This window comes from Thermococcus camini, from assembly GCF_904067545.1.
In the GTDB taxonomy this organism is placed as follows: Archaea; Methanobacteriota_B; Thermococci; order Thermococcales; family Thermococcaceae; genus Thermococcus; species Thermococcus camini.
In genome coordinates this window covers 169,710-390,880 of the sequence record NZ_LR881183.1, presented here as the reverse complement: position 1 = coordinate 390,880, position 221,171 = coordinate 169,710, and the positions used below count along the sequence as shown (strand labels likewise).

Annotated in this window: 238 protein-coding genes, 6 tRNA genes, 1 rRNA gene and 1 pseudogene (2 of these 246 cut by a window edge); 131 read left to right on the top strand and 115 right to left on the bottom strand. The window is 53.4% G+C overall.

Annotated elements, in window-relative coordinates; genetic code table 11:
* The 4 genes in view from TIRI35C_RS01990 to TIRI35C_RS01975 are tightly spaced (at most 9 nt apart) and all read left to right on the top strand, a layout consistent with a single transcriptional unit that may run on beyond the window.
* Nucleotides 1-214: the end of a DUF257 family protein gene (locus TIRI35C_RS01990; protein WP_188202954.1), read on the top strand. 476 nt of this gene lie to the left of the window's left edge; only the last 214 of its 690 coding nucleotides appear in the window; its start codon lies beyond the left edge, outside the window; it ends in the stop codon at nt 212-214.
* Nucleotides 189-854: a DUF257 family protein gene (locus tag TIRI35C_RS01985; RefSeq protein ID WP_188201550.1), complete on the top strand. Its 666-nt coding sequence runs from the start codon at nt 189-191 to the stop codon at nt 852-854. The genes TIRI35C_RS01990 and TIRI35C_RS01985 overlap by 26 nt, the downstream gene beginning before the upstream one ends.
* A 4-nt stretch (nt 855-858) precedes the next feature.
* Nucleotides 859-1,176, top strand: a complete 318-nt coding sequence (gene pbp11 / locus TIRI35C_RS01980) for a tRNA-binding protein Pbp11 (protein ID WP_188201549.1) — start codon at nt 859-861, stop codon at nt 1,174-1,176.
* Nucleotides 1,177-1,185: 9 nt separating this feature from the next.
* Nucleotides 1,186-2,031 (top strand): TatD family hydrolase, encoded by an 846-nt coding sequence (locus tag TIRI35C_RS01975; RefSeq protein ID WP_188201548.1) that lies wholly within the window; start codon nt 1,186-1,188, stop codon nt 2,029-2,031.
* Between the two features lie 398 nt (nt 2,032-2,429).
* Here the strand turns inward: TIRI35C_RS01975 and TIRI35C_RS01970 are convergent, their stop codons facing one another.
* Both TIRI35C_RS01970 and TIRI35C_RS01965 read right to left on the bottom strand, forming a co-directional pair.
* The gene (locus TIRI35C_RS01970; protein WP_246454782.1) at nt 2,430-2,915 is read right to left on the bottom strand and encodes a DUF3368 domain-containing protein; all 486 of its coding nucleotides are present in this window, start codon (nt 2,913-2,915) and stop codon (nt 2,430-2,432) included.
* Nucleotides 2,908-3,162 carry a UPF0175 family protein gene (locus TIRI35C_RS01965; protein ID WP_246454656.1) on the bottom strand — a complete coding sequence of 85 codons (255 nt, stop codon included), beginning with the start codon at nt 3,160-3,162 and terminating at the stop codon, nt 2,908-2,910. Before TIRI35C_RS01965 ends, TIRI35C_RS01970 begins: the two co-directional genes overlap by 8 nt.
* A gap of 262 nt (nt 3,163-3,424) precedes the next feature.
* Here TIRI35C_RS01965 and TIRI35C_RS01960 point away from each other — a divergent pair, with 262 nt between their 5' ends.
* The gene (locus TIRI35C_RS01960; protein WP_188203264.1) at nt 3,425-3,868 is read left to right on the top strand and encodes a hypothetical protein; all 444 of its coding nucleotides are present in this window, start codon (nt 3,425-3,427) and stop codon (nt 3,866-3,868) included.
* Nucleotides 3,869-3,952: 84 nt separating this feature from the next.
* Nucleotides 3,953-5,020 (top strand): AAA family ATPase, encoded by a 1,068-nt coding sequence (locus tag TIRI35C_RS01955; RefSeq protein WP_188201546.1) that lies wholly within the window; start codon nt 3,953-3,955, stop codon nt 5,018-5,020.
* Nucleotides 5,021-5,440: 420 nt separating this feature from the next.
* Here TIRI35C_RS01955 and TIRI35C_RS01950 read toward each other — a convergent pair whose 3' ends face one another.
* From TIRI35C_RS01950 to rtcA, 3 genes are read right to left on the bottom strand one after another with little or no spacing between them, the layout of a single operon-like run.
* The gene (locus TIRI35C_RS01950) at nt 5,441-5,788 is read right to left on the bottom strand and encodes a type II toxin-antitoxin system VapC family toxin (protein ID WP_246454781.1); all 348 of its coding nucleotides are present in this window, start codon (nt 5,786-5,788) and stop codon (nt 5,441-5,443) included.
* A 38-nt stretch (nt 5,789-5,826) separates the two neighbouring features.
* Nucleotides 5,827-6,015, bottom strand: coding sequence for a hypothetical protein (locus TIRI35C_RS01945; protein WP_188201545.1), 189 nt, complete (start codon nt 6,013-6,015; stop codon nt 5,827-5,829).
* 47 nt (nt 6,016-6,062) lie between these two features.
* Nucleotides 6,063-7,097 carry an RNA 3'-terminal phosphate cyclase gene (rtcA, locus tag TIRI35C_RS01940; protein ID WP_188201544.1) on the bottom strand — a complete coding sequence of 345 codons (1,035 nt, stop codon included), beginning with the start codon at nt 7,095-7,097 and terminating at the stop codon, nt 6,063-6,065.
* Nucleotides 7,098-7,186: 89 nt separating this feature from the next.
* On the opposite strand from rtcA, the gene TIRI35C_RS01935 reads away from it, so the two are divergent.
* Nucleotides 7,187-7,777, top strand: a complete 591-nt coding sequence (locus tag TIRI35C_RS01935; protein ID WP_188201543.1) for a hypothetical protein — start codon at nt 7,187-7,189, stop codon at nt 7,775-7,777.
* Here TIRI35C_RS01935 and TIRI35C_RS01930 read toward each other — a convergent pair.
* Entirely contained in the window at nt 7,758-8,606 is an 849-nt protein-coding gene (locus tag TIRI35C_RS01930; protein WP_343044031.1) for a hypothetical protein, read from the bottom strand. The genes TIRI35C_RS01935 and TIRI35C_RS01930 overlap by 20 nt on opposite strands.
* Nucleotides 8,607-8,692: 86 nt before the next feature.
* On the bottom strand, nt 8,693-9,205 hold the full coding sequence (locus tag TIRI35C_RS01925; RefSeq protein ID WP_188201542.1) for a metallophosphoesterase: 513 nt from the start codon (nt 9,203-9,205) through the stop codon (nt 8,693-8,695).
* Nucleotides 9,206-9,311: 106 nt separating this feature from the next.
* On the opposite strand from TIRI35C_RS01925, the gene TIRI35C_RS01920 reads away from it, so the two are divergent.
* The 9 genes from TIRI35C_RS01920 to TIRI35C_RS01880 all read left to right on the top strand — a co-directional run bounded on the left by TIRI35C_RS01920 (nt 9,312) and on the right by TIRI35C_RS01880 (nt 20,707).
* Nucleotides 9,312-9,806 carry a DNA replication complex GINS family protein gene (locus TIRI35C_RS01920; protein WP_188201541.1) on the top strand — a complete coding sequence of 165 codons (495 nt, stop codon included), beginning with the start codon at nt 9,312-9,314 and terminating at the stop codon, nt 9,804-9,806.
* Nucleotides 9,806-14,455: an LAGLIDADG family homing endonuclease gene (locus tag TIRI35C_RS01915; protein WP_188201540.1), complete on the top strand. Its 4,650-nt coding sequence runs from the start codon at nt 9,806-9,808 to the stop codon at nt 14,453-14,455. Before TIRI35C_RS01920 ends, TIRI35C_RS01915 begins: the two co-directional genes overlap by 1 nt.
* Before the next feature lie 75 nt (nt 14,456-14,530).
* Nucleotides 14,531-14,962 carry a translation initiation factor IF-2 subunit beta gene (locus TIRI35C_RS01910; protein WP_139680118.1) on the top strand — a complete coding sequence of 144 codons (432 nt, stop codon included), beginning with the start codon at nt 14,531-14,533 and terminating at the stop codon, nt 14,960-14,962.
* A 130-nt stretch (nt 14,963-15,092) separates the two neighbouring features.
* Entirely contained in the window at nt 15,093-16,661 is a 1,569-nt protein-coding gene (locus TIRI35C_RS01905) for a carboxyl transferase domain-containing protein (protein WP_188201539.1), read from the top strand.
* A gap of 18 nt (nt 16,662-16,679) precedes the next feature.
* A complete protein-coding gene (locus TIRI35C_RS01900) occupies nt 16,680-17,048 on the top strand; it encodes an OadG family protein (protein WP_188202950.1) in 369 nt (122 codons plus the stop codon).
* A gap of 2 nt (nt 17,049-17,050) precedes the next feature.
* Nucleotides 17,051-17,509 (top strand): acetyl-CoA carboxylase biotin carboxyl carrier protein subunit, encoded by a 459-nt coding sequence (locus TIRI35C_RS01895; protein WP_188202949.1) that lies wholly within the window; start codon nt 17,051-17,053, stop codon nt 17,507-17,509.
* 6 nt (nt 17,510-17,515) lie between these two features.
* Entirely contained in the window at nt 17,516-18,724 is a 1,209-nt protein-coding gene (locus TIRI35C_RS01890; protein WP_188201538.1) for a sodium ion-translocating decarboxylase subunit beta, read from the top strand.
* Nucleotides 18,725-18,806: 82 nt separating this feature from the next.
* Entirely contained in the window at nt 18,807-19,652 is an 846-nt protein-coding gene (locus tag TIRI35C_RS01885) for a CBS domain-containing protein (protein WP_188202948.1), read from the top strand.
* A gap of 44 nt (nt 19,653-19,696) precedes the next feature.
* On the top strand, nt 19,697-20,707 hold the full coding sequence (locus tag TIRI35C_RS01880; RefSeq protein ID WP_188202947.1) for a homoserine dehydrogenase: 1,011 nt from the start codon (nt 19,697-19,699) through the stop codon (nt 20,705-20,707).
* Here the strand turns inward: TIRI35C_RS01880 and TIRI35C_RS01875 are convergent.
* Together TIRI35C_RS01875 and TIRI35C_RS01870 are read right to left on the bottom strand one after the other, a co-directional pair.
* Nucleotides 20,694-21,107 carry a hypothetical protein gene (locus tag TIRI35C_RS01875; RefSeq protein ID WP_188201537.1) on the bottom strand — a complete coding sequence of 138 codons (414 nt, stop codon included), beginning with the start codon at nt 21,105-21,107 and terminating at the stop codon, nt 20,694-20,696. The two genes, TIRI35C_RS01880 and TIRI35C_RS01875, sit on opposite strands and share 14 nt — an antisense overlap.
* A 27-nt stretch (nt 21,108-21,134) precedes the next feature.
* The gene (locus TIRI35C_RS01870) at nt 21,135-21,500 is read right to left on the bottom strand and encodes a hypothetical protein (RefSeq protein WP_188201536.1); all 366 of its coding nucleotides are present in this window, start codon (nt 21,498-21,500) and stop codon (nt 21,135-21,137) included.
* A 57-nt stretch (nt 21,501-21,557) separates the two neighbouring features.
* On the opposite strand from TIRI35C_RS01870, the gene TIRI35C_RS01865 reads away from it, so the two are divergent.
* Nucleotides 21,558-22,082, top strand: a complete 525-nt coding sequence (locus TIRI35C_RS01865) for an ASCH domain-containing protein (protein WP_188201535.1) — start codon at nt 21,558-21,560, stop codon at nt 22,080-22,082.
* Here the strand turns inward: TIRI35C_RS01865 and TIRI35C_RS01860 are convergent.
* The 9 genes from TIRI35C_RS01860 to TIRI35C_RS01820 all read right to left on the bottom strand — a co-directional run bounded on the left by TIRI35C_RS01860 (nt 22,079) and on the right by TIRI35C_RS01820 (nt 27,715).
* On the bottom strand, nt 22,079-22,738 hold the full coding sequence (locus tag TIRI35C_RS01860) for a ZPR1 zinc finger domain-containing protein (RefSeq protein ID WP_188201534.1): 660 nt from the start codon (nt 22,736-22,738) through the stop codon (nt 22,079-22,081). The two genes, TIRI35C_RS01865 and TIRI35C_RS01860, sit on opposite strands and share 4 nt — an antisense overlap.
* A 79-nt stretch (nt 22,739-22,817) precedes the next feature.
* Nucleotides 22,818-23,216, bottom strand: coding sequence for a cell division protein SepF (locus TIRI35C_RS01855; RefSeq protein WP_188201533.1), 399 nt, complete (start codon nt 23,214-23,216; stop codon nt 22,818-22,820).
* A gap of 51 nt (nt 23,217-23,267) precedes the next feature.
* Nucleotides 23,268-23,555: a hypothetical protein gene (locus TIRI35C_RS01850; protein WP_188201532.1), complete on the bottom strand. Its 288-nt coding sequence runs from the start codon at nt 23,553-23,555 to the stop codon at nt 23,268-23,270.
* A 23-nt stretch (nt 23,556-23,578) separates the two neighbouring features.
* Entirely contained in the window at nt 23,579-24,388 is an 810-nt protein-coding gene (gene rrp42 / locus TIRI35C_RS01845) for an exosome complex protein Rrp42 (RefSeq protein ID WP_188201531.1), read from the bottom strand.
* A gap of 1 nt (nt 24,389) precedes the next feature.
* Nucleotides 24,390-25,139 (bottom strand): exosome complex exonuclease Rrp41, encoded by a 750-nt coding sequence (rrp41, locus tag TIRI35C_RS01840; RefSeq protein ID WP_188201530.1) that lies wholly within the window; start codon nt 25,137-25,139, stop codon nt 24,390-24,392.
* Nucleotides 25,136-25,906 carry an exosome complex RNA-binding protein Rrp4 gene (gene rrp4 / locus TIRI35C_RS01835; RefSeq protein WP_148882810.1) on the bottom strand — a complete coding sequence of 257 codons (771 nt, stop codon included), beginning with the start codon at nt 25,904-25,906 and terminating at the stop codon, nt 25,136-25,138. Before rrp4 ends, rrp41 begins: the two co-directional genes overlap by 4 nt.
* Nucleotides 25,903-26,613: a ribosome assembly factor SBDS gene (locus tag TIRI35C_RS01830; RefSeq protein ID WP_188201529.1), complete on the bottom strand. Its 711-nt coding sequence runs from the start codon at nt 26,611-26,613 to the stop codon at nt 25,903-25,905. The genes rrp4 and TIRI35C_RS01830 overlap by 4 nt, the downstream gene beginning before the upstream one ends.
* A gap of 11 nt (nt 26,614-26,624) precedes the next feature.
* On the bottom strand, nt 26,625-27,407 hold the full coding sequence (gene psmA / locus TIRI35C_RS01825) for an archaeal proteasome endopeptidase complex subunit alpha (RefSeq protein WP_188201528.1): 783 nt from the start codon (nt 27,405-27,407) through the stop codon (nt 26,625-26,627).
* A 77-nt stretch (nt 27,408-27,484) separates the two neighbouring features.
* Nucleotides 27,485-27,715: a hypothetical protein gene (locus TIRI35C_RS01820; protein ID WP_246454654.1), complete on the bottom strand. Its 231-nt coding sequence runs from the start codon at nt 27,713-27,715 to the stop codon at nt 27,485-27,487.
* 46 nt (nt 27,716-27,761) lie between these two features.
* Between TIRI35C_RS01820 and TIRI35C_RS01815 the strand changes: the two genes are divergently transcribed.
* The 10 genes from TIRI35C_RS01815 (at nt 27,762) to TIRI35C_RS01770 (ending at nt 38,827) form a co-directional block, all read left to right on the top strand.
* A complete protein-coding gene (locus tag TIRI35C_RS01815; RefSeq protein ID WP_188202945.1) occupies nt 27,762-28,220 on the top strand; it encodes an HIT family protein in 459 nt (152 codons plus the stop codon).
* Nucleotides 28,221-28,299: 79 nt separating this feature from the next.
* Nucleotides 28,300-32,169: a hypothetical protein gene (locus tag TIRI35C_RS01810; RefSeq protein ID WP_188201527.1), complete on the top strand. Its 3,870-nt coding sequence runs from the start codon at nt 28,300-28,302 to the stop codon at nt 32,167-32,169.
* Nucleotides 32,166-33,068, top strand: a complete 903-nt coding sequence (locus TIRI35C_RS01805; protein ID WP_188201526.1) for a hypothetical protein — start codon at nt 32,166-32,168, stop codon at nt 33,066-33,068. The genes TIRI35C_RS01810 and TIRI35C_RS01805 overlap by 4 nt, the downstream gene beginning before the upstream one ends.
* 28 nt (nt 33,069-33,096) lie before the next feature.
* Nucleotides 33,097-33,963, top strand: a complete 867-nt coding sequence (locus TIRI35C_RS01800) for a hypothetical protein (RefSeq protein WP_246454652.1) — start codon at nt 33,097-33,099, stop codon at nt 33,961-33,963.
* Between the two features lie 41 nt (nt 33,964-34,004).
* Complete coding sequence (locus TIRI35C_RS01795) at nt 34,005-35,093, top strand: hypothetical protein (RefSeq protein WP_188201525.1); 1,089 nt, start codon at nt 34,005-34,007, stop codon at nt 35,091-35,093.
* Nucleotides 35,094-35,097: 4 nt separating this feature from the next.
* Entirely contained in the window at nt 35,098-35,799 is a 702-nt protein-coding gene (locus TIRI35C_RS01790; RefSeq protein WP_188201524.1) for a CGP-CTERM sorting domain-containing protein, read from the top strand.
* A 111-nt stretch (nt 35,800-35,910) separates the two neighbouring features.
* Nucleotides 35,911-36,591 carry a CGP-CTERM sorting domain-containing protein gene (locus tag TIRI35C_RS01785; protein WP_188201523.1) on the top strand — a complete coding sequence of 227 codons (681 nt, stop codon included), beginning with the start codon at nt 35,911-35,913 and terminating at the stop codon, nt 36,589-36,591.
* Nucleotides 36,592-36,692: 101 nt separating this feature from the next.
* Nucleotides 36,693-37,382, top strand: a complete 690-nt coding sequence (locus TIRI35C_RS01780) for a CGP-CTERM sorting domain-containing protein (protein WP_188201522.1) — start codon at nt 36,693-36,695, stop codon at nt 37,380-37,382.
* 68 nt (nt 37,383-37,450) lie between these two features.
* A complete protein-coding gene (locus TIRI35C_RS01775; protein ID WP_188201521.1) occupies nt 37,451-38,089 on the top strand; it encodes a hypothetical protein in 639 nt (212 codons plus the stop codon).
* 99 nt (nt 38,090-38,188) lie between these two features.
* Nucleotides 38,189-38,827, top strand: a complete 639-nt coding sequence (locus TIRI35C_RS01770; protein ID WP_188201520.1) for a CGP-CTERM sorting domain-containing protein — start codon at nt 38,189-38,191, stop codon at nt 38,825-38,827.
* Nucleotides 38,828-38,839: 12 nt separating this feature from the next.
* Here TIRI35C_RS01770 and TIRI35C_RS01765 read toward each other — a convergent pair whose 3' ends face one another.
* Together TIRI35C_RS01765 and TIRI35C_RS01760 are read right to left on the bottom strand one after the other, a co-directional pair.
* A complete protein-coding gene (locus tag TIRI35C_RS01765) occupies nt 38,840-39,166 on the bottom strand; it encodes a nucleotide pyrophosphohydrolase (protein ID WP_188201519.1) in 327 nt (108 codons plus the stop codon).
* 14 nt (nt 39,167-39,180) lie between these two features.
* Nucleotides 39,181-39,468, bottom strand: coding sequence for a hypothetical protein (locus TIRI35C_RS01760; RefSeq protein WP_188202943.1), 288 nt, complete (start codon nt 39,466-39,468; stop codon nt 39,181-39,183).
* Nucleotides 39,469-39,657: 189 nt separating this feature from the next.
* Between TIRI35C_RS01760 and iorA the strand changes: the two genes are divergently transcribed.
* Nucleotides 39,658-41,562: an indolepyruvate ferredoxin oxidoreductase subunit alpha gene (gene iorA / locus TIRI35C_RS01755; RefSeq protein ID WP_188201518.1), complete on the top strand. Its 1,905-nt coding sequence runs from the start codon at nt 39,658-39,660 to the stop codon at nt 41,560-41,562.
* A 26-nt stretch (nt 41,563-41,588) separates the two neighbouring features.
* Here iorA and TIRI35C_RS01750 read toward each other — a convergent pair whose 3' ends face one another.
* Both TIRI35C_RS01750 and TIRI35C_RS01745 read right to left on the bottom strand, forming a co-directional pair.
* The gene (locus tag TIRI35C_RS01750; protein ID WP_188201517.1) at nt 41,589-41,765 is read right to left on the bottom strand and encodes a hypothetical protein; all 177 of its coding nucleotides are present in this window, start codon (nt 41,763-41,765) and stop codon (nt 41,589-41,591) included.
* Nucleotides 41,766-41,805: 40 nt separating this feature from the next.
* Nucleotides 41,806-42,489: a DUF4152 family protein gene (locus TIRI35C_RS01745; protein WP_188201516.1), complete on the bottom strand. Its 684-nt coding sequence runs from the start codon at nt 42,487-42,489 to the stop codon at nt 41,806-41,808.
* A 57-nt stretch (nt 42,490-42,546) separates the two neighbouring features.
* Here TIRI35C_RS01745 and TIRI35C_RS01740 point away from each other — a divergent pair, with 57 nt between their 5' ends.
* Nucleotides 42,547-43,035: a hypothetical protein gene (locus tag TIRI35C_RS01740; protein ID WP_246454650.1), complete on the top strand. Its 489-nt coding sequence runs from the start codon at nt 42,547-42,549 to the stop codon at nt 43,033-43,035.
* Here TIRI35C_RS01740 and TIRI35C_RS01735 read toward each other — a convergent pair.
* On the bottom strand, nt 42,998-43,321 hold the full coding sequence (locus tag TIRI35C_RS01735; protein WP_188202941.1) for a hypothetical protein: 324 nt from the start codon (nt 43,319-43,321) through the stop codon (nt 42,998-43,000). The genes TIRI35C_RS01740 and TIRI35C_RS01735 overlap by 38 nt on opposite strands.
* A 55-nt stretch (nt 43,322-43,376) precedes the next feature.
* Here TIRI35C_RS01735 and TIRI35C_RS01730 point away from each other — a divergent pair, with 55 nt between their 5' ends.
* Nucleotides 43,377-44,420: an AI-2E family transporter gene (locus tag TIRI35C_RS01730; protein ID WP_188201515.1), complete on the top strand. Its 1,044-nt coding sequence runs from the start codon at nt 43,377-43,379 to the stop codon at nt 44,418-44,420.
* Here the strand turns inward: TIRI35C_RS01730 and TIRI35C_RS01725 are convergent.
* Nucleotides 44,356-44,892 carry a nicotinamidase gene (locus tag TIRI35C_RS01725; RefSeq protein WP_188201514.1) on the bottom strand — a complete coding sequence of 179 codons (537 nt, stop codon included), beginning with the start codon at nt 44,890-44,892 and terminating at the stop codon, nt 44,356-44,358. The two genes, TIRI35C_RS01730 and TIRI35C_RS01725, sit on opposite strands and share 65 nt — an antisense overlap.
* Nucleotides 44,893-44,956: 64 nt before the next feature.
* Nucleotides 44,957-45,355, bottom strand: coding sequence for a DUF2240 family protein (locus tag TIRI35C_RS01720; RefSeq protein WP_188201513.1), 399 nt, complete (start codon nt 45,353-45,355; stop codon nt 44,957-44,959).
* Between the two features lie 98 nt (nt 45,356-45,453).
* On the opposite strand from TIRI35C_RS01720, the gene TIRI35C_RS01715 reads away from it, so the two are divergent.
* Genes TIRI35C_RS01715 through TIRI35C_RS01705 form a run of 3 tightly spaced genes read left to right on the top strand, consistent with a single transcriptional unit; the run spans nt 45,454 to nt 47,365 of the window.
* The gene (locus tag TIRI35C_RS01715) at nt 45,454-45,840 is read left to right on the top strand and encodes a hotdog domain-containing protein (protein WP_188202940.1); all 387 of its coding nucleotides are present in this window, start codon (nt 45,454-45,456) and stop codon (nt 45,838-45,840) included.
* A gap of 49 nt (nt 45,841-45,889) precedes the next feature.
* A complete protein-coding gene (locus TIRI35C_RS01710) occupies nt 45,890-46,180 on the top strand; it encodes a PadR family transcriptional regulator (protein WP_188202939.1) in 291 nt (96 codons plus the stop codon).
* A 3-nt stretch (nt 46,181-46,183) separates the two neighbouring features.
* On the top strand, nt 46,184-47,365 hold the full coding sequence (locus tag TIRI35C_RS01705; protein ID WP_188201512.1) for an MFS transporter: 1,182 nt from the start codon (nt 46,184-46,186) through the stop codon (nt 47,363-47,365).
* A gap of 64 nt (nt 47,366-47,429) precedes the next feature.
* Here the strand turns inward: TIRI35C_RS01705 and TIRI35C_RS01700 are convergent, their stop codons facing one another.
* Nucleotides 47,430-47,645: a hypothetical protein gene (locus tag TIRI35C_RS01700; protein ID WP_188202938.1), complete on the bottom strand. Its 216-nt coding sequence runs from the start codon at nt 47,643-47,645 to the stop codon at nt 47,430-47,432.
* Nucleotides 47,646-47,732: 87 nt separating this feature from the next.
* On the opposite strand from TIRI35C_RS01700, the gene TIRI35C_RS01695 reads away from it, so the two are divergent.
* Entirely contained in the window at nt 47,733-49,997 is a 2,265-nt protein-coding gene (locus TIRI35C_RS01695) for a PEGA domain-containing protein (protein WP_188201511.1), read from the top strand.
* Here TIRI35C_RS01695 and TIRI35C_RS01690 read toward each other — a convergent pair.
* The 4 genes from TIRI35C_RS01690 to TIRI35C_RS01675 form a co-directional block, all read right to left on the bottom strand.
* On the bottom strand, nt 49,976-50,230 hold the full coding sequence (locus tag TIRI35C_RS01690; RefSeq protein ID WP_188202937.1) for a hypothetical protein: 255 nt from the start codon (nt 50,228-50,230) through the stop codon (nt 49,976-49,978). The genes TIRI35C_RS01695 and TIRI35C_RS01690 overlap by 22 nt on opposite strands.
* Nucleotides 50,231-50,313: 83 nt before the next feature.
* A complete protein-coding gene (locus tag TIRI35C_RS01685) occupies nt 50,314-52,539 on the bottom strand; it encodes a DHH family phosphoesterase (protein WP_188202936.1) in 2,226 nt (741 codons plus the stop codon).
* Nucleotides 52,540-52,573: 34 nt separating this feature from the next.
* Nucleotides 52,574-53,752, bottom strand: coding sequence for an MFS transporter (locus TIRI35C_RS01680; protein ID WP_188201510.1), 1,179 nt, complete (start codon nt 53,750-53,752; stop codon nt 52,574-52,576).
* 152 nt (nt 53,753-53,904) lie between these two features.
* Nucleotides 53,905-55,374: an S-layer protein gene (locus TIRI35C_RS01675; RefSeq protein ID WP_188201509.1), complete on the bottom strand. Its 1,470-nt coding sequence runs from the start codon at nt 55,372-55,374 to the stop codon at nt 53,905-53,907.
* A gap of 142 nt (nt 55,375-55,516) precedes the next feature.
* On the opposite strand from TIRI35C_RS01675, the gene TIRI35C_RS01670 reads away from it, so the two are divergent.
* Genes TIRI35C_RS01670 through TIRI35C_RS01660 form a run of 3 tightly spaced genes read left to right on the top strand, consistent with a single transcriptional unit; the run spans nt 55,517 to nt 57,748 of the window.
* Nucleotides 55,517-55,978 carry a DUF2391 family protein gene (locus TIRI35C_RS01670; RefSeq protein ID WP_246454648.1) on the top strand — a complete coding sequence of 154 codons (462 nt, stop codon included), beginning with the start codon at nt 55,517-55,519 and terminating at the stop codon, nt 55,976-55,978.
* A complete protein-coding gene (locus TIRI35C_RS01665) occupies nt 55,979-57,007 on the top strand; it encodes a DUF3226 domain-containing protein (protein WP_188201507.1) in 1,029 nt (342 codons plus the stop codon).
* A 39-nt stretch (nt 57,008-57,046) separates the two neighbouring features.
* Entirely contained in the window at nt 57,047-57,748 is a 702-nt protein-coding gene (locus tag TIRI35C_RS01660) for an HAD family hydrolase (RefSeq protein ID WP_188201506.1), read from the top strand.
* A 16-nt stretch (nt 57,749-57,764) separates the two neighbouring features.
* On the opposite strand, the gene TIRI35C_RS01655 is transcribed toward TIRI35C_RS01660, so the two are convergent.
* The gene (locus TIRI35C_RS01655) at nt 57,765-61,703 is read right to left on the bottom strand and encodes a DNA polymerase domain-containing protein (RefSeq protein ID WP_188202935.1); all 3,939 of its coding nucleotides are present in this window, start codon (nt 61,701-61,703) and stop codon (nt 57,765-57,767) included.
* Nucleotides 61,704-61,785: 82 nt separating this feature from the next.
* Entirely contained in the window at nt 61,786-62,340 is a 555-nt protein-coding gene (locus tag TIRI35C_RS01650; RefSeq protein WP_188201505.1) for a hypothetical protein, read from the bottom strand.
* A 102-nt stretch (nt 62,341-62,442) separates the two neighbouring features.
* On the opposite strand from TIRI35C_RS01650, the gene TIRI35C_RS01645 reads away from it, so the two are divergent.
* Nucleotides 62,443-63,798 carry an RsmB/NOP family class I SAM-dependent RNA methyltransferase gene (locus TIRI35C_RS01645; protein ID WP_188201504.1) on the top strand — a complete coding sequence of 452 codons (1,356 nt, stop codon included), beginning with the start codon at nt 62,443-62,445 and terminating at the stop codon, nt 63,796-63,798.
* Here TIRI35C_RS01645 and TIRI35C_RS01640 read toward each other — a convergent pair.
* Nucleotides 63,795-64,412 carry a TIGR00296 family protein gene (locus TIRI35C_RS01640; RefSeq protein WP_188201503.1) on the bottom strand — a complete coding sequence of 206 codons (618 nt, stop codon included), beginning with the start codon at nt 64,410-64,412 and terminating at the stop codon, nt 63,795-63,797. The two genes, TIRI35C_RS01645 and TIRI35C_RS01640, sit on opposite strands and share 4 nt — an antisense overlap.
* A 94-nt stretch (nt 64,413-64,506) precedes the next feature.
* Between TIRI35C_RS01640 and TIRI35C_RS01635 the strand changes: the two genes are divergently transcribed.
* Genes TIRI35C_RS01635 through TIRI35C_RS01620 form a run of 4 tightly spaced genes read left to right on the top strand, consistent with a single transcriptional unit; the run spans nt 64,507 to nt 67,861 of the window.
* Complete coding sequence (locus tag TIRI35C_RS01635; RefSeq protein ID WP_188202934.1) at nt 64,507-64,809, top strand: MTH1187 family thiamine-binding protein; 303 nt, start codon at nt 64,507-64,509, stop codon at nt 64,807-64,809.
* Nucleotides 64,802-65,935 (top strand): DUF373 family protein, encoded by a 1,134-nt coding sequence (locus tag TIRI35C_RS01630; RefSeq protein WP_188201502.1) that lies wholly within the window; start codon nt 64,802-64,804, stop codon nt 65,933-65,935. The genes TIRI35C_RS01635 and TIRI35C_RS01630 overlap by 8 nt, the downstream gene beginning before the upstream one ends.
* Nucleotides 65,913-66,974 (top strand): coiled-coil domain-containing protein, encoded by a 1,062-nt coding sequence (locus TIRI35C_RS01625; protein ID WP_188201501.1) that lies wholly within the window; start codon nt 65,913-65,915, stop codon nt 66,972-66,974. Before TIRI35C_RS01630 ends, TIRI35C_RS01625 begins: the two co-directional genes overlap by 23 nt.
* Nucleotides 66,975-67,015: 41 nt before the next feature.
* A complete protein-coding gene (locus TIRI35C_RS01620; protein ID WP_188202933.1) occupies nt 67,016-67,861 on the top strand; it encodes a deoxyribonuclease IV in 846 nt (281 codons plus the stop codon).
* On the opposite strand, the gene TIRI35C_RS01615 is transcribed toward TIRI35C_RS01620, so the two are convergent.
* Nucleotides 67,858-68,904: a DmpA family aminopeptidase gene (locus tag TIRI35C_RS01615; protein WP_188201500.1), complete on the bottom strand. Its 1,047-nt coding sequence runs from the start codon at nt 68,902-68,904 to the stop codon at nt 67,858-67,860. The two genes, TIRI35C_RS01620 and TIRI35C_RS01615, sit on opposite strands and share 4 nt — an antisense overlap.
* Before the next feature lie 84 nt (nt 68,905-68,988).
* Between TIRI35C_RS01615 and TIRI35C_RS01610 the strand changes: the two genes are divergently transcribed.
* The 6 genes from TIRI35C_RS01610 to TIRI35C_RS01595 all read left to right on the top strand — a co-directional run bounded on the left by TIRI35C_RS01610 (nt 68,989) and on the right by TIRI35C_RS01595 (nt 74,106).
* Complete coding sequence (locus tag TIRI35C_RS01610) at nt 68,989-70,614, top strand: ABC transporter permease (protein WP_188201499.1); 1,626 nt, start codon at nt 68,989-68,991, stop codon at nt 70,612-70,614.
* Nucleotides 70,608-71,618 carry an ABC transporter ATP-binding protein gene (locus TIRI35C_RS01605; RefSeq protein WP_188201498.1) on the top strand — a complete coding sequence of 337 codons (1,011 nt, stop codon included), beginning with the start codon at nt 70,608-70,610 and terminating at the stop codon, nt 71,616-71,618. The genes TIRI35C_RS01610 and TIRI35C_RS01605 overlap by 7 nt, the downstream gene beginning before the upstream one ends.
* Before the next feature lie 82 nt (nt 71,619-71,700).
* Nucleotides 71,701-71,829 (top strand): hypothetical protein, encoded by a 129-nt coding sequence (locus tag TIRI35C_RS11195; RefSeq protein WP_281400313.1) that lies wholly within the window; start codon nt 71,701-71,703, stop codon nt 71,827-71,829.
* An 84-nt stretch (nt 71,830-71,913) separates the two neighbouring features.
* Complete coding sequence (locus tag TIRI35C_RS11110; RefSeq protein WP_246454646.1) at nt 71,914-72,144, top strand: hypothetical protein; 231 nt, start codon at nt 71,914-71,916, stop codon at nt 72,142-72,144.
* 111 nt (nt 72,145-72,255) lie between these two features.
* The gene (locus TIRI35C_RS11105) at nt 72,256-72,624 is read left to right on the top strand and encodes a hypothetical protein (RefSeq protein ID WP_246454645.1); all 369 of its coding nucleotides are present in this window, start codon (nt 72,256-72,258) and stop codon (nt 72,622-72,624) included.
* 102 nt (nt 72,625-72,726) lie between these two features.
* Nucleotides 72,727-74,106 (top strand): NCS2 family permease, encoded by a 1,380-nt coding sequence (locus tag TIRI35C_RS01595; protein ID WP_188201497.1) that lies wholly within the window; start codon nt 72,727-72,729, stop codon nt 74,104-74,106.
* Nucleotides 74,107-74,148: 42 nt separating this feature from the next.
* On the opposite strand, the gene TIRI35C_RS01590 is transcribed toward TIRI35C_RS01595, so the two are convergent.
* Nucleotides 74,149-74,586, bottom strand: a complete 438-nt coding sequence (locus tag TIRI35C_RS01590; protein WP_188202932.1) for a metal-dependent transcriptional regulator — start codon at nt 74,584-74,586, stop codon at nt 74,149-74,151.
* Between the two features lie 121 nt (nt 74,587-74,707).
* Between TIRI35C_RS01590 and TIRI35C_RS01585 the strand changes: the two genes are divergently transcribed.
* Nucleotides 74,708-74,785, top strand: a tRNA-Lys gene (locus TIRI35C_RS01585).
* 710 nt (nt 74,786-75,495) lie between these two features.
* Here TIRI35C_RS01585 and TIRI35C_RS01580 read toward each other — a convergent pair.
* Nucleotides 75,496-75,573: transfer RNA gene (locus TIRI35C_RS01580), tRNA-Asp, on the bottom strand.
* Between the two features lie 8 nt (nt 75,574-75,581).
* Nucleotides 75,582-75,703, bottom strand: a 5S ribosomal RNA gene (gene rrf / locus TIRI35C_RS01575).
* Nucleotides 75,704-75,801: 98 nt separating this feature from the next.
* On the opposite strand from rrf, the gene scpB reads away from it, so the two are divergent.
* The 4 genes from scpB (at nt 75,802) to TIRI35C_RS01555 (ending at nt 78,843) form a co-directional block, all read left to right on the top strand.
* On the top strand, nt 75,802-76,449 hold the full coding sequence (gene scpB / locus TIRI35C_RS01570; RefSeq protein WP_188201496.1) for an SMC-Scp complex subunit ScpB: 648 nt from the start codon (nt 75,802-75,804) through the stop codon (nt 76,447-76,449).
* Between the two features lie 135 nt (nt 76,450-76,584).
* Nucleotides 76,585-77,658: an OB-fold nucleic acid binding domain-containing protein gene (locus TIRI35C_RS01565; protein ID WP_188202931.1), complete on the top strand. Its 1,074-nt coding sequence runs from the start codon at nt 76,585-76,587 to the stop codon at nt 77,656-77,658.
* Between the two features lies 1 nt (nt 77,659).
* On the top strand, nt 77,660-78,037 hold the full coding sequence (locus tag TIRI35C_RS01560; RefSeq protein ID WP_188202930.1) for a replication protein RepA: 378 nt from the start codon (nt 77,660-77,662) through the stop codon (nt 78,035-78,037).
* A complete protein-coding gene (locus TIRI35C_RS01555) occupies nt 78,034-78,843 on the top strand; it encodes an OB-fold nucleic acid binding domain-containing protein (protein WP_188201495.1) in 810 nt (269 codons plus the stop codon). The genes TIRI35C_RS01560 and TIRI35C_RS01555 overlap by 4 nt, the downstream gene beginning before the upstream one ends.
* 48 nt (nt 78,844-78,891) lie before the next feature.
* On the opposite strand, the gene TIRI35C_RS01550 is transcribed toward TIRI35C_RS01555, so the two are convergent.
* The 3 genes from TIRI35C_RS01550 to TIRI35C_RS01540 are packed head-to-tail and all read right to left on the bottom strand — an operon-like array spanning nt 78,892 to nt 81,247.
* Nucleotides 78,892-79,272: a ribonucleoside-triphosphate reductase gene (locus tag TIRI35C_RS01550; protein ID WP_188201494.1), complete on the bottom strand. Its 381-nt coding sequence runs from the start codon at nt 79,270-79,272 to the stop codon at nt 78,892-78,894.
* A 32-nt stretch (nt 79,273-79,304) separates the two neighbouring features.
* On the bottom strand, nt 79,305-80,135 hold the full coding sequence (locus tag TIRI35C_RS01545) for a geranylgeranylglycerol-phosphate geranylgeranyltransferase (protein ID WP_188202929.1): 831 nt from the start codon (nt 80,133-80,135) through the stop codon (nt 79,305-79,307).
* 44 nt (nt 80,136-80,179) lie between these two features.
* Nucleotides 80,180-81,247, bottom strand: coding sequence for a Clp1/GlmU family protein (locus tag TIRI35C_RS01540; protein WP_188201493.1), 1,068 nt, complete (start codon nt 81,245-81,247; stop codon nt 80,180-80,182).
* A 254-nt stretch (nt 81,248-81,501) separates the two neighbouring features.
* Here TIRI35C_RS01540 and TIRI35C_RS01535 point away from each other — a divergent pair, with 254 nt between their 5' ends.
* Entirely contained in the window at nt 81,502-81,966 is a 465-nt protein-coding gene (locus TIRI35C_RS01535; RefSeq protein WP_188201492.1) for an Lrp/AsnC family transcriptional regulator, read from the top strand.
* On the opposite strand, the gene engB is transcribed toward TIRI35C_RS01535, so the two are convergent.
* Nucleotides 81,913-82,542 carry a GTP-binding protein EngB gene (gene engB, locus TIRI35C_RS01530; protein ID WP_188202928.1) on the bottom strand — a complete coding sequence of 210 codons (630 nt, stop codon included), beginning with the start codon at nt 82,540-82,542 and terminating at the stop codon, nt 81,913-81,915. The genes TIRI35C_RS01535 and engB overlap by 54 nt on opposite strands.
* A 91-nt stretch (nt 82,543-82,633) precedes the next feature.
* Between engB and TIRI35C_RS01525 the strand changes: the two genes are divergently transcribed.
* Nucleotides 82,634-83,290: a hypothetical protein gene (locus tag TIRI35C_RS01525; RefSeq protein WP_188201491.1), complete on the top strand. Its 657-nt coding sequence runs from the start codon at nt 82,634-82,636 to the stop codon at nt 83,288-83,290.
* On the opposite strand, the gene TIRI35C_RS01520 is transcribed toward TIRI35C_RS01525, so the two are convergent.
* Nucleotides 83,287-83,457 carry a preprotein translocase subunit Sec61beta gene (locus tag TIRI35C_RS01520; protein ID WP_188201490.1) on the bottom strand — a complete coding sequence of 57 codons (171 nt, stop codon included), beginning with the start codon at nt 83,455-83,457 and terminating at the stop codon, nt 83,287-83,289. The genes TIRI35C_RS01525 and TIRI35C_RS01520 overlap by 4 nt on opposite strands.
* Nucleotides 83,458-83,624: 167 nt before the next feature.
* On the opposite strand from TIRI35C_RS01520, the gene TIRI35C_RS01515 reads away from it, so the two are divergent.
* From TIRI35C_RS01515 to TIRI35C_RS01505, 3 genes are all read left to right on the top strand, one after another.
* A complete protein-coding gene (locus TIRI35C_RS01515; protein ID WP_058939414.1) occupies nt 83,625-84,002 on the top strand; it encodes a 30S ribosomal protein S6e in 378 nt (125 codons plus the stop codon).
* 107 nt (nt 84,003-84,109) lie between these two features.
* Nucleotides 84,110-85,342, top strand: a complete 1,233-nt coding sequence (gene eif2g / locus TIRI35C_RS01510; protein ID WP_188201489.1) for a translation initiation factor IF-2 subunit gamma — start codon at nt 84,110-84,112, stop codon at nt 85,340-85,342.
* Nucleotides 85,343-85,377: 35 nt separating this feature from the next.
* The gene (locus TIRI35C_RS01505) at nt 85,378-85,794 is read left to right on the top strand and encodes a PIN domain-containing protein (RefSeq protein ID WP_188201488.1); all 417 of its coding nucleotides are present in this window, start codon (nt 85,378-85,380) and stop codon (nt 85,792-85,794) included.
* Here the strand turns inward: TIRI35C_RS01505 and TIRI35C_RS11190 are convergent, their stop codons facing one another.
* From TIRI35C_RS11190 to TIRI35C_RS01490, 3 genes are read right to left on the bottom strand one after another with little or no spacing between them, the layout of a single operon-like run.
* Nucleotides 85,795-85,884 carry a hypothetical protein gene (locus tag TIRI35C_RS11190; protein ID WP_281400310.1) on the bottom strand — a complete coding sequence of 30 codons (90 nt, stop codon included), beginning with the start codon at nt 85,882-85,884 and terminating at the stop codon, nt 85,795-85,797.
* Entirely contained in the window at nt 85,868-86,212 is a 345-nt protein-coding gene (locus TIRI35C_RS01495; protein ID WP_188201487.1) for a PIN domain-containing protein, read from the bottom strand. Before TIRI35C_RS01495 ends, TIRI35C_RS11190 begins: the two co-directional genes overlap by 17 nt.
* Nucleotides 86,196-86,426, bottom strand: a complete 231-nt coding sequence (locus TIRI35C_RS01490; protein ID WP_246454644.1) for an antitoxin family protein — start codon at nt 86,424-86,426, stop codon at nt 86,196-86,198. The genes TIRI35C_RS01495 and TIRI35C_RS01490 overlap by 17 nt, the downstream gene beginning before the upstream one ends.
* Before the next feature lie 51 nt (nt 86,427-86,477).
* Here TIRI35C_RS01490 and TIRI35C_RS01485 point away from each other — a divergent pair, with 51 nt between their 5' ends.
* From TIRI35C_RS01485 to TIRI35C_RS01460, 6 genes are all read left to right on the top strand, one after another.
* On the top strand, nt 86,478-87,248 hold the full coding sequence (locus tag TIRI35C_RS01485; RefSeq protein WP_188202925.1) for a metal-dependent phosphohydrolase: 771 nt from the start codon (nt 86,478-86,480) through the stop codon (nt 87,246-87,248).
* Between the two features lie 21 nt (nt 87,249-87,269).
* Nucleotides 87,270-87,932, top strand: coding sequence for a DUF434 domain-containing protein (locus TIRI35C_RS01480; RefSeq protein WP_188201486.1), 663 nt, complete (start codon nt 87,270-87,272; stop codon nt 87,930-87,932).
* Between the two features lie 133 nt (nt 87,933-88,065).
* The gene (locus tag TIRI35C_RS01475) at nt 88,066-89,187 is read left to right on the top strand and encodes a hypothetical protein (RefSeq protein ID WP_188201485.1); all 1,122 of its coding nucleotides are present in this window, start codon (nt 88,066-88,068) and stop codon (nt 89,185-89,187) included.
* A gap of 317 nt (nt 89,188-89,504) precedes the next feature.
* Complete coding sequence (locus tag TIRI35C_RS01470) at nt 89,505-90,368, top strand: hypothetical protein (protein ID WP_246454643.1); 864 nt, start codon at nt 89,505-89,507, stop codon at nt 90,366-90,368.
* Nucleotides 90,369-90,427: 59 nt separating this feature from the next.
* Nucleotides 90,428-91,069, top strand: a complete 642-nt coding sequence (locus tag TIRI35C_RS01465; RefSeq protein ID WP_188201483.1) for a DUF432 domain-containing protein — start codon at nt 90,428-90,430, stop codon at nt 91,067-91,069.
* The gene (locus TIRI35C_RS01460; RefSeq protein WP_188201482.1) at nt 91,069-92,151 is read left to right on the top strand and encodes a mechanosensitive ion channel family protein; all 1,083 of its coding nucleotides are present in this window, start codon (nt 91,069-91,071) and stop codon (nt 92,149-92,151) included. The genes TIRI35C_RS01465 and TIRI35C_RS01460 overlap by 1 nt, the downstream gene beginning before the upstream one ends.
* Here the strand turns inward: TIRI35C_RS01460 and TIRI35C_RS01455 are convergent.
* From TIRI35C_RS01455 to dph2, 4 genes are all read right to left on the bottom strand, one after another.
* On the bottom strand, nt 92,148-93,476 hold the full coding sequence (locus TIRI35C_RS01455; RefSeq protein ID WP_188201481.1) for an RsmB/NOP family class I SAM-dependent RNA methyltransferase: 1,329 nt from the start codon (nt 93,474-93,476) through the stop codon (nt 92,148-92,150). The genes TIRI35C_RS01460 and TIRI35C_RS01455 overlap by 4 nt on opposite strands.
* A gap of 67 nt (nt 93,477-93,543) precedes the next feature.
* On the bottom strand, nt 93,544-94,494 hold the full coding sequence (locus tag TIRI35C_RS01450; protein ID WP_188201480.1) for a hypothetical protein: 951 nt from the start codon (nt 94,492-94,494) through the stop codon (nt 93,544-93,546).
* A gap of 60 nt (nt 94,495-94,554) precedes the next feature.
* A complete protein-coding gene (locus TIRI35C_RS01445) occupies nt 94,555-95,166 on the bottom strand; it encodes an METTL5 family protein (RefSeq protein WP_188201479.1) in 612 nt (203 codons plus the stop codon).
* The gene (dph2, locus tag TIRI35C_RS01440; RefSeq protein WP_188201478.1) at nt 95,163-96,197 is read right to left on the bottom strand and encodes a diphthamide biosynthesis enzyme Dph2; all 1,035 of its coding nucleotides are present in this window, start codon (nt 96,195-96,197) and stop codon (nt 95,163-95,165) included. Before dph2 ends, TIRI35C_RS01445 begins: the two co-directional genes overlap by 4 nt.
* A 170-nt stretch (nt 96,198-96,367) precedes the next feature.
* Between dph2 and TIRI35C_RS01435 the strand changes: the two genes are divergently transcribed.
* The 7 genes from TIRI35C_RS01435 (at nt 96,368) to TIRI35C_RS01405 (ending at nt 100,869) form a co-directional block, all read left to right on the top strand.
* Nucleotides 96,368-96,952, top strand: coding sequence for a YiiX/YebB-like N1pC/P60 family cysteine hydrolase (locus tag TIRI35C_RS01435; protein WP_188201477.1), 585 nt, complete (start codon nt 96,368-96,370; stop codon nt 96,950-96,952).
* A gap of 167 nt (nt 96,953-97,119) precedes the next feature.
* Nucleotides 97,120-97,734 (top strand): YiiX/YebB-like N1pC/P60 family cysteine hydrolase, encoded by a 615-nt coding sequence (locus TIRI35C_RS01430; protein ID WP_188201476.1) that lies wholly within the window; start codon nt 97,120-97,122, stop codon nt 97,732-97,734.
* 97 nt (nt 97,735-97,831) lie between these two features.
* Entirely contained in the window at nt 97,832-98,167 is a 336-nt protein-coding gene (locus tag TIRI35C_RS01425; RefSeq protein ID WP_188202924.1) for a heavy metal-binding domain-containing protein, read from the top strand.
* A 2-nt stretch (nt 98,168-98,169) separates the two neighbouring features.
* Nucleotides 98,170-98,874 carry a YhfC family intramembrane metalloprotease gene (locus TIRI35C_RS01420; protein ID WP_188201475.1) on the top strand — a complete coding sequence of 235 codons (705 nt, stop codon included), beginning with the start codon at nt 98,170-98,172 and terminating at the stop codon, nt 98,872-98,874.
* A gap of 5 nt (nt 98,875-98,879) precedes the next feature.
* On the top strand, nt 98,880-99,236 hold the full coding sequence (locus tag TIRI35C_RS01415) for a PadR family transcriptional regulator (RefSeq protein ID WP_188202923.1): 357 nt from the start codon (nt 98,880-98,882) through the stop codon (nt 99,234-99,236).
* 15 nt (nt 99,237-99,251) lie between these two features.
* Nucleotides 99,252-99,992 (top strand): hypothetical protein, encoded by a 741-nt coding sequence (locus TIRI35C_RS01410; RefSeq protein WP_188201474.1) that lies wholly within the window; start codon nt 99,252-99,254, stop codon nt 99,990-99,992.
* Nucleotides 99,993-100,068: 76 nt separating this feature from the next.
* The gene (locus tag TIRI35C_RS01405) at nt 100,069-100,869 is read left to right on the top strand and encodes a class I SAM-dependent methyltransferase (RefSeq protein WP_188201473.1); all 801 of its coding nucleotides are present in this window, start codon (nt 100,069-100,071) and stop codon (nt 100,867-100,869) included.
* Here TIRI35C_RS01405 and TIRI35C_RS01400 read toward each other — a convergent pair.
* Both TIRI35C_RS01400 and TIRI35C_RS01395 read right to left on the bottom strand, forming a co-directional pair.
* Nucleotides 100,853-101,242 carry a multidrug transporter gene (locus TIRI35C_RS01400; protein ID WP_246454642.1) on the bottom strand — a complete coding sequence of 130 codons (390 nt, stop codon included), beginning with the start codon at nt 101,240-101,242 and terminating at the stop codon, nt 100,853-100,855. The two genes, TIRI35C_RS01405 and TIRI35C_RS01400, sit on opposite strands and share 17 nt — an antisense overlap.
* A gap of 234 nt (nt 101,243-101,476) precedes the next feature.
* On the bottom strand, nt 101,477-102,271 hold the full coding sequence (locus tag TIRI35C_RS01395; protein ID WP_188201472.1) for a nitrilase: 795 nt from the start codon (nt 102,269-102,271) through the stop codon (nt 101,477-101,479).
* Between the two features lie 504 nt (nt 102,272-102,775).
* Here TIRI35C_RS01395 and TIRI35C_RS01390 point away from each other — a divergent pair.
* Together TIRI35C_RS01390 and TIRI35C_RS01385 are read left to right on the top strand one after the other, a co-directional pair.
* Nucleotides 102,776-103,426: a metallophosphoesterase gene (locus TIRI35C_RS01390; RefSeq protein WP_188201471.1), complete on the top strand. Its 651-nt coding sequence runs from the start codon at nt 102,776-102,778 to the stop codon at nt 103,424-103,426.
* A 125-nt stretch (nt 103,427-103,551) separates the two neighbouring features.
* Nucleotides 103,552-103,896 carry a transcriptional regulator gene (locus TIRI35C_RS01385; RefSeq protein WP_139681618.1) on the top strand — a complete coding sequence of 115 codons (345 nt, stop codon included), beginning with the start codon at nt 103,552-103,554 and terminating at the stop codon, nt 103,894-103,896.
* Here the strand turns inward: TIRI35C_RS01385 and TIRI35C_RS01380 are convergent.
* The 4 genes from TIRI35C_RS01380 to TIRI35C_RS01365 form a co-directional block, all read right to left on the bottom strand.
* Nucleotides 103,893-105,581 carry a DUF4910 domain-containing protein gene (locus TIRI35C_RS01380; RefSeq protein WP_188201470.1) on the bottom strand — a complete coding sequence of 563 codons (1,689 nt, stop codon included), beginning with the start codon at nt 105,579-105,581 and terminating at the stop codon, nt 103,893-103,895. The genes TIRI35C_RS01385 and TIRI35C_RS01380 overlap by 4 nt on opposite strands.
* On the bottom strand, nt 105,578-105,991 hold the full coding sequence (locus TIRI35C_RS01375; RefSeq protein WP_188201469.1) for a hypothetical protein: 414 nt from the start codon (nt 105,989-105,991) through the stop codon (nt 105,578-105,580). Before TIRI35C_RS01375 ends, TIRI35C_RS01380 begins: the two co-directional genes overlap by 4 nt.
* 10 nt (nt 105,992-106,001) lie before the next feature.
* The gene (locus TIRI35C_RS01370) at nt 106,002-106,715 is read right to left on the bottom strand and encodes an RAD55 family ATPase (RefSeq protein WP_188201468.1); all 714 of its coding nucleotides are present in this window, start codon (nt 106,713-106,715) and stop codon (nt 106,002-106,004) included.
* Between the two features lie 161 nt (nt 106,716-106,876).
* A complete protein-coding gene (locus TIRI35C_RS01365) occupies nt 106,877-107,935 on the bottom strand; it encodes a glycosyltransferase (RefSeq protein WP_188201467.1) in 1,059 nt (352 codons plus the stop codon).
* Nucleotides 107,936-108,010: 75 nt separating this feature from the next.
* Here TIRI35C_RS01365 and TIRI35C_RS01360 point away from each other — a divergent pair.
* A tRNA-Pro gene (locus tag TIRI35C_RS01360) sits at nt 108,011-108,088 on the top strand.
* A 332-nt stretch (nt 108,089-108,420) separates the two neighbouring features.
* On the opposite strand, the gene TIRI35C_RS01355 is transcribed toward TIRI35C_RS01360, so the two are convergent.
* The gene (locus tag TIRI35C_RS01355; RefSeq protein ID WP_188202921.1) at nt 108,421-108,678 is read right to left on the bottom strand and encodes a hypothetical protein; all 258 of its coding nucleotides are present in this window, start codon (nt 108,676-108,678) and stop codon (nt 108,421-108,423) included.
* A gap of 107 nt (nt 108,679-108,785) precedes the next feature.
* Between TIRI35C_RS01355 and TIRI35C_RS01350 the strand changes: the two genes are divergently transcribed.
* From TIRI35C_RS01350 to TIRI35C_RS01275, 16 genes are all read left to right on the top strand, one after another.
* Nucleotides 108,786-108,861 (top strand) — tRNA-Gln (locus TIRI35C_RS01350).
* Nucleotides 108,862-109,267: 406 nt separating this feature from the next.
* Nucleotides 109,268-109,483 carry a hypothetical protein gene (locus tag TIRI35C_RS01345; RefSeq protein ID WP_188201466.1) on the top strand — a complete coding sequence of 72 codons (216 nt, stop codon included), beginning with the start codon at nt 109,268-109,270 and terminating at the stop codon, nt 109,481-109,483.
* Between the two features lie 4 nt (nt 109,484-109,487).
* On the top strand, nt 109,488-109,922 hold the full coding sequence (locus TIRI35C_RS01340; protein ID WP_188201465.1) for a DUF7344 domain-containing protein: 435 nt from the start codon (nt 109,488-109,490) through the stop codon (nt 109,920-109,922).
* Between the two features lie 192 nt (nt 109,923-110,114).
* On the top strand, nt 110,115-110,750 hold the full coding sequence (locus TIRI35C_RS01335) for a DUF1102 domain-containing protein (protein WP_188201464.1): 636 nt from the start codon (nt 110,115-110,117) through the stop codon (nt 110,748-110,750).
* A gap of 5 nt (nt 110,751-110,755) precedes the next feature.
* On the top strand, nt 110,756-111,292 hold the full coding sequence (locus TIRI35C_RS01330; RefSeq protein ID WP_188201463.1) for a DUF1102 domain-containing protein: 537 nt from the start codon (nt 110,756-110,758) through the stop codon (nt 111,290-111,292).
* Between the two features lie 68 nt (nt 111,293-111,360).
* Complete coding sequence (locus TIRI35C_RS01325) at nt 111,361-111,870, top strand: DUF1102 domain-containing protein (RefSeq protein ID WP_188201462.1); 510 nt, start codon at nt 111,361-111,363, stop codon at nt 111,868-111,870.
* Nucleotides 111,867-112,931, top strand: coding sequence for a signal peptidase I (locus TIRI35C_RS01320; protein WP_188201461.1), 1,065 nt, complete (start codon nt 111,867-111,869; stop codon nt 112,929-112,931). Before TIRI35C_RS01325 ends, TIRI35C_RS01320 begins: the two co-directional genes overlap by 4 nt.
* Nucleotides 112,928-114,304, top strand: a complete 1,377-nt coding sequence (locus TIRI35C_RS01315; protein WP_188201460.1) for a COG1470 family protein — start codon at nt 112,928-112,930, stop codon at nt 114,302-114,304. The genes TIRI35C_RS01320 and TIRI35C_RS01315 overlap by 4 nt, the downstream gene beginning before the upstream one ends.
* 56 nt (nt 114,305-114,360) lie before the next feature.
* The gene (locus TIRI35C_RS01310) at nt 114,361-115,323 is read left to right on the top strand and encodes a DUF5305 family protein (protein ID WP_246454641.1); all 963 of its coding nucleotides are present in this window, start codon (nt 114,361-114,363) and stop codon (nt 115,321-115,323) included.
* Between the two features lie 107 nt (nt 115,324-115,430).
* Nucleotides 115,431-115,967 carry an inorganic diphosphatase gene (locus tag TIRI35C_RS01305; RefSeq protein WP_188201458.1) on the top strand — a complete coding sequence of 179 codons (537 nt, stop codon included), beginning with the start codon at nt 115,431-115,433 and terminating at the stop codon, nt 115,965-115,967.
* A gap of 37 nt (nt 115,968-116,004) precedes the next feature.
* Complete coding sequence (locus TIRI35C_RS01300; protein WP_188201457.1) at nt 116,005-116,565, top strand: DNA-directed RNA polymerase; 561 nt, start codon at nt 116,005-116,007, stop codon at nt 116,563-116,565.
* Nucleotides 116,565-116,753 carry a transcription elongation factor subunit Spt4 gene (gene spt4 / locus TIRI35C_RS01295; protein WP_014012709.1) on the top strand — a complete coding sequence of 63 codons (189 nt, stop codon included), beginning with the start codon at nt 116,565-116,567 and terminating at the stop codon, nt 116,751-116,753. The genes TIRI35C_RS01300 and spt4 overlap by 1 nt, the downstream gene beginning before the upstream one ends.
* Nucleotides 116,753-117,283 (top strand): GTP-dependent dephospho-CoA kinase, encoded by a 531-nt coding sequence (locus tag TIRI35C_RS01290; RefSeq protein ID WP_188201456.1) that lies wholly within the window; start codon nt 116,753-116,755, stop codon nt 117,281-117,283. Before spt4 ends, TIRI35C_RS01290 begins: the two co-directional genes overlap by 1 nt.
* On the top strand, nt 117,273-117,569 hold the full coding sequence (locus TIRI35C_RS01285; protein ID WP_188201455.1) for a 30S ribosomal protein S24e: 297 nt from the start codon (nt 117,273-117,275) through the stop codon (nt 117,567-117,569). The genes TIRI35C_RS01290 and TIRI35C_RS01285 overlap by 11 nt, the downstream gene beginning before the upstream one ends.
* Nucleotides 117,570-117,579: 10 nt before the next feature.
* Nucleotides 117,580-117,753 carry a 30S ribosomal protein S27ae gene (locus TIRI35C_RS01280; protein ID WP_014012712.1) on the top strand — a complete coding sequence of 58 codons (174 nt, stop codon included), beginning with the start codon at nt 117,580-117,582 and terminating at the stop codon, nt 117,751-117,753.
* A 74-nt stretch (nt 117,754-117,827) separates the two neighbouring features.
* Entirely contained in the window at nt 117,828-118,418 is a 591-nt protein-coding gene (locus TIRI35C_RS01275; protein WP_188201454.1) for a HemK2/MTQ2 family protein methyltransferase, read from the top strand.
* On the opposite strand, the gene TIRI35C_RS01270 is transcribed toward TIRI35C_RS01275, so the two are convergent.
* A complete protein-coding gene (locus TIRI35C_RS01270; protein WP_188201453.1) occupies nt 118,396-118,533 on the bottom strand; it encodes a hypothetical protein in 138 nt (45 codons plus the stop codon). The genes TIRI35C_RS01275 and TIRI35C_RS01270 overlap by 23 nt on opposite strands.
* Nucleotides 118,534-118,678: 145 nt before the next feature.
* Here TIRI35C_RS01270 and twy1 point away from each other — a divergent pair, with 145 nt between their 5' ends.
* The 11 genes from twy1 to TIRI35C_RS01215 all read left to right on the top strand — a co-directional run bounded on the left by twy1 (nt 118,679) and on the right by TIRI35C_RS01215 (nt 132,184).
* Complete coding sequence (gene twy1, locus TIRI35C_RS01265) at nt 118,679-119,680, top strand: 4-demethylwyosine synthase TYW1 (protein ID WP_188202920.1); 1,002 nt, start codon at nt 118,679-118,681, stop codon at nt 119,678-119,680.
* 83 nt (nt 119,681-119,763) lie between these two features.
* On the top strand, nt 119,764-121,989 hold the full coding sequence (locus TIRI35C_RS01260; RefSeq protein ID WP_188201452.1) for a terpene cyclase/mutase family protein: 2,226 nt from the start codon (nt 119,764-119,766) through the stop codon (nt 121,987-121,989).
* A gap of 7 nt (nt 121,990-121,996) precedes the next feature.
* Entirely contained in the window at nt 121,997-123,151 is a 1,155-nt protein-coding gene (locus TIRI35C_RS01255) for an FtsZ/tubulin family protein (protein ID WP_188201451.1), read from the top strand.
* Nucleotides 123,144-123,773 carry a hypothetical protein gene (locus tag TIRI35C_RS01250; RefSeq protein WP_188201450.1) on the top strand — a complete coding sequence of 210 codons (630 nt, stop codon included), beginning with the start codon at nt 123,144-123,146 and terminating at the stop codon, nt 123,771-123,773. The genes TIRI35C_RS01255 and TIRI35C_RS01250 overlap by 8 nt, the downstream gene beginning before the upstream one ends.
* 40 nt (nt 123,774-123,813) lie before the next feature.
* Nucleotides 123,814-124,371, top strand: a complete 558-nt coding sequence (locus TIRI35C_RS01245) for a class III signal peptide-containing protein (protein WP_188201449.1) — start codon at nt 123,814-123,816, stop codon at nt 124,369-124,371.
* Nucleotides 124,372-124,373: 2 nt separating this feature from the next.
* Nucleotides 124,374-124,817, top strand: coding sequence for a hypothetical protein (locus TIRI35C_RS01240; protein ID WP_188201448.1), 444 nt, complete (start codon nt 124,374-124,376; stop codon nt 124,815-124,817).
* A 13-nt stretch (nt 124,818-124,830) separates the two neighbouring features.
* Nucleotides 124,831-125,274, top strand: a complete 444-nt coding sequence (locus TIRI35C_RS01235; RefSeq protein ID WP_246454640.1) for a hypothetical protein — start codon at nt 124,831-124,833, stop codon at nt 125,272-125,274.
* Nucleotides 125,271-126,758, top strand: a complete 1,488-nt coding sequence (locus TIRI35C_RS01230; protein WP_246454639.1) for a hypothetical protein — start codon at nt 125,271-125,273, stop codon at nt 126,756-126,758. Before TIRI35C_RS01235 ends, TIRI35C_RS01230 begins: the two co-directional genes overlap by 4 nt.
* Complete coding sequence (locus TIRI35C_RS01225) at nt 126,755-128,899, top strand: TPM domain-containing protein (RefSeq protein ID WP_188201446.1); 2,145 nt, start codon at nt 126,755-126,757, stop codon at nt 128,897-128,899. The genes TIRI35C_RS01230 and TIRI35C_RS01225 overlap by 4 nt, the downstream gene beginning before the upstream one ends.
* Complete coding sequence (locus TIRI35C_RS01220; protein ID WP_188201445.1) at nt 128,896-131,433, top strand: DUF2341 domain-containing protein; 2,538 nt, start codon at nt 128,896-128,898, stop codon at nt 131,431-131,433. The genes TIRI35C_RS01225 and TIRI35C_RS01220 overlap by 4 nt, the downstream gene beginning before the upstream one ends.
* A gap of 4 nt (nt 131,434-131,437) precedes the next feature.
* On the top strand, nt 131,438-132,184 hold the full coding sequence (locus TIRI35C_RS01215) for a DUF2101 family protein (RefSeq protein ID WP_188201444.1): 747 nt from the start codon (nt 131,438-131,440) through the stop codon (nt 132,182-132,184).
* Here the strand turns inward: TIRI35C_RS01215 and TIRI35C_RS01210 are convergent.
* The 13 genes from TIRI35C_RS01210 to purD all read right to left on the bottom strand — a co-directional run bounded on the left by TIRI35C_RS01210 (nt 132,139) and on the right by purD (nt 143,843).
* The gene (locus TIRI35C_RS01210; RefSeq protein ID WP_188201443.1) at nt 132,139-132,414 is read right to left on the bottom strand and encodes a TonB-dependent receptor; all 276 of its coding nucleotides are present in this window, start codon (nt 132,412-132,414) and stop codon (nt 132,139-132,141) included. The genes TIRI35C_RS01215 and TIRI35C_RS01210 overlap by 46 nt on opposite strands.
* Before the next feature lie 162 nt (nt 132,415-132,576).
* Nucleotides 132,577-133,143, bottom strand: coding sequence for a GMP synthase subunit A (locus TIRI35C_RS01205; RefSeq protein WP_188201442.1), 567 nt, complete (start codon nt 133,141-133,143; stop codon nt 132,577-132,579).
* Entirely contained in the window at nt 133,140-133,586 is a 447-nt protein-coding gene (locus tag TIRI35C_RS01200; protein ID WP_188201441.1) for a type II toxin-antitoxin system VapC family toxin, read from the bottom strand. The genes TIRI35C_RS01205 and TIRI35C_RS01200 overlap by 4 nt, the downstream gene beginning before the upstream one ends.
* A complete protein-coding gene (locus TIRI35C_RS01195; RefSeq protein WP_167893194.1) occupies nt 133,583-133,792 on the bottom strand; it encodes an antitoxin family protein in 210 nt (69 codons plus the stop codon). The genes TIRI35C_RS01200 and TIRI35C_RS01195 overlap by 4 nt, the downstream gene beginning before the upstream one ends.
* Nucleotides 133,793-133,833: 41 nt before the next feature.
* Entirely contained in the window at nt 133,834-134,757 is a 924-nt protein-coding gene (gene guaA / locus TIRI35C_RS01190) for a glutamine-hydrolyzing GMP synthase (RefSeq protein WP_188202918.1), read from the bottom strand.
* A gap of 69 nt (nt 134,758-134,826) precedes the next feature.
* Nucleotides 134,827-135,822, bottom strand: a complete 996-nt coding sequence (locus TIRI35C_RS01185; RefSeq protein ID WP_188201440.1) for a formate--phosphoribosylaminoimidazolecarboxamide ligase — start codon at nt 135,820-135,822, stop codon at nt 134,827-134,829.
* Entirely contained in the window at nt 135,819-137,960 is a 2,142-nt protein-coding gene (gene purL, locus TIRI35C_RS01180) for a phosphoribosylformylglycinamidine synthase subunit PurL (RefSeq protein ID WP_188201439.1), read from the bottom strand. The genes TIRI35C_RS01185 and purL overlap by 4 nt, the downstream gene beginning before the upstream one ends.
* A gap of 114 nt (nt 137,961-138,074) precedes the next feature.
* A complete protein-coding gene (locus TIRI35C_RS01175) occupies nt 138,075-139,283 on the bottom strand; it encodes a hypothetical protein (RefSeq protein ID WP_188201438.1) in 1,209 nt (402 codons plus the stop codon).
* 18 nt (nt 139,284-139,301) lie between these two features.
* Nucleotides 139,302-140,426 carry a hypothetical protein gene (locus tag TIRI35C_RS01170; protein ID WP_188201437.1) on the bottom strand — a complete coding sequence of 375 codons (1,125 nt, stop codon included), beginning with the start codon at nt 140,424-140,426 and terminating at the stop codon, nt 139,302-139,304.
* Between the two features lie 21 nt (nt 140,427-140,447).
* Nucleotides 140,448-141,119 carry a phosphoribosylformylglycinamidine synthase I gene (gene purQ, locus TIRI35C_RS01165; RefSeq protein ID WP_188201436.1) on the bottom strand — a complete coding sequence of 224 codons (672 nt, stop codon included), beginning with the start codon at nt 141,117-141,119 and terminating at the stop codon, nt 140,448-140,450.
* Nucleotide 141,120: 1 nt separating this feature from the next.
* Nucleotides 141,121-141,363, bottom strand: a complete 243-nt coding sequence (purS, locus tag TIRI35C_RS01160) for a phosphoribosylformylglycinamidine synthase subunit PurS (RefSeq protein ID WP_188201435.1) — start codon at nt 141,361-141,363, stop codon at nt 141,121-141,123.
* A 10-nt stretch (nt 141,364-141,373) separates the two neighbouring features.
* Complete coding sequence (locus tag TIRI35C_RS01155; RefSeq protein ID WP_188201434.1) at nt 141,374-142,516, bottom strand: formate--phosphoribosylaminoimidazolecarboxamide ligase family protein; 1,143 nt, start codon at nt 142,514-142,516, stop codon at nt 141,374-141,376.
* Nucleotides 142,517-142,526: 10 nt separating this feature from the next.
* Nucleotides 142,527-143,843, bottom strand: coding sequence for a phosphoribosylamine--glycine ligase (purD, locus tag TIRI35C_RS01150; protein ID WP_188202917.1), 1,317 nt, complete (start codon nt 143,841-143,843; stop codon nt 142,527-142,529).
* 105 nt (nt 143,844-143,948) lie between these two features.
* On the opposite strand from purD, the gene purE reads away from it, so the two are divergent.
* Nucleotides 143,949-144,380 carry a 5-(carboxyamino)imidazole ribonucleotide mutase gene (gene purE / locus TIRI35C_RS01145; protein ID WP_188202916.1) on the top strand — a complete coding sequence of 144 codons (432 nt, stop codon included), beginning with the start codon at nt 143,949-143,951 and terminating at the stop codon, nt 144,378-144,380.
* 137 nt (nt 144,381-144,517) lie between these two features.
* Here the strand turns inward: purE and purT are convergent, their stop codons facing one another.
* Nucleotides 144,518-145,807 (bottom strand): phosphoribosylglycinamide formyltransferase 2, encoded by a 1,290-nt coding sequence (gene purT / locus TIRI35C_RS01140; RefSeq protein ID WP_188202915.1) that lies wholly within the window; start codon nt 145,805-145,807, stop codon nt 144,518-144,520.
* Nucleotides 145,808-145,924: 117 nt separating this feature from the next.
* Between purT and purM the strand changes: the two genes are divergently transcribed.
* The 3 genes from purM (at nt 145,925) to TIRI35C_RS01125 (ending at nt 148,063) form a co-directional block, all read left to right on the top strand.
* Nucleotides 145,925-146,926, top strand: coding sequence for a phosphoribosylformylglycinamidine cyclo-ligase (gene purM, locus TIRI35C_RS01135; RefSeq protein WP_188202914.1), 1,002 nt, complete (start codon nt 145,925-145,927; stop codon nt 146,924-146,926).
* Between the two features lie 257 nt (nt 146,927-147,183).
* Nucleotides 147,184-147,351 carry a hypothetical protein gene (locus TIRI35C_RS01130; RefSeq protein ID WP_188201433.1) on the top strand — a complete coding sequence of 56 codons (168 nt, stop codon included), beginning with the start codon at nt 147,184-147,186 and terminating at the stop codon, nt 147,349-147,351.
* Between the two features lie 22 nt (nt 147,352-147,373).
* A complete protein-coding gene (locus tag TIRI35C_RS01125; RefSeq protein WP_188201432.1) occupies nt 147,374-148,063 on the top strand; it encodes a metallophosphoesterase in 690 nt (229 codons plus the stop codon).
* Between the two features lies 1 nt (nt 148,064).
* On the opposite strand, the gene TIRI35C_RS01120 is transcribed toward TIRI35C_RS01125, so the two are convergent.
* Nucleotides 148,065-148,373: a hypothetical protein gene (locus TIRI35C_RS01120; RefSeq protein ID WP_188201431.1), complete on the bottom strand. Its 309-nt coding sequence runs from the start codon at nt 148,371-148,373 to the stop codon at nt 148,065-148,067.
* Between the two features lie 90 nt (nt 148,374-148,463).
* On the opposite strand from TIRI35C_RS01120, the gene TIRI35C_RS01115 reads away from it, so the two are divergent.
* Entirely contained in the window at nt 148,464-151,079 is a 2,616-nt protein-coding gene (locus tag TIRI35C_RS01115; RefSeq protein WP_188201430.1) for an ATP-dependent helicase, read from the top strand.
* Here the strand turns inward: TIRI35C_RS01115 and purC are convergent.
* Nucleotides 151,052-151,747 carry a phosphoribosylaminoimidazolesuccinocarboxamide synthase gene (purC, locus tag TIRI35C_RS01110; RefSeq protein ID WP_188202913.1) on the bottom strand — a complete coding sequence of 232 codons (696 nt, stop codon included), beginning with the start codon at nt 151,745-151,747 and terminating at the stop codon, nt 151,052-151,054. The two genes, TIRI35C_RS01115 and purC, sit on opposite strands and share 28 nt — an antisense overlap.
* A 155-nt stretch (nt 151,748-151,902) precedes the next feature.
* Here purC and purF point away from each other — a divergent pair, with 155 nt between their 5' ends.
* A complete protein-coding gene (gene purF / locus TIRI35C_RS01105) occupies nt 151,903-153,237 on the top strand; it encodes an amidophosphoribosyltransferase (RefSeq protein ID WP_188202912.1) in 1,335 nt (444 codons plus the stop codon).
* On the opposite strand, the gene TIRI35C_RS01100 is transcribed toward purF, so the two are convergent.
* The 12 genes from TIRI35C_RS01100 to guaB form a co-directional block, all read right to left on the bottom strand.
* Nucleotides 153,234-153,593, bottom strand: coding sequence for a type II toxin-antitoxin system PemK/MazF family toxin (locus TIRI35C_RS01100; RefSeq protein ID WP_188201429.1), 360 nt, complete (start codon nt 153,591-153,593; stop codon nt 153,234-153,236). The two genes, purF and TIRI35C_RS01100, sit on opposite strands and share 4 nt — an antisense overlap.
* The gene (locus TIRI35C_RS01095) at nt 153,568-153,756 is read right to left on the bottom strand and encodes an antitoxin family protein (protein ID WP_188201428.1); all 189 of its coding nucleotides are present in this window, start codon (nt 153,754-153,756) and stop codon (nt 153,568-153,570) included. The genes TIRI35C_RS01100 and TIRI35C_RS01095 overlap by 26 nt, the downstream gene beginning before the upstream one ends.
* A gap of 31 nt (nt 153,757-153,787) precedes the next feature.
* The gene (gene fdhF, locus TIRI35C_RS01090; RefSeq protein ID WP_188202911.1) at nt 153,788-155,803 is read right to left on the bottom strand and encodes a formate dehydrogenase subunit alpha; all 2,016 of its coding nucleotides are present in this window, start codon (nt 155,801-155,803) and stop codon (nt 153,788-153,790) included.
* Between the two features lie 55 nt (nt 155,804-155,858).
* Nucleotides 155,859-156,452 (bottom strand): pyridoxal 5'-phosphate synthase glutaminase subunit PdxT, encoded by a 594-nt coding sequence (gene pdxT / locus TIRI35C_RS01085; protein WP_188202910.1) that lies wholly within the window; start codon nt 156,450-156,452, stop codon nt 155,859-155,861.
* A 35-nt stretch (nt 156,453-156,487) separates the two neighbouring features.
* Nucleotides 156,488-157,495 carry a pyridoxal 5'-phosphate synthase lyase subunit PdxS gene (gene pdxS, locus TIRI35C_RS01080; RefSeq protein WP_188202909.1) on the bottom strand — a complete coding sequence of 336 codons (1,008 nt, stop codon included), beginning with the start codon at nt 157,493-157,495 and terminating at the stop codon, nt 156,488-156,490.
* Between the two features lie 133 nt (nt 157,496-157,628).
* Nucleotides 157,629-158,462, bottom strand: coding sequence for a carboxylating nicotinate-nucleotide diphosphorylase (gene nadC / locus TIRI35C_RS01075; RefSeq protein ID WP_188201427.1), 834 nt, complete (start codon nt 158,460-158,462; stop codon nt 157,629-157,631).
* Between the two features lie 58 nt (nt 158,463-158,520).
* Nucleotides 158,521-159,429, bottom strand: coding sequence for a quinolinate synthase NadA (nadA, locus tag TIRI35C_RS01070; protein ID WP_188201426.1), 909 nt, complete (start codon nt 159,427-159,429; stop codon nt 158,521-158,523).
* A 42-nt stretch (nt 159,430-159,471) separates the two neighbouring features.
* Entirely contained in the window at nt 159,472-160,674 is a 1,203-nt protein-coding gene (locus tag TIRI35C_RS01065; protein ID WP_246454638.1) for a TIGR00529 family membrane protein, read from the bottom strand.
* A 32-nt stretch (nt 160,675-160,706) separates the two neighbouring features.
* On the bottom strand, nt 160,707-162,104 hold the full coding sequence (locus TIRI35C_RS01060; RefSeq protein ID WP_188202907.1) for an L-aspartate oxidase: 1,398 nt from the start codon (nt 162,102-162,104) through the stop codon (nt 160,707-160,709).
* 388 nt (nt 162,105-162,492) lie between these two features.
* The gene (locus TIRI35C_RS01055; RefSeq protein ID WP_188201425.1) at nt 162,493-163,440 is read right to left on the bottom strand and encodes a spherulation-specific family 4 protein; all 948 of its coding nucleotides are present in this window, start codon (nt 163,438-163,440) and stop codon (nt 162,493-162,495) included.
* Between the two features lie 202 nt (nt 163,441-163,642).
* Nucleotides 163,643-164,893, bottom strand: a complete 1,251-nt coding sequence (locus TIRI35C_RS01050) for a hypothetical protein (protein WP_188201424.1) — start codon at nt 164,891-164,893, stop codon at nt 163,643-163,645.
* A gap of 57 nt (nt 164,894-164,950) precedes the next feature.
* On the bottom strand, nt 164,951-166,411 hold the full coding sequence (guaB, locus tag TIRI35C_RS01045; RefSeq protein WP_188201423.1) for an IMP dehydrogenase: 1,461 nt from the start codon (nt 166,409-166,411) through the stop codon (nt 164,951-164,953).
* Between the two features lie 341 nt (nt 166,412-166,752).
* Here guaB and TIRI35C_RS01040 point away from each other — a divergent pair, with 341 nt between their 5' ends.
* Nucleotides 166,753-167,016: a hypothetical protein gene (locus tag TIRI35C_RS01040; RefSeq protein WP_240910814.1), complete on the top strand. Its 264-nt coding sequence runs from the start codon at nt 166,753-166,755 to the stop codon at nt 167,014-167,016.
* Between the two features lie 113 nt (nt 167,017-167,129).
* On the opposite strand, the gene TIRI35C_RS01035 is transcribed toward TIRI35C_RS01040, so the two are convergent.
* A complete protein-coding gene (locus TIRI35C_RS01035; protein WP_188201422.1) occupies nt 167,130-168,611 on the bottom strand; it encodes an AAA family ATPase in 1,482 nt (493 codons plus the stop codon).
* A gap of 127 nt (nt 168,612-168,738) precedes the next feature.
* Between TIRI35C_RS01035 and TIRI35C_RS01030 the strand changes: the two genes are divergently transcribed.
* Both TIRI35C_RS01030 and taw3 read left to right on the top strand, forming a co-directional pair.
* Nucleotides 168,739-170,712 (top strand): IGHMBP2 family helicase, encoded by a 1,974-nt coding sequence (locus TIRI35C_RS01030; RefSeq protein WP_188201421.1) that lies wholly within the window; start codon nt 168,739-168,741, stop codon nt 170,710-170,712.
* A gap of 3 nt (nt 170,713-170,715) precedes the next feature.
* The gene (gene taw3, locus TIRI35C_RS01025) at nt 170,716-171,303 is read left to right on the top strand and encodes a tRNA(Phe) 7-((3-amino-3-carboxypropyl)-4-demethylwyosine(37)-N(4))-methyltransferase Taw3 (RefSeq protein ID WP_188201420.1); all 588 of its coding nucleotides are present in this window, start codon (nt 170,716-170,718) and stop codon (nt 171,301-171,303) included.
* 175 nt (nt 171,304-171,478) lie between these two features.
* On the opposite strand, the gene TIRI35C_RS01020 is transcribed toward taw3, so the two are convergent.
* From TIRI35C_RS01020 to TIRI35C_RS00980, 9 genes are all read right to left on the bottom strand, one after another.
* Nucleotides 171,479-171,787: a hypothetical protein gene (locus TIRI35C_RS01020; protein WP_246454637.1), complete on the bottom strand. Its 309-nt coding sequence runs from the start codon at nt 171,785-171,787 to the stop codon at nt 171,479-171,481.
* Between the two features lie 22 nt (nt 171,788-171,809).
* Complete coding sequence (locus tag TIRI35C_RS01015; protein ID WP_188201419.1) at nt 171,810-172,580, bottom strand: hypothetical protein; 771 nt, start codon at nt 172,578-172,580, stop codon at nt 171,810-171,812.
* A 28-nt stretch (nt 172,581-172,608) separates the two neighbouring features.
* Nucleotides 172,609-173,016, bottom strand: a complete 408-nt coding sequence (locus TIRI35C_RS01010) for a hypothetical protein (protein ID WP_188201418.1) — start codon at nt 173,014-173,016, stop codon at nt 172,609-172,611.
* 125 nt (nt 173,017-173,141) lie between these two features.
* Complete coding sequence (locus TIRI35C_RS01005) at nt 173,142-173,954, bottom strand: hypothetical protein (RefSeq protein ID WP_188201417.1); 813 nt, start codon at nt 173,952-173,954, stop codon at nt 173,142-173,144.
* A gap of 110 nt (nt 173,955-174,064) precedes the next feature.
* Nucleotides 174,065-174,748 (bottom strand): multidrug transporter, encoded by a 684-nt coding sequence (locus TIRI35C_RS01000; protein WP_188201416.1) that lies wholly within the window; start codon nt 174,746-174,748, stop codon nt 174,065-174,067.
* A complete protein-coding gene (locus TIRI35C_RS00995) occupies nt 174,732-175,613 on the bottom strand; it encodes an ABC transporter ATP-binding protein (protein WP_188201415.1) in 882 nt (293 codons plus the stop codon). Before TIRI35C_RS00995 ends, TIRI35C_RS01000 begins: the two co-directional genes overlap by 17 nt.
* Before the next feature lie 71 nt (nt 175,614-175,684).
* A complete protein-coding gene (gene thsB / locus TIRI35C_RS00990) occupies nt 175,685-177,322 on the bottom strand; it encodes a thermosome subunit beta (RefSeq protein ID WP_188201414.1) in 1,638 nt (545 codons plus the stop codon).
* Nucleotides 177,323-177,426: 104 nt separating this feature from the next.
* On the bottom strand, nt 177,427-178,176 hold the full coding sequence (locus TIRI35C_RS00985) for an anaerobic ribonucleoside-triphosphate reductase activating protein (RefSeq protein WP_188201413.1): 750 nt from the start codon (nt 178,174-178,176) through the stop codon (nt 177,427-177,429).
* Between the two features lie 21 nt (nt 178,177-178,197).
* On the bottom strand, nt 178,198-180,042 hold the full coding sequence (locus tag TIRI35C_RS00980; RefSeq protein WP_188201412.1) for an anaerobic ribonucleoside triphosphate reductase: 1,845 nt from the start codon (nt 180,040-180,042) through the stop codon (nt 178,198-178,200).
* A 303-nt stretch (nt 180,043-180,345) separates the two neighbouring features.
* Between TIRI35C_RS00980 and TIRI35C_RS00975 the strand changes: the two genes are divergently transcribed.
* Both TIRI35C_RS00975 and TIRI35C_RS00970 read left to right on the top strand, forming a co-directional pair.
* Nucleotides 180,346-181,371, top strand: coding sequence for a tetratricopeptide repeat protein (locus TIRI35C_RS00975; RefSeq protein ID WP_188202906.1), 1,026 nt, complete (start codon nt 180,346-180,348; stop codon nt 181,369-181,371).
* Between the two features lie 57 nt (nt 181,372-181,428).
* Nucleotides 181,429-182,658, top strand: coding sequence for a lipopolysaccharide biosynthesis protein (locus tag TIRI35C_RS00970; protein ID WP_188201411.1), 1,230 nt, complete (start codon nt 181,429-181,431; stop codon nt 182,656-182,658).
* Between the two features lie 34 nt (nt 182,659-182,692).
* Here TIRI35C_RS00970 and TIRI35C_RS00965 read toward each other — a convergent pair whose 3' ends face one another.
* From TIRI35C_RS00965 to TIRI35C_RS00940, 6 genes are all read right to left on the bottom strand, one after another.
* Nucleotides 182,693-182,968, bottom strand: a complete 276-nt coding sequence (locus TIRI35C_RS00965; RefSeq protein WP_188201410.1) for an elongation factor 1-beta — start codon at nt 182,966-182,968, stop codon at nt 182,693-182,695.
* A gap of 26 nt (nt 182,969-182,994) precedes the next feature.
* Nucleotides 182,995-183,174, bottom strand: coding sequence for a zinc finger domain-containing protein (locus TIRI35C_RS00960; RefSeq protein WP_012572828.1), 180 nt, complete (start codon nt 183,172-183,174; stop codon nt 182,995-182,997).
* Nucleotides 183,175-183,262: 88 nt separating this feature from the next.
* On the bottom strand, nt 183,263-184,057 hold the full coding sequence (locus TIRI35C_RS00955) for a nucleotidyl transferase AbiEii/AbiGii toxin family protein (RefSeq protein ID WP_188201409.1): 795 nt from the start codon (nt 184,055-184,057) through the stop codon (nt 183,263-183,265).
* Nucleotides 184,050-184,841 carry a type IV toxin-antitoxin system AbiEi family antitoxin domain-containing protein gene (locus tag TIRI35C_RS00950; protein ID WP_188201408.1) on the bottom strand — a complete coding sequence of 264 codons (792 nt, stop codon included), beginning with the start codon at nt 184,839-184,841 and terminating at the stop codon, nt 184,050-184,052. The genes TIRI35C_RS00955 and TIRI35C_RS00950 overlap by 8 nt, the downstream gene beginning before the upstream one ends.
* Nucleotides 184,842-185,271: 430 nt before the next feature.
* The gene (locus tag TIRI35C_RS00945) at nt 185,272-185,721 is read right to left on the bottom strand and encodes a putative toxin-antitoxin system toxin component, PIN family (RefSeq protein ID WP_246454636.1); all 450 of its coding nucleotides are present in this window, start codon (nt 185,719-185,721) and stop codon (nt 185,272-185,274) included.
* Nucleotides 185,708-186,031 carry a ribbon-helix-helix domain-containing protein gene (locus TIRI35C_RS00940; RefSeq protein WP_188202905.1) on the bottom strand — a complete coding sequence of 108 codons (324 nt, stop codon included), beginning with the start codon at nt 186,029-186,031 and terminating at the stop codon, nt 185,708-185,710. The genes TIRI35C_RS00945 and TIRI35C_RS00940 overlap by 14 nt, the downstream gene beginning before the upstream one ends.
* Before the next feature lie 486 nt (nt 186,032-186,517).
* On the opposite strand from TIRI35C_RS00940, the gene TIRI35C_RS00935 reads away from it, so the two are divergent.
* Nucleotides 186,518-186,814, top strand: coding sequence for a ribbon-helix-helix domain-containing protein (locus tag TIRI35C_RS00935; RefSeq protein WP_246454635.1), 297 nt, complete (start codon nt 186,518-186,520; stop codon nt 186,812-186,814).
* Nucleotides 186,798-187,181 (top strand): type II toxin-antitoxin system PemK/MazF family toxin, encoded by a 384-nt coding sequence (locus TIRI35C_RS00930; protein WP_188201406.1) that lies wholly within the window; start codon nt 186,798-186,800, stop codon nt 187,179-187,181. The genes TIRI35C_RS00935 and TIRI35C_RS00930 overlap by 17 nt, the downstream gene beginning before the upstream one ends.
* Before the next feature lie 782 nt (nt 187,182-187,963).
* Here TIRI35C_RS00930 and TIRI35C_RS00920 read toward each other — a convergent pair.
* Both TIRI35C_RS00920 and TIRI35C_RS00915 read right to left on the bottom strand, forming a co-directional pair.
* Nucleotides 187,964-188,041 (bottom strand) — tRNA-Ile (locus tag TIRI35C_RS00920).
* Between the two features lie 13 nt (nt 188,042-188,054).
* A tRNA-Glu gene (locus TIRI35C_RS00915) sits at nt 188,055-188,132 on the bottom strand.
* A 480-nt stretch (nt 188,133-188,612) separates the two neighbouring features.
* On the opposite strand from TIRI35C_RS00915, the gene TIRI35C_RS11100 reads away from it, so the two are divergent.
* Genes TIRI35C_RS11100 through TIRI35C_RS00870 form a run of 8 tightly spaced genes read left to right on the top strand, consistent with a single transcriptional unit; the run spans nt 188,613 to nt 199,152 of the window.
* Nucleotides 188,613-190,634: a glycosyltransferase gene (locus TIRI35C_RS11100; protein WP_246454780.1), complete on the top strand. Its 2,022-nt coding sequence runs from the start codon at nt 188,613-188,615 to the stop codon at nt 190,632-190,634.
* Nucleotides 190,631-191,914, top strand: coding sequence for a UDP-glucose dehydrogenase family protein (locus TIRI35C_RS00900; RefSeq protein WP_188201403.1), 1,284 nt, complete (start codon nt 190,631-190,633; stop codon nt 191,912-191,914). The genes TIRI35C_RS11100 and TIRI35C_RS00900 overlap by 4 nt, the downstream gene beginning before the upstream one ends.
* Nucleotides 191,911-192,756 carry a UTP--glucose-1-phosphate uridylyltransferase gene (locus TIRI35C_RS00895; RefSeq protein ID WP_188201402.1) on the top strand — a complete coding sequence of 282 codons (846 nt, stop codon included), beginning with the start codon at nt 191,911-191,913 and terminating at the stop codon, nt 192,754-192,756. Before TIRI35C_RS00900 ends, TIRI35C_RS00895 begins: the two co-directional genes overlap by 4 nt.
* Nucleotides 192,753-193,727 carry an NAD-dependent epimerase/dehydratase family protein gene (locus TIRI35C_RS00890; RefSeq protein WP_188201401.1) on the top strand — a complete coding sequence of 325 codons (975 nt, stop codon included), beginning with the start codon at nt 192,753-192,755 and terminating at the stop codon, nt 193,725-193,727. The genes TIRI35C_RS00895 and TIRI35C_RS00890 overlap by 4 nt, the downstream gene beginning before the upstream one ends.
* Nucleotides 193,728-193,748: 21 nt before the next feature.
* Nucleotides 193,749-194,702: a glycosyltransferase family 4 protein gene (locus TIRI35C_RS00885; protein WP_188201400.1), complete on the top strand. Its 954-nt coding sequence runs from the start codon at nt 193,749-193,751 to the stop codon at nt 194,700-194,702.
* Between the two features lie 39 nt (nt 194,703-194,741).
* On the top strand, nt 194,742-195,899 hold the full coding sequence (locus TIRI35C_RS00880) for a glycosyltransferase family 4 protein (protein ID WP_188201399.1): 1,158 nt from the start codon (nt 194,742-194,744) through the stop codon (nt 195,897-195,899).
* A 6-nt stretch (nt 195,900-195,905) separates the two neighbouring features.
* Complete coding sequence (locus TIRI35C_RS00875; RefSeq protein WP_188201398.1) at nt 195,906-197,720, top strand: hypothetical protein; 1,815 nt, start codon at nt 195,906-195,908, stop codon at nt 197,718-197,720.
* 4 nt (nt 197,721-197,724) lie between these two features.
* The gene (locus tag TIRI35C_RS00870) at nt 197,725-199,152 is read left to right on the top strand and encodes an alkaline phosphatase family protein (RefSeq protein ID WP_246454634.1); all 1,428 of its coding nucleotides are present in this window, start codon (nt 197,725-197,727) and stop codon (nt 199,150-199,152) included.
* On the opposite strand, the pseudogene TIRI35C_RS11255 reads toward TIRI35C_RS00870, so the two are convergent.
* From TIRI35C_RS11255 to TIRI35C_RS00855, 3 genes and pseudogenes are all read right to left on the bottom strand, one after another.
* Nucleotides 199,149-200,677, bottom strand: a pseudogene (locus tag TIRI35C_RS11255) (flippase). The gene TIRI35C_RS00870 and the pseudogene TIRI35C_RS11255 overlap by 4 nt on opposite strands.
* A 71-nt stretch (nt 200,678-200,748) precedes the next feature.
* Nucleotides 200,749-201,441, bottom strand: coding sequence for an AAA family ATPase (locus TIRI35C_RS00860; RefSeq protein ID WP_281400579.1), 693 nt, complete (start codon nt 201,439-201,441; stop codon nt 200,749-200,751).
* A 19-nt stretch (nt 201,442-201,460) separates the two neighbouring features.
* Nucleotides 201,461-201,766, bottom strand: coding sequence for an ATP-binding protein (locus TIRI35C_RS00855; protein ID WP_188201397.1), 306 nt, complete (start codon nt 201,764-201,766; stop codon nt 201,461-201,463).
* A gap of 519 nt (nt 201,767-202,285) precedes the next feature.
* On the opposite strand from TIRI35C_RS00855, the gene TIRI35C_RS00850 reads away from it, so the two are divergent.
* A complete protein-coding gene (locus TIRI35C_RS00850; protein ID WP_188201396.1) occupies nt 202,286-203,029 on the top strand; it encodes a hypothetical protein in 744 nt (247 codons plus the stop codon).
* Here TIRI35C_RS00850 and TIRI35C_RS11225 read toward each other — a convergent pair.
* From TIRI35C_RS11225 to mntA, 5 genes are all read right to left on the bottom strand, one after another.
* Nucleotides 202,991-203,449 (bottom strand): hypothetical protein, encoded by a 459-nt coding sequence (locus TIRI35C_RS11225; RefSeq protein WP_343044027.1) that lies wholly within the window; start codon nt 203,447-203,449, stop codon nt 202,991-202,993. The genes TIRI35C_RS00850 and TIRI35C_RS11225 overlap by 39 nt on opposite strands.
* Nucleotides 203,398-205,359 (bottom strand): oligosaccharyl transferase, STT3 subunit, encoded by a 1,962-nt coding sequence (locus TIRI35C_RS00845; RefSeq protein ID WP_343044026.1) that lies wholly within the window; start codon nt 205,357-205,359, stop codon nt 203,398-203,400. Before TIRI35C_RS00845 ends, TIRI35C_RS11225 begins: the two co-directional genes overlap by 52 nt.
* A gap of 385 nt (nt 205,360-205,744) precedes the next feature.
* Entirely contained in the window at nt 205,745-206,806 is a 1,062-nt protein-coding gene (locus TIRI35C_RS00840) for an AAA family ATPase (RefSeq protein ID WP_246454633.1), read from the bottom strand.
* Between the two features lie 132 nt (nt 206,807-206,938).
* Nucleotides 206,939-207,934 (bottom strand): sugar phosphate nucleotidyltransferase, encoded by a 996-nt coding sequence (locus tag TIRI35C_RS00835; protein ID WP_188201394.1) that lies wholly within the window; start codon nt 207,932-207,934, stop codon nt 206,939-206,941.
* 76 nt (nt 207,935-208,010) lie between these two features.
* Nucleotides 208,011-208,415: a type VII toxin-antitoxin system MntA family adenylyltransferase antitoxin gene (gene mntA / locus TIRI35C_RS00830; protein WP_188201393.1), complete on the bottom strand. Its 405-nt coding sequence runs from the start codon at nt 208,413-208,415 to the stop codon at nt 208,011-208,013.
* A gap of 83 nt (nt 208,416-208,498) precedes the next feature.
* Here mntA and TIRI35C_RS00825 point away from each other — a divergent pair, with 83 nt between their 5' ends.
* Nucleotides 208,499-209,452 carry an NAD-dependent epimerase/dehydratase family protein gene (locus TIRI35C_RS00825; protein WP_188202901.1) on the top strand — a complete coding sequence of 318 codons (954 nt, stop codon included), beginning with the start codon at nt 208,499-208,501 and terminating at the stop codon, nt 209,450-209,452.
* A gap of 15 nt (nt 209,453-209,467) precedes the next feature.
* Here TIRI35C_RS00825 and TIRI35C_RS00820 read toward each other — a convergent pair whose 3' ends face one another.
* On the bottom strand, nt 209,468-209,707 hold the full coding sequence (locus tag TIRI35C_RS00820) for a hypothetical protein (protein WP_188201392.1): 240 nt from the start codon (nt 209,705-209,707) through the stop codon (nt 209,468-209,470).
* The gene (locus tag TIRI35C_RS00815) at nt 209,698-210,417 is read right to left on the bottom strand and encodes a hypothetical protein (RefSeq protein WP_188201391.1); all 720 of its coding nucleotides are present in this window, start codon (nt 210,415-210,417) and stop codon (nt 209,698-209,700) included. Before TIRI35C_RS00815 ends, TIRI35C_RS00820 begins: the two co-directional genes overlap by 10 nt.
* Before the next feature lie 52 nt (nt 210,418-210,469).
* Here TIRI35C_RS00815 and TIRI35C_RS00810 point away from each other — a divergent pair, with 52 nt between their 5' ends.
* Genes TIRI35C_RS00810 through TIRI35C_RS00785 form a run of 6 tightly spaced genes read left to right on the top strand, consistent with a single transcriptional unit; the run spans nt 210,470 to nt 216,753 of the window.
* Nucleotides 210,470-212,212, top strand: coding sequence for an Ig-like domain repeat protein (locus TIRI35C_RS00810; protein WP_246454632.1), 1,743 nt, complete (start codon nt 210,470-210,472; stop codon nt 212,210-212,212).
* The gene (locus TIRI35C_RS00805) at nt 212,209-213,207 is read left to right on the top strand and encodes a DUF4350 domain-containing protein (RefSeq protein WP_188201390.1); all 999 of its coding nucleotides are present in this window, start codon (nt 212,209-212,211) and stop codon (nt 213,205-213,207) included. Before TIRI35C_RS00810 ends, TIRI35C_RS00805 begins: the two co-directional genes overlap by 4 nt.
* A gap of 1 nt (nt 213,208) precedes the next feature.
* Complete coding sequence (locus TIRI35C_RS00800) at nt 213,209-214,129, top strand: AAA family ATPase (protein WP_188202899.1); 921 nt, start codon at nt 213,209-213,211, stop codon at nt 214,127-214,129.
* Nucleotides 214,126-215,406 carry a DUF58 domain-containing protein gene (locus tag TIRI35C_RS00795; protein WP_188201389.1) on the top strand — a complete coding sequence of 427 codons (1,281 nt, stop codon included), beginning with the start codon at nt 214,126-214,128 and terminating at the stop codon, nt 215,404-215,406. The genes TIRI35C_RS00800 and TIRI35C_RS00795 overlap by 4 nt, the downstream gene beginning before the upstream one ends.
* Entirely contained in the window at nt 215,403-215,957 is a 555-nt protein-coding gene (locus TIRI35C_RS00790) for a hypothetical protein (RefSeq protein WP_188201388.1), read from the top strand. The genes TIRI35C_RS00795 and TIRI35C_RS00790 overlap by 4 nt, the downstream gene beginning before the upstream one ends.
* Nucleotides 215,944-216,753, top strand: coding sequence for an exosortase/archaeosortase family protein (locus tag TIRI35C_RS00785; protein ID WP_188201387.1), 810 nt, complete (start codon nt 215,944-215,946; stop codon nt 216,751-216,753). The genes TIRI35C_RS00790 and TIRI35C_RS00785 overlap by 14 nt, the downstream gene beginning before the upstream one ends.
* A gap of 17 nt (nt 216,754-216,770) precedes the next feature.
* Here the strand turns inward: TIRI35C_RS00785 and TIRI35C_RS00780 are convergent, their stop codons facing one another.
* On the bottom strand, nt 216,771-217,670 hold the full coding sequence (locus TIRI35C_RS00780) for a hypothetical protein (RefSeq protein ID WP_188201386.1): 900 nt from the start codon (nt 217,668-217,670) through the stop codon (nt 216,771-216,773).
* 264 nt (nt 217,671-217,934) lie between these two features.
* Between TIRI35C_RS00780 and TIRI35C_RS00775 the strand changes: the two genes are divergently transcribed.
* On the top strand, nt 217,935-218,924 hold the full coding sequence (locus TIRI35C_RS00775) for a DUF1616 domain-containing protein (RefSeq protein WP_188201385.1): 990 nt from the start codon (nt 217,935-217,937) through the stop codon (nt 218,922-218,924).
* A 1-nt stretch (nt 218,925) separates the two neighbouring features.
* Here TIRI35C_RS00775 and TIRI35C_RS00770 read toward each other — a convergent pair whose 3' ends face one another.
* Nucleotides 218,926-221,171, bottom strand: partial view of a hypothetical protein gene (locus TIRI35C_RS00770; RefSeq protein ID WP_394354777.1) — the 3' portion only. The gene runs 10 nt beyond the window's last position; only the last 2,246 of its 2,256 coding nucleotides appear in the window; its start codon lies off the right edge, out of view; its stop codon occupies nt 218,926-218,928.

Here is a 221,171-nt window from a genome sequence, read left to right as displayed (position 1 = left end):
TGTGTACCTGATGAACACTGAGGTGGCCTCAACCCTAGAGCTCAACCCCCTGCCGGAGCTGGAGTACATCGCGAGCACGGTGGTGGAGATAACCCCCACCCCGGTCAGCGCAAAGATAACCTTCCTGAAAACACCGGTAAGGGAACTCCTGGAGAGGGAGTACGAGGTGAGCCTGGAGGTGATGCTTGATGCTTTCCACGGAAAGGGTTTATGAGTATTTGGACAGCGTCTTTTTCGGCGACGTAATCCTGGTGGAGAACGAATCCCCCTACGGGACCGCCCTGATGACCCATCTGATAGCAGAGTACGGAAGAAAGAAGGGGGTACCCGTTTACGTGGATGATATCCTGGATTCGCTTCACGTAGTCAGGGAACATCTCCGTTTCCTCGGAATAGACGAGGATTTTTCAGATGTCAGCGTCATAAAAACGGGCGGGGTCAAGAGCATCGGAAACGTCGTGGCGAGGATAGGCATAGAGAGCGACGCCGCCAGGTATCTGAACCGGCACAGGGAGGCCCTCAGAGAAGCGGCCCCCGGCAAGAGGTACATACACATAACCCTCGGCATAGAGAGACTGTTCGCATTCTTTGAAAGCAAACGCGAGTTCTACATGACGACCGGGGCCATAAAGGAGCGGCTTGGAGACGAGAGCCACGTCTCGTTCTACATACTGAACAGAAGTGTAGTTTCCGCCCTCAGAACCAACCCGATACCGGAGCTGGAGGAGATAGCCACAACCGTCGTAAGGATTCAGCTGCGGAACAAGCGGCACGCCCTCGTCTTCGCCAAGGGGCCTACCCTCAGGATAGTCGACGGCGACATGATAGCATACCTGGACGGGAGTGCAAGGTGAGAGCATGGGAATACTGGACCGGCTGTTCGGCAGGGGCAGAAAGTGGGGAGATGTTCAAATCGTCTCCCGAAAGCCCGCGGGCAGGTTTCAGGTGGTTGGAGTAACCTACGTCCTCGGAAAGCAGGTCCTGGGCGGCGTTGTGCTTGAGGGCGTCATATACCCAGGCTACAAGCTCAAGGGTGGGGGAATAGCGCTCGTGAGGGAGATACACATCCGGAACAGGAAGGTGGATTTCGTCGTGGAGCACGATGAAGCGGCCCTGATCCTCGAGGGAGCTCTAAAGGTCAAAGAGGGCGAAATCATAGAAGTTTACCAGTCCTGAGGTGAGAGTATGATAATCTGGGACGACCACTTCCACGTTGACCCCTACAAGGGCCTCTTCCTTGAGGCGGTCAAGCAGTTCCACCGCGCCGGAGGAACGCATCTCGTCGTTGTCTATAAGACGGCCCACGACTACGGCTTCCCCGGGCTGAAAGCGGAGGACTTCATGAAGGCGATGGACTTTCACATCGAGCTGGTTGAGAGGATTAACAAAGAGACACCTGTCAAGGCCTACGCCGTCGTTGGTGTTCACCCTGCGGAGTTCGTCTATTTGGCGGAGCAGAAAGGATTAAGCTATGCCAAAAAAGAGGTCATAAAGGCCCTCGAATACGCTCAAAAACTGTGCCTTGAGGGGAAGGCCATAGCCATAGGCGAGATAGGCAGGCCCCACTACGAGGTAAGCGAGGAAATCTGGAATGCCAGCATCGAGCTGATGAAGTATGGAATGACTCTGGCCAAAGAGGCAGACTGCGCGGTTCAGCTCCACACCGAGAGCTTCGACGAAGAGAAGTTCCGCGAGCTTGGGAAGTACGTTAAAGAGGTCGGAATAAAGCCGTACAAGGTCGTCAAGCACTTCTCCCCGCCCCTCGTGAAGGTGGCAGAAGAGGTCGGAGTCTTCCCGAGCATCATCGCGAGCAAGAAGAACATCAAAGAGGCAATAGAGCAGGGGAACCGCTTCATGATGGAGACGGACTACATAGACGACAAGAGAAGACCGGGTGCAGTTCTCGGGCCGAAGACCGTGCCGAAGAGAACTAAGGCATTCCTCCAGAACGGCCTCTTTACCGAGGAGGACGTCTACAAGATTCACGTTGAGAACCCGAGGAAGGTCTATAGGGTGGAGATTGTGGAGTAGAGCACCTTTCCCCACTTAAAATCGCCCTTATGGAGCTATTCTCCCTTCTTTTAAACTCCTCCGGCTTTATGACTATCAGACTTATCAGCTCTCCGTATTCGGGGAGGATATCTCTCACAACCTCCATGAGCTCGTCAAAATCAATGTCACCTACACTGAGAATGTCCACATCAAACTCCTCTCGCACTCCCCGCGTAGGAGCCGAAGAGAAGGATATTCTCGATGAAGCCTTTAAATCTGACCTCCACTCTCGGGGGGATTCATTAAGGGCGGAGGCTTTATTTTCCACTGTCAATCTCCTACAATGCTCGTTTTATCCTCTCAAGAAAACGCCCGGCTTTTTATACCCACTGCCCTAACCATCCAGCTCAAGAAGAGCAACAGAGCTGAGATATCAATCAGGATTTAGTCTCCCCAACTTCCTTCAATATTCTCCCGTAAAGCTCCTCGCTCAGCCAGAAACCCGTTTCCTTAAGGTTATCAAGCTCATCTTTTATGCCCTCAATCCGCCCTTCAATTTTCGCCCGCAGAAGGATTCCAATTGTGCCGGTGGTTTTCAACCCCAAAGCCCTGGCAATCTCCCTGCCATCGTAGTCGTCCATCAAAAGCATCTCAGCCCCTTTTTCAATCGCCAGGACTATTGCCTCGCTCTCGCCCTCGTCGAGCTCGATCATGAGGGACTTCTTAAGTCTCTCGTCGCGTATCCTCTCAACCCGGATCCAGCCGGCGTTTTCGATGAGTTTCGCATCTTCCGAACCCTTGCCCTCAATCACGCACTCCCTGTAAACCGCCTCTGGAATGAGAACCTCTCCAAGGAACTCCCTCAGGAGTTCAAGCTTCCTGATCTTGGCGAGGTGAATCAGCGGAGTGGAGCCGCTAACCACGGGCAAAGTCCAAATCCTCCTCAAGCTCTCTCTCGGTGTAGTGCCTCGGGATTTTTCTCCTTGCAAGCTCCTCCAAAAACTCCCTCTTCGTAATCCCCGCAAGTTTGGCCGCCTTCCCGAGAGATAGCACTCCCCGCGAGTAGAGAATCACCGCCAGCTCAAGCTTTAACTCTCTCTCCACCTCAGACTTCGGGAGCTTCATGGATACGAGAACGTCATCGGGTATAACTATCTCCACCTTTCCCACCGAGTTAACATTTGGGCAGGCGGTATTTAACCCCTTCGCCCAGTATTATACCCTCCGGGAGGAGGGAAATACATAAATACCCGGAGGGAGGAGGGAGATGGAAGTCAAGGCAGGACGAAACGTTGAGGAGATAGTAAGTCGAATAAAAGGTTGGGACGCTGATGTAAAACCCTAGATTGCGTTTCTTGTAATCTCTTTTGGTTTTGGAGTTGGAGCAACAATTCTGGCCATTGATCTTAACAAAAGCTCTTGGGGAACAATTGTGGGAATGAGCGGTGTGGCAGTTGGAATCGGCATTCTGTTCCTTGGCCTTATCATGGCATTCTTTATTCATGCAGACCCAGACAGATTCGTTGAAGCTTACACCAGAGACAATAGGAATAAAGACGTTTCGGACATAGAGATTATTAGGGCTGCCTATTCCGAGTGCATCCCTTATGTCAATGAGGGGTTGAATACTGCTTTGATAAGTTGGTTGCTACTTGGAATATGGACAGCGTTCATTGAATTCGGTATTGCAACAGGAACGGTGGTGATAAAGAACTGGTCTCTGTTCTGGTTGTTAATATTCGTTTCATCAATTGGGTCCCTGCTGGGGTTTATATTGACAGTTATCTTCTTCCTCAGGAAGAAATCTATCAGAAAGGCCCTCTTCGCAATCCAGCTCAAAAAGAGCGACAAAGCTGAAATCTCGATCAAGATTTAAGCCGTTCGTTTTTTCTGTTTATCCTCAACCACTCGACGAAAGATTTAAAGGGGGCTACCCCCCGAAGTACTTCGGGGGGTATCGATGCCAAGGGGAGAAATCTTCTTTGACCAGAGACCAAGGAAAAGGCCCGAACAGCTCTTCGGAAGAGAGAAAGAGGTTGAAAAACTGCTCCGAGCACTGAACGCCGGAAGTTGGGTCTCCATCCTCGGACCGAGAATGGTGGGAAAAACGAGTCTCGCTTTGGCCGGTGCGAACACCTTCGCGAGGAACAATGGTTACAAGGTGATTTTTGTGGACTTGAGGGACACCGAGACATTCAGGGAGGCTGCCGAGAAGATACTTGGAAGACTGCCAAAGTCCATAATAGACACCCTGTCAGAATACCTCTCCGAGGTCTCGGCGTCGGCAAAAGGGGCCGGGTTTTCAATCAAGCTGAAGAAAAGCGTCTCCGCTAAGAGAGCCCTTTCAGATGCCCTTTTTAAACTTAATAACACGATCCTCATTCTCGACGAAGTTCAGAGCATTCATCAGGGGATTAGGCACTTTCTGAGGGCCCTGGGCTCGGCCTTCAATGAGAACCACTCCCTTCTCGTCATCTTCACCGGCTCCTATTCCGGAGTCGTAAAGAAGCTCTTCGATGCAACTTATGGGGAAGCCCTCTTTGGACGCCCTCCAATAGAGATAAGGCTCGCACCCTGGAAAGAAACCGTCGCGGAGCAATTCCTCAGGACGGGCTTTAAAAGGCTTGGTATAGAGTATCAGGACTGGGAAATCAGGGAAGCCGTTAGGGAGCTCGGCACTTTACCCGGCTGGCTGAACCTCTACGGCGTCAAAAGGTACATAGAGAAAGACCACCGCCTTGCGCTGAAGACTACGATTGATGAGGCCGTCAAAGAGGCCGCGAGGGAGCTGGAGCATCTTTTGGAGGGGAGGAGCCCAAAGGCGAGGGCCGTTGTCAAACTGCTGGCACTGGGTGCATCTTGGAGGGACATGGCTCAGACGGGAATATCTGAGGATACACTGAGCAGGTTGCTCTCGACACTAAGCGAGGGGCTCTTTATTGTGCAGAAGGACGAAGATGCAGGGGTGTACTACTTCACCGACCCAGTTTACCGAAGAGCCGCGATGAGACTCTCACTTTCCCCCTAAAGACAACGGCAGGAGTTCCACTTTCCAATTATTATGCCCGCCTAGAGGAGGGAAATGGACATTTTTCAAATGGGGGTCTATCTAATGCTCGGTGGCGTTATTCCCCTGTTCTATGCGGAGTGGGTCGGCTGGCCTGGAAATATTATCAAAAAGGCAGAACCACCACTTTATGAGCTGGAAGAGGCCATCGAGAGGAGCTTCAAGTATATGATATCCATAACCTTAGGAATGGCGCTTTTCTCGACAGGAATGACGATGTTCGTACCATGGCTCGGCTATGTTTTCTGGGGGATTACTGCGATAGTTCTACTCTGGCTCAGGCACGGGAGAGAACAACTCAAACTGAAGCTCCAGGAGGCGAGAATGAAAGAGGCCATAGCCAAGGGCATCGAAATCGGAATAAAAAAGGCAAATGGAGAGCTAACACCTCTTATCAACCTTTTCGAAGGGGTTGTATATCCTCAGTCCTTCAATTTTCTCAAAATCCTTAACGTTCTTTGTAACAAGCGTGAGGTTGTGCCTCAATGCAGTGGCCGCTATAACAGCATCGGGGAGCTTTACTTTAACCTTTCTCCGGAGTTCGATAGCAATATCTGCTATCTCATCGGTGAGAGGTATGACGTGCGCGAAGCTTATGAGCTCCTTAGATTTCTCAAAGCCCTCCAGAGTGTGGCCTTTCCAGCCGAGGAACTCTATCTTGGTGATGATGGAGACGTTAAAGCTCTTCCTGAGGATTTCCTCTACCTTAGGGAGCTCCTCCTCAGGCATGGCGTCAGCGAGATAATAGATTAAAATGTTCGTGTCGATCAGAAACCCCTCTCCCATTCGTCCCTCAGCTCCTTGAGACTTTTCTCAAGGTCTTTTCTGCCCTTGTAGATTCCCCTGTATCTCGAGGGCTCAAAGAGCTCTCCCTTCAGTTTCTCCCAGAGCTCGGGAGGGACTATGACTCCTTTGATCCGTCCGTGTTCGTCATATATATATTCGACACCTTCCATCCTTACACCCGGAAGGTGTTTCGTTCCGCGCATATTTAACATCTTCGCTACAGCTCTGCCCGCTTCACCACCCTCACAACCCCCGGCTCTCCAATCTCTCCCTTAACCTCAAAGATTCTGCCAAGGAACTGCTCCACGACCCAGACGTTCGTAACGAGGTGGTTCGTAATCTCCGAAACCCCGATTTCCCCACCGGTAAAGGCCAGGAAAGGTATCAGCTGGTCGCCGAGGAATTTATCGACGGCCTTCCTGCTCGTCAGCTGGTTGATGAGTTCATCGGCGGCTTCTCTTCCAACCACCTCAGCCGGCTTTCCGCGCTTTCCGAGTGCATCTCCGCCGAGCCTCAGCGAATCGGTCTCGGCCCAGACGACGATGCCGCTTCCCGGCCCGAGGGAGCGCGATACTTCCGTCTCTATCCCCACGGGAACGCTGTAAAGCTCCTCAATCCTCTCCTTTGCCGCTTTAGCCTGCCTCTCAGCGACGTGGGTCGGCAGGTTGGTGGCGTGGCTTACCCCGGCGAATCGGCCTATTCTCTTCCACTCGACGGCCTTCAGGGGATTCCTCTCCTCCCAGGGCTCTACCTTTCCAACTACCAGCCCGCCCCCCTTGGGATAGTGGCCTCTCCGCCTGATTTCGAGTTCCGCTTTGAGGCCCATCTTCCCGAGGGCGAAGAGCGTTACGTTCTTCAGGTAATCAACAGGTGGGCTCCAGGGGACGTCGGTTCCACCGGTTATCTCAAAGCTCCCGCCCGTGAATGCCATCGCCGGCAGCAGAGCCTGAAGGACCAGCGTGACGCTCCCGGCCGTCTTTATGGGAACGCGGACGTGCTTTGGCTCGGCCTTTCCGGGTATGAACTCAAGAACCGTCGAGCCGACTTGAGCCCCTTTAACCCTCGCATTGCTCAGCTCCTTCAAAGCCAGAATTCCGTGGAGGTGCTGGGGCCTTAAACCGGGGTTTGGACGGTTTGCCCTTATCCTGTAAATCCTGACCTGCTTTCCGGTGATTACCGATAGGGCCACAGCCGTTCGAAGTATCTGCCCCCCTCCCTCGCCGTAGGAACCGTCTATCTCCACCCACTCCATCTTCTCACCGGTATTAGCTTCGGTGAGGCCGCTAAAAACCTTGCCGAAAAGGCTTTTACTCAACGGAACGAATTTTCGGTGGTGTTAATATGGACGAGCTTGAGTTCTGCATTAAAAGCCTGAGCTATCCCCTTGGAATGCTCCTGGAGGGGTCCAAAAGAAGACACGGAGAATTCGTCAGGGTAACGCGGAACTGCGTCACCCTCCCGGGAGCTCCCTTCGCGGCCCTCTGCTACCTCACGGGGATAGCCCTCTACGACTCCCTCGACCTCGTGGACAAAAAGCGCCTTCAAAACGATTACAGGGCTATTGAACGGTTCCGAATGAAGATGCTGGGCTCGAAGCTCAGGGACGTTCTCAGGCATTATATGGAAAGTCCCGGACTCCACATATCCCCCGGGGAGAGGCTGGCGATAGACTGGCTGGAGTTTGAGGCGAGGAGAAAGAAAGTTGAACCGTACCTCGAAAGGATAGTAGCGCTTGAAAAAACCACCGGAAGCAGAGATGCTCTGCTGAAAAAAACCGGGTTTCTCGGCGAGCTTAGCCCGGACCAGGGCCTTCTGCTTGTGTACATCGCGGAGGACGAAAAGCTCAGGGGACTGATAAACGCGGCCCTCGGGAAAAACAACCCCCGGTTCAGGGAAGAAGTGATTCGATACTTCAAAGCTTTCCAAGGTTGAGCCGCACCGCAAGGGCCAGGGCCTCCCTCTCCCCCAGACCCCTCTTCTCCACAAGCACCCTGACGAGGCGCGCGAGGGCCTTTGCGTTCCTCAGGGTGAACTTCTCCGGAGGGTAGTCAAGGAAGTATCCCGCGCCGATCTCGAAGCCGAGCATCGCCGACAGCTCTGCGGCGAACTCATCCGGCGAGAGCGGGGGGAGCCTGAGCACGACGGGAAAATCGAGGAACCCGTATTTCCCGGCGTCCTTCGTCTCAACCACAACCGGGTAATCCCTCGCCTCTGCCAGAATCTCGGCGACCCTATCGACTGGAGGTTCCCGCAGAAGAACCGCGCCCTCCGGCAGGAGTTCCTCCAGCTCGATCCCACGCAGGTTCTCCACCAGCGTATCCAGGCCGAGGGAGAGGACATCCTCTGGCAGTATTGCCGGCGGTTCAAATTCCGGGCCCGGGAGCGCTTTCTCGGAGGTTATCCTGCGGTAGAGTTCCTCGCTCACAAGGGTGAACTGGTAAACCCTATCGATACCCCCAAGGTACAGCACGCCGTTCGAGAGAAGGCGAAGGCCGAGCCTCGAGAGGGAGGCACCCAGAGATGACTCACTCCTCGTTGTTATCGCCGCCTTCCCTCCGACTTCCTCGCTCCCCCTGCTGACGAGACGGTAGTCGCTGGGGAACAGACCCTTCGCACTGAAGAACTCCTCAAGCGTTTCCTTTGCCCTCTCCTCGCTGACCGCGTAGACCTTGATGAATTCAACGCTCCCCGACCGATCCACTCCTATCAACACGACCGCGTCGCGCCTTTCCTTAGGAATCAGTATATCATCCATACCCATCGCCGGTTCGTTTCTGTTGATTCAACGGGCAAAAATCGAGAGGCAGGAAGCCCTGCAGCCATTCAAAGGTGCTTTAGAGACGCTCGTTAGAGACTCATTGCCCCAAGAAGCTCCCCGGTGTCGAGGTTGATTATCTGCACCTCCCTCTTCCGGGTGTCGAGCAGGGCGACGCTCTTCACCCCGGTGACGTAGCCGCAGACCTCGCCGGGGTTGACGAGTATGGTTCTCCCCTCCTCACGTATCTCGTAGCGGTGGGTGTGGCCGACTATGACAACGTCGTAGAGCCTGCTCCTGGCCAGCGCGCGGACGATGCGCTCATCGGTGCCGTGGGTTACGGCCATCTTCATTCCATCGGCCTCGATTTCCAGTATTTCGTCGTAGATGCCCAGCGCCTCGTAGAGGCCTTTCCTCTCACCATCGTTGTTGCCGAAAACACCCCTGAGCGGCGTCTTAAGCCTCTTGAGTTCCCTGGCAACGAACGGGGCGACGTAGTCACCCGCATGAATGACCAGCTCCACGTTCCTCTCGTTGAACAGCTCAACGGCCTTGGCAATGGCCGAGAGGTTGTCGTGAGTATCGCTCATTATACCTATCAGCATGCTCTCACCTGCGCTGGAATAGGGCGGCGGGACTTATAGGCTTATCCATCTCTCGGCAAACTTTAAGAGCATCCGGGGGTAGGGGTATATTCGAGAGGGTGATGTCATGTTCACGGGGAGGGCAGTGATACCCGTTAAAATCCTCCACCCCTTTGGGGACTGGAGCGCCGGAGACATCGTGCTCGTTGAGGATTGGAAGGCAAAGGAGCTCTGGGAAGCGAAGGTGGTCGAGGTTATAGACGAGACCGATAAGATAATAGGGGAGATAGACAGGGCCATAGCCGAGGAGAGGGAGAGCGAGCCCCTTACGTCCCTCCCGGCCGGGCTGTATGAGAGGGCGGAGTTCTACATGTACTACCTCGAGAACTACGTGAGGCTGAACGCGGGCGAGAGCATAGAGACCATAAACATCAAGCTGACCAAACTGGCCAACCTGAAGAAGAAGCTTGAACACCTCAAACAGATACGATTCAGAAAGATACTCGAGGCGGTGCGGCTGAGGCCCAACAGCCTGGAACTCCTCTCCCGCCTGTCGCCGGAGGAGAGGAGGATATACCTTCAGCTGTCGAAGATACGGAACGAATGGCTCGGTGAGGAGTGATGGACAGGGAGGACATGATAGAGAGGTACGCGCGCTTTCTGAGGGAGTACGTCGACGACGAGGGCAAGGAGGTCTACCTCAACAAACTGAAGGACCTGCTCACCGTGACCCCCAGACGGTCGCTCGCGATAGACTGGACGCACCTCAACTCATTCGACCCGGAACTGGCTGCGGAGCTGATAGAAAACCCTGAGGAAAGTATTCTGGCGGCAGAGGATGCCATTCAGATAGTCCTGAGGGAGCCCCCCATCGAGAAGAAGGAGGAGTTTACCGCCCACGCGAGGTTCTACAACCTCCCCAAGACGCTCCTCGTCAAGGAGCTTGGAAGCGAGCACATAAACCGGCTCATTCAGGTTGACGGAATCATCACACGTGTAAGCGAGGTCAAACCATTCGTTGAAAAGGCGGTATTTGTCTGTAAGGACTGCGGCAACGAGATGGTCAGGCTTCAGAGACCCTACGACAACATCGTCAAGCCTGCCAAGTGCGACGCCTGCGGCTCAAGGAACGTTGACCTCGACGTGGAGAAGAGCCGCTTTATAAACTTTCAGAGCTTCCGCCTTCAGGACAGGCCGGAGAGCCTCAAAGGCGGTCAGATGCCGCGCTTTGTCGATGCAATCCTGCTCGATGACATGGTGGACACAGCACTGCCGGGCGACAGGGTTCTTGTCACGGGAATCCTGCGCGTTATCCTGGAGCAGAAGGACAAGAGGCCCATATTCAAGAAGGTTCTGGAGGTAAACCACATCGAACAGCTCAGCAAGGAGATAGAGGAGCTTGAAATCTCGCCAGAGGACGAGCAGAAGATCCGCGAGCTGGCCAAGAGAAAGGACATCGTTGATGCCATTGTGGACTCAATTGCCCCTGCCATCTGGGGTCACAAGACAGTTAAGAAGGGCATAGCTCTGGCACTCTTCGGCGGCGTGCAGAGGGTTCTTCCGGACGGGACGAAGCTGAGAGGAGAGAGCCACGTTTTGCTTGTTGGAGATCCGGGAGTAGCGAAGAGTCAAATTCTCCGCTACGTGGCCAATCTGGCGCCTAGAGCGATTTATACGAGCGGAAAGAGCAGCTCCGCAGCCGGTTTGACGGCTGCAGCCGTGCGCGACGAGTTCACAGGCTCGTGGGTTTTGGAGGCTGGTGTCCTTGTCTTGGCAGACGGTGGGTTCGCCTGCCTGCACCCGAACTCAAGGGTATTGGTAGATGGGAAGTACGTTCGCATAGAGGAGCTTTTCGAGCTTGAGAAATCCTACAAAGCAATTTCCGACGGTCAGGTCGTGGACATTCAGGAGAAGGAGACGGGAGTTACCGCACTCGACCTGGACAGCATGAGGACTAAAGAATCAAAGGCCACGATAATCCGCAGGAAGCCCTGGAAGGGCGAGCTGTTGAGGTTAAAGTTCCGCTCCGGCAACGAGGTAACCCTAACTCCAGACCACCTCCTCATAGACGGCGGGACCCTTGAGTGGAAGGAGGCAGAAAAGTTCAGGGTTGGAGACAAGGTAGTTGCCCCACTAAAGCTTCCCTCGGTGAGAAACAGGGTTTACATACTTGACATCTTGCCGTCCACTTGGAAGGTCAAACTGACTCCTGAGGAGAAGAAAGAGCTGAAGGCCGAAGTTCTTAAGAGATTTAAGAGCCTCGCTGAGTTCAACAGGAAGTACAACGTTTCGAGGGATTTCCTCTCTGGGAAGGGCTCTATAAGTGTTGGAAAGTTCAGGGAAATACTCCGTGAGCTGGGAATCTATGAAGAATGGCGCGAGAGGCCCCTAACGTATGGTCCAAACTATCGCAGGGAGCGCCTCAAAGTCGCGTACATAACCCCCGAACTCGCTTATTTCCTAGGCTTCCTTTACGGAGACGGGTGGATAAAACGGAACGGCTCGAAGGTTCACGTTCGCATAGTACAGTCAAAGGTACATAACCGGCAGATTGAGAGCCTAAGGCGGGCTTTCAGGAGCTTCTACCATGGACAGCTGAGGGAGTACGAAAGGACCACAAGAAGCGAACTGGCGGGCAACGAGATAGAGAGCAACACGATTACGTTCCACGTCAGCTCACCATTGCTCGCGTACCTCTACGAATACATTACCAAAGACAACTTCAGGAATGCATTCTCCTTGGACGACGAGGCCCTGAAGGCCTTTGTTGCTGGGGCCTTGGACTCGGACGGCTGTGTCTCAATCAAGAATAGCAAGAGTGGGAAAGTTATTCACGTTGAGTTTCTGCTTTCGAACGACCCAGAGATGGACAGGGCCTTTGCACTCCTGCTCCGCAGGTTTGACGTGTACGCGCGCGTAATTCCTGGAAAGGGTGTGAACAGGATTCAGATAACAGGAAGAGAAGATGTAGCAAACCTCCTTAACGCGATTAGGACGTACAGCGTCAAGATTAAGGAAATACCCCTCAAAAAGCACCTCGTCTCGTCGAAAAGCGATAAAGTTCCCGCCGAGCCAGTAAGGAGAATCGCAAGGGACATCATTGAAAGGGTTCCGGCTAAGCTACTACAGGAGCGGGGACTGTGGAGCACCGTTTATTCCTACGCCAAGGGCAGGTACCAGCCCAGCAGGATTCAGCTGAAAAAGCTCGTGGAGAAGCTCGGCGATGTTTTGAGTCCAGAAATCAGGATTAAGCTTGAAGTCCTCGCTACGAGGGATTACTTCCTCGATGAAATTGTCTCCATCGAGCGCATTCCCTACGATGGTTACGTCTACGACCTATACGTACCGGGCGAGCACAACTTTCTCGCTGAGGGAATCATAGTACACAACTGCATTGACGAGTTCGACAAGATGAGCGAGCGCGACAGGAGCGCGATACACGAGGCACTTGAACAGCAGAGCTACCACCACGACTTCGAGCTTCTCCTGGCCGACGGCAGGAAGGTCAAGATAGGCGAGTTAGTGGATTCGCTCATCGAGGGCAACCGCGATAGAGTAATAATCGGCAAGGACACCGAGATTCTACCCGTTGATAACCTTGAGCTCCTCGCCTACGACCTTGAGAGGAAGGAAGTTGTGAAGGTCAAGGCCGACCGCGTGAGCAGGCATAAAGCTCCGAAGAAGTTCATAAAGATTAGGTTCTCCAACGGCAGGGAGGTAGTCGTCACTCCAGAGCACCCGATAATGGTATGGGAGGGCGGTGAAATAAAGGAGAAGCCGGCGGAAATGGTAAGGAGGAGGGACATAGCCCTGGGTGTTGCACTTTACCCCATCGAGCTCCCGGAGGTTGAGGGTGATACGTTCCGCAGGCTTGGAGAAGCTGAGGACCGGCAGGACTACCTTTACTCCATCGGCACGGTTTCAAAGATAAGACGCCTGCCCGGGCGTTTTGAGGTCGTGGAGACGGAGAGGTACCTTCCCGCTGAGGTTCTACGCCGGCTCCTCCGGGCAGGGAGACTACTCAAATTCAAGCCGGAACGGTACGCTCAGGCAGATAAGCTCGTTCCGGAGTCCCTGATAAGGCGCACAATCGACGGCCTGAGGAGGCACGCCGAGACGCTCCTGAAGCTGGCCGAGGAGAACCCGAGGGCGGCCTTTGAGTACCTTCCAAAGACACACCTTCCAGGTTTTTACGGCATGGCATTCGTAACCTTCAGGAATAAACTGGAAAGAGGCGACCCCGTCATCGAGGGCGTGGTCAGGGACGAAGTCTATAACCGTGTCAGGGAGATAAACCGGGCAATCAAAGAGGTCGAAGAAATACTTAACTCAAACGTGAACTTCCTCAGGGTCACGAAAGTCGAGGAACTCCCCAACGACCGCTGGGAGTGGGTCTACGACGTGACCGTCGAGCCGTACCACCTCTTCGTCTCCCACGGGCTGGTTCTCCACAACACGATAAGCATCTCCAAGGCCGGCATCACAGCGACCCTGAACTCCAGAACCACCGTTATAGCCGCCGCCAACCCCAAGTACGGCCGCTTCAACCGCCACAAGTCCCTTCCGGAGCAGCTCGACCTGCCGCCGACCCTGCTGAGCCGTTTCGACCTCATCTTCCTCCTCCTGGACGAGCCGGACGAGAAGGTCGATGCGAGCATAGCGGAGCACATACTCAAGGTCCGCAGGGGAGAGGCAGAGGTGGTGACGCCGAAGATACCCTACGACCTTCTCAAGAAGTACATCGCCTACGCGAGGAAGAACGTCCACCCCGTTCTCAGCAGGGAGGCGATGGATGAGATAAAGCGCTACTACGTCAGGATGAGGAAGGGCTTCAAGCGCTCCGGCGAGGAGGAGGGCGTTCAGCCGATTCCGGTCACGGCAAGGCAGCTGGAAGCTTTAATAAGACTGAGCGAGGCCCACGCGAGGATGAGGCTGAGCGAGACGGTAACGCGGGAAGATGCCAGGGCAGCGATTCAGATAATCGAGGAGATGATAAGGAAGATAGCGACCGACGAGGAGGGAACGCTCGATATCTCGATACTGGAGGTCGGCAAGAGCTCCAGGAAGATAAACAAGATAGACAGGTTAATCGACATAATAAAGAACCTTGAGGGCGAGGGAGAGTTCGGGGCGCCGGAGGATAATATCCTCGAGGCGGCGAAGCAGGCAGGGATTGGCACTGAAAGAGAAATAAGAAAACTCCTTGAAGGCCTCAAGCGCGAAGGACGTGTATACGAACCGAGGGCGGGCTTCTACAAAATGGCATCTTGAGACCTCCTCACACCTTTCATCTTCCACGCCAAAAGGTTATAAACGCCTTCGGATAGTTAAGATGGAGGTGAGAGCATGAGCGAAAAGAAGGTTGACTTTTACGATTTCGAGGGTTTACTCGATAAGGCTTACGAGGAGCTCCCCGAGAACGTCAAGCATCACACTTCCCGTTTCGAGGTGCCCGCGGCGGCCGTCACGATAGCCGGAAACAGGACTATAATCGAGAACTTCGTGGACATAGCGGAGGCCATGAACCGCGACCCGAACCACCTGCTCAAGTTCATCCTGCGCGAGGTAGCAACGGCTGGAACGCTCGAAGGCAGGCGCGTAATCCTCCAGGGACGCTTCACACCGTACCTCATTGCGAACAAGATGAAGAAGTACCTCAGGGACTACGTCATCTGTCCCGTTTGCGGTTCGCCGGACACCAAGATCATCAAGAAGGGTCGCTTCCACTTCCTCAAGTGTGAGGCCTGTGGTGCAGAGACGCCGATACAGCACCTCTGAACCCTTTTTCATTCATTTTCCCTGCACGACTGTGCACATTTTTTCTTTGGAAGGCCTAACGGTTTTGAAAACCCTTTTAAACTTTACAAACTACAAGTGCCGGGCATCAAGCCACCCAGGGGGAGTTCTCATGAGTATGGAAGAGAAAGTCAACGAGCTGTATGAGAGGAAGAGGAAGATTCTTGAGATGGGCGGGGAGGCTGCCGTTGAAAAGCAGCACGCCAAGGGCAAGCTGACCGCCCGCGAGAGGATTGAGAAGCTCCTGGACCCGGGAAGCTTCGTCGAGATAGGGGCCTTCGTCAGGCACCGCGGGACGGAGTTCGGCCTCGATAAGAAGGAACTGCCCGCCGACGGTGTCATAACCGGCTACGGAACCATCGACGGAAGACTCGTTTTCGTGTTCGCCCAGGATTTCACCGTCATGGGCGGCTCGCTCGGTGAGATGCACGCGGCGAAGATAAAGCGCGTAATGGAGCTGGCCCTTGAAGCAGGGGCGCCGGTTATAGGCCTCAACGACTCCGGCGGTGCCAGAATCCAGGAGGGCGTTGACTCACTCAAGGGCTACGGCGAGATCTTCAAGATGAACACGATTCTCAGCGGTGTTGTTCCGCAGATAACCGCGATAATGGGACCCTGCGCCGGCGGAGCCGTTTACAGCCCTGCCATCGGTGACTTCATCCTCATGGTGGACAACCCGGCGAGCTTCATGTTCATCACCGGGCCGCAGGTCGTTAAGGCTGTGACAGGCGTCGAGGTAACCCCGATACAGCTCGGCGGTGCCATGGTTCACGCCCAGAGAGCAGGACAGGCCCACCTTATCGGAAAGAGCGACGAGGAGGTTCTGGCACTCATAAGGAGGCTCATGAGTTACCTCCCGTCCAACAACATGGAGAAGCCGCCGCGCGTCAAGACTAACGACCTGCCCTTCAGGAAGACCGAGAACCTCTACTCCATCGTCCCGGACGACCCGAACAAGGGCTACGATGTGAGGCAGGTCATCTACGAGATAGTGGACAGGGACGAGAACGGCAACCCGGACTTCCTTGAAATACTCCCGTACTTCGCCCCGAACGCAGTCGTTGGATTCGGAAGGATGAACGGCCAGACCGTCGGTATAGTCGCCAACAACCCGATACACTTCGCCGGAGTTCTCGACATAGACAGCTCCGATAAGATTGCCAGGTTCGTTAGAACCTGCGACGCATTCAACATCCCGATAGTCACCCTAGTTGACGTTCCGGGCTACCTGCCGGGAACCCAGCAGGAGTACGGCGGAATCATAAGGCACGGAGCGAAGATACTCTACGCCTACGCCGAGGCGACCGTCCCGCTCGTCACCATCGTCCTCAGGAAAGCTTACGGCGGTGCCTACCTCGCCATGGGAAGCAAGCACCTTGGAGCAGACTTCGTCTTCGCCTGGCCGACCGCGGAGATAGCGGTCATGGGGCCGGAAGGAGCAGCGAACATCATCTTCAGAAAGGAGATTGCCGCGGCCGAGAACCCGGAGGAAGTCAGGCAGCAGAAGATAGCCGAGTACAGGGAGAAGTTCGCCAACCCGTACGTCGCCGCCGCAAGGGGCTACATAGACGACGTTATCGACCCCGCTGAAACCAGGGCTAAGATAATCCTCGCACTCGAGGCCATAGAGAGCAAGCGCGTCAAGCTCCCGCCGAAGAAGCACGGCAACATACCGCTGTGAGGTGTTAGCATGGTAGTAATGAGCGAGTTCATGGAGGGCCTGAACCTGACGGTGCTGGGCGTTACGATAGTCTTCATGGTGCTCAGTGTCCTGGCGGTCGTCCTCTACCTCGTGGGCTGGAGCGAGAGAAGGCTCGTTGAGAAAGAGACCTCCGCAGGGGAACTCGCCCCCACACCGACCCCCGCGGCAGAGGAGGAGAAGCCCGCCATACCTCCGAGGGACCTCGCGGTTGTAACCGCTGCGGTTCTCGCATACACTGCCGAGAAGGCCGCCCAGCTCAGGCCCCTGCCATTCAGAAGAAAGGTTTCAGACGCCTGGCGCCTCTACGGCGTTCAGTCGGGCATGGAGGAAGTTGAGGACTTCAACTATGAAATTGGGAAGTGGTGAAGATGGCGAAGGTTAAGGTCATCGTAGATGGTGTTGAGTACGAGGTTGAGGTCGAGGAACTCGGAGGCGGCCGCTTTAAGGTCGCCTTTGAAGACAGGGAGTACACCGTTGAAGCGAAGGGACTCGGAATCGACGTGGGTGCCCTGAGCGCGGTTCCTGCCGCGAGCGCCCCAAGTGCCCCGAGCGTTCCAGTCCCCACGGCCGTCCCGGTTGCCCCGGCCGCGCCGGCAACCCCTGCTCCAGCGGGGGAGGGCGTCGTCACCGCCCCAATGCCTGGCAAGATTCTGAGAATCCTCGTGAAGGAGGGCGAGCAGGTCAAAACCGGACAGGGATTAGTGGTCCTGGAAGCAATGAAGATGGAAAACGAAATCCCCGCTCCAAAGGATGGAGTGGTTAAGAAGATCCTCGTCAAGGAAGGCGACACAGTCGATACAGGACAGGCACTGATAGAACTCGGGTGAGGACAGATGGCGGGACTGGTGGAATCGATAATAGCGTTCTTCCAGGGAATGGGGCTGCTCAACCTCAGCCCGGGCAACGTGGTGATGATAGCCGTCGGTCTGGCGCTCGTTTACCTGGCCATACGCTACGAGATGGAGCCCCTTCTGCTCCTCCCGATAGGTATAAGCGCCGTGCTGGTGAACATCCCGCTCGGCCACCTGGCCAACTGGCCCATAGCCCCGAACCTGCCCGAGGGCATAGCCGACAACATCTTCGCAACGCTGAGCTACCTCAACCAGCAGTACGGCCCTCCAGGTATCTTTGACATAATCTACTACACCCTCATCAGGACGGAGATAGTGCCGCTCCTGATATTCTTCGGCCTCGGAGCCATGACCGACTTCGGGCCGATGATAGCCGATCCAAAGACCGCCCTGATGGGTGCCGCTGCCCAGATAGGTGTGTTCATAGCCATGCTCACCGCCCTGGCCCTCGGCTTCAACCTGCACCAGGCTGCTTCGATAGGCATCATCGGCGGCGCCGATGGACCGACGACGATATACCTCACCACGAAGCTCGCGCCCGAGATACTTGGAGCGACAGCGGTTGCGGCATACTCCTACATGAGCCTGGTCCCGCTGATCCAGCCACCGATTATCAGGGCCCTCACGAGCAAGGAGGAGAGAAAAATCAGAATGGAGCAGCTCAGGCCCGTGTCAAAGAGGGAGAAGATAATATTCCCGATAGTCAGTATGATCGTTATCGGCCTCCTCGTTCCCAGTGCAGCACCGCTCGTTGGAATGCTCATGATAGGCAACCTGTTCAGGGAGAGCGGCGTCGTCGAGAGGCTCAGCAGGGCCGCCCAGGAGGAGCTCATGAACATCGTCACCATATTCCTCGGCCTCGGTGTTGGTTCGACCATGAGGGCCGACAGCTTCCTCACCCAGGAGACCCTGATGATCCTCGGCCTCGGTATCGTCGCCTTCGCCAGCGCCACAGCAGGAGGCGTGCTCTTCGGAAAGCTCATGATGAAGCTCTCCGGAGGAAGGATAAACCCGATGATAGGGGCGGCCGGAGTTTCGGCGGTTCCAATGAGCGCGCGCGTCGTCCAGAGGATGGCAAGCGAGGAGGATCCCGGGAACTTCATACTCATGCACGCGATGGGTCCGAACGTTGCCGGCGTTATCGGAACCGCCGTCGCGGCAGGTGTTTTCCTCGCGGTTCTGGCTGGTTAATGCCTCCCACTTTTTGTCAATTTTTGAATGAAAAGCTTAAAATAGGAGGAGGGCGCTTTAACTTAAAGCGGTGGTGAAGGAAATGCGCGTGAAGACTTTGATGACTTCGGAGCCGGTGGTTGTGGAGCTTCCAGCCACGAGGGAATACGCCCTCGATCTCTTCAGGAAGCATAAGGTAAGGTCATTCCCTGTAATCAACAAGAACACCAAGGCTCTCGTCGGGATCATAAGTATAAAGAGGGTTCTGCTTCATCCTGATGAGGAGCAGCTGGCGATGCTGGTTAAGAGGGACGTCCCGACCGTAAGGCCCAACGACGACCTCAGGAAGGCCGTCAGGGCAATGCTGGAGATGGACTACAGGCGTGTCGTCGTCGTTGACGAGGAGAACAGGGTTATAGGCGTTCTAACGGTCGGCGATATAGTGCGCAGATACCTCGCCAAGAACGAGAAGCTGAAGAACGTGACAATAGAGAACTATTATCAGAAGAACGTGGGCGTCGTCTGGAGGGGAACACCCCTCAAAGCCGCTCTCAAGGCCCTCCTCCTGTGCAACGCCATGGCCATCCCGGTCATCGACGACGAAGGCAACCTAATCGGAATGGTGGACGAGACTGACCTGTTGAAGGACAGCGAGGTCATCCGCGTCATGAAGAGCACCTCCCTCTCCGCCTCGAGCGAGGAGGACTGGATACTCGAGAGCAACCCGACGCTCCTCTTCGAGAAGGCCGAACTCCAGCTGCCGAAGAAGCCCGTTGAGGACATAATGAACCGCGAGCTGGTCGTTGCGACACCGCACATGAGCGTCTACGACGTCGCCCAGAAGATGGTCAAGTACGAGATAGAGCAGCTGCCCGTCATCCGGGGCGAGGGCGAGCTCGTCGGCATCGTCAGGGACATGGACATCATAAAAGTGATCCTCAACAAGTGAAAGGATTTAAGCCCTTTTTTCTCCCTCTTCTTACGGTGATGTGCGTGAGGGAAGTTAAGCTATCACTCTTCGGTTTTGGGAACGTTGGGAGGGCTGTGGCGGAGGTTCTGCTTGAGAAGGAGGCCCTTTTCAGGGAGAAATACGGCCTCAGGTTTCGCGTTGTGAGCATCTCCGACACGAGCGGAACGGTGTGGCTTCCAGAGGGTATAGACCTCAGAGAAGCACTCATGGTAAAGGAGAACTTCGGGAAGCTCTCGGCCTGGACCAGCGATTACGAGGTGTACAATTTCACGCCGGAGGAGGCCGTGAGGGAAATAGACGCCCATATAATCGTGGACGTGACCAACGATAAAAACGCCCACGAGTGGCATCTGGCGGCGCTGAAGGACGGCAAAGCCGTCGTTACGAGCAACAAACCGCCCCTGGCCTTTCACTACGCCGACCTCACAGAGGAAGCCGAGAAGAGGGACCTTCCGTACCTCTTCGAGGCCACCGTGATGGCGGGCACGCCGATCATCACCCTCCTGCGCGAGGGCATCCTTGCGGACTCAATTGAGGGCATGGAGGCCGTTCTGAACGCCACCACAACCTTCATCCTGAGCCAGATGGAGATGGGGCAGGACTTCGAGAGGGCCCTAAAAACCGCCCAAAGACTCGGAATAGCCGAAAGAGACCCAAGCGGCGATGTCCTGGGCATCGATGCGGGCTACAAGGCAACAATCCTCCACTGCCTCGCATTCCACCCGATAACATTTGACGATATAGCGGTCAAGGGAATAGCGGAGGTCACATCCGGGGAGGTGAGGAGGGCTCGGGAGCGCGGAAGAACGATAAGGCTCGTTGCCGCCGTGGAGAAGGGAAAGGTCGTCGTCGAACCGAGGGAGGTACCGCTCGGAAGCCCCCTCGCAGTTGAGAGCCACGAGAACGTTGCGATAATGAGAACCGATCTGCTCGGCGAGCTGGTCATCAAGGGGGCCGGGGCGGGATTGAAGGAGACTGCCAGCGGAGTGGTGAGCGACATCATAAAGGCTTCCCTGCATCTCAGGGAAGTCTGACTTCATTTTCTCCAGCCCTTATCAAAAGCTCGACCTTTCCGAAGCGGTGGGGAATGGCTTTAACCCTGAGCGTTCCGCAGGGAGTTTCCAGTTCATTCTCCCATAAGAGCGGGAAGAACTCCCTGAAAAGAACCTCCCCTCCGGGCCTCCTGACTACCAGGGGGGAGGTCGAGTAGTTGGGGACGAGGAGGAGCGTTTCTCCTTCACAGGTTACCCTCACCGCCCTGAAACGGGATGCAAGGACGAGGAAAGCTAATGCAATAAAAACGTTCATTAACGGCAGAACCGGCCATCTGCCGACGCTCGCCGCGAGAAGAACCAGCGAGATTGCCAGATAGGACAGGCCGAGCTTCCAAAGTCTTTCGTTCCTTACGTGGACCTTTTCTGCCCAGACCTCCATGGGGCCCACCGCCCGGACAAATCCCTCTCACGGGAGCAGCCCTACTTCCTTCCCCATGTAAACGACCGCCACCCTTCCGCCCCTTACATCAAAGGCAACATCACCGAACTCAGCGTAATCCGATACGTTTCCGCGCCACACCCTTCTCTTATCTTGAAAGATCTCCACCTCAAAGACGGCTCCCTTTTTCTTGACCCGAACCTTGTAAGTCCCAGCAAAGATTACACGTTCAAACGAAAAGAAGACGAACGTGAATCCAAAAATCATAAAGAACATTCCCAAGAACCTGAAGCCACTCCCATAAAAGACCAGTGAAAGCATGAGAGACAGCACTACTAAGGAAAACTCACCCCGCTTGGGAAGCACTTTGACTCTGCCCATCATAACCCCCATCAATAGTAATCATCGAAGGTTTTAAAAGCTTATCCGCGAGGGAAGGGCGGTGAAACCATGGAGCACGTGATAGCGCTCCACCAGGTCTATGCGGAGCTTATATTCCGGGGACTGAAAACGGTAGAGCTCAGGAAGAGCCGGGCGTTCGGGGAGGGGGACACAGTCTTTCTCTACGTGGCTAGGGGGAACCCATACGAGCTCAGAGATACGCTGAGAAGGCTCGGCCTCCACGAGGAGCAGACCCTGACAAAAAGGGGCACCATAGCGGGGGGCTTTGAGGTCGGAGAGGTCATAAGGGCAGACCTGGACACGCTGTGGGAGATGACGAAGGAAACCAGCGGTTTAACCCTGGTTCACGGGGAAAACGGAAAGCGCTGGCTTGGAGAGTACATCAAAGGGTACGGCTACGCCTTCACAATAGAGAGGCCGTTCCTCTTCAGGGAGCCCATGAGCAGGGAGGAGATGAGGGAGCGCTACGGAGTCCAGGTTGAGGGCATAATCCATCTCTCAAGAAAAAGCCGAAAGGAGTGGGTAAGGGATCTTATCGAGGACCTCCTGTCCAGGGAGGCGGTCTATCTCTAAGAGCTGCCTTCGGGGTCCTCTCCAGCCTCTGGCTCGACCGTGACGTAGGGGCCGAGGCTGAGGCTGTCGATTTCCTCCTGCGTCAGGAGGCGGCTCTTCACCTTCTCACCGACGAGGGCGCTGTTGCCGAGGGGATCCATTATCCTGACCGTCAGAGGTTTTTTGCCCTCCTTAACGGCGTTGATGTACTCGAGGATTTCGTCCGCCCTGCGCACCGCTTCCTCGTCGCCATCCTGCTTTTTGAACTCCCTCGCCATGAGGAGGGTCTCGCGAACGCGCTCAAGAACGCCCTCGACGTTGCTGACGAAGCCCTCCGCCGCGGGGCCGGGCTCTATCTTGACGCCGATTTCCTCCAGCTCTATCGTCCCGCTCTTGCTTCTCACAACACGGGTGAAGAGGTCCTTCTCCTCCTCAACCTTTACGCTGTAGAGCTTCGGGGGCCTGTCCTCCAGCATCACAACGTCAGCGTTCCTGTAGCCACATTTCTCACAGAATATCGTGCTCTCCATGACTTTGCCGAAGTATGGTATCTCGTGGATGTACTGCATGGCCTTGAGCGTGCCCTTGCCGCCGCAGATCGGACAGTCCCCAAGAGAGATGACCTGGATATCATCCGCCTCTCCCACATCGACCCTGGGTTTCTCACCTTCCGTCATCTCGCACCACCGGAGAATAGAGGGGCCGACCCCTTTATAAATCCATGGTAGGCAGAAGTAGAAAGGGCCAAAAAGGAAATCACTTGGCTATCTTGATGTCCGACGGGACGAGAATGAGCTTTATTTCGTGCTTGCATATTTTAGCGGCCTGACCGCCAAGGGCCCCGACCATTCCCTTGAGCTGCTCCGCGACCTTCTCAAGAACCTCCGGTTTGACCTCGAGCGGGGTGAGGTCAACGAGAACTATGTTGCCGTTCTGGAGCTCCTCCGAGATTCTCTCAAGGTCGGCGTAGCTGGTGACGACGATCTTCTTGAGGTACCTGATCTGGGGCTTGACTATCTCCTTAGCAATAACATCCTCCTCAAGAGGAACGACATCGATGTCATGCCTGGGAGCGGCAACACTCTTCTTAACCGCCGCCGGCGGCTTCTTCTTGGGCTTTTCGTCCTTCTTCTTAAGGCTGTCAAACAATCCCATAACCGTTCCCCCCAATTAATCATAAGGCTGGATTATTTTGGGCATTTGTGTTTATATCTCTTTCTGAAATTCGCCCAGTCCTTCCTCCTCGCGCAGCCGATAAAGTCCAAAAACGCTCAGGAGAAAGGTGGCGACCGCGAAAGCAAGGGGTACGTAGGTGTAAAAGTCCCACCCCCAGGTGAAGGAGGCGTTGTAGATGAGCCAGACGCCGAGGGTAATCGAGAAGAGAGCTAACGTCAGGAAAAGCTCCTTTTTCGAACCACCCCTAACCGCCAGTGCAAGAAACTGGAGCGTGAAGAGAACCATCACGACCACCGCGATGGCGTCCACAAGGCTCATAAAAATCACCAAAGGGGAAAAGGTCACTCGGCCTTAACGGCCTCAAGAACCTTCTCCCTTATCTCGGCGGCCTTCTTTATCGCGGTGTCAACCGCGTACATGACCTCCTCAAGCTTGAACGAACCGCCCTCACTCTTCTGGACGGAGGATATCATTCCGTTCTCGTCGGTGGTTATGATTATCCTGCCGTCCATGACGCGCTCCTCATCGAGGTTCGGGTCAACGAGGATGTTCGGACCGATCTTGGCCATGGTAACCGGTATCGGTATCCTCCTGACCGGGAGGGGCTCGTACTCGTCGAGAACCTCGACCTCGTCGGTCTCCTCGTTGTAGGCCACCCTTGGCATCCTGGTGCTGAGCAGGGCCGCTATCGCACCGATGCCACTCGCGTCGAGGAGGTTGCCGTCGTGGTCGAGGACGTGGACGTCTATGAAAACGACGCGGACGAGCTTGCCCGGAACTATGACGAGCTTCTCAAGCTCAACCGCCTGGCTCTCCCTTATACCCCTGTCAACCACACGGGCGAGTTCTATGGCGTTTTCGTCCGGCGGACCGGGCTCAAAGCTCGGGGAGGCAAGGGGAACGAGCTCCACGTTGGTCGTTATGACGCCCCTGTCCGGGAGGTCGGGGAAGGGCTCTCCCATGTCCACCTTAACACCCACGAGAACCTGGGTATTGCCGAGCCTGACCCACGCGGAGCCCTCGGCCTTCTCTATGACGTTGACCTTGATTTCGAGGTCCCTGTAGTCCTCGAGGCCGCGGCCGTCCACGCGCTTGCCTTCCTTGAGGAGCGCGAGGATGTGGTCGCGCATTATGCCCGCCATTATCTCCATCTCACTCACCTCCACCGACCTCCTCGGCTATTTTGAGATACTTGACCTTCAGCGCCTCGCGCTGCTTCTGGTAGACCGCCTTGGCACCCTTGATGGCGAGCCTCACCGCCTCGACAAACTCATCCTTCGTGAGGTACCCGTCCATCTGGAGCAGTGTTATGTCGTTCTTGAGCGGCATTATCGCCACCGGAACATCGGCCTCACCGTAGTTGTCCTCGTCCTTGTTGAGGTCGAGCACTATCTCGCCCTCTATCTTGCCAGCGGCACAGGCGGCGACGAGGTCCCGCATCGGCACACCCGCGTCGGCGAGGGCGAGTGAGGCCGCAGTTATTCCAGCGACGCGCGTTCCTGCATCAGCTTGCAGAACCTCTATGAAGACGTCTATGGCCGTTCTCGGGAACATCTCGAGGATTAAAGCAGGCTCAAGGGCGCCCCTTATGACCTTGCTTATCTCAACGCTTCTCCTGTCCGGGCCGGGCTTCTTCCTCTCCTCGACGCTGAATGGGGCCATGTTGTAGCGGACGCGCAAGATTGCTCTGTCCGGCCTCTGGAGGTGCTTGGGGTGTATCTCCCTCGGTCCGTAAACCGCGGCCAGGATCTTGTTCTTACCCCACTCAACGTAGGCGGAGCCATCAGCGTTCTTTAGAACACCAACTTCCATCTTAATGGGCCTCAGTTCGTACTTCTTTCTCCCATCTACTCTCTTTCCGTTCTCATCTATGAGCTTTAAATCCTCGGGCTTGCCCATCATTCTCCCTCACCCTTTCCAGCGGTTGGTTCCTCAATCTGCGGTATCTCCTCAATAACTCCCCGCTCCTTGAGCTCCTGGAGCCTGGTCATGAGAAGCTCCTTGACCCTGTCGGTCAGCCCCTGAGTGTGGCTCTCCCTGTTCACCTTGAGGATGGCATCGATGGCCAGCTTTTCGAGCTCTTCATTCTTTCCGCTGACCCACACCCAGCCATTCTGGCCGACGATTATCCTCGTGCCGGTCAGCTTCTTGATGAGGTTTATCATCGAACCGCCCTTGCCTATGAGCCTGGGCACCTTGGAGGGGGTTATCTCCACTATCTGCCCCCCGCGCAGGGGACCGCCCCTGAAGGGCATGCCCTTCGTGGTGAGGTCTATCTGGTTTATCTCGTTGTACGCCTTTATCCTGGCGTAGATTATGTCCCCTATGTCGAATATCCTGCGCAGGTCTGTCTTTGCGAGGTCGATGCGCTCCTCCGTGGCGTCCTGAACGCGGAGGCCCGCCTGGTACGGGGCGCCTATGTCAACCGTCCAGTTGGAGAACCTGACGTCCACTATCTTCCCTATGACGTTGTCGCCGACCTCGGGTATGTACGGCCCCTCGAGCGAGATAACACGTATAGTGTCGCCCCTTATCTCAACGAGCCCCACGACGGTGGAGTATATCCTGTTGCCTTCCCTGAAGGTCCCTCTTCCGTTCTTAAACGGCCCCTGGGCAAGTAAAGTGCCCGGGACCACAAGTTCCCTACTCTTTACAAAAATCCGCCTCATAGTCCCTTCCTCTCTATCAGTTTAGTTACCGCCTCGCCCCTCGTGAGGGCGTTAAGTTTCTCATAAAACTCCTCCTCAATTCCTCCCGGAATCTCGATGAGGAACATCCACGAGCCGTCGCTTCCCCACTCCTCGCGCTTTATCTTTCCGAACTTCCTGACCTCTCCGTAGGCCTTTCCGACGTAATCACCGGGCACCTTCACGGCGATGACCTTCATCTCCATCTTTATCGGGAGGAGCGGTCGTATAGCCTTGATGACTCCCGGAATCTGTGCCTCGGCGTCCTTGAACAGATCAACGTGGACCCCAGCTTCTTCCATCGCCCTTAGAATCCTGTCAACGGGGTGGGGAAAACCCGTCCTGGGGTCAACCGCGTGCCTGTGTATTACCGTCGCTATGTAGCGCCTCTTGTCCTCTATCATCTGCCGCCTCTGCTCCGCGGTGAGCTGGACGTCTCCCTTGCGGAGGATTACCTTGGCCACCTCGTAGGGGTCGCTGGTGCCGAATATCTTCTCCATCTCGTGCTCGCTGGCCTTGTCACCCTTGTGGGCGTCCTTGAAAACATAAGGGGTAGCGAGGACGTCCTCTATCTGGACGTCCCTGCCCTCCTTGAAGTCCCTCGCAAGGTACGGGTCAACGAGTATCTCAAACGTCTCGCCGTGCGTCTTCAGACGGGCGATAACGGCTTTATCCACGCTTATGGGCATCGCCCGTCACCTCAGTAGTTCTGGTCGAGTTCGGAGTAGTCCTCTTCCCTCTCCTCGACTTCCTCTTCCTTGACCTCTTCCAGTATCTCAGAGAGGTATCCCTCGACCTCCTCCCTGGAGAGCTTCTTCCAGCGCCTGTCCTCCATTGTTATGAAGGCCACCTCTATCGAATCAGCGCTCGGCTCCTCAAGGGTCTTTGCGAGGGCCATTATGGCCAGCTTTATCGCACCTTCCATGTCTATGTCGTCGGTGTAGTGCTCCTCGAAGATTGCCATGGCGGTGTTCCTTCCGCTGCCTATGGCAACTGCCTTCCACTCGAAGTAGGCCCCGCTGGGGTCGGTCTCGTAGAGCTCCGGTTTGTCGTTCACACCGGCCATAAGAAGGGCCGCACCGAAGGGCCTCACACCGCCGTACTGGGTGTGGGCCTGCTTGAGGTCGCATATCTTCTTCACCAGAACGGTGAGCGGAACGGGTTCGCCGTAGGTAAGCCTGTAAACCTGGGCCTCAAGCCTGGCCCTGTCAACGAGAACCCTTGCATCGGCGATTATTCCGCTCGGAGCGGCCGCAATGTGGTCGTCGATCTGAAAAATCTTTTCGTAGCTGCTCGGCTCGATGAGCTTGCTCGTTATCCTCTTCTCCACCGCGAGGACGACGCCGTTCTTCCACTTGACGCCGACGGCGGTGGCGCCCCTCTTCACTGCCTCCCGGGCATAGTTCACCTGGAAGAGCCTTCCATCAGGGCTGAAAACAGTAATGGCCCTGTCGTAGCCTGCCTGTGGTGGTACAAACGCCATTTTACATCACCTCTAACGAATTATCGTCACTCCTCTACACTCTTCCCGTAATTCTCGGGCGGTCTAATTAAGCTTTTCTATTCACCCTTCAGAGCCATGAGGGCCATCTTTCTAGCTATCCTGCGTGCAAACTCCAGCGGCAGAAACGCCACCAGGAAGACTATCACCGCCAGTATTAGCGAGTTCTGTCTGCCCAGCGGCTGCCATATCATCAGAAGGAACGCGATCAGCATGAGGCCGAGGCCGACGGCCAGGAACCTCTGGTAGCTTTTCTTCATAACATCCAAGGTATCGCCCACCGCACTCACCGAGGGCTTTTTATCGGGAACCCGTTTTAAGCCTTTGGTGGTGGCGATGGAATGCCCTTTCTGCAGCGCAAGGCCCGAGGCAATCCTTTACGAGGACGAGCTGATTAGAATACTCCTCGACTCATACCCGGCGAACCGGGGACACCTGCTGGTCGTCCCCAGGAGGCACGTCGAGAGCTGGGAAGAGCTGAGCGGGGAAGAAAAGGTCGCCCTGATAAGGGGCATGGAGCTGGCGATGGAGAAGCTGAGAGAAGCCTTCAAGCCGGACGGGTTCAACGTGGGGATGAACCTCGGAAGAGCGGCCGGCCAGACCGTTCCGCACATTCACCTCCAAGTGATTCCCCGCTGGGAAGGGGACTGCGCTCACCCGAGGGGCGGCGTCAGGAAGGCAGTCCTTGATTTGGAAGACGAGAACCTGAGCATGAGGGAGCGCTGGGTAAAGAACAGGCTGAGGGAGGAAGAGGTCGAGAGGCTGAGGGAGGCGTTTGGACAACACTTTGAGTGATAATTTGATTCGTTCCCGCAATGTTTTTATTCACAATTCTCCAATACCTAGAATGCAACGACCGTTAATGGTGATATGGATGAGGCGGCTGGTTGTAGTGGTTCTCGCCGTGTTGCTCGTACTGAGCGGCCTGCCACAGACAACCGGAGCAGTATCAGAGACCCAAAACGGGGGGGGCATTATTAACCCGTTCTTCGAGAGGTACCTTAACGCCCTCCAGAACGCCACCCCGGAGGAAAGAAGAGCAATACTGACGCTAATGGAAGCCCTTCTAAACGGCACGCTGAACGGGGAGATGGTAATCTCAGAGAACATGAGAATCAGAAATGCACACTGGAACGGAACTAACTTGATATTCCAGATCTGGTGGTACAACGGCACCGAGCCCACTATAATAAAAACTTACCTCTGGAGGAATCCAAGGAGAGCGCTGGAAGCCATTCAAAGGGAAAAAGAAAGCAGCACATATTCAGTCCAATCAACGGAGAGCATCAACAACGAGTTCAAGGTCGAACTCCTTTCAACCAGCTCAGCGGTTCAAATAATAGACGTTGATTATCTAACCAACGATGGAACCGGCGAGTACACCTACCTGTACAACCCCAGCTCTATATCTCAGAGCCTGGAAGGGTGGCACCTTCTCGATGATTATGCATACGGCAACCCAAGCTGCTGGATGAACAGCACTCCCAAAGAAGAGTGCACCGACGCTTTTGGCAGGGACCATTCAATAGAACTCAGCAGTTCCGCACCCCCGTACACCCCCATAAAAATTTTGATAGCCAGCTCCCCAGAAAGTGCGATACTAAACAACGATGGCGATGTCCTGTACCTTATAGACCGCTGGGGTAATGTGATTTCAAGATACCAGTACCAGGCATCACCGGAGATTGCCATTGAGGGGATCACAATACAACCAGATCCGCCGATAGACGGGGAATACATGTCGCTGACCTTGAAGCTGGACAACAGGGGTGCACTCGACGGGACCGGAACTATAGAGGTATACGTAGACGGTACGCTGGTAAAGACTGAAAGAGACGTGAGCGTGAGAAAATACAGTATAAGATACTACAACGTTTACGGGGCATGGACAGCAACTCCCGGAAACCACACGCTGGTAGTCAAGTTCGTCCCGGACTACAACGGAGAAACTGCCACCATTGGAAAGACATTCCACGTAGACGCTACTCCCCACCCATATATCAGTGAAGTAAGGTATAACACTCCGGTAATGGATTATCCCCTGAGGTTCAACATCACAGCCAAAAATCCAACAGATACAACTCAAGATATACAGCTCACGCTTTTGGTTGATGGGGCTAAAGTTGATGAGTTCAGTAGAGGATTCATCTACGCCCATAACCAGTATGACGGATTTTATCTAATCTGGAGCCGGCCAACTGCAGGCTATCACAACTTCACGATAATAATGACCGCTGAAGACGGCTCAACGAGCGAGTGGAGCAGAAAGATCTACGTGAGGCCCAACTCCCCACCGAGGATTGAGAGCGTTGAATTTCCAGGCCAGGTGTACGCCAACGACAACAACACCGGCCAGGTTTATGTTTACGACCCTGATGGGGATACTGTAAACGTGTGGGTAAACGTTGGCGGACGCTTCAGTTTTCTCGTTCCCCAGGTGCCCTCAGGAGAATCTGGAGGGTTCTATCTCGTCCTATACAGTTACACCAACTGTCGGGAGAACGTTACCGTCGAGTTCGCCCCCGTGGACAAGTACGGAAAGACTGGAGAAACCTACAGAATGAACGTCACAGTTATTGCAGACAGTGACAGGGATGGGTGGTGCAACGCGGAGGATATAGAGCCGTTTACAGATGCAACGGTAACTGTCTACATATTTAGGTACCGGGAACTCGATGCAGTTAGCGGAGACGTCAGCTTAAAAGCGTTTACACTTATAAACGGAAAATATCAAGAAGTATACAATTCACAACTTGCATATATGACCACAGACTACGAAAAGAGAACCCTCCTCAGAGAAAATATTTTCAGCAACATAGATGAGCAGGCAATAGCAAAGTTCACCTTTGACATCCCAGACAACGCAGAGACTGTAGATTTGTGGTTAAACCTGAACGATGGAGAAAACGTGCTGGACATCTCACCAACATCCTCTCCATTTGCCCATATAGTGTTTAACACTCTAACCGGAACCTGGAGCGGAGACGACTATCCCAACGATCATAAGGAATACTTCGGTTACGGCCATCTGAGTGGCTGTGGCGACGGTTCCTGTGGTGATATAAACCCAAGCACCGACATTGAGCCTTTCTCCAAGTACTATGATGAACTTGAGGCCCTTGGCTATGATTTAAGCGTCGTTAACATCACGAACGTTCAGGGCTGGGACGGGATAGAATCTTTAGAACTAAGGGATCACAAGAGCGGAATCCTTTATCGGTACACAAACCCTGAGGAAGCTGTACTCTTCACGCTCTCACTCCCCAACGGGACCCATAGGAAGGTTCTCATCATCAACAAACGAAACGCCAAAGTGAGGGCAATGAAACTAAACGAGGAAGTGAACGCAATGTCCACGGGAGGGGAAGGCAACGGCACCAATGTGAGCAATGTCACAACCAATGCAACAGCCAGAATCGGAAAGGGTGCCAGATACGAGGCGACGTTAATCTTCAGGAACGAAACTGAGAACGTTAAAACCCTCAGCACCGAGTCAGTTTCGAGTTCAGAAACCTCAACTGAGACGAGCTCGCTGACCTTTGACGCCGTTGCAACCTCAACGGACGTTGATGAGGACGATGCAGAAATATGGTTCCTCATCAAACTGAACGACGCCGACGGCGATGGGATACCATTCCACAGAGAGCTGGAGCTTAACAAAGAGCTTGGAACCAACAAGTTCTCACCAACGAGTGACGACACATACTATGACTACGATGGAGACGGTGTTCCAAACAGTGTTGAACTATTTATTGGAAAAGATCCGGCGAAGAGAGATATCCTCGGCATTGAACTGAACATATCAGTAGAATGGACGATGAGCGAAGAAGACAAGAAAAACCTGATTTACAGCATCAGAAGGGCAAGTGACTTCATCTACGACTACACGGACGGCTACGCAATGATTACACAAGTCAGGATCTGGGACAAGAAGAGAAACTGGGACGTAGCAGATGTGAGAGTACATGACACTACATGGCAAATTCCTCAAACATCAGGAGAACTCCTATATCCTGGATGGCCAAAAGCTGTAGTCGGAGGATACTGGATGAAAAGAGATCCTGGGGTATCTCCCCAAGAGAAAGCATTCATACATATAATGATGTCTGAGAAATTTTGGGGAGGAAACTTTTGGGGCTCAATAGGGGAAGAAGACTGGGGAGAAATGTTGGGGCACGAACTTGGCCATTATGTCTTCTGGTTGCGTGATGAATATCTAGACTGGCATGGGCACAAATATGGAGAATGGTATCCAGCAGTATTAACAGAATTCGTGGGGCCTGAAACTCCCGAAATATATTTAATCCTCACTGGAAAAATGCTTAGCTTACATACAGTAATGAACAAGCAGTGGGAATGGAGTGAACTTAGTACCCCAAGAGACTACAAGATGTTTAGAAACTGGACTTATCAGTTATGGCAAAAATACCAAAATGCCTGGATAAACATGGGATACACTACAGACACAGACATGCTCCCAGACCAATGGGGAGACCCGAACGATCCAGATAAGTGGCATTCTTCAGGATGGGAAACACTGTACAAAATTCTCACAAGCGAGAATCTGGAAATAAACGCATGCGTACCACTTGAGGATCCCAGCAAAGGGGCATATGCATGCAGACCACAGAATATAATTATGTCCAATGGAATCCAAATTGACTCTGTTGTTGATTTAGGTTTTGTTCCTAGAACTGGGCCTTATACAGGCGTTGGTTACCTCATGGAGGTGGTCTGGGGATGAGATCTCTTTTTGTTTTTCTCCTGATTTTGCTCCTTTCTTTTTTCGCATACAATGCCTACACTTACCATCAACTTTCCTCGGCAGAGGGTACTTATAAGTTAGCAGGAATTTCCAACAGTGAAAAGCTCATTGCCGTCTATCACGACAAGGATTGCTGGCAGTTCGCAACGTACAACCCTAAAACTCAGGAACTCAAAGTTTATTACATTAGTCAGAATTCTCCGCTATTTTTCAGAACCAGGAAAACAAAAACCGTGGAAACACAATTAAACTATTCTCCACTTACCCTTGACTTAAAACTCCTCGAAAAAGTGCCAGAAGGAACTCCATCACTACTCTTCGCCGGAAAATGGTATACAGAACAAAACCCACCAAACTTCCCAACGGTAGAGCAAATCCTTAAACAGTACGACAACAAAACAATCAGAAGGATTGCCATACTATACGCCAAAAAAGAACTTTGGATAAAAACCTATCTTCATGTGGATTCCCGCGCCTATGAAATCGGTACGGAAGATGTTTTAGTAATTCCCAGTCTAAGCAATAAACCTTCTTTTATACCTGTCATCGAAATACCTAATGGAGAACATACTTCAATCCTCGCCGTTTACTACTCAGACGTTACGATAACAGGGTCGGGCAAGACCTTTTATCATGGCTCGTTTAAGCTCAACGGGCAATTGATTGAAGCTATCCTCAACGTTTCCACTCATCATTTGACCAATAACACCAGTTTTGCCAAAATTGAGAGCTACTGCTTTTTCCCGAACGCAGGATTAAATTGGGTATCTGTTGAAAAATACTTCAAGGGAATTTCAATGAAAGAAAGGCTTCCAACTTGGCACCTCAATAGGAAAACAGAAGACACACCCCTAAAGTGCAACAAACAAGAAACTTAAAGTCCTGTTTGTTGGAGGTGGTCTGGGGATGAGGAAGACTGTCCTCATCATTATCATAGCTTTCCTCGTCTTCTCATCATGGGTAGTCTGGGAACGGCATGAGATTACCTCCTGCTTCAATACGCCCTCCTGTGTTCTAAACAATGCAGGGGCTACCGAAGGAATAATCCTCATGCAATATCAAGAGGACGAGTGGAGGCTGGCAGTATATCAGAACGGAAACCTAACACTTCACATTCTCAAACTGAAAGGAAACATAATTCCAGAGGTGGAACACCACGTCAGAAGCGTTAAAACGTACGCTGACTATTCACCCCTCTCATTTGAAGCAAAAAGTGTTGAGAACCTTGAGCGCGTTAAAGCAGGACTGATAGTAAAATCCAATGGCACGGTAAGGGTCTTTAAAGGAAACTCTCTTGAGGAACTGATGCAGAATTCTGTTCCCTGCCAGAGGTTCATAACCATCTGTCCAAAGTGCAGAGTCACCCTTGGAGAAAGCTGGGAACTCGTGAGACTGGGACACACTAACGTTACAGGGGGCTACCTAGTCTTTCCCTCAGAGGACAAGTGCCTCTTAGCTTTTATCCTCAAAATCATGCAGTATAACAGCACTCATGACATCCTAGAAATAGAATATCCCATCGGAATCGTCGGTGGTTATATTCCAAAGCTTGACCTTCCCCAGATTGGAAACACAAGCCTTCCAGCCAACGTTTCCCGGTACTTTGAGTCCGCGTGGGGTATCCTCGTAACGAAGAATGAAACCGTTCTCAACCCCGATCCTTGGAGCATCGCCGAGGAGCTAGGAGAATGCAGAACCGTGTACAAAATTACAATTCACAACAACGGAACGATAGAAAAAACAGAATACGGACTGCCCTGCTGGAGAAAATAAATTGAGATAGAGGAAAGGAAGTGAAAATGAAAGGAAGAACCATGGAGAGGTTCGATCCATCGGACGGGTTCTGGGTTGATGATCTAGCAATCTACGAGGGTCTCATTGAAAAGGACGCTTACGGCGACTACGACCGCGACGGTGTTCCGAACGCGGTTGAGCTGTTCATAGGGAAGAATCCCGCGCTGAGCGATGTTCTGGGTATTAAACCTACCGTGGCCGTTGGCTGGGATGCAAATCAAACCGAGCTCACCCAACTCTTATGGGGATTCCAGAAGGCAAGTCAGGTCATCTACGACTACACCGACGGGTACGCGATGATAACAGAGGTTAGCATAAAGAACAATGTGTCCGAGGAGAGCGAGGAATGGGAGGACTACATGATAAGGATGACGTTGAGGACTAACATAACACCAAAAACCATTCATGGTTTCTGGTACTGGAAGTGGGTAAAGAATCTCAATAGAAAGGAGGAGGGATACATTCTCTTCCCGTGGGACTGGTATGGTGGCCCGTTAAACAAGGGATGGTATGGAGGTATGGCACATGAGCTTGGCCACTTCGTCTTCGGCATAGGTGACGAGTACGGTGCGCCTTTCTTATGGGATCCAAATAACGATAATAAAATGGACGGGTTCACCTATGGGGCTCTAAAGGATCTTCTTTGGAGTAAATACGGCATAGAATTCGAGAAGATGAAGACGGTAATGGAAGCCGGTGACCTGTGGACGGAGATAAGCACACCAAAAGACTACGCAGTTTTCAAAGAACAGCTCGAAAACGTTTCCAGAGAACTCGAAGAAAAAACCGGATATGGACTGCTCGAACTGATAGTGATGTATGGTGGACCTAAATTTAACACACTTGACTCAATTATGCCCACTCACTGGCAGAGTGAATACTGGATCGATGGTGTTCCTCAAGTTCATGAATCTGCGTGGGAGGTTGTGTTTGCACTCCTTGCAAAAGGACACACTCTGGGGCATCATTATGTCTACGATATAGATGCGGGCTTATATTTGGACCTCAACTTTGATGGAAACGAAGACGCTCAATTCCCAGCCAACTACACAGCAAAAACAGGACCATACACGGGTGTTGGCTACTACATGATCGTCAACCGGGGGTGAGAAAATGAAGCGATTCCTCCCATTGCTTTTTGCCTTTTTAATGCTCATGCAACCAGCCGGGGCAATCAACGTGTGGGAGAAACTCGACCAAAACCAAACCTATCTGTTCATGTACATTAGGGGCGACTCATTTTTGAAAAGGGGAATCCCACCATGGGATCCCCTCAACGATTCAGAGATAGAGTACGCCGTGATTAATTTGCCCTACAACGAGACTCATTATAGGGAGTTTCACTACGAAGGGGGAAGATGGGTAGAAGACATCACGTACTTCGTCCCTAAAAGCCACTGGACACCAAAAGTACCGTTCAACCTTTCGGACTGGAATTTACCAGAAGTTATCAAGCAGTACCAGTGGGGGGTTGAGAACTACCTGCCAAATGTTACGGGAAAGTACTGGCCTAAAGGTTACTGGAACAGTACTATAACCAGATGGGAAGTCGAACTCAACGCGACCACATTCAAAGTAACCCTCTACGGCGGGCATTGTGGTGAGTGTGAACAGTACATTACCTTCCAATGCTGGAGAAATGGAACCAACGTAACTTGCCAGTGGGGGAAGCCGGTCTTCAGGTTCATAGCTCCTCCGTGGGCGCCAAAGAACACAACAACGAGCACGACAAGGGAAGAAAACACAATCTGCGGCCCTGTTTTGATAATTGTGCTGGCTCTTATTCCAGCGCTGGAAAGGAGAAAGAACAAATAACTATTGTGAGAGATGATAAGATGAAAACCAACCTACCAGTAGGCTATACTCCAAAGGTTGGCCCGTACACTGGAGTAGGCTACTATCTAAGGGTTAACTGGGGGTGATGCTGTGGGGGTTCGCTTTTCAATTTTTGTTTTTGCCCTGCTACTCTCAGTCCCATTAGTAAATGGTGTACGCGTGTGGGAAGGTTTGATCGATAAGCCCATTTACTACGTCAACATTGAAGGATACAGTCTTACTGGGGTTCCACCGTGGAATCCCTTCAATGACTCTTCCATAACCTGGATTAACATAGGCTACAAATACAACGAAACCCACACGTTCAACAAATATTACGAAGGAGGAAAATGGAAGGAAGGCTTCTTCCCCAAACACGGAAACCCAAAACCCTTCAACATAACAGACTGGAACCTCTCAAAGATCCTCAAAGAATACCAGTGGGGCGTTGTGAATTACCTGCCGAACGTTAGTGGAAAACACTGGCATAAGGGCTACTGGAACAGCACAATAACCAGGTGGGAAGTCACACTCTCAGCAAGCAAGTTCAAGGTTGTCCTTTATGGTGGGCATTGTGGCGAGTGCGAGCAGTACATTACCTTCGAATGCCGGAGAGAAGGGAACAATGTAACCTGCCAGTGGAGGAAGCCAGTTTTTAGGGTGATAACTCCCCCATGGGCGCCAAAAGACATAACAACAAGCACGACAAGGGAAGAAAACGCAATTTGCGGACCGGCAGTATTAATCGGGTTAATTTTAGTTCCCCTCATGATAAAACGGGTAAAGAGGTGAATCCATGATCGTCAGTATGTCCACAACCAAACACACCGCATACTGGCGTCGGGTACTATATGAGGTTCCTCATCAAAACGCCAGAAGAGGGGTGACATAGCATGAAAAGACCTGGCTTGGTGATTCTTTTCCTTTTACTCCTCACCCCCCAGGTTAGTGCGGTAAACGTCTGGGAACACATAAACACCAGCAGGGAAATGTATTCCGTGAGCGTGACCGCATTCACCAGTGGAAAGCCCCCTAAAGATCCCCTAAACCACTCAGCCATAACCGTGGTAGAAATCAGGTACGTCCTTGACGAAGAGCACGTGTTTTCTGTCTCGTATTCAGCATACGATGGCAAATGGGCTGAGGAAGTGAGTCCCCGATACCCACAGTACTGGGACAAAACTCCCTTCAACTTTTCAGTGTGGAACACAACCGAGGTACTAGCAGAGTACCAGTGGGGCCTGGAGAACTACCTCCCAAACATAACAGGGGAGGTCGTGGACGGCGTTGAATGGCCCGAAAAATACTGGGTGAGGAGAATATCCCGCTGGGAAGTCTGGATAAACGCGAGTAAGTTCCAAGTAACACTATACGGGGACTGCACAGAAATATGCGTTTACATAACCTTTCAATGCCGGAACCCAGAGAACATGACGTGCAACTGGAGCGAACCAATCGTCGAGACACACTCGATGATACCCCCAACGACAACAACCACCCCAAAACAAGAGGAGAAAACCTGCGGGCCGGGTTTGCTGATTGGATTGGTGTTAATTACCCTACTCACAAAACAGAAGAGGTAGTGAACCAATGGACCGACAACCCGCCACAATAGCCCCACTCAGGGATTCTACCTGGAGGTGAGGTCAGATTGAGGCGTCTCCTGATTTCTTTATTTCTTGGATTTCTCCTAATGTCTTCCACTAGCGTCATCACGGCACTCAGCCTCTGGGACGTCATAAACAAAAACGAAACCGTAATCGACGTTTTTATATTCGGCTCAGGCCCCAAAATGCCGTGTAATCCATTCAACGACTCTGAAATCTATGAAATCCAAGTCGTTTATCCATTCAACGACACCCACTACAAGATGGTCAGTTATCATTCAAACGGAAGCATTGAACAGGAATATATTCCAGCGTATCCGAGATACAATTTCACAATAGTCACCTGGGATCTCGATAAGGTAGTTGGATACTACCAGAATCATATTCAGCCCTCATCGTCCCCCTGCGTTGATCCCGAAAACATTACAAGGTGGGTAACCCTCATGGGAGGGCACTCCATCATTATAAGGATATACCCGACAAAATATGAAGGAATCTACGACGAAATCGTCTGCCTAACACCACAAAACCCATCATGCAGAGTCTCAGGATCCAAACCACCACAGAAACCGGAAACCTCAAGGACCGAAGACACAACCTCACACGGAAAAGAAACCTGCGGCCCAGGGTTGCTGATTGGGCTGGGGTTAGCCCCTCTGCTGATAAAACGGGTGAAGAGGTAGTGAACCAATGAACCGGCAACCTCCACCACCCAGAATCCAGCCCAAACGGGCGTTGGATCCTTCATGAAACTCTTTGTAATCTCTTCACTGCTCCTTTTCATGATTTTTGCACCAGCCAGCCCCGCAACGGCCCTTGGCCTCTGGGACATGGTGAAGGAGAACCAGAGCGTTTATTTGGTCTCAATCGAAGGCAAGGGACCACTCCCGCCCTGGAACCCCTTCGAAAGCCCCGGGATAGAGGAGATATACATAACTTATCCATACAACGAGACCCACGAGAGGGTAGTGTACTGCTACAACGATGGCATAATTCACGAAAAGATACTCCCAAAGTGCCCGAAGTGCAACCAAACGCTCTTTAACATAACCGCATGGAACACCACTAAAGTCCTAGAAGAATACCAGTGGGGCTTGGAAAACTACCTGCCCACCCTGCCCAACAACTGGAGCAACCACATTACAGACTGGGTTCTCTTAATGGACGAATCGTCGGTTGTGATCCGCCTGTACCAGGATTACATCAGCACAAGCGCGTACGTACTATTCGAGTGCCACAACCCCTCAAACGTAACCTGCGAGTGGAATCCACCAAAACTGAAAATCCCTCCACCCTACCCAACGGCCACCACCTCCACAACAAACCCAAGACAGGAAGACAAGAAAACCTGCGGTCCAGCTTTGTTAGTTGGATTAACATTGGCCCCATTAACCCTGAGATGGAAGAGGCGCGGTATGTGAAAAGTGAACCACCTATTCTCCAATTTTTTCGACAGGGTACTTCTCCCCGTTCTTCCTCAGCTTCCTCTCAACAGCTTCGCCGAGGTCTATGCCGAGCTCATGGGCGAGTAGTGTGAGGTAGATAATGACATCGGCAATCTCGTCCGCTATGGCTTCCTTCTTGGCCGGGTCTTTGATGGCTTTGAGTATCTCCCAATCACTTTCCCACTGGAAGTGCTCAAGGAGTTCCCCCAGCTCGACAGCGGCAGAGATGGCAAGGTTTTTGGGCTTGTGGTACTCAGCCCAGCCACGTGCATCGCGGAATGCCACAAGCTTCTCCTCAAGCTCCCGGAAGTCCATGCCACCACCCCGGCTTAGAAGGCGTGCGCATCGGCTTTCCTAAGAAGTTCCAGGAGCTTTAAAAACTCCTCAAGCTCCTCCCCCGAGAAGTGCCCCTCGACTTCGCTCTCGGGGTCGAGCTTGGCGAGCATCTCTCTCGCCTTCATCAGGTCATCCAAATCCTCCTGGAGCTCAAGGGCACGCTGGGTGAACTCGTAGCTCGTGTGCGGGCTCTCAAAGGCCCTGTTTTGATTGGCGATTATCGCTATCTTCAGGTTGGCTATGGTCTCATCGACTATCTCAATAAGCTCTCTGACCTTCATAATCACCACGTTATAATCTACGCGCCGATGTATTTAAGCTTCCCGAGGAGGCTTTTCAGAAAACCTGCAAACCCTTATAACCCCGACCACGGCAGGAAGAGGATAGGTCTCGAAAATTTTTCAGTTTTCCTCGGGGTTTTTCTGAAGGTAGAGTTTTAACCCTTCGATACAAGTTTGAGCGGTGGTAATATGGAAGCGGTTAAGGCTTACCCTTCTGACTCGGTCGAGCCCAAGACCAAAAAGAGGGAAAGGAAACTTCTCATGGGGAACGAGGCGATAGCCTACGGTGCCCTTGAGAGCGGCATTGCCTTCGCCACGGGTTATCCGGGAACTCCATCAACTGAGGTCATCGAGACGATGGCCCATCTGAAGCCCGAGGTCTTCGCAGAGTGGGCGCCCAACGAGAAGGTGGCTTTAGAGGAAGCCGCTGGAGTCGCCTACACAGGCCTTAGGGCGCTCGTAACTATGAAGTGCGTCGGCCTGAACGTTGCCGCCGACCCGCTCATGAGTTTGGCGTATTCCGGTGTTGAGGGTGGCCTGGTCATCCTCGTTGCAGATGACCCCGGTCCGCACACCAGCCAGACCGAGCAGGACGACAGGTATTATGGGAAAATCTCACTCCTCCCGGTTCTTGAGCCCGCCGATCCGCAGGAGGCCCACGATTTAATCATCTACGCCTACGAGCTGAGCGAGAAATACAAAGTCCCGGTAATCTTCAGAACGACTACCAGGGTTAACCACACCACAGCTGACGTGGAGGTCGGCGAGTTCATCGAACTCGACAGGAAGCCGGTCTTTAAGAAGGACATTGAAAGATACGTCAGGGCCAGCATGGAGGGCAACAGGAGGAGGCACCGCTGGCTGAACGAGACCCTCGCGAAGATAGAGGGGGAGTTCAGCTCGATGCCCTTCAACCGGGTCGAAGGGAACGGTAGAATCGGAATCATCGTTGAGGGCGCGCCCTACAACTACGTGAGGGAAATTCTCCCGAAGATCGGCGGAGATTTCAAGGTTCTCAAGCTCTCAACTCCCCACCCGCTCCCGAGGAAGCTGGTCGTCGAGTTCCTCAGGGGAGTTGACTTTGCAATAGTCATTGAGGATGGCGCTCCCTTCCTCGAGGAGGAGGTTAAAATAGCGGCCTACGAGGCCGGGCTCAACGTGCCCATCTACGGCAAGAGAACCGGGCATCTGCCGATGGAGGGTGAGTTGACGCCTTCCCTTGTGAGGAACGCCCTTCTGAGGCTTATCGGCGAAGAAGGTGAAACCTACGAAAAGCCCGAGGAAGTGAAACTGGCAGAAAGCCTCGCCCCGAAGAGGCCGCCGGTGATGTGCCCCGGCTGTCCGCACAGGGGCTCATACAGGGCGGCGCTGGACGCGCTGAGGGATTTGAAGCTGGGCCGCTATTCCGTCCCGATTCACGGCGACATAGGCTGCTACGCGTTGTCGCTCCTTCCGCCGCTCGAAGCCATCTGGACTGAATATGTGATGGGAGCTAGCATAAGTTTAGCGAACGGCCAGAGCGTCGTCATGGACAAGAAGATAATCGCCACCATCGGCGACTCGACCTTCTTCCACAACGGAATCCAGCCGCTGGTCGATGCTGTCTACAAGAACCTGAACGTCTTAGTTATGATACTCGACAACAGAACCACCGCGATGACGGGTCATCAGCCCCACCCCGGAACCGGAGGTAGCGAAACCGGCAGGAAGTTCAACGAGATCGACATCGAGGCCCTCGTCAAGGCTCTCGGAGTAAAGTACGTGAAAACCGTTGACCCCTACGACCTCAAGGCAACGAGGGAGGCCATAAAAGAGGCCATGCAGATTGAGGGGCCTGCTGTCATAATAGCGAAGCAAGAGTGTGTCATCCCGGTCATAAGGCGCGGTGAGATAGGCGAGATACCGCTCGTCGTCGAGGAGAAGTGCACCGGCTGCAAGGCGTGCATACTCTTAACCGGCTGTCCGGCGCTCGTTTATGACCCGGAGACGAACAAGGTGCGCATAGATTCCCTGCTCTGCACCGGCTGCGGCGTATGCAACCAGACGTGTCCGTTCGATGCCATAAAGTTCCCGAGCGAGCTGGGGAAGGGTTGAACTTTTTCTTTCTTAACTTTCAAAATTCACAAGCTCTCAAGCTCCGCTTTTCCTAAAATTCCCCTGAGCTTCCTGAAGTCCCCCCTTGGTAGTTTCCGCCCCTTCACGAGCTCCCTTCGAATCAGCTCAAGCTCTAAGAGCCTCTTCAGCTCTTCGGGGTCGGTGTTCTCAGGAACGTTTACCCTGATGGTAATGACTGGCATGTGACCACCAACGAAATATTGGAGGAGGACGTTAAATCGTTTACTCCTTCCACACTTCCAGAACCATATACCTCCTCACGAGCGGGTTTGGATACAGCTCCCAGCCGATCCCTTCCGTTTCCGCCTTAATTTCCCCGAAGAGGCCACCCTCGCGCGGGTCTAAGCTTTCCCCGTAAATTTTTCCGGGTCGGATTTCAACTTCCATATATCTAGGCAGGCCGACGATGGCCTTGCCGTGCTCCTTAGCGTAGTCAATCGCCCACTTGGCTGTGTAGAGGCCCGAGTAGAGCTCAGCTATCCTCACCGGGACGCTGGACTTGCCGATGGCGATTATTTCAATGCCAGTCTCCTCCCAGAACTTCTTCGCCAAGGGTTGAAGGTCTTTAGCGAGGTCCTTCCACACCTCTTTGCCCCGGTCGGTTATGGTAAGGGCATCTATCGTCGGCTCGTCGAGCTTCCTGACCTCAATTCCACCTATCGTCGAGTCGAGGTGTATCACGTCGGGCTTGACCTCCCTCGCGAGTTCAACGGCCAGGAACGCCTCGTCCCGGATAGCCTGCCTGCCGCTCATATCGTAGTTGAACGGATCAGCGTAGCGAACCACGCTCAGCGTTGCCGTCCTGTATGGCTTCTCCACGAGTACCGCCGCCGTCGCTATCAGGCCAACAGGTTCATAGTCCTCCGTGAGCAGTGCGCCACCGGTGTCAGCTGCAACGATCTTCATGGAAACCACCGTTAACGGGTAATTACCAATATACTTCCCACGACAAAGTATATCATGGTGATAGCATTGAGTGACTCGGTTAATGTAGTTTATGAAACTTTGGGTCGTTACATAGATGACCTCTGCAGTTCTATCTACATTGGAACGGCACGGGGAAAGGCCCTTTTCTACGGTGATGTGGCCCACCCTTTGACGCCGACGGAAGACCCACTTCCATTCATGAACATCTTCTACTCCCGCGGACTCATCGAGATAACGGCGGTATGGGGTCGAATGGAGAAGAGTGCTTTTCTAGTGAGGATGGTGCCATCGAGAATCGACGTCGGCCGAATTATGGGCGTCATAGAGATAACGTTCCACCCGGCAGACGGCGGCGCGGTGGTGGTCACTCTCCACGGGAACCCTGGACTGGCGGAGACACTCAGGGATGCCGCGAGGGCGTGCCGGAGGAAGGAGGGAAATGGAGAAGGCGAGCTCCTGTCGTCGATGGGTCAGCCGCTGAACCTCATCACCCCTCAGGACTCGGCAAAGTCATCATTCCCCTGAGCCTCTCAACGTCCTCCCTTAAAGCGGTTATCGTTGCCTCATCGACGCGGGTCGCCCCGGCGTAGCGCGCTATAATATCATAAACCTCGGGATACCTGCTCCTCAGAACCCCCACGAGCTGGTCCGCCGGGAGGAGTATTCCCATATCGCGGTATACCAGGTATGCTCCAATCGCATACAGAGCGTCCATATATGTCCCATGCGCCATTTGAAAGTGCTTTTCCCTGGCATAATGCTCCGCGCGGTTTATATAGACCGAAACCTTCTCCACAAGCTCCTTTTCCATTCGCTTCACCACACAGGGTTTATAAGGGGGAGGCTAATAAACCTGTCGAGGGACGATGCGGGCGGAACTAATCGCCTGGACGGCGGCGATTCTCATAATAACGTACCTCTCGTGGGAAACGGTCAGCCCCCTTATCACCCCGATATTCTTTGGTATCGTCCTCGCCTACGCCGCATACCCAATCCACCGCCGGCTGAGTGGCAGGATGAGCAGAAAGACGTCCGCAGCGATCCTCACAGCCGGAACCGTCGGCCTGGGAGGCGCGGTGACCTTCGAGATGCTGCTGATATCCGTCAAGGTGGCGTCCTCCTTCTACGACAGCATCGTCGAGTTCTTTGACTGGCTGATGAGCCAGCCCCTTCCGCCGGAGGTTCTGACATTCCTCGAGCGCTTCTCGGACCAGCTCATACCCAGGGTCTCGGAGTACATATCCCACGAGACCCTCTCACTGCCCCGTTACATCCTCCAGCTCCTGGTCTTCCTGCTCACGTTCTACTATTCCCTCGCATACGCCGAGGAGATTTCGAAGCAGATTCACCTATCCCTCCCGGGAAAGAACCGCGAACTGGGTGAGAGAATCCTGGAAAGCCTCAATAAGACCCTGGGGGCGCTGGTGAGGGCCTGGCTGGTCTTGAACGTCATAAAAGGTGTTCTGATGACGTTTGGCTTTCTCCTGTTCGGGGTCTCCGACCTCTACACAGCTATAGTGGCGGGCTTCCTGACCTTCATCTTCTCCTTTGTTCCCCTCTTCGAGGGCTGGATGATATGGCTAATCGCAGCCGCGTACTTCGCCAAGGATGCCATGTACCTCCACGCAGTTGGGATAGCGATCTACGGCTTCCTCCTTGTTTCCCCGATGCCGGACTACACGATAAGGCCGATGATGGTCGCCAAAGACGCGAACCTCGACGAGACCCTCGTATTCATCGGAATGATAGGCGGAACGTGGGCCATGGGAGTAAAGGGCCTCATAATAGGTCCGATAGTGCTCAATCTTCTCCTCGTCCTCCTCAAAGAATGGAAGAGGGTGGTCTCTAAAGAACCTTTACGCCGGCATTCTCAAGCTCCTTCAAAGCCCGTTCCTCATCCTGGGGTTTGATTCCCTTCACCGCATCGCGAAGCAGGTAAACTTCGAAGCCGTGCTTTAAAGCGTCGAGGGCGGTGGCTCTAACGCAGTACTCCGTGGCGACGCCGCAGATGTAAACCCTCCTTACCTCGTTTCTCCTCAGTATATCGGCCAGGTCCGTTCCCTCAAATCCCGAATAGGCCTCCTTATCCGGTTCCGTAGCTTTCGAGATTATCACCGCGTCGGCGGGCAGTTCAACGACGAACTCCGCCCCGGGGGTGTTTTGAACGCAGTGCTTCGGCCATATCCCTCCATGCTCCCTAAAGCTGACGTGGTTCTCGGGATGCCAGTCACGGGTGGCAACTATTAAAGCCCCCCTTTTTCTGAACTCCCTGATGTACTCGTTGCACCGGGGGATTATTTTGTCCCCCTCCGGAACCGGCAAAGCGCCCCCGGGCATGAAATCCCTCTGCATGTCCACAACTATGAGCGCCTCCCCGGGCATAGCACCACCCCAAAACAGAATTCGGTGGAATCGTTAAAACGGTTTGCGGAGTAGAAGGGAACCCTCACAGCTCGAGCCTGTCTTTAAACCTCGACATATCCACCCCCTTGTCCATGCCGAGGAGATAGGCGAGAACCTTCTCGTCGAGGTCGCCGTAGCGCTCGCGGAGGGCTTTTATTCCCTCAAGAACCTCCTCCCGCTCCCAGCCTAGGGAATCTGCGATATGAGTCACCATCTCGTTGAAGAGGTCCTCCTCGGCCTCTTCCTCCGCGAGCAGGCTTTTGTTGACCACCAGAAGCCCATCTCTTTCCTCAAGGAGGCCCTCCTCCAGAGACTTCGCTATAAGCTCCTTCGCGGTCTTTACATCCATCAGGCGGAGGCTGAAGGCCAGTATCCCGACGAGCTCGCTCCGGGTGAACTCAACTGAACCTTTATACTCAACGGCCCGTTTCAGTGGGTGCAAGCTATCACCTAACTTTTTTAGGGCGCTGGAATAAATAAACCTTTGCATAACTCCGTTAGATGTTTAAGCACCCGCGAGAACCCTAAACGGTGATGCCGATGGAGCAGAGGACTCACAGGCTGACCTCCAAAAGACTGGTTGGAAAGCCCGTGAAAATCGAGAAGAACTACGCAGAAGTCCTTCTGGAGACGACTGAAGAGATGGCCGTCGATGAGTACGGGCTGGTTCACGGGGGCTTCACCTTCGGCTTAGCCGACTACGCGGCAATGCTCGCTGTGAACGAGCCAACGGTCGTGCTCGGGAAGGCTGAAGTGAAGTTCCTGAAGCCAGTTAAGGTCGGTGAAAAGCTGATTGCTAAGGCCCAGGTGAGTGAAGATCACGGAAAAAAGAAAATTGTGAATGGTGATGTCTTCAACGAGAGGAGCGAGAAGGTCTTTGAAGGCATTTTCCACTGCTACGTCCTGGAGAAGCACGTGCTCGAATGAGCCAAAATTTTTTAAACCAAAATATCGTATTTCGATATCGGTGTTAGATATGAAGTACCGAGATTTTCTCACCCTGCACATACTCCACCACGCGAGCGAAGAACCCGTCACGGGCTCCTTCATGATGGAAGAGCTTGGGAGGCACGGCTACCACGTCAGCCCTGGAACCATATATCCCCTCCTCCACGCCCTTGAGAAGGAAAGCCTCCTTAAGAGCCACTGGGAGGTCCGGGGCGGGAGACGGGTTAGGGTTTACGAGATAACGAAAATCGGCCGGAAAACCCTAGACGAGGGCAGGGAAAGGTTGAAGGAGCTCTGCACGGAACTGCTGGGGGAATAAGGGATGGAGGAAAGGGAGAAGAAGATATTCGGAATAAGCTGGAACGTCTTCTTACTTGGAATCGTCAGCTTCCTCAACGACATGAGCAGCGAGATGATAATGCCGATAATGCCGAGCTACCTGATGGAGGTCCTCGGTACCGGGAAGCTGCTCGGCGGTTCAGTTATGGGCGCGATAGAGAGCATGAGCTCGCTGTTCAAGGTTGCCTTTGGCTACGTGAGCGACCGCTTTAGAAAGAGAAAGGCCTTTGTCTTCGCCGGTTACGCCCTCTCAACCCTCGCCAAAGGAGCCTTAGCTTTCACCCGCTACTGGTGGGACTTCCTCCTCCTGCGCGCGGTGGACAGGATAGGAAAGGGGGTAAGAACAGCCCCCAGGGATGCGCTTATAGCGGAATCGAGCGAAAAAGGGAAGACCGGAAAGTCCTTCGGCTTCCACAGGATGATGGACACCCTCGGAGCCGTCGCCGGACCGCTCGTTGCAATCGGCCTGATAGAGCTTCTCAAAAGCCTGCCAGCTGAAACGGCCTACCGCTACATCTTCCTGCTCTCCGCGGTTCCCGGCGCGATATCGCTCCTCGTGATAATCCTCCTAGTGAAGGACCGGGGCGGTGAGGTCAAGAAGAAGATAAAGGGCATATCCACACTGAGGGACAGGAACCTGCAGCTCTTCCTCGCGGTGGTGGCTATAGGTGCACTCGGAAGGTACAGCTACGCCTTCACGATGTGGAAAGCTCAGGAGCTCGGCTACTCCGTGGTTCAGAGTATGGCATTCTACGCACTCTTCAACCTCATTTACGCCCTCTCGGCCTATCCCCTCGGAACCTACTCCGACACCTTCGGCAAGAAGAGGATGATAACCCTGGGCTTCGGCGTTGCGGCTTTGGCGGCTCTGGCTTTCACCTACGCGAGGGACCTCTACACGCTCATAGCGGCCTTCGTGCTTTACGGGATTTACATCGCCATCGAGGATACGATTCCGAGGGCATACATGGCGGATCTGGCGAGGGAATACGAGAAGGGAACTATAATAGGCGCCTACCACACGGTCTTCGGAATCTTTGTCCTTCCGGCGTCGGTGATAGCGGGCTGGCTCTGGGGAAGCTACTCACTGGCCTACGCCTTCACCTTCGCAGCTCTGATGAACTTCGTTGCCATGCTCCTAATGGCCTTCGTGAGGGAGCAGTGACTCTCTTCTTCGCTTTTCTTTCCAAACCCAGAGGAGTCAGATGGGGCCAACAAAAGGTATAAAATCAAGCGCCAAGCTTCCTTAGCTCTTCTTCCCCTATCATGAGCGGCCTCTCAGTCCCTATAACGTAGCTGAACTCCCACTTCACTTCTCCCCTGTTCATAAGCTCGGCGTAGCGCTTCGCTTTCTCCTCGGCCTCCTCAACGCTCGAGGCTTCAACGAGCCTTCTGACGTACCACTTCCTGTCCCCAAAGCGAAGCTTGAACTCCACCATGTACATAGGCATCACCGATGAAGTCATCATCGAAAAGACTTTAAAACCTTTCACTATCATTCACATCTGAATCAAAAACTGTGGTGATAAGTAATGAAGAAGATTCTAGCAATAGTTCTAATCCTAGCAATAACTACAATAATTTCAGTACCTTTAGAAGCAGGAAACACCAGTGTGAATTCAGTGCTCTATCACGTTAATGGGCAACCCCCGTTAATATGGGGTGTTTCTTGGAAGGGGGATAGGATTTACTGGGCATTTGAGGAGAACTCTAGTATGACCATCGTGGAAGCCAGGGCTCCGGGAGATGTAGAACCGCTCTTCAATTACGAAGTGACGGTATCAGGACACGATACAGATTACTATTTTGGAGGATCCCATGTGATGCCGTTCAACAACAGTTTTCTGATTTGGGGCCACTTGAGGTCCAAGATTGATGATGTGATGAAAGTCGATTACCTGAGTGGTTTCTGGATAGCGAACGTAAGCCGGAGCGGGAGAGTGAACTGGGCCAAGGCGTACCTCACCAAGTGTTCATCGTCAATACTGAGAACCGTGAAGGTAAACAACAAGATCCTGATTATTGGGGATGGAAGTATATACTCAGGTGGCGATGCATTCATCGCCTTATTAAACTCTAAGACCGGCGAAATCGAGAAAGGATATGCCCTCGGCGGCCGATCTATGGACGGGATATCACGCATCGTCAAGCTGAAAAATGGAAACTTCCTCCTGGCGGGAACTTCCTGGAGTTTCGGAACGCCCCAGACAGCCATTATTCTCGTGGAGATAACTCCCCAGCTGGATATCGTTCAGAAAAGGGCCTACGTAACCTACGAGAACAGGATCCCCGTTAAAGGGCTGGAACTGGACATTTCAAAAGTTAAGGTAACGGAAGACGGGAACGTGGTTCTTGAAGGCACATTTGGAGTATGGTCCCATACCCCCAACACCACGGTTCAATCCAAAGATGGATTATGGAAACTAAAGCTTGATAGGAATCTTAATGTCGTCTCATATTCGTTCAGAGAGCTGGCTTCTCCCACTACAAATCTCACCCTAAGTCTTGGTTACACTCTCGAACATAATAGCAAGCGCTATCTAATCCAGGAGATGTACACCGGTAATTTCAACGTGTTCGTGGGAGAGATAAGAGGTAATACCATAGACGGAGAACTAATAGGTATCCCAACCAACACAAATCCCACCAGACCACAGATATGGCTCATGGACGTTGCCCCGCTAGACGACTCAATGATGCTTTTCTTGGAAGTGCACGGGTTTGCCGACGAGATGTACGCCAACCAGATCGAGGGCATTCTGGTGGTTGAAGTCCCGTACGACAATATAACAGCAGTTAGAGAACTGAAAAAGCGCCACCTGTACTCGGGGCATTTCAAGTTCGAACTCAAAAAGTGGAACGTTGATGTCAGGCAGTACACAGGAGACTTTGATGAGATAATTCACACCCTAAAATTCAATCCCCCTGAAGGGGATATCAAGTTCATCAGGAAAACGGAGGGAATACCTCAGATAACAACAATCCGGGATCCAGGGCCTGCCGGAAAGCTTGAGTTTCCAGACATAGCGAACGAAACCCACGTTTACATAGATGGCAAGTACGTTGGAGCAGGACCTAAGATGTACACTCTCCCCGCGGGAGTCCATATAGTCAGGTTCCAACACAAGGGATTCGTACCATACACCTACGATGTGGAGATAAAACCAGACCACGTACACTATGTATTTGGACCAGCGTACGTCACCATAACAACCACTCCTCCAAACTCCACTATAGTCCTCATGGAACAGGATAAAAACATCTCCATCTCTGGGAAATCGCCACTAAAGGCCATATTACGCGGTTCGTACACTCTAAAAGTGACCAAGGAAGGGTTCAGGACTGTGGTGAAGGATATACACGGTTTCTATGGAAAGAACGTCACGCTTCACATAACGCTCCCCCCTCAATCCGCCACGCTAAAGATAGAAAGCAATCCCAGCGCATCGGTGTTCATCAACGGGACGTTCAAAGGGGATACTCCATTAGAAGTGGAACTACCCCCTGGGCAGTATGCCGTCGAATTGAAAAAAGACGGGTACCAGAATTATTCCATCACAGTAGCCCTTAAAGACGGGGACGTAGTCACCATCGGGGAAGTACTAGAAAAGGTACCTACCACGACGTCGAATCCGGCACAAAAGTTCTTCGAGGAGAACGAAACGGAGGACAATCCTGGTGCCAAAACCGAAAAATCCATCTGTGGACCAGGAATGGCAGTCATAATCGCACTACTGCCGGTAGGGATCAGAAAAAGACCTAAAAGTCGAGACGGTCAAGGCTCCATGGCCCGATAAACACCGCCCTCATTGACGGCCTCGAATATCTTCCCGCCTTCCTTGGTCTTCAGCTCAACGATCACGGCTGATGGCCTTTTCTCAACTTCCTCCTCAACCTTCCGAGTGCTGAGGACCTGAATGAATGCATCCCCAAGGCGCTCGAACTCGAAAACAAGGGCATCATCTTCCCAGCGGTGGCCGCGATAAGAAACGCCGCCCATTCTGAAGGTAATTTCAAGAACGATTTTCATCAACATTCCTCCAAACATTGCTCATCAATACATCAGTCTGTGATGTTAAAAAGGTTTAGCATTGAAAGAAAAGAAAAGCGCTTTCAACCCGTCTTCTTCAGCTTGACGACCTGCTTCGCGAATTCTTCCAAAACCTCCTTCCTCATGCCCTCAAAGAACTTTATCGAGCCGGCGTAGCTGTGGCCGCCGCCTTCAATTCCAGCGCTCGGAAGGGCCTCCTGGAGCTTTGGAATTATCTCGTTCAGGTCAAAGCCGTAAGCTGCCATTCCGTCGGCGGCTCTCACAACCGCGAAGTCCGGGCCGTAGGCGAGCGTTAGAATCGGCGCATCCTCGCCGTACTTCTCCTTGAAGTGATCGTGTATAAGGCCGGATAGCTTACCCGGGCTCGGATAGCTGAACTTTGGAGCAAAGAGCTCGATGTCTATCGTGTTGAACCTTATCCCGTTCGGCAGGACAACGCTCTTGACGTGGGGCAGGGAAGCTTTCAAAGCCTTCTCCTGCTTCTCCTTGACCTCCGGGTAGATGGCGTTGATGAGCTCGCGGTGCCTCTGGAGGTTGCCCGTGAGGAGAAGAATCTCGTCTATTACGCCGTGCCCGTCCATGAACTTCCAGAAGTAGGCCTCGTGGTCTATCACCTCGGCTATCTTCTTCAGATCCTCCTCGGTTAGGCCCTTAGCCTTCTTCGCTATCTCAAGGTACTGGTAGAACTCCGGGGCCTTGCTCCTGTCGCCGGTTCCGGCTATCGCTGGAAGGTGCTTTATCCTGTCCTCGACCTCGGGGTTGATGAAGCGCGCCACTTCCGTTGCCAGCATTCCGGCCGTTAATTCGTAGTAGCCGCGCTTTATGTGGTGGGGATTGACGTGCACATCGACGTAGTCATCAACCTTCGCCCTGTCCTCGCTGATCCACTCGCGCGGATCGTGGTGGTCTATGACCACTATCGGGACGCCGTAGGCCCTTATGCGCTTGTAAGCTGGAATGTCCTCGCTCGTTCCGCCGTTATCGACGATGACGAGGAGCGGGAGCGGATCGCCGAACTTCTCGTGATCCTCAACCATAAATATGATGTCCTTGAGCACATCCTCCAGCTCGTAGAAAGGAGCTCTGCTCGGTCTGCGCTTGAAGAGCTTCCACCTGGCACCGGAATCCGGCGAGATCTCCTCGATAAGCGGAACTATTGCATACTCAAGGGCCAGGCCCGAGGTGTAGCCGTCCGCGTCGGCATGGTGCCTCAGCAGTATCGGCCTGCCCTCCAGGATGGCGCGACGTATCATTAAAGCCGCCTTCATTATCTTGGGCTTGAGCTTCTCTAAAACCTCGCTCTCCACCAGGAAGCCCACGTCCTGGGGCTGGGCGCGCCTGTCCAGCTCTTCCTCTATGCGTCTCTTGACCTCGGCAGCCTCCGGTCCCCAGAGCCTCGCCATGTCGCTGGTCTCGATCTGAATCTCGCCGGAGTGGAAGGCTATCTTCCCGATTATCTCCACAACGTCCCCGACGTTGATGTTCGGATAGGCCCTAACTCCAGGGGCTTCAAAGGCGGCCGCCCAGGTTATGCCGGTTCCATCTGTTATCGTGAAGACCGTCGGCCCTCCGGTGACCTGTATCTGGGTAACCCTGCCGCGAAGCCTGACAGTCTGGCCCGCCATGTCCTTGCGGAGGTCGCCGATGAGCGTTACCGGAAGCTCCTTTCTGACGACTACCTCCTTGTAGTGTTTGAGGGCGGACTCTATGAAGTCCACCTCACCCCTGTCGGGCTTTACATCGAGAACCTGAACGAGTATCCCGTCGCCGGGCTTGTACTCCCTGCCGCCGAGGAGGTCTTTCCTCCGTATAAGTCCCCTGACGTGCGGATTGAGTTTGACGAAGACGCCAAAGCGCTCGACACGGTCGATTGTGCCCTTATAAATGCCCCCAATCTCAATATCCTCAAGGTCACAGGTCTTGTCGAGAACGTAGACGACCTTGTACTTGCGCATGCAGTCCGGGCAGACCCAGGTGGTCTCCATACCCGGTTCCCAGGGTTCTTTCACCTTGCCGCAGATGTCGCAGGCCAGAACGCGGCCGGTTCCACCGCAGGTCGGGCAGGTGTCGTAAACCGGCACTACACCCTTGCCGTGGCACTCCGGACAGGGTATCTCATCAACCTCGTCCTCAACGCCGATGTAGTCGAGGTTGCGATAGCCCTTCAGCTTCTCTCCAACCTTAAAATCGGCAGGAACGTAACCCCAGCCCTCACAAACGGGGCACTCCTTCTCGCCAGCCTTAACCTTCCCGGTTCCGTGGCACTCGGGACAGTCCTTAACCACCATGAGCATCACCTTAGAAATCTCTCGTCTGAGAGACCTAGGCCTGCTCCGGCTTATAACCTTTTGTCCCCACCCTGCCGAAGAAGCCCCAGAACACCAACATCGAGAGGCTGTACATGAAGGCGGTTATCAGGAACGGCCAGACCAGGGACCTGTCGAAGAGAACGCCGCCCACGTACTGGCCCACTCCAAAGGTCGCAGTCCAGGCCAGGCTGTTGAGGGCCATCGCGGTGGAGCGCTCCTCTTCCTCGAAGAACCCCATCATGAAGGAGTTCCATATCGGGTTGACTATGTTCATCAGTATCGTCCTGAGGATGTATACGACCGCCGCCACTGGAAAGGCCGGCGAGAAAGGAAGGGCGCCTATGAGGAGGCTCGCCGTCCCGTTGAAGGAGACGATCGTCTTAACGCTGCCGAACCTGTCGGCTATCATGGGCAGCAGGAACATCCCGACCCCCATTATGAACTGCTGGAAGGCGAAGAGCCAGCCGATGCTCTCCAGGCTCGTCCCGAAGCGCCCGTTGAACCAGAGCCCCATGTAGGGAATCGCTATCCCCGCACCAAGACCTATCAGTGCCCCCGGGAGGGCGAAGCGGCCTATTCTGACGAGAAGGCTCCTGTCGATGTTCAGCCCGCGGGAGTGCCTCTCAAGCACGGGCCTGACGAAGATAACTATCGCGAACCGAACCGGTATGACCGCGAGAACCAGGGAGAACACATGGCCATAGCTCAACCAGCGCGAGAGAAAGCCCGCGATGAGTATTCCGAGGGCCGATGCAATTGTACCAATTCCCGAAGAGAGGCTAAACAGGTAGTGCCTCTTCCCGTCCTCCACCTCCCCGCTGAGCAGCGCCATGAATGAAGGAGACTCAAGAGCCACGCCTATCCCTATCAGGACGCCGCCCAGGGCGAGCATCCAGAGGGTCGGGTGGAGAACCTGGGCGAGCCTCCCGAGGAACATCATACTCACTCCAAGGAGAACGGTTCTCTTGTAGCCCACTCTCGCGCCGAATGGGCCCGAAAACAGCAGAACCGCCGCCTGAGCCAGCGTTGAGAGCGAGAAGACCACACCTATGTTGGTGTAGTCGAAGCCGAGCGATTTGAGGTAGAACGGGAAGATAAACCAGGCTATGTTGCCCCCGAAGGCGGAGGCGAAGGAGTAAGCAACGAGCAGCCATGCGTCCCTCCCGAACCCGCGGTAGTTCTGCAGTGACATGAACGTTTAGACCGCGATTTGAGTATATAAACCTAACCGACCGAAAAGTTTATTAGTGAAACAGAGGATTACTCACCGTTTAAATCGGAAAATACGGTGATCTCTAAGCTCGAATAAAAAGTGTAAAATCTGAAAATAAGATAAAATAAGTTTCACATTTCTTCCATAAACTCATCCACGGCTTTTCTGGTTTCCGCGTACGTCCTGCCCGCGAGTATTATGACCTTGTAGCCGGGATTGCCTGGGTTGTCAAGCACCTTCACAACGTAGCCCTTCTCCATGACCTCATCCTTGATAGCCCGGATTGTGGCCTCCCCATAGGCCTTCTCCAGCAGCGCCCATGCCCTGTTGCTAACCCAGCCGCCAACTATGATGACGTTTCTATCCGAGGGCAGGCTCAGAAGCCCGGTATCGTTAACGATGAACGAGTAAACGTCCTCAGTGGCCTGAACAGTGGGGGCCGTTATGGAGACCTGCCTGGACACCGAAACGGATCGCACGAAGCGGTAGCCTTCCACACCGGTAACGGTGCCCTTATCGTTCCTTGTGAAGACGGGGGTTAGCTCAATGCCCCAGCCGGTCGGAAGTTTAAGGGCCTCCCCCGGCCCAACAAAAACCCTCGGAAACGCCTGAAGACTTGTGTTCACATGGAGATAGACCGTGTAGAGGCCCGCGTCCGGATCAATGTCCCAGACCCACTGACCTGTGTAAACCTCACCATCCTGATACTGCTTGACCTTTTCGTAGTATTCATAATCGCACGTAACCATCTGGGCGTTGTTTATACCCACAAAAAAGTCCCTTGGGGTAAACAGGAAAACCTTCCTGGCACCACCCTTCAGGAGCTCATTGAGCCTGGCGGTGGGATAGGCATCGTACTCCTCGAAGTCCTCGGCACCACTGGAATCAACGTACATCACGTAGTACTTATCCTTGGCCATGGTCTTCTGCTTGACGACGCCGCTGGGATAGGTGAGGTCAACGAGCATCTTGGAAACCTGCTGGTTTATGTCTACGAACTTTATGCTCCACCCGCCGGCAGAGACGGACTCACCGAGAGACTTGGATTCAGAATCAACCTTACTGTAGGAGTAGAAGTACATCGTGTCCTTCCCGTCAACGGTCGTGGAAACGATCTCGTAATCGCCGCCGATATCGAGGGGAGTCGTGTTCTCGTTGAAGATTATCTTCACGCTGCCATCGTGGAACTCCACCGTGCCCCTCGTCGAGTTGAAGTTAACGCGCGAGAAATCCACCTGAACGACCACCGCATGCCCAACGGGTTCATCGCTGACGTTGAGGCCAACGTCGGGCATGTCTCGGGAATTGAGCCTGTAGGTCTGGTTTTCATCTGGAATAATTACGCTGTGGTACTCCACAGGGACAGAAACTGTCTTCGTGTAAGTCCCCTGAGAAACCCCCTGAAGAACAAGAAAAGCACCGAGTCTTGAACCAGTTATAGCGTCCTCACCTATATGGAGGGGAGTTCCATTGACTATCTTTGTGGTCGGGAGGACTATCACCGTGTTCGAGGAGTTGATCCCCGTAATCGCTGCGTTAATCGGCGTAAGGAGCAGGCCCAGAACCACCAGGCCCATAAACAGAACCAAAGCCCTTTTCATCGTCTATCACCGATTTAAAGTGCATCTCAACCTTTATAACCTTTCCCCGAAAGTTACTTCTGCGATGATGAGTGAATCCAATGCTGACCGGATGATGAACCCCGAACCTGAGCATCAGACTGAAAACAAAAGGCGAACCGGGATGGAAGAGAAGCTGAAAGAGATATACGAGAGCATAGAAGAGCTGCGGAAAGAGAGCAGGGCCAGGAAAACCCCCGACAAGCTCGGCTGGGACGACATAGCCCAGGAAATCATTGGAGCGGTCACCTTCGCCCTTCCATTTCTCTTCACGGAGGAGCTGTGGGAGACAGCCAAGGACATCTCAGTTGAACGTTCAATCGCGGTACTCCTCATGACGTTAGGGGTTGCGTACCTGTTCATAACCAAATCCAGAATAGGGAACCTGAAGAGGGAGGAGCTCTTCCATATCCCGAAGAGACTCCTGACAGTAACTGCTATAGCCTACCTGATATCGGCCGTTCTGATATATGTGTACGGAATCAACAGCCTGGCCGACTTCACACCCGGCCAGTACGTCAACACGACCATACTTATAAGCACCTTCGCGGTGATAGGTGCCATAACCGTTGACATGGTGAAGTGAATGAAGCTCATAACTGGAAACCGCTTCGAGGCCTTCGTCGACGAGAAGGCCATCCTATTTCCCGAATACAGGAAAAACCGAGATGAACTCATCGATTTCGTGGATTCCCTAAGGGGGGAGGAGACCGTCGTTACGGCGAGCCTTGAGCTTATCGACTTGATAACCTGGAAGTTCAGGCGGGGCGAGGAGAACGTCCTGATATATTCCGATACGGGGAAGAGCCTCACCCTCAAGGAGACCTATGAGCTGAGGAAGTACCTCGACTTCGATGTGAGGGGGAACTTTTCAGGGGAAGAAGCAAGGACAAGCGTCCTCTTCGTCGAGGGGAAAACCGACGCCAAATTCTTCAAGGCAGTCTTCAAGAAGCTCTTTGAGTTCAAGGAGAGTAGGAAGGCACCTTACAGCCTGAGGTTTATAGAGAGGGTCTTTGAGCGCGACAACTTCGACCTGCTGAAGCGGGAGGATGGCTATTACCTGGCAATAATTCCGAGCGAGGGCAACTCAGGTGTAATCAGAAACCTCGGGAACTTCCTGAGGGCAATGGATGTATTCGACTTCACCGTTGAGAGGATCGGAGTGGCTATCGACGTCGATGAGGACAGAGAGATTGCTCTGGCCTCGATAGCCGGAAAGCTCTCGGGTTTTAAACACAGGAGAACATCCGTTGGCTACTTCGTAGGAAAAACCGAGGTGGTTCCGCTGATAATCGGCCTGCCCTTCGAGGACGAGACGATAGAGTGGAAGAAGCCAACAGTTGAAGACCTCATGCTCCACCTCATAACGAGGGAGGGACTTCTTGAGAGGATAAAGCCGGGACTTAAAGCCCTGAACGAAAGCCTTGGGAGAAAGCTCAAGCCCAAGGAGGTTATGTATCTGGCGTTATCGGCCTACGGCCACTGGGGCAATCTGGAGGGCTTCTACGAGCTCTTCGTCATGCGTTCCAGGTTCAGGAATCTAAAAACGGTTCTCAGGGAGGCGGGCCTCATGAAGGGCCTCATTTATCTCGCGGGCAGGGAGAATGACCGTTGAGTTTTTATCCTCCGAAGGGAATCCAAACCGGTGATGAGCATGAAGCTCGTTTCATTCGACGTCTGGAACACGCTGCTGGACATCAACGTCATGCTCGACGCCATGGCCGTTGAGCTCTCCAAGCTGATGGGAGCGTGCATAATAGACGTCGTCGAGGGAATGATGCTCACCCGTGAGAGGATAAAGCGAATGCGTGCAAAAACCGTAGGAAATCCGGCCAGGGCACTCGAAGAGAGCCAGGAGATGCTCGCAGAGCTTTTGGGGATAGATGTGGAACTCGTCAAAAGGGCCGCTGCGAGGGCCGTCCTGAAGGTCGGCGACGATATAGTCCTTCCGGGGGCAAGAGAAGCCCTCAAAGGCGTCAGGAGAAAGGGCCTGAAGGTCACTGTCACAGGAAACGTGATGTTCTGGCCCGGCTCCTACACGAGGCTTTTGCTCGAAAGGTTCGGGCTTACGGACTACATTGACAAAACCTTCTTCGCCGACGAGGTTCTGGTTTACAAGCCGATGCCGGAGATGTTCGAGAAGCCGCTCAGGGTTTTCAATGTTTCTCCGAACGAGGCAATCCACATAGGCGATACCTATGCGGAGGACTTCGAGGGTGCTTTAAGGGCCGGTCTCTGGGCGGTCTGGATAAACCCTGAAGCCGAGGAAATAAGGAAGATCCACGAGAGGGGCTTTGAGGTGCCAAACGTTGAGGGGATTTTAGAGGTGCTGAGGAGGACAGAAAAGAAGAGTTAGCGAAGGAGCTTGGCGTTCACTTCTTCCCCTTCACCTTCAGCCACGCGCCAAGCCCAACCTGCCTTGTCTTCTGATACCTGAGCTCCTCCTTCTTGTAGCCAAAAGCTCTTAGAATCCTCTCCACAGCCGGCAGAACCTGGTTCTCTATGTAATACTCCGCGTCGTATTTGTGCTTCGTCGGGTCGAACTCGTCGAAGGGAATCGCCCTGTCGCCTATCCGCCCGGAGCCCTTGAGGACGATGTAGCTTATCACCGTGCCGGGGCGTATCTTTACCCCCCTTGCGGCGAGGCGCTTCGCTATGGCCACGTGCGGGCCTGTGGCCTTGTAGTCCTTCAGCTCTCTGGTTATCTGCTCGTGGATGACCAGCTTCTCCGGCGGAACCTCGTATTTGCTCAGCTTTTCCGTTACTTCCTTGACTATCCTCACCGCTTCTTCCACGTCACCGTGCCTGAGAATAGCCTCCAGAACCCTTGCCTGGGTCTCCTTCGCTATCTCGCTCCAGTCGCGCCTGACTATTTCAAGCCCGCGCGTGGTTATCTTGCCCTCCTCGTCTATCACGGCGTACTTCTTCTTGGTAACGAAGAAGCCCCTCAGGTAGAAGCCCTCATATTCGAGCTCCAAAAGGCCGGGCAGTTTGGCGTTGATGTATTTTAAGAACTCCCTGGCCTTCGTCTTGACCGTCTCGGCGTTCTCTCCTGGTATCGTCGCGAAAAAGCCGTCCGTGTCTGCGTAGAGTACTTTAAACCCGAACTTCCCCTCTATCTCGTGAATGGTGGTTTCTATGTACTCCCTGCCCCACGCCGTAACGCTCTCGGCGCACTCCCTGCAGTACCATCTCGCCCTGGCGTAGCCGTAGTAGCCGTAGTAGCTGTTGTGGGCGTAGAGGAGCCCAAAGCCGGCCAGGAAGTTCTCATCACCTTCAACACTCAGGTCGTAGACGTGTCCCTCGTAGTGTTCCCTCTTAACATCAACAACTCTGTCAAGAACTATGTCCCCATTGAGAAGCCACTCTATTCTCTCGGCCCTTTCTTCGTCAAGCTTCCCGCTCTCAACGAGCTCCCTGAACTTTTCATGGCTCATGTTTTTCTGGAAGGCCTTTCCGAAGGTTTCTTTGAGTATTTCCTTGGGTATGACATGGGAGTAGTAGACGTTCTTTTTCTTCCGGTATTCTGTGAACGGGAGCTCTTCGTTCACGTAGATCCTGTAAACTCCACTATCGTGGCGGAGCTTAACTGCCGAAACGCCCAGCGAGTTGAGGAGCAGGACGAGGCCGTTTGCCAAAAGCTCGCTCTTCGTTGAGAGGCGAACCCTCTTGCTCGGGTGAACGTCGCCGTCGCCGATGAAGTATCCCTCAAGGAAGGCCCAGCGCACATTCTCCGGCGATGTGAAAATAACCTCTGGAACCTTCTTATTTTCAGCCAGCACCCCGCAGAGTCCCTCGAAGATGATGTAAGCCATCTTCCTCGGGATTTCAACGTAGTTCTTTCCACGTCTCGTTCTTCCAAAGAATTTCGATGCCAGCCTTTCCATATCGTTGAGAACGCTCTTCTCCTCGTTGTAAAGCTTTACCGTGTAGCTCCAGCCACCAGTATGGTTTTTCCACTTTCTCGCGTTCCCCTCGCTCACGTAGTATCCAAGGAGCTTTGCAAAGTCCTCGTTAACGTCTATGAACGGTCTCATCCTGAACCCGTTTCTGGTTCCAATCAGCCACTCCTTAAGTTCCTCCTCGGGCATCAGGTGGATAACGTCGCGGATGGCGTTGAAATCAACGATGTATTCCCTCCTGTTGCCGTTGTATCGAACCGTTTGGGCGAGCTTTTCGTACAGTTTCCTGTAACTTTCAAGTCCCTCTTCATCAACGACCTCATAGCCGATTTTCCTGAGCTTTACGTAGCCGAGCCTTTCAAGGTGTTCCAAATAGCGTCTGGCGGTCCTCAACCTTTTCTCTTCCCCAAAAATCCAGCGGAGGGTTCTCAGCATCCCCCTGAAGAAGTTCTTCCTTCCCTTAACGGGGATGGTCATGACTATGTCTTCGGTTTCACTCTCCGGAATTTTGAGGAGCAGTTCAACGATGTTGAGCCTGTCCTTCCTTTCGGGGAGGTTTATTCTCTTCGGCACCGCCAGGAGATCCCCGGGTTTGACTTCGCCACCGGTTACCTCTACGAGTTCGCCGTTCCTGTACGCGAAGAGGCTGTGGCCAGTGGTTACCCTTATCTTCCTCCCTGAGCTGAGGACTATCTCGTAAACGTCCCCGGCATAACGATGCCTGATTACGGCCTTCACAGGCATCGTGCGTGCTTTCTTTGACTTCCTGTTGAATGACAGGGTACGGATTCCTTTAACTTCAAGAAATTCCGTGTCGCCCTCCCTCATCACCAACTCCAAATCAGTCTTCATCAGTGCATCAACGAACTCCCCTATGCGGACAAGTTTAACTTCATCTCCTACGATTACCGGAACCCACTCCTCCGGCAGCAGGCTGTTTGCCAGAATCTTGATGGCGCGTTGCCTGTAATCGAGAAGCTTCTTCTCGATCGGGTCTATCGTGGCCTTCATTTTCCTCTTTATCTTCTGCCTCTCGTCGAGGAGGGAACCCAAAAGGCTCGGGATGAAACCGGGAAAGTCCTTGCAGAACTTGTGGCCCACCTCTGGGGCAACATCGTACTCCTTACAGCCCTCGTGGTTGAGCGTATCCGGCGAGACGTTGTGGGTGATTATGATGGAGGGATAGAGAGAGCGGAAGTCTAAATACACGATATTGCCCCATAATCCCCGTTCTGGTTCTTTGACGTAGCCGCCAGCGTAGCCCCCGCGCCGCCTCGCCAGTTCTCTCTCGCTGGGTTTGTTTGGGGCAAGTTCGTTTCTCTCGTAGGCCTTCCTCAGGAGGAACCACTCCACGAGGTTGCCGGTGCTTGACCTCGAAACGTCCCAGAGGCTCTGACCTATCAGCCTCGAAAGCTGGGCCTCCATCGGGAAGAACTCCCTGCCGAGTTCAAAAGTAACTTTAGCGTCCTCCATCGAGTATCTTGCCACCCTTTCAAGCCCCTCGCCGGTCTCCCAGGCCCTGGCAATCTCCTCTGCATAAACCTTCTCCTTCGGCTTTCCAAAGACTGCCTCGTAAACCGCCTCAAGGGTGTATGTTGGAAGGTTTATCGTCCTCCTTATGACTGGATACAGGTCAAAGTGTATTCTCCCCTTCACCTCGACCGCAAACCGATCTCCCATGCGCTGTATCTTCGGCTCGCTCCCGTCCCTGCCGAGGACGAACTTTATCCCGAGCTTCTCGGAGCGCTTTTTTAGGTAGGCGAAGTCGAAGTTGTCTCCGTTGTAGGTTATGAGAACGTCCGGATCCTTCTCCTTCACGACCTTGAGGAAGCGCTTTATCATCTCTTTCTCGGTTGAGACAACGTCAACGTAGGGCAGGTCAATCTTCTTCCACGTTATAACCCTCGCCTCATTCTCGTCGGCGTAGCTTATCATCAGAATCGGCCCCTCGGCAAACTCCTCGCCCTCGTGGTAGAGCGTCTCGATGTCGAAGGACATCATCTTGAGCTCCTCGTCACCCTCCATAGGGACGAGGTTCTTGTCGATGAGGTAGCGTTTGGCGAAGGGTATGTCGTACTCGTAGATGTCCACCACAGCGGGATGCTTCCTTATCTCGTCCCTAATGGCTGGCACGTCCTGCGGGTGTGTGAAGTAGAGCTTCCAGACCTCTATTGGCCTGCCGAGGAACTTCTTCCTAACCTTCTCGGCGCGCTTGACCTTGACAACTTTTCCGTGGCGCTCGGCGGTTATCTTCTTGATCTCCTCAATCGCGGAATCGTCCCTCAGGAGGGCGTAGATGTACGGCTCGAACTCGCGGTCGTATTCGATCTTGAACTCGCCGTTCTCCTTCTTGAATATCCTTACGACGGGTTTTCCGTCCTCAGTGATGTAGTCGGCATCGAGGATCATGACCAACACCTGTGGGATTATCGAATCCAGAACTAATAAACTTCGCCATGCTTAAATAAAGAATAGCAGCGGAAAGGGACAATCATGGATTTTCAACTTTCTGTATAAGGGCACTGCACTTCTCCTGAAGCTCAACGTTGGCCTTCAAAAGCTCCTCACTGGGATAGTTGCCGTTCCTCCGCCACTCCGTTGCAAAGTCGTGGATCAGGCTTAATCCCTCACGGACGGCAGAGATGTTGGCAGTTCCATTGAGAAAAGCAGTTCTTGACGCGTTTAGAAACTCCATACATCCCCCCGTGTCGGCCATCTTAAAAACCGACTCATTGAAGGTGTCCAGTCTGAGATAGCTCTCAGCCTCAAGAAGGTGGTTGAGGAGCCTCAGAAAGTCCCGTTCAAGTTCAACCGTGGAAAGGTTAAAGGCCGGGATGGAATTCGAGTCGAGTGCCCCAAGCGCATTCTTGGAGTGGAACTGGAGATCAACCATCGTGGAAAAAGTCACGGTGTGGAGCCAGCCCCTCTCACAGTCCATCTGCCCCTCAATCAGGGCGTTCAGACGCTCTTTCTGGACGTAGAGATGAAAGGCCGAGAATGCAATCACCAGCAGCAAAACAATAGCTATCATGTTTCCCCACTTCATAAAATCCCCTTACAAAACCCCACTTCCGAAGGTAATAAGTGTTTCGGTGGCCAGAGTATAACGCACCACCACCTTTTTAAACTCGGGCTCAAAGCCCCGTCCATGGAGCTGTTTTACCGCGTGAGCTTTCAGGAAGTGGTGGCGGACGCTTTAAGCTTAGTTGAGGAGCGTGAACTCTCATCGAAGCACGCGCTTGAGAGGGTTTTTAAGCGCGTGGCGGGTAGGGACAGGGACAAGGCGCGCGGACTGGCTCACGCCTACGTCTTCGAGATAGAGAAGTGGAGAAAAAAGATAGACTTCATAATAAACTCCGTCCTCAAAGGCTCAACGGTCGAAGACCTCGATCCATATCTGGCCAGCCTTCTGAGGATAGGCACCTTTGAAATCCACTTCCGGAAAGTTCCGCCGGCTGTGGCGACCGACTCAATAATCCGGGTAGTTAAGGAGCGCTTTGATTTCTCAAGGGCAAAGTTCGTGAACGCGCTGATGCACTCGATAGAGAAGTTCGACGTGGAGAAGGCACTTAAGAGACTTAAGGAAAGGGATAAAATCGAGTGGCTCTCCGTCCGATTCTCCCACCCGAGGTGGTACGTCGAGTACGCTATAGACCTCCTTGGTTACGACGAGGTTGTCCGTTTGCTCCTCAGCAACAACAAAGCTCAGCGCTACTACGTGAGGGCAAACACCCTCAAGACCGACGTGGACTCGCTAAGGGACTACCTTGAGGAGAACGGTGTGAGGACTGCCTTAACCCCTGTCCCGGACGTTTTGAAGATCCTCGAATACAAGACTCCGGTAACGAGGCTCGACTGGTACAGGGAAGGGAAGTTCGTTATCCAGGATCTGGCCTCTGCCTATGTTGCACACGTTTTGGCTCCCGAACCCGGCGAGAGGGTTCTGGATTTGGCCTCAGCACCGGGGAGCAAGACTTTCCATGCTGCCTCGCTAATGGAGAACAAAGGCGAAATAATCGCGGTCGACTACTCCTACGACAGGCTCATGCGCATGAAGGAGAAGATGAAGCTCCTCGGAATCAAAAACGTCAAGCTTGTTCACGCCGACGGCCAGAGCTTCAGGGATAAAGAGAAGTTCGACAAAATCATCCTCGATGCGCCGTGTTCAAGCTCGGGAACCTACCGGCAGTTCCCTGAGGTGAAGTGGCGCTTCAACGAGGAGAAAATCAAGCGCATAATAAACGTCCAGAGAAATATGCTCAGAAACGCCTACGAGAACCTTCGCGACGGCGGTGAGATGACCTACTCTACGTGCTCGATTAGAATAGACGAGGACGAGGAGAACGTTCTGTTTGCCGTTGAGAGGGTCGGGCTTGAGCTGATGGACTATCCTTTCGGCTGGGGCGACCGGGGCTTTCTTGAAATCGGCGATAAAGTCTTTAGAGCGTGGACGCACAGGCACGACTGCAACTCCTTTTTCATAGCGAAGATGAGAAAGGGTTAAACCAGCGGCTTCCTCCTCACCGGCCCTCCTGGTTTCTCCTCTTCAAATATCTCAGCCGTGAAGCGGTAGACCTTCGTGTCCTCGTCGAGCCAGCAGTCTGGAGGTAATCCAGCCTTCCAGCAGGTCTGGGCTAAAAACTCCTCCTCGTCCCAGCCCCACTCTATCGGAACCTGTGGGAGCAGTAAACCGGAGTAAATTCCCTTCTCGACTATCAGACCGTCCCTACCGACCTTAATATTCTTCGGCCTTTCTTCCGGCGGTCCCTCAATTGGCTCAGGTGGCGTCAGGACGCTCACCTCAATAACCAGGTCGTTCAGCTCGCTCTCCCTCACTGGCGGGAAGCGCGGGTCGTCGACAGCAGCGTATATGGCGGCCTTTATAGTAGCCTCAACCAGGGGATATATCGGCAAAGGGAAGCCTATGCATCCCCTAAGGGCCATTTGCGGAGGAGCGTGACGCCTGTTGATAGTCACGAAGACGCCCATCTTCTCCCACAGCTTCGGGGGCGTATCCTCTGGCGGTTTTATCGTTCTGCCGTTTCTAACGTACTCCTCTATAGCTCTCCTTGCGAGCCTGACGAGGAACTCCCCCCAGTCGTCCTTGATCTTGTACATCGCCCTCACCCACGGCTCATACGGTGGGAAGGGTTATTTACCTTTCCCGCAAAGCTTAAAAAATTGCCGAAGGAAGTTAAGTCGGGTGTCGAAAGTGGTGATAGTAGAGTTCGTCATCGTTCCCCTCGGCCAGAAAAGCCTGAGCAGGTACGTCGCAGAGGTGGTAAAGCTTTTAGAGAGAAAGGGTGTTAAATATCAACTGACCCCGATGGCAACAATAATAGAGGTTCCAACCGTAAGGGACGCGTTTGAAATACTAGAGCAGGCCCATGAACTCATGTTCGAGCTCGGGGCCGAGAGGGTCTCTACAACCGTGAGGATAGACGACAGGCGCGATGTGGAAAGAAAAATGGAGGACAAGGTGAAATCCGTGATGGAAAAGGTCAGGGGTGGTTGATATTAAAGCACTGATTCTCGCTATAGACCGCGATGACGACTTTGGAGAGAAGGCGGGCGTTGAGGGGCCGGTCATCGGGCGAGAGGCCTGTATCGACGCCGCCCTAAAGCTCAGCCTTGCCGATCCCGAGGACAGCGATGCCAACGTTGTTTATGCCGCAGTTAAGCTGTACGACAGCCTGAAAGAGAGCGGGGAGTTTGATGACGTCCAGGTGGCCCTCATAACCGGCCACCCGAAGGTGGGTGTCAAGAGCGACCTGGAGCTCGCCAGGCAGCTGGAGCTGGTTCTCGAGAGGTTCCCTGCGGATGGCGTCATCACAGTAACAGACGGCGCCGAAGACGAGCAGATATTCCCGATAATCACATCGAAAGTGCCGATAATAAGCTCCCACCGCGTCGTGGTCAAACAGAGCGAGGGCATAGAGACGACGTACTACATCATCTACAGGTATTTGAAGGAGATACTGAGCGACCCCGAGGTGGCGAAGGTGGTCCTCGGCATTCCCGGGATGATACTCCTGCTCTATGGAATCGCCCGCCTTATCGGCGTCTGGTATCCCGAGAGCGTAAAGATAATCTCCGCCACGATAACAGGTACGATACTCCTCTTTATCGGCGGCTACTTCTTCACCAAGGGCTTCCGGTTCAACGTCCGCGAGACCATAGCCAAGCAGTTCGTCTTCGTCATCTCGGTCATAGCAGGAGCGCTGGTCATCATAGGTGGTGCGATAAACGCCTACTTCCGGCTTGAGGAGTACTCCTTGGACCTGATAGGCAGTTATCCGGGAACGCCGCTCCTCGCGATGCTGATCTACATCAACGCACTCAACCCCTCCCTGATAATAGGGGTGGCGGTCATGATAACCGGTAAGGTGATACAGTCCTACCTGAGGAAGGACCACCACATCTGGTACTACACCTCCACGCTTCTCATGATGCCGGCCCTGTGGGTGACGATAGACCTCACCACCCGCTACGCGATGGCCATACTGACGCTCTCCGACATAGAGGTCTTCACGAAGCTTCTGTTTGCGCTGGCAGACGTCGCGGTGGCGGTTCTTGTTGGAATCTACATGAGGGGAAAAGTTAGGGGATGGGAGAGAGTTGAGGCTGGAGCAAGCGCTTGATGAGTACGATAAGAGGAGAAAGAAGGCCGCGAAAGAAGCCGAGAAAATAAGAAAAAAGTACAATAAACGCCTGGAGAAAAAGCTTCGGGAGATCCTGAAGAGGATAGACTCCCTTGAAAGGAAGGAGATCCCGAAGAACGTTGACGACAACATCAGGAAAATCGTGACCGCGGAGAGGAGGAACTACGTCACCTCCCTCAGGAACGCCCTGGAGAGCATCGGCGATATGGACGACCTCGGAAAGCGCCTTCCGGATTTAGCCAAGCTACACGTGGGACACGGTAGGTACCTCATAATCCTCTTCGAGAAGGACGTTTACGCAATAAACCGCCTGCTGAAGGAGCTGAACGAGGACTACGTGAAGTACTACAACGAACTGGCGGAGAAGGGGCTGGAGGACCTCAGAATACGGGAGATTCTATCGGAGGAGAAAGCCATAAGGAGAAGCATTGAAGAACTCACGGACGAGATCCGCGCGCTCCGGGAGAAGGCTAAGAAGAAGCGGGCGAAGATTGAGGAATCGCGCCGCCAGCACGGGCTGGAAGAGGTGAAGACGGAGATAAAGATCCTCTCGGCCAGGATACGGAGCGAAGAGATGGAAGTTCGCTCGAAGGCCTCGAAGCTCCAAAAACCCGTTAAGAGGCTGCGCCTGCACGAAACCATCGCCCAGGAATTCGTCGGGGACAGCTCCGTCGCACTTAGAAAGCCAGAGGAGTTCATATCCCTCATGAAGAAGATACACCCCGGCCTGGAGGGGAAGTACCGAAAGACCGCGGAGTGGCTCATCGACAACCTCGAGGAGAGGGCGCGGAGGATAGAGGAGGAACGGAAAAAGTTGGCGGAGCTTGAAGAGAGGCGCGACGAGGTTCTAACAGGCATCAATGACATGGAAAAGGAGCTGTGGGAGCTCCAGAGACTCATCGAGGAAAGGGAGACGGAACTCAAAAAGCTCAGGAGCAAGCTGGAGCACCTGGAGAGGGAGCTGGACGATAATCTGGCAAAACTCGAGGAGATCCTCGGCGAATCGATAGAGCGATAGGTTTATGAATTAGGTTCCCCTAATTCTTTTGGGTGATGAGCATGTTTAAAGTTGACAGGCTTCGATTCGGCACCGCAGGAATACCCATCTCAACCCCAAAACGTTCAACTATAGACGGAATAATCCACGTGAGAAACCTCGGGCTCGATGCGATGGAGCTTGAGTTCGTCAGGGGGGTCAATCTAAAACCGGAGCTGGCCAAGAAAATAAAGTACGTGGCGAAGAAGCATGACGTCCTCCTGACGGCCCACGCACCTTACTACATCAATCTCAACGCGGCCGAGAAGGCCAAGATCGAGGCCAGCAAGAGAAGGATAATCCAGAGCGCCGAGCGGCTCCATGAAGCGGGCGGATGGAGCGTCGTTTTTCACGCCGGTTACTACCTCAAGCAGGACCCTGCGAAGGTCTACGAAAAAATCAAAGGCGAGATAAAGGACATCGTAAAGAACCTCCAGGACAGGGGCATAGAGGTGTGGATAAGGCCCGAGCTGACAGGAAAGCCCACGCAGTTCGGAGACCTGATGGAGCTGGTAAAGCTGAGCGAAGAGATAGAGAGGGTCCTGCCAACGATAGACTTCGCCCACGCCCATGCCAGGAACAAAGGCAAATGCAACAGCGTTGAGGAATGGCGTGAGATGCTCTCCTTGATGGAGGACCGCCTTGGAAGAGATGCCTTAGACAACATGCACATCCACATAAGCGGCATAAACTACACAGCAAAGGGGGAGAGGAACCACCTGAACCTCCAGGAGAGTGACATGAACTGGAAAGACCTGCTGAGGGTTCTCAAGGAGTTCAAAGTCAAGGGAGTGGTCATAAGCGAGAGCCCGAACATCGAGGGCGATGCAATCCTGATGAAAAAGAAATACGAGGAGATACGGGTTTAAGCCCTCTCAATCCTCCCGTATCTTTCCATGATTTCCACAAGCCTATCAACAGGAAGGGCGTAGCGGATCCTGCCGTTTCTGCCCCCCATCGTCCTGGCCTGCAGGAGGGAGTTGATTATCGCCTCTTCAGTGGAATCCGCCACTGCTATAAAGAGCCTGTTGAGGGCATCGTCGGGCAAGAAGCCTATTGACTGGACTTCCTTACCGCCCGGGACGGTCTGGGCTGTCGAGAAGGCCAGAACTATGTCCCCGCTCCCGTTGTGACCGTAGGAGCCTGTCCTGGCCAGGCCAAGGATTGCCCTCCTAGCCACTCTCGTGAGTTGCCTCGATGTGAGCGGCGCGTCTGTGGCGATTACAATCGATATGCTCCCCCTCATGGAGAGCCCCCTTCCGGGATAGTCTTTCAGCTCAAGGCCGACGAGAACGCCAGCTATGACCAAATCCTCCCTCTTGCCAAAGTTGCTGAGGACGAGCGATGCAACGGTATAGCTTTCACCGCCAATCTCGACGACCCTCGACGACGAGCCTATTCCGCCCTTGAACTCAAAGGCGCTCATCCCGGTGCCGGCTCCAACCGAGCCTTCCTCAAAGTCGAGTGAAGCGTTTTTGAAGGCCTCAAAGACGTGTTCCTCATTAACGGCACGCTTTTTATTATCGTTCAGGTAGCCATCGTTGCACTCCATCACGAGGGGATTGACAGATATCCCTTCGGGGTTCTCTTTGGCCCAGAGGCTTATCAGCGCGTCCGCAATGCGGTAGCCGTTGAGCGTGCTCGTGAGTGCTACAGGAGTTTCGAGATAGCCGAGCTCCTCCACCTGGATAAACCCGATCGGTTTGGAAAAGCCGTTGAAGGTGTAAACCCCCGCGAAGAGCCTCTCCCGGTAAGGATTCTTCACCGGCGGGACGAGGACTGTAACTCCCGTTCTAATATCGTCTCCCTCGATTATCGTTGAGTTGCCAACCTTAACCCCCAGGTCGGCTATTGAATTTCTCCTTCCGTGCTCGTAGCGACCTATCCTTATCCCCAGCTCGGGAGCCTTCATGCTATCACCAATGATAAATAGCATGCCGGAGTTAACAACCTTTCCCAATCAAGACTTATAAACCCTCAAAACCGAGTTGTCCCCATGGGGTCAAGGCTCTCGAAGCTCTTCCTGCTCATCCCGCTGGCCTTCCTCGTGGTCTTCTTCTACGTCCCGTTAGCCAGTATTCTAAAAACCGGCCTCTGGGAGAACGGCCTCACCCTTAGGCACATCTCCGCAGTTCTGGCCAACGACTACCACAGGAGGGTCATAGCCTTCACGATAGGGCAGGCGATAGCCTCAACCTTCCTTACCCTTGCACTCGGCCTTCCCGGGGCATACATATTCGCCCGCTATGATTTTCCGGGAAAGGGCACCATAAAGGCGATTCTAACCGTCCCGTTCGTCATGCCCAGCGTGATGGTAGCCCTTGGCTACATACTCCTATTCGGAAAAAGCGGCTTCATAACCGGGCTCATAGGCCGCGACCTTGGAATCCTCTACTCCTGGAAGGGAATCCTCCTCGCCCACGCCTTCTACAACTTCCCAATAGTTATCCGCATGGTCTCGTCGCTGTGGCAGCGCGTTAATCCTCACTACGAGGAGGCGGCGATGGCACTCGGGGCCAAAGGCTGGACGCTCTTCAGAAAGGTTACCCTCCCGATGATTTCCCCGGCGATTTTTGCCTCCGCGATGCTGACTTTTGTCTTCTGCTTCCTGAGCTTCTCGATTCCCCTCATTATCGGCGGCTATCGCTATGCCACCATAGAGGTGGACATCTTCACCTCGATAATGGTTCTCCTGGACTTCAAGACCGGCTCGGCACTGGCAATAATCCAGATAATCCTGAGCATGGGCTTCATGTACCTCTATCTTAGGGCGCTTGATGCATACGCCAAGCGCGAGGAGCAGCGCGTATTTAGAAAGCCCCGCCCCTTCACGAGGCGCGACTGGCTGAGCCTCAAGGGACTGTTCGTTGGGGTCTATTCCATAATCATCTTCCTCTTCATAGTTTCCCCGCTCTTAGCTGTCCTCTACGACTCCCTGCGCTTCAACGATGCCTGGAGCCTCGAATGGTACAGGAGGATATTCTCGACCGAGTACAACCCGATGTTCGGGGCGACGACGCTCGACGCGGTAAGGAACTCCCTGACCTTCGGCCTGGCGACGATATTTCTGTCTGTTCTCGTTGCCCTGCCAATAGCCTACGCCCTCCACCGCTGGGACTTCAGGGGAAAGCGACTCTTCGATGTCCTGGTTATGCTCCCACTGGCGAGTTCAGCCATAACCCTCGGCCTGGGATACATAAGGGTCTTCCACAGCACGAGGCTCTACTTCACCGCCTGGATAATCATCGCCGCCCACACCGTCATAGCCTATCCCTTCGTCTTAAGGGCGGTTTCCACCTCCTTAAAGAAGATAAGACCGAACCTCTGGGAGGCGGCGCTGAGCCTGGGAGCCAAAGAGTGGAAGGCCTTCCTGAGGGTGGAGCTTCCGCTGGCTTTGGGTGGGGTCGTCGTCGGCGCGATATTCGCCTTCGCCATGAGCATAGCGGAGCTGGGAGCGACCTACATGCTGGCCAAACCAGAGTACACCACCATGACTGTGGCCATATACAAGTTCCTCGGGGCGAGGCAGTTCGGTTCCGCTTCTGCCCTATCAGTTCTCCTTATGGCGGTCTCAACGCTCAGTTTCCTGATAATCGAGAGGGTAGGTGAGGAAGTATGGTGAGGGTAGAGCTGCGAGGAGTGGTCAAGGAGTGGGAGGACTTCAGGCTTGAGATAGGCGAGCTGGCAGTTAAGGACGGCGAGTTTCTCACGCTCCTCGGGCCGAGCGGCTGCGGAAAGACCACGACGCTCAGAATGATAGCGGGCTTTGAAAAGCCGGATAGGGGAGAGATACTATTCGATGGAAGGCCCATAAACGATCTGCCCCCCTACGAGCGCGGGATAGGCATAGTCTTCCAGGACTACGCGCTGTTTCCACACATGACGGTCTTCAAAAACATCGCCTTCGGGCTGGAGATGAAAAAGCTCCCGAAGGCCGAAATCGAAAGGAAGGTGAGATGGGCGCTTGAGCTGGTCGGCCTTTCTGGATTAGAAAACCGCTATCCGGAGCAGCTGAGCGGTGGACAACAGCAGAGGGTTGCCCTCGCGAGGGCTTTAGTGGTTGAGCCCGACGTCCTCCTGCTCGACGAGCCCCTCAGCAACCTCGACGCCAAGATAAGGGAGCGTTTGAGGGGAGAGATAAAGAGAATCCAGCGCGAGCTCGGCATAACGACGATATACGTCACCCACGACCAGGAGGAGGCGATGGCGGTAAGCGACAGGATTGCCGTTATGAACTTTGGAAGAGTTGAGCAGGTGGGGAAACCGCTGGAGCTCTACTACCGTCCAAAGACCGAGTTTGTGGCGCGCTTTCTGGGCTTGAGCAACATACTGGAGCTTAAAGCGGAAAACGGGAGGGCCTGCATCGGGAGTCTGTGCTTTAACGTCGAAAGAGAGGGGAGGGTGAGAATCTTCTTCAGGCCGGAGAGCGTTTACTTGAAGCCCGGCGATACCGCCGAAATCATCGACTACGAACTCCTGCCGGGGAGGATAAGGCTCAAGCTTGAAATCGAAGGCAGTGTTATCCTCGCGGAGCGCTTCCTCGACGAGCTGCCCTTCATCGTGGAGGAGATGCCAGAGAGAGTAGATGTTGAGGTGAGGAACTTCTCGGTGCTCGAAGCGGAGTGAGATATGGTTTAACTCAATGCCATTAAAACTTTCACCCCCAAAAGTAGAGAGGATTAAATAGGAGAGCCCAAACATAGAGCCGGTGGGACTCGTGAGAAAGGCCTTTGCTGGCGCCATAGTGCTGGTTCTTGCGCTGGTGATCATGACGGTTCTGGTGGGAGACAGTTTCCATCCAAGCACACGGGAGGAAAACCCGCCGATGAACCAATAAAACGTTACATGCTCCCTCAATGTCAGTTCCAAGACTCCGAAAAACGCCCTAATCGGCGGGTGGGTAGACAATAGAATCACCGAAGTGACCAACGGCTCCGAAATCACACTGAAGGACTGGTTCGCCGTTTACCCCCACATGAACCACACCTCCCCACCCGAAGGCTGGAACGCCTACCTCATCTACTGGCCGGAGAAGTTCAACCTGACTGTGCCGTGCTCCATGGGAGGCTTTACAATGGCCCTGGTGGGCAGAAAGAGCGGGCAATCCTTCTACCAGGCAGCTTTGATTAACGAGACTTTTCCCAAACACTAAACGGAGTGCTGGGATGGAGGAAAAGGGCAGTGGCTGGAACTGCCGCCGGGAAAGGCCTACTTCGCGGTCAAGTTCATTCCAACGGCCAACGCGACCTGGAAATTTACTGTCTTGACGCCGACCAAGACCTGGACGGACTTCAGGGACTACCACATCTTCTTCGATACTCCCATAGAGCTGAACGCAACCTGCACCTGCCCGATAGAGACGCTGATTGAGAGGTTTGAGGCTTCCATTAAAGCCCAGGGCTTCGAAGAGACCAAACTCTGGACCACACCCCGGGAGAACGACTGCTTCAAGCCCCTCAGCGTTAAACTCTACCGCAAAGATGACCGGTACCTCTACGTGGAATTCGCCCGGGTGAAGGGTCTGGATCTGGTCAGGGTTCTCATGATACTCGCTGAGGAAAAGGAAGTCGTGAAAGCCTACGCGGAAGGTTTCACCGCGGTGGGCGGCGAGGGTAAGGTTCCGTCCAAATAGTGCTCACGTTCCGTCTTCCTTTTCTTCGACATTTTTCTGTCAAAAAATCTTTAAAAAACCAAGTTATTAGGCAGAAACAAGTCAAACCAAGGGGTGAAGCTCATGGGATGGTTCGAGAACTACTTCGAGTTTGATAGGCACGGCACGGACATGAAGACCGAGATCCTGGCGGGCGTTACCACCTTCATGACGATGGCGTACATTCTCTTCGTGAACCCATCCATACTCAGCGATGCCATGGGTAAGGAAGCTTTCAGCTCGCTCGTAGCTGTTACCGCCCTGGCCGCTGGCTTCGCGACCATTCTGATGGGCCTCTACGCCAAGAAGCCCTTCGCCCTCGCCCCGGGAATGGGGTTGAACGCTTACTTCGCCTACAGCGTGGTCATAGGCATGGGCTACGACTGGCGCGTTGCCCTCGCCGCGGTCTTCGTTGAGGGTTTAATCTTCATAGTCCTCAGCGTCACCAAAGTGAGAAGCGCGATAATCCACGCGATACCGCTCAGCCAGAAGTACGCGGTCGGTGCCGGAATAGGTCTCTTCCTGACCTTCATAGGTCTGAACGATGTCGGCCTGCTTTCGGCCAAGGTCGTCGCCCCGAAGGGCTCCGAGCTCCTCATCGACAACCAGGTGAACCTCATCGGAACCCTCAAGTTCACCGGGCTGAACACCTCCGCTCTGGCGAGCGGCGACATACTGCTGTTCTTCTTCGGGCTCTTCCTCACGATGGTTCTCATCGCACTCCGCGTTAAGGGCTCGCTCCTGATATCCATCATAACTACGAGCGTCATCGGCTGGGCCACCGGCGTCGCCCCCTGGCCGAACCAGCTGTTCTCAACACCGGACATCAGCTACACGTTCATGCAGATGGACCTCCAGGGCCTCCTCAACGTAGGGGCGCTCGGCGTTATCTTCGCCTTCTTCATGGTGGACTTCTTTGACACGCTGGGAACGGTTACGGGCCTGAGCGCCAAGGCAGGTTTCCTGACTGAGGAGGGCAAGGTTCCCGACGCTGAGAAGGTTCTCCTCACCGATGCTATAGGCACCACCGTGGGAGCAGTCCTCGGAACCTCAACCGTCACGACCTACATAGAGAGCGCGGCAGGAATAGAGGAGGGCGGAAGGACGGGAATGACGGCACTCGTCACCGGCCTGCTCTTCCTTGGCATAGGCCTCTTCATAGCACCGCTGGCCCAGGCCATACCGGCCTTTGCAACGGCTCCGGCGCTCGTCATAGTGGGTTACTACATGATGAGCGCCATCAAGGAAGTGAACTTCGCCGATCACACCGAGGCCATACCAGCCTTCCTCGTGCTCATAACCATACCCTACACCTACTCGATAGCGGACGGAATAGGCATCGGCTTCATCAGCTACACACTGCTGAAGCTCTTCAGCGGCAGAAAAGAGGAGATACACCCGTTGATGTACGTCCTGTCTCTGATATTTGTGGCGTACTTCGCCTACCTCGGCGGGGTCTTTTGATTCCACTTTTCTTTCTTAAAGAATAGCAAAAGTTTGAGAGAATCACTCGGATTCGGCGTTCTCGGCCAGCTTCTCTTTTATGAACTGTTTGAGGACATAGGGACACTGCTCCTGAATGAACTGGGCGAACTCCCTTATCCTCTGCACGGTTATCTCGCTGACGTAGTGCTCGAACTGGCAGGCGTCTCTCTCTGCTATCTCCGGCGGAATGCCCAGGATATCGATGAAGAACTGCGTCAGGAGCAGGTGCTTCGAGTAGGTTGCCTCGGCTATCCCCCTGCCGGCGTCGGTCAGTAGAATTCTGTCGTACTTCTCGTACTCCACCAATCCCTTCTCTGAGAGCTTCTTCAGGGCATCCACCACGCTCGGCGGCTTGACGCGCATCATCTTGGCGATGTCCTTGACGCGGATAATTCCCTTGTTCTTGTGAAGGATGTACATGGTCTCGAGGTACTCCTCTTCCCTCTTGCTTACCTCCAACGACCTCACCTGATTAGGCTACCCAAAAATGTTTAAGTAGTTTTCGCAGCAGGGATGCTTGCCTGCGCAAAGTTTCAGGGTAAAGCTTATAAAATCTCCCGGCCGTTATCCCATCGGGTGTGGGCCGGTAGCTCAGCCTGGTTAGAGCGCGGGGCTTTTAACCCCGTGGCCGCGGGTTCGAATCCCGTCCGGCCCGCCACACAAACTTCGCCTGCGCGACGTCGAGCTTTGCTCGACGCATGGGACGACAGTCCCGTTGAGTTTGATCAAGGCTCGTGGTTCATTTTTGGAATGCTAAAGCTCAAGAGGATTCCTTTTACGAGCTGTTTTGGATTTGAATTCCCCCATTAATGCCTTTCTCAAGGAGTTCCTCTTCTTTGACGCTCTTCGGGCGTCGGTTAAAATTGAACTCCCATTAAAAAGCAAAATAACAAAAGCAGAATTTTCAAAATTCACTCCGGCGTGTTTCGATGGAATCCCTCTCAAACTGACAAATTTAAAGGGAACCACAAACTTTGATGAAACTTTGCTTGCAAAGTTCCTGTACTCTCAAATCCTAATGTGAATTGAAGTCTCACTCTAGAAATCTGAAGATACCAAAGAAACTTGAAAAAGCTTCACCAAGAGTTGGTAGCTCTTTGCAAGAGCATTAATGCGAGAGGGGTTTAAATCCCAAACGTTCTCTTTTCAAGAGAGAACCTCGTGTAAAGAATCCGTTGAATAAGGGGTTGCTTTTCTTTTGACGCCCAAAGGGCGTCGATTTTTAAAGTTAAACCTACACTCAAAGAGCAACTTGAAAAGTTCTCAACTTTAAAAAAGCCAATTGATAAGAAATCACACAGAATTGAGCATGAAAAGGAGATACAAACTTTCCGTCAACGCTTCGTGGGAAGCAAAGGGTCGTTAGAATGGCGCCCGGGTCGGGATTTGAACCCGAGTCACGGGAGTGACAGTCCCGTATGATGGGCCTGGCTACACCACCCGGGCGTTTGAGTGGCCGGCGGCGTCCCCGGTTTCCCGCCCCCTCTCGGAGGGCAGTACACCCGGGATCGCTGGCGGGCTTAACTTCCGGGGTCGAAACGAGACCGGGTGTGACCCCGCCGCTATGACCGCCGTACCGGTACAGACCTCCCGTGATGAGTTTATAAACTTTACGGTCAAATAGGGAAAAGGTTATAGTCCTCACGGGCGAGGTTCCAGAGAGAGGTGATAATAATGGGACTGCTTGAAGACAAAGCACTCGTGGAAGCGGCCCTATTCGTTTCTGGAAGGCCCCTGAGCGTCAAGGAGCTCTCAAGGGCGCTCGGCATAAGGTCACTCGACTACCTGGAGAAGCTCATCGAACTTATAGCGGCCGAGTACGCCGAGAGAAAGAGTGCCATAGAGGTCGTCAGGGTTCTAGGGGACAAGTATGTCATGCAGATAAAGCAGGAGTACAGCCAGCGCGTCGTCCATCTGATGCCAAGGCCGGACCTCCGGACTGGAGAGCTCAAAACCCTCGCGCTAATAGCCTACCTTCAGCCGATAGAACAGAGCAAGGTGGTGAAGCTCCGCGGGAGCCAGGCGTACGAGCACATAAGGAAGCTCCTGGAAATGGGTCTCATCTACGCCGAACCATACGAGAGAACGAAGCTCCTCGGAACGACGCCGAAGTTCGCCGAGCTCTACGGCTTCCCCGAGAACGACCCAAACATAATCAAGGAGGCCTTCAGGAAGGTGGTTCATGCCGAGTACAGCGACCTTATAGCGAAGCTAGACGGAAGGGGCAATGAAGAGTCCGGAGAATCCGAAGAAACCCCCGGTGAAGCCGCCGAGGTCGGAGAATCCGGCAGTGTCGAAAAGGTTCCTGAGGCCGAGGAGTGATTCCTTGGCCCCCAAATCCCCCTATTTCTGCCCACTGGAAGAAAACAGGGCCTGTTTCTTGAAAAACCCCTTCAGGAGGGGGTTTGGAGAAAGGTTTAAATACCCGAACCCACAATTACCATCAAGGTGAGTGTTATGGGAGTGCTGACCAAAGAGCAGATTATCGAGATGATCGAGGGGCAGAAGGGCCTTTCGAGGGATGAAATCGAGGAAAAGATAACCCAGATCGCGGTCCGCGAGGGCATCTCGGAGCACGCCGCGGCCGTTATGCTGGCCGAGGAACTCGGGGTCAGCCTTGAGGGAAGGGAAGAGCTCCTCCACATAGCAGACTTGGTTCCTGGAATGACCGGCGTTAACGTCGTTGCGAGAATAATAAGGAAGTACCCGCCGAGGGAGTACAAGAGGAGGGACGGCTCAACCGGCCACGTGGCCAACCTCATAATCTACGACTCAACAGGCAAGACGCGGCTCGTTCTCTGGGACGGCCTCGTCGCCAAGTATTACAACGAGCTCAACCCCGGGGACCTCATCAAAATAATCGACCCCAGTGTGAGAGAAGGCAGGAACGGTATAGAGCTCCACGCCAACTTCAGAACGAGGATAATCCCGAACCCGGAGGATCCGAGGGCCGAGGAGATACCCCCGCTCGAGGAGGTCAGGAGCTATAACTATCAGAGAAGGAAGATAGGCGAGCTGATGGGAGGGGAGAGGTTCATCGAGGTTCGCGGAACGATTGCGAGGCTCTACCGCGTTACCGTCTACGACGCCTGCCCGCAGTGCAGGAGGAAGGTGGACTACGACCCGACCACGGAGTCATGGATATGCCCGGAGCACGGCGAGGTGAAGCCCACGAAGATAACCATAATGGACTTCGGCCTCGACGACTCGACCGGTTACATAAGGACGACCCTATTCGGAGACGATGCCGCGGAGCTTATCGGCAGGGACCCCGAAGAGATAGCCGAAAAGCTCAGGGAGCTCGTTGAGAGCGGATTGACCCTCAGGGAGGCCGGAAGGAAGCTCGCGGAGGACGAGTATTACTACCTGCTGGGCAGGGAGATAGTCGTCAGGGGCAACGTCGTGGACGACAAGTTCCTGGGACTCATACTGAAGGCCTTTGGCTGGGACGAGGTCGATCCGAGGCGCGAGATAGCCAGGGTGAGGGCCGAGCTGAAAAAGGCCCTAACGGAGCTTGAGGGTGGTGAGTGAAATGGAGGAAGTCAGGTTCAGGCGCAGAAAGCCCGCCGTCGAGAGGAAGATAAGCGAGATACGCGACGACGATACAAGGATTTCACTCATCGGCAAGGCATTCAAGGTCGATAAGATGGACTACACCTTCTGGCTCGACGACGGAACCGGCGTCATACTCATAGAGAGCGAGGAGAACGTCCTTCCCGCGGAGGGGCAGGTGGTCAGGGTCATAGGACGCGTGATAAGGAACGAGGAGGAAACCCACATCTACGGCGAGGTCGTTCAGGACTTCAGCAATGCTGACCTGGAAGCCCTTGAGGAGATAAGGGAGCTCGAAAGGAAGGTCCTGCCCAAGGTGGAGGGCATCGTGGAGTTCTTCGGGGGTGAGGAGATATGAAGAAGCGCCTGCCAGCGAGCAGGGTCTACATCAGGGACATCATCGACGGCTACTACGTCAGGAGTGAGGGCGACTTCGAGCCGAACTACCTGATAACCAAGGACGCCAGAAAGGTTTACCGCGTCAAGGTGGTCGCCACGGTCGTCCGCGAGCCGGTGATAAGCGAAGACGAGACCTACGGCAAGCTCCAGATCGACGACGGAACCGGGACGATATGGGTTCTCGGCTTCCGCGACGACACGCGCTTTGTGAGGCTCGTGAAGAAGGGCGACCTCGTGCAGATAATCGGAAAGGTCGGGGAGTGGCGCGAGGACAAGCAGATACTCGTTGAAGGAATAACCAAAGTCGAGCCCAACATGTGGATACTCCACCGCTTCGAGACCCTCAAAGAGAAGGTCGAGCACGCAGAGAAGGCCAGGATGGCCTTTGAGATATACGACAAGTACGGCATCACCGCGAAGGCAAAGGTCATCGCCAAGAACCGGGGCGTGAGCGAGGAGATGCTGATAACGATAGACGAGCTCTACACCATGATGCTTGAGCAGAGAAGCACGGAGGAAGCTCTGTTCGAAGAGGAGGAAATCATCGAAGCCGAAGAGGCCAAAGAGGAGAACCCCGAGCTTGAGAAAGCCAAGAAGGCAGTCCTCGACCTGCTCCAGGAGAAGGGCAAAGCTTTGTCGCACAAGTTCATCGTCAAGAAGCTCTCCTCCGACTTCGAGGAGGGGCTCATCGAGGACGCAATCACACAGCTCCTCGCGGATGGGGAGATATACGAGCCGGAGATAGGCTACTACGAACCCCTCTGACATTCTCTTTTTAACTCGGAGCACTGGAAATAGGAAAGGTAAGGAAGCTCAGTACTGCTCCCTCATCGTTCTTATGACCGGGTCGTGGATGAGCGTAGAGGTTATGCTGTCCACCATCCGGAAGAACTCGTCGCGGCCCTTCTCAAGGGGCATGTTCTCCAGCCGTATCAGCTCGCAGCCGCTTCCGAGAATCCACTTGCCCAGGAGTATCTTTTCCCTGTCCCCTTTTCTGAGGTCCAGCCTGGCGAGGCCGTAGGGTATGTCCGCGGTCCACCAGTTGGCCCTGAACGTAACGCTCCAACCGGCGTTCTCCACGGCCTCAGCGAGTTTCTCAATGGTCATGCCGGGCCCGTAGGGTGTTTTGAACGTAACGACGGTCCAGAGACCGTCCCCCTCAAGCGCACGCGCAAGTTCATCCTTAAACTCCATGAACTTCACCTCCGGTTCTAGTTTCTCAGGGTTCAGACCAGCGCCGCAACCAGGAAAGCCATCACAGCGAGGAATATGCTCACCTTCAGCAGCTTCTGGGAGCTGTGGGCCGCTTCCCTATCCTGGGAGCGGAGTATGAGGTATGCCGCGTAGAGGATTATAAGGTCAACCGGCACCATCGCGTAGTAGCCGAGACCGACCCCCGCCGTTATCGGGAGGAAAGACGCCACCACCGTCAGCACCGCGAAGGCCGCACCAAGGTAGGCCGCGTTCCTCTTCCCCCACACTATGGGCAGGGTTCTGGCACCCTTCGCAAGGTCACCTTCAACATCCTCTATATCCTTTATAACCTCGCGCGCCACGTTGACCAGGAAGGCACACACCGCCAGGTAGCCGGCCAGGCCAAGGTGCTCAACGGAGACCGCACCATAGAGCGGCGTCGCACCGGTCAGGCCAGCAACGACGAGGTTACCGACGAAGGGCAGAGGTTTGAGCTTCCAGGCGTAGAGGAACATGGCGGCGTACGCTATAATGGCCAGCAAGAAGGCGTAGACGTTTATCATGTACGCTAACACCAGCCCCACCGCGAATAGCAGCAGGGAGTAGTAGAGCGCCGTTCTCCTGTCCATGGCACCCCTGGGGAGCGGTCTGTCAGGACGGTTTATTTTATCTATCTCGTAGTCAAAGTAGTCGTTTATGGTGTTGCCCCCGGCGCACCCCAGGGTGACCACCAGGAAGACGAGGGCCGTCGTCAGGGCGTCGGGGAGGTGACCAACCGCCACGATCGACCCGAGGATACCCACCACTCCGGCCAGGGCGCAGTTGTGGGGCCGGGTTATCTCGATGAAGGCCTTGAATTCCATTAGGCTCACCTAATTCGATTAGGTTATTAACTTAAAAATCTTTGCTACAGCTCCTCCCGCCTGAGGAGACCAAGTTCCTCGCCATTTTCAAGCACCTGTATACGGCCAAAGCGCAGTTCCACTGCATTCTCAACCTCTTCCTCAGAGAGGGGGGTGAGGACCTGAGCCTTCATTCCGCTGAAGTTTATCCACTTCAGTATGCCAACACCCATACATAGACCCTCTCCGTCCATGAAACCCACGAGGAGGTTGCTCAGCCTCTCAAAATCAACGGTGTGGATGGCTGGGCGGCCGTACTGCCTCGAAAAGCCCTCCGCATCGACCTTGACGACGGTGTAGTGCTCCCCCTTCCACCCGGCCACCACAAGCCATTTGAAGAGCGTGGAGAGCAGTTCGCGCTCCTCCTCCCTCAGGGGTCTGCCGCGGAAGAGCTCCGTACCCCCAGGAATCACCTTCGTCAGATCCACCTCAACAGTCCTGGAGTTTGAAAAGTACGCCTTCCACTTCTCCTTCCGGACTTCCCTGCGTTCCCGGCGCGAGTGTTCCCTCGCGGCGGGGCTGACCGAGAGCGTGACGATTTCACCGTACGGGGCGAGGACCTTTCGCAGGTATTCCATCTCCCCTGCCCGCTCAAGCAGAACGATGATGTCCGGCCTAACGAGTTCGGCTTTGAGGCGCTTCAGCTCAACCCCCGTTCCCGTGACGAAGCCGGTGGTGTCTATCAGCACAACGTCCGCCTTTTCAGCGGCGATGTCCGTGAGCCTCTTAACCCCCACCGCCATCTCACCGACGTACTGGCCCGGGGTGGTTGTTCCTATGAAGTAGTGGGCGTGTCCCCTGAGTTCGCTTGGGCTGGAGAACGGCCCGTCCACGAAGGCAAGGCTGACCGTTGCGGGCGGGAGGATTCCCTTCTGACCAACGTCGCTGTCCACAATCGCGACCCGAAGACCCCTCTCAGCCAGGCCGTTGGCCAGGAACGTGAGGAGAGTAGTCTTGCCGCTGTCGGTTCCCCCAACGAGCATAACCCGAAGGGGCCGGTCTCTGGAGGACAGTTCATCGAGAAGGACAAAACGATCCTCGGGGACATCCGTGGTGTATCCCGCCTTGTTCATGGGAGCACATTGGAAAGAGAAATTAAAAAGATAACTGCAGCACAACCGGAAAGACTCGGAACCCAAATGTGGAGCCAGCGACCCCGGCCGGGATAAGAAGCTCAAGACATGGAGGTCGGAACATATACGATGAAAAGACTTATAAGATATGTTATATGCCACAGAATATAGGCCAACAAAAATTTGACATTGGCCCGGAAAATCGTTGGTTTAATAAACATGTAAATAAGAATCATGCAAAAGGAGGTTTAAAAATGGAGGAGAAGGCCACCCTTACCCCGAGGCAGATCAAACTGCTCAGGAAGTTCCACGAAGAGGGCAAGACCATAGAGGTTCACACCGTTGAGAAGACCCAGGATGAGCTTGCGGAAGAGCTCGGTATAACCAGACAGGCTCTCAGCAATCACCTCAAGGTTCTCAAGGAGCTGGGCTACATAAGAACCGGAAGGGGCTTCATAGACCTAACCGACAGGGCCCTTGACCTTCTTGGCGAGAAGAAGGGCGATGTGTTTGTGTTCGTGAGAATAGAGCCCACGAAGAGAAGGCAGGTTTACGAGGCGATAAAGAGGCTCAAAATAAAGAAGATATACCGCGTCACCGGTGACATAGACCTCATCATTGAGGCGGACAAGACCCGCCTCGACGAGATACTCGAGGAGATATCCTCACTCGACGGCGTCAAGGAGACCATCACCCACATCGTCCTCGAAGTCCTCTGACTCCGTTTCCGCGGAGGGCTTTTCCCTTCCCTCCTCAATCTTCTTCTCCATGAGCTTCCTTAACTCAAGGAGGTTCTTCCCGAACTTGGCGGATATAGGTATGAAGGTCTCGGGTACCTCGCTGTAGGGAACGCCGAACTTCTCGGCGAGAAAGTTTATGGTTTTCTGAAGGTTCCTTACCTTGTCCATCTTGTTGACCGCGACTATCACCGGAATCCCCAGCTCTCGGAGGAAGGCGTAGAACTCCACGTCGATAGGTATCTCCCCGCGCTTCTCCCAGCGCTCTATTATCTCCGGGGCGGCTTTGCCGTCGACAACCAGAACAGCCAGCTCGATGTCACCGGCATTGTCCTCGATGAAGTGGACTATCTCGTCCTTTATGCGCTCCTGCTTCGCCTTTGGAACGCCGCTCATGAAGCCGAAGCCCGGCATGTCCACCACCAGCTTCCCGCGCCAGTTTATCTCCACCGGCTTTCTGGTAACCCCTGGCCTCTTGCCCCTCTTGACCCACTTGCCGGTCAGGCGGAAGATGAGCGTGCTTTTGCCAACGTTCGAACGTCCCACGAATATTATCATCCATCTCACCGTAAGCGATGAAGCTTTTTCGCCTTATAAGCCTTGGCGGAAAAGTTAAGTATGCCAAGGTACAAGTCACACCGGTGGTGTTATGGTAGAGGGCGGCGAAACCAAGGCCAACCAGCTCATCAACAAATTCGTCATATCCCTGACGGATGGGAAGATACTGGGCTACGTTACCGATATAAACGTTGAGGTTGAAGGCGACCAGTTCTACTTCATCCTCAAAATGAAGGAAGTGGAGAACCTTGGAAAGGGCCAGAGCATGTTCTCCAGCGAGAGGAAGCTCAAGATAAGGCCAAACGATATAGTCAACGTTGGGCCGGACGTTATAATCCTTGGGAACGGTAAAGTCCCGCCCCTCAGGGAGATAGAGAGGCTCAACCAGATAGCCGAGGAGTACAACGCCCTGGTGAGGGAGCTTGAAGCCAAGGAAAGGCTCATAGAGAAGCTCAAGGAGGAAAACTATGGCCAGACCAAGCAGCTGGATGAGCTCCAGCGCGAGCTGAGAAAGCTCCAGGTCATGAAGGAGGACTTTGAGCATCTCAAGGAGCAGCTGGTGAGACAGGAGGGTCAGCTTGAGATGGCCAAGGACTACATACGGCTCCTGGAGGGCCTCAGGCACGACATAGACAAGATAAAAGAGGACGTTGACAGGCTCCTGCAGACCCAGCTGGAGGAAGTTGTTAGGGGAATAATCAACGAAGAACTGAACGCAAGGGGATTAAAGAAGACGAGCTTCATTTAGCTGAAGAGTTGCGGGCCAAAGGCGTGCAGGAGTATCTCCAGGGCCACGAGTATGAGCGTCACCGCGATGACGCCCCTCGGGCTTATCTTTATCGCCTTGGTGTCCTCGTCGAAGAACCTCATGAGACCGGCGCCGGTCGGGGGAAGTGTGGTCTTCTCCTTTGCCATTTTCTCTCACCTCTTAAAGGGGTAGGGTTCTCCAATATATAAAAAAGTTGTGATCGGCACCATCCCTCGCCTGTTCAGAGGAAACTTTTTAAATACCAAACCACAGCGCTCACTGGATAAGGGGTTTACCCAATGAATCCCGCTAATGACATAGGAGGTGGGAGGAAATGGCGACCTTTAAGCTCGTTATATCCAACCCGAAGAACGGCATAGCCAGGCAGGTCGAGATAAGCGGCGAAGAGGCCGAGAGGCTCATAGGAAAGAGGATTGGAGAGGAGATACCGGCGAGCGAGCTCGGACTCAACCTCACCGAGATATTCGGCGAGGAGATCCCGGGCGATGTTAAGCTCAGGATAACCGGTGGAACCGACAAGGACGGCTTCGCAATGAGGCCAGATGTCCACGGCCCGAGGAGGGTCAAGATCCTCGTCTCCAGGGGGCCCGGCTTCAGGCCCAAGGAGAGGGGTGAGAGGAGGAAGAAGACCGTTCGTGGAAACACCATCAGCCCCGAGATCGTCCAGATCAACATGAAGCTCGTCTTCTGAGCTTCCTCCTTCCCCCAAACTTATCGCTTTTCTATTCGGCTCAAGTTCTCCCTATCGAGGTAACCTTAATAAATGTCCCCGCGGTCTAATCTTAGGGGTGAGAGAAGATGACAAAGAAGAAGGAGTTTAGACAGGCGGAAGTTAACATCGGAATGGTTGGTCACGTTGATCACGGTAAAACGACACTCACAAGGGCCCTGACCGGCATCTGGACCGACACCCACAGCGAAGAGATGAGAAGGGGCATCACAATCAAGATAGGTTTTGCCGATGCGGAGATGAGGAAGTGCCCGAACTGCGGAAGGTATTCAAGCTCACCGGTGTGCCCGTACTGCGGCCATGAGACCGAGTTCGAGAGGCGCATTTCCTTCATAGACGCCCCCGGTCACGAGGCGCTGATGACAACGATGCTCGCCGGTGCCTCCCTCATGGATGGTGCCGTTCTCGTCATAGCGGCCAACGAGGGAATAATGCCCCAGACCAGGGAGCACCTCATGGCCCTCCAGATAGTCGGGAACCAGAACATAGTGATAGCCCTCAACAAGATCGAGCTGGTTGACAGGGAGAAGGTTATCCAGCGCTACAACGAGATAAAGGAGTTCGTCAAGGGCACGGTTGCCGAGAACGCCCCGATAATCCCGATCTCTGCCCTTCACGGCGCGAACGTCGACGTTCTCCTCGCGGCGATAGAGGAGTTCATACCAACCCCGAAGCACGACCTCAAGAAGCCGCCCAAGATGCTGGTGCTCAGGAGCTTCGACGTCAACAAGCCGGGAACCAAGCCCGAGAAGCTCGTCGGCGGCGTCATTGGAGGTTCGATAATCCAGGGCAAGCTCAAGGTCGGCGACGAGATAGAGATTCGCCCCGGCGTCCCCTACGAGGACCACGGCAGAATAAAGTACGAGCCGATAACCACCGAGATAGTCTCCCTCCAGGCCGGCGGAAGGTTCGTGGACGAAGCCTACCCCGGCGGTCTTGTCGGTGTCGGCACCAAGCTCGACCCGTACCTCACCAAGGGCGACCTGATGGCCGGAAACGTCGTCGGAAAGCCCGGCCAGCTGCCGCCGGTCTGGGACGACCTCAGGCTTGAGGTTCACCTCCTTGAGCGCGTCGTCGGAACCGAGGAGGAGCTTAAGGTCGAGCCGATAAAGAGGAGAGAAGTGCTCCTCCTCAACGTCGGAACCGCGAGAACTATGGGCCTCGTCACCGGCCTCGGGAAGGACGAGGTCGAGCTCAAGCTCCAGATACCCATCTGTGCCGAGGTCGGCGACAGGGTCGCCATCAGCAGACAGGTCGGCTCAAGGTGGCGCCTCATCGGCTACGGCTTCATAAGGGAGTGAGCCCTCTTCTTTTTCACTAACTTTCGGTGAGGCAGATGCCAGAGAGGCGGGAATGGCTGGTGATTCCGGACACGAACTTTCTGCTGGTTCCGGGGCAGTTCGGCGTTGACATAATCGGCGAACTGAATAGGGTTCTCGACGTGAAGTTTAGAATAGCCGTTCCCAACGTCGTCCTTCAGGAGCTGGAGGTCATAGAGAGGAAGTCCCGCGGGAAGGATTTGCTCGCCATCAGGATGGCCAAAAAGCTCGCGGAGAGGTTCGAGGTCGTTGAGATAGGCCGCTTTGGTGAAAAGCCTATAGACGACCAGATATTCGACTTCGCTGTGAAGAACGAGCACGTTATAGTGTGCACCAACGACAAGGGATTAAAGAGAAGGCTGAGGGAGAAGGGCGTTCCGGTCGTTTATCTCCGCTCGAAGAAGATTCTAGAGCTTGAGGGAATGCTGGAGTAACTAAACGTCCATTATTTCAAGGAAGTCAACTCGTTCAAAGTCAGAATCGAAGGTAGCTATCTTTTTGATACCTTCAATCCTGCACGTCAATGCTATGGAAGCGTCGTTTGGGAGGAGTCGATAATGAGATTACCCCAAGAAGGTCGTTCACGGAATACGCTGGGTTCACAAGCGTAAAATCTGACAAAAGCTCCCTAACGGGTGACAAATCCATGCTAATCTTCGGGAACTTTTTCTTTAAGTTGTACGGGCTCAAACCTGTTGTCAACCGTAGATACCCATAACTCACTTCAGAGAGAACAACAGGATTAATGACACCTTCAATTTCTCCCAACTCAACGAGTTCAATAAGACTGCGGGCTTTTTCCTCGCCTCCAAGGAACTTCAGGAACAAGTTGCTGTCAAAGAACACCCTCATTCTCTATCTCCTCTATGACCTCTTCAACGTCCTCCTTTTTAAATATGCCAAAGTACCTGTCAATCCTACCCGGCTTTTTAAGGACGATGATTACCTCTTCACCTTCTTTTAAATCAAGCCTCTTCTCAGGAACCAGCACCCCATGCCTGTAAACTGCCCTCACACTTTCCATACCTACCACAGCTATTATTTCAGTGACCTCATATTTATCCATTTCGACACAATTCTTAAAACACCCTCTCCTCCACGTCCTTGGGTGGAAAAGATGTACACGGAGGAAAAACTGCTGGGTGAGATTAGGGAACTCCTCGGCGATGAGGAGCTCTACGGGCTATACGAGAGGGCATTCAGAGAGTACCACTACTACTTCGAGACCACCAACTACATCGTTCTGAACGTCTACGGCTTCAACGACCACGGGCCTATCCACGTCCTGCTCACGACCAGACGCGCGCTGGAGCTTCTGAACATCATCAGGAAGTTCGGAATCCAGACCACCGCGGAAAAGCTCGGCAAGCCCTTCCGCTGGAGCAAGTTCATAGTGGCCTTCGGAGCGCTGTTCCACGACACCGGGAACATGATACACAGGATAAACCACTACCAGTTCAGCGTTCTCCTGGCCGAGCCGATAATAGAGAAGCTCGTGAGGGAGTTCGGGACGGACGACCCACTCCTCCTCAAGGCACTCACCCTCAATGCCATCTACACCCACGATGAGGCCGTTCCGTGCACCACCATCGAGGGCTCGCTCGTTACGATAGCGGACGGCTGCGACATGGAGGCCGGGAGAAGCAGGCTCGTCCACAAGAAGGACAAGGTGGACATACACGCGGTTTCAGCTCTGGCCATCGAGAAGGTTGAGATCAGGGAAGGGGACGAGGAACAGCCGATACTCATTGAGATATGGATGAAGCACCCCGCGGGGATATTCCAGGTGGACGAGATACTGACGAAGAAGGTCAAGAGTTCCCTCCTGGGCGGAAGGGTCAGGCTCAGGATACACACCGGCACGGAGGTCATGGAGAAGGTTATTTAACCCCCCACCGTTTCTTTATCCATGCTGATCGAAGCCTACCGTGACCTCAAGTACCTTCTCAACAGGGGCTACCGGAAAAGCGTTGCTCTCAACTTTGTCGCCGACCATTACAGACTGAGAAAGGCCGAGAGACATCTCCTGGCGAGGTGCGTTTTCCCGGACGAATGGATAGTCGAGGTTCGGAAAAAACTCCTCAGACCGGAAGAGCTCATGGGCAGGGTTTTGGCTATAGACGGCTTCAACGTGCTCATAACCCTTGAGTCGCTCCTCGAAGGGAAGGCAATACTCTGCGAGGATGGGCTCGTGAGGGATTTGAAGTACCAGGGAAAGTACAGGCTCAACGAAGGTACGGAGCGGCTCCTCGGCAACCTTGCCCGTGCCCTCGGAGAGCTGGGCCTTAAAAAGGCCGTGTTCTTCTACGGCTCGGCGGTTCCAAGGAGCGGGGAGATAAAGGGGCTGACCGAGGAAGCCCTCATTCGGGAGGGGGTCAAATCCGAAGTGAGGCTCGTCAGAAGCCCCGACTTTGAGCTCAAGGCCTTCGAAACCGTCGCAACTGCCGACATCGGAATCATATCAAAGGTTCCCCACGTCTTCGACCTGGCCGCATACGTGGGCATGCTCGCCGGGTGGGAGGCGGGCGACCTCTTTAAACTCCTGGAAAAAACGTATTCAATGGAATACTAACATTCAGATGACTGTTTTAGAGCTGTAAAGACGTTTGAAGTCTTGGAAAATTTTTAATACATCCGTGTACAAGGCAACTGTATATTTCGCAGTACCCGCTTTTCTTTCTTGGCGGGTGATGGAGGAGGTTTGCATGAGAAAAACCAAAGCGATCCTGCTGGCACTTCTGATAGCCGGCATGGTCCTCGCCAGCGGCTGTATGGGCGAAGGGATCACCTCGGGCTCTCCCTCCCCCACGACCTCAAGCCAGCCATCGACAACTCAGCCCGAAACCACTACAACACAGGAGCCCTCAACCTGGGAGATGAAAGCGGTCTGGAGCGCTGACACCACGGGAATACCATTCATGGACATGAGTCCGGACGGAAGCCTCTCGGCGGCCATAGACTGGAACCGCGGTCTTTTGTACCTGGTCAAGCCGGACGGGAGTAACACAACCCTGAACCTCCGAAGGAACGGGGGTGAAATAGGGCCCGTGGTTTCGAGCGTCGCCGTGGTTGGAGACCAGGCTTGGGTTCTGGCGTCGTACGGAGGGTTCGCGGGGATAAGAATCTTTTCCTGGAATGGCTTTGTCGGCGAGGAGAGACACGGGGGAGCCGGTGCTGTTGCCGACTACATGCTCCGCTCTCCGAGCGGAAACCATATCTGCTACCTGGTGACAGTCTCTCCCACGGAGCAGGAGCTCCACTGCGACGGGGAAAAAATCACGCTCACACCCGATGACTACGATCTCAAGTCCATCTCGGACTCCGGGCTCGTCGTTCTGTCGGAAAAAGAGAGGGCGTTCGTCTTCAAGGACGGGGAAAGAATCCTGACGTTCAACACGAGCAGGGTAATCGCCTACCGCGATAAACTGCTGGTAAGCGAGGACGGGAAGCTGAAGGTTTTCTCCAGGGACGGGAAGTTGCTGGCAGAGGGGAGCTATCCATTCGACCAGACGGTACTGCTCAAGTGGACTCTGATCCCCACCGGAAGATACCTGCTCTGGCACGAGCCCTTGGGGGACACCCACGTACTCACCTGGAACCTTACTGAAGTCAAAGTCCTGCCTGGGTTCCCGTACTTCGCAAACGAGAACTTCGCCGTCACTGCCAAAGACGGAGTTATTCACTGCTACTCTCTAGGCGACTTCCACGAGGTCTTCAGCGTGAAGATTCCAGGCGATTCACTCGGCTACATAAAGCTGAGCGACGACGGGAAGGTCATGCTGATCTCCGGGGAAACGGGGGGATTTTGGCTCTATGCCAAAGATTAACACCCAAAATTTAAATAGTCCAAACATGTATTTAATACAAGAAAGAAAGGAGTTGGATAGATATGAAGAAATTTAGAACAGTTCTTGCAGTTTTTCTAGTATTTTTGGTTTTTGTCAGCGTTAGTGGATGCCTCGGAGGCGGGGGAGAGGAGAGCCCCACAACATCCGAGTCCCCCACCGGTACGGGAAGCCAAACCACCAGCGCGGGAACTGGCGGGGGAGGATATAGCACGACGGAGAGCCCGGGCGGAACCACCACGCCTGGAACCACAACTGAAACCGAAACGGAAACTGGTACATCGGAGTACGCATCATGGATGAACCCGTGGGACGCATACAACCCGATCCAGATAGACGGAGAGCAGTACCTCATAACCTCCATAAAGTACAAGCTCAGGATAAGGACCGAGGAAGGCGGCCCGATTTACGAGTACGAGATCGAGAAGAGCAGGGGGCCGACGAAGATACACGTTTACGGCAATAAGATAGACATGGAGACCGGAGAGCAGGAGAAGGCGGACCTGGGAGAGTTTGAGGTTTACGAGTACTACGGAAAGATTACCCCGATAAACGCAGAGGATATGAACAGCACCTTCGAGTACCGCCTCTGGGTAACCGAAAGAACTTCCGACACTGACACGTTCTTCCTGTTCCCGTCACTGGACTTCCTGACCCTCTACGCTTCCCTTTACTCCGGCGCAGGCAACACCGTCGGGGTATGGATGAAGTACGGGGACCAGGTTTTTGAGTTCTACAACCCCGGAGCCGTCGGTGAGATGAGCGTGGCCCCCTACCAGGAAGGGGACATAAACATGCTCTCGAACATCGCCGACATAGAGTCCATATACATGAGCTGGTACGGGTTCTACAACTTCGGCTTCTGGACCGCCCTTGAGGATGAGAACATCTACCAGGAAACCACGGGCAGCTGGGGAGTGATGGGCTACCAGTACAACTACGAGGTGAAGCCGGACGGGACAATGACCCTTGGAGGCAAAAATTTCAAGGTGTCCCATGTCTCATGGACTTACACCCTCGGGAGCATCACCGGCCAGGGTGAGGCGGTCCTCGCGGCCAACCTTCCGGTGCCGATAGAGGCCAAAGGAATCTTCATCGAGCAGGGAGGGGCCAACGTCTTCACCCACGTCAAAATAGAGGGCATCGGGTTCGAGAAGGTCTGAGCCCTCAACCCTTTCACTTTTCAGGCAAACTTTAAATCTTTCAAGGAATATGTTTCTTCATGTTTGGTGAGCACGAGCTCAAGACCCAGTTCATCAAAATCATGGACAAAAAAATTCATCTCGTTGAGGAGCCAGGAGACAAAATCCTCTACCGCCGGGATGAGACGAGGGTTCTGATAAAAAGGGGAAAGGGAAAGTTCCTCATCCTCCCAGCCCCAGCCGAGGGCTATGGTGTGAAGTTTCTGTTCATAAGACTCTCCGAGAGGATCGCCATTCCCCCCAAGGAACGACTGGTGGGATACCTCTCCGCCCCGATAGACGTCTCCGTTATGAGCGGCGACCTGGAGATAGACCGCTTTGTGGTCGGAAGGGAGAAGTACACCCTCTACGGCGAGAAGACGGTGGGAGTGATAGCGAGATACCACGAGAGCGATTTTTATGAAAAGCCCCCCGATTCTCCTGGGATAGTGAAGCTCGTCATCAGCAACCCCACAGAAAGCTGGAAGCTGGTGGAGAGGATAGTGTTTCCGATAAGGAACAGCGTGATGTTCTACGAGGAAAACAGAGCGTACTATCCCCTCATAATTCTGCTGACGAAGGAGATTTACGAGGTCAACAACACCGGAAACCCCCCTGACGGGACGCTGAAGCCCACCCATGAGGCGGAACCGCTCCCCAACTTCAGAATGAGGTGGTCGTGATGGCAGCTAACAGTACCACAACGACCCCCATCCAGATAGACCTCAGCCTGCTGACAATCGTGGAAGCGGCCCTGATAGTGTTCGGAATGCTCGTCCTAGGGAGGATAGTCAGGAAGATAATCATCAGAAAATCAAAGGAAACGAGCCTGACATGGATAATCAACGAGGACACAGCGGATATAGTGTTCCGAATGTTCGTGCTCGGGGGCATCATATGGGCCCTGTACCTGCTCGGCATAATGAGCTACGGGCTGGGACCGACCACCGTGGGCAACATAGCCTTCGCGATGGGCTTCTTCTACTTCTCGTACCTGATAGCAAAGAAGTCCAGGGACTACATGATAATAAGCTCCGGCAAGAAGGCCAAGCCTGAGGTCATCGTGAAGGCAAAGATCTTTTACTACGTTTTCATAACGATAGCCTTCTTCATGACCCTTAGCTTCGCTGGAGTAAGCACTGAACTCAGCGCACTCCTTGCGGCGGCGGGGATAACTGGTATCGTCCTTGGTTTCTCCGCACAGACGGTTGTTTCAAACTTTATCTCGGGAGTCTTCATGTACTTCGACAAGCCCCTCCAGATAGGGGACGCCGTGAAGGTGGAGGACATCACGGGCGTCGTTGAAGACATAAGAATACTTTCCACGAGGATAAGGGCCTGGGACGGCACGCTCATCAGGATTCCAAACGAGAGGCTGTTCAACAGCAACATAGTCAACTTCATGCGCTATCCCGTGAGAAGGGTCGACCTGGAGGTTGGAATAGCCTACGCTGCCGATGCCGAAAGGGCGGTGGAGATAATAAAGCGCGTTCTTGATGATATCCCCCTGGTCCTGGTCGAGCCCGAGCCTCTGGCTTACGTTGACAGGCTCGATGACAGCGCGGTGGTTATTGCCATACGCGCCTGGGCACCCAGCGAGAAGTGGTTCGACGTCAGAATAAGGATAATCCACGACGTCAAGAAAGCTCTTGACGAGGCCGGAATAGAGATACCGTTCCCGCAGAGGGTGAACTGGTTCGCCAACGAACTGAGGGTTAAGATAGAGGAGCCGCCGGAAGAGGAAAATGAGAAAGGACAGGCTTAGTCCCCTTTCTTTTCAATCAGCGCGTAGAAGAATCCGATAGTGCCGTGCCTGTGGGGCCAGGCTCTCATGGTTCCCGGCAAGAAACCCTCGCTGTAGGGCCCGCTCAGTGGGACGAGTCTGGCATCACTGTGCCTCCCGAGGAACCACTCCACAACCCCCTCGTTTTCCTCCCTGAGCATCGAGCACGTCGAGTAGAGAAGCCTTCCTTCGGGCTTTAAAAGCTTCCACGCGCTCTCTATGAGCTCCCTCTGAAGGGCCACCACCTTCTGAATGTTCTTCTCGCGGAGGCGCCACCTCAGCTCGGGATTCTTGGCTATCGTCCCATCGCTGGTGCAGGGCGCATCGAGCATCACCCTGTCGGCGATTCCCACTCCCAGCATATCCGGGGCCTTTCTGCCGTCTGCCCTTATCGTCTCGGCTATCTTAACGCCCGTCCTCCTGAGAACCTCGTTCATGCGCTTTATTCTGGTCTTGTCAACATCAAGGGCATATATTTTACCCTCATTGTGCATCAGCTCCGCCATGTGGGCGGTTTTTCCACCCGGAGCCGCTGCTAAATCAACGACCGTTTCGCCGGGTTTTGGGTTTAGTACAAGCGATGCAACGGCTGCCGCCTCCTCCTGCGCGATGGCGAAGCCCTTGTTGAAGAGCCATTCCGGGTTGAACGGGTCAAGAACCCTGATGAGAGTGTCGACCCTCTCGCTCCTCTCAAAGCGGACGTTCTTTTTCCGGAGATAGCCCTCAACCTCCTCAACGCTGCTCTTCAGCAGGTTAACCCTGATGCTCGTCGGCAACGTTTCGTTGAGGGCCCTCAGGAGGTCTTCGGCCTCGTTTCCAACAAGTTCCCTCATCTTCACTATGAACCACTCTGGAAAGAGATAGTCCCACTTCAGACGCTTCTCCTCAGTGTCGATGACCGGCACGTATTCAAAGAGACGCGGAAGGAGGTCGTAGTAATAATAGCCAACATAGGGGTGGGTCCTCCTCGATAAAAACTGAGCGAGGCCCTTCAGATGCCCCCGCGTTTTTTCGCTGGGATCCCTGAAGACGGCCACCTCAATCGCAACCCTCAGCGTTGCCCTCAGCCAGGGGTCAAGGATGAGCGGAGAAACTCCGACAAGCTCCTCGATTATCTCGTCTATCAGACCGAGCCTGCGCTGGATGGAGTAGAATATGCCCGTCAGCTTCGAGTTCTCCCAGCCATCGATTTTGTACCTGGCAAAGGCCTTTCTCTTGGCGCTCTGGCTGGGCTTGACTTCCTCTCCGAGCTTAACCGCCTCTATAAGTGCATACAGCTGTCTGTCACTTAGTTTTAACTTGGCCACATTCATCCTCCACCATTATCTGGGGAGACCGACATATATCGCTTTCGCCCGAAAAGTGGGTAAAGAATTACACAGACCCGCTGGGCCGGAGGGCCTCTACGAGATCGGGTTCAATGCCGCCGTTCTCCTCCCACATGCGAAGAAGGAGGTCGGTTTTCCCGATAATGAACAGGAGAAAGAGGGCATCCTCGCCACGTCCATCACTCAGGAGCGATCTGACTGCATCCAGGGCCTCCTCATGTCTGGAAGTGTAGTAAGAGAACAACACGTTCTCCAGGTCTTTCCTGACTTCCCCAGCCCTTGTACGCAGGAAAACATTTTCCTCCCCGGTCTCAACCGCCCGGAGCAGGGAGGTGAAGCGGACGAGCCGTCTCATCATCTCCGGTGTCGCGTGGAATTCCAGAACCTCCTCCAGGAGATCGATTCCGAGCTCAATCATCAGGGCGTTGCCGCTCGAGATCAGCGACGCCATACTGGCCGTCAGGAACTCCCAGTAGCCCGCAATCGTGCCCATGTTGAGGAGAACGCGGAGACCCAGGAGCCTGGTCCACAGGGAGTCCGAGAACACGAGGGAACGAATCTTTGAGAGCCCATCTTTTCCGAGGGGCGGCACCCGCACCCTCTCAAAAAGGTCGAGTATTGAGAGGCAGGTCAGGGTGTCTCCCCCCGCCATCACCTGAGCTGCTGCGTCCAGAAGCACAAGGAACCGCTCCTCGTCGAGGGGGGTGTTCTCAAGAAGCGGCGTGAGAACCTCCAGCGCCCTGTAAACGACCCTGGGATCCTCGTCGGTGAGCCTGCCGGCCAGGGACATGAAACCCTGACTCAGTATGAGCGTCCTAACACCCGTATCCGAGTCCTCAAGAAGTTTTCCAATGGCCATAAGGGCTCGAAGGCGGACGGTGCTGTCATCATCCTCCAGCAATCCAAGAAGTGACATGAGCACATGATCGTCATCGTTTGCGATATTGATTACATCCATCGCCTGCCAAGACGTGAGCATCTCCCTAATTTGATCCATACACCCACCCCCTATTCTACCCACAATAAATTGAACGTCATCCAATATATCGTTTTCGCTTTATGTTCTCTCAAGTCTATAGATGTCCACCAGAACCCTTTCCAGTCTCTTCCTGTGGAAGAAGAACTGGGCTGGAATCTCAAAGGGGAGCGTTACCCTGTGGGTTATCTCAAAACCGGCGTCCCCAACAAAAGCCTCTATGAAACGCCTTACCTCAGGTTTGGCCAGGTGTATGGAATAAACAACATCGCTCACCTCAAAAGCTTTGAGCAGAAAAGGCCTGTCCGCGTGGGGGTTCTGGCTGCCGAAGGGGGGGTTCATCACAACCGTGTCCACCTTCCGCCCAAAACGGGAGACCTCGGAGTGAATGAACTCGATGCACTCCTCCATACCAAGGGAGCGGGCGTTTTCTCTCGCAATCTCAAGCGCGGTTTCGTCCACCTCAACGGCATAAACCCCCGCGGCACCAAGGAGGCAAGCACCGATGGAGAGAACACCGGTTCCCGCACCCAGGTCCCCCACGACCCTTCCATCAATGTCTCCCAGTGAATGGGCGAGCCAGAGGAGCTCCGCGGCAACGTTCCCTGGAGTCCTGTATTGCTCGAGCTCAGGTTTGGGATTTCTGAAACCCTCGAGACGGGAGAGGGCAATCGCGAGGTGCTTCTTCTTCACTTCCCACCACCATGGAGCGTGATGCCAATCGGCTCGTCTTCCTTCCGCCCCACCCCGAGTATTTCGTCGAAGGCGTAGTCCTCACGCAGGCCCAGGAGTATCTCGACCTCCGGAGGCGTCAGCACCGGCTTCCTCCAGTTCTCGTAGTCGTCTATCGGGACGCGCGGGCAGGCGACTACGACGTACGCATCGAAGTCGAAGCCCTCCAGCGCGGGGTAGCTGATGTGGTTCATAGCTATGAGCCTCGCGTACTTGCCGTGCTCGCGGAGGAGCCTAACCACGCGCTTCGCCTCAGCTAAGCGGAGCTGGCCCTTCTTGGTGCTCGTTATCACACCGAAGCGCTCGGCATCAATCGCCTTTGCTATCTGGGCCCAGCGCCTCCTGATGAGCCTTTCGGCCTCGTTATCCATCCAGATGGCGTCGCCCGAGTAGGGATTGACTGCCAAGGTTGGTTTACCCGTTGCGACCGCGACGCCGAGGGGGTGGAAGTAACCGGCCCCTATGAAGAGAACCCCTTCCGCATCGACCTTCGCCGCGGTGAAGTTGCAGCCGAGAACCTGGCCCGGCCAGCTGACGCGGGAGTCCCCTTTCCCGGTGATAACCTCAAAGCTATGTTTTTCCAAAAACGCCCTCGCCCGCTCAAGCTGGTGGATGTGCTGGGCGGTCGTGACGAGGGCTATCCTCTTCCCCAGCTTTCGTACCTCGTCAAGGTTCTTCTCGAGTGAAGGAACCACATCAACATTCGCAAAGGCAGGGACGAATATCGTTGGAACCTCCAGATGGAGCATCATGTACGAGTGTCCCAGGTGTATCAGCGCGTCGCAGCCGAGGAGCCTCGCCTCCCGGTCCGCAGGGTCGCAGGCGCCGTAGTTGATGTCGCCGCTTATTATGGCCTCTATCCCGTTCCCCTCAAGAAAGTCTGCCAGGGCCTGGGCCTCGCTCTTCAGGCCCTCCGGAGTCTGAATGAGCACCCTTTCCGCGCCGAGCTCTCGCAGCCTCTCCAATATCTCACCCATCGAAACCTCATGCATCTTGCCCACCGACGGCGTTTAGATGGAACCCTTTAAATCACCATCGATTCGCAGAGTTGTACAGCACTTTGATGAACTTAAAAGCACATTATCAACCATAGAAGTGCAACCGAAACCCTTATTAAACATTGCTGCACTAAATTTTCTGCAATGCATTGGAGGTGTTCCAAATGAAGAAGGTCGCTGCAATAGTTGGGCTTCTCCTCCTGGCCACCATGCTAAACCCGGTGGCTGCTTCGAGCAGTAAAGGCGGCGGGAACTACTGGCACCCATACCCGTACAACCTGGTGCCCGGCGACATAGTGATCGGCCACAACCCAACCAGCGACAAGATAATCCCCGGCTACTGGACACATACGGGTATAATAATCGGCTGGAGCTCAACCTACAACGAGTGGATAGTCGTTGAAGCCACGATGAGCCACGGCGTAACCTGGTCCACGCTGAGTGAGTTTATGAGCAGGTACGACACCGTGGCAGTTCTTCGCGTCGCCACCAGCGACTACGTGAGGCAGAACGCGGTTTACTTCGCCTACCAGCAGCTCGGAAAGCCCTACGACTACGGCTGGTGGACGAAGCAGGTTTACGGTGATTCCTATTACTGCTCAGAACTCGTGTGGGCGGCGTACATCGCTGCGGGCGGCCCGGACATCGACCAGAACCCCGGCTGGTCATGGAGTTTCGCAAACGGTGTGGCCCCCGACGAGGTCTACTACGACGGCGACACCTATGTGATCTACTACCACTCGGCCTGACCACCCCATTTCTTTTTTGCTGACCGGAAAGGAATATTTCATCAACGTATTCTTCCAGAAGGTAGCACGAAGCCATGAATATCAAGTCCAATGTAAACAACGAACGAGAATAAAACTTATTAACCTGCCGGCCTATTTTTGTTCCGCCCAACACTGGGGGTGATGAAATGAGGAAGCTTGGAATAATAGCCGTGGTGTTCCTCCTTCTCGGCGCCACCGTCCCAGGTGCCAGCGCCGGCGACCTGCTCAACTACATCTGGGACACCAGGACCTACCAGCACCCGTACCCGACCGACGTTCAGCCGGGAGACCTCGTCTACGGCCACAGCCCGGATCTCTTCAACGCCATAATCCCCGGCTACTGGATACACGTTGCCATCGTCGCCTGGTACAACGAGAGCATCAACGACTGGATGGTCATAGAGGCCAAGATAGGCAAGGGCGTCATCATCAGCCCGCTCAGCGAGTTCCTCAGCAGGTACGACGTGGTCGCCCTCCAGAGGGTCATGGTCGATGACGCCACCAAGCAGAGGGCCATTCAGTTCGCCTACCAGCAGCTCGGAAAGCCCTACAACTACAACTACATCGGTAAGCCGAAGGTCTACGATGACGAGTACTACTGCTCCCAGCTTATCTGGGCCGCGTACCTCGTCGCCAGCAACTTCCAGGTGGACCTGGACGAGAACGACGGCGCCTGGAGCTGGACGTACTTCTACTCAGTCGCCCCGCAGGAAGTTTACGACGACCCGATGACTTACACCATCTACTACCACTCCGCCTGAGCCCTCTTCTCCTTTCTTTCCATTCCCCCTCAACAAAAGCCTTTTATACTTCCTGACCCAACAATACCTCGAAGTTCGATGCATCGGGGTGATGAGTATGGATGAGTTCATCATAACGACCACCGAGAAAATTCCGGGGTACAGGGTGGTCGCGGTAAAGGGCCTCGCGAGGGGCGGTATCGTCAGGGCAACCCACGTTGGCAGGGACATAATGGCCTTCTTCAAGAACCTGAAGGGCGGAGAGGTTCAGGAGTACACCCAGATGCTCGCCGAGGCCCGGGAGGAAGCCCTGAGGAGAATGAAGCTCCACGCCGAGGACATGGGGGCCAATGCCGTCATAGGGGTCCGCTTCATGACTTCAGCTGTTGCCTCGGGCATGGCGGAGATATACGCCTACGGCACGGCGGTGGTCGTTGAAAAGCTGGAGGAGTGAGCATGTACCTCCTTCCGTTCCCCATAATAGGCGGTCTCTTAGCGTGGGCAACGCTGTACTTTATAGGCTTCGAAAAGCAGAGGTGGGGCGAGTTTCTCTTAGGCTTGGCGGCCTTCTTCATTGCGATGATAATCCAGAACCCCGTCCAGCAGCTCCCGCTCCTCGGAATGGGGATAAAGTCCAACGCAGACGTCATAGCCAGGGGGACGGCCTTCGTCGTGGGTGTCTCGATATGGTTCGGACTTATCGCCGGCATAGTTCAGGAGGGGGCAAAGTACCTCCTGGTAAAGGGGAAGAGCCTGAACACCGGCCTGTTCATGGGGCTGGGCTTCGGAATAACGGAGGTCTTCGTTATAGCAGGAGCGGCCCTCGCAGGAGCTATGGCAACTGGAAAACCGCTCGACGTACCGTTAAGCACGGCGCTCCTCTCGATGGTGGAGCGCTACTTCGTGGTGCTCTTCCACGTCGGAACGGGGATATACCTGGCTTATGCTTACAGGGAAGGCTACGGGAAGGAAGGACTAATCGCGATGATAGGAATCCACGCGGTCATCGATTCCCTGGCAGCTTATTCCCAGCTCACGAAAAGCGAGCCGGCCATATACGCGGTAGAGTTTATAACCGCCCTCGCCGCACTGGGGCTGCTCTATTACATGATTCCAAAGGCAAAGGTCGAGCTCCCGAAGGAAGAGGAAGCCCTGTGGTGAGCGACGTGCTGGTGGACAGAAAGGAGAAAGCCCTCAAGAAGCTGAGAAAAGACCTCCGCTCCGGGCTCTACTCGTACCTGGTGCTCCTGCTCCTGGAGCGGGAGGAAGAGCTCCACGGCTACGCGATACGGAAGAGACTGGAGGAGCTCAGCGACGGCAGGATAGTCCCAAGTGAAGGGGCACTCTACGACATCCTCAAGAGCCTGAAGAAGACCGGGCTGGTTCAGGACACCTGGGCTGAAGTTGGCGGAAGGCCGAGGAAGTACTACTCCCTGACGAAGCTGGGCAGGGAAGTCCTGAGCGAGCTGAAGATGGAGATAGGGGCGATAATGGAGACGCTTGAGAGGATGGAGGAAAAGTAGTCCAAGGGAGTCACCATGGAACCATATACGCTCCTCAGAATCATCTGGGCGGCCTTCCTCGGCCTCGGCATGATTGCCGCTGGAGTCATTACATTTACCTCGAAGGGCGAGCCGGGAATCGGCTTCAGGATAGGCTACATCTACCTCTCCGAGCGCGCGAGGAGGAAAGCCAACCGCGTCTCTGGAATCGGGACGGTTCTCACCGGGTTTCTTCTAATAATCCTCTCCCCGCTTCTGAGCTTCCCATGGCTTGCCGTCCTCCTGCTCCTCGGCCTCGGAACAACGATGCTGATTGCATATCTTGTTGCGAAGCGCGAGTACGAGCTGGAGGAGCTCTCGGAGAAAGCGCCCGAGAAACCTGGAAAAGTGATAAAACCCCCAAATTTAAAGAAGTACATCGCCCTCCAGACAGCTTTTCTGGCCATCTTCACCGGCCTTTGTATAGCTGGAAGAGTTCCCCGGGAAACCGCCATCGTTCTCGGCGGAGCGCTCATTCTGCTCCTCGCACTGACGTTTTTAGTTTCCCGTCCGCTGGTTTTCCAGCTTGCTCCCAAGTTCAAGGGGAAGATGGCTATGAGCTTCGCAAGGGCGCTGACCCTCGTCTCGGGATTGACGACGGCTGAGATTGCCTTAGCGGCACTCGGCTATGAACCCGGGCCGCTTGGCGTCGTTTTGCTTCTCATGGCTTCGCTCGGCGTTATCTTCTATGCGGCATTCATCGCCTTAACGGGAGCCTACGAGGAAGGTTACTACTAGCCCCCAGGGGATTTATCGGCATCCCATATTCCGATGGATTTAAATAATTTCACACATTCTTTACCGTGGTGATGCCATGTCCCTGGAGGAGCTCTACCGCCACATCAACTGGCGGATGAACCCAAAAGATGAGAGGGCGAGGGAGAGGTTCGGGAAAATAGTGGAGTTCTTTGAATCAATCAGGGAAGAGCTCCCGCACGGAGAGAGAGTCCTTGACCTCTGCGCCGGGACGGGTATAGCCGGAGTTGCCCTTGCGAAGGTGACCAATGCCAGACTCCTAACACTCCTCGATGCAAGGAAAGACGACCTTGAACTAGCAGGGGATTGGCTTGACATAGGTGGACTAAGCCCAGAGCTCAGAACCGTTCAGGGCGATGCGAGGGAGGTTGCAAGCCTCGTCGGGGAGCACGATGTAGCCGTCCTCTGGGGCTACACGATGCCACATTTCGACCCGTTTGATGCAGTAAAACTGTTCGCGAACGTTGCCCTAGTCCTGAGCGACGACGGGGTCTTCATAATAGAGGACATGGACAGGGTCTACGGCATACTCTACAGGGCGGGCTACAGGGAGTTCCTCATAGAGGGGCGCAGGGAGGACCACACCATCGCCTCCATGCACGAGGGTTATGACTTCGTCAGGGGGACTTTTAGGCGGGGCTACTACCTCCTCCCGGGCTTCAAAAAGATTGGCACGGTTGACTTCCACCACTGGGACCTGGCGACCCAGCTGGCGATCGGGCGGATATTCTTCGGGGAGGCCAGGCTCATAAGGCCGGGGGAGCACGGATTCACGCGCGTGGGGGATGTACTCTACTTCAAACGTCCAAGAAAGGACATCGCCGCGCTTGTTCTCGACGACTTCAGCGGTCCGCGCTGAACGCTATCTCTATCTCCTGCCCCGTGTTCCCATTCTTTACGACGAGATACTGGACCCCCTCCGAGGTGAGGAGGTTCAGGTTAACCTCCGTCACGTTCTCCCACCGGAGGATGACGCTGCCGCAAGTGACGTTCTCAAAGTAGCCCGATTCAGAGGTGACGATGTAGACGGAGAACGGGTGCTCCGCCCTCACGTGCCCCGTCACGTGGGAGCCCGCGGGAAGCAGCTCGGCCTGAAGGGCGCCCGCTCCAAAGTAGCCCCTCTGATACGATGTGCTGGGCAGAAAACCCGCGGCATTGGCGGCCAGGCCCACGCCCAGTGCTACCAGCAGAAGACCCCCCAAAAGGATGTAACCCCTGATTTTTGTCACCATTAACATTCTACGGCTTTTATTCTTAAAACCCTTTCGAAACCGATCCCTAAACAGAAAGCGGAGCCCCCACGGAGCCCCATTGATGTAAAATCTCCAACATACACCGCTCCACCACTGGAAAATCTGGAACCAGCCAACAGTGGTATTGGTCACTTTCCAAAGGAATGGGGTTTTTGTGACCATGACAGTACGATGATGCAGCATACAAACATAAAGAGAAATAGGGAGACCCAATCACAGGGCGTAGTGCTCGGGGCGCCTGTCCCCGAAGACGTCGTTCATCTCGTTGAGCTTCTTGTTTCTCGCCATCCCGAGGTCTATCTCGACAACGGCCACCTCCTCCTCATCCTCGCTCCCCACCGCCAGCACTTCGGCCCTCGGCGATGCTATCGTGCTCTTACCGATGAACCTCAATCCAAACTCCTCGCCGATCCTGTTGGCGGTTATCGTGTAGACACGGTTCTCCAAAGCTCTGATCGGCATCGCCCTGGGGGCGTAGGGCATCACCAGGTTGCTAGGATGGGCTATGATGTCGGCCCCTTTGAGGGCGAGCGTTCTCGCGCTTTCAGGGAAGAACCAGTCGAAGCATATCATGACGCCGACCTTTGCGATCCCGATGTTGAAAACATGGAAGCCCAGATCCCCCGGTTCAAAGAATAGCTTCTCACGGTAGAAGAGGTGAACCTTGCGGTATTTGCCTATGTAGCCGCTACCTATTGGGCCGGTAACGACCGCGGAATTGTACAGCCTTCCCCCCTCGTCCTTCTCCGCGGTTCCCGCGACTATGAAGACACCGAGCTCTCTGGAGAGCTCCATGAGGAACTGGGTTGTGGGTCCGTCGGGTATCTGACCCGCGACTTCCAGAACTTCCTCCCTGCTTCTGAAGTTGTAGCCCGTGTCAAAGAGCTCCGGAAGGACGATGAGTTCCGCGCCTTCATCGGCGGCGGTACGTATCAGCTCCTCCGCCTTGGAATAGTTCGCCTCAGGCTCAAGAAAAACGGGTTCCATCTGAACGTAAGCCACCTTCATGCCATCACCGTTCGGTGTTGGGCTGAAGAGTTGATAAGGTTAGCGGAGGAATTTCCAGGAAGTATACAGCAGAAACAGAGTATTAAACATCCAAAACAGCACCAAAATATGATTGCAATATCGGAAGCAACGCATACATGCCAATGCCCATTTTAGACTCCCTACTTGCCATAACAAGGACACAAGCCGGCGAGAAATTGAAGAACTGGAAACCCGCTCTCCCGTGCCGTTTTCCCCGCTTGCGGGTGTCCATGAACCTTTTTAGCCGTACGAAAAGTACCGGCCCTTTCCCAAGGAAAAGCTTAAAAAGGAACCTCCGGAGCTAACCCCTGAGAGAAACTCAGGGGTGATGATCATGAAGAGGCGCCCGAGGAAGTGGAAGAAGAAGGGAAGAATGAGATGGAAGTGGATCAAGAAGAGGGTCAGGAGACTCAAGAGGCAGCGCAGGAAGGAGCGCGGACTCATCTGATGCTCCTCCTTTTCTCCACCGTTTTCGGTGGTTCCATGAATTCTTTTAAGGACTTCGAGAGCCTCTCACTGGAGATTGAGACCTCCCGCGGGAGGACGCTTCTTATTGCAGACCCACATATAGGTTTCGAGCTGTCGCGCGGGCTGAGGGTAAGAACACGCTTCGAGGAGCACCTGGCGGAGTTCATCGCCGGAATGGATCCTGACTTCCTCATCCTCCTCGGCGACCTGAAGGAGCCGATAGGGCTGAGCTTCACGATGAAACGCCTCATTATGGGCTTTTTCTCGAGCCTCAGGGGGATCCCAACGGCAGTAACGAAGGGAAACCATGACGGGAGGATAGAGGAGGTCGCCGGGAAGTTCCCCCACGTCGAGGTGACCGACCACCTGCTGGTGGACGACAGGCTCTTCCTCCACGGCCATACCGGCCTGCCCGGGCTGGAGTTCGAGGAAGCTTACCTGGGCCACATCCATCCCGCGTACACCCTCAAAAGGGGCGGCGTTTCGAGGAAGGTGAAGGTCTTCGTCCGCTCCGGAAGGTTCCTCATACTGCCAACAATAAACCCGTTCATAGAGGGCTTTAACGTGGTGGACGGAATAAGAATGGTGCCGTTTCTGAAAGGGGTTGGCTCGGTGGAGCTGTTCCTCCCGGAGGGAATTTACCTGGGCAGGGTGAACCTCCGATGACCGGCATTTTCCCCGACGAGGATTCATGGGAAAACGGAATGGTTCCAAACACTGCGGGCAAAGTTTATAACCCGTATGAAAATAATCTTTCATAGGTGGGAAAATGGGGGTATCAGGTGAGCGGGATGAGTGATGTCTACGAAAAGCTTGAGGCGCTGCTTCGTTCCCTGGGGGTCAAAAAGACCGAGCTGAGGATTTATCGGCTTCTGCTTGACAAGAAGGAGCCGATGAGGATAACAGAGATACAGAGGGAGCTCGGGATAAGCGAACGCTCGGTCAGGGAGCACGTGCTCAGCCTCTACAGGAGGGGCATTCTGAGGAGAACCCTAATCGAGCAGGGCTGGCTCGGCTACACGTACAGCGCCGTTTCTCCTAGCGAAGTTCTTGAAAACATCAAGCAGAGCCTTGTAAAGAGAATAAACGAGCTGGAGCAGGAGCTGAAAAGCGGCTCCAAATCCAGCAGGAATTAAGCCCGCTCCACGATTCCCAGGGCCTCCAGGATTCCCACAAGCCTTTCCAGCTTTTCTTCATCGATTTCCCCGTACTCTTCCCCGAGCGCCTTAAAGGCCCGCTCCATGGGAAGGAGTTCCGCGAGCATCAGCAGTTCATGGAGATGCACCAGAACCCGCCGGTCCCGGGTCAGCGAACCGAACTCCTCGGCGAGCTTTTCATCTGCCTCCCTTATGAGGCGCTCCGACAGTAAGCCCCTGACCTTCCACCGCAGCCAGGGCTCCGGCTCAAACCTGTGGCCGCTCTCAATGCCCAGGAAACGTGAGTCCCTGGCGAGGCCCGTCATCACAAGGCGCTCAACCTCGTCCGTTTTTCTCTCCCTCGATAGCTCACCGAGGTATTTCATCGCGTATCCACGGGCAAAGCGCTGGAGCTCCTGCCCATCACCCTTCGCAAGGGCCAGGGCGGTCGCGAGGACGGCCCTTCCAATGACCTCAACACTCTCCCTGCCCACCTTGTCGATGGTGTCGCCGCTGGAGTGGTAGAAGCGGTCCGGCCAGGTTATGGGCATTACAGTGGGGATTCCGAAGAAGTTGAAGACATCGTGGTCGCTGCCCATCTCGTACGGGAAGCTCTTCACTCTGAGCCTGGGCAGGGGGCTCCCGGAGAAGCTTTTTCCGGCCCCGTTCGCCAGGTCGAGGTAGTATTCGAGGATCCCCGAGACCACCGAGAAGCGGGAGGCGGGCGTTCTCACCAGCATTATCGTCGAGCCGGCCCTGTCCGGACTGCCCGCCACCATGTCAAGGTTTATGGCCGCATAGTACTTCTCAAGCTCGACGTGGCGCTCGATGAAGGCCTGCGTTCCGTAGTATTCGGGAACCCAGAGAAACGCGAAGCCAAAGCGGAACGAATCGTCGTAGAGACGGGACAGAACGCGCGCCAGCTCCATCAGCATCGCACTTCCACTCGCGTTGTCGTTAGCTCCAGGCTTCGGATGGCAGATGTGGGCGGTGAGCAGAAGGAACGGGGGTTTACCCACCTCAGCGTAGAGAATCGGAAGAACCTGGCGCTCGTTTATCACCGTCTCAACCTCAATCCTCGCACTCACGCTCTCCCCCGAGTTCAGCTTTCCAATGATTTTCCTGGCCAGGGTCTCTGGGACGGCCACCGCGGGAATCCTGGCCCATTCAAGGTCGTCCTTTGTGAGGAAGAGCCCTATGTAGGGCACCTCCTCCCCGGTGCTCTCACGGTAGGCCATGAAGCCGACCGCCCCCATCTCGTTGGCCCTGAGGTATGCTTTCCTCCACTCGCGTCCAGCAAGGACTATCCTGCCCCGTGCTTTTTCCCAGTCCTCCTCCCGGGCAACGTGAACGACCTCCCCCTCAGCACTCCCGCTTGGGGAGTGGGCCATGACCACAAGGGGGCTTAAAGCGGTGGTCAGTGTTTTACCAAGAACCTCGACCTTTCCGTGAACCAAGTCCCAGGCTATCGGCGACTTGAGCGTCAGGTACAGGCTTTTCCCGTCGTAGGTCTCCTCGTAGAGGTTAGCGCCGATCCCCCAGATGCGGAGCTCCTCCAGTATGAAGCGGACCGCCTCGGGGAGCTCCTTCGAGCCCTGTATGCGGTGGAACTGGCTTATCTCAGCGATGTAGTGCAGCACGTTGTTCGGATCAAAAACCTCGGCTTCCTTCAGGAAACGTCTCATTCCTTATCACCCAGATGGAGCATCCTGGGAGGCCTCATGAGCCTCAGGCTGTCAAGCAGGTCTGGGGGCATGAGGAGTCCAACGGTTTCAACAAACCTTGTGAATTCAACCTCCACGGCGGACTCCTCCCCCATTTCTCCGGGCGGTACCTCTTCCTGTGTGGAGCCCTCCCGGCCGCCCGCCACGAGAAGGCCCCGTCTAATATCCTCCTCGCGCTTCTTGGCGCCGGCAGTTCTCCCCCGGAGGTAGGCATCCCTAACTGCCTCGTAGGCACCGAGATCACCGGCTGCCTTATAGAGCTCGTCCCGCCGCTTCCTCACCCATTCGGCCCATTCGCTGTGCCCTTTGTAGCCGACGAAGTAGCCGAACTCATAGGCCCTTCTGACGAGCCGCCGGATCTCATCTTCCATCTCAGACACCTCAGAACGGGGCCTCAGGGTAAACCACAAGCCCCTCATCCGTGAAGCGTATCTTCTTGAGGTTGCTGTCGTGGGGGACGCCGTGCATCTTGAGAACCTGGATCGCGCGAACCATCTGATAGTTCCTCATGAAGTGGTGCATTACAATGACCCCATCGGCCAGGTAGTACTCGTCAGTATAGGCCTCCGAACTGAGCATCTCGGAGATTATCACACAGGTGACCCCCATGTCGTGGAGCTTTCTGATGAACCTTCCAACGGCCATTCTTTTATTCTCCGGATCGACCACTGCGTACTCCAAGGAGGTAAATGAATCGATCACAACGCGGCTGGCGTTCTCCGCTTTGATTATGTGGAGGAGCATCTCAAGGATCTCGTTCCAGGAAAATCTCCTGCCCGCTCCGAATATCGCCTCACCCAGGTCGTGGAGTACTATCCTCTTTGCCTGCACGTGGGCCAGAAGACCGAAGTTGTAGCGGAGCATGTCCTGCGTGACTATTCTGGGATGCTGGACTATTGAGATGTACACTCCCTTCTCATCGTTTCTTGCACCCTCGACCAGAAACTGAACCCCAAGGGTCGTCTTACCGCTTCCGGGAGGGCCAACGACGAGATAAACCCTGCCCGGAACAAAACCTCCCCCGATAAGATTGTCAAGCCCCGCGACACCGGTGGATGTCCTGTCGAGGCTCTTGAGGAACTCCCCAACGTACATAGCTTTCCCCCCAGTATTCCATCGCCATTGTATTTAAAGTTAAGCGGACTGATGGAGCAGAGATGCCCCTAACAAGTATAACAGCATGTCAAGTCAATAAATTACTTTCGCATCATTCAGAAATTCAAATGAACAGAAAGGGTGCCCAAATCCCACCAGGATCATCCCCACGTGACGTGCCGGTTAACGAGGAAGCGGACGACGAAGGAAACCACTATACCGATGAGGTTTGCGACGAGGTAGTTCATGCCGAGATAGACAAGACCCACGTAGATAACCCACTGGACGAGCGCTCCTGTGAGGGCGGCGACGTGGAAGGTGGCAATGCGCTTCCAGAGGGGCTTTCTCTGGAGGTCCCTGAAAGTCCAGAGGTCGTTCCAGGTGAAGTTGTTGAGTATCGCCAGCTCGGTCGCCGGGATGTTGGCGAGTATCTTGTCCCAGCCAAGGAAGTTCACAAAGGCCCACAGAAAGCCCTCGTTCACCACGACGCCCGAGAGGCCGACGAGGGTGAACTTGATGAGCCTGTCAAGCTCGCCCTCCCAGCGCATGAGCCTGTAAACATGCTTGAGGTAGTTCACCATGGTCTTCGTTCCCAGTTTGCTCTCGCCGGCGTGCCTCAGGCCGAAGGTGAAGGGAACCTCCGTGACTTCCTTGTATCTGCCCTTTATGAGAATTTCCATGAGTATTTTGAAGCCTATCGGGTTGAGCTTGGCTCCTTCAACAACATCCCTCCGGAGGGCAAAAAAGCCGCTCACAGGATCCTTGACGTCCCGTATCTTTGGAAGCGCCAGGCGGCCTATCATTATCGCGCCCTTCGATATGAGCTTTCTGTACCAGTACCAGTTCTTAACACCCCCGCCGGGAACGTACCTGCTCGCTATGGCAATGTCGGCGCCTTTTTCAATGGCGTTCAGGAGTTCAGGAACAACCTCTGGGGGGTGCTGCAGATCGGCGTCCATAACGACAAAGACGGTGCCGGCGGCTTCTTTGAAACCCCTGATGACCGCAGAGGAGAGCCCTTTTTCCTCAGTCCTGCGGATAACTTTCACAGGGTACTCCCCCGCCAGGCTCCTGGCGAACTCCCAGGTCCCATCGGGGGAATCATCATCGACGACGACGATTTCGTAGTCATAACCCTTTAGAGCCCCGTCTATCCGCTCAAAGAGCTCCTCCAGGTTGTCCCTCTCATTGTATGTTGGGATGATTACAGAAACCTTCACTGTCCTTCCCTCCGGTGCACCTGAATAAATCCGTAAACTTTATAAGTCTTTCAAAGTCCCTTAACAGCGGGCAGTGGGGCCGTGGGGTAGCTTGGCCTATCCTTCCGGCTTCGGGAGCCGGGGACCCGAGTTCGAATCTCGGCGGCCCCACCATAACAGCCCTTTCTGACGAAAGCGCTGGCGGAAGGTTGGTGCTCTTTTGAGAGGACTTGTCTTTTTGAGTGGGAGTTTAATGAGGCAATTCCTTGTTCAAGTTACCTTGTTTGAGTGAGTTTACTTTCCCCGCGCTCCTTCGGAGCGCTTTAAGAGTCAAACCCGCGTTTGATGCTTGTGAAATGTGAATTCCAGCTTAAAATGGCAGTTTGGTAGTGCAAACCATTTTCGGCTACACTTTTGGGAGAAGAATCACAAACTTTGATGAAACTTTACCAAGCAAAGTTTCTTTGGTAAGGCTTTTCTAAAAGCTTCCTTCGCAAAGTTTGGTGCTACTTTTCATCGTTCCAGTCCTCGATAACATGCGTCTGCCTCATCTTTTCGGCGAAATTCCAGAACTTCGGAACGACCATCAATGCAATGCCCACAGCCAGCACCAGCACCGCTATGACTGCGGCCGCAATGCCGCCACTGCTGAAAGCCCAGAAGGTCATCACGAAGGGGGCGAGTATTATTCCAAGTATGGCGGCACCAAAAACCAGCACCAGGATCCTGTAGCCGTACCGCTCCATGAAGATGGCGAAGTCCATTGGTTCCACCCGTTACCATTTAAATGAATGAAAATTATAAACTTTGCGAACAGGACCGGTGGAAGGATAAAATTTATAAATCCATCCCTGAACCTATCAACGGGTACAGCCCCGTGGTGTAGCGGCCAAGCATAGGGGACTCTGGATCCCTTGACCGGGGTTCGAATCCCCGCGGGGCTACCATTCAACTGGGCTCCAGACATTCGAACCCCACCTTCCCTTCCACTTCTAAGTTCCATTATCGAACCTCAAATTACACCACAGATCGTACCACGTGCCGTTGTCGGGCATCATGTTCGATCTTGTGGCCGGTGCAGTTCTGCGAAAATATACGTGAAAGCAGCCACACATTATTGAATATATCCCTGAGCCTTGGATAATATCCAAAATATCTTGAGGAAGCGACAGTTAAAAACGAAAGGAGAGAATGCTTCTGAAGGTTCCAACAACTCATAGGCCCCAATTAATCTGGATACTGTATTAAAATGCCGAAAATTCAAAAATCAGACTTTTTAGGAACTTTTAAATAGTATGCCGTGGACTTCTAAAGTGATGTTACACACGGATTGCCTAACATGGAGGTGAGGGCATGGACAGCACCATCAGTTTGGAAAGTGAAATCACAAACCTGCTCAGAGTACACGGCTCATTGAGCGTCGCGTTTCTGACGAGGTTCCTCAACGAGATGGGGTTAGAATGCACCAGACAGAAGGTTGAAAGAACCCTAAGAAGGATGATTCAGCAAAGGAAGGTGGAGGCATTTTATACCAACGGAAATAAGCGCAAACATTATCGCTTGCGGTGATATCATGGGTGCAACGACTGCAATACTTGGCAACGATAGAAGGATGCTCATGGTGGAGTTCCTTCAGAAGAGCGATGGGCGGGCGGAGCTCAGGGACATAGTCGAGTACATAGCCGAGATGGAAGGTGACACCGACCGAAAACACAGGAAAAGCGTGTACGTCAGCCTGATGCAGACGCACATCCCCAAACTTGAGAGGGAGGGCGTCGTAACCTTCAATCACGGCGTCGTTACGCTCCTGAAGATACCGGACGATGTTACCGTTTACATGGAGGTCGTGAACAAGCACGACATCAGCTGGAGCGCCTTCTATATGGGCACCTCGCTGATATTCATAGCTGCAGGCTGGTATCTGGGGAACCCGCCCCTGCTCCTCGCGGCCATCGTGTACCTGGTCATAAGTGTGGTGCACCATAGAAAGATCAGCAGGCTGATCTAGCCCAATAAGGCTCTAATTGGGTTTTTCTAATCAGTTGAAGCGGTTCTGCTTCAGGTAATGGGGCATTACCACGCAGTAATCCGGAATTTACTATATAGCAGAAGCGTCCTAATAAGGTACAAGTGTCTCGGTGACGTGCCGCCAAGTGACGGTGCCGAGGGATGCCAATTTGATATTTGGGAGGAAAACACCATGAAGAAAATTTTGGCCCTCGGTATGCTGGGGCTGATGATCGCGGCGGCCTTTGCTTTGGGTACGAGCGCGACCTTCAGGGACTACCGCGTCCAGAGGAGCTCACACATTGCCGTCGTTCCCGACGACACAGAGCTCATCGACCTGACGCCCGTCCAGCCCTACGCGTACATCAACGATGGGGGGCAACTTGTTATTGACTTCTCTGAGAACAACCCGAACTGGCCCGGACACGACAACCCGGACTGGGCTGAGTACCAGGGGGAGCTCGAGGGATACACAGGCAGGGGAATTGGCCTGAGCCCGCAGAGCAGGTACAACTTCGACCACGTTTTCAACGTGAGCAACCACCTCTGGGAGAACAAGGTTATAGTCGTCGAGGTAATCTCCTCGGATCCCGGCAAGGTCTCATTCTACGACCCCGGTGAGAACATGTACATAACCAACGGCAACGCTATCCCGTACAACTCGGACACAGCGGCCGGAGACGTCTGCTTTTACCTTGAGCCCGGAGAGGCCCTCGGTGTTGGCATGGAGCTTGCGGCTGGAAACAGCCTGGGAGACTACGACGTGACCGTGACCATCAAAGCCTGGCCGGCTGACGACGCACCCATTGACTGCGGAGGCGCGAGGTGATCAAAATGAAAAAGATAATCGGACTCTTCGTCCTTATAGCAGGATTGCTAATAGCAGTAACCGCGAGCAGCGCAAACTTCGCCTACTTTGAGGCGGACAGGAACGTTCACATTCAGATCGTCCCCGACGACAACGAGCTCATTGACCTCAGGCCGATCCAGCCCTACGCGTACATAACCGACAACGGGATGCTCGTCATAGACCTCAGCCACAACAACCCCAACTGGGAAGAGGGCTTTGGAGAGGGCGTCAGCCCGAACAGCACCTACGTCTTTGAGGAAGTCTTCGGCGTGAGCAACGACCTCTGGGAGCAGACCCCGATATGTATGGAGATCACCTACAGCGGTGGCGACGAGGTTACGTTCTTTGAGGGCGACTACATGCCCGGCCAGACCGTTGGCAGCGACCACCTGTTTGTTACCATAATGCCCGGCGATGTTGTCACGATCGGTATGATCATCAACACCACCGGAATCAGCGCACCCGACTCACTGGACGGCCAGATTCAGTTCTACGCCGTTGCCGGTGAGTGCCAGAGCTGATTAGACGGGTAGACATTTCATTATGGAGCGTTTGCTCCCCTTTTTAGATTCTTCGAGGGGGAAGAGAGATGGGAACAAAAACAGAAGTCATTGCAGGCATTGGAATCATGGTAATTCTGCTCATAGGAGTCGGGGGACTCCATTCCTCCGGCCCGATTACGGTAGTTTACGCAACCCCAGATGGGGAAGAGTTCTCTTTGGATTCCCCCGCCCCCCCGTATTCATACCTGGATAACGGTGTTCTTGTCGTTGATATATCCCCTGACAGCCCGTTCTATCCGGGCGATGGAGAGGGACTGAGCGTTAACAGTACTTACGTTTTTGATGGGGTATTCATAATAGAGAACAACCAGAGCGAGACAGGTTACGATACAATATGCGTGAGGGTAAGCTCGGACTCCTCGAACCTGGGGTTCTTTGAGGGCGCGTTCGGCGGAAGCTGGGCGGACGTCATTGAGGTCACCCTCGGGGCGGAAGAGAGCGCCGAGATAGGCATGATGGTGAACACCACCGGGCTTCAGCTCGGGGATTACTTGAGTGAAATAACAATAGAGGCCTGGGGAGGAAGCTGCGGATGAATACCCTCGTGGAGTACGCGGTCCTCGCGGTTCTCGGAGTGCTGGTCATAGGTTCTCTCGCAGGAGCCCTTCTTGACAGGCCGGTTTTCATGTCCTACGCTTACTCGGGGAGCATGACGCCCACCATAGATAAGGGCGACCTGTTCTTCATCAACCCCCTAGCGAGAAACCCCGACGTCGGGGACGTCATAGTGTTCAAGGTAGGGAGCACGTGGACCGTCCACAGGGTGGTCGCGATAACCGAAGACGGGTACATAACTAGGGGCGATAACAACGTGGCCAGCGACCAGCAGAGCCACAACATACCCCCAATAAAGAAAGATCAGATTGGAGGGACTGTAATAGCGCCAGGCGGCCACGTGATAACCGTGCCGAAGGTCGGCAACTACATCGAGAGCGGCCTCTCGGACAGGGGCAAGATACTCCTCGGGGCCATCCTGATAGTCGTCGGGATACTGGCCTTCGGGAGCAGTGAAGCGGTGAGAGGAGGAAAAAGAAAGCGGTTTTTCACCCTGAAGTTCAGAACGCTCTTCATGCTTGCCTCCGCATTCCTGCTGTTGATGGTGGCCATCTCAATCTTCGTCTCCTGGGAAGTAATACCTATAGAGTACTCGGTAACGTCCGCCGGCGGGGCAAGGGAGGGCTGGTACCAGCCAGGGGAAGAGTTCCAGACCGAAATTACGGTGAAGAACAACAACCTGTACCCGATGAGGTACTACGTCTCAGTCCAAGAGCCCGTAACCGGAGTCTCAAGCGAGGAGTTCGGCCTATCCAGGGGCGGAGAAGAGGACTTTACCATCACCATATTGGCGCCACAGAAAACGTCGGTGTACTCCACCAAGGTCAAGGTTAATGCGTACCCCCCTGTACTTCCCGACTCAGTGATGGACACCCTCTACCGGGTACACCCGATGGTACCCCTGCTGGCGATCCTTGCAGTCATTTCGGCTTTCCTCGGAGCGATGTACGTACTCTCGGGGATAGGGAACGAAGACGTGGTTAGAATCAGAAGGAGGAGGCATTCCAAACACAGGGGAATACCGGAGGTGTTTAAGGTATGAGAGGGACCATTGCAGTACTGATAACAATCGCACTAGCGTCACTGGTTATCGTCAGCTCGAGCGGGACTTTCGTAAGCTTCGGCGCCACCAGGGAGGTAAAAGTCCAGGTGGTACCGCACGAACAGGAGTATCTCGGCTTCGACTGCGAAGACGGCTATGCCGCGGTCATTGAGGTCAACACCAATTCGGAGCTTGACTTCGACGCACTGACCGTTAGAAACTACCTCAACGACATGAAGGACGTCACTATCACGCTCCATCCCGACTACTCGGGGCTTCCAGCGGGGGTCACGATGTTCATAGAGACGGAGGACGGTGCGGTGAGAACCCTTGCGTCCGAGGAGGAATACACGTTCTTCGGAAACGTGACCGTGGGGAACGCGGAACCGGGTGAGTACATAATCCCGGTTGAGATGTACGCAACATGGAACGGCGGGGATGCATCGATATCCACCTGCCCGATAAAGCTGATCATCAATGGAGGACCCACCATAGAGAAGGAGCTCCTGAGCGGACCGCTTGAGCTTCCAACGCACACATACGCGGAGTGGACGTTCAGAATCACCGTGACGAACCCAGGAGAGGAGCAGACGCTTACGATAAAGGACGTGATTCCGGGGGAGTTCGAGATTGAGTCCATAGACCCGAGCGCTGGAACGTACACGGTAACACAGACCGGGGCGGCGCATCACATCACCTGGGAGGTTCACCTCGGGGCGGGTGAGAGCGCCCACATGAACGTGACGATATACACCAAACTCAACCCTGCGGGCAAGCAGGAGTTCACGTCCTGCGGGGACTACATCCTGAACGAAGGGGCCGAGCTGGTGGAATACGGCATCACAAGTGAGAGCATAACCGTCCACGCAACCTGTGATGGGGGAGGAGACTGCGACCTGTGCATAATGAACCGCTGGATCAGCGGGGTTAAGCACCTACCCCGGGACACTGCCGCGGATTACAACACAAGAACCGTAGTGAAAAACGGGGGCGACGAGAGGGACCTGGTCGTGACCCAGTACGTTGGTTCCCAGTTCACCCTGGTGAACAACATACCGACAAAGGGGACGGTTTCCACTGAGGTCATGGAGGACGGGAGGACGCGCGTTACCTGGACACTCCACCTGGCCCACAACGAGGTCGCCAGACTCAACCTCTACGAACACACGGACGGAATCTACACAAGCTCACACAGGTACGTTATGCTGGTCAGCACCCCCTGCGTTGCAGGATGTGAATGTCATGGCTGCGCCAAGTACGTTTACGTCTACGCGTGCGGCTGCCACGCCGGCAGGGACGCTCCGGAGGCACCGGACGTCTACGAAGACACTGAAATCGAATCTGACTGTTGCACGGAGGCATGTGAAGGATGAATAAAGAAGGCATTACAAAATTTATCAGAAGGAAGGAAGTGCTGGGGATATTCCTGGTGCTCTTCATAGTTTTCGGGTTTTATTCCGTGAAGCTCATGAGCGCAAGCCCGTACATGGTCACCACGCATAAGATAGGGACGTACCGGGAAGAGGGAACGCTGAAACACGAGGCATACCTCGAACCCAACGATCTCTACGGGTACAGATTGACAATGGATAACTACCCGATACCCCTGGTGGATAGGTTCCTGCTGACGTACACATACAGGTCGCAACCGCCCCTGAACGAGGGGTCGTACCACATCGCCGTGAAGGCCGAGTACTACGTGAACAAAGGCAGCGAGGAGATCGTCCTCTGGGAGGAACCGCTCTTCGATGAGAGTGGAAACCTGACGGACGGCAGATTCAGCGCGGAGTACGTTCTGGACATGAAGAGCTTCGAGAACACGAGCAAAAGGATCTCCAGCGAACTCGGTGTGAAGAGGCTGAAGAACAGGATAACCATTGAGACCACAGTGACGGGCACCGGAAGCGTCGGCGGCAGGGAGATAAGGGAGAACTTCGACCACACCATCGAACTCGTTAGGGACTCAACGGCAGAGCTTTACTACTTCACGGACACCAGCAAGGCAGAGAAGAGAGCGCTCACCGAGACGGTAAGGACGGAGAAGGATGCAAGCGTTCTTGGCATAACAAGCGACCTTGGAACGGCCCAGACCGTCACCACGGTACTGGCACTCCTGATGCTGATACCCCTGCTCGGCTACGTTTACACATCAAGGGCTCCAAAGGACGAGCTGTCAAAGATAAGGCCCTACGTGGTTAAAGGAGCTCCAGGCCCCGTTGAGAAGGTCGTTGAGCTTAAGACCCCCAAAGACCTGGAGACAACCTTTGAGCTCATAGACAAACCTATCCTGCACTACATAGAGGGAGACGAGGAAGTCTACGCAATAATCGACGATGGGGTGTCATACGAGTACAGGAAACCCCTGCCAGGAGAAGGGAAAGGGGCCAACTGAGGCATCCCCTTTTCCCGCTTTTTTTCCAGTTTCCTTAACCAAAACTTTAAAAGCCCTATTCGAAAGCCTAAGCTAGAGGTTCTTAAAGAGGTAAGAGGTGGTTAGAGATGAACCCGTTCCACGAGCTTGAGCCCGGACCGGAGGTTCCAGAGGTCGTTTACGCTCTCATAGAGATTCCGAAGGGAAGCAGGAACAAGTACGAGCTCGACAAGAAGACCGGCCTTATAAAGCTCGATAGAGTGCTCTACAGCCCGTTCTTCTATCCGGTCGACTACGGAATAATCCCGCAGACCTGGTACGACGACGGCGACCCCTTCGACATCATGGTCATCATGCGCGAGCCGGTTTACCCGCTCACCCTCATAGAGGCGAGACCGATAGGCATCATGAAGATGGAGGACTCTGGCGATAAAGACTGGAAGGTTCTCGCGGTTCCTGTTGAGGACCCCTACTTCGAGGACTGGAATGACATAGACGACGTCCCGAAGGCCTTCCTCGACGAGGTTGCCCACTTCTTCCAGAGGTACAAAGAGCTACAAGGAAAGACCACCCAGATAGAGGGCTGGGGCAACGCCGAGGAGGCCAAGAGGGAGATCCTCAGGGCCATCGAGCTCTACAAGGAGAAGTTCGGAAAGAAGGAGTGATTTCTTTTCCCTCTTATTCCCCCAAGGAGGTTAAGGCATGTACAAGCTCCTCAAGATTAAAGACGTCGTTAGGATTCCACCCAGGATGTTCACGATGGACCCCAAGGAGGCCGCAAAGCTCGTCCTCCGCGAGACCTACGAGGGCATCTACGATAGAGACGAGGGCGTTGTTCTGGCGGTAATGGACGTTGAGGACATCGGGCAGGGTGTCATTGTTCCTGGAGACGGTGCAACCTACCACGAGGTGGTCTTCGACGTCCTGGTTTGGAAGCCCGAGATGCACGAGGTCGTCGAGGGCGAGGTTATCGATGTAGCCCCGTACGGTGCCTTCATCAGGATAGGCCCGATGGACGGTCTCGTCCACATCAGTCAGCTCATGGATGACTACGTCGTCTTCGACGAGAAGAACAAGCAGTTCATCGGTAAGGAGACCAACAGGATACTCAAGCTCGGCGACGAGGCGAGGGCGAGGATAATAGCGGTAAGCGTCAAGAGCCGCGTTATCAGGGAGAACAAGATAGGCCTCACCATGCGTCAGCCGGGCCTCGGAAAGAGGGACTGGGTTGAGAAGGAAAAGCGCAGGGAGGCTGAGGAGTAATGGCGAAGGAGCGCGCCTGCAGGCACTGTCACTACATAACGACCGAGGACCGCTGCCCGGTCTGCGGCAGCAGGGACCTCAGCGACGAGTGGTTCGACCTCGTCATAATCACCGAGCCCGAGAAGTCGAGGATAGCGCAGAAGCTGGGCGTCGAGGTCCCAGGAAAGTACGCCATAAGGGTCAGATGATGAGGTTCGTACTCACCCCCGAGCTTAGAAGGGAACTCAAAGACCCCCTCGGGGAGCTCATCCGGGGGAAGATTCCCGAGCCTTACCTCAGGCTCAAGGGTGAGCTTGAGAGGGCCGGGTACGTCGTTACGGTAGGCGATGTCGTAACGGAGAATGTCCTCAAGCTCGGGATAAGGCCGAGCATAGCCATATACGACCACAGAACCAAAAGACACGAGTACAACCCGGATATCGAGACGGGTTCAGTCGTGATGACCGTCCAGAACCCCCCCGGAACCATAACGAAAGCTTTATTAAACGCAATCAGAAAGGGCTTTGGACTGGCCGCGAGGGGCAGGCGTGTTTACATAAAGGTGTATGGAGAGGAGGACCTGGCGGCGATTCCCGCCGTGCTCTACGCCCCTTACGGGAGCCTCGTGCTCTACGGCCAGCCGGACGAGGGAGTAGTGCTTATAAAGGTAACCCCCGAATGCAAGCTCAAGTGTGGAAAGCTCATGTCGAAGATGGAGGTGATTCACGATGGAGATTAAGGTTACCGAGATAAGGGAGAACAAGCTCCTCGGAAGGAAGGAGATATACTTTGACGTCATCCACGAGGGTGAGCCGACCCCGAGCAGGGCCGACGTCAAGGGCAAGCTCGTTGCCATGCTCGACCTCAACCCGGAGACCGTGGTTCTCCAGTACATAAGGAGCTACTTCGGTAGCCGCGTCAGCAGGGGCTACGCGAAAGCTTATGAGAGCAGGGAGAGGATGCTCTACATCGAGCCGGAGTATATCCTCATCAGGGACGGCCTCATTCAGAAGGAGGAGGAGTGAGGTGGTTTAGATGGCTAAGGGCAAGAAGACCAGCCAGAAGTGGAAGCTCTACGAGGTCCAGGGCGGGAAGGTCAAGAGGAAGGGTAAGTTCTGCCCGCGCTGCGGTCCAGGAGTGTTTATGGCCGAGCACAAGGACCGCTGGAGCTGCGGCCGCTGCGGCTACACCGAGTGGAAGAGGAAGTGATTCCTCTCCTTTCTCAGGCTTTTCTACAACCCCCTAAGGGTTAAACTCAAGATGACATTGCGGTAGATGGTACCATGCCCACCTACTACGGCATCGAGCTCAAGCTCCACCCTCAGGTCTACGAGCCGGCGGAGGATACGTTCCTTCTGGCGGAGAACCTCGCGGTTAGGGAAGGTGACCTGGCCCTCGACGTTGGAACTGGAACTGGGCTTATAGCACTCCTGATGGCAAGAAAAGCCCGCTTTGTTCTGGGAGTGGACATCAATCCGCTGGCCGTTGAGCTGGCGGGGGAGAACGCAGAGCTGAATGGCATCAAAAACGTCGAGTTTCGCATGAGCGACCTCTTTGAGAACGTTTCCGGAAAGTTCGACGTGATAACCTTTAACGCCCCATACCTGCCCGGCGAGCCGGAGGAGCCGATAGACCTGGCGCTGGTTGGCGGCGAGGGCGGCAGGGAGGTCCTCGACAGGTTTATTCGGGAGGTGCGGGATTACCTCAAACCCGGCGGAACCGTCCAGATAGTCCAGAGCTCGATAACCGGGGTGGAAGAAACGCTGGGAAGGCTGGAGAAAGCGGGATTGAGGGGAAAAATAGCCGCTAGGGTGCACGTCTTTTTTGAGGACATAGTGCTGATAAACGCCACTACGCAAGGCGGTGACGTTTGATCTCAAATAGGAGCTTCACCTTCGGCCTCTCGGGGAAGTCCACGTCCTCCTCAAAGAAGTCTATTTCAATCTCCCTTGCCTTGATCTCCTGGCGCGGTTTTATGTTTCCAAACATGGAGGTAGAATCAACGGGCGGCTTTTAAAGTTTTCGCATATTGCCGAAGTATTTTTCGACGATAAAATATTCCACACACCCGACCCATCACCTTTTTAAAAGGCTCTCCCAAAGCCAACCCAGAGAGATGAATTAGGTGAGGCTAATGGCGTTAACGTTCAAGTCCAACCCTAACATGCCGGAGGAGATAGCGAGTCTCTTCAGGAAGCAGCACTACGCTTTAGTAGGAAGGCACAGCAGTGTGAAGCTCTGCCACTGGCTCAAGGAGAGCATAAAGCACGACCGCTTCTGCTACAAGCAGAAGTTCTACAACATACACTCCCACCGCTGTCTGCAGATGACGCCGGTTACGGCATGGTGCACCCACAACTGCATATTCTGCTGGCGCCCGATGGAGGGCTTCCTGGGGACCGAGCTTCCAGAACCCTGGGACGACCCGGCATTCATCGTTGAGGAGAGCATAAAGGCCCAGCGCAAGCTCCTCGTCGGCTACAAGGGAATGCCCGGCATAAACATGAAGAAGTTCGAGGAGGCGTGGAATCCAAAGCACGCCGCCATAAGCCTATCCGGCGAGCCGATGCTGTACCCCTACATGGGCGACCTGGTGGAGGAGTTCCACAAGAGAGGCTTTACCACGTTCATAGTCACCAACGGAACCGTTCCGGAGAGGCTCGAGGAGATGAAGGGAGAGGACAAGCTGCCGAGCCAGCTCTATGTCTCACTCACCGCTCCGGACATCGGGACCTACAACCGCGTGAACGTCCCCATGATTCCGGACGGATGGGAGAAGATAAAGGAGACGCTGGGGCTCATGAATGATGCCCAGACCAGGACGGTGGTAAGGCTGACCCTCGTCAGGGGCGAGAACATGCACAACCCGGAGGGCTACGCGAAGCTGATAAAGCTCGCCAACCCGATGTTCGTCGAGGCAAAAGCCTACATGTTCGTCGGATTCTCGCGCAACAGGCTCACCATCAACAACATGCCGAGGCACGAGGAGATTAAGGCCTTCGCCGAGGAGCTGGTGAAGCACCTGCCCGGCTACCACATCGAAGATGAATACGAGCCGAGCAGGGTCGTGCTCATAATGCGCGACGACGTTGATCCCCACGGAACCGGAATCGGCGGCAGATTCATAAAGCACTGACCGCTCTTTCTTTTTACTCCGCAGGAATATGGAAAAAGTTTATTTATTCTCGGCGCTTAGAATCTGCTTAGGGGTGTAAGGTGATGAAGAAGGTTCTGGCCACGATAATGATTGTTCTCATGCTGATTCCAGCCGTTGGCGCCGGAAAGATAGACGGCTCCGTGACGTTTCTCAGCGGGGCTTCCCAGAGCACAAAGGAGACGAGGGAAGTAAGCCTGGCACTGATGGCCCTGATCTCGGCACGCGATGATGTGAACTGGGACGTAACTCCCGACATCGAGGCCCTCGTGGACGAGCTTCTAAAGGAGCAGAACGAGGACGGGGGCTGGGGCCACTACTTCAACGAACCCAGCAACGTCCTTGACACCGCCTACGCCGTGATAGCACTCACCAGGGCGTACCCCCTGATGGACGTCTGGAAGGCGAGAGACGTCAAGGGGGCAATTGATTCTGGAATCGACTACCTCCTCGCCTCCAAAGAAGAGAACGGCTGGGGGTACATCCCCGGAACCCCAGTCTCGTGCTATCCAACTGTCGTGGCCCTCTGGGCCCTTGGCGAAAACGGTTACACTTACAACAGCAGAACCGTCCGGGACGCCATTAGATACCTTGAGAGCGTCAACGCCTCCTCCTGCGAGATTTCAAATTACGAATTCCTGGCCCTCAGGGTCATAGCTTACCACAGCACCGGCTACCCCCTCGGGAGCGATGTAGCAGATCAGCTCAAGGACATCCTCCTCAAGGAGACCCCTGAGACCAAGGAGAGAGCTATGCTCACCTACGCCCTCGTTCTGGTCTCTCCCATAGATCTCGATGTCGCAAGGGCGCTCAAAATGCTCGAAAACGAGGGCAGGTCCTCGGACGACATCTTCTACTGGATGAACACCCCGAGCCTCATGTCCCAGACGGAGATCATATCCTCAACCGCCTTCGCACTGATGGCGCTGTCTCACCCTCTGAAGGTCACCATCCCAAGTGAGGTTACCAACCCGTACACCATGCCCTGCAGGGAGCTCAAGTACATGCAAAACCTCGACGGTGGCTGGGGGCTCGTTCTCAATGAACCGAGCAACGAGAAGGCCACCTACTACGCCCTCCTAGGGCTGGAAAAGTGCTATCCCACCAACGAGAGCATCAATAAGGCCCTCAAGTGGGCCAGAAACGCCTTCGAGAAGGACGCCCTCTGGGTCAAGGAAAACGGAAGAATGTCCGTCGGCTATTACTATGCACTCGAGACCCTGCTCCACTACGGCCTGCTGAGCGAGGAGGAGAAGGTCAGTGCCGTTGAACTGATAAGAAACGCCCAGCTTGACTACGGCCTCTGGGGCAACACCGTCCTAGGCCCACAGCCCTACGAAACGGCTCTGGCAGTCAAGGCCCTCCTCGACCTCGGTGTCCCCGCGAACGACCCTCTCATCCAGGCCGCCAAGGAGTGGCTTCTCAGCATAAGCAACGGCGGCTGGGGAACCCATGTCACAACCCATCACTTCTCATACATGCTCAAGCCGGACGTACTGACTACCATAACGGTTCTTGAAGCCCTGGAGAATGTGGCCACCCCCGAAGAGCTTGAACCCCATCTCCAGTGGCTCATGGACCAGAGAATAAACGGCGGCTGGGCCTACTGGAAGGCATACTACATCTGGCAGAAGAACAGGGAGTACCCCGGAACCCCGAGCGTTGAGCTGACCGTACGCGCCACTGACCTGCTCCTCAGGCACGGCTACAACTACACCTCCGAGACCCTCGACTTCGTGATGAACGCCAGGGACAGCGGGCTGATAAGGAACAAGCCCATCGAGACCGCGAACGCTGTGCTCTACCTCTGCCGCTTCCAGTACATACCCCCAGTCAGCCTCAACGACGTGAGGGCAGCGCTCGACAGGGACATCTTTGAGGTCATCGCACCGGATATGGACAACGAGAGCGTGGCTGAAATAGTGAACCGCCTGAGCGACACGTTCAGCGGCGGCTTCATCGCGGCCAACGGCACCGGAATCGGCGAGGGAAGCTACATTGTTCTCTCAAACTTCAGTGGCTACAGTATAAGGGCCTACAACCCGTACCTGCCCTTCCACATAGACGGCGATAACGTTACCGTCGGCAACGTCACCGTTCCGCTGAACAAGTCAGTTGTCCTCATACCCGGCAAGACGCCGGAAGGGGTGGTGCTCTTCGTATTCTACGAGCCTGAGAACGGGGAGATAGCGAAGGAAGTCTTCACCACAGGTTTCATCAAGTACATCGGCGGAAGCGCAATGGTGCTCGTCATCGAGAACGGAAGAATAGAAGTAATAGCGGTGGGGTGATAGGGAAGTGAGGGCTCTAATCATCGGGATCGGTCAGTGCGGAACTAAAATCGCCGACCTCTTTTCTCTTGTTGATTTTGAAACCCTTGCGATAAACACTTCCCGTGGGGACCTTGAATACCTCAAGCACGTTCCCCACGAGCGCAGGATACTCATCGGTGAGGGCATAACCGGAGGAAAGGGCGTCAACGCCAACCCCATACTCGGCAGGGAGGCCATGAAGCGCGACCTGCCCGTTGTGATGCGCAAGATAGGGTCCATAATAGGCTACGAGGACGTGGACATATTCTTCCTCACCTTTGGCTTCGGCGGCGGAACCGGGGCCGGGGGGACGCCCATCCTCGCGGAGGCCCTGAAGGAGGAGTATCCCGACTCCCTCGTCGTCGCAATAGGGGCCCTTCCCCTCAGGGAGGAGGGCATCAGACCAACAATCAACGCCGCTATAACGATAGATAAGCTCTCCAAGATAGCGGACTCGATAATCGCCATAGACAACAACAAGCTCCGCGGGAGCGGCGACGATATAACCCACGCCTATGAGCGGATAAACTATACAATAGTCGAGCGCATAGCTTCCCTCCTGGCGCTCGTCGATGTTCCCGGCGAGCAGACCCTCGACGCGAGCGACCTGAAGTTCGTCCTCAAGGCATTCGGCAGCTTCGCCACAGTGGGGTACGCAAAGGCCGAGGCAGGCAGGGTCAAGAGCCTCTCGCGCCTCATCATAAAATCGTTCGAAAACGAGGGACTATACCTCGACGCCAACATAGAGTCCGCACTCTACGGCCTCGTGGCGGTTCACGGCCCCCCTGAGGTCCTGAAGGCCGGCGATATCTTTGAAGCGCTCGACTACCTCACCAACAAAATAAAGGGAAAGCAGATATTCCGCGGCTTCTACCCGGACCCCCGCGAGAGGGACGTCGAGGTCGTCACCCTCCTCAGCGGCATCTACGACAGCAAGAGCATAGAGGACATCATAATCACCGCCAGAAACTACGCCCAGTCGTTTATGAGGGCAAAGGAGGAAGCGGAAAGCCGGAAGAGAGAGCTTCTGAGCGGCCTGCCGGATTTCGACGATGTTTATCCTGCCGGTGACGTATACGAGGGAACGTTCCCCGACGTGGACGAGGTGGCAAAGAGGCTGAGGAGGGAAAAGGATGACTGACCCTGTGAAGGACTCCGTCGAAGTGGCCCTCGACCTTGACGAGAAGGAGGTCTACTCCCATATTGCCCACGAGAGTGCCGAGGACATAATCAGAATTATCTCCTCCCTTGACGCCGAGAGGGCGAAGCTCCACGGGGAAGTTATCTACTACAAGGACGACTGGGACGACCTCATCAGGGAGAGGATGGCAAAGGGAAAGCGTCACACCGCCTTTGACTTCTACAACCCGGCTTTACTCGACATCTGGGAGGCAAAGGTTAGGGAGCTGAAGGAGCTCAAAAAGAGAGAGAAACTCGGCTACGCTCTGCTCGCAGCGGTACTCGTCCTCACAGGCGCGGCTTCAGTTATGACCGGCCAGGCCTATGTCCTTCTCGGCATGGCACTGCTGCCGCTGGCGGTTCTCATCCGCGACCGCAGCAGGGATAGGTCCGACCTGATATACTACGAACTCACGCAGTTTTTCATCGACGAGCTGGGTGAACTCGTCAGAAAACACAACCTCCAGCCCGAGCGCTACAAGTTCAAAATATTTAGCGGTGATTACTTCGGTATCGAGGCCAGAAAACTCGGAACGGGCCTTTTCGCAGTAGTAACGGCCGAAAAATCCAAGGGCAACCATTAAATAGATGTTCAAAGATATACCAGTAGTGAGGGGAGAAAACATGAAGATTGCGAGACGCGGCCAGGTGTCACTGGAATTCATGCTTGTGTTCGGAATAATGCTCATACTTTTGCTCTACTCAGTCAACAGCATCACGTTCCAGCAGGGTTCGACTTCAACGGAGACCCTTAAAATGCAGATCCTCCTAGAGGAAAAGAGCCTCGCCAACGCGATAGCGGGTACGATAGCCCAGGTCTACGCCCAGGGACCTGGGGCAAAATCGACCACATACGTGAAGGTCACCTACCTCGCCGAGCCTGATTACCTCCAGAAGGCCTCTGGCTCGGCCAAGGTGAGCGTCGGGGCCTCGAACAGCTTTGTGTTCGTTGGCGTCGGGGATCAGCTAAGAACAGCAGACGTAGGTAACGAGGAAAAGAACACCGTTCTGACCGAGATGCCGTACACCTCTGTGGGGAAGGGCATAGTGTTCCCAGACGGCCTTCCGGCGAAGTCCGTCAGGATAATCGTTGAGTGGGACCCGAGCAGGGACGAGGACTGGAATGCTAGGGTCGTCGGCAGCTACCTGGAAATCACGATAAACATCAACCCCGGTGGGTGAAGATGAGAAAGGGCCAGATAAGCCTTGACTTTCTGTTCGCGGTTACGCTTGTGATGATAACGATGCTCAACGTGGTCTACATAGCCACGAGCGAGAAGGGCAACGCCGAAACCTTTGACGTGACCGCGAGGCTCAAGGTGTTCTCGGTGGACATCAGGGACACCGTGGCCAAGGTCTATGCAAGCGGGAATGGATTCAGCGTGAGGAAAACCTCACCGTTCCCCCTCAAGAGTGGAGAGAGGATAGTGGTGAGACTAAAAGCCGAGGACAATACGATAACGGTGATTGGAGTAATCGGGGGAAAACGGTATACGGTAGTCCAGAAAAGCCCCGTCCCGATATACCAGGACGATTCGATACAGCTCAACCCAACCAGGGACGAGATATGGATAGTGGCCAGAGAGGAGGAGGGAAAGACGTATGTCGAGCTCCAGACATCGCCGTAGGGGTCAGACCTCGGTGGAAGTTCTCTTCATAATAGGGATAATTCTAACAGGGATAGTTATTATAACCCCCTCCTATCTTGACGAAAACAGAAGTGCATCCCTGGTAACGTACGTCAGGAACTCCGCCACGAGTGCATGCGCATACCTCAACTCCGGGGCCATAACAAACGACAACCAGTACCGCGTTCTCAATAGGATTATCACGGCCTCAAACTACACCTCCAAATCTTTCCGCGTTGTTTCCGTCAAGTCAAGCGAAAGCGGAGATACCATAACGATAAACGTCAGGATAGAGTACTCGGGAAAGATCGACCTGAAGAATGGCGGGATTGCGTGGCGAATAAAAACCTTCATAACCCGCGACTTAGTTGCCCACAGCGACGCAAAGCTAAGCGGGGGAACCCTCTACTACGGGGACAAGAAGGTTGTTATCAAAGTAAAAGTGGTGAGAGCATGAGAAGAAGGGGTCAGATGTTCTCACTGGACGCGATGCTGTCTCTCGTAATGGTGGTAATGATCCTTGGTATGGTCAGTACAACCTCAACCGCGTTAAAGGGCGAGATAACCACGATGGTGGGCTGGTACGAGAGGAGCAACGTTGGAGACGACATTCTGGATATCCTGGTAAAAACTCCCGGGGACCCGGAGGACTGGGAGGCTGATCCCTCCACTCTCATCCATCTGGGTCTTGAAAATCCGTCCTATCCCGACACAATTGATTTCAAGAAGGTGGAGGCTCTCAACAACGCCTACCTGGACAACGACGACGCCCTCAAAGGGGCACTGATCAACCTCAGCATGGGGAGAGACTTCAGCCTCGGCCTTTTCCTTACGAAGATTGAGATCAGCGGTGATGTAACGGTCATTCCACCCAACACAGAGGGCTCCGTGGACGTAGAAGCGGAAAGCCAGGTTTCAATATCCCAGACAAACGGCTTCGCCTTTGGTAGGCCTGTGATAGCGGAGTGGATGAACCCGGAGAGGTCAGATGAAGAGGGAACCGGAAATATAGACCACGTAATAAACATAACTGCCGGGGAGAGCTTTGTGTTCAAGCTGACCAGCGACAACACCAACGTCAGGGTTATAGTACATGAACCCGGATCAGGCCAGCCCAGCAGGTACGATATACCCTCAGGGGTTGTCGTCCATATCGATGTGGATACAGGATATCTCCTAATAGGGTGGACGAAGCTGAGTGACGGAACGTACAAGATCTGGATACCATACAAACCCGGAAACCCGGTCTGGACAACGTGGTCCGGCACGATCTGGTGGGGTCAGCAGGGAGGAGTATCATCTTCGGACCTCAACATAAGGTATGTGTACGCAACCGAGGTAACCCACGCAGACTACAACATCACCCTGATTAACGGCGAGTTCGTGAACGACGCGGACGAGATAAAGGCCTCGATGGACAGGTCGCCCTGGGTGACCTACTCCGAGAGGCGCGTTCCTATAAGCAAGCTCGTGTACTCCAGCCAGTACACAGTAGCGCCTTCCAGCCTTCCAGAGGAGCTGTACGTTGGAACAATATACAATCCAATACCTGAATACATGAGCCTCAAGGTCCAGTTCGATAATCCCGGCTACATAGTAATGGTGGCCTGGCTGAGGGGCACGAACGTCTCGGGCTACTCCGTTATGGCGGCGTACCGCGGTCAATCCGACCCCATCATGAGGGCAATTATAAATCAGACCATAAACGGGAACACCATAGTGAAGTACTACTCATCTCAGAGTCCGGACTACATCATCATACCCTGGAAGGACTTCCTGACCACGATTAAACCCGGTGAGAACCTCGACGTGTACGTGTGGGTGTACAAGATGAGCAACGTTGATTCCCTAACCGTAACCGACCTCAGCGGCCTAAACACCCTGATGAAACCCCAGACGAGTCTGGCGGTATTAAGACTTCGCGTGTGGGATGAGCCATGAGGAGACGGGGTTTCGTGTTCACCCTTGACGCGGTCCTTGCCATACTTCTGGTCACTATGTTCGTGGTAAGCATGGTGCAGGTGACCAGCACATCAAGTCAGGTGTACTCGACCTACATGCGCTCCCAGAGCAAGTACCTGGCCGAGGACACCCTAACGATGCTGAGAACCGTGCCGCTGAGGGAGCTCGTGCCGCCGGAGAAGCTGGAGGAGTGGACGAGCGGTTCTGATCCAATCCTCAACACGACGCTAGTAACGCCGGACATGTCGCCGATAGACATAGTCTCAACCTACTGGGCCACGGACCCGCTCTACCCCGGCGTCGATCTCAAACACAAGGCCGAGATAATAATGGGCTATGTCCTCAACAACACCCTGAAGGGATACAACTACGAGATGATGATAAACGACTACACCAGCCCGTACCTTAAGAAGACCGGTTCCGACTCCTCAACCGCCCCGGATGTCATCCCTGCCACTCTTCTCATAAGCGGCTACGCCTACAACCAGACCCCGAGAGGCTACATGGCGAGGGCGTTTCTGACAAAGGCGGAGTACACAAGGCAGGACATCTTCGGCATACAGAGGGTTCTGGCAAGATGCCATTATGCTGATGAATACGGAAGGGCCCGGGCTAACACGCTAACGGTCCAGAGTCACTTCAGACTTCCAAACGATGCAGACATAGAAAAAGCTGACATTAGGCTTGTAGCAAGAACAGGATATCAGACATCATCCTTTGACCTAAACGGACATTCCCTGAGCACTGGTTACTATAACAACATCAAAGGATACCTGCAGGGCGGAGATAACGTTCTAACGGCCACATTTTCAACCCGTTACAGTACCAGGTACTGCTACGAGCTGGGATACGGTAGCGGTTCCTTGATGTACGTAAAATACTCCACCAACACTACAAGCTTTCAGCTCTTTGATCCGGTGAGACGTTACGGGGAACTGTACGACGTTACAAGCCACACAGGAATATACTACCTCAATGCCCTCTTTGCACCAGGAAACATCACGGGAATATCACTACATCTCGTCACAGAAGGGGTCAGAAATATCAACATCTACTACTCATACGGTTCAAACAACTATTGGATTGCATATAGGAATGTTTCTCCCACGGGAGTACAGACAGTAGATATAAGCGCACAGGAAATTGAGCAGAACCTGACCGAGTGGGGGTTCAGCCTCAACGACCTGTCCAAGACGTACTTCAAGATCGTAATCGCCCTTGACGCCGAATGGGATGCGCAACACAGGTATTTCATATACAATACCACTGGCAAGGAAAGGCGCCTCTACGGAAACGGACAGTCGTGGATACGGATAGATTACGTTCCAAGGACTGTAGTCAGCAGGTACGCGATACCTCTTTCCATATTCAAGGACTACAACCAGATAAGCTACGGTGGTACCTGTTATGGAATAAGATGCCAAAGGATGAGCTTCTCATACAACCTGCCCCCCAAGTCCATCCCCTGGTACGTTGACGTATGGACGGCCATCCAGTTCACAACCTTTACCCCCACCGCAACGACGACGCTGTCCGAAAACGGCCAGGTATTCTACGATGACTATTCCGATATCTACATGATAAGGGTCGGATACTCCCAGCTGAACGATAACATGATGGTGCCAGGCCAGTCAAACACCTACGTGGCTGAAAGCTCGGACTCATACCAGTACGGATTCAGAAATGGTGAGAGCAGGGCAATAATCAACTACTTCATAGAGGGCTATGCGGGTTACGGAGACGTCTTTCCAAAGCCCCTCCAGGGATATCCCGGCTACAATGGGTACCGGCTTACGTACTACTACTCCAAGGGAGGCGGTACGTACGAGCGCACAATACTGATAGGCGACTCCCCCTACCTTGACATAACTGTGGACGACCTCGACCCAACCAGATACGCGGTCGATGATGCCATACTTCGGCTGTTCAACAACCTCAACTTCCTGGCAGACACAGACCCCAACGGGTGGAAGAGCCAGCCCTTCGACGGCTCCCAGAACAACCCGATAGACGTTGACCTGCCGGAGAGCGTTAGGATAGACTTCGTCTCCATGGGGAACATACCTGGACTCTTTGAGCCGATATCGATAACCCTTCGCGTCTGGAGGGAAGGCGGATGAGAAGGAGAGCCTACATCATAAACTCCACGGTCATACTCCTAATCATACCCCTCATACTCCTCCTGGCTACTTATGAGGACGTATCCTCCCAAATAGTCTTCTATCAGAGCGAGAGGATGCAGGTCGAGAGGACGTACAGGGTAGTATCATACATCGAGATGGACTTCCAGAGAACCCTGGAGATATCCGGGAAGAGGGCGGTGGTAACAGTAGTCGATTACATAGCAAGCACCGGGAACTTCCTGAGCGCCTCCAGCAGCCCTGCCAACATCACCATACGGGACCTGATGCTGGTCGAAGAGGCACAGGGTGTGAGTCAGCAGTACGCGGACAAGCTGATGAAGGATCAGACAGTATTTAGATGGCTGCTCAATATCTCCTCCGAACTTGACAAGCAGGGATACACACTGGAGGTAGACGATACCGCCATTTCAGACGTGGCCGGCATGAGCCGCGAGAGTAGAAAAGAATTCCTTCGAAAGAACGTTGATATAACCGTCGCCCCCCTGGACTCGTTCAGGATAGTTGTGAAGGCCAGAATAAACAACGTCAAGATATATGACTCGGCGAATAACGTCGTTTATCAGGGCACGATTCCGAGGGACGGTTACGTGTACTCTATCGTGTCGATAGAGGAACTGGAGGACCCAATGTTCTCGGCCTTAACCGGTGGGAGGTACTTCAGATCCATAAGGCCGTGCAACTACACATATCCCGAGCTAATAGACAGACCTATAAAAGTTCTCTACGGAGATGGGGCCAGCAACGTGTACCATTACCCAGGTGTCTATTCCAAGACCACCGATCTCGGGAACATCTTCTTCGGAAACGTATACCCCGGCGATGGTGCCTCAGCATATGTCATAAAGAGCGGAACGCCCACGGATCCATCCACCCCGATGATAGTGAACACAAGCCTGACCGAAGGAGGAGATCTGGCCGATCCTTCCAGAGTCTTTAAAACCGGAGATTTGGGAGTCCTAGCATTCGATGAAACGTCGGGTAGCGGCTCAACCAACTGGTGCTCCGGCCTTGAGTACAGGCTAAACATAACCGTGACCAACAACGCGGGTGAAGACCTTGACGACTACCAGATACCGATACTGCTGAGCACCGCCAAAGGATTCTCACCCCAGTTGCTAAGAGCCATCTTCAGAAATACCCAGGCCTCAGGGGAAGACCCATACACCACAAATGCATCCATAAGGATATATGATTCAAACTGCAACCCAGTTCCATTCTGGATAGAATATTGGGATGTTCAAAATAGAAAAGCGCTAATCTGGATACGCACTTCAATACCCCGGAGAGGCTCCACTAAGTTACAGCTGTACTTTGGGAATAGCGCAGAACCAGTAAAAGGAAATGGAGAGGACGTTTTCATATTTTTTGAAGATTTTAACAGGGATACTATAGATTCCACTAAATGGACAAACACTTCCGTTGCTGGGGATAACGGGCATAATACAGGCCCGGGCACATGGACAGTAGAAAACGGGATCCTAAAGTCAGATACCTCCAACAAAGCATATGGGTTGGTCTCAATCCGAACATTCGCAGCCCCTATAATTATAGAGGCCAGAATGAGAAACAATCCCCGCGACCTCGATAACGATGTAATTGGGGTTCTATTCGCATTCCAGAAGTGGGATGAATTTTATGGGGCACTCATTGACTATGGAGACACGGGGTGGGGGGCATCAACTTCACTAGTTGCGGATTCGCTAGATTGGCAAGAGAGATTCAACGATGATACCGCCAGAACGACGCCTAAAAACGGAAACTGGCACATAGTAAAGGTCGAATTCTATCGGCCAGGATATGCCCGGTATTACTTGGACAACACACTTATAAGCGACAAACATGATGCACAAAGCTCATACAGCCAAGGAGCCGTTGGATTAGTCAGCGGTTACATGGGTGGCGGTGCGCACTTTGACTGGATCTTCGTTCGCAAATATCCATCTATAGATCCGGATATTTCATATGCCACAATAGAACAGTACTCCCAATCCCAAACTACAGTAAAGACCGTCCCGGCTAGGGCCTACGACCTCCAGCCCTTCGTGGAGTGCCTCATGGATCAGAGATACTTTGGAACTTACTCCGGATGGTCCTTCTTCGAGAGGCTGGAGAACAGCAATCGCAACCACGAAGGCTACGTACGGCTCGCGAAGAGGATGCAGGATGAGATGGGAATAAAGTATGGCAACGAGTACTACCCGATAGGCCTCGTCAGCTTCACGATACCCCACAGGGTCTACGACGAGAAGCTGTTCAATATATTCGTCAGTCTCCAAATCGCCCCGGAAGAGGGAGTGTCCAGTGCTGACTACAATTTCCTGAACCACTACTTCAAGTCGAGGGACGTTATCTCCAGTACGGGCTATCGTGTGTGGGGAATCTCCTACGAAGACCCGAACAATCCGAATCCCAATCTGCACAACCCGAGAGAGGTCCCGTTCTTCATGGACTATGGGACGGCCGTTGCCATCTTCGGAGCTGAAGGGGCAAACGACCTGCTGAAGAGGTGAAATCATGGGGCTGGAAGATTTCCTCTACCGTATTGGTGAATCGGTGTACTCAGCCGGTGCCAAGGTCAGGGGGTTTCTTTTTCCCACTTCCGGGGAAAGACCACCGAACTTCAGTCTGATGAAGAGGCTCACCAAAAAACCGCTAACCGTTCACGAGTTCCTAAGCTTAAGGCTCCAGGTGGCGTTTCTCCTTTACCTCTTTGCCAATCTGGCAATGCTACTCCTTCGGCTGAGCCCAATATGGATAGCGGCCGTTGGAGCGGCCTACGTCGTATACCTCCGGTATACCCTCCTGAAAAACAGGGACTTCTTCATAGACCCCCAACCGTACAGAACATTCTACTACGGAATCTCGGCCGTAACCCTGGCCGCGTTCCTTGGCTACACCCTCGTGAGAAGGGTCGCTACCTCGGTTTACTACTACTATGGCTACCTCCTGGTGGTCTTCGCGGCGGTGATGGCGTTCCGCTGGTACTTCAAGGAGAGATACGGGAGGGACTACACTTACGGCGTTGTTGAGGAGATCAAGGGCGACGTCGTCAGGGTCTTTGTGCACGACGATATAGCGGCGAACGTCAAGCCCGGCCACTACTGGGTCGATGCCGTTGAAGACCTCGAAGTAGGCAGGGTAGTGAAGCTCGTGGTGGAAGACAGAAAGCTCAAGGGAGCGGTTCCGGTAAGGATAATAGAGGTCTACCTCACGGATCAGTCCTCCCAGACCTCAACCGAACCAAAGGAAGAAGCCGAGTGAAGCACGAGTAGATATATCGAGTGACAGGGCTCAATGAGGTTCGTCTTGACAAATCCCTCGCCGTTCTTCTTTATCTTCAGGGGCTCGACACCGTAGCATTCAGGAAGGATTAGAACGTAGTCATCTCCCCCAACAAGACGGAAGCCAAGCCCTTCGCAGATCTTCCCCAGGAACCCCCTGAACTCCTCCCACCTATCAATCCTGGTGACGTAGTAGACCGTGTGCCCCAAGCTATCACCAAAGATAGTAAGAACTAAACTTTAAAAAGTTTTCTAATTTGCAATCCTGGAACGTAACAGGCAGGGATTTTCAAGATTGCCCGAAAGCAATGAGCGAGCTATGATGAGTAAACCCGTTGCCGATAAAAGATGAGGAGAGGACCGAATAGCTGACTAGAACTCTCCGCAGAGCCTTGCGAAGTTGCGGTATATATCCGCCCCCCTCTCCGTGTGAGCGACCTCTGGATGGAACTGAACGCCGTATATCGGCAGGCTCTCGTGTTTCATGGCCTCGACCGGGCAGGTCTCACTCCTCGCGAGGAGCTTAAAGTTAGGTGGCAACTCCTTCACCTCGTCCATGTGACTCTCCCAGACCTTGAGCCTCTTCGGAAGCCCGCGGAAGATGTCGTTTTCCTCCAGTATCTCCACCTCAACGAGGCTGTACTCGGCCTTTTCGCCCCTTCCGACCTTTCCGCCGAAGTGCCTCGCTATGAGCTGGTGACCGAGGCAGATGCCAAGGATTGGAACGTTGAACTCGTCGTAGTGCTCCAAGATAGCGGAGCAGTTGCCGGTCTTCTCGATGTCCGGACCGCCAGAGAAGATGATGCCCTTCGGCCTCATCGCCTTTATATCCTCAAGCGGCGTCGTGTTGGGGATTATCTTGGCCTCAACGCCGAGGTATTTTAAAGTCCTCCAAATCCTGTGGACGTATTGACCCCCGTTGTCCATTATAACTATCATTCATCCACCTCCAGGAGTTTGAAGAACTCACCATACTCCTCAACCAGATAGAAGGCCCTCAGACCGAGGGACTTGGCCAGGTCAGACATCTTTCTATCGTTGGTTATCAAAACCGCATCAAGGTAACGGGCAGTTGCGATGAAGTATATGTCAGACGCCTTGTGATGCGTCTGAAAGGCCACCTCCTTTAAATCCTCCATTATCAGCTCCTCGGGGACCCAGATAACAATTTCCGAGTAGTGGCCTAAAGCCCTCTCAACGGATTTTCGGTCAAAATACCTGGACAGAACGGCCGTGAACTCAACCCCGCCGAGCCTTGGAGCATAGAGTTCAATCACCCCAAGCTGGGCGTTCTCGATAACCCTTTCGGCAATTTCAGTTCGCTTGGGGTAAAAATCCGAGAACAAGTGGAAAACAACTGAAGTGTCAATGACAACCCTCATGTTTCCTCCTCCCGCAGGCGGAGCAGGTAGTCTGTTGGATCCTCCCTGAACTTCTCAGGTGTTACTTCCCGTCTCATCTCCCTTGCCAGTTTGAGGAAGTCATCGCTGTAAACCCTCACCCTGAGCCTCTGGCCCTCCTTCAGCTTGAGGGGCTTGAGGGGTCTCAGCACGCCGTTTTCGTAAATCACTTCGATAATTTCTCCCATGATCTCACCGGGTAAAATTGGAAGTGAAGGTAAATAAGCTTTCACTCGAACTCTATCGTCGCCGGCGGTTTGTTGGTGACGTCGTAAAGCACCCTTCCGACCTCGGGTATCTCACTCGTTATCCTGAAGGCTATCCTCTGGAGGACCTCGAAGGGGACGTTCATGGCATTGGCGGTCATTCCGTCGAGGCTCTCAACGACGCGAACTGCTATTGTTTCCTTGTAGGCCCTTATGTCGCCCTGGACACCAACGGTCTTAACCCCGAGCAGGACGGCGAAGGCCTGCCACGGCTTAAGTCCGGCCTTCTCGATTTCCTCCTCGACTATCGCGTTCGCCTCCCTGACTATCGCTATCCTCTTGGGTGTCACCTCACCGAGAACCCTAACTGCCAAACCGGGCCCTGGGAAGGGCATTCTGCTGTATATCTTATCAGGTAAACCGAGTTCTTTGGCTAATTCCCTTACCTCGTCCTTGTAGAGGTCTCTGAGGGGCTCGATGAGCTTGAGGTTGAGTCTCTCGGGCAGTCCTCCAACGTTGTGGTGGCTCTTGATTTTGCCCTTGCTCTCGATCCAGTCCGGGGCTATCGTTCCCTGGATTAGGGAATCAGCGTTAATTTCCCTCGCGATTTCCTCAAACACCTCGATGAAGACCCTGCCGATTATCTTCCTCTTCTCCTCGGGATCGGTGACGCCCTTAAGCTCACTGAAGAACCTCTCACCGGCATCGACGTAGTGCAGGTTAAGGCCGAACTCGTCTCGGAATGTTTTGACAACAAATTTAGGTTCGCCCTTCCTCATGAAGCCTGTGTTCACGAAAACCGCGTGGAGCTTATCGCCTATCGCTTTGTGGGCGAGTATTGCAGCCGTCGAGCTGTCAACGCCACCGCTGAGCGCTATTATTGCCCTACTATCGCCGACCGTTTCCCTAATCTCCTCAACCTTCTCCTCGATGAACCTCTCCCACATGAGCACCACCTTTTTGCCAACCATTCGGACGTCAATTTATAAACCTATCCGAGCGGGAATTAGACAGTTTCACGTCAAAATTTCGTCGAGCCTCCCTACCTCGATGGCCTGCCTAAGCTCCATCGCTATTCTCCTCCCGGTGCTGACCGGGTAGTCGTAGCGGAGCCAGCTGTAGGGAGAGCCGTGGACGAAGGGGTTTGTTCCAGCGACTATCCTGGCGGAAATCTCGAAGACGACGAACTCAAGCTCCTCGGTGAAGACCCCTTCAAGACAGAAGGGGCCCCATAGACCGCCCATGAGCTTCTCCGCCGCTTCCACAACCCTTTCACCAGCATCGATGATGTCCATCAGCAGGCTCTCCCTCAGGACGAGCGGGATGTTGCCTATCACCGTGTAGTTGGTGTTCAACTCCATCTCAAGCTGTTCCCTGGCAGGAATCCTTCCTATCGCGTCGGCGTTGGACTCGTACCTTCTGTCAATGCTCATCAGCTCCAGCTCGCGGTTGAGCTTCGAGTAGAAATAGTGGGGATAAACAGGAACGCCGAGGACATACTCCTGAATCTGAATCCCTGCCAGGTCCTCCTTGTCCCTGATGTCCAGTCTTTCTGCCTTTCTCCAGAAGTCCTCGGAGCTCTTAGCTAAAAAGTAGCCCTTTCCCCCCTTCGCCCCGTGGGGCTTGACTATGACCGGCCCGTCTATGTCGTCTGGATCCTCGTAAACCCTCGGAAGGCGAAGCTTCGCCTTCTCGAGCCACTTCCGTTCCAGCGAGCGGTCGCTCTCCCACCTGAGGACTTCTTTGTTTCCGTAGTATGGGACGCGCATCTTCTCGACCAGCTCGATTCCGAGGTGGGCGACGAAGGAGCCAGTAGGAATGACGATGGCGTTCAGCTCAAGCAGCCTCTCCTCCGGATAAGTTCCCTCAATGAAACGGTCAGCCACCGGGAAGTACTTCGTGTAGAGCGGTCTGACCCGGGCTTTTCCGAAGGCCACCGTCTCGAAGCCCTCGTCCTTGGCCCCCTTCAAAATCTGAAGGGCCGAGTGTGAAGCGTAGGTCGCTATTCTCATTCCTCCTCACCCATCAGCTTGGGCAGGGACTCATGAACCGCTTTAAGCTCCGACAAAGACTTCTTGAGAAGCTCCTTCCCGTTCCAGAGGAAGGTTACCTCGTTTCCGCCGGCCCTTCCAATGACTGCAAAGTGTTTGAAGATGGCTTTAAGTGCATCGAGGCTCCCCTCGGGGAAGGCAACGATGTAGCGCCCGTGGCTTTCGCTGAAGGCAACCTCTATTGGATTCGAGGTCCCGGCAGGGACCCTCGCGAGGTCGGCGGTGAAGCTCGCCTCCCCGGCTACGGCCATCTCCCCCAGGGCAACGGCTATTCCGCCCCTGCCAACATCGTGAACAGCCTTGACGAGACCATTCCGTATGGCCCTCAGAATCCCCTCGGCGTTGGCCCTCTCGACCTCAAGGTCTACACGGGGTGCAAAGCCGCCCTCAACCCCAAGAACCCTGTAGAGCTCTGAGCCGCCGAGTTCGGGCCTTGTGAGGCCAACGATGCCTATGAGCAGTCCGCCGCTCAGTCCCATCTCAGGGATTTCCTCAAGCTTTACCTTTCCGAGACCGGCAACGACGGGGGTCGGCTTTATCGGCCTTCCAGCGATTTCGTTGTAGAAGCTCACGTTGCCGCTCACGTAGGCCAGGCCAAAGGCCTTAGCGGCGTCTGCCAACCCCCTGACTGTTTCGATGAAGCTCCAGTATACTTCAGGCCTCTCCGGGGAGGCGAAGTTGAGGTTATCCACCAGAGCCAATGGTTCGGCTCCAACGCTGACGAGGTTCCTTACAACTTCTGCAACCGTTCCCATAGCACCGTGGTAGGGGTTCAGGTAGCTGTGATCAGGGTTTCCGTCCGATACAAACGCCAAACCGTATTCATCGTTGAGCTTGAGAACTGCTGAATCTCTCCCGGGCTTGAGAAGGGTTCTCCCCTGAACTTCGTGGTCGTACTGCTCCCAGACCCAGCGCTTGCTGAGTATGTTTTCACTGCCCCAGACGAGGTCGAAGGCCTTCTCGAAGGGAACATTGGGGATTTCAACCGGCTTCTCGGCGCTGTAGGGTTTCATCTCCCACTCTACAGTCGGAACGTCAGCTAAAAGCTCACTCGGCAGGTCGGCGACCTTCTCGCCCTTCCAGTAAACCACAAAGCGGGGCTCTTCAATCGTCTCGCCGATTACAGTCCACTCAAGCTCGTACTTGTCGAAGATTCTGCCGATTGCTTCCACGTCCTCCGGTTTTACCGCGAAGAGCATCCGCTCCTGGCTCTCGGAAATCATGACCTCGGTGACTCTCATCCCCGGCTCGCGGAGCGGGACTCTGTCGGCATGGATTATTGCCCCAAAGCCCTTCTTGCCGGCCATCTCGGAGGCGGCGCAGGTTAAACCGCCACCGCCGAGGTCTTTTAGGGCCTTCACTTTACCTGTGTAAACAGCCTCAAGGGTTGCCTCAATCAACAGCTTCTCCACAAAGGGGTCGGGAATCTGGACGGCGGAGCGGTCTTCCTCCTCCGCGTTCTCTCCGAGTTCCTCGCTCGCGAATGTAACTCCGTGAATTCCGTCCCTTCCGGTTCTGTTTCCAACGAGGATTAACTTAAGACCCGGTTCACCGACAAAGCTGTGGACGAGGTGCTCGGGTCTCATAATCCCAACGCAGGCGACGTTAACGAGCGTGTAGTTATCCAAGCTCCCATCGAACTCGGTTTCCCCGCCGACGGTCGGAACCCCTATCCTGTTGCCGTAGTCGGCTATTCCCTTCACCACGTACTCGAAGAGGTATCTGTTTCTCTCCTTCTCAAGGGGCCCAAAGCGTATCGGGTCGAGGAGCGCTATCGGCCTTGCCCCCATGCAGAGTATGTCCCTGACGATTCCACCTACTCCAGTTGCCGCTCCACCGTAGGGTTCCACAGCCGAGGGGTGGTTGTGGCTCTCGATTCCAACGACCACCCACGTTTCGTCGTCGAACTTCACTATCCCGGCGTCCTCGCCGGGGCCCAAAATCACGTGCTCGTTCTCGGTCGGAAGGAGCTTAAGCCAGGGCCTGCTCGACTTGTAGGAGGCGTGCTCGCTCCACATAACTTCGAGCATCGCCTTTTCTATTTCATTCGGCTCTCTATTCAAGCGCTCGCGGATGAGCTTCTCCTCGTGGGGGAACATCGTGAACCCTCCATTAATTGACGAATTAGTGTAAAAAAGTTTTGTTTTTAAGGTTTATTTTGACAGAAAAATGGCAAACAAAAATCACCCAGCGTTTCTTAGTGACAGCGAAGATTAGGGATTCTCTATCTTCATGACAACGAGCTCGCTTCCCCTTACCCCAACTATATCCCAGTTATGAGACCCAACCACCTTAAATGAGCCGAGCTTGAGGGTTTTATTCGCGAAGGGCAGGTAAAACGAGGTCTCATTCCCGTTATAGCTCACCAAGACGAAATCTTCGTCCAGGGAATACACCTCATCGTACCTTCCATCAATCCTCATCACTTCACCGCTGCAGTTAAAAATCGATACATGATCCTTGTAAATGGCTAAGAGGTACTTTGAGGAGACCACAAAATTAAAAGTAGGCCCAGCTTTGAACGTGTAGTTTTCAATGTGATGCACGTTGCTCGCGTTGTAAAAGTACAGACCCCCCTCCAGACTCCTGTACAATACAAGGGCAGCAAAACAACCATTAAAAACTTCCACCGTGTTTATCACCGTTATATTCTTCTCCTCATCAGAAAATCGCAGGCAGTATCTCTCGTTAATTTCCACGCTTCTAAAACCGCTCTCATTAAAGTACACGAACGCTTTGCCCTCGCTTGAGATGACATAGCCGGCCCCGTTTTCTTCAATGTGAAGCGAGAAAACCGGATACTCCTCGTAACCACACTCCACCGGAAGAGAGCCTTGCCAAAGGAGTTCGCCCCCTTTGAAGTAGTAGAGCCTCCAGGTGTAGGGTACACTGACAACTGCATATTCGCCGGCCGCCACCACCCTGGGAGTCGTACCCCTCCGATCGCTCTTGAAGGAGTATTTTTTGGTTTCACCGTTCTCGGGGAAGTAAAAGAGGACATCAACTTTGAGATCCCTGTCATCATGTTCTGCAGTAACAACAAAATCATTCCCTACGGCCACGGAACTGCCCAACTTCACCGATTTGGACCATTTATCGTTTAGTATGATGCCATTGGAGCGCTTTAGATGGACTTTGTAATTCAAATAGGTTACTAGATAATCCCCAACGTTTCCGAGTATTTTCTCGTGTCCAGTGCGATACCCCTTAACATACCCTCTTCTTATTAGGTATGTACTTCCGCCCGAACGCACAATTATACCGCCGGGAGATACCTCAACGTCATCGATCTTCGAGAAGGGATAGGCTATGAGAGTGTATCCCTCATAATGCTCCGTGTTAGGTGTAGGTGTGCTGACAGGCCACAATGCAAGTATAAGGATAGAAGGTAAAAATAAAAGCATCAAGTACTTTTTTTTCATCATACCTCACCTATGAATTTACTGCTGATGCCATATGCTGGAATAAATTTTCAGAGGTATATGTGTCTCAGAACCAGCTCCGAATTCTCTATAAGAAAATGCTGGATATGGAGTATAACCCACCATTGCATATCCAGCGCTTGTATGTACCTCCATGTTATTTCTAATTTTCTCTACCCCTCCTTCCCAATCGTTGGGATATCCTACATTGCTCCAAGTTTTTGAGTCAGGGTAATAATTAGCCTCACTCCACAGTTCAATCCAGCTGTAATTATATTCAACGTATCCCGCTATTGTAGTGCCCATACTAACCCCCACAGTTAGTCCTTCATAATACACTTTTCTGGCTTTAGCATTGATAAAGTATTTTATGTGCACCTTCTCTATCATGTATTCTTGGATTCCGTATTTCTTTTTCAGATCATTAATGACCCAGTTCTTTTCGTCTTCTGGACTATAATAACTCTGCCAGGTGTAGTCATAATGCGCCTTGTATCCATGGAGACTTTGAAACTGAGGCTTTATGTGGACGTACGTTGCCATCCCCACATATTGAGCGTCTAAGATATCAAATTTTAATTTAGTACGTGTTTGAACATATATTTTCGTGGGAGGATTGTAAATGTCATAAATCGTATCAACTTCTGTTGAACCCATGGGTTTAAGGGATTCGCCTATTTCGAGAATCTTCAAAATACGATAATCGAATCTTCTGCCTGTTTTTTGTTGATAATACTGCTTGGCTAAGGTTATTGCTTCATCTGTAGTTATCTGCTCGTGAGTTTTTCTAATTCTTTTCTCCAGCATTAAGAGAAAGTCTTCAGTGTTGATGCCATTCAACTCCATGAGCCTAAGAATTCTGTAATACTCCCTCATCTTTGGGTCAAATTGCTCTTTTTGTATCAAATCCAACTCTGTACGATCAAGGCTTACATTGGAATACCTCTGTACGTCACTTGTAGCATTCACAATACTGAACATAACCCCTAACACCAGCAATCCGAGCATTAAACATAATATCTTCTCTCCCATTACGAGATCCCCCTGGTAATCTTTCACATCTTTTGCTGTATCCAAATATATAAAGTTTTTGTTAAAAATCGTAATTTTGTTGCTCTTTAAAATAATGACGAAGTCGAACATTATCTATAGAAAATAAAAAATCTATCTCCTCGCCCACTCCACCATGCTCCTGAAGAGCTTTAATCCGTCCTCACTGCCCAAAAAGCGGTCGCTGGCTCTCTCAGGGTGGGGCATTGTTCCGAGGACGTTGCCCCTCTCGTTAGTTATAGCTGCTATGTTTGCCAAAGAGCCGTTGGGGTTTGCTTCTTCTGTGATATTTCCTCTCTCGTCGCTGTACTGGAAGACAATTCTGACCTTCGAGGGGTCGTCTACGTAGTAGTTGCCCTCCGCGTGGGCTATCGGCATCCTGATAACCTCGCCGGGCTCGTAGAGGGAAGTGAACGGCGTTTGGGTGTCCTCAACGCGGAGATGAACCCATTTGCAGAGGAACCTTGGATTTTTGTTCGGCCTCAGTGCTCCCGGAAGGAGACCTGCCTCGGTGAGGATTTGAAAGCCGTTGCATATCCCGAGAACGGGTCTCCCCTCGCGGGCGAACTCCTTAACCTCTTCCATTATCTCCTGTCTCGCCGCTATCGCTCCAGCCCTTAGGTAGTCAGCGTAGCTGAAGCCGCCAGGCAAAACCACGCCGTCGAAATCCTTGAGGCTTGTTTTATACCAGACGCGCTCGGCCTCGGCACCGGCCTTTCTTATGGCCCTCTCGGTCTCGAAGTCGCAGTTGGTTCCCGGAAACACCACCACAGCAAAGCGAACCATCTCAGCTCACCGGCTCGATGCTGTACTCCCAGCTGTGAATGAGCGGGTTAGCGAGGAGCTTTCTGCACATCTCCTCGACCTCTTGCTCTGGCTCTTCGCTCTCCAGCTCAAACTCAAAGTACTTGGGAACTCGCAGGTTTTCAACCGCGTAGCCGAGGTTCCTGAGGGCGTTTCCTATGACCCTCCCTTCCGGGTCGTTGAGGCCCTCCCTGAGGCGAACGATGACGGTAACCCTCCACTTCATCGGCACCACCTCATGTGATTACCTTCTCAAGCTCGTCAAGTTCAACCGCGCGCTTAATCTCAAGGGCGATTCTCCTTCCTGTGCTCATCGGCTTCCTCCAGAGGGCGTTGCCGTAGGGGTGACCCACCGCCATGTGGATGTTGGTTCCGCCGCCCGTTCTCGGCGCCACGTCGTAGATGTAGAAGTTTAGGTCCTTATCCACTGCCGTCTGGAGCGTGAAGGGCCCGATGATTCCGGGTGGATAGTATTCCTGCGTGGCCTTAACGTATCTCTCGGCCATATCGAAGACCTTCTCGAGAAGGGACTCCCTGAGGGTTGAAGAGGCATGGCCGGTTACGGTGTATTCCGGCTCGAACTGGTGCTCCGGCAGTGTCAGCTGCTGGGAAGCGGGAAGCCTTACGTGGCCGTCCAAACTCGTCTCGAAGCGCCAGTCTATACCGAGGAGTTCTATTTCTTCATCAATCGGGGAGTAGAAGAAGTCGAAGTTGAAAACCGGGCCGATGATGTAGCGCTCGATTCTGGCCTTGGCGAGGTCTTCCCCGGTGATTACGCCGAGCTTGATGAGCTTTTCAGCCTTCTCACGGAACTCCCTGTAGGAAGCAGCCGTGAAGAAGCCGCGCTCAAGCCTCTTCTTGGCATGGGGAAGCTTGACGATGACGAGACCGACCTCGTCAATCTCTTCTGGTTTAACGGGTTCAGGGTAAGGGAGCCCGGCCCTCTCAAGGAGCCAGTAGTAGCTCCTCTCCTCGCTCCTCTCCTCGCTCCTGAGGAGGTCCCTGCTCCCGAAGAGAGGAACTCTGAAGTCGTTCTCAACCCTGTCAATGCCCGTGTAGACCACGAAGGAGCGGTTTGGCACGAAGATGACGTTCCTCTTTACCAGCTCCCCCTGAACGTCGATGATTTGGGCGAACTTCTCTAGGATAAGAACCTCGTCAATGAAGCCCTTGGTGAGGTTGTCCTTCGTCTTCCTAAGCCTGAAGTACTCCGCATAGGTCCTGTGCCTGCCTCGCTGGGCAACCACCAGGACGGGAAGGCCTTCCTCCTTTGCTCCATCTGCTATATCCAGCGCGGAGTGGCTCCCGATTACCCCAACGGTGATTTTCTCTGGATCATAGCTTTCGAGAACGCTCAAAATCTCCTCACGGCTTATCATCTCAACCACCTCAGCAAGCGTTGGGCTCGAACTCCTTTCCAAACTCCTTCATGATGCGTATTCTCTTCTCCACGCTTCTCCGCGTCCCAACGTCCCTACGGTAGAAGAGCTCGCCCTTCACGTGGCCGATGGCGCTCTGCGCTATCCTCTCCGCTTCCTCCAGAGTTTCGGCTATTCCAACGACCGCTATGGCGCGGGAGCCGAGGAGCGTGAAGTTCTCGTCAATGGACGCGTAGTAGAGCTTCGCCCCGGTTTCGGCGATAGCTTCCTCGTCCACCTCGACCTTAACGCCTTTAACAGGGTTCATTGGATAGCCCCTCGGTGCGAGGTACTTGACGACAGTGGCTTTGTTTTCGAACTCCGCTCCTCGTAGGTTGCCGTCCACGATTCCCTCGGCTACCTCAAGCAGGCTCGTCCTGAGAAGCGGGAGGACGTTCATTGCCTCAGGGTCGCCGAAGCGGGCGTTGTATTCTATGAGAATCGGCCCGTCTTTGCTCAGCATGAACTGGCCGTAGAGGATTCCCCTGTAGGGCGTTCCGTTCTTTCTCATGGCTTCAACGGTCGCTTTCAGCGTCTCAAGGGCTTTCTCGTAGTCTTCTCTCGAAACAAAGGGAAGTAAGCTATTCGCGCAGGAGTAGCTGCCCATTCCGCCGGTTATCGGGCCTTCGTCGCTCTCGTAGGCGTGGGGGTAATCCTGCGCAAGGGGCATTGGAATGACACTCTTCCCATCGGTAAAGACTTGGAAGGTGAACTCGACACCGTCGGTTCTTTCTTCAATCAGAACCTTACCGTCCTTTTTGATCAGCTCCCCGGCGTAGGCCTTGGCCTCCTCGTTGTCCCTCAGCTGATAGCCGACCACCTTAACACCCTTTCCCCCGGTGAGACCGATAGGCTTCACAACGACCGGCCTTCCAAAGTCGTCTATCCACGAGCGCATCTCGGAAACATCGCTAAAAACCCTGAAGAGCTTCCTTCCCGGAATCTCGTTGCGCTCCATGAAGGCCCTCGCGAAGGCCTTGTCGGTTTCGAGCCTCGCCGCCTCCCTGCTCGGGCCGACCGCCGGAATCCCGTTCTCTTCGAGCAGATCAACGATGCCCCTCGCAAGTGGTGCCTCCGGACCGATGAAGGCCAGCTCAACGCCAAACTTTTCAGCGTAGTCTAAGACCTTCTCGACGTCCGTTTCCTTGGCTAAACCGTAGCCCTTCGCGAGCCTTGCCAGTCCAGGATTTCTGTGCTTCGAAACGACGTAAAGTTCCGCGTCACCCCTCACCAGGGCATTTCCAATCGCGTGCTCCCTTCCACCACCACCAACGAGCAGAACCCTCATGAACTTCACCATTTATCTGTCAAAAAATTCGCTTTTTAAGGTTTATTTTTACATTAAAGCGGCAAATTTATAAGGGTAGAATCCAAATTGAACCCGGTGATGGCCGTGAAGGTTCTGGTGGTTATGGGAAGCAAAAGCGACTCCCATATCGCTGAGAAAGTAACCTCAATCCTTGACGAGTTCGGCGTTGAGTACGACGTCGACGTCGCTTCGGCCCACAGGAACCCGAAGAAGGTTGAGGAGCTGGCGAAGAAGGACTACGACGTCTTCATAGCAATAGCCGGCCTGAGCGCCGCTCTGCCAGGGGTCATTGCCGCCCACACGGTCAAGCCCGTGATAGGCGTCCCGGTCTCGGTCAAACTGAACGGCCTTGACGCGCTACTCAGCATAGCCCAGCTCCCGCCGGGCGTCCCAGTGGCAACGGTCGGCATAGACAACGGCAGGAACGCGGCTTTGCTCGCGATAGAAATCCTCGCTTTAAAGGACGAAAGCCTCAGGAGGAAGCTTGAAGAGTACAGGGAAAGGATGCGGGCATAAGCCCGCATCGAAACACGGGCTTATTCTACCCGCAACCTTATTTGAGCCGAAGCTCAATATTATTTTAGCCCACAATGTGGAACATTTCGGCCCTTTTAAATCTTTCCTTTTTCCATCGAACTGTAACAAAGTGTTAATTATAGCAGGTGCTTTCTCCTTTCGTAATCCTGTTGATGCCAGCCCGAACTCCGGGTTCTAAGCTCCACAGCGTGGGCAACCATCTCGGCACGTTTCTTCGCCTCGGCAACGTTCCTATCCCAGGCCAAAGCCACTCCAAGCCTCCTTCCGGGATAAGCCTCTGGCTTGCCGAAGAGCCTCACCGTCGCGTTCGGAACGCTCTGGGCCTTTACCAGACCGCGGAAGCGCGGGGAGTAGCCGGAAACGTTGGCCTTGATGACGTGGGTTGCGGCTGGAGTCATGAGAGGGAAGAGACGATAGCCGTCTACCCACTCGCCGGGAATCGGAAGACCGAGGACCGCCCTGAGATGCAGTCCGAACTCTGAGAAGCCGGTCGGGTGGGAGGCGAGGGTCACCATACCCGTGTCGTGGGGCCTCGGGGAGACCTCGTTGGCGTAAACTTTGTCCCCCTTCACGAACATCTCGACGCCGAAGAGGCCGAGGCCTCCAAGTACGTCGGTGATGCGCCTGGCTATCCTGTAGACCTCGCGTTCGGCCTTTTCTGAAATTTCGGTCGGCTGCCAGCTGGAATGATAGTCGCCGTCGATCTGGTAGTGGCCGACCGGCTTCGGGAAGGTCGTGACTATCTCCCCGTTCTCGTCGTAGTGTCTAACAGCTAACTCTGTAATCTCAACGTCGAAGTCTATGTGCTCCTCAACGATTATCTTGTCCGCACTACCGCGGGCTTTCTTCTTGGCCTCTTCCCAGGCCTTCGGAATATCCTTCGGCCCCTTGACGAAGTAGGAACCCTTTCCAGAGGAGCTCATTATGGCCTTGGTGTGGCAGGGGTAGCCTATCCTCTCGCAGGCCTCGTAGAGTTCGTCGAAAGTGGTGGCGTAGGCATATCTCGACGTTGGAACCTTTGCTTCCTTCGCGAGCGTCTCCCTAGTCCTCTCGCGGTGCATGGCTATCCACGTAGCCTTGGCGTTCGGAACGACGAAGTAACCGTCTTTTTCAAGCTCGAAGAGGGCATCTAAGTTAATCGCCTCGATCTCCGGTATTATTGCATCCGGCCTTTCGCGCTCGACGACGCTCCAGAGGAAGTCAGTCTTACGCATGTCTCCAACATAGGAGCGATGTGCAACCTGCATGGCCGGAGCGTTGGCGTATCTATCGACAGCCACAACTTCAACGCCGAGCCTCTGGGCCTCGATGGCTATCTCCTTTCCCAGCTCGCCGCTCCCGAGGAGGAGTATCTTTTGAGCGGAGTCCGTCATAGCGGTTCCGAGCTCGTCCCGGGGCTGGATCATTATCATCACCTCAAATTTTGACGTTAAAATGTTAAAAATTCATGATATTTAAGCCTTTTTAAGCATAAACATGGCAAAGCTTTTAAGCTCCCTGTGGAACTCTCTTCGGTGGTGTTCATGCTGACCTACGCCCAGGCGGGAGTTGATGACGAGAAAACTGTGAGGGCCCTCAGGGGAATCATAGGTCTCGCGAAGGAGACGTTCAGGTTCAGAAAAGGAAAGCTCGGCGAGCCGAGTGGAATAGGCCACTACGCGGCGCTGATGGATTTTCATGACTTTTACCTCGCCATGACGACCGATGGTGTTGGCACAAAAGTTCTGGTAGCGGAAGCCGTCGGCAAGTTCGACACGATAGGGATAGACATGATGGCAATGAACGTCAATGATTTGCTCTGCGTTGGGGCCGAGCCCGTAGCTCTTGTGGACTACCTCGCAGTCAGGGAGCCTGATGAGAGAGTTTTTGAAGAGATAGCCAAGGGTCTTTACGAAGGGGCGAGGCAGGCCGGAATAGCGATAGTCGGCGGGGAGACGGCAGTTATGCCAGACCTCATCAACGGCTTTGATTTAGCCGGAACGGCCATCGGAATAGTCGAGAAGGGGAAAGTCATAACGGGGGAGAAGATAAGACCCGGAGATGCAGTTATTGGTATAGCGAGTTCGGGAATCCACTCCAACGGCCTGACCCTTGCAAGGAAGCTTCTAATCCCTAAGTACGGCCTCGACTACGAGTACGAGGGCAGGAAACTCTGGGAGTGGCTTTTGGAGCCAACAAGGATTTACGTTAAAGCTGTACTCGACTTAATAGAGAGTGTCGAGGTTCACGGATTAGCGCACATAACGGGAGGTGGCCTGACCAACCTGAAGCGCCTCACGAACCACGGCTTTTCCCTTGAGATGCCACCCATCGAAGGGATATTCAGGCTGATCTATGAGAACGGCGTTCCGCTGGAGGAGATGTTCCGCGTTTTCAACATGGGCGTTGGCATGATAGCTGTAGTGTCGGCAGAGGAGAGAGAGGAAGCCCTGGAAATCCTTGGCAGGTATTTTGAGACTTTCGAGCTCGGGACAGTCACGGAAAAAGAGGGAATAGTTGTGAAGAACTACGGGATTGTTTATTAGGTTGTAACCATAATTTTTAAGTATTCTCAGGTCTTTATTTTAGCGTAGCTTGACAGTCCCCGATATGTGGGAGTTACTAAGCCCGAATGGGGACTGTTCAGCCCGAAGATGTGGGGAGTTTCCGTTCCCCCCGAAAGCTCTCCAATGAAGACTGGAGGAGGGAAGGTTAGCCGTAACGAGAATTACAAACGCAACTCACGGCTAACCAGAACGGTAAGGCTTTAAGCCCTCCCACCCCAACATTTCTCGGTGGTTCCATGGAGCTCACCGTAAAAAAGAAGGCATTCCTCGAGAACCTTCCGGCCGTCGTTGAGGAGGCCGTGAAGGAATACGGGCCCCGATTGAGAAAGATCGTTATCGAGGAAGACGCGAAGGGCTGCTACACCGTCTGGATAACTTACGAGTCCGAACGGCAAGCGTTTTAAGCCCCGGCCCGTTCCAGGTACCATGAAGCCGAGGCCCGTTCCCGAGAAAGCGATCCTGCTGGGAAAAGACCTGATAATAGCGGACCTCCACATAGGCTTCGAGAGGTCCATGGCCAGGGAGGGCAACTACTTTCCCAACCTCCTCGGGGGGCTTATCCAGGAAGTTCTGGCAGTTGTGAGAAGGGAAAGGCCGAAGAGGCTCATAATCGACGGCGACCTGAAGCACTCGTTCGTCCAGTTCAGGATGGAGCGGGAGGAACTGGGAAGATTCTTCGACGCCCTTGAGAGCGAAGTCGATGAGATAATAGTGATCAGGGGAAACCACGACCCGGGGATACTGTGGCTGAGGGAGAGGGGAGTTGAAATCGTGGACAGGTTGGAAGTAAGGGGATGGACCCTGGTCCACGGCCACAGGCTGGAGGAAGGAGAAAGGTTCATAATCGGCCACGAACACCCTGCGATAAGGCTGAGGGACGAAGTGGGGGCGAGCGTGAAGGTACCGGCTTTTCTGTGGGGCGAGAGGCTTATCGTCCTGCCTGCCTTCAGTCCCTGGGCCTACGGCAACGACGTGACGAGGGAGATAGTTTCGCCGTTCCTTCGGAAGTTCGACAGCTCAAAGCTGCGCGTGCTGGTGCCCGTCGAGGGGGAGCTCCTGGATTTCGGGGAGCTGGATAAATTGACGGAGACATTAAGAAAGCTAAGCACACTCTGAATTAATCCAAAAACTTAAGTCCCGGTTTCTTACCGATCCTATACCTCACAACGTAGCGACCGTGCTCGAAGTCGTCTTCCTCCGTCTCAAGAACCTCAACCGGCTCAAGCTCAAGGCCAAAATCGAGCGCCTCCCACTTGATGTCGTCGAAGTAGTCGTAAAGCCCGCAGGTGGCACAGAACGAGCCCTCGAACTCTATTACAACCTCGTCCCCTTTAAGTTCTAATACCCTCGCTTCGGCCTCGCTGCCGTGCAACCTGTTGAACTCCTCAATGACCTTCCTGAGGGTCTCACTCCCCCTGCGGCTCATAGTCCCACCGGCGGTAGTTCTCTCTTTGGACTTAAAAAGTTTGTTGGACTAACCGAATGGTTTAAAAACCAAATTGAAAATCCTGGGCTGATGACAGAGGGAAAAATTCGCTGGGCGAAGCGCGAGTACACTGATGAGGAGATATTCTCAATCCTGAGCGAGCCGGTTAGGGTGTGGTTCAGGCGGAAGTTTGGAACCTTTACACCACCACAGCGCTACGCTGTCATGGAGATTCACAAGGGCGAGAACGTTCTAATCTCCTCACCGACCGGTTCTGGAAAGACTCTCTCGGCCTTTCTCTCGGCGATAAACGAGCTGATACTTCTAGCCAAGGAGGGAAAGCTCGAGGATAAAATCTACGTCCTCTACGTTTCCCCGTTGAGGGCTTTGAACAACGACATCAAGAGGAACCTTGAGGGGCCTTTGGCGGAGATAAAAGAAGTTGCAAAGGAGTTGGGTTACGAAATCCCTGAGATAAGGGTCGGCATAAGGACGAGCGACACTTCAAGCTACGAGAAGAGCAAGATGGTGAGGAAGCCGCCGCATATTCTGATAACAACCCCTGAAAGCCTCGCCATAGCGCTCAACGCCCCAAAGTTCCGCGAGAGGCTAAAGACGGTCAAATACCTCATCATAGACGAGGTTCACGCTTTGGCGGAGAACAAGCGTGGCAGTCATTTGGCTTTGAGCGTTGAGCGCCTTCAAGAGATGGCCGAAGAAAAATTTGTGAGGATAGGCCTGAGCGCCACCATACATCCGCTTGAGGAGATAGCGAAGTTCGTCTTCGGCTTTGAAAACGGGGAGCCGAGGCCCGGACTTATAGTTGATGTCAGCTTCGCCAAGCAGACGGAAATAAAAGTTGAGAGCGTCGTTGAGGATTTGATTTACACTCCAGCTGGAGCGCTGAGCGAGGCCCTCTACAACCGTCTGGCAGAGCTGATTAGGGAGCACAGGACGACGCTCATCTTCACCAACACGAGGAGCGGTGCCGAGAGAGTTGCTTTCAACCTCAAAAAGCGCTTTCCGGAGTTTGAGGGCCTGATAGAGGCCCACCACTCCTCGCTGTCGAGGGAGGTTCGCCTGGACGTTGAGGAGAAGCTCAAGAGGGGCGAGCTTCGGGCGGTAATCAGCTCAACAAGCTTGGAGTTAGGTTTGGATATCGGAACTATTGACCTCGTGGTCTTAATCGGCTCACCCAAGAGCGTTAATAGAGCATTACAGAGAATTGGAAGGGCCGGCCACAGGCTCCACGAGGTCAGCAAAGGGGTTATTTTGGCGCTCGATCGCGATGATTTGGTGGAGGTTACAGTTTTAGCGCACAACGCCAGGAACAGGAGACTCGACAGGGTTAGAATCCCCGAGAACCCGCTCGACGTCCTCGTCCAGCACCTGCTCGGAATGGCCCTCAACAAGGTGTGGGAAGTGGGGGAAGCCTACAACCTCGTAAGGCGCGCTTATCCTTTCAGGAACCTGCCTTTTGAGGACTTCATGAGTGTTTTGAGGTATCTGGCAGGAGAATACGCTGGCCTGGAGGAGAGGAAGGTCTACGCGAAGATATGGCTTGAGGACGGGCGCTTTGGAAAGAGGGGCAAAATGACGAGGGCGATCTACTACATGAACGTCGGCACGATTCCAGATGAAGCAAAGATCAGGGTTTACACGATGGACAAGAAGCTGATAGGAACGGTTGAGGAGGAGTTTGCAGAGCGCTTAATGCCCGGCGACATCTTCGTCTTGGCCGGAAGAACCTATGAGTTCGTCAAGAGCAGGGGGAACAGGCTCTACGTTATTCCCCGCGAGGGTGCAAAGCCGACCATTCCTGCGTGGTTCTCGGAGATGCTCCCGCTCAGCTTCGACCTGGCCCTCGACATTCAGAGGTTTAGAAGGGAAGTCAAGGAACTTCTTCACCGGAGGGACGCGGTTAGGAGGCTCGTGCGGAAGTACGGGATAGACGAGAAGGCCACGAGAGCTATCATAGCTTACTTCCGCGAGCAGGCGAGGTATTCGGTGATCCCTGACGATGAGACACTCTTGGTCGAGTTCGTGCCCGGAAAGCGGAACCGCTACTTTTTCCACACCCTCATCGGGAGGAGAGCTAACGATGCCCTGAGCAGGGCCTTCGCCTACCTCGTGAGCAAGAGGAAGAACTGCAACGTCGGGATAGCGATAAACGACAACGGCTTCGCCTTACTCCTCCCCCCGGAGGTCGAGCTGAGCGAGGAAGAAATTAGGGAGCTTTTCGAGGTCGAGGACCTAAGGGAGACGTTAAAGCTGGCCCTGGACAACACCGAGCTTCTGAAGAGGCGCTTCCGCCACGTGGCCAACCGTGGATTGTTAATCCTCAGGCGCTACATCGGGAGGAGCAAGAGGCTCGGCAGGCAGCAGGTGATGGCAGTTTCCCTCCTCAGGGTCCTCAAGGAGAACCACCCAGACTTCCCGCTCCTGAAGGAGGTCTACCGCGAGATTATGGAGGACAAGATGGACGTTGAGAGCGCTGAAACCTTCCTGAGCTGGGTCGGGGAGGGCAGAGTAAAGGTTGTCTTCGAGACCCACAGCGTGCCAAGTCCCTTCGCCTTCAACCTTGAGGTAATAGGCTCGAGCGACGTTGTCCTGATGGAGGACAGAAGGGAGCTTATCAAGACTCTGCATAGAAAAATAATGGCAATGATAGGGGAGGCTCAGGAAGTGCCGGCCAAGCGCTCGTAGAGCTCCTCATAAGCGTTTATCAGGTCGCCCTTATCGAAGCGGAAGACGTCCTTGTCAAGGCTCTTTCCAGTTCTCGCGTCCCAGAAGCGGCAGGTGTCGGGGCTTATCTCGTCGCCGAGTAGAATCTCACCCCTCCCGTTCTTTCCGAACTCCAGCTTGAAATCCACGAGGATTATCCCGCGCTGAGCAAAGTACTCCCTGAGAATCTCGTTTACTCTAAGAGCTATGCGCTCCATCTCCCTTATCTCACCCTCGCTTATCCCGAGAACCTTTGCGTGGTAGTAGTTTATCATAGGATCCCCAAGGCTGTCGTCCTTGTAGTAGAGCTCGACTATCGGCTCCGGCAATTCGGTTCCCCCCTCAAGGGGGAGGCGCTTCTTCAAACTGCCGGCGACAACGTTCCTGACGACCACCTCGAGCGGGTACATCTTGAGCCGCTCAACGATGAGGCGGTTATCCCCGGCAACCCCGATGAAGTGGGTCTTAACGCCTTTCTCCTCGAGAACCCTGAAGAGAACCGCGCTGATCTGGGCATTGAGCCACCCCTTGCCCCTGAACCGAGCCTTTTTCCTGCCGTCAAAGGCGGTAGCATCGTCCTTGAACTCCATAATGGCCTTTCCATCGTCGAGGGGGATTACCTTCTTGGCCTTGCCTTCGTAAACTTCCACGTTAATCACCAATTTTATGTAAAAACTTGCGCACTTTTAAGGATTTTTTTGCCTGAAAAATGTTAAAAGATGGGCAAAGCTTTTAAGCACGAATCCCTAAATTTGGCCAGCTTAACATGAGGTTATTGACATCCAAAAGTCAATCGGTGGTGGCGATGCGCGAGAAGTGCGGCGTCTTTGCAGCGGTTACCGAGAATGCTCCGAAAAAAGCCTACTACGCACTCATAGCCCTGCAGCACCGCGGTCAAGAAAGCGCGGGGATAAGCGCCTGGAAGCATAAGATAAGAACAATAGCCCGCAGGGGGCTCGTTTCGGAGGTCTTCAGGAACGGCGAGATGGCGAAGCTAAAATCCAAGATGGTAATAGCCCATGTCCGCTACTCCACATCAGGCTCCCTCACGGAGACCCAGCCGCTGGAGACAGGCTGCTGCGGAAAGAGCATCGCGATAGCCCACAACGGAACCCTCACGAATTTCCTCCCCCTCAGGCGGCACTACGAACGGCTGGGGGTTAAGTTCAGGCACTCGGTGGACTCTGAGCTTCTGGGGATTTCATTCCTCTGGCACCTCCACGAGACCGGCGACGAGTTCGAGGCCATGAAAACCCTCTTTGAGGAAGTTAAGGGGGCCTACTCGGTCGCCTTCCTGTTCGACGGGAAGATACTTGTTGCGAGGGACCCGGTCGGCTTCAGGCCGCTGAGCTACGGAAGTGGAGACGGTCATTATTTCGCCTCGGAGGATTCCGCGTTGAGACTATTCGTCCAGGATATAAGAGACGTTCAGCCCGGGGAGGTCTTTCTCCTCTCGGAAGACGGGGTCGAGAGCAAGGTTCTGGCCAGGGAGAGCCACCATCACTGCGTTTTCGAGTACATATACTTCGCCCGCCCGGACAGCACGATAGACGGTGTAAACGTCTATACATCCCGGGTAAAGATGGGGGAGGAACTGGCAAGGGAAAGCCCTGCCAACGGAGACGTCGTCATAGCAGTGCCGGACTCAGGAAGGGCTTCCGCTTTGGGCTTCTCCAGGGTCAGCGGGATTCCCTACTCTGAGGGCCTCATAAAGAACCGCTACATCGGGAGGACGTTCATAACCCCCGGCCAGTTCTACCGCGAGCTGAAGGTTAAGCTCAAGCTCTCGCCGGTGAGAGAAGTCATCGAGGGAAAGAGCGTCGTGCTGGTTGATGACTCAATCGTCAGGGGAACGACGATGAGAAGAATAGTCACTCTTCTGAGAAACGCTGGGGCTAAAGAGGTGCACGTGAGGATCGCCTCCCCTCCGATAAGGTACCCGTGCTATATGGGGGTGGACATTCCTACCAGGCACGAGCTCATAGCGGCCTTTGGGAGCGTCGAGAAGGTGAGGGAATCAATAGGGGCCGACAGCCTGGCTTACCTCAGCATAGAGGGGCTGAAAAAAGCCGTCGGGAGGAGAGACCTCTGCCTTGCATGCCTTACCGGGGAGTATCCGGAGTGGGCGTTCAGGCTTTAATCAATGCCAAAAGTCCTTTTGAGGATATTTTTAACTTCCTGGGGCTTTTGGGGCGTTAACTTGGCTATTCTTTTGATTACAAGAGACTTCTCCACGGTGAAAACTGAGGAGCAGTCGATAAAGCTTTTCTTCTTTAACCTTCCACTCAGAAGGTCGTCCTGAGTTAGCTCAACCTGGAACTCCTTGAAATGGGATTTGCTCGTGATCTTCAGCACCACAAGGTCATTACTTATGGAGTTCAGCTCGTCGGAACTCACCACTAAAACCGGCCGGAGTTTGCTTCCAAGATAGTCGGTGAAAGGAAGCTTCAGAAGAACTATATCGCCCTGGTTAAATTTCAAAGAGCTCCTCGGCATCCTCTCCCTCCCTGAGGAGCTTTAGATATCCAATCTCCTTGAGGGCGTCTTTCTCTTCAATCTTCTCTATCCTTATCAGGAGCTTCGCGCCCTGGGGGATGTTGAGCTTTTCGAGGGGAATTATAACATCCCCTCTATACACGGCAACTATCACTTTGGACATAGTTAAAGATTGGAGAAGAAACTCTTAAACGTTAGCCTCTTTCGAGCTTCCTCACCCTGCACGCAGAGAACTTGAGCTCCGGCGTTCCGGCTTTGTTCAGGGCAGGGCTCGTTATTTTGTTCGCCTTGAAGTGGAAGGGAACCGCAACCACTCCGGAGGGAATACCGCCGAGCTTGGCCCTCATTCTAATCTTCCCGCGCCTAGTCTCGATCTCAACCCAGTCGCCGTCGTGGATTCCAAGCCTCTCCGCGTCGCTTCTGTTTATCAGCACCCTGGGCTCTCCCATCAGTCTGACGAGCGAGGGACTCCTGAGGGTCATTTCACCTGTGTTGTAGTGGCTTATCAGCCTGATTGTCGTAAGTATGAAGGGGTACTCGTAGTCCGGCCTCTCCCACGGTTGAACCTGTTCCACAGCGATGAACCTGGCCTTTCCGTCTGGAGTTGAGAACTCCCAGGTGTGGAGCCTCTTCCTCGGAAGGAATATGCCGTCGCCGTTTTTGAGCTCCTCAATGCTCCTCTCCTCCAGCGAAGGGAAGAGGCGGAAGTACTCGGCGGTGATCTCTTCAACGCTTGAATAGTCAAAACCGGGCAGACCGAGAGCCCTGCCGAGCATGGTCAGTATTTCCCAGTCGGGCTTCGAATCACCCCCCGGCTCGCAGACCTTGTGGCTCCACTGAATTCTCCTCTCGCTGTTCATGTACGAGCCTTCCTTCTCGCAGAAGGCACTCGCAGGAAGAATGTAGTGGGCGTATCTCGCTGTGCGCGTCATAAAGATGTCCTGAACGACGAGGAGATCGAGCTTTCTGAGGGCGTTTCTTACCCCGAGGAAGTCCGCTTCACTGACGGCAGGGTTTTCCCCGACTATGTAGAGCGCCTTTACATCGCCCTTCTCAATGGCCTCCCAGAGCTCCGTGAGGTAGAGCCCGCGCTCCGTCGGGAGGTCTTCCACGCCCCATATCTTTGCCACACGCTTTCTAAAGCGCTCGTCGGTCAGCGGGACGTAGCCAGGTAAAAATTCACTCAGCGCTCCCATGTATGCCGCTCCCTGAACGTTGTTCTGGCCTCGCATTGGATAGAGACCACCCTTCTCGCCGATATAACCGAGGAGCAGGGCAAGGTCTATAATCGCTAAAACGTTCTCAACGCCAGAAACGTGCTGGGTAAGCCCCATCCCCCACATTATCGCGCCGCTTCCGGCTAAGGCAAAGGTTCTCGCAACTTCTCTGATCGTTTCGGCGGGAATTCCGGTTACCTTCTCCGCGTACTCCGGAGTGTACTTTCTCACAGCCATCCTTACCTTGGAGAAGCCGGCGGTTCTGGTCTTTATGAACTCCTCGTCGTAGAGCTCGTCCAGGATTATGACGTTCATAACCGCGTTTGCGAGGGCTATGTCGGTCCCCGGACGGATGATCAGCTTATAGTCCGCGAAGGCCATCGTTCTGGTTTCCCTGACGTCGACGACGATTATTTTAGCACCTTTCCTCCTGGCCTTCAGGATGTAGTCCATGACAACTGGATGGGTTTCAGCAGGGTTGTAGCCCCAGATGAGTATGGCATTAAACCCCTCCAGGTCTTCATACGGGTTGGTCTGCGCCCCAGCTCCAAGGGTCATCTTGAGAGCGTGAACGCTCGCCTCGTGGCATAGCCTTGCGCAGTTGTCTATGTTGTTCGTGCCGAAAAGCCTCGCGATCTTTTGCAAAAGGTAGTTCTCCTCGTTGCTGACCTTGGATGAGGCTATGAACGCCACAGCGTCTGGACCGTACAGCTCGCGGATTTCGAGGAGCTTACCCTCTATCTCCTCGATGGCCTGCCCCCAGCTTATCGGTCTTATCTTAGAGCCCTCGCGCTTAAGGGGACGCTTGAGCCTGTCCCCGGAAAGAACGAACTCCGTCGCGTGGAGACCCTTGGGGCAGAGCTTGCCCCTGTTGGGTTCACCTTGGTACGGTTTGACTCTCATCGTCGTGGGATCAACGAGAAGCCTGCAGCCAAAGCCGCAGTAGGGACACACGACCGTCTTGGGCTCGCTCACGCTACCACCGATAAACATATACACGGCAAGAATAAAAAGATTTCCGGAAGAAATTGATGAAAAAATGTTCAAGTTAGAGGGCCTTCTTCAGGAAGTATTCATGAACTCTGGTATCAGAGGTCAGCTCCGGGTGAAACTCAAGGCCGATGATGTTGTCCCCCTCGACGCCAACAACCCTATCGCCGAGCCAAGCTATCGGCCGGACTTTATCGTTCAGGAGTTTGACTATGCGGGGCGCGCGAATGAAAACCCCTGGGAACGGCTCGTCGCTGAAGGCCAGCTTTATTGGAGCCTCGAAGCTGTCCACCTGCCTGCCGTAGGCGTTTCTATTAACGCGAACGTCGAGAAGCTTGAGGAACCTCTGCTCCGGAGTGGCACCGATTACCTCCTTCGAGAGCATTATCAAACCTGCGCAGGTTCCCATTATCGGCAAACCTTCCTCGCCGAGCTTCCTCACGGGCTCAAGGAGACCGTTCTTCACCATGAGCCTTGAGATGGTCGTGCTCTCACCGCCGGGGATTATGATTGCGGAGATTCCCTCCAGCTGCCCCTGCTTCCTGAGCCAGATGACCTCGCCGGAAACCCCGAGGTTCTCCAAAGCCCTCTTGCTTGCCTCGATGTGCTCGCTGACGTCGCCCTGAAGGCCTATAACGCCTACCTTAACCATTTCCACCACCTCATTGAAAAGGCAAAGAAGAGAGATCAGACGCCCCTCTCCTCAAGGCGAACCTCCAGCTCTTCAATGTCCCTGCCGCGCATTGGCTCGCCGATTTCCCTGCTTATCTCCGCCAAGACATCGGGTTCGTCCCAGTGGTTAACGGCCTCAACTATAGCCCTGGCCATCTTTTCCGGATTGGAGCTCTTGAAGATGCCGCTGCCCACGAAGACGCCGTCCATGCCCATCTGCATCATCAAGGCCGCGTCAGGAGGGGTTGCAACTCCTCCGGCGGCGAAGTTCACAACAGGCAACCTTCCAAGCTTCTTTATCTCCAGGAGAACCTTGTAGAGGCCATCGACGATCTCGTGGTAGGTGTGGTGGCCGTAGACAGGTTCGTTTTCCAGAACCTTGGTCGGGAGGCCAGCTATCTCCTTGACGTTGAGGGACAGCCTGAGGTAGGGCTCGGCGAACTTTTCAGCCACGGCATAAACCTGCTCGTCCGTCATGGCCTGAATCTGCCTTATGCCCTCTGCCACTAGGCGGACGTGTCTCACTGCCTCGACGATGTTGCCGGTTCCGGCCTCGCCCTTGGTCCTAATCATTGCCGAGCCCTCCCATATCCTCCTTACCGCTTCACCGAGGTTCCTGGCGCCACAGACGAAGGGAACGGCAAATTCTCTCTTGTCTATGTGGAAATAGGGATCCGAAGGCGTTAGAACCTCGCTCTCGTCTATCATATCAACGCCGAGGGCCTCGAGTATTTTGGCCTCTGCCACGTGGCCGATCCTGACCTTCGCCATGACTGGAATCGTCACCGCGTCCATTATCTCTTGGATCTTCTCTATCGGGGCCATTCTGGCAACGCCACCGGCCCTTCTTATGTCTGCGGGAACCATGTGGAGCGCCATAACCGAAACTGCACCGGCTTCCTCGGCTATTCTGGCCTGCTCCGCGTTTGTGACATCCATAATTACGCCGCCCTTCACCATCTTGGCGAAACCTTTCTTGAGCCTGTCCGTACCCTTGGCCTCTATAACGTGGAGCTTTCCCATGGACACCACCATTTCAAGTTATGGCTTGCAATATAATTCAAGAAAAAACTTGAATATAAACCTTGCCGCGGAAAAGCCGCACCGGCCCCCAAGAAACTTCAGGAAAAATAAGGCAGAGCAGAAAAGCCCTCGTTCAGGCCTTTCCAATTATCTCAAGGCTGACGTCGAAGTTCCTGACCGAGTGCGTGAGATAGCCGAGGCTTATGACGTCGATGTCGAGTTCCGCGTACTCCTCGATGTTCTCGGGCGTTATCCCACCGGAGACCTCGATTTTAACCCTCTCCCTGAGCCCTTCGCGCTTTAGAGCCTCTATCGTCTCGGCTATCTCGGTCGGACTCATGTTGTCGAGCATCACCACGTCCGCCCCGGCTTTTGCCGCTTTAATGGCATCCTCAAGGCTCTCGACTTCCACTTCGACGACCTTGTAAACGCTGAACCCTTTGGCACGCCTTATGGCCTCTTCCAGAGGAACCAGAGCGAGATGGTTGTCCTTTATGAGTACCGCGTCGCTCAGCGAGAAGCGATGCATTTCCCCGCCGCCTATGAGTATCGCCCTCTTATCCAGCGGCTTGAGGAGAGTCTTTCTGGTTCCTGCAATGCAAACCTTCAGGTTGACGGCCCTAACCCTATCGACCAGCCTTCTGACCTCGGTGGCGATGCCACTCATCCTGCCCATGACATTCAAAGCCGTCCTCTCGACGAGGAGTATCGCGCGCGCATCACCGGTCAGCTCGAGTATGATGTCACCCTTCTTCACTTCTTCGCCGTCCCTCTTCCTGACCTCAACTTCAACCCCGAAGTGCTCAAAGAGAGCCTTCGCTTCCTCGACTCCCGCTATAACGCCATTTTGCTTCGCAATGATTACTGCTTTGGCCTTCGTTCCTTCAGGAATTATAGCTTCACTCGTGACGTCGCCGAAGGGCGAATCCTCCTCAAGGAACCTGAGCAGATAGGAAAGAGAAATCATAAAGTTTCCCTCCATACTTAACAAAAATCTCGGAATCTTTCCCTCTCAACTTAACACCTCAGCTCATCTCAAGCATTTTCTCTATGGCCCTCCTTGCCTTTCGGGCTATCTCCTCCGGCACTTCAACCTCGTACTTCATGTCCCTGAGCGACTCATATATGTGGTTGAGCGTTATGGCCTTCATGCCGATGCAGACCGCATCTTCCTTAGCCGGGTGGAACCTGATATCAGGATAGAGCTTCTGAAGGCGGTAGACCATTTCCCTCTCCGTGAAGACGACCCACTCGTTCCACTCATTTGCGCGCCTTATCATCCCGCCGGTGGAGACTATTATGTCGGCCCTTTCCTGTACCTCCGGTTCGCACTCGGGGTGAACCATCAGCCTGGCGTTTGGATAGAGCTTCCTCGCGCGTTCCACGTCTTCGATGGTGAACTTCCTGTGAACGTAGCAGTGGCCGTACTCCGGCACGGGGATGACCTTCTTGCCGGTCTGTTTAGCGACGTAGTTTGCCAGGTTCTTATCAGGCCCGAAGATGATGACGTCGGAGTCGAGCTTGGCCACTATCTTGGCGGCATTGGCCGAGGTGACTGTGACATCGGCGTAGGCCTTGGTCTCGGCGGTGGTGTTCACGTAAAGAACCACCGGAGCATCAGGATACTTCTCCTTGGCCCTGAGGATGTGCTCGACCTTCAGCATGTTGGCCATCGCACAGGTGGCCCTCTTAGCCGGTAAGAGAACCGTCTTCTCAGGATTCAGGATTTTGGCAGTTTCTGCCATGAAGTCCACTCCTGCGAAGACTATGACGTCTGCATCAACCTTTACGGCATTCCTTGCTAGCTCAAGGCTGTCGCCGAGAAAGTCAGCTATATCCTGGATTTCAGGCAGCTGGTAGTTGTGGGCCATGATTATAGCGTTGCGCTCCTCCTTCAGGCGTTCAATCTCCCGCACGAGCTCCTCCATCTTCATGGTCTCACCTATGGTACCCTATGTTCCAGGGTATAAAAGCTTTCAGAGAAAGAGGGCAATATAGGCAACGCCCCCGGCGAATAGGAGGAGTGCTGGGGGGAGGAGCCGCAGGTAGGTCCTCCGGAGCTCGGCCCCGTAGTATTCGGCGGAGAACACAAAGCAGAGGTGCACGGGACTGAAGAGCATTCCCATGTAACCGCTCAGGTAAGCAAGAGCAACCATGTCAAAGCCCGTAAAGAAGGGGAGCAACAGCGGAAAGGTCATACCCACGTAGGCGAAGCTTATGCCCGTCATAAGGCCGACGATGAAGGGCGTCACCATGAGGACGAGAACCACCGGCAGGTTCATCGATATCATTGCTTTTGGGAGCGTCTCAACGGCTCCAGTGGCCTGGAGCACGTATTTGAAATACATCACCGCAACGAGGAGAAAGACTATCCTGAGCTGGAGAGCATGAGCAATGACCCCTTTCAGGCTCACCCTCTTCAGGTTAGGAATGAGAGCCGAGAGGAAGCCAAGAAAAGCACCGTAGACCATGTCGATGCCCAGAACGATTGAAACGAGTATGATAACCAGTATGGGGTACGTGCTCTTCAGGAGAAGTATGAGGCCGGTTTTGACGTTTCCTTTTCCGGAACCGGCATCGGGAAGCGGGCGGATGAGGAGGACGTACCCGATGAGCGCCATAAGAACCGTCAGAGGAAACATCTTGGTGCTCATCTCCCGTATCGAGGTTCCAACGAGGGCCGAGGCGATGACTATGGCCTGATACATCGGCCACGAGTGCTCCCATATGTGCCTGAACCAGTAGTTGACGAGGGTTTTGTCTTCAGCTTTCATCTCGAACTTCCCGGCGACCGGCTCTATCATGGGGGCCGAGACCAGTGCGCCAGCTGGCATCGGCATAAGTCCGATGAGGGCGGGAAGCATGGCCAGAGAGTACTTGGCCTTGGGAAAGAGGTTGCTCGCGGCAGTTTCCATGTCCTTCAGGTAGCCTATCTGGGAGAAGACTGAGGTCATGCCCATGATAAAGGCTATTATGAGCACCAGCCTTATCGTCTCCCACGAGGTGGCGGAGTGGTAAAGGGTCACAGCGGCATCCTCAGGACTCATTCCAAACAGGAAGGCCAGCACTATGGAGCCGACAAATATTGAGACACCGATGTTGATTTTAAGCCAGATGAGAGCTATTACTACCGCGAAGGAGGCGATGAGATAGAGCAGTTCCATCGTTTCACCGGGCATAACAAGGATTCGATAAGAATTTAAACCTTTGGTTAGAGCCTGCACTTTCCGTCGAAGAAGCTCGGCCTCTCGAAGGATTTTCTCGTAGCTGGAAAGTCCTCACGGTAGTGGGCCCCCCTGCTCTCTTCCCTCGCGAGGGCACATTCGAGAACCCCTCTCGCGAGTAGCTTTAGTCTCGGGTCTGCCTCGATTCTCTCAAGCTCCCTGAGGCCTTCCTTAAGGGTCTTCGCGCTCCTGACGATTCCAGCTTTCTCCCAGAGAAGTTGCCTTAGAGACTCAACGTCTCCAAGCTCGTAGCCGTGATATGCCGGCTCCTTGACTTCTCCCCGCCTCGGCCTGTCCCTAGCTATGGTTCTCGCAACCTCAAGACCGCTCACGATGCACTCAAGGAGCGAGTTGCTGGCCAGTCTGTTCGCCCCGTGGAAGCCGTTGCTCATGGCTTCACCTACCGCGTAGAGGTTTTTGATAACGGTTTTGTACCAGAGGTCAACAGCTATCCCTCCTATCGTGTAGTGCGCTATTGGCGAGACGGGAATCAAGTCCTTCGACGGGTCGATGCCGTCCTTGACCAGAAAAGCGTATATCTGGGGGAAGCTTTTCTTGAAGTCCTCTATCGAGGTGGCGTCGAGGTAGACCCTCTTCCCAGCGAGCATCTGCCTGTATATCGCCCTCGCGACGATGTCCCTTGTAGAGAGCTCGTTAACGAAGCGCTCCCCGTCTTCAGTCACCAGCTTAGCCCCTGCCCCGCGGACGGCCTCGCTGACGAGGAAAACGCCGCTTTTCCCGATGTAGCCGGTTGGGTGGAACTGGACGAACTCCAAATCGCGAGTGGGGGCGCCTTTCATCACGGCATCGCCTATGAGGGTGCCGAGGTTGAGAGGAGAGCCCGCGGTGTACCGGAAGAGCGACGCAAAGCCCCCCGTCGCTATTACAGTCACGTCGAACTTCATGAGCTCCCCTTCGAGAAAGACGCCGTAGGCCTTCCTCTCCCTCACGGCGAGCTCTTCAGCGAAGCCCTCAACGAAGTGCACTCCCGCCTCTTTAGCAGCCATGTGGAGAACCTTCATCATGTGCTTTCCGGTCTCGTTCCTTATCGTGAAGACCCTGGGAAAGGAGTGACCGCCCTCGGTCTCATTGGTCTCGAACTCGATGCCTATTGAAGTCAAAAAGTCGTAGGCCCCGCTTGCCTTTGAGATTACGCTCCACACAACCTCTTCATCGTTGAGGTACTTGCCTGCCCTGATAGTGTCTAGAACGTGGGCTTTAGGGGAATCACCGTCGAGGATTGGAAAGGCTATCCCCGCCTGGGCGAGGTATGAGTTAGTGTTTTTGAACCCCTTTCCGATGACAGTGACATCAAAGCCCCGTCTCGCAAGGGCTATGGCTGCCGTCAAGCCTGCGGCTCCGCTTCCGATGATTCCAACCCTCAATCCCACCACCTGAGAAAAGGGAGAGGTAGGGCTTAAACGCTTTTCTACCTACGACTCATCAGCAGTGCCGCTACCACAGCCAGAATCGCCACCATGGTCGGAGTGCCAAAGAACGGTACAGCCACTGTACTGGCCGGCACGATGCCAACGTCCCCGACGCGGGTGCTGAAGTAGCATTCGTTCCTACAGTCAAAAGTCTCCACGACGCTTCCTACCCCCGCTGTCTCCGTCACGTTGTCTATGTAGAGGTCGTACTGCGATGTTTTGTCCCACGACCCGGCACCCACGCGGAGAACCTCCGCCGTCCCGCTGATGGCAACGCTTCTGACTTCAACCCATCGACGTAGAACTTAACCGACGCCGAATCAACCGCTATGGCCAGCCTGTGTCAGGAGGAGGTGACGTTGAAATCAGTGTCAGCACAGCTTGCCCATCCGTAGCAGGCGTAGAGAGCGGTCCCGTTTCCGTAGTAAGCCCACTCGAAGTGAACCTCAACGGTGCTCCCACCCTGGTCAAGAATGAGGTACATCAGCTGCACTCCAGCGCCGGAGGAGTCCCAGTTCCTCAAGAGAACGTCCCAGCTGACGTTGTATACACCTCCAGAAACGTTGTAGCTGGGGTAGCGCTCGATCACGGAATACCCCGTGGTGCTATGGGAGCTGACCTTAAGGACGTAGTTCACCTTGGGAACCCCCGCCAGAGCGGCCGCCTCGTCCGCCACGTAGCGGGAGAGGCTGTCCCACGGGTTGTCGCCTCCATCGTCCGTCACGTACACGTAGTACGCCTTAGATGCCAGATCCTTGAAGGTGGTCTCATCGAAGGAAGGCACCCCGTACACGAGAGCACCCAGCTTCGAGGGATCGGCGCCGCTTGGCCAAGAGGAGGGGTAGCTGGGGCTGTCGTATATCACGAGGACGTCGAAGATCGAGGTGTAATCCGCGAGGGTAGATGGATCGTAGCCGCCGGGGTTTCCAACTACGAGGTACGACTGGGACTTGCCCTTCACGTAGTTCACGAGGCCGGAGTAGTACCCCTCAGTACCGGCCGAGACGTTCACGCCATCGAAGAATATCCCGCTGATGTTGTACCAGGAGGCCCAGTTGTCTATCTCGTCCTCGATTATTGAGGAGTCGCGCTTCCCGTAGTTGGTCCACACGTAGCCGAGAACCGATATCCCCGCATCGCGCATCTTCTGTATGTAATCGGCGTAAACGGGATCCCTTTGGGAACCCGGACCGCTGGCAGGGTTGGCTATAACCACGATGTTCACGGGGTACTGGGCCTTAAGGCTGATGATGGAGTCCCATGAACAGCCCGGATAAACGTATAGGGGCATGAGAAGGAACTGAGTTCCGGCTTCCGAGACCGCAGGGGTGCAAGCATCAGAGCAAGGCCAACGACCAGCCCGAGCATTATGGACCCTGATGATTTCACTTCCTCCACCTACTTTAATTTGGTTGCCCTAACTTTTAAGTATTGAAGTGCAAGGGGTTAGGTTATGAGCGACAAACATAACAAAAAGGAGGGAGGTAGAAAATTCACCACCTCCTGGCCACAAACCAGGCAATCACCACGAGGGCGGCGGCCACGGCGGGGGTACCGAAGAACGGCACCTGATTGACCTCGCTGACCGCCGTGAGGTCTGACTTGTACTCCGCGCTCAGGGCGCGGCCGTTATCAGTTTCAAGCCACCCGAGTGCGTAGGCTTCAACCGGAGTTACAGAGGACACCGCGAGGGAGGGATACCTGAAGTTCCCGGAGGAAGGCGTTATGGAGAGGTCTCCCAGTATATCCCCGTTCAGGCCTATCTTAACCAGCCTGATCACGTACACCAAGTCAGAAGTCTGGTTCTCATAGGCGAAGATCAGGTAGGGGGAAGTCTCGTTGGGCACGAGATCCAGATCGCCCCTGATGGAGTCCTGGGCCCTGGGAAGCTCGGCCACCTGCTTGTAAGTTCCGGGCGATTGAGGATCGGGTATCTCGATTATCACCCACGAATAGGGGGAGTAGTACTTCCTGTACGCCACGAAGAATCCGCCCATTCCAGGGGCAACGGCCACGGCAGATACACGCACGAGGAAGTTCGCGCGGTGAACGCTTGACGAGTTAAGGGCGCCATCTGAAAGGAGTTTAAAGTCGATAAAGGTTAAGTTGTAGCTGGATCCACTGTTCCAGCTCTCCCTGAACGCAACCCCGAAGTATCCGCTCTTCTGGTCGTACGCTATTGTGCTGTAGTGAATCGCGCCCTTCCCGGTGTAGAGAAGTCCATTATCAACGATGCTGCCAGAGGCATCGAGAACCGCGTAGTAAAGCTGGTTGCTGTTGTACTCCTCATACACCACGACGAAATATTCACCATCACTGGTGACACTCAGATAGTCAGGCTTGACAGAATCGAGGCGCTTGGTTCTGGTCACGTAGTCGCCGGCAGAATCGAGGACGCGGTAGTAAATGTAGCTGTCGTTCTTAGCCTTCCAGACGACGATGTATCTCACGAAGTTCACGTCCACAAGCGAAGAAACATCGAGAACTCTGTTGGAATTCAGAACGTAAACACCCCCAACTGAATCAACGCTGACGTTTTTGATTGGGGAATTGTCAAGCACCCGAACGAGGGTAACGTTCACGAAGGAATCGTCCCCCCAGGCCACCAAGTAGTTCTCACCGCCCGAGGCAACCGCCACCTCCTGAGAGGGCCCTATTAAATTGTATCCCAGAGCTCCAGCAGATACGGCCTGCAACAGAATGAGCAACATTGCAAAAACCACAAACCTTCGCATTGACACCACCGTATGGGATACCACATTAAAAAATAAAAAAGTTTTGCCCGACAAAGGCGAAGAGGACTATTTCCCGACGGAATAGTTCGGCGCCTCGTTGGTGATGAAGATGTCGTGTGGGTGGCTCTCCTTCACTCCCGCCTGGGTTATAATCACGAACTCGCCCTTCTCCTTGAGCTCCGGGATGTTCCCTGCTCCCACGTACCCCATTCCAGAGCGCAGGCCTCCGACGAGCTGGTAGAGGACGTCGCTCACGCTCCCCTTGTATGGCACAACGCCCTCAACTCCCTCCGGAACGAACTTCCTGGTCTTCATGTGGCCCTTCTGGTAGTATCTTTCGGCTCCGCCTTTCATCATCGCCCCAAGGGAGCCCATGCCGCGGTACTGCTTGTACTTCCTCCCGTTGATCACCACTTCTTTGCCCGGTGCCTCCTTTGTTCCGGCCAAAAGCGAACCCAGCATTACCGCATCTGCGCCAGCGGCGATGGCCTTGACTATGTCGCCGGAGTAGCGGATTCCGCCGTCGGCAATGACATGAAGGCCGTACTCCTGGGCCCTATCCGCCACGAGGGTTATTGCCGTAACCTGCGGGACGCCGACTCCAGCGACGACACGGGTTGTGCATATGCTCCCCGGCCCTATTCCAACCTTGACCGCGTCGGCAAAGGTGAGGTCGTCAACCGCCTTGGGGTTGGCGATGTTCCCGACGATAAGGTCAGCATCGACGGCTTTCCTTATCTCCTTCATAGCTTTTATCGCCTTGAGGTTGTGGGCGTGGGCAGTATCTATGACTATGACGTCCGCTCCGGCCAGGTCAAGGGCCTTGGCGCGCTCGATGTCGAAGGGACCCACCGCCGCGGCAACCAGGAGGTCACCGTTTTCATCTTTTACCGCGTTTCTGTACTTCTTCCTCATCATCAGGTCGCTCATCGTGATTATCCCAACCAGCCTGCCGTCCCCATCGACGACCGGGAGGCGGGCTATTCCCTTGGCAACCATCGTATCAAGGGCTTCCTCCACCGAGACGTCCTCGCCGACGGTTATGACTTCTCCCGTCATGACATCTCTCACAAAGCTACCATCTTTGGCCGCTATGTCCTTCTTGGTAACGATGCCGACTATTCTGCCGTCTTCACCGACAACCGGGAGGCCATCGATGTCGTTCCTCTCCATGAGGAAGAGGGCGTAGTCGAGGGTCTCGTCGGGACCGATCGTTATGACGTCCTCCACTATGAAGCGCTCGGCGCGCTTGACCTTTCTGACCATCTCGGCCTGCTCCCCAACGCTCATGTTCCTGTGGATGACCCCCAAGCCACCCTCTCTGGCCATAGCGACAGCCATCTCCCACTCGGTTACCGTGTCCATAGCCGCGCTGAGAATCGGGATGTTCAGCCGGACGTTGGGTGTAATCTTAGTCGAGACGTCAACGTCCTTGGGCTCAACTTCGGTCGCCTGCGGTATGAGAAGAACGTCGTCGAAAGTGTAGCCTTTAATGGCATTAACAAGTTTGTGTTCAAATTTTCCCATTTTTCTCGCGCCTCCGCGTCCTTTTTAACGTGAACCTGTCAAGGGTTTTTAAGGGTTTCCACGATGGGGGCGAATTCAGGCATCGAGGAGCCACGCACATCTCCAGCGCCGACGATATGACAAGAGAACCGGGAAAAGTTTACGTTCAATCCAAACTTCTCCCTTTTTTATCCATCGGTTCATCACAAATACAAAGAACAAGCCGAAAGACTAAAATAGACATCGATGTCCACATTTCTCGGTGGTACCCATGGAAGCCGTGGGAATTATAAAAGCAAGGGGGGAGGGTCAAACCCTCCGCTGATGGAAGCCTCAAAAGAAACCTCGGTTTTGAGGAGCTGTTGGGCGAAATCCTGAAGGAAGGTCTGTTCTGGGCGGCCCTCGGCCGGCCGTCGGAGGTCATGCCGTTTCTGAGGGGCAAGCTCCTGAGCAACGGCATCGGTGTCGACAACAGGCGCAGGGAATACCTGGAGTACCTGCTCGACGACCTGGAAAGGTTCTACAAGCGGGTCTCGTGGAGTGGGGAAATTGAAAAACGCCACTGGAAGGCGTTGAGGTCCTTCCACAGAGACATAGTCTCGGTGGTTTCTTCTGGGAGGGCTTAGCTTTTTAACCCCTCTTTCCTACTCTCCCAGGGATGATGAGGGAAGTTTCGTCCGAACGGTGAGGAAACTCGCATGGGCTGACCACCCTCCAAAGGCCCTTTCTTATTCTGCGCTCATCTCAGCTCATCTTTGGTAAGGGGCTTTACTCCGAGTTCCTGACAGAGCTGGAGCGCCTTCTCGGTGAATCCTGCCTTTGAGAAGAAGAACATCCTGGCATTGCCGAATTCGCCCCTCACCTTTTCGGCAAAGTCTTTGACATCCTTATACGAAGCAGGACGGCTTTTCCATTTGACTTCGAGCACGTGCGGCATGTCTCCAAAGGCAACCCCGTCAAACTCCACGTCACCCCTGCGGTAGGGCTTGAACTCAAGACCCAGAGCCATTCCAAGCCTTTCCCTTACCCAGGCCTCTCCCGTAAGGCCAAGCTCCGTTTTTGCCTTCAGGAACTTTTCTTCAAGCTCTTTAATGAGTTCCTCACGCAGTCTTTCCCGGCGGAGTTCCAGTTCGGTGATGCCGAGATAAGTTTTTGCGAGCCAGAAGCGCATGAGCTTGTCCGCAAAGTAGTATCTGCCGTTTTCCTTGACTATTAGGTCAGTCCTTAGCAAGAACTTCAGATAGTTTGAAACCTCCCCACTCGGCTTTCCAAGCTGTTTGGCGAGCTCGGAGAGCCTCAGCCCTTCCCCTTTGGCAAGGATGAGGAGTATCTCCCTGTGCACCGCGCCCTTGTAGGCTCTTGAAAGGGACTCGTTGAAGACGTAATCGAGGTGCATGTAAATCTCACCAGTCTCTGTGAGGAGCTCCGTGAGGAAAGTGTACTCCACCTCTTTCTTCCCAACCCGCTCGAATCCTTCTTCCACAATCCTCCTGCAGACTGCATGGACGTAGAACGGATGCCCCCCAGTCAGCCGGTAAACTGCCTCAAGAGCTGAATTTGAGTAAGTCACGTCGGCTTTATTGAGTATGCTTCTGGCGAGCTCGAAGGTATCCTCCTTGGGCAGTCCCGGCAGATAGATCCTCCTGAACTGACCAAAGAACGGTTTCTCAGGGGACAGTATCTCTTCCATCATGCCAACTGCCGAGCCGGAGATGAAATAAGCAACCCGTTTCTCTTTCTCCGTGATGGCCCTCATCACCTCAAGGAACCTGGAGAGGTTCTTAACCTCCTGGAACTCATCGAGAATGAAGATGGCTTTCTCACCAAGCTTCTCCAGAATCCTCTCTTGGGCTTCAAACAAAGTTTCCAGAGTGCCATTTTTAATTGCTTTGACTTCTTCATCAACGCCAAGTTTGGCGGCGAGTATAAGCAGGTCATCCCAGTTCAAAAGGTGAATTCTTTCAACGTTGTGTTTTTTGACCCGCGATAGCTCATAGAGCAGTTCACGGGTGTATGCAAAGATGAAGGAGTCCACGCTTCCAATCCTCTGAAGGTTGATGTAAGGTATCACCCCATCGGCTTCCTCCTTGAATTTGAGAAGGAGCTCTGTCTTGCCCACCCGTCTCGGGCCTATCACTGCGATGTTTACTTTGTGCCCTTCTTTGAGAGCCTTGTAGGCAGAGTGCAGAATTCTCAACTCTCTTTCCCTATCCACGAACATAGTGCATCACGTTACAGTTTTATGCATAAAACTGTAATGCATTATGCTTTTATACTTTTTGTGGGTGGGCAAATCGTGAAGCCTAACTCTTTTAAACAGCTCTTCTCTTCGCTCATCGGGAGGAAAAATGGACGAAAAACTGGAGAGGTTTATCTCTCACCTCAAGATACTCGTTGAGATGGAAAGGAAGGCCGAGATAGAGGCCATGCGCCTGGAGATGAAAAGGCTCTCCGGAAGGGAGAGGGAGAAGGTCGGGAGGGCAGTTCTCGGCCTGAACGGTAAAATCATCGGCGAGGAGCTCGGCTACTTCCTGGTGAAATACGGGCGCGATAGAGAGATAAAGACGGAGATAAGCATCGGCGATTTGGTGGTTGTCAGCAGGAGAGACCCGCTGAAGAGCGATCTGGTTGGAACGGTCGTAGAAAAGGGGAAGCGGTTTATAACGGTCGCCCTTGAAACCGTTCCCGAGTGGGCCCTGAAGGGCGTTAGGCTGGACCTCTACGCCAACGACATAACCTTCAAGCGCTGGCTTGAGAACCTGAACAATCTGAGGGAGAGCGGAAGGAATGCGCTGGAGCTCTACCTGGGCCTTAGGGAGCCGGAAGGGAGCGAACCGGTCGGCTTCACCCCATTTGACAGGAGCCTGAACGCGAGCCAGAAAAAAGCCGTAAGCCTCGCCCTCGGAAGTCCGGACTTCTTCCTCATCCACGGGCCGTTCGGGACGGGCAAGACGAGAACCCTGGCCGAGCTGATAAGGCAGGAAGTGGAGAGAGGCAACAAGGCCCTAGCAACGGCTGAAAGCAACGTTGCCGTTGACAACCTCGTCGAGCGCTTGGCCAATTCGGGTTTAAAGGTTGTGCGCATCGGCCACCCGAGCAGGGTCTCAAGGAGCCTCCACGAGACGACCCTGGCTTACCTCATCACCCGGCACGAGCTATACGGCGAGCTGAGGGAGCTTCGCGTAATCGGCCAGAACCTCAAGGAGAAAAGGGACACCTTCACTAAGCCATCTCCAAAGTACAGGCGGGGGCTGAGCGACAGGGAGATTCTCAGGCTGGCCTCAAAGGGGATAGGCGTAAGGGGCGTTCCGGCGAGGCTCATCAGGGAGATGGCGGAGTGGCTGAAGATTAACCAGCAGGTTCAGAAGACCTTCGACGATGCCAGAAAACTCGAGGAGAGAATCGCAAGGGAGATAATAAGGGAAGCGGACGTTGTTCTCACAACGAACGCCTCTGCCGGCCTTGATGTCGTTGACTACGGTTCCTACGACGTCGCAATAATAGACGAGGCGACGCAGGCGACGATACCGAGCGTGCTCATTCCGATAAACCGCGCGAGGCGCTTCGTCTTGGCTGGAGACCACAAGCAGCTGCCACCAACGATACTCAGCGAGAAGGCCAAGGAGCTGAGTAAGACGCTCTTCGAGGGCCTGATCGAGCGCTGTCCAGGGAAGAGCGAGATGCTCACCGTCCAGTACAGGATGAACGAAAGGCTCATGGAGTTTCCGAGCAGGGAGTTCTACGGCGGGAAGGTCGTCGCAGATAAGGGCGTGAAGAACATAACGCTGGCCGATTTAGGGGTTAAAAGCCCTAAGAACGGCCCATGGGGGGAGGTTCTAAAGCCCGAGAACGTGCTGGTTTTCATAGACACTGCCAAGCTTGAGAACCGCTTCGAGAGGCAGAGGCGAGGAAGCGAGAGCAGAGAGAACCCCTTAGAGGCGAGGTTCGTGAAGGAGGCCGTCGAGAGGCTTTTGGGACTCGGTGTTAGGCAGGATTTGGTTGGAGTGATTACGCCCTATGACGACCAGAGGGATTTAATAAGCTCGCTTTTGCCCGAGGAGATCGAGGTGAAGACCGTTGATGGCTACCAGGGCAGGGAGAAGGAGGTAATCGTTCTCTCCTTCGTCCGCTCCAACGAGAGAGGCGAGCTGGGCTTCCTGAAGGATTTGAGGCGCTTGAACGTCTCGCTGACGAGGGCCAAGAGAAAGCTGATCCTCATAGGCGACTCCTCAACGCTGAGCGTCCACCCGACCTACAGGCGGCTGGTGGAGTTTGTGAGGGAGAGAGAAACGGTGGTTGATATCAACGAGCTGGGGGTGTGAGGTGTGTTCCTCTACACTAAAAACTTCGACGAACAGAAAGCCAAAGCGATGGAGGGCCTGAAAAAGGCCTTGGCCGAGAACAAGGTGGACGGGGACATCATTTCACTTCTTGAGAAAATCAACTCGCTGGAGAACTACTTCACAACGAGCTCCTGCTCCGGCAGGATTTCGGTCATGGAGATGCCCCACTTTGGGGACAAAGTTAATTCCGTCTGGCTCGGCAAGTGGCACCGCGAGGTTACCGTTGAGGAAGTAATGGAGGCGATTGGGAGGCACCGCTCCGGCCAGCTCTGGTTCCTCGTGAGGAGCCCTATCCTGCACGTCGGGGCGAGGACGATGGAGGACGCGGTTAGGCTGCTAAACCTGGCCATCGGACTGGGCTTCAAGTATTCAAACATAAAGAGCGTCAGCCACAAGAAGCTCCTCGTTGAGATTCGCTCGACGGAGAGGATGGACGTCCCGCTCGGCGAGGACGGCGAGTTATGGGTGAGCGAGAGCTATATCGAGAGAATCGTTGCCCTCGCCAATTCCCAGGTGAGGCGCTTCAAGGGGAAGCTGAAAAGGCTGGAGGGAGAGGTTGGGAAGTTATAAGGAGGCCCCTTTCCCCAATTAGGAGTGCATCCATATAAACGTCTTCAGCAGGGTGTAGGCGATAAAGGTGATGATGGGCAATAGGAGCAAAAGGCCGAACCTTCTCTTCCGGGGATAAACCAGCATTCCAACGAGAGCATAGAGAACGTTCAAACCAGAGAGCAACAGGACATACTTATACCCGGTCGGGTCTTCCCTGTAGAGAGTCCTGGATAATCCTTGGGTCAGTCTTATCGATAACGTCAGGAAGCTCCCTAAACCCGAATTTGGAATTATGTTCCCTCTCAAAACGCCTCTTGAATACGAAAACGGCTATGGCAAGTGAAATGAAGAAGGAAACGACCGCCGTTATCAGTCCTGAAATGGTGATAGTCATCTTCTGAGATGGAACACGCGGACGAAAATAGAACAGTCCCCAGAAGGCCATCACAATAATCAACGGGACCAGCACGGCTTCCAGCACCAGCTTCCTCCCGGGCTTCATCTTAAACACCTCCGGCAGAATTTCAAGTCCAAACGATGCTCCAGACGACGAAGAGCATGGCCACTGCAAGTGAAAGCAGAACAATCGTGAGGATTCTCCTCCCAACTCTGCGCGAGAGATAAACCCCCAGAAAGCCAAACAGGGTGTTCAAGACTGAGAGAACCAAAAACCCCTCAGCGTTCACAACCACGGCATTGAACATTCTCAAAACATCTTCCGGGTAGTTTCTGGTTAAAACGTAAGAGGAAACGGCCCATATAACGGGAATCGCGAGAGTTGAGGCGAGGGAGGTTTTACCAATGCCCTCAAAGACGTACTCTGCCCTTCTACTCTTGAGAAAGTACAACGGGAGGGCTACAATCCACACTGTCATCGTGGCGAAGACAGGATACATTACCACCATAAGAAAAGCCAGGCCAACGAACGCCATTATGGCAAAGAAGACGTTGTGAAACCCCAGGAGAGACGTACTAAAAATTCCCCAGAGAATGAGGTGATGGGCTATGCATTCCTGTACGTCGTACTTTAGGTACCCTGAATCCCACGGCTCATCCCAGTGCTCCTCAAGAATCTCGTCAATTCTCTTGATGTCCCTCTTCCTGTACCCGTGCTTCTCAAGGATTCGAGCGAGGAAGAAGACCATTGAAGCCACCATGAGGACAAAAAGAATGAGCGTACTGAGAACCCATTCAGGGGTTATGACGCCGAGTTTCACCCAGGCAAAGCCAAACAGCATCGAGAAGAGCACCACAGGAAAAACAAAGATCTTAAGAATAATTTTTCTCCTCCCCATTGAGACCACCAGGGGATTTTTGCCCGAACTACAATGAGTGCAGTTGGATAAAAACCTTTATCAGCACAGGAATCAGAGCAAGGGCAATCAGCAGGAGCGTTAAGAGGCCAGCCCTTCTCTTCCGCGACAGGATTAGAATCCCGACAAGGCCGTACAGGACATTCAAGGCTGACAGCAACAGGAGGTTCCTGCACAGATAATTATCCACACAAACCTTCAAAAGTGGCCTTATTACCGTGATTTCGAAGGCCCAGGGATGCACGGACATCAAGCGAACAACGATGACAAAAGCCCCAGAGAGCAATGAGAGCAGTAGAGCCTTTCCAAAGGAATGGGAAAGCCGTTTTCCGGTCAAAAGCTCGTAGATTATCAAAGCCGTTCCCAAAACCGATATCAGCATGGAAACCATCAGCAAAAGCCCGATGGATGCGAGCACCAGATAAACGCCAACGGTAAAGAGAACTCCTTTTCTAAGCCCACATGAAGACCCATATTATCAAAGGAGCCGTTACAGCTTCTAGCACCAGCTTTTTTCCCGATGCCATTCAGCTCCCCCCGTTCTTAGTAAAGCAAAAGCCCGAGCAGGTGAACGTCAGTGAAAATGCTCAGGATTCCGATGGCAAAAAGCACAACAACGGGCAGTTTACTCCGCTTTGCACCGAGGTAGCCGGTGATTCCTGATAGAATGCCAAGGAAGGAGAGAAGGAATAAATCCATGAAGACTGTGGAATCTCCCGCGAGCTGGAGCAGATTACGAAGCTCACTTACCCCCAGGTATTCAGGAGGAATAGCCCCATGGAGAGCAATGAACCTCAAAAACCCGAGTAGAGCCAGAGAAGCGATAGAAACCTCAATCGCCCACGTGAAAAGGCCCCTAACCTTGTCCAGCTCGCCGTTAGAGGTAAAATAAAGGAGGACAGGGATTTCAATGAGGAACACGAAAACCGGCAACATCACAACTGAAAGCAGAATAACACCAATGACAATCGAGATGACAAAAAGTGTCGATTTAACCGAACCGTAAACCAGCGAAGCGGTAGCGTAGATGCCCCAGAAGGTAAAATGGTAGTGAATGCTCTCCCTAACGGTCTTCAGGAGGTTTACATTTTCAAAGTTCTCCCCCAGAATTAGGTGAAGCCTTGCAACGTCTCCCTTTGAGTAGCCGAATCTCTCAATAAGCCTCGCGAGGTTAAAGACCAGAACGGCCAAGACCATTATAAAAGAAGCCAGAGCGGACAACAGCCACGTAAAGCTAAACTTTGAAATCTCTGCATTATCCCCACCAAAATAAAAGAACGAAATCAGCCATAGGACGGGCCAGGGGAGGAAAGAAATCAAAAGGCTGTTGAGAAGATAACCAGTGCCCTTTTTCATTTTGCATCCCCAACTTGCCCCTAAGCCCCGAGGAACCATTGAACTCCGGTAGACTGTTGCTCAACTATTAATTTCTCAAGGAATTTATTTCCCCATCCCTTTTATAAGGCTCACTCCTCAAGCCCCCCAAACTTGAGGAGGAAGACCACGCCCAGGAGGCCCCAGAGGGCCGCCACAGTGGCCGAAAGGCCGTCCCCGCTCCCCGAGATTAACCGTGAGGCGCTCACCGTTGGGAGGAAAACAAGAACCTTAGCGAGCTTCTCGGGAAGAACACTCGGCGGATAGTAGACCGGCGGAAAGACGGTAAGACCCGTCATGAGGACGTTAGAAATCCTCATAACCCTTATCGGCTCCTTTCCTCTAACGCCGAGAAGGAAACCTACTCCAGCGCTCCAGAGCCAGAGGGCGGCAGTTGCGAGGATTATTTTCGGAAGGGCATTGAATCCGAGCCTCCAGGCGAGAAGGGCAGTGAGGAGAAAGACGTACGGCATCGCCGGGACGCTTATTCCTATTGATATGCCAAGGGCTTTCTCCCAGTTGCCGCCCGGAAGGCCCATTAAGACGTCGTAGAAGCGGGAGCGCGTCTTCATTCCAACGAGTTCTATCGCCAAATCCGCTATCCCGACCCCGACTATGAAACTAACTATCGCGCCCCCCAAGGCAGTATTGAGGAACCTTCCCCCGCTCACGACGTAGACGATGAAGATGAACGAAAGGGGCTGGATTGCGAAGCTGATGAGGGAGAACCTTCCCCGTGTTAGGGCCCTCGCGTAGTACTCAACGATCCCCATCATCGAGACCACCCGCGATGAAGACGTCCTCTATCGTAAGCCCCTCAACCTTGAATGGAACGCCGGTCCTTTTTATGGCCTCCACTATTTCCCTCTCCTCGGCTTTCGAGCGCGGGTAGATGTAGGTATTCCTGCCGGCCTTCCGGGCGAGGAAACCGTCCAGAGACACCTCGCCGAAGGCCACCACCTTAGAGTGAAGTCCGCTCAGGTACTCCCGGGCTATCTCTTCAGGCCTTCCGAAGGCCCTCACTCGACCGCCCTTCAGGAGGAGAACGCGGTCGCAGATGCTCGATATCTCGTTGAGGTAGTGGCTGGTGAGGACAATCGTTGATTCCCCCACCTTTTCCCGGAGAACCTCCCACAGCTTCAGCCTGTTCTCGACATCAAGGCCAACGGTCGGCTCGTCAAGGAAGTAGAGCTTGGCATCGGCTGAGAGCACCATCGCGAGCAGGGCTTTCCTAACCATTCCACCAGAGAGCATGGACATCGGCTCGTCGGCGTAGTCTATTCCGAACTCCTGAACGGCCTTTTCGGCCCGTTCCCTCGCCTCCGCCCTCTTTGCCCCCCTCATTCGCAGGTAGTGGTAGACGTAGTCCCTCGGCGTGAGGGTGTAGAAATGGGCCTTGACGTCCTGGGGGAGGAGCACGAAAAGTCCTCTGGCCTCGCAGGGGTTCCTCCCAAAAACCCGGACTTTCCCGGAGTCGGGCTTTAGAAGGCACGTCAGAATCCGTATCAGCGTCGTTTTCCCGGCACCATTCGGTCCGATTACGCCTACTATCTCACCCTCCTCCACCGTGAAGGAAACGTCGCTGAGGGCTCTCTTTGAACCGTAAGACTTCGATAGGTTCTCAACCTCAACCGCAGGCATACAAGAAGAATCCACGGGGGACTAAAAATACTTTTGGCCAAAGGTTAAGAAGCGAGGAAAGGGAAGAGACTTCAGTCGAGGTCGCTACCGAAGTCGTTGCCTCCGCCCTCGCCTCCCTTGTCCTTCTCGAGCTTGCTGGCGGCGATGACGTCGTCGATCCTGAGGATCATTATGGCAGCCTCGCTGGCGCTCTTGATGGCCTGCTTGGTGACCCTGACCGGCGCTATAACGCCGCGCTCGAGCATGTCGGCCGGCTCGCCCTCAAAGACATCGACACCGACGCTGGCGCCCTTCTCCTTGTGGGCGGCGATGACCTTGACGAGGGTCTCGACCGGGTCAAGACCGGCGTTCTCGGCGAGGGTCCTCGGTATGACCTTGAGCGCCTCTGCAAAGGCCTCGATGGCGAGCTGCTCCTTGCCGCCGACCTCCTTGGCGTACTCGTCGAGCCTTATTGCCAGCTCGATCTCCGGGGCACCGCCAGCTGCCACTATCTTGCCGTCCTCGACGATGTCCTTGACGACCTTGACAGCATCTTCGAGCGCCCTCTCGACCTCGTCAACGACGTGCTCGGTACCGCCCCTGATGAGTATGGTGACGGCCTTCGGGTTCTTGCAGCCCTCAACGAAGATCATGTTCTCGCCAGCCACTTTCCTCTGCTCGACGAGCTCGGCCTCACCGAGGTCCTCGCTGGTGAGGTCGCGGACGTTGGTGACGATCTTGGCGCCGGTGGCCTTGGCGAGCTTCTCCATGTCGCTCTTCTTGACACGCCTGACGGCAAGGATTCCGTACTTGGCCAGGTAGTGCTGGGCGAGGTCGTCGATGCCCTTCTGGACGAAGACGACGTTAGCGCCGACCTCCTTGATCTTCTCGACCATCTCGCGGAGCATCTTCTCCTCCTGCTCAAGGAAGGCCTGGAGCTGCTCCGGGCTGGTGATCCTGATCTCGGCATCTGTTTCAGTCTCCTTGACCTCAAGGGCCTCGTTGATGAGCGCTATTTTAGCGTTCTCGACCCTCTTCGGCATTCCCGGGTGAACGACCTCCTTGTCGATGACGACGCCCTTGATGAGCTGGGTCTCCCTAACTGAGGCACCCTCCTTCTTCTCGAACTTGATGTTGTCGAGGTCCACCTTGTACCTCTCGCCGACCTTCTCGGCGACCTGCTTGACGGCCTCGACGGCGATCTCAGCCAGGTACTCCCTCTCCTCCTCGGCGGCCTTACCGGTGATGGAGGTGACCGCGGCCTTCTTGAGTATCTCCTTGTCCTCGACATCAACGCTCCTGGCTATCTCGTCGAGTATCTGCTGGGCCTTCTCGGCGGCGAGGGCGTAACCCTTGATGACGATGCTCGGGTGAATGTTCTGGTCGAGGAGCTCCTCGGCCTTCCTGAGGAGCTCACCAGCGATGACAACGGCGGTGGTGGTACCGTCACCAGCCTCCTTGTCCTGGGTCTTAGCGACCTCAACCATCATCTTGGCAGCGGGGTGCTGAATGTCCATCTCATCGAGTATGGTGGCACCGTCGTTGGTGATGACGATGTCACCGAGGCTGTCCACGAGCATCTTGTCCATACCCTTCGGACCGAGGGTGGTCCTTATGGTCTCGGCGACTATCCTCGCGGCGAGAATGTTGAGCCTCTGGGCGTCCCTACCAACGTACCTCTGGGTTCCCTCGGGCAGAATAACAACCGGCTGTCCGGCGAGCTGGGCCATCTCCCCTCACCCCCTCCCGCTTTTGTTTTTGAGGAATGAGAGGTTTTAGTTACAATTGGTGCTTCCGCTTTATCGTTCCTTTGGATTATTTATAAATTTTTCGGTCACGTTGCCTCTACGATGTTCGCTTGGTCTCGTTGAGTTTTGAGGAAACTGCTGACGTAAACCTTCAGGCCAAGCTCTTCCAGTTTTTCTTTGAGTTCATAGACTTCCCTCTCTGGCCAGCAGTGCCGGGAGCACCAGTCCTTGTCCCTCGGGTTGGTTAGGGGTTTACCGACGAGAGGGTTCAGAACCACGTAAAAGTCCGTGGTTATTCTTTTCAGCCCTTCCCCGATGTGGGGCCACTGATTGAACCCCCTCGCCACTGGAATTCTGAGTTCGAGTGGGATTTCATGGTCAGAGACGACCTCAAGGCCCCGAAGAAAGAGGTTCCAGAGCCGTTCGCCAACTTTCATTGGAAGGCCGTAGAGTCCGGGCGGTGTTTTAAGATCGGTCGCGATGTGGTCAACGAGCCCGGCATTAAGGAGTGTTTCAAGGGGTTTCACCAGGGTGAGATTTGTGTTCAGGCTAACCGGGACATCGAGGAGCTTCACCTCCGCGAGGAGCGATGAAAGTTCTCTCCACTGCATCAGTGGTTCGCCACCGGTGACGTGGAAGTAGTCCACCAGAAAAGAACTCGATTCAAGCTCCTCGAGGAGCGCGTTTCTGTCGAGGGTGAAGCAGTCAAGGCCTTCAGCGATACGCCAGTTGTGGCAGAAGGGGCATTTCAAGTTGCAGCCGCAGAGCCAGAGGGTGAAGGTAACCTTACCGCGGACATCAACCATGCTGACGCTCTTCCAGCCGCTCGTGAGCATACAACCACCTCCAAAAAGAAATCAAGATGAGTAGTGCCTCCTCGTCCAGAACTCCTTCTTCCGGAAGGGGTTCCAGTTCCTGAGCGGGCGGTAGTAGCCTATTATCCTGCTCCATATCTCGACGTTCTCGCTTCCGCATCTCGGACAGTGGGTGTGCAGGCCGGTTGCAGAGTAACCACAGGAGTTGCAGACCGTTACCGCTGGAGTGTAGCTCCAATAAACCAGCTCGGTCCTCATGAGCCTCCTGGTGAGCTTTGCAAGTGCCTCCGGGTCGGGCTCTTCTCCAAGGAAGATGTGCATCATGACCCCGCCGGTGAAGCTCCTCTGAACCCTTTCCTCTACCCGTATCCTGTCGGCCAGCTCAAGTGCCCCGTAGTAGGGCGCTATACTGGTCGAATAAATCGGGTTGTCAACGTCGCTGAGGTACTCTTTGAGCTCGGGGAACTCGTTGATATCCCTGATTGCGAGCTTTGCAGCCGCACTCTCCCCCGGAACCTCCTCGACGTTCCAGGGTGTCCCGGTTTCCCGCATCCACTCCCTCGCTTTTTCGGTTGCAAACTCCACCATCTCCTTCATTACCTCCGCCGCTTTAAGCCACTCCCTTCTGCTCCCCTCCTCCCAGAGCCTCAGCTCGTTGAGGTAAATGGCAGCAGCCTCCGGAAGGCCGAGGATTCCAACCGTGTTGAAGTGACTGCCCAGGAACTCCTTAAGATAGAGGTGAATCATGCTGTACATGTGCCTGTAAGTCGTTATCAGCCTCACGTAGCGCTCCCTGAACCAGTCGGTGGTTCTTCTAACGATTTCAAGGACTCTCTCGTACTCCTCCCAGAACCTATCGTCGTCGCCTTTGGCCTTGAGTGCAAGCCTCGGAAGGTTCACGGTGGTTACGTTCACCGAGCCGGTAACGTCTGGCATCGCCCAGAGGCCACCGAAGCGCTGGCGTTCAAGCTTTTCTATGGCTTCTTCCTCGGCGCTCTTCTCGGAAACACCAAAGGCAAAGGCCATCTCGGTCTTGTCTATCGCTATTCTGCAGCACATGGCGTAGCTGGCATCCGGATCGACAACGTTGGTGTTGAGCCAGTAGAAGCTCCCGCGCTTTGAGGCTGTTGTAAAGACGGCCTCAAAAACCTCCGGGTCGTCCCAGAGCATCTTGGCTGTGACCATAAGGGTGGGAATCGGGAAGGTGAAGGGCTGGCCAAGGGCATCTCCCTCGCGGAGGACCTCTGTGAGGGCTATGAAGAACTCCTTCGCTTCCCTTTCGTACTCACCGAGGGGTTCAACCTTCTCTCCCGCATAAACTGCGTGGTCACCTTCGAGCATCTTCTTGGGGGCATCGAGAGTTACTGTAAAGTTGGTGAAAGGAGTTTGCATTCCAACCCTGCTCGGGTAGTTGAGGTTGTAAACCAGCCTTTGAATCTGCTGTCTGATTTTACGCCCCTCGAGGGCCTCTTTCCTTATGAACGGGCCGGCATACCACTCGACCGAGCTTAAAGCTTGAGCGCCGCTGAAGTAGTGCTGCATGGTTATGAGGTAGTTCGCTATATGATCAACGTAGGTGTCGAAGTGCTTAGCGGGCTTCGATGTTATCGTCGGGGTTTTGAGACCCTTCTCGAGGAGCCTCGCCGTGCTGTGGCCCGTGCAGTAAGGGATGTAGAGGCTGTAGGGGAGCTTGTGGATGTAGACGTCCCCGGAGAAATGAGCCTTCCTTCCCTCCTCAGGAACCAGTGAGAAGCTTTCCTTTAGTGATTCCTCCATCACGTAGGCGAAGAAGCCCGTTGGACCGGGATAGCGGTTGGCATTCTCCAGAACGTTGGGACTGCTCCAGCCGGCGTACTCGTGGATCACATCCTTTTTTACGGTTTCCATCGGTACCACCTGGATAATTTATCCAAATAACGATGGAAACAAACGCCAGATATAACGCTTCCCCTTGAACTCATAGTCAGTTCTGCAAAACCTCCCTATGATTCAGTACCAAATGACAGGCTGGACAGACATCTATTGATAGTTAGACAGACAAACTGACAACACAGGAAGCCACTGAAACAAGTATCGACAAATAATTGTCATCTATACAAAATGCTAAATCAATATTTGACTATAAAACACAGTCTCTGACGACCATAGCTTTTTAACCCGTTCGGAGAACCGAAACCCGGTGATGTGAAAATGAGCGATATCAAGGCCGAATGGGAGAATGTCCTCGCCGCAAAGGACTGTGAGAAACTTTTGGAGCTCTTTGACGATTACATCGACTCCATCGAGGCGGAAGAAGAGCTGAGGGAAGAGCTTGGAAGGCTCGGGGAAATCGCGGTAGAGTGTGAAGATCCCTACGACCTGCTCCACGAGATTGCGCACGTCTACGCACACCTCGACGACTCCGAGGCCGGAATCGAGCTCTACAGGAGGGTGGCCGAGAAGAAGAAGGATGACCCGGAGGAGTACGCGACGGCTCTATACTACTTAGCAGATGCCTACGAGCACTTCGGCATGCCAGAGAAGGCGATAGAGACCTACGAGGAGCTCCTCAAACTCGAGGAAGAGGTTCTGAAGAACGAGAGGGAGATAGCGCTAACTCTAGCGAACCTGGCGGTGAACTACGACGAGCTCGGCGAGACCGAGAAGGCAATAGAGCTTATGGAGCGCGCGAGGGGGATCTTCGAGGGGATACGAGACGAGAAGAACCACATGATAAGCCTTCTTGACCTTGCGCACTTCAGGTATGAGCTCGGGGACTACGACGCGGCGGAGGCACTGATAAACGAGGTTCTCAGGAACCCGAGGGAGGACGAGATAGAGATAAACGCCAGGCTGGTCGAGGCGGAGATATTCGCCGGAAGGGGGGAGTACGACAAAGCTTTCAGGGCTATACGGGACGCCCTCGTCAAGGCCATCAACGTGAGCGACGAGATTTTCGGCCTCGTCTTCGATACGCTGACGGATTTCATCGAGGGGCTCTTCAACGAGGGCTCTTACGGCGTTGTCGCGGAGAACATGGAGGCCTTTGCCGAGCTCTTCGAGGATGATACGGCTTATTTCTTCAGGGCGATAGGTGAGCTTGCCCGCTGGAAGGCCGGGGAGAACGGTGCGAAGGAGCGCTTCGATGAGCTCTACTCCCAGGTGGAGAACGAGGATCTGAAAGCAATCCTCGATGAGTGGAAGAGGCCGAAGCTGAGTTTGAGTCTGGGGCTTTGAAGCTTCCGCCTCGATACATTTTTATCATCCGCCCCGTGATTCCAGCGAGGCGAGAAGATGGGGTCGGTCAGCCAGCTGTTCAGTGCGGTTCTGGGGCACGTGAAGAACCCCCTGTACAGGAACTCCCTCTACATATCCCTGTCGATGATGGTCACCGCGGCCGCGGGATTCTTGTTCTGGAACGTTGCCGCGAGGCTCTATTCCCCGTCCGACGTTGGGACTGCCTCCGCCGTGATATCAGCGATAAGCCTGGTCTTCACAATATCGATGCTCGGCCTGAACTTCTCGATGATAAGGTTCTATCCCCGCTACGGGGAGAGGGTCATAGGCAGCGCGCTGGCCGCGACCCTCGCCGCCTCCCTCGCAGTTTCCACCGCCTACGCGCTGCTCGCGGGGAGGATGGGGTCGTTTGAGGGCGTTTTCTCGGCGGAGTTCTTCGCCCTCTTTGCGCTGTTCTCCTTAGCATCAACAGCCTACAACGTGCTCGCGATTTACGCGATAGCCCGGAGGAAAGCGGAGCACAGCTTTGTCCAGAGCGTACTGTTCTCGGCCAGGTTCGCCTTCCTGTTCGCCCTCGTCCCCCTTGGTACCCTGGGGATAGTGTCATCCTTTGGCCTGGGTCTGCTTCTGGGAACGGTTTACGGGCTGGCCTCAGCCGGCTGGGTGCGGCCAAGGCTGGATACGGAGTTTTTAAGGGAGTCCCTCACGTTCTCCGTCAGCAACTACGTGGCCGACCTCGCCAACATGGCGCCGAACTATTTGATGCCCACGGTTGTTCTGACGGTCCTCGGGAGCGAGGAGGCGGCGTACTTCTATATAGCATTCTCCGTCGCGAACCTGCTCATGTTCGTGCCCAATGCTGTGAACACTTCTTTCTTCGTCGAGGGGAGCCACGGGCTTGAGAACGTATGGAGAACCCTCAAAAGGGCCACGCTTGTCAGCTACGCGTACCTTACCGCCGCGACCGGCTTCGTGTGGTTTTTTGGTGGGCTTCTGCTCGGGCTGTTCGGCGAGGAATACATGGCGGGTCTAAAGCTTCTGAAGCTCATGATGCTGGGTTCCTTCCTGGTGGTCCCGGTGAACTTCTCGGTGACCATCCTCAACATCCGGAAGCGGGTGAGGGAGGTCGCCCTCCTCAACGTCCTCAAGGCCGGGCTCTTCCTGGGGCTCAGCTACGCCCTACTCGGGCAGATGGGGATAGCTGGGATAGGCGTGGCGTGGATCGGTGCATACGGGACGGTGCTGGCGGTGATTGCGCTCACCGGAACCATAAGAAGGGCAGCCTGAGGGTGATGGAAGATATAGAAATGGAACCGAGGATTCAGATCCTCGAGACGGTCTCAACTTCCGCGCTCTCGACGTTCTCGACCTCGCGGAAGAGGTCGGCGACGGCGTCGTAGGAGTAGCCCTCCTCGTCCCTTCCGAGGACGTAGAACTTGAGGGCGACGAGGCCAAAAGCTATGGGCTCGCGCTCGACCTTGGCGAGGCCGAACCTCTCGGGGATAACAGCTTTCAGTTTCTCCTCAAGCTCGTCGAGGTTGACCTCCGGATCGGTCGGCATGACCTTAATAACACCAACGAGGTTGAAGTCGCTCATTCCTTTCACCTCCAAATCAGCCTAATTCACGGCCCCTCCCAGCCGCACTTCGGGCACTTGTAGGGGACGCTTAACACCCTGCAGCTTTCGCAGCGCCAGATTATCTCCTCGCCGCAGTTCGGGCAGACGAAGTGAGTGGCGTGCTCCCTAGGGGTTATCTCCTTTCCGCATGATGTGCATACGGGTATCTCGAACTTGGCTTCCACTGCGAACACCTCCAAGAAAGGTGGTTTTAATCACTGGTGGGCATTGAGGGAGTTGGCTTATAAACCTTTCTCTGGGAAAAGGCGCGAACTACAGAGGGATCACCTGGCCAAGTTCTTCAATTCTGAGCTTCAGGCTTTCTATCATCTCTTCCCAGTTGGGGCGCAGGCTCTTTGGAATGAAGTGGTTGGTGGAGTTGCCGATGTACCGGGCATTTTCCTTTGCGTAATCGAGCTTTTTAATTAAGCTCCTTAGGAAGTCCTCATTGTTAATGTGGTAGAATTCAAAGGTGAGCTTCAAAGCATTTTCCAGCCTTTTCTCATCAAACTCCATGTTAAGAGCATGGAAAGAGTCGTAGATGTCCTTGCCTTCAGTGCGGTTGTAGAGGGCGGCGAGTTTCTTGGCGAGCAGATCTTCGAAGGAGTAGACCATGAACATGGTTGGGTACTCACCCACAAATGGTGATTTAACCAGTTCAACCCTGGCTTCAACGTAAGGCGGCCTGCTGAGGTAGAACTCAACTTTAACCCTGTCCCGGTTCCCGAGAGGGTTCTTGTAATAGCAGTCAAACCGAAAAGTCCGGTGCAAAACTCTCGGCCCTTTAACGTCAAATCCCTCGACGAGCTTCATGCCCTCTTTTATCTCCTCAGCCGCTGTGCCAACGTCGCCGTTGAAATAGTCAATGTCTATATCCTCGGAAAACCTTGCCGCTCCAATCTTTGCAAGGTAAACCCTGTTGAGGGCAGTGCCGCCCTTGAGTATCGCCTTCTCGCCGAAGATTTCCCACAGCTGACTCAGCAGGAAAGAAATGCGCTCCTCCTTGGCGATGTAGTTCAGACCCAGCCCGGTCTTCGCTGCCAGATACCGGAGCATTTCCTCATCCATACGCCCACCCCAGTATCTTCTCCTTTCCAAGGTTGTCTATCACTTTCCACCCCTTAATGCTCCTCCCGCGGGAGGGAAGAGTCGGGACAAGCTTCGTCCAGCTTCTAACCCTGCCCCTTAGATAGTCAAGAACCCTCTCAGGGATGTCTATCCCCAGCTCGTTTTTGAGGAGCTCCAGAACATAGCCAGTCCTTTGGCAGAGGGAGTCGCTGGCAAAGCGTTCGAAGTAGCCCAAGAATTCGTCCCAGTCAAGTTTTTCGGCCTCGTAGAAGGCCTTTGTTATCTCAGAGTAGCCCCCGCAGTATCTCGGCTTGTAAAAGCAGTCGAAGAACGTCTTCGCGAGGGTGGATGTGTAGATTCCATCCTTAAGCGTCATTCCTGTGGCCTTTTCTCCCAGGGCAACGGCCTTGATCGTGTACTCCCCAATGGTTCTCTCACCGGATTTTCTCGGTGTGGCCACGAATATCGTGAACGGCTCATAGTCAAGCAGATCGTAAAGCCTCAGGGCGGAAGAGAAGGCTATATATCCCGGGAATATGGCAAGGGCTATCCGGTAGGGGTTTTTTATTGATGGGCTTCCTGGCCCTTCGTTGACGAGGTAGAGGCCTTTCTTCAGCCTTGTGAGGTACCCTTTTTTTGAGAGGCTCGAAAGAGCTTTCCAGAGCATTTCAGCGGTAAGATTAGGAAAGAGTTCCTGCAGTTCGTCAACACTCACTATATCAGCTCCGCGTATTGCCCTCATGATGTCCTGTTCAGTTTTTGTAAGGTAGTAATTTTTCTCCATATCCTGACTATTTTGGCCAGGATCCTAATAAAATTTTCGGAAGGGGTTAAAGGGGTGTAACCTGTGGCATTCTATAACCACTCACTTGATATGGTGAGGTGAGGGGTTCCACCCCGCAAGAAACTTTGCCTGCGCAAAGTTTCATCAAAGTTCGTGTGTTCTCACTGGTGGTATTCTCCCAAGTTTATCCACCCAACATTCGCTCTCATATGGTTTCACTCCAACAGCGCCCTCCGGGCGCTGAAACAATAGAGAAACCAAAAACAAAATTGGCTTATTGAAATAAAACCCAGTCAAAACTCTCAAACTTAATAGAAGACACACAAACTCACTTTAGCAGATTACGCAGTTAAGACTTTTGGTCAACCTTTGCCGTGCAACGGTTGATGGGGGGCTCCGCCCACACACCCCCGGAGGTTTAACTTACCCCTTAACAAAGTCTTTTCAGAACTTCATGATAGAACTCAACGGGTTGGAGGATTTTAAGAGCATGGTCCTCCAAGCACACAACCTTGTTCTCGTCCCTCAGAGCTATCAAATCATCGTCCCAAGTTAAGATATACCCCACTTTTCCCTCATAGGCAATTTCCAGCCATTTGTTATCATTGGGGTCCCTGGAGAGGTTAAACTCCCTCGAAGGCGAGACTGTTAAGGAGCCCCTCAAATACCTGGCCAGAATCCGCTTCCATTCACTAGAGAGCTTCCCATTCTCAGCTAAGAGGCCAATCTTTAAGCTGAGCTCATGGAGCGCTTCTTCACTCGTATAATTTACGAGAAAATTCTCGTCCAGGGCTTTAATGAGGAGTGCCCCCAGCCCACTTGGCCTAATCATGGCCGCTAGGACAACGTTGGTATCCACGACTACTTCATCCCCTGGCACCTGTGAGTTTCTTGTACTCCTCATCAACTTCCTTGAGAATGTCCTTGACTTCAGGCCACTCGTCCTCAAAGTCCCCAGCGGCCAACATTCTCCGGGCTTCCTCTGTCTCCGCCCGGATATCCTGAAGCGTTAAGCCCTTGGCGAGTTCCTTGGCTTCTTCCATCATCATCTGTCCAAGCGCCAGCGTAACGGCGAACTTGATGAAGTCTGAACGGCTCCTGAACTCCTTCTTTTTCACCAGCTCGTCTATTTTCTTGAGAACGTACCCCGGTAACCTCACGGAGACGGGGTAATCTACCATCTCCGCCATAACAATCACCAATTACATATAGACTACAATAGTATTTAAAGATGACTCCCCAACCTTCTATCCATCTCAAGAAACACATCCAGCAAGTGCTTTGATCAAGAAAGATTCGTGTAATTCACAAAGCCAAGAATTCTTTTGATTCCATCAAGAATCGGGTTCCACTCCTCAAGAAACTTTGTCCAGCAAAGGTTGCCAGAGGACTCCGCCCCGAAGGTTTAACTTATTTCCCCCTGTTCTTTAGGAGGACATCTCCAGTGGTGCATGTTCTCGGAGAAATGAGAGGTCCCCCATTATGGGGGATGTCCAAAATAGTACATACATTTTCAAACTTCCCGTTATGAACGACCACACCACAGTCCCGTCTGTTCAAACGGAATAAAAACCCTGTTTAGTCGACTTAAGCAGACTAGACTCACCCCTAGCAACGACAGATTAAAGAGCTTCGCCCCGTGGAAACCTTTTTATTATGTCCGACAGATGGACCAAATGGTGATACAAATGGGTGCCAGCGTGAAGATTACCGCCAGGATCCCCCCGGCACTGGCGGCCGAAATAGACCGGATGGTTCAGGCCGGGTACTACTCCAACAGGAGTGAGGTTATCAAAGAGGCCCTTCGGGACTTCGTAATGAGAAATAAGCTCCCCTCCAAGGAGAGTAAGGATGAAGCATACCTAAAAGCCATCCAAAGGATGGTAGAACCTATACTCGCCGAGGATTGGGAAAGTGATGCCGATGAATACTGGAGTGATGTTAAGGGTGTGAGGTATGAGCCCAAGATGTGAGCCCAACGAGGATCTCCAGCAGTGGGAGATCATTACGGTGGCCTTCCCTTTTACCGACTCGGCACGGAAGAAGCCCCGCCCTGTTTTGATCCTTTCAAACTCAAGGTTCAACAGGGCCAGCAACAGCATCGTGGTCTGTCAGATAACGTCCAACCTCGGGAGCGGGTTCAAGGAGTACAATGTTGAGATAACGGGAGATGACGTTTGCCTTTATGAGGGGGCCTTTATCCGGCCAAGTCTCATAAAACCGTACGTTGTGTTTTCCATCTCAAAACGTGAAGTCCGGACCAGAATAGGGATGCTGTCCCCTGAAAAAATCGATGAGGTTAAAGCCAGCCTGGGAAAATTATTTTCAACAGGGGGCTGAGTTCGAGGAGCATTATGAAGTCACATGGGACCTTCTTGGCTCGATACCCTCGCTCGATGACCCCGAGAAGACAACTCAAACAGGAATCACCAACCCTGATCAAACTCTGCGGGACTGTCGTCCCTTGCGTCGAGCAAAGCTCGACGTCGCGCAGGCGAACAAGCTTTTGGAAAAAGCTTGACCAAAGAAACTTTTCTGGAGAAAAGTTTCATCAAAGTTTGTGATTCCTCAACAAGATACTCTTGAGGTGGGATTTCAATTCAAAACCCCACCGTTAGAAATTTTGGATTCATCAAACAGGCCGTTTCCACGCGGGTTCTACTCAAACCGCGCTCCTTTGGAGCGCCAAAAAACTTGAACCCCCTGAAAAGTGCCCTTTGGGACGAATCCACATATCACAAACAGCTTTTAAAGAAAACCCACTCCAAAAGTAGTTATTCAATAAGGAATCACAAACCTTGATCAAACTTCACGCAGAAGCTTTTGGGAAAAGCTTCACCAAAAGTTTGTAGCTCATCGCTAAAGGCGTCATTACAAGCCAGTTTTCCAAATTAAGGCCTTCCTTTTTGAGCGAGAACAAATTACAAGGAGTCCCTTGGAATGGGTTTGCTTTCTTTTGACGCCCTACGGGCGTCTTTTTAAGGTTAAACCCCATTACAATGAGTCCCTAAAGGAGTTCTCACTCAAAACAATTGATTTCAAGTAGAAAACCTCGCAAGAACTTGCACTTCAAGAAGGAGCTACCAACTTTGATGAAACTTTTGCTTGGCAAAAGTTTCTTATGGTGGGCCCGCGGGGCTTCGAACCCCGGACCTCCCGCTTATCAGGCGGGCGCTCTGACCAGGCTGAGCCACGGGCCCAGGAGAAGGATTCTGGTGCCCCGGCCGGGATTTGAACCCGGGTCGCGGGATCGAGAGTCCCGCATGATTGACCGGGCTACACCACCGGGGCGTGTCCGAGATTAGGGAGGAGAGAGGGTTTAAAAAGTTTTCGGTGGAACTAGGCGGGCAACCCAACTTCCCTCCCTATGGGGAGTGGATCTTCAAAAGAGAAACATAAAGGATTATTATAAAGGACTATTTTTCATGTTCTTATGTCGGACATCAAAGTCTTAAGTATCATCTGAGAATCGTGTTCCGGGATAATAATCCCAATAGTATCCGGCAGATCCGAACATGTTAACAATGTTAAATTTTTGAATTGAATTTCGGAAAAATGTACCAATGAACACAGAATACCTTCACATTTAGCACCCAATAGGAACGATTTTTTTACAAATAACGTTTTATATTCGAACATGAGTACCCCCATCGGTTAGAAAAGCTTAAAAAGATTGTATCAACAAACCATTCTCGGCTAAAATATAACATTTAAATATGAACGGTACTTGAAAAAATTGGACGTCTTTCAACGATATCGCCGGTGGGGGTTATGCATAATAACACCCTGATAATCATCCCTGCGTATAACGAGGAGCTTACTATAGGCTATGTAGTAACCCTTTCTAAAAAATACGGCGATGTTCTCGTTGTAGACGACGGGAGCAAAGATGAAACTTTTCACATAGCCATTTCCTCCGGCGCCCACGTCATAAAGCACCCCCGGAACATGGGTAAGGCCCAGGCCCTCAAGACGGCCTTCAAGTACGCCGCCGAGAAGGAGTACGAGATTATAGTGTGTATAGACGCCGATGGACAGCATAATCCAGAGGAGATACCCAAGCTCGTGGAGCCCATCCTTAAAGATGAAGCCGACCTTGTGATAGGGTCAAGGTTCCTGGACGGGACAAAAAAGAAGATACCCCTGTACAGAAGATTCGGCCTATGGGTTCTGAACACCACAGCCAACGTGAGTCTGAATGGGACCCTAAAAATTACCGATTCCCAGTCTGGCTTTAGGGCGATGAACAGAAAAGCCCTGAAGGAGATAATGAAGATAAACAGCAACGGCTATAACGTGGAGAGCGACATGCTGGTGTATCTGGCTGAGAGGGGCGTGAGGATCAGGGAGGTGCCGATAACCGTCAGGTACGACGTGCCCAACAAGCATAAGAAGAACCCGATAAGCCATGGATTCGAACTGCTGGGGGGGGTTAATAGGCCTGATAGGGTACAGGAGACCATTGTTCCTGTTTACAACGCTGGCTTTGGTAGCTTTCATAATCGCCGGCGGGCTGTTGGTCTGGGCGCTTCACCCCTATTCCGAGGAAGGAAGGGTTTACATGACCCAGGCCGTCGGAGCTGGAATATTCACGATAATCGGAATTCAGCTGTTCGTCGCCGGGCTGACACTGAACGTGCTGGCAAAGATGGTGAGGGAGTGAGAAAAGGAGGGATGAAATTAGTGAGGATACTTAGGGTTGCCCCCGATATATACCCATACGTAGTAGGGGGGTACGGGTTGCACATCCATAGTTTGTCCCTAGAACAAGGAAGAAAGGGTCATCATGTAGAAGTCTACGTAATCTCCAAAGAGCCAGGAAATGAAGATCGAACATATTATTCTTTGCAAAAATTTAGAGAGATAATAAGGATTTGGGGGAATCCAATCTCAATATTGTATGCATTCAAGCTAACCAAAGAGTGGGATAATTTTGATGTGGTTCATGCACATTCTCACCTGTTTATAACAACTTTGCTGGCTGCCATATTGAAGCAAGTTCATAAAACCCCACTAGTAGTCACTAACCATGGATTAGTTTCTCAGACAGCGCCTAAATCGATCAATACAATATACAACAGAGTCTTTGGAAAGTACATATTTTCTGTAGCAGATTCTGTGATTGTGTATACCTCAGAAGAAAAACGGGAACTGACTGAATGGGGAATCCCTCCAGACAAGATAAAGGTGATTTTTAATGGTATTGACACAAAGTTGTTCAAAAACACTGGTGAATTTAAAAGAAAAAATATTATGTGGGTAGGACGGTTAGTGCCCGGAAAAAGACCCGAACTCGCTATAGCAATATTCAATAAGTTGAGAGAGAAATACACAAATTTAGATCTTAAGCTTATTCTAGTGGGAGACGGCCCTCTAAACGGGACTACCTTGAATTTAGTTGAGAAGTCCCCATTCAAGGAGGATATAATATATCTCTCATTTATTCCAAATGAAGAACTTCCTAAATACTATTCTAGTGCATTTATCTTCTTATTGACCTCCACTACCGAAGGACTTCCTCGGACTGTTTTGGAGGCATTTTCATGTGAGACTCCCTCAGTAATATCAAAAATTCCACACTTGGAAGAGGTTATCAAAAAAGCAGGTTTGATGGTAGAGAAAAATTCAATTGACAACTTTTTGCAAAAAATTGAGTATCTCCTAGAAAACCCAAAAGTCCAGAGAAAAATGGGGCTAATAGGAAGACGGAAAATTGAAAAACATTATTCGTGGGATATATTCGTCACTAAAAACATAAAGCTTTATGAAGCTCTTAGGAGGGAGTTACGATGAGAATTTCCATTATTGGTTCGGGTTACGTTGGCCTCGTCACGGGAATGGGTTTCATCAAGCTGGGAAACGAAGTCATATTCGTGGACGTTGATGAAAGAAAAATCACGATGATAAACAACGCGGAACCCCCAATCTACGAGGAAGGCCTCGAAGAACTCATGAAAGAGTTTAGGGGAAAGTATTACGCAACAAAAGACTACCGTGAGGCAATCCTCAACTCCGACGTTACATTCATAGCCGTTGGGACTCCATCAAGAGAGGACGGTTCGATAGACTTGAAGTACGTCGAGTCAGCGGCGAAGGCAATCGGGGAAGCACTCAAGGAGAAGGACCCGTACCACGTTATCGTCGTGAAGAGTACAGTCCTGCCGGGCACGACGGAAGGAGTCGTCAAACCCCTCATTGAAGAGCACTCGGGTAAGAAAGCATTCGGGGATTTTGGCCTCGCGATGAACCCCGAATTCCTGAGGGAGGGCGTGGCTTTAAACGACTTCCTCAATCCAGATAGGGTAGTTATTGGAGTTCAGGACGAGAGAACGAAAGAAGTTTTAGAAAAGCTCTACGAGCCAATAAACGCACCAAAAGTCTTCACGGACATTAAAACCGCTGAAATGATTAAGTACGCGTCAAACGCGTTCTTAGCGACTAAAATAAGCTTTGCCAACGAGATTGGAAACATCTGCAAAAAGCTCGGCATTGACTCGTGGAAAGTCTTTGAAGGCGTTGGATTAGACCACAGGATTAGTCCCCACTTCTTCAAAACTGGAATCGGCTGGGGTGGTTCCTGCTTCCCCAAAGACACGCGGGCATTGATAAGAAAGACGGAAGAGCTTGGTGAAGAGCCCTTAATCCTGAAGGCTGTGGTGGAAGTGAATGAGAAGCAGCCGTTAAAATTGATTGAACTCCTGAAAAAGCACGTTCCAGAGCTTAAAGGAAAGACCGTGGGAGTTCTTGGTTTAGCATTCAAACCAGACACTGACGACGTGAGGGAGACGCGGGCTTACCCCGTCATAAAAAAGCTTCTTGAGGATGGAGCCAGGGTTATAACCTACGATCCCCAGGCCATGGAAAACTTCAAGGGGTTCTACCCCGACGTTGGTGAGAAAATAACTTACGCTAACTCTCCCCGTGAAGTTCTTGAAGCTACTGACGTGATCTTAATAGTTACAGAGTGGAAGGAGTTTGAAGAGTTGGATTACTCTGGGAAGATAGTAGTTGATGGGAGACGAGTGAAAGCTGCTGAAAAAACCGCCAGAATTTACGAGGGGGTGTGCTGGTGAGGATTAGGAAGGCGGTTATTCCAGCGGCTGGCTATGGAACGAGAATGTTGCCTATTACCAAGGCCCAGCCGAAAGAAATGGTGCCAGTAGTCCATAAGCCAGTAATTCAGTATGTGGTTGAAGAAGCTTATTATTCTGGTATAAGAGAAATCCTGATTATAACAGGAAAGCATAAGAGAGCTATAGAAGATCACTTCGATAGAAGCGACTTGCCTAAGAAGGAAAAATACACTGAAGAGTTGGATACAATTCTTGGTGATATCAACATATTCTTTGTTCGGCAGAGAGAACAGAAAGGTCTGGGTGATGCTATTAAATACGCTAAAGCTTTCGTCGATGATGAACCATTTGCTTTGCTTTTGGGAGACAATATAACAATTCCCCCGTGCACAAAGATGTTAATGGATGTCTTTGAGAAGTATAGAAGTTCAGTAATAGCAGTTGAAAGAGTTCCAAAGGATAGAATTCCCTTTCATGGGATTATCAAAGGATATGAGATTGAGAAAGGCATTTATATGATAGAGGATATGATTGAAAAACCTAAGACTAAAGAAGCTCCATCAGACATAGCTACCCTTGGAAGGTATATTCTAACCCCGGAAATATTTGATTACTTGAGAACTCTGAAACCCGGCTATGGGGGCGAGTACCAGTTAACAGACGCTCTTAGAGAGATGAGTAAGAATCACCCAATATATGCAATGATGTATACTGGTAAGAGATACGACATAGGTAATAAATTTGAATGGTTAAAGGCTAATGTTGAGTTGGCGGTGAAAGATGAAGAGATTGGTAACGAGTTCAAAAACTGGATCATAAATTTTGTTAGGTGGTTAAAGTGAAGTATGGGCAGATACTTGTCACTGGAAGTGCAGGGTTCATAGGGTTTCATCTGTCCAAACGACTCTTAGAAGACTATGATGTAAGTGTGATAGGGATAGATAACATGAGCAATTATTACAGCCCAGTGCTAAAAGAAAAAAGAAACGAAATTTTAATGAACTATGAAAACTATCGCTTCCTTCGATTGGATCTTTCAGATTGGGATAAGTTGATAGGAAGTGTTGACGAAGATATTGACTTAATAATCCACTTGGGTGCACAGGCTGGGGTTAGATACTCTCTGGAGAATCCATGGGCATATATTCAATCCAATGATCTTGGAACATTAAACATCTTTGAGCTTGCGAGAAGAAGGAATATTGATAAAGTGATATTTGCCTCTTCATCTTCTGTATATGGAGCAAATAAAAAAATACCCTTCTCCGAAGAGGACAGAGTAGAAAAACCCGTATCGTTATACGCAGTAACTAAAAGGGCTAATGAATTAATGGCTTGGACATACCACTATCTGTACGGTATAAAAATGCTCGGGGTTAGGTTTTTCACAGTATACGGAGAATTTGGTAGGCCGGATATGGCATACTTCAAATTTGCAAAAAAGATAATGGAAGGAAAACCAATTGAAATATATGGTGGGGGGAAGTTAAAAAGAGATTTCACATACGTTTCTGATATAGTAAATGGGCTAATAAAAGCGATTAACGCAGATTTCGGGTTTGAGATCGTAAACTTAGGAAATAACAGGCCAGTAGAATTGAACTACTTCGTTAGTCTTTTAGAAGAATACTTAGGAAGAGAAGCTAAAAAAATATACGTTCCAAAACCAAAAGCAGATGTTGAAATAACGTATGCAGACATATCCAAAGCAAAAAGATTACTTAATTGGGAACCGAGGATTTCAATAGAAGATGGTCTCAAAAGATTTTGTGACTGGTTTTTAGAGAATTTGGAATGGGTAAAGGATTTATAAATCTACTGTGGTGAGTGATAAATGGTGCAAGTCATAATACTCTCACCAATAAGAATTGGTGGAGCTTATAATTGGGCTAAACAATATGCCAAGGCTTTGGAGTTAGAAGATATAAACACAAGTATTATAAAAAATCCACTAAAGGTTCTCACAGCTACAAAAATGGAAGACACGATAATACATAGTTCTGCAATTCCTCTCCCCTACAGACCCAAGAACGTAAATTTCATATTTACACTACATGGCATTTACAAAACTGAAGAAAATCCTTGGAAAATACTATACCCATTAACTATAACTAACTCAGATACAATCACCGTTCCAAGTTATTTTCTAAAAGAAGTCCTTGGTCTTGATGATGCAATAGTCATACCTAATGGAATATTCCCGGAAGAATTTCAAATAAAGGATAGTAATTCCCAGGGGAATAGTGATATAATTAAGGTTTTAACAATAACTAATTTCCATTTTCTTGGAAAAGCAGAAGGAGTGCTCACGTTATATAAAATCATGAGAGAAGTTGCACATAACGTAAGTACCAATAATATAAATTGGTATATTGCTGGTTCCGGCAAATACCTTCAGCAAATTAAAAGTTCAATCTTCAGTTCCCCAATACCAGAAAACTTAAATATTACTTTTTTGGGTTTTGTGGACACACCTAAATTCCTACTTCAGAAAGCAGATATCTTTAGTTACTACTCGTATAATGACAACTTTCCATTAGTTTTTCTGGAGGCCATGGCATCAATGGTGCCCGTCATAACCAATAATGTTGGAGCTACTAAAGAAATCATAGCAACAGGAGTTGATGGGATTGTCGTGGAGAACAGGGATAAATACGTAGATGAACTCATTAAACTAATCCTTAATCCAAGACTCAGATCTAAGCTTGCTATACAAGCCAGAAAGAAAATTGAAAGAAAATTTAACTGGCATAATCTAGTAAAGGAGTATCTAAAAATCATCTCATAAATAAGATACCACATGATTAAGTAGTATGGGAGGCATTGGATGAAAGTAATACTAGCAGTTCCATACACACTAAATCCCCATGGAGGAGTTGAAACCGTGGCATATAATACCGTTCAAGGATTCAAGAAAATTCACTCTCTCCTTGAAAAAGAAGGTATAACATTAATAATTATATCGACAGCCAAGAGTTCCAAAATTGAAAATTTAGCAGATTACCCAAATATTAAAGTCATACCCTATTCATTACCACCATCTGCAACGTTTACTGGATTTTCTCACGCCTACAGAAATAACAAAAAAGTTATCCGGAAATCGGATATAGTGCACTCACACGATATTTATAACGCATATGCAGGGATTAAAGCCAGTAAACCAACAGCATTAACTCTACACGGCATATATTGGAAAGAGAAACTGGCGGATAGAACGACGTTAAAAAAACTGGTGTATTACTCAGGAAACACTTTAAGTTTTAAACATATCTTCCGGGGGCTAACAAACTTCGTCGCAATTTCACCCTATGTGTTAGATGAACTCAAAGAGGCGAGGCTTAATACAGATAAGGTAGTTATAATCGAAAATCCCATATCTGATGTATTCTTTAGCGTTAAGAAGGAAACGGACACCACTAAGGACATAGATATAATTTGGTATCCCGCAGTTATAAGCCCGCGAAAAAATCAGTTAGCGATGATAGAGACCATGAAATACCTGATGAAAGAATATCGTGAACCTGTAACCCTAGTATTTACTGGAGGTATAACTGACAAAGGATATTTTTTAGCCCTCAAGGCTAAAACCCAAAAATACAAACTATCAAATAACGTTAGGTTCCTTGGAAAAATACCATACAAGGAGCTGCTGGAGCTGTATTCAAAAAGTACATTAGCTGTTTTATTATCGCGCCAAGAAACAGCCCCGATGGTGATTTCAGAGGCTCTTGCAACCGGAACACCAGTGGTGTCATCACCAGCCGGAGGCGTCCCGTATATGATAGACCATGGTATAGACGGGTTTTTGGTAAATCCCAACAATCCCCAAGAAGTCGCTGAAAAGATTATCAGAATCCTGGAAGATAGAAAACTTCAAAAGAGAATGGGAACGAATGGGAAAAAGAAAGCCATAAAGAGATGGAAGGCAGAGATTATAGCAAAAAAACTGATTGGATTATATCTAAAAGTGTATGAGGAGGGATAAAATATCTTGGCAGCAAGGAGAAACTCAGCGGTTCTGCTGATTATCAGTTACACATTCTTATGTTTAATTGAATGGATAATTATACACACACCTGCACCTATAGGATACGAGTTTTCAGTTTATGCTGCATATCCCCCAGTATTTTGGTTGTTGCTTGTAGGTGAACTCGGGGCCATAACAGCATTTCTCTTAATATATTCGGATAGTGTACCAAAAACTATTACATTTTTGGGACTGGTGGCACTGTTCATAACATATACAATTTTCCTGGGCATACCTTACTGGAGATACGAACTATGGGGCAGGGCTGATGATTTCCTGACCCATTTGGGGTACATAAAAGATATCGAGCTGAGTAAGTTTTCCGTACCCGCATGGGATATATACCCCGCTATTCACGTGTATGGTGTAATCCTGAAGGAAATAATCAACAGCTCCCTAATTAACACAGGATATATAATGTTTATAAGTTTTACACTATTTGTGTACCTTGGAGGGGTCAGTCTTGTGGCTGGACGTCTGCCAGATATGACAATTAGAGACCTCAAACCCGCAGGTATCATATTTGGGACACCCCTTATGTTCGGTGTGTTCCATCTAAACACGCATCCAAGCATCATTTCAGCGTGGTATCTGTTTTTTGTCTTGTATTTTCATGTTCGATATCTCACAACACCTCGAAAAGAATACCTGATAACTCTCGGGATTATTATGATTTTTTTGACGTTTTTGCATCCAATTATCCTCATTTTCCTCAGTGTGTGGTTTATTATCATTTACATATTTGCAAGGACATTGGATGTAAAGAAACACCGTGCCAACCTAACACTATCCGCACTCCCTGCCGTCCTATTCTCAATTTGGTATCTAAAATTCTACAATATACAGTACTATATCAGATCAATATTCCAGATCTTGACAGGGGAATATTATGTCCCTAGCAGGGCGGAGCTTTATGGCTCACTGGCAAAGAGTGCAATCAGCGCAGGTCTGACTTTACCCCAGCTTTTAAGGTCATTAATATTGAGGTATGGATCCCCGGGTATATCCATTCTTATGAGCATTATATCAGCCACTATAATCATTAAAAAAACACACACAATGGGTGAAAAACCTAGCGGCGAAGATACAAATAGATTTGTGTCAACATTTGTACTTATACTACTGGTATTTAGCATGGTCTGGGGAATGATAATGTTTTTTGGGTACTTTGTGGAATTGAAGCCAATAAGATTATTCAGATTTATGATCGTGTCATCAATAATGATAAACGGCATTGGATTGTATTACCTACACGGGACACAGAATACGAAAACCAAAAACCTAGTGCTTATAACGGCATTTGTGATGATCGTGCTCTCAGTATTTAGTGTCTATCAATCCCCTCTAATGTTTAGCGCTAACCTCCAAACAACTACAATGGAACTGAACTCGGCTGGATTTCTCTTGGACCACAAGGCTCCAAGCATACAAATCATAAGCAATACACCACTTTTCATTTACAGACTTGTTGATTACATTGAAGGCACAAGTTATGAAAACAGAATTCGAGCAAAGGTAAACCCCAATCGCCTTCCCTCGCACTTTGGATGCCCCTCAAACTGCACCCAACTTTTAAAAGAACCCCAGTATATCTATCTCACAAAATTTGACATGGAGTACCCATTCAAGGTACTCCCGGAAAACGTCAGGAATGCTGCACATCAATACACCATAGGAGACATTGAGTTATTGCTGTCTCAGAACAATGTTTTCGTTGTATATAAAAACAGAGAAGTTGTGGTGTTTTTGGTTAATGAACAACAAAATGCTGAGGGGTGATAATATGAAACCCAAAGTAGTTGTTATTGGGCTAGATGGGGCAAATAAAACTACTGCAAACTTGGTAGGACTCAATACAAAGGATATTCATAACTTTACGTCAACAATTCCCCCCTACACCCCCCCAGCATGGACATCTATCCTAACAGGAGTAACCCCCGCAAAGCATGGTATTATTGATTTCCAAAGAATTGATCCTGAAGAGTTTACATTAAAGCTCACAACCTCCCTTGACGTTAAATATCACAGAATATCAGAGTTACTCAGCATGCATGGTCTAAAAAGTGTTCTCATTAATCTGCCAATGACGTACCCTTTTGAAGGCATCAAATTCAAAGAAAACACCGTAATCGTATCAGATTGGGCGGCTCCATATCAGGAGGTCTATCCAAAAAAGTTCAACGAAAAATACAGTGAATACCTAATTGATCCTCCACACTCCTGGGAAAAACACACTAACAATCCCCAAGACTATGCAAAACGTGTAGAAGAGTACACGACTACTAGGCTTAATATGTACTATGACCTACTAGAAAATTGGGACTGGAATCTATACTTTATAGTATTTAGCGAAACAGATTGGTTCTCCCATATTTTTCCCCAGATTCTAGAGGGCAAAGACATTCATCTTGTAGATCCAGTATTTAAAAAGATAAAAGAGTTCATTGATAAGGCTATGAACATAGCGGACATAACATTTATTGTAAGTGACCATGGATTCGAAATCAAGCACAAGATTTTCTATGTGAATGAAGCACTAGCCCGTTCGGGCTTCCTGAAATATAACAGAACCAAGGCATCCCTCGTAAGACTTGGTAGAAGAATAATACCCGCAAAGATTGCAAAAATACTTGCTACACGGGGAACAAACCAGATGTCATATGCTACTGACCCTCAAAAGAGAAAGGCATTTATGACATCCCATGCCTCATGGGGCGTTTATGTAATTGACAAAATAGCTAAAGAACAAGTAAAGAAGGCACTTGAATCGTTCCCAGAAGTCTCTAAAGTGCTGTCCCCAGAAGAGATATACACCGGCCCATATGTACATTTACTCCCAGACCTGTTTGTAGTACCAACTAGGGGAATTGAATTCTCAGCAGAGCTCAAAGGAAAATTGACAGAAACAACTTATAAGAGTGACCATGAGCTCCATGGGATCTTTACCACCTATGGAAGAGAAATTAGAGAAGAAATAACATTTAATACACCACCCACAGTCTATGATATCGCACCAACGATCCTTCACATCTTTGGTTTACCAATCCCGAATGATATGGACGGAAGAGTTTTAATGGAAATCTTTGAAGAAGACTCAGAGTTTGCTAGGAGAAAACCAAAACATGTTGATCCAAGCTACTACGAGAAAAAACAAGAGGATAAAAAGCTCAAAAAAGCTATCAAAAACCTAAAACTAAAAAGAAAACTCTAAACAAACTTCCTCAAAACCCTTTTTATTATTTCTAAATCAACTCCCATTCTTTTCTCCACCGCCAGCAGTAGCTCAACGTCCTCCTTATCAATGCTCCTGCTCAGAAGCACGAGGAGGGCGTAGACGCCAAGGAACACCACTAAAATAGGAACCGCGTACCATATGCTCGCCACCCTCAAGTTGAGCCCCTTGATAACTCCAACCAACACGAAGCTAATAGCTAAGGGCTTAACGTAGTTCCAGCTGAAGGGATGAATTCTGGTTTCGTTATAGAGCCAGAACGATCTAAAAACATTCGCCACGAAGTAAGAAACAGCTGTCGCCACCGCCGCACCTACAATCCCGTAGGGCGGTATCAGCAGGAAGTTTAGCAAAACATTTGAAATAACCGCAAAGGTGTCCCCTATCATGTTGAGCTTCGGCTTCCCGATAACGAGGAGGGACAGCCCGTTTAACCCAAGGAAAGTGTGGAACATGAAACCCAACGCTAAAATCTGAAGCGCCGGAGCTGCCGAAACGTACTTGGCCCCAAAGAAGAACCTTATCGTTGCATCTGGAAACAGAAACATCAGGCTGAAGAGGGGAAGGGTCAGCATAAAAATCCACTTAGTCAGTATCTGGTAAACCCTGCCCATCTCCTTTATCTTCCCTGGGCGTACAGGGGGGTGACTATAGGTGCGTAGAGCATCCCTGCAGAACCGAGGAATACAGGTATCAACCTCGCCAGTGGGGAGGCGGCGTTGTAAACTCCAACTACCTCCGAGCCCAGATAATAGCCCAGCATCAGCGTGTCTGTCCACGTCATCATGAAGTTCAGTATCCCAACAAGCATCAGGGGAATGGAAAAGGCCACCAGATGCTTCCCGAGCTCAATATCAACGCGGGCCCTAACCCTGAGGAGACCGATCCTGTATGTTTCGAAGAGAAGAGCAGAAAACGTCAGGAGCTGGGCCAGGGAATACGCGTAAAACATGGAGTTGAACGGCAGTCCAATAATGACGATTGATGCAACCAAAACAAGCCAGGTTATGGGATAGAGAATGTTCTGGAAATACACCTGCTCCCTCACCCTGCCGAAGCCCCTTGAGGCCGAGATGATGACCGCGGTCAGGGCCGAGAAGGGGAGGGCTAAGACTATGACCCTGAGCGCGCTGACCAGGCGCTCCTCGCGGAAGATCAAAGATATGTCCCCGGCCAGGAAGAATATCAAGAGGGCCGTTATCACCGCACTCACCGCTGTTATGGCGATGGCCGTTGAAATCAACCTATCAACCTTCCCGGGCTCCTTCTCCCTGTAGAACGCGACCTCCCGGGGTAGAGCATTTTGAAAGCCGAGCGTGGCTATAACGAGCCCTATGCTCAAAACGGTTAGGGCTAAATTGAAGATACCGTACTCGGCCTTCGAGAACTCCCTCGCTATCATCGCCCTGCTCAAGAACCCGAAGAACATCGAGATAACCGTCCCTGCAAAGATGATCCCGGTGCCCCTTGCGATTTTGTGTAGGGCCTGGCTTGCTTCACTCATGGGTTTCACCTTTGTCAGCGTATGATACCACCTTTATAAGCCATTTAACATATATCATGCCATTTCAGATTTCAGCGCGCATGCCTGAGTGCCCTCTCAATTACCGGGTCGGTGATGCGGTACTCATCCCCATGTTTCTCGAGGTAACCGTACTTAATGAGGTTTCGAAGGGCAGTATTCAATGACCCGTCATTTACCCTCTTTCCCTCAGCATTTTCAAGGTACGCTTTTAGGGATGACCACGCGTTATAGCCCTCCGAAACAGCCATCATTATGGTGAGGTACCTTCGTGAATACCTTGAAAGCTCGTCTATTATATCGCTTTTTGCCCGCTGGAACACCTCGTCTATGGCAGCGCCGTGACTCCTCCCGCGGTAGCGCAGCCAACCGTACTCCCTGAGCCATCCGACAATCCCATCCAGTACTTCAACGGCATCCCTTATCTCTTCATCCGGCACATCCATGCCCGTCTCATGGAATCCTCTCATCAGGTACTGCATACTCTCACCCCTGCTGAAGCGGTCTAAGTGCACTATCTCGTGCTCCCTTTTGTAGAGCGGGGAGTACCTGTCGTTGAAGCCCAGGAACTCTTCGAGAACCCCTATTTCCGAACCCGTGAGGATCAGGGTGATATTTTCATAGCTGTCATTCAAGGATGCGAACAGGGCGGTGTAATCATAGTTGGAGTAGCGGAGGTACTGAGCTTCATCAAAAACTAGTACCATCCTCTCCCCACTGTTCTCAATATCATCAAGAACATCTATAAGGTCTGTGTGTTTGTCCTTAAACTCTACTAAGGGATTTTAGTATCTCCTTTTTTATAACATTGGGGGAGATATTTGCATGGATGCTCCAGAGCTTTCTCGCATCTATATACACTCCGGGCGTGTCTATCTCATTAAGCAGGACTTTTACAAGCGTTGTTTTACCCACGCGACGGATGCCCGTGACCACTATAAGCGGCACCCCATCTTTTATGGCCGAGACGATTTTGTCAAACTCATATTCACGGTCAAACATCTCATTCCTCGACTTCTTTATGCGACTGAACAACATTGTGGGGTCACCCCATGTTACATTGGGAGTCATCACATATTTAAACATTGATGTTCGGAGATTTTTTCAGGACTCAACAAAAATTAATTACAGTCCCGGCAAAGACTATTCCCGTCCCCCTTGCAATCTTCTACAGAGCCTGGCTTGCCCGCTCAGGGGGTCACCTTTTTCAATTCATGGTACTTTCTTGAACAAGACTGTCTAATTCCCTAAAAGCTGGTGGTTTTGAAACTTTTCCACCTGGACCGACGATAATTCCAAGTCCTGTGAACGCCGGTCGTCCGAAAGGGTAAGGGACTTCATGATCATCTCCACATTAATGACATCATCGAGCGTGGGTTCATAGTAGTTTCTAATGAGATATTAACCTGACAAAAAATTCATATAGCTTCAGAGAGCTCAAAATCAGAACGTTAGCGAACAAGACCCCAATTTTTGCTTCGAAATTCCAACCCGAATGAATCAGCGTGAAAACTTGACGCTGGATCTCGCTGGTCGAGCGGTCTCCTCGAAACATATTAAAAATTTGAATAGTCATCACTTAATTGAGTGATGACCATGCAAAGACCCATGGTAGATTACAAGTGGCTGCTGCTGATGGCCGCCTGGCTGTACGGGAATGATGAGTTCGATTCAAAAACCATGTCCGAAGAACTCACGGAGATCATGTTCAACCTCACCAATAACCCCAAATGGATCGAACGTCTCCAGCCCAAGCTGGTCTCAAACGACCTGAGAAGGCTCTACATCATGGGCTTCCTCAGGAGGAGGAAGATCGAAAGAAAGTGCCGCAACAAGAAGGGGAAGGAGTACAACTGCGGTTACAAATACTTGTATCAGATAAACAACCAGGGGTGGAAATACATCGGGTTTCTCCTCAGGGAGTTCATGAAGAAGGAAGCCCCATTTTCAAAGCAGGTCATGGACGAATTCCGGGAGTTCAACGAGGAGTTAAAGGACATGAGAATCGCGGCGTGGAGGTGGCTGGCGGTTAAGTACTTTGAGGAAGGAAAGATGGAAGCAGCAAAATCCCTACTTGCCAACACGGATGACATAATCGAGAGGAAGTTTGAGGGACGGGGGTACCGTCGCTTCACCGAACGCAAGAGACTCCACGAGGAAGTCATGAAGCATCGCGTGAGGGAGGTCGAGATGATCAACACGATAAACTCCCTGGAAAGGGAGGTGGAACAAAAGGATGCCCTCATCAAGAGCCTTCAAGATGAACTGGAGAAATGCAGAAAGGAGCTCGGGAGATTACAGAACTTTATCCAGACGGCACATCATCAATCCTGAAAACCCCCTGTCAAGAACGGTCTTCTTCCGGACGTAGACGTACCTCACGACGACGCTTCCGTTGATGTCGGCGGGGAGAACAAAGGAATCCATCCCACCGACGCCGTACCACTTCTTGAAGACGAGCGTGCCGTTGTCGAGGTAGCCGTAGAGCCCGAGGCCTGTCCCGGTGGCGTTGGTGAACCTGAGAACGATGGAGCCGTTCTCCGAGGCAACGGCGACGTTCGGGTGCTCAAAGCGGAATATCTTCACGTAGCCGCCGTCCGAGTACACGGGGGTGTAGTTTCCGGGATAGTCATCGGTAAACATCAGCCTTGCGAGGGTTGTATTGAAAGCTTTCCAGTTCATAAGGACTGCGTAGCCGTAGTTCAGGTTAATGTAAACATAGACGTCGGCGGTGGGGCGGCCCGAGAGGGCCACCTCGTCCAGTCTCCCCCGACCTCAACAAAGACCCGCGAGGGAATCACGAAGCGTCCACCGATGTCCACCTTGACGTCCCACCTATCCTCCCCCGGAACGGCCATCACAGAGTAGGGGCCGCCGGAGAAAATGAGGATCGATCCACGGGAGGGCACCCTGTGAAGCACCACTAGGCCGTACTCGCCCGGGGAGACCCCTGCCGTCTCCATAACCGCCCCGAACTTCATCAGGGTGTCGTAGGAGACGATGACGTAATCAACGCCGAGCTTCATCAGACCATTCTCATTCACCAGTCCCAGATAATACTTGGCCACCCACCCACTGGGGCTACCCTGTGCAACAGGAGATCTCATGGAGTAGTAGGTCACCCAGTGGCCCTGGTCCCACCATGTTAGGACGACGTCGTTGGGACTGGAGATCTCACCAAGGTAAGTCAGCGCTGACTCCCAACCGGAGGTCATGAAAGGATGAACACTCAGCGTTGTGTTCAGCCCCTGGTAGGCCGGAACTAAGGGGACGCCGATGAGGAGCAGGGAGAGGGCAGCGGAGAGCCATCCCCGTTTGTTATCAGGGATCCCCCCTGCCAGAGCACCAGCCGTATCGTGAAGGGCCACCAGCCCGATGCCGGCCATGGTGGCTACTGCGAGGGAGGATATGAAGAGGAACCGGGTCCAGACGACGGCCATCGACAGCATGACGAGTGCGGTTCCCAGAAGGAGGAAATCGGCGGGTCTGGGGCGCCTGAGGAAGCGGATGATGAAGAGCGGCACGAGAAGCCCCGAGATGCCATAGGCCTCCCACAAGTCATCGAAGGCAGTCCTCTGGGTCTCGGCTATCGGGCTCTCGGGGAAGATGCGGAGGAGGGCCCCGTTTATGACACCGTAGTACCGAACAGCCAGCCAGAGCGCCGCGGTCGTCCCGATGAGAACTACCAGAGCCCTCTGTTTTCTATCACGGACGAATCTGGAGAGGATCGCCAGGGCGATGACAGAGGCCAAGGCAAGGGGAATGGCGTATTTGAGGTACAAGAGGAGGAACAGGTCCCCGATGAACCCGAAGCGGACCCCAAGCTCCTCGGCCAGCTTGATACCGAGCCAGTGGGTTGAGCCCACCATGCCGTAGCCGAGGTGTGAGCCGAGTGAGTTGGCCAAGAGGGCACCGATGGCCAGAGAGAGCAGGAGGGCAAGCGAATCCCGTAGATATTTCTCCCTCCCGAGGAGGAAACCGCCAATCGCGAGAAACAGGGCGTTAGCGGCAACGAGTGCAAATATGGGGTAGTATGCCTGCCAGAAGGCCGCGGAAAGGCCGGCGAAGATCCCGGGCAGGAGGTAGAGGGCCAGCCGGACGTTCCTCCACCGGGGCTCCCTGAGGGAGAGGGGAACGGCGGTTCCAAGGAGAGCCGCGCTGTAGAGGAAGAGCATGTAGTTGTCGCCGCGGTAGTAGCCGGCCATCGAGCGGAAGACGTGGCCGAAGCTCACCGCCAGGAAAAACGCCGAGAGAAAGGCCTCCCTCTTACCGTATAGCCTCAGCACGGCGAGGTATGTGAACAGCACGGTCAGGACGCCGAATACAACCGGCGTTATCCTGAAGGCGTTGTAGAGCGAAACTCCGAAGGGAGAGAGGAGTTTATAGAAGTAAGCGGGCGTCATCCACAGGCCGAGGGGGTGAAACCTGGAGATCTGGTACCCGTACGGCCCTCCAGCACAGGTAATGAAGTTCACCCACTCACCCTTCTCCAGAGCGTACCTTATGTAGGCGAGGTGGAAGTATGGATCGTAGCCGAGGAGGTACTCAAAGCGCAGGGGGATGAGCCTGAAGGCGAGGGCGATAGCGGTTACGATAGGGGCTGCGAACTTGGGCTCGACGATGATGTGCAGAAAGGATTCTATTTCAGACATCCTCCGTCCCATTAAAGTCCCCTCTTACCCGGATTATCCCACAGTTCACTACCATCGTAGAGTAATAAAAGCGTTGCGCAGCCGCCACGTTTCGCACGTCCTCGTCGAGGTGGGCGAGAACCCCCGGGAGAAATTATTTCGAACCGTTTCAAAAAAATTTTGCCATAAATAAAAGCAAAGGTTTATATAGTTAAAGACACTACATGTATTTGAGGAGTGTCTCGCGGGGGAGACTGAAGCGAAAGCTTCACCCGGCTGCGGACCCGAACTGATAACGCGTCCATGATTCGTGAGGGTCGTGGATTGCATTTAATAGCGAAGGTCTGTAGAGAGTGGAACCTAACTCCAGCCTTTCCGACGGGGCACTCCTCACTTCTTCTAACGTCCTCCGAAAACATCACGTCTGGAAGAGCCTCCTGATCACCGGGTCCGGGATGATGTATTCCTTTCCCGCATGCTCCAGAAAGCCGTAGTTAACGAGCTTTTTGAGGAGCAGGTTAAGGTTCTTGTCATCGATCCCCCTGCCCTCCCGGAGTTCAAGGGCGTTCTTTATTTTGGTCCAGGAAGCAGAATCCTTCCGGGAAGTGATGCCCGCTACGATTTCCATAATAGCTCTGTACCTCGGAGAAGCCCTGTCCAGTTCCTCAAACTCCGACTGGATATATCCCTCCGCCTCAATGAGAACCTCCTGAACGGCGTCCCAGTGGGTCTTCCCATCAACCCTGCCCGCACCGTAGTGGGTTAGCCAGCCGGGTACTCCATCGAGGGCTTTGATGGCCGAGAGAATCTCCTTTGGATTAGGGGACAGTCCATACTCCTCAAAGCCCCTCTCAAGAAACTCGAAACTCTGGGACGGAGTGAATCTCACTAGGGGTATCTTGACATGGTACCTGCCGTAGAGGGGCGCTTTGTAGTTATCGAATCTAAGAAAGTTCTCAAGAACACCCACCTGCGAGCCTGTCACGATCGTGACTATGTTGGGCAGCCTGTCGTAAACCCAGGCGAGGGTTTTTGTGAAGTCCTCGTTCGCGTACCTGAAATACTGTGCCTCATCATAAGCTATTATGAGCAACTCGTTGGAGTCGTTGAGCTCCCTCAGGATATCCGGCAAAGTGTACTCCTCGTCCTTCCTGAGCTTTAGTTTGACCCCCTTAATGGTGATACCCTCAACGGAATCCGTTATTTTCGAGAGCTTCCCTTTTCGGGAATGCTTTTTAATGCTGAGAATCTCCCTCACGATCTGTCCCTGAGGGTTCTTTGAATTGGCAGTTGATATGGTCCTTGCATCAATTATTATATGGGGTATTTTGTACTTCTCGTGAAGGTCGTTCAGCGCCGCGGTGAGAAAGGTGGTTTTTCCAATCCTTCGTGGGCCGGTTATGACGAAGAAGTTCCTTCCGTTTTCGATCTTCTCAACCAGCTCCCAGTATTCCGCTTTCCTTCCGAAAACCTCATTCATTGAATCCTTTGGACGAGTGTCAAAAAGCATTAGACCCCACCTGTTTCAGGTATGGTCCTGTTGTTAATAAGGGTTGCGATTTAATGCACAACAAGGCCAGAAAAGTAGACCCCACCCGAAACAGGTAGGGTCTCACTCACCCCTCTGTATCTTCGCGTGCCCGCCGACAAGGCTCTTCCTGAGCTCGAGGTTCCTAATCTCGCACTTCTCGTCGATGATGGAGCGCCATATGGTGGAGTTTTTGATAACGGTGTTCCTGAAGATTATGGAGTCGCTGACGTCGGAGTTCTCAATGACGCAGTTCTCGCCTATGTATGCGTAGGGGCCTATCATGGAGCGGCCGAGTATTTTAGCACCGCGCTTTATGACGACAGGCGGGATTATCTTGGCGTAGGGGCTTATCTGAATCTCCTCGACGTGGCTCTCGCGCAGAAGGGTCTTGAGGGCCTCGAGATAGCTGTCGGCCGAGCCTATGTCGTACCAGTACTCGGAGAAGCGGTAGGCCTTTATCGGCTCGCCCCTCTCAAGGAGCCACTGGAGGAAGTAGCCAGGGGAATCGCGGTTGCCGTTGGAGAGGTACTCATCGATGCGCTCCATAACGGCTTTTGGAAAGACGTAGACACCGGTGCTTATGAGAGTCGAGCGCGGCTGGGCCGGCTTCTCTTCAAAAGATATTACCCTGTCACCCTCAAGAACCACCACACCGTAGCGCTTGGCCAGGTTAAGGTCGCCGACGTCGTAGACCGCTATCAGCGTCCTGCCGTCGTAGGCCCTGAGAAAGTCCGTCAGGGAGAAGGAGAAGAGGTTGTCGCCGGCAATGACGAGGTAGTCGTCGGAGCCGAGCTCCTCCACGGCCTTCTTCATGGCCCCTATCGTGCCGAGCTTCTCCTCCTCGTGGAGGGTGTCCTCCACTATAAGGCCCACGCCGTGCTTCTCGGCGTAGGGGCGGAAGTGGGCCTCAAAGAAGCGGTTGGTTGAGATGTAGGTCTCGAGCTCCAGCTCCATAACGTTCCCCAGGATGTAGTCGAGTATCACCCTGTTCCCGACGGGAAGCAGGGCCTTCGGGTTGTCCTTGGTTATGGGCCAGAGTCTGGTTGCGTAGCCGCCGGCCATTATGAGGACTTTCATTTCACACCCCCCATTTGATTATTTCCACAATCCTCGTGAGGAACTCCTCAATGTCCCCGAGGTTACTTTTTCCGTATCATATTCCAAGGGCCTCCCTCCGGTACATTTCGAGATAGCGGGAATAATCGTGGTATTCCCTCATGGTTCTCTCTTCAAAGTCACACCTGGCCCTTTCATCCCTGCTGAAGAGGAGCTCACCACCAATAACGTGAAACCTGAACTCCACGGGAGCATCGTTCAACAGTCTCACATCAAGGGGAAAGCCGGTTAACCCGGACAGCTCGTCCTCAAGCTCCATCTCGTAGAAACGGCCCGGTTTTGACCTTACGAAAACCGCAACGTCTATGTCTCTAAAAGGACGGCCTTCCAGAAAAGAACCGTGAATGTAAGCAAAGAGAACGTCCTCCCTGGACATAAGGTACGCCCTTATCCGTTCCTTAATGACATCCCGCTCCGGGATCGAGAGGTGGTACACTTCCATGAGGTTAACTTCGGTGGATGAATACAAAAAACTTTTCCCCAAAGTTTAATAGCCTGACCACATCAATAGGTTTGGTGGTGCGAATGAAGGCCCTGGTAACGGGAGGTGCGGGCTTCATAGGCTCACACCTGGTGGACAGGCTGATGGAGCTTGGCTGGGAAGTCAGGGTTCTGGACGACCTGAGTGCTGGAAGCCTGGACAATCTGAAACGATGGCTCGACAACGAGCACTTTGAATTCATTGAAGGCGACATGAGGGACCCGAAGATTGTTGAGGAGGCCGTTGATGGTGTGGAGGCAGTCTTCCACCTCGCCGCCAACCCAGAGGTTAGAATAGGCTCCCAGAGCCCTGAACTCCTTTACGAGACCAACGTGCTGATAACCTACAACCTGCTCAACGCGATGAGGGGTTCAAGCGCCAGGTACCTCGTTTTCACCTCGTCCTCAACAGTCTACGGCGACGCGTCCGTGATTCCAACGCCCGAGGACTACGCCCCGCTCGAGCCGATAAGCGTCTACGGCGGGGCGAAGCTCGCGGCTGAAGCCCTGATCAGCGGCTACGCCCACACATTCGGGTTCAGGGCCCTGATCTTCCGCCTCGCCAACATCATAGGCGAGCGCTCGAACCACGGGGTAATCTACGACTTCATAAACAAGCTCCGGAAGAACCCCGAAGAGCTCGAGATACTTGGAGATGGAACTCAGAGGAAGAGCTACCTCCACGTGAGCGACACCGTTGAGGGCATGCTCCACATCTTTGAGCACTTCAGGAAAAGCGGCAAGACGGTCGACTTCTACAACCTCGGCAACGACGACTGGATAACCGTGAGGGAGATAGCGGAGATAGTGAGCGAGGGGATGGGGCTTAATCCGACCTTCAGGTTCACCGGCGGCGTCGACGGCGGCCGCGGCTGGAAGGGAGACGTCAAGTTCATGCGCCTGAGCATAGAGAAGGCAAAGGAAACCAGCTGGAGCCCGGGGCTCAACAGCTACGAGGCTGTCAGGAGAACGGTCGGGGAGCTCCTCAGAACGGTTTGATTTCGATTCTGTTCCTCACTTTATTACCTCGTACACCTTTCTCGCCACGATGAAGGCGAAGGCGAGGAGGAGCAGGTAAGCGGAGAACTTCAGCGAGTCCTTAACGTCCCTCGGGAGGTAGAACTCGCCTATCTCAAGGGTTATCAGAATGCCGATGAGGGCAACGGTGAGGAATATCTCGGTTGATGGGCTGAGGAGGGCCGAGAGGACTATCCAGAGGGCCAGGAACAGCACGACGTTTTCCCTCATAGCCATTTTTCTATCCCACCGAGGCACTCTAGGGTTACCTTCACGTGCTCGTTCTTTCTCTCCACCGAGCGGATCCTGAGAAGTTCACCCATCCCGATGGCTATTCCCAGGAGAACCGCCGAAACAGCAGGGTCGGCGTAAACGGGACCGTCACACAGTGGTCTGGCGAAAACTTCTATCGTTCCATCCTCCCTCTCGAAGGCCTCGGCCGAACCGAGTCCCAGGGCGCTCAGGACGGAGGAGACAGCGGCGGAGGCATAGCCAATTCCAGTCCCAGAAAGCTCACCCACGTTCTCGATGGTGTACTCCACTATTCCCCAGCCGGGGGGAGGGCTTACGAGCAGGCCGCTTTCCGCCTCCGGGCCGGTCACGAAAACGCTCTCACCATCGAGCCTTCCAAGGGAGAGGCGGAAGTCGTCAGTGCTCGGGAGGAACACGCCGCCGGAGGGCAGGTTCTCGTAGGAGGGAATTACCACGGGGGAACCCATTAGATTCAAACTGCGCCGGAGGTTTTCCAGGAAAGCGCAGGAGGGCTCAACGGCCAGAAGGAGGGCCTCTTTCTTCACCTCACTCCCGAGGGGCAGTGCAGCGAGAACCAGGCCGAGCACTATGGCGCCGAGGCCAAGATTAACAACGGCCGTGTTTCCAGAGATCCCTCCGTAGTACCATAGTACAATCCCCGTTATTGCTAGAGCACTCCCAGCGAGGCGTCCCATTTTAACACCTTCGATGAATAAACTTAAAAGGTTTTTATGCCTTATGGATGTGATGGCGATGAGGAGGGTTCCACCTTTAATAATCCTTATTCTAATCATAGGCTCCCTTCCTCCCGCGGCTGGAACGGCCGTGTCCGAACCGGTTCAGCGAGACGTTTTTTTGCATAACTACTTCTCGAAGGTTCTCATCAGGTTTGAGTACTCCCTCAAGTACGCCCTTCTTAACGAGAGCTACGGCCTAAAGCTAGCCAACCTGACCCTCAACGAGCTTGATCTCATAAACCAGGAAAGCCTGTATTACCGGGAGAGAGGAGTGAACTCGACGGTAATGGTCGTAATACCGCCATTCCACGAGTTCGCCCAGGATCTCCTCGTCCTGACCCATCTCACCCTGGAGTTCCACAGGAACCCTTCCCCTGAGCTCGCCGCCGGAATCCTGGGAACGGTGGACGATATGGAGAAAGAGCTCGACGCCATAGCTCTTCTGAAGCTCCGCAACGGAACGAAGATCCTCACCTTCAACACGAAGGGTGTCAGAGAGGAGCTGGAGAAGATAAGAAAGCTCGCCTCATCCGCCCCACCGGGTGGGGGTTTCCTGATAGGCGTCTCGACCGACGAACCCATACTCCACCAGACCGTCACGATATTCGGCTCCTGTCCCGGCAACGACACCGTAACGATAGTGATAGAGGGCGGGAACTCCGCTGTGTTGCTGCCGGTGACGCCCTCGAACGGGTTCTTCTCAAAGAGCTACCGCTTCAGCGAGATTGGAACGTACAGAATACACGCGACTCAGGGGGGGAACATCTCGAACACCGTGGAAGTAAGGGTGAGGAAGATCCCGACGAGGTTCATCGTCGATGATGTCTACAGCTCGCTCATCAACCACACCGTCACGCTCTCCGGAAGGCTCGTGGACTACTACGGCGAGTACCTGAGGGGCAGGAGGATAAAGATTGGAAACGAGACCCTGGAAACCGGCCCGGACGGCGGCTTCTCCTGGGAGTACTTCTCACCCGTGGCGAGGGAGTTCAGCGTCGTCATTAGCTTCGTCGGAGATGAAGAGCACGAGGGGACGTCCAAGAGGGTAAGGATCGTGTTCTCAAAGTATCCCGTTTCCATAACCCTGACTGGTCCATCAAAAATCACACTGGGGAAAACGGCCACCTTTAGAGGAACCCTCGAACCGGAAATACCGGCCACGCTGGTGGTGTACGTGAATGGGGTGGAGCACTCCCGAATAGAGTCCCAGGGAGGCAGCTTCACATTCACGCTGAAGCCTGACCAGACGGGGGAGTTCGAGGTGTACGTGAGATTCCCCGGCAGCGAGAGGTACGGCGAGGCCGAGTCGAACACCATCACCCTCACCGTGGTTCCGCCTGAGAGCTCGTGGCCCAGGTACGCCGCGATAGCGGTTCTTGGGATCCTGCTGGCGGCCGGGACGGCGGTGCTGAGGAGGCGCGGGGAAGGAAATGCGCCCTCCCCGGAGGAGTCTGAGGAAATCCCCGCTAAGAGAGCGTTCGTGACGGCAGGAAAGAGGATCGAGGTGCCGGAGGACGTCGGTGGAGCGTACACCCTGCTGAGGAAACTGCTGGCGGAGAGGCTCGGCGTGGGGGAGAACCTCACTCCGAGGGAGGCGCTGAGGGCCCTCGGCGGGTGGGAACTCTACCCGGAGCTGGAGAGGGTAACGCTATTGCACGAGAAGGTGGTCTACGGTGAGATGCCCCTGAGCGGGGAGGAGCTGGTGGAGTTCAGGGAGAACATCGAGAGGCTCGTGAGGGGGCTTGAGAGATGAACAGGACAGTCAAGTACCTCACACTCCTCCTCCTTCTCTTCGCCCTCATCACGATGCCCCTAACCATACCCGTCTTCAAAAGCTCGACCCAGTACAGCATCTTCAATGAGAACTGGGACGGGACTTCCAAGTTCGCGAGGCTGGCCGGTTCCATGGGCAGGGAAATCGTCCCGGTCTTCGAGTCCTTCGACATCGCCAACATCAGCGGGAGGAGCGGCGTGCTCCTTATAATCGGACCCAACATGACGTTCACCGACGCAGAAGTGGCACAGATAAGGGAGTTCCTCGAGAGGGGCAACACCGTCCTGATAGCGGACGACTTCGGGACGGGGAACGATATCCTCCGCGCACTCAAGCTGCCGGTTGGAATATCCAAGTATCCCCTCAGGGACTTCTTCTATGAGACCGACGACAGGCTCATCGTCGCTGTCAGGATAGAGAACCCCCCCCTTGCAAGGAACGTGAGCAGGATCGTCACCAACGAGCCCTCCGGAATAATAGTGACCAGAAAGGGAGAAGCCTACGCCAGCAGGGTCGCAATGATAAACCTGCACAGGAGAATGTTCCCGATAATGACCGAGGTATCCTACGAAAAGGGCAGGGTCATCGTGCTCTCAGACCCCGACGTTCTCGCCAACATGCAGTTCGGGGACAACGAGCAGTTCCTGCGCAACCTCGTGGACTACCTCGGTGGGGGAACCTTCTACTTCGACGAGGCCCACCACCCGGACTTCAACCTCTACACGGTTGGAACCGTCACGGTGACGCGTGTCCTGCCCAGGGACAGGGCAGTAAAGCTGATACTGGCCGTAGCGGCGCTCCTTCTCGTGAGGGAGCTGGGGCTGTTCAGCGCGCTTGGAAGGCTTATCCGCAGGCTCATCTCACGCTTCTTTGGGAGAAAGATGGGCGTTGAGGAGCTCGCCCTGGCCTTCGCCCGGGAGCGGGGCTGGGACGAGGGAGAGGTACTGGAAATGCTGAGGAGAATGGGTGGTTGACATGATACTGGAGAAGATAAAGGGAGAGGTCGGAAAGGCCCTCGTGGGAATGGACGAGATAGTCGAGCTGATGACGACAGCCCTGATAGCCAACGGACACATACTCCTGGAGGGAGTTCCAGGGATAGCTAAGACGACCCTGAGCAAGAACTTTGCCAACACCCTCGGACTGAAGTTCTCCAGGATACAGATGACCCCCGACCTGCTTCCAGCGGATATAATCGGCCACACCTTCTACGACATGCGCTCCGGGCAGTTCAAGCTGAGGAAGGGGCCGATATTCGCCAACGTGGTCCTGGTGGACGAGATAAACAGGGCCTCACCCAAGACCCAGTCGGCGCTGCTGGAGGCAATGGAAGAGAGACAGGTGACGATAGAGGGCCTGCCCCTCAAGCTGCCCGAGCCCTTCATAGTCCTGGCCACCCGCAATCCAGTCGAGATGGAGGGCGTCTACGAGCTCCCAACCGCCCAGGTGGACCGTTTCATGATGAAGATAGACATGACGTACCTCCCGGAGGAGAGCGAGAAGGCAATGCTCAGGAGAAAAAGCCTCGGCCAGTTCACAGAGGCCCAGCAGGTCGTCCTAGGCAGCGAGATAGCGAGCGCAAGGAAAGAATCCCTCGCGGTCAGGGTGAGCGATGCTATCATCGACTACATCTACGAGATAGTGAAGGAAACCAGGCTGGACGAGAGGGTTATCCTCGGCGCCTCCCCTAGGGCCGGTGAGCACCTCCTGTATGCCTCGAAGGTCAAGGCCTACCTGGAGGGCAGGGACTACGTGATTCCAGACGACGTGAAGTGGCTCGCCGTCCCGGTGATAGCCCACAGGATAGTGGTGAAGCCAGAATACGAGGTCGAGGGGGTAGATGGAAAGGGCATAGTGAGGGACGTCCTTGAGAGGGTAGAGGTGCCGACGGAATGAAGCGCGCCGAGATCCTGCTGTCCCTAGCGGGAGTCGTTTCAGCCACGGCATACCTCATGGGGAACCCCGCCGTTGCCCTGGTGGGAGCGGCGGTGATGGCCCACTACTCGATGGCCAGGGCCGGCTTCCGCCCCAGCGTGAGGGTCAGGAGGGAGGTGCCGGAAAGGGGAACGGAGAGGGAGCCGGTCAAGGCTTCCCTCACCGTGGAGAACCTGGCCTCCATGGACGGGAGGGTGAGTATAAGGGAGACCTCCGGAAAGGTCTTTGCGAGGGAGCTGACGGTCGAAATAGGACCGCTCGAGAGAAAGCGCCTCGAGCAGACCCTCGTACCCCTCTCGAAGGGCCGCGTGAATCTCAGGGCGGAGGCGGTCTTCGAGGACGGGCTGGGGCTCTTCAGGAAAACCTTCCCCGTGGAGGGAAGGGACGAGATTACCGTCTTCCCGTCACCGCTGGGCATAAGGGAGGCAATGAGGGAGAGGCACCAGATCAGTGCCCTCTCCGAAACCGAGAAGGCCCTCGGGATAGGCGCCGAGACCCTCGAGTTCGAGGAGCTCAGGGAGTTCCTGCCCGGGGACGACATAACCAGGATAGACTGGAAGGCCACCTCAAGACTCCAGGAGGTCGTGGTCAGGGTGTTCAGGAGGGAAACGCTGGCGGACGTCTACGTGCTGATAAACGTGGACGGGAAGTTCAGGAGGGAGATGCGCACCGGCAAGGTGGACTACCTGGTGCTCATACTGGCCCAGCTCATCGCCTACTTCAGGAGGTTCGGCCACGCTGTGAGGGTGGTGGCCTACGACGACTCCGGCATAGTGAGGTTTTCTCACTCCAGCGACCCCCTGGCGGTTCTGGAGGAGCTCGAGCTGAAGGGGGAGGTAGGACTTCCGCCCCTCCGGCCCTCCCGGCTCGCGGGGGAATCAGCGCTCGGGAGGATAGTCCGAAAAATCAGGAGCGGTTCAAGCAACTCAGGAGTGCTCAAGGCCGCGATGAAGCCCGGAACCGGCTCGTACGTCATCATAATAGACGACCTCGGGCTCCACCCGATGGAGATAGTCAAGGCCGCGAGGGTGCTGGCCAGGAGGGGCTCCCAGGCGGTCCTTCTCTACCCCAACCCGGTTCTCTTCATCGACCGCTCCTCCCTTGACGAGAAGACCCTCGAGACGGCCTACAAAGCCTACTGCGAGAGAAAGATGCTGGCGAGAAAGGTCTCCGGCTGGATCAAGGTCATCGAGGTCGGTCCGAAAGACCTGCTCCCGAGGGTGGTGAAGAGGCTATGATGGGACTAGTGGCTCCCCTTCTGGCTGGCATAGCGCTCAAGAACCCGGTCTTCGCCCTGGCCGCCGTCCCGTACCTCCTGAGGACGAGGGGACGGAATGCCTCGCTCGTGGCGTTCTACGCCTACGCCCTCGCACTTGCCCTCACCGTCAAGGGCGGTTCGATATACGAGTGGGACGGCCTCAAAACGGCCGTCCTGGCGTCAGCCTCAACGTTTCTGCTCCTCGACGAGGTGCTGGGAGGGGTGAACCTTGGAAGGGACAGGCTGGCGGTGACGGCGCTCCTCCTCGCCTCGGCCGTCAGCGATCTGCTCCTCGTTCCCGCGATGGTCGGCGCGGTAATGTACTCAGCCTGGTCCCGCTTTGGGAGAACCTCCCTCTACCTTATCGCCTGGCTCGCGGGATCCGCGGGCTTCCTGTACCTGCTGAGGGAAAGGCTCTCCGATCCCGTCGTCCAGTCATTCGTCATAATCGGCCTCGGGATAGCGTTCCTCCTGGCGGCGGAGAGGAACGACGTGGAGTTCATCGAGGTGGGCGTGCGTGAGGAGAAGTGAGGGCTTTCTGATCTTCTCCCTCGCACTTACGGGGGCGCTGTTCGCCATTACCAGGACTCCCCCGGTCCTTTATTTTGGCCTAATTTACGCCATCATCACATTCACAATTCGAGAAAGACTTGAGCCAAGAGAGCCTTCCTGGAAGGATCCGGTCATCTGGACTGGTGCATTCCTGGTTGGGATTTCACCAGTGTTCATGATATTCAAATGGGGCCCAGACCCCAGCCCCTCGACTTTTCAGGCCCTCCTTCTTATTGGGGTGTCCATCATTCTGTTCAAAGTTAGAACTGTAATAATTCCAATTTCAGTTGCCGGCATTGAAGTAGCCCTTGCCGCTCTCACCAGGTCAGACATCGGTGTCAATATCCTCGACAGATCCAGCAACCTCTTCGTCGATGCGACCTCCCATCTCGTCAGAGGGCTGATATACCTCTTCGACGTCCCCATAGCCATGAACGGCAATGTGGCGGTGGTCCGGAACAGCGTTGTCATAATAGGCTCCGGCTGCTCCGGACTGGACGCGTTCGTTCTCTACCTCCTGGCCTCGCTCCTCCTGATTTACCTCCGGAAGTCCAGGGGAAGGGAGGCGGCACTCCTTCTCCTCGGCGCCCTCGGGATAATACCCCTCAACGCGGTGAGGATATTCACCCTGCTCGTCATAGGCTACCACAGCGGCATTTCTTTCCTTGAGCTGTTCCACTCACATTTAGGTGACTTAATGTTCGTTGCCTACGTTTTTCTTTACTGGTGGTGGGTCATTAAACATAGAGGCAAAGAATCGTCAGACAAGAATTAAAAGGAAAAGGCCGGGAGTCACTGCCTCCTGAAGAACCAGACTGCACCAAGCACGAGGAGGAAGGTCAAGGCGGCCATTGCCACGTTATTGCTGAAGAAGGGGACTTGAGATATGTTGATATCAGCATAATAGTCCACATACCCATCCTTCACTTCATTCCAAGTGTTTCCGCTAACGTCAGTCATAGCATCAAGCACATCACTCACTCCAATAATATCCCAAGCATCACCGCTAGGATTTACCCTTACCACTGCAAGTTCAACCCTAATTGTTGATGGATTTCCGAGTTCACTTTTCAGGATTTTTACCTCAACTGCATTGTAGGTAGTTGAAGCGACGAACTCATCGCTAGAAGTTGAGACGTCATCCCATGAGGTGTCCACTAAGTCTAGGGGAGAGCCACTATCCCACACAGGAGTTCCGTCTCCATAAACCGGCTGGTTATTTTGAACACTGCTGCTGGATAGGTCTATCAACAACTGATATTCCCAGTTAGCATTTCCATTCTGCGCAACTTGGGTTTCAGACAGGTAACCAAAGTAAGTTCCACCGGATCCTATACTTTGATCAGTGTCAATAGTTATCATAATTCCGGGGGCACCATCTTGGCCAACAACGTCAAGGTTATTGAATTTAATGAGGAAGTATATGTACTGTTCATCCGCTGTAACCCTGAACTCCGTTATATCAACTCGTGGATCTGGAGTGGACCAATCAGTCCTCTCATCACTCTCATTATCTTTCCATACCCACTCGCCAACACTACTGTAGAGTTGCCAAGTATTTATTGCCTGCGTGCCTGTGTCAGCCAGCCAGTCGGCTGGGTCCCCATCAACCGTTACTGAATGTGCACTCACCATTCTCATCATTCCACCGAGCATCAACAGACCCACAAACAGGGCGATTATCCTCCTCATCTTGAACTCCCCCGGGGATTACTCACATACTCGGGTTCACAGCGAACCCGCTATGGGTTGGGACTTTTCCAACACTTTGAGTATTGCACACAACGGGTATAAATACCTTTTGGCGTATTACACCCATTCTTGGACAGTCATCATAACCCCCAAAGGTAATAACTGACAAAAAGGAATCTCAGGCAGAAATAGAACAAAGAACCTCTACAACGCCCCCGTGGAAACCGTTTTAAACTTTCCATCCCACTCTACCGAGGTGATGGAATGAATCCAAAGAAGTACTGGGATTTGCTCACAATCATTGTCCTCTCAATCATCCTTGATGTGCTCATATTCTACGCCCCAGACAGTCTTCTGAGAAAATTCCTTGGATTGACATTCGTCCTCTTCTTCCCGGGCTACGTCTTCATAACGGCCCTCTTCCCCAACAGGCCAGAGCTTGACAACCTTGAGAGGTTGGCTCTAAGCTTTGGCCTGAGCATAGCGATAGTCCCCCTCATTGGCCTCGGCCTCAACTACACCCCCTGGGGAATAAGGCTCATTCCAATACTCGTCAGCCTCACAATATTTAACATCGCCTTTGCCACCATAGCCATCTACCGCAGGGCAAAGGCCTTCGAACCCTGGGTCCCCTGGATAACCCTTGAGAGAATAAAGGACGAGCTCGAGTGGGAGAGCTCAAGCAGGCTTGACAAAGCGCTGACCGTTATCCTGATAATAGCGATAATAACCTCAATCGGAACCCTCGGCTACGTGGTAACCCACCCCAAGCCGGGTGAGGCGTTCACCGAGTTCTACATTCTGGGGCCCGATGGGATAGCGGACAACTACCCGACCGAGCTGAAGGCGGGGCAGAACGGAACCGTCATAATCGGAATAGTGAACCACGAGCACCGCAACGTGACCTACTACGTCCAGATATGGCAGGTCAACCTGACCTGGGACAACAGAACGAACACAACGGTGATACACGAGATGTACCCCATGCCGGGCTGGTTCAACGTGACCCTCCCGTCGATCCCCGTGAACATCGAGGGCAACTGGACGCCCCAGTTCGAGACCAACTACACCTTCAGCATAGACAAGCCGGGCAGGTGGCAGGTGTGGTTCCTCCTCTTCAAGGACGATGAACCCGAGCTCCCCCCAGCCCCCGCGGACGGGAACTACGCGGAAACCGAAGCCAGGAACCTCATACTGGAAGCCATAAACGGGACGGTACAGAGTCTCAAGCTTAACGTTGATGTGAAACCGTGAATCAGCCCTTTTCTATTATCGTTATCCTGTCGCCGGGACTGAAGCCGTTGCCGTCGGAGGAATCGAACTTCAGACCGGGCCAGACGTCATCGTCCGCCTCCTTCCACAGGCCAACGATGTAGTGAACATCGGAGTAATCACCCCTGATCCTCGGATAAACTTCATTCACGAAGTACCAGACCCCTGCTATCGTGGAGTCCACGTTCGTGCCCACGATAGCAAGGATGGGCGTGCCCTGAAGGTTCTCGACGGCCTGAATAACAAAATATCCCTCCCTCACATTCCACCAGTTCTCAGGGGCCTCAGGGAGAGGATAGCTGTGCGTAGGAGTAGAAACCCCCTCCGGCCCGATGGAAACAGGCAAAGAGCCAGAGCGCTCAAGAAGAGCTGTGCAGTCATTCGAACCAGCCCCAATGAGTATAAGGGGAGTGTCTGAATCCAGAAGGTAGCTACATTCTGCATCGTTCATCAGAGACAGGGAGTACACCCCCCTTAAAATCTGCACAGAGTACCTAGTTTCCGCTTCCCTGTCAGGCGAGTCGGAGCCAGAGGTCCTGAGGGAGAAAAATGAGCGGCCGGTCAGAGACCCCAGCGTGGACGTTGAGTACCACGACCGGTAAACCCTGAAATCGTCGGAGGAGAGAACAAGGTAAGGATAGCCGGAGTCCCACGTGGTGGTTTTGGTTTCCGGGGAAACCGCGCGGAAGAAGTTTAGCAGCACGAAACTCCTGAAATCCGAGGCGTCACCCCACGCGACGATTCCATCGTTCTTCAGATGGTAAAGGGACACGTCCAGGATCTCGTCGGTAATCACCGCATCGTAGGTATAGAACGCCGACGGCCTAGCCACGTTCATGACGCTGATGAATATCAGGGAAGCCAGGAGAATCGTCAGCCCAATTCCCGAAAACTTCGCCGAAAATGAGTCGAGCTCCCCCAAAAGATGCCGGAGATCCTCGTGGATTATCCTGGCCACAAGGGGGGCACCAAAGACCGGAAAGTACTGGAGAACCCTGACGAGCCAGTTGCTGAAGCCCCAGCCCCCCGCTGTCTTCGGCATGATGAACGAGATCGCAAGCATCGCACCTCCGATCAGCATCCACAAAACCGCCAGGATCTCCAGGGTCTGGAGTTTTCCGCTGCGAATCCGATCGAGGAGGGAATACACAAGCATGAAGCCAAAAAAGATGTTTCCAAGCTGAAAGAACACGAAGGCCAGCAGAGACCCCCGGTAAACAGCGCTGTAAACGGCCGAGTTCAGCAGGAACTGGAGATATACCGCGACGCCCCATGCCAACGCGGCTAGGAGCAGGATAGGGACGAAGAACCTGTTCACCATCCCAACGAGGAAGCCCCAGGCTCTCACAAGCGACCCTCTCCTCTGGCGAAGGAACGAAACCACCAACCACACAAAAGCAACAGTTAGAAGATAACCCCCGACCGCAAGGAGCTTAAAAAGCCCCTGTGACAGGTGGAGGGCACTCACGAGCCTCATGTTCTCCACGATCCAGATGACTGCACCCACCATTCTGCCATACGGGGGAAACCAAAGGATCGTGAGCAATCCAGCGAGCGAAGATAGAGAGGCAAGTAGAAAATTCCTCCTCCATAATCCGTCGGAGAGGTCCCCTGACAGCAATATGTACACCGTGTAGAGCATCAACAGCACAGAGAAGAAAACAAAGGAGAGTATATGGATCAAAGCCATGAAAACGAACAGAAGCGGCAGCACGACGAAGTCAGCATCCCGAATTTCCCTGTGGCTGCCCAGATAGTAAGCGGTAACAAGGAGTCCCCATAGTAGTCCAAGCTGCTGGGGTCTCACCTCCAGCCCGGACCAGATGTAGTAGCTCGAAAGGAAGAGCACAAGGGTCGACAGTATCGACACCTCCCTTGAGATGCCAACCCTGCGATAGAACCAGTAAACAACGGGGACGTACACAACAAACACAGCAAGTGAAAACGCGATGACGAGCTGCAGGGGCTCCAAACGTAAGGTATGGAATATCCCCATCAGGAGGAATGGGAGGACAAAGCCAGAGAACGGCCACTTCCTGTAGAAATACACATCCCCCATCAGGGACATGTAATAGCTCTCATCGAACGCCGTGAAGTACCTGCCGAAACCGCAGCGTATAGAGCACCCAAGAACAAACGCGAGAAACGTCAGGAGAAGAAGCCGCCCTACCCAGCCCAGTTTACCCCACAGGATAACCGAGACCACCCCCAAAATGAAGACAAAGGTAA

What these genes read in the sequence shown, in the direction of transcription:
- purL (WP_188201439.1), bottom strand. Translation starts at nt 137,960, where the DNA reads ATGTTCCCCCACGAGGAGAAGCTCATCCGCGAGCGCTTGAATAGAGAG.
- TIRI35C_RS01250 (WP_188201450.1), top strand. Translation starts at nt 123,144, where the DNA reads ATGACTGACCCTGTGAAGGACTCCGTCGAAGTGGCCCTCGACCTTGAC.
- TIRI35C_RS01115 (WP_188201430.1), top strand. Translation starts at nt 148,464, where the DNA reads ATGACAGAGGGAAAAATTCGCTGGGCGAAGCGCGAGTACACTGATGAG.
- purM (WP_188202914.1), top strand. Translation starts at nt 145,925, where the DNA reads ATGCTGACCTACGCCCAGGCGGGAGTTGATGACGAGAAAACTGTGAGG.
- TIRI35C_RS00815 (WP_188201391.1), bottom strand. Translation starts at nt 210,417, where the DNA reads ATGGGACGCCTCGCTGGGAGTGCTCTAGCAATAACGGGGATTGTACTA.
- dph2 (WP_188201478.1), bottom strand. Translation starts at nt 96,197, where the DNA reads ATGCATGAGGTTTCGATGGGTGAGATATTGGAGAGGCTGCGAGAGCTC.
- TIRI35C_RS01405 (WP_188201473.1), top strand. Translation starts at nt 100,069, where the DNA reads ATGTCCCTGGAGGAGCTCTACCGCCACATCAACTGGCGGATGAACCCA.
- TIRI35C_RS00930 (WP_188201406.1), top strand. Translation starts at nt 186,798, where the DNA reads ATGAGCCCAAGATGTGAGCCCAACGAGGATCTCCAGCAGTGGGAGATC.
- TIRI35C_RS01435 (WP_188201477.1), top strand. Translation starts at nt 96,368, where the DNA reads ATGAAGAAGGTCGCTGCAATAGTTGGGCTTCTCCTCCTGGCCACCATG.
- TIRI35C_RS00840 (WP_246454633.1), bottom strand. Translation starts at nt 206,806, where the DNA reads ATGAATGAGGTTTTCGGAAGGAAAGCGGAATACTGGGAGCTGGTTGAG.
- TIRI35C_RS01430 (WP_188201476.1), top strand. Translation starts at nt 97,120, where the DNA reads ATGAGGAAGCTTGGAATAATAGCCGTGGTGTTCCTCCTTCTCGGCGCC.
- TIRI35C_RS01340 (WP_188201465.1), top strand. Translation starts at nt 109,488, where the DNA reads ATGGGTGCAACGACTGCAATACTTGGCAACGATAGAAGGATGCTCATG.
- purT (WP_188202915.1), bottom strand. Translation starts at nt 145,807, where the DNA reads ATGATCCAGCCCCGGGACGAGCTCGGAACCGCTATGACGGACTCCGCT.
- TIRI35C_RS01355 (WP_188202921.1), bottom strand. Translation starts at nt 108,678, where the DNA reads ATGGACTTCGCCATCTTCATGGAGCGGTACGGCTACAGGATCCTGGTG.
- TIRI35C_RS00885 (WP_188201400.1), top strand. Translation starts at nt 193,749, where the DNA reads ATGGTGCAAGTCATAATACTCTCACCAATAAGAATTGGTGGAGCTTAT.
- TIRI35C_RS01345 (WP_188201466.1), top strand. Translation starts at nt 109,268, where the DNA reads ATGGACAGCACCATCAGTTTGGAAAGTGAAATCACAAACCTGCTCAGA.
- TIRI35C_RS01555 (WP_188201495.1), top strand. Translation starts at nt 78,034, where the DNA reads ATGAAGAAGCGCCTGCCAGCGAGCAGGGTCTACATCAGGGACATCATC.
- TIRI35C_RS01565 (WP_188202931.1), top strand. Translation starts at nt 76,585, where the DNA reads ATGGGAGTGCTGACCAAAGAGCAGATTATCGAGATGATCGAGGGGCAG.
- TIRI35C_RS01390 (WP_188201471.1), top strand. Translation starts at nt 102,776, where the DNA reads ATGAATTCTTTTAAGGACTTCGAGAGCCTCTCACTGGAGATTGAGACC.
- TIRI35C_RS01375 (WP_188201469.1), bottom strand. Translation starts at nt 105,991, where the DNA reads ATGGAAGATGAGATCCGGCGGCTCGTCAGAAGGGCCTATGAGTTCGGC.
- TIRI35C_RS01130 (WP_188201433.1), top strand. Translation starts at nt 147,184, where the DNA reads ATGGAGCTCACCGTAAAAAAGAAGGCATTCCTCGAGAACCTTCCGGCC.
- pbp11 (WP_188201549.1), top strand. Translation starts at nt 859, where the DNA reads ATGGGAATACTGGACCGGCTGTTCGGCAGGGGCAGAAAGTGGGGAGAT.
- TIRI35C_RS01935 (WP_188201543.1), top strand. Translation starts at nt 7,187, where the DNA reads ATGGACGAGCTTGAGTTCTGCATTAAAAGCCTGAGCTATCCCCTTGGA.
- TIRI35C_RS01330 (WP_188201463.1), top strand. Translation starts at nt 110,756, where the DNA reads ATGAAAAAGATAATCGGACTCTTCGTCCTTATAGCAGGATTGCTAATA.
- spt4 (WP_014012709.1), top strand. Translation starts at nt 116,565, where the DNA reads ATGGCGAAGGAGCGCGCCTGCAGGCACTGTCACTACATAACGACCGAG.
- TIRI35C_RS00965 (WP_188201410.1), bottom strand. Translation starts at nt 182,968, where the DNA reads ATGAGCGACTTCAACCTCGTTGGTGTTATTAAGGTCATGCCGACCGAT.
- TIRI35C_RS01035 (WP_188201422.1), bottom strand. Translation starts at nt 168,611, where the DNA reads ATGTTCGTGGATAGGGAAAGAGAGTTGAGAATTCTGCACTCTGCCTAC.
- TIRI35C_RS01195 (WP_167893194.1), bottom strand. Translation starts at nt 133,792, where the DNA reads ATGGGAGAAATTATCGAAGTGATTTACGAAAACGGCGTGCTGAGACCC.
- TIRI35C_RS01520 (WP_188201490.1), bottom strand. Translation starts at nt 83,457, where the DNA reads ATGGCAAAGGAGAAGACCACACTTCCCCCGACCGGCGCCGGTCTCATG.
- TIRI35C_RS01650 (WP_188201505.1), bottom strand. Translation starts at nt 62,340, where the DNA reads ATGAAGTGGGGAAACATGATAGCTATTGTTTTGCTGCTGGTGATTGCA.
- TIRI35C_RS01400 (WP_246454642.1), bottom strand. Translation starts at nt 101,242, where the DNA reads ATGGTGACAAAAATCAGGGGTTACATCCTTTTGGGGGGTCTTCTGCTG.
- TIRI35C_RS01790 (WP_188201524.1), top strand. Translation starts at nt 35,098, where the DNA reads ATGAAGCGATTCCTCCCATTGCTTTTTGCCTTTTTAATGCTCATGCAA.
- TIRI35C_RS00980 (WP_188201412.1), bottom strand. Translation starts at nt 180,042, where the DNA reads ATGGAAACCGTAAAAAAGGATGTGATCCACGAGTACGCCGGCTGGAGC.
- TIRI35C_RS01910 (WP_139680118.1), top strand. Translation starts at nt 14,531, where the DNA reads ATGAGCGAAAAGAAGGTTGACTTTTACGATTTCGAGGGTTTACTCGAT.
- TIRI35C_RS01900 (WP_188202950.1), top strand. Translation starts at nt 16,680, where the DNA reads ATGAGCGAGTTCATGGAGGGCCTGAACCTGACGGTGCTGGGCGTTACG.
- TIRI35C_RS01675 (WP_188201509.1), bottom strand. Translation starts at nt 55,374, where the DNA reads ATGAAAAGGGCTTTGGTTCTGTTTATGGGCCTGGTGGTTCTGGGCCTG.
- TIRI35C_RS01205 (WP_188201442.1), bottom strand. Translation starts at nt 133,143, where the DNA reads ATGATAGTTATAATGGACAACGGGGGTCAATACGTCCACAGGATTTGG.
- TIRI35C_RS00820 (WP_188201392.1), bottom strand. Translation starts at nt 209,707, where the DNA reads ATGGCTATGAGGGAAAACGTCGTGCTGTTCCTGGCCCTCTGGATAGTC.
- TIRI35C_RS01920 (WP_188201541.1), top strand. Translation starts at nt 9,312, where the DNA reads ATGTTCACGGGGAGGGCAGTGATACCCGTTAAAATCCTCCACCCCTTT.
- TIRI35C_RS01320 (WP_188201461.1), top strand. Translation starts at nt 111,867, where the DNA reads ATGAATACCCTCGTGGAGTACGCGGTCCTCGCGGTTCTCGGAGTGCTG.
- TIRI35C_RS01100 (WP_188201429.1), bottom strand. Translation starts at nt 153,593, where the DNA reads ATGCCGAGGAGCTCTTTGAAATTTAACCAGGGCGATATAGTTCTTCTG.
- TIRI35C_RS01290 (WP_188201456.1), top strand. Translation starts at nt 116,753, where the DNA reads ATGAGGTTCGTACTCACCCCCGAGCTTAGAAGGGAACTCAAAGACCCC.
- TIRI35C_RS01615 (WP_188201500.1), bottom strand. Translation starts at nt 68,904, where the DNA reads ATGAAGGCTCCCGAGCTGGGGATAAGGATAGGTCGCTACGAGCACGGA.
- TIRI35C_RS01730 (WP_188201515.1), top strand. Translation starts at nt 43,377, where the DNA reads ATGCGGGCGGAACTAATCGCCTGGACGGCGGCGATTCTCATAATAACG.
- TIRI35C_RS01870 (WP_188201536.1), bottom strand. Translation starts at nt 21,500, where the DNA reads ATGGGGGTTATGATGGGCAGAGTCAAAGTGCTTCCCAAGCGGGGTGAG.
- TIRI35C_RS01860 (WP_188201534.1), bottom strand. Translation starts at nt 22,738, where the DNA reads ATGACGGAAGGTGAGAAACCCAGGGTCGATGTGGGAGAGGCGGATGAT.
- TIRI35C_RS01770 (WP_188201520.1), top strand. Translation starts at nt 38,189, where the DNA reads ATGATTTTTGCACCAGCCAGCCCCGCAACGGCCCTTGGCCTCTGGGAC.
- purD (WP_188202917.1), bottom strand. Translation starts at nt 143,843, where the DNA reads ATGAGGGTTCTGCTCGTTGGTGGTGGTGGAAGGGAGCACGCGATTGGA.
- TIRI35C_RS01485 (WP_188202925.1), top strand. Translation starts at nt 86,478, where the DNA reads ATGTACACGGAGGAAAAACTGCTGGGTGAGATTAGGGAACTCCTCGGC.
- TIRI35C_RS01450 (WP_188201480.1), bottom strand. Translation starts at nt 94,494, where the DNA reads ATGGATCAAATTAGGGAGATGCTCACGTCTTGGCAGGCGATGGATGTA.
- TIRI35C_RS00795 (WP_188201389.1), top strand. Translation starts at nt 214,126, where the DNA reads ATGAAGCGCGCCGAGATCCTGCTGTCCCTAGCGGGAGTCGTTTCAGCC.
- TIRI35C_RS00845 (WP_343044026.1), bottom strand. Translation starts at nt 205,359, where the DNA reads ATGGGACGGAGGATGTCTGAAATAGAATCCTTTCTGCACATCATCGTC.
- TIRI35C_RS00855 (WP_188201397.1), bottom strand. Translation starts at nt 201,766, where the DNA reads ATGACTCCCAATGTAACATGGGGTGACCCCACAATGTTGTTCAGTCGC.
- pdxT (WP_188202910.1), bottom strand. Translation starts at nt 156,452, where the DNA reads ATGGTTAAGGTAGGCGTTATAGGCCTTCAGGGCGACGTCAGCGAGCAC.
- TIRI35C_RS01420 (WP_188201475.1), top strand. Translation starts at nt 98,170, where the DNA reads ATGTACCTCCTTCCGTTCCCCATAATAGGCGGTCTCTTAGCGTGGGCA.
- TIRI35C_RS01705 (WP_188201512.1), top strand. Translation starts at nt 46,184, where the DNA reads ATGGAGGAAAGGGAGAAGAAGATATTCGGAATAAGCTGGAACGTCTTC.
- TIRI35C_RS01300 (WP_188201457.1), top strand. Translation starts at nt 116,005, where the DNA reads ATGTACAAGCTCCTCAAGATTAAAGACGTCGTTAGGATTCCACCCAGG.
- TIRI35C_RS00950 (WP_188201408.1), bottom strand. Translation starts at nt 184,841, where the DNA reads ATGGAGAAAAATTACTACCTTACAAAAACTGAACAGGACATCATGAGG.
- TIRI35C_RS00975 (WP_188202906.1), top strand. Translation starts at nt 180,346, where the DNA reads ATGAGCGATATCAAGGCCGAATGGGAGAATGTCCTCGCCGCAAAGGAC.
- TIRI35C_RS01490 (WP_246454644.1), bottom strand. Translation starts at nt 86,426, where the DNA reads ATGGATAAATATGAGGTCACTGAAATAATAGCTGTGGTAGGTATGGAA.
- TIRI35C_RS01480 (WP_188201486.1), top strand. Translation starts at nt 87,270, where the DNA reads ATGCTGATCGAAGCCTACCGTGACCTCAAGTACCTTCTCAACAGGGGC.
- TIRI35C_RS00850 (WP_188201396.1), top strand. Translation starts at nt 202,286, where the DNA reads ATGACCATGCAAAGACCCATGGTAGATTACAAGTGGCTGCTGCTGATG.
- TIRI35C_RS01315 (WP_188201460.1), top strand. Translation starts at nt 112,928, where the DNA reads ATGAGAGGGACCATTGCAGTACTGATAACAATCGCACTAGCGTCACTG.
- TIRI35C_RS01620 (WP_188202933.1), top strand. Translation starts at nt 67,016, where the DNA reads ATGTTTAAAGTTGACAGGCTTCGATTCGGCACCGCAGGAATACCCATC.
- TIRI35C_RS01655 (WP_188202935.1), bottom strand. Translation starts at nt 61,703, where the DNA reads ATGATCCTCGATGCCGACTACATCACTGAGGACGGAAAACCCGTCGTA.
- TIRI35C_RS01760 (WP_188202943.1), bottom strand. Translation starts at nt 39,468, where the DNA reads ATGAAGGTCAGAGAGCTTATTGAGATAGTCGATGAGACCATAGCCAAC.
- TIRI35C_RS00800 (WP_188202899.1), top strand. Translation starts at nt 213,209, where the DNA reads ATGATACTGGAGAAGATAAAGGGAGAGGTCGGAAAGGCCCTCGTGGGA.
- TIRI35C_RS01725 (WP_188201514.1), bottom strand. Translation starts at nt 44,892, where the DNA reads ATGCCCGGGGAGGCGCTCATAGTTGTGGACATGCAGAGGGATTTCATG.
- TIRI35C_RS01410 (WP_188201474.1), top strand. Translation starts at nt 99,252, where the DNA reads ATGGAACCATATACGCTCCTCAGAATCATCTGGGCGGCCTTCCTCGGC.
- TIRI35C_RS01225 (WP_188201446.1), top strand. Translation starts at nt 126,755, where the DNA reads ATGAGGAGACGGGGTTTCGTGTTCACCCTTGACGCGGTCCTTGCCATA.
- TIRI35C_RS01495 (WP_188201487.1), bottom strand. Translation starts at nt 86,212, where the DNA reads ATGAGGGTGTTCTTTGACAGCAACTTGTTCCTGAAGTTCCTTGGAGGC.
- TIRI35C_RS01830 (WP_188201529.1), bottom strand. Translation starts at nt 26,613, where the DNA reads ATGCCCATAAGCGTGGATAAAGCCGTTATCGCCCGTCTGAAGACGCAC.
- purS (WP_188201435.1), bottom strand. Translation starts at nt 141,363, where the DNA reads ATGAAGTGGAGGGTTACCGTCATCGTTCGCCTCAGGGAGGGCCTCAAC.
- TIRI35C_RS01055 (WP_188201425.1), bottom strand. Translation starts at nt 163,440, where the DNA reads ATGCCCCTATACGTTTATCCGGGCTGTTCATGGGACTCCATCATCAGC.
- TIRI35C_RS01460 (WP_188201482.1), top strand. Translation starts at nt 91,069, where the DNA reads ATGGCAGCTAACAGTACCACAACGACCCCCATCCAGATAGACCTCAGC.
- TIRI35C_RS01765 (WP_188201519.1), bottom strand. Translation starts at nt 39,166, where the DNA reads ATGGACTTCCGGGAGCTTGAGGAGAAGCTTGTGGCATTCCGCGATGCA.
- TIRI35C_RS00955 (WP_188201409.1), bottom strand. Translation starts at nt 184,057, where the DNA reads ATGGATGAGGAAATGCTCCGGTATCTGGCAGCGAAGACCGGGCTGGGT.
- iorA (WP_188201518.1), top strand. Translation starts at nt 39,658, where the DNA reads ATGGAAGCGGTTAAGGCTTACCCTTCTGACTCGGTCGAGCCCAAGACC.
- fdhF (WP_188202911.1), bottom strand. Translation starts at nt 155,803, where the DNA reads ATGTTTATCGGTGGTAGCGTGAGCGAGCCCAAGACGGTCGTGTGTCCC.
- TIRI35C_RS01855 (WP_188201533.1), bottom strand. Translation starts at nt 23,216, where the DNA reads ATGGGATTGTTTGACAGCCTTAAGAAGAAGGACGAAAAGCCCAAGAAG.
- TIRI35C_RS01545 (WP_188202929.1), bottom strand. Translation starts at nt 80,135, where the DNA reads ATGGAATTCAAGGCCTTCATCGAGATAACCCGGCCCCACAACTGCGCC.
- TIRI35C_RS01930 (WP_343044031.1), bottom strand. Translation starts at nt 8,606, where the DNA reads ATGGGTATGGATGATATACTGATTCCTAAGGAAAGGCGCGACGCGGTC.
- TIRI35C_RS01735 (WP_188202941.1), bottom strand. Translation starts at nt 43,321, where the DNA reads ATGGAAAAGGAGCTTGTGGAGAAGGTTTCGGTCTATATAAACCGCGCG.
- guaA (WP_188202918.1), bottom strand. Translation starts at nt 134,757, where the DNA reads ATGTGGGAGAGGTTCATCGAGGAGAAGGTTGAGGAGATTAGGGAAACG.
- TIRI35C_RS01670 (WP_246454648.1), top strand. Translation starts at nt 55,517, where the DNA reads ATGGAAGAGAAGCTGAAAGAGATATACGAGAGCATAGAAGAGCTGCGG.
- TIRI35C_RS01955 (WP_188201546.1), top strand. Translation starts at nt 3,953, where the DNA reads ATGCCAAGGGGAGAAATCTTCTTTGACCAGAGACCAAGGAAAAGGCCC.
- TIRI35C_RS01335 (WP_188201464.1), top strand. Translation starts at nt 110,115, where the DNA reads ATGAAGAAAATTTTGGCCCTCGGTATGCTGGGGCTGATGATCGCGGCG.
- TIRI35C_RS01745 (WP_188201516.1), bottom strand. Translation starts at nt 42,489, where the DNA reads ATGAAGATCGTTGCAGCTGACACCGGTGGCGCACTGCTCACGGAGGAC.
- TIRI35C_RS01605 (WP_188201498.1), top strand. Translation starts at nt 70,608, where the DNA reads ATGGTGAGGGTAGAGCTGCGAGGAGTGGTCAAGGAGTGGGAGGACTTC.
- TIRI35C_RS01875 (WP_188201537.1), bottom strand. Translation starts at nt 21,107, where the DNA reads ATGGAGGTCTGGGCAGAAAAGGTCCACGTAAGGAACGAAAGACTTTGG.
- TIRI35C_RS00805 (WP_188201390.1), top strand. Translation starts at nt 212,209, where the DNA reads ATGAACAGGACAGTCAAGTACCTCACACTCCTCCTCCTTCTCTTCGCC.
- TIRI35C_RS01470 (WP_246454643.1), top strand. Translation starts at nt 89,505, where the DNA reads ATGAACCCGTGGGACGCATACAACCCGATCCAGATAGACGGAGAGCAG.
- TIRI35C_RS01465 (WP_188201483.1), top strand. Translation starts at nt 90,428, where the DNA reads ATGTTTGGTGAGCACGAGCTCAAGACCCAGTTCATCAAAATCATGGAC.
- TIRI35C_RS01815 (WP_188202945.1), top strand. Translation starts at nt 27,762, where the DNA reads ATGGAATGCCCTTTCTGCAGCGCAAGGCCCGAGGCAATCCTTTACGAG.
- TIRI35C_RS01275 (WP_188201454.1), top strand. Translation starts at nt 117,828, where the DNA reads ATGCCCACCTACTACGGCATCGAGCTCAAGCTCCACCCTCAGGTCTAC.
- purF (WP_188202912.1), top strand. Translation starts at nt 151,903, where the DNA reads ATGCGCGAGAAGTGCGGCGTCTTTGCAGCGGTTACCGAGAATGCTCCG.
- TIRI35C_RS01370 (WP_188201468.1), bottom strand. Translation starts at nt 106,715, where the DNA reads ATGTACGTTGGGGAGTTCCTCAAGAGCCTCGACAGGACATCCACCGGT.
- TIRI35C_RS00810 (WP_246454632.1), top strand. Translation starts at nt 210,470, where the DNA reads ATGGCGATGAGGAGGGTTCCACCTTTAATAATCCTTATTCTAATCATA.
- TIRI35C_RS01280 (WP_014012712.1), top strand. Translation starts at nt 117,580, where the DNA reads ATGGCTAAGGGCAAGAAGACCAGCCAGAAGTGGAAGCTCTACGAGGTC.
- TIRI35C_RS01215 (WP_188201444.1), top strand. Translation starts at nt 131,438, where the DNA reads ATGGGGCTGGAAGATTTCCTCTACCGTATTGGTGAATCGGTGTACTCA.
- TIRI35C_RS01475 (WP_188201485.1), top strand. Translation starts at nt 88,066, where the DNA reads ATGAGAAAAACCAAAGCGATCCTGCTGGCACTTCTGATAGCCGGCATG.
- pdxS (WP_188202909.1), bottom strand. Translation starts at nt 157,495, where the DNA reads ATGGGAAAGCTCCACGTTATAGAGGCCAAGGGTACGGACAGGCTCAAG.
- TIRI35C_RS01535 (WP_188201492.1), top strand. Translation starts at nt 81,502, where the DNA reads ATGGAGGAGAAGGCCACCCTTACCCCGAGGCAGATCAAACTGCTCAGG.
- TIRI35C_RS01000 (WP_188201416.1), bottom strand. Translation starts at nt 174,748, where the DNA reads ATGATGGGGATCGTTGAGTACTACGCGAGGGCCCTAACACGGGGAAGG.
- TIRI35C_RS01230 (WP_246454639.1), top strand. Translation starts at nt 125,271, where the DNA reads ATGAGAAGAAGGGGTCAGATGTTCTCACTGGACGCGATGCTGTCTCTC.
- TIRI35C_RS01540 (WP_188201493.1), bottom strand. Translation starts at nt 81,247, where the DNA reads ATGAACAAGGCGGGATACACCACGGATGTCCCCGAGGATCGTTTTGTC.
- TIRI35C_RS01975 (WP_188201548.1), top strand. Translation starts at nt 1,186, where the DNA reads ATGATAATCTGGGACGACCACTTCCACGTTGACCCCTACAAGGGCCTC.
- nadA (WP_188201426.1), bottom strand. Translation starts at nt 159,429, where the DNA reads ATGAAGATGGAGGAGCTCGTGCGGGAGATTGAACGCCTGAAGGAGGAG.
- TIRI35C_RS01155 (WP_188201434.1), bottom strand. Translation starts at nt 142,516, where the DNA reads ATGATAAGCCGTGAGGAGATTTTGAGCGTTCTCGAAAGCTATGATCCA.
- TIRI35C_RS01525 (WP_188201491.1), top strand. Translation starts at nt 82,634, where the DNA reads ATGGTAGAGGGCGGCGAAACCAAGGCCAACCAGCTCATCAACAAATTC.
- TIRI35C_RS01030 (WP_188201421.1), top strand. Translation starts at nt 168,739, where the DNA reads ATGGACGAAAAACTGGAGAGGTTTATCTCTCACCTCAAGATACTCGTT.
- thsB (WP_188201414.1), bottom strand. Translation starts at nt 177,322, where the DNA reads ATGGCCCAGCTCGCCGGACAGCCGGTTGTTATTCTGCCCGAGGGAACC.
- purQ (WP_188201436.1), bottom strand. Translation starts at nt 141,119, where the DNA reads ATGGTTCGCTTTGCTGTGGTGGTGTTTCCGGGAACCAACTGCGACTTC.
- TIRI35C_RS01915 (WP_188201540.1), top strand. Translation starts at nt 9,806, where the DNA reads ATGGACAGGGAGGACATGATAGAGAGGTACGCGCGCTTTCTGAGGGAG.
- TIRI35C_RS01325 (WP_188201462.1), top strand. Translation starts at nt 111,361, where the DNA reads ATGGGAACAAAAACAGAAGTCATTGCAGGCATTGGAATCATGGTAATT.
- mntA (WP_188201393.1), bottom strand. Translation starts at nt 208,415, where the DNA reads ATGGAAGTGTACCACCTCTCGATCCCGGAGCGGGATGTCATTAAGGAA.
- TIRI35C_RS01905 (WP_188201539.1), top strand. Translation starts at nt 15,093, where the DNA reads ATGAGTATGGAAGAGAAAGTCAACGAGCTGTATGAGAGGAAGAGGAAG.
- rrp4 (WP_148882810.1), bottom strand. Translation starts at nt 25,906, where the DNA reads ATGAGGCGGATTTTTGTAAAGAGTAGGGAACTTGTGGTCCCGGGCACT.
- TIRI35C_RS01020 (WP_246454637.1), bottom strand. Translation starts at nt 171,787, where the DNA reads ATGAAGCCCGGGAGGAAGCTGGTGCTGGAAGCCGTGCTGGTCCCGTTG.
- TIRI35C_RS01945 (WP_188201545.1), bottom strand. Translation starts at nt 6,015, where the DNA reads ATGGAAGGTGTCGAATATATATATGACGAACACGGACGGATCAAAGGA.
- scpB (WP_188201496.1), top strand. Translation starts at nt 75,802, where the DNA reads ATGGGACTGCTTGAAGACAAAGCACTCGTGGAAGCGGCCCTATTCGTT.
- TIRI35C_RS00880 (WP_188201399.1), top strand. Translation starts at nt 194,742, where the DNA reads ATGAAAGTAATACTAGCAGTTCCATACACACTAAATCCCCATGGAGGA.
- TIRI35C_RS01660 (WP_188201506.1), top strand. Translation starts at nt 57,047, where the DNA reads ATGAAGCTCGTTTCATTCGACGTCTGGAACACGCTGCTGGACATCAAC.
- TIRI35C_RS00935 (WP_246454635.1), top strand. Translation starts at nt 186,518, where the DNA reads ATGGTGATACAAATGGGTGCCAGCGTGAAGATTACCGCCAGGATCCCC.
- guaB (WP_188201423.1), bottom strand. Translation starts at nt 166,411, where the DNA reads ATGGGAAAATTTGAACACAAACTTGTTAATGCCATTAAAGGCTACACT.
- TIRI35C_RS01125 (WP_188201432.1), top strand. Translation starts at nt 147,374, where the DNA reads ATGAAGCCGAGGCCCGTTCCCGAGAAAGCGATCCTGCTGGGAAAAGAC.
- TIRI35C_RS01640 (WP_188201503.1), bottom strand. Translation starts at nt 64,412, where the DNA reads ATGTACAAGATCAAGGACGACTGGGGGGAGTTCCTCGTCAGGCTCGCA.
- eif2g (WP_188201489.1), top strand. Translation starts at nt 84,110, where the DNA reads ATGACAAAGAAGAAGGAGTTTAGACAGGCGGAAGTTAACATCGGAATG.
- TIRI35C_RS01285 (WP_188201455.1), top strand. Translation starts at nt 117,273, where the DNA reads ATGGAGATTAAGGTTACCGAGATAAGGGAGAACAAGCTCCTCGGAAGG.
- TIRI35C_RS01690 (WP_188202937.1), bottom strand. Translation starts at nt 50,230, where the DNA reads ATGAAAATCGTTCTTGAAATTACCTTCAGAATGGGCGGCGTTTCTTAT.
- TIRI35C_RS01170 (WP_188201437.1), bottom strand. Translation starts at nt 140,426, where the DNA reads ATGTTCGACTTCGTCATTATTTTAAAGAGCAACAAAATTACGATTTTT.
- TIRI35C_RS00775 (WP_188201385.1), top strand. Translation starts at nt 217,935, where the DNA reads ATGAATCCAAAGAAGTACTGGGATTTGCTCACAATCATTGTCCTCTCA.
- TIRI35C_RS01885 (WP_188202948.1), top strand. Translation starts at nt 18,807, where the DNA reads ATGCGCGTGAAGACTTTGATGACTTCGGAGCCGGTGGTTGTGGAGCTT.
- TIRI35C_RS01515 (WP_058939414.1), top strand. Translation starts at nt 83,625, where the DNA reads ATGGCGACCTTTAAGCTCGTTATATCCAACCCGAAGAACGGCATAGCC.
- TIRI35C_RS01185 (WP_188201440.1), bottom strand. Translation starts at nt 135,822, where the DNA reads ATGAGAATAGCGACCTACGCTTCACACTCGGCCCTTCAGATTTTGAAG.
- TIRI35C_RS00870 (WP_246454634.1), top strand. Translation starts at nt 197,725, where the DNA reads ATGAAACCCAAAGTAGTTGTTATTGGGCTAGATGGGGCAAATAAAACT.
- TIRI35C_RS01865 (WP_188201535.1), top strand. Translation starts at nt 21,558, where the DNA reads ATGGAGCACGTGATAGCGCTCCACCAGGTCTATGCGGAGCTTATATTC.
- engB (WP_188202928.1), bottom strand. Translation starts at nt 82,542, where the DNA reads ATGATAATATTCGTGGGACGTTCGAACGTTGGCAAAAGCACGCTCATC.
- TIRI35C_RS01700 (WP_188202938.1), bottom strand. Translation starts at nt 47,645, where the DNA reads ATGTACATGGTGGAGTTCAAGCTTCGCTTTGGGGACAGGAAGTGGTAC.
- TIRI35C_RS01695 (WP_188201511.1), top strand. Translation starts at nt 47,733, where the DNA reads ATGAAGAAGATTCTAGCAATAGTTCTAATCCTAGCAATAACTACAATA.
- TIRI35C_RS01270 (WP_188201453.1), bottom strand. Translation starts at nt 118,533, where the DNA reads ATGTTTGGAAACATAAAACCGCGCCAGGAGATCAAGGCAAGGGAGATT.
- TIRI35C_RS01200 (WP_188201441.1), bottom strand. Translation starts at nt 133,586, where the DNA reads ATGAGGGTTGTCATTGACACTTCAGTTGTTTTCCACTTGTTCTCGGAT.
- TIRI35C_RS01800 (WP_246454652.1), top strand. Translation starts at nt 33,097, where the DNA reads ATGAGGAAGACTGTCCTCATCATTATCATAGCTTTCCTCGTCTTCTCA.
- TIRI35C_RS01665 (WP_188201507.1), top strand. Translation starts at nt 55,979, where the DNA reads ATGAAGCTCATAACTGGAAACCGCTTCGAGGCCTTCGTCGACGAGAAG.
- TIRI35C_RS01175 (WP_188201438.1), bottom strand. Translation starts at nt 139,283, where the DNA reads ATGAAAAAAAAGTACTTGATGCTTTTATTTTTACCTTCTATCCTTATA.
- TIRI35C_RS01950 (WP_246454781.1), bottom strand. Translation starts at nt 5,788, where the DNA reads ATGCCTGAGGAGGAGCTCCCTAAGGTAGAGGAAATCCTCAGGAAGAGC.
- TIRI35C_RS01550 (WP_188201494.1), bottom strand. Translation starts at nt 79,272, where the DNA reads ATGGAGTTTAAGGATGAACTTGCGCGTGCGCTTGAGGGGGACGGTCTC.
- TIRI35C_RS01810 (WP_188201527.1), top strand. Translation starts at nt 28,300, where the DNA reads ATGAGGCGGCTGGTTGTAGTGGTTCTCGCCGTGTTGCTCGTACTGAGC.
- TIRI35C_RS01680 (WP_188201510.1), bottom strand. Translation starts at nt 53,752, where the DNA reads ATGTCACTGCAGAACTACCGCGGGTTCGGGAGGGACGCATGGCTGCTC.
- TIRI35C_RS01560 (WP_188202930.1), top strand. Translation starts at nt 77,660, where the DNA reads ATGGAGGAAGTCAGGTTCAGGCGCAGAAAGCCCGCCGTCGAGAGGAAG.
- TIRI35C_RS01120 (WP_188201431.1), bottom strand. Translation starts at nt 148,373, where the DNA reads ATGAGCCGCAGGGGGAGTGAGACCCTCAGGAAGGTCATTGAGGAGTTC.
- TIRI35C_RS01505 (WP_188201488.1), top strand. Translation starts at nt 85,378, where the DNA reads ATGCCAGAGAGGCGGGAATGGCTGGTGATTCCGGACACGAACTTTCTG.
- TIRI35C_RS00985 (WP_188201413.1), bottom strand. Translation starts at nt 178,176, where the DNA reads ATGCTCACGAGCGGCTGGAAGAGCGTCAGCATGGTTGATGTCCGCGGT.
- TIRI35C_RS01220 (WP_188201445.1), top strand. Translation starts at nt 128,896, where the DNA reads ATGAGAAGGAGAGCCTACATCATAAACTCCACGGTCATACTCCTAATC.
- TIRI35C_RS01685 (WP_188202936.1), bottom strand. Translation starts at nt 52,539, where the DNA reads ATGGTGGTTAAGGACTGTCCCGAGTGCCACGGAACCGGGAAGGTTAAG.
- rrp42 (WP_188201531.1), bottom strand. Translation starts at nt 24,388, where the DNA reads ATGGAGATAATGGCGGGCATAATGCGCGACCACATCCTCGCGCTCCTC.
- TIRI35C_RS01710 (WP_188202939.1), top strand. Translation starts at nt 45,890, where the DNA reads ATGAAGTACCGAGATTTTCTCACCCTGCACATACTCCACCACGCGAGC.
- TIRI35C_RS01595 (WP_188201497.1), top strand. Translation starts at nt 72,727, where the DNA reads ATGGGATGGTTCGAGAACTACTTCGAGTTTGATAGGCACGGCACGGAC.
- TIRI35C_RS01610 (WP_188201499.1), top strand. Translation starts at nt 68,989, where the DNA reads ATGGGGTCAAGGCTCTCGAAGCTCTTCCTGCTCATCCCGCTGGCCTTC.
- TIRI35C_RS01305 (WP_188201458.1), top strand. Translation starts at nt 115,431, where the DNA reads ATGAACCCGTTCCACGAGCTTGAGCCCGGACCGGAGGTTCCAGAGGTC.
- TIRI35C_RS01715 (WP_188202940.1), top strand. Translation starts at nt 45,454, where the DNA reads ATGGAGCAGAGGACTCACAGGCTGACCTCCAAAAGACTGGTTGGAAAG.
- TIRI35C_RS01015 (WP_188201419.1), bottom strand. Translation starts at nt 172,580, where the DNA reads ATGGGGAGGAGAAAAATTATTCTTAAGATCTTTGTTTTTCCTGTGGTG.
- TIRI35C_RS01380 (WP_188201470.1), bottom strand. Translation starts at nt 105,581, where the DNA reads ATGAGACGTTTCCTGAAGGAAGCCGAGGTTTTTGATCCGAACAACGTG.
- TIRI35C_RS01425 (WP_188202924.1), top strand. Translation starts at nt 97,832, where the DNA reads ATGGATGAGTTCATCATAACGACCACCGAGAAAATTCCGGGGTACAGG.
- TIRI35C_RS00780 (WP_188201386.1), bottom strand. Translation starts at nt 217,670, where the DNA reads ATGAGGAGGATAATCGCCCTGTTTGTGGGTCTGTTGATGCTCGGTGGA.
- rrp41 (WP_188201530.1), bottom strand. Translation starts at nt 25,139, where the DNA reads ATGATGGGCAAGCCCGAGGATTTAAAGCTCATAGATGAGAACGGAAAG.
- TIRI35C_RS01395 (WP_188201472.1), bottom strand. Translation starts at nt 102,271, where the DNA reads ATGAAGGTGGCTTACGTTCAGATGGAACCCGTTTTTCTTGAGCCTGAG.
- TIRI35C_RS01805 (WP_188201526.1), top strand. Translation starts at nt 32,166, where the DNA reads ATGAGATCTCTTTTTGTTTTTCTCCTGATTTTGCTCCTTTCTTTTTTC.
- TIRI35C_RS00995 (WP_188201415.1), bottom strand. Translation starts at nt 175,613, where the DNA reads ATGCCTGCGGTTGAGGTTGAGAACCTATCGAAGTCTTACGGTTCAAAG.
- TIRI35C_RS00940 (WP_188202905.1), bottom strand. Translation starts at nt 186,031, where the DNA reads ATGGCGGAGATGGTAGATTACCCCGTCTCCGTGAGGTTACCGGGGTAC.
- TIRI35C_RS00970 (WP_188201411.1), top strand. Translation starts at nt 181,429, where the DNA reads ATGGGGTCGGTCAGCCAGCTGTTCAGTGCGGTTCTGGGGCACGTGAAG.
- rtcA (WP_188201544.1), bottom strand. Translation starts at nt 7,097, where the DNA reads ATGGAGTGGGTGGAGATAGACGGTTCCTACGGCGAGGGAGGGGGGCAG.
- TIRI35C_RS01240 (WP_188201448.1), top strand. Translation starts at nt 124,374, where the DNA reads ATGAGAAAGGGCCAGATAAGCCTTGACTTTCTGTTCGCGGTTACGCTT.
- TIRI35C_RS01985 (WP_188201550.1), top strand. Translation starts at nt 189, where the DNA reads ATGCTTTCCACGGAAAGGGTTTATGAGTATTTGGACAGCGTCTTTTTC.
- TIRI35C_RS11100 (WP_246454780.1), top strand. Translation starts at nt 188,613, where the DNA reads ATGCATAATAACACCCTGATAATCATCCCTGCGTATAACGAGGAGCTT.
- TIRI35C_RS01645 (WP_188201504.1), top strand. Translation starts at nt 62,443, where the DNA reads ATGGAGCTGTTTTACCGCGTGAGCTTTCAGGAAGTGGTGGCGGACGCT.
- TIRI35C_RS01890 (WP_188201538.1), top strand. Translation starts at nt 17,516, where the DNA reads ATGGCGGGACTGGTGGAATCGATAATAGCGTTCTTCCAGGGAATGGGG.
- TIRI35C_RS01065 (WP_246454638.1), bottom strand. Translation starts at nt 160,674, where the DNA reads ATGCCCGGTGAAACGATGGAACTGCTCTATCTCATCGCCTCCTTCGCG.
- TIRI35C_RS00790 (WP_188201388.1), top strand. Translation starts at nt 215,403, where the DNA reads ATGATGGGACTAGTGGCTCCCCTTCTGGCTGGCATAGCGCTCAAGAAC.
- TIRI35C_RS01095 (WP_188201428.1), bottom strand. Translation starts at nt 153,756, where the DNA reads ATGTCCAAAGTGATAGTTGCCGTGTATAGAGGGGATGTTATAATTCCC.
- TIRI35C_RS01260 (WP_188201452.1), top strand. Translation starts at nt 119,764, where the DNA reads ATGAAGAAGGTTCTGGCCACGATAATGATTGTTCTCATGCTGATTCCA.
- TIRI35C_RS01925 (WP_188201542.1), bottom strand. Translation starts at nt 9,205, where the DNA reads ATGCTGATAGGTATAATGAGCGATACTCACGACAACCTCTCGGCCATT.
- TIRI35C_RS01005 (WP_188201417.1), bottom strand. Translation starts at nt 173,954, where the DNA reads ATGAAAAAGGGCACTGGTTATCTTCTCAACAGCCTTTTGATTTCTTTC.
- TIRI35C_RS01780 (WP_188201522.1), top strand. Translation starts at nt 36,693, where the DNA reads ATGAAAAGACCTGGCTTGGTGATTCTTTTCCTTTTACTCCTCACCCCC.
- nadC (WP_188201427.1), bottom strand. Translation starts at nt 158,462, where the DNA reads ATGATTTCTCTTTCCTATCTGCTCAGGTTCCTTGAGGAGGATTCGCCC.
- TIRI35C_RS01795 (WP_188201525.1), top strand. Translation starts at nt 34,005, where the DNA reads ATGGAGAGGTTCGATCCATCGGACGGGTTCTGGGTTGATGATCTAGCA.
- TIRI35C_RS01245 (WP_188201449.1), top strand. Translation starts at nt 123,814, where the DNA reads ATGAAGATTGCGAGACGCGGCCAGGTGTCACTGGAATTCATGCTTGTG.
- twy1 (WP_188202920.1), top strand. Translation starts at nt 118,679, where the DNA reads ATGGCGTTAACGTTCAAGTCCAACCCTAACATGCCGGAGGAGATAGCG.
- TIRI35C_RS00835 (WP_188201394.1), bottom strand. Translation starts at nt 207,934, where the DNA reads ATGAAAGTCCTCATAATGGCCGGCGGCTACGCAACCAGACTCTGGCCC.
- TIRI35C_RS01385 (WP_139681618.1), top strand. Translation starts at nt 103,552, where the DNA reads ATGAGTGATGTCTACGAAAAGCTTGAGGCGCTGCTTCGTTCCCTGGGG.
- TIRI35C_RS01750 (WP_188201517.1), bottom strand. Translation starts at nt 41,765, where the DNA reads ATGCCAGTCATTACCATCAGGGTAAACGTTCCTGAGAACACCGACCCC.
- TIRI35C_RS01850 (WP_188201532.1), bottom strand. Translation starts at nt 23,555, where the DNA reads ATGAGCCTTGTGGACGCCATCGCGGTGGTCGTGATGGTTCTCTTCACG.
- psmA (WP_188201528.1), bottom strand. Translation starts at nt 27,407, where the DNA reads ATGGCGTTTGTACCACCACAGGCAGGCTACGACAGGGCCATTACTGTT.
- TIRI35C_RS00900 (WP_188201403.1), top strand. Translation starts at nt 190,631, where the DNA reads ATGAGAATTTCCATTATTGGTTCGGGTTACGTTGGCCTCGTCACGGGA.
- TIRI35C_RS01895 (WP_188202949.1), top strand. Translation starts at nt 17,051, where the DNA reads ATGGCGAAGGTTAAGGTCATCGTAGATGGTGTTGAGTACGAGGTTGAG.
- TIRI35C_RS00825 (WP_188202901.1), top strand. Translation starts at nt 208,499, where the DNA reads ATGAAGGCCCTGGTAACGGGAGGTGCGGGCTTCATAGGCTCACACCTG.